The sequence below is a fragment of the Rathayibacter sp. AY2B9 genome (genome assembly GCF_002931595.1).
GTDB lineage: Bacteria > Actinomycetota > Actinomycetes > Actinomycetales > Microbacteriaceae > Rathayibacter.
The window spans coordinates 1-208,471 of record NZ_PSUB01000007.1 but is presented as its reverse complement, the minus strand read 5'-3'; the positions used below and the strand labels follow the sequence as shown (position 1 = coordinate 208,471).

Genomic DNA, 208,471 nt, shown 5'->3' with positions numbered 1-208,471 from the left:
GTTCCTCCCCCTCCCACCCCGGAGCCGCCGACGGCGGCCCCGACACGACCCAGAAGGGCTCCTAGTCCGTGCCAACGACACGCCTCAGCACCGAACCCACCGCCGTCCTCGTCCTCGAGGACGGACGACGATTCCGGGGCCAGGCCTACGGCGCCCGAGGCCGCACCCTGGGCGAGATCGTCTTCGCCACCGGCATGACCGGGTACCAGGAGACGCTGACCGACCCGAGCTACGCCGGCCAGATCGTCGTTCAGACCGCGCCCCACATCGGCAACACCGGGACCAACGACGAGGACATGGAGTCGCGCCGCATCTGGGTCGCCGGCTACGTCGTCCGCGACCCCTCCCGCGTCGTCTCCAACTTCCGCGCGCAGCGCTCCCTCGGCGACGACCTGGAGACCGACGGCATCGTCGGGATCTCCGGCGTCGACACCCGGGCGATCACCCGCCACATCCGCTCGGCCGGCTCGATGCGCGCCGGCGTGTTCTCCGGCGAGGACCTCGCCCTCCCCGAGGAGGAGCAGCTCGCGCTGGTCCTCGGCGGCCGGCAGATGCAGGGGCTCAACCTCTCCTCCTCGGTCTCGACCGACGAGCAGTACACGGTGCCCGCCCGCGGCGAGCGCGTCGGCTCGGTCGCGGTCATCGACCTGGGGGTGAAGACCTCGACGGTCGACTACCTCGCGGAGCGCGGCTTCGACGTGCACGTGCTGCCCGAGTCGGTGACCGCCGAGCAGGTGCTCGCGCTCGACCCGTCCGCGCTCTTCTTCTCCAACGGCCCCGGCGACCCCGAGGCCTCGGACCGCCACGTCGAGCTGCTGCGCACCACCCTGCGCGCCGACCTGCCGTTCTTCGGCATCTGCTTCGGCAACCAGCTGCTGGGGCGCGCTCTCGGCTTCGGCACCTACAAGCTCCCGTTCGGCCACCGCGGGATCAACCAGCCCGTGCTCGACAAGCTCACCGGCCGCGTGGAGATCACCTCGCAGAACCACGGGTTCGCCGTGGACGCGCCGATCGAGGGCGAGCTGGACTCGCCCGAGGGCTTCGGCCGCGTCGAGGTCAGCCACTACTCCCTCAACGACTCGGTCGTGGAGGGCCTGCGCTGCCTCGACATCCCCGCCTTCTCGGTGCAGTACCACCCGGAGGCGGCGGCCGGCCCGCACGACTCCAACCACCTCTTCGACCGCTTCCGCGAGATGGTCGTGCAGCGCACGGCCGGGCGCGGGGCCTCGGAGCCCACCGACATCCCCACGACCAGCAGCATCGGAGAGCAGAAGTAATGCCGCGCAGGGAAGACATCCAGAGCGTCCTGGTCATCGGCTCCGGCCCGATCGTCATCGGACAGGCCGTCGAGTTCGACTACTCCGGCACCCAGGCCTGCCGCGTGCTGCGCGCCGAGGGGGTGCGCGTGATCCTCGTCAACTCCAACCCGGCGACGATCATGACCGATCCCGACTTCGCCGACGCCACCTACGTGGAGCCGATCACGCCCAAGGCGATCGAGGCGATCATCGCCAAGGAGAAGCCGGACGCGATCCTGCCGACCCTCGGCGGGCAGACGGCCCTGAACGCGGCCATCCAGCTGCACGACCTCGGGATCCTCGAGAAGTACGGCGTCGAGCTCATCGGCGCGAGCTTCGAGGCGATCAACCGCGGCGAGGACCGCCAGATCTTCAAGCAGCTGGTGCTGGACGCGGGCGCCGACGTCGCGAAGTCCTACATCGCGCACACCGTCGACGAGGCGATCGAGTACGCCGAGGACCTGGGCTACCCCCTCGTCATCCGCCCGTCGTTCACCATGGGCGGCCTGGGCTCCGGCTTCGCCTACACCCGCGAGGAGCTGGTGCGGATGGTCGGCGACGGCCTGCACCAGAGCCCCACCACCGAGGTTCTCCTGGAGGAGTCGATCCTCGGCTGGAAGGAGTACGAGCTCGAGCTCATGCGCGACACGGCCGACAACACGGTCGTCGTCTGCTCGATCGAGAACGTCGACCCCGTCGGCGTGCACACGGGCGACTCGATCACCGTGGCACCGGCGCTGACCCTCACCGACCGCGAGTACCAGAAGCTGCGCGACATCGGCATCCGGATCATCCGCGACGTGGGCGTGGACACCGGCGGCTGCAACATCCAGTTCGCGATCGACCCGGCGGACGGCCGGATCATCGTGATCGAGATGAACCCGCGCGTCTCCCGCTCCTCCGCCCTCGCCTCCAAGGCGACCGGCTTCCCGATCGCCAAGATCGCCGCGAAGCTCGCCATCGGCTACCGCCTGGACGAGATCCCGAACGACATCACCAAGGTGACGCCGGCGAGCTTCGAGCCGACGCTGGACTACGTGGTCGTGAAGGTCCCGCGGTTCGCGTTCGAGAAGTTCCCGGCCGCCGACAAGACGCTGACCACGACCATGAAGTCGGTGGGCGAGGCGATGGCGATCGGCCGCAACTACGCGCAGGCGCTGCAGAAGGCGCTCCGCTCGCTCGAGAAGCGCGGCTCGTCGTTCCACTGGGGGGCGCAGGAGCGCTCGGTCGAGGAGCTCCTCGAGATCGCGAGGACCCCGACCGACGGCCGCATCGTCACCGTGCAGCAGGCGCTGCGCCTGGGAGCCACGGTCGAGCAGGCGTTCGAGTCCACGAAGATCGACCCCTGGTTCCTCGACCAGATCGTGCTGATCAACGAGATCGCCGACCTGGTGCACGAGCACGACGGCCTCGACGCCGGACTCCTCCGCCTGGCGAAGGACCACGGCTTCTCGGACGCGCAGATCGCCGAGCTCCGCGGGCTCGACGAGGCGGAGGTCCGCCGCACCCGCTACGCGCTGGACGTGCGCCCGGTCTACAAGACCGTCGACACCTGCGCGGGTGAGTTCCCGGCGCTCACGCCGTACCACTACTCCTCGTACGACGAGGAGACGGAGGTCGTCGCCGCCGACCGCCGCAAGGTCGTCATCCTGGGCTCCGGCCCCAACCGCATCGGCCAGGGGGTCGAGTTCGACTACTCCTGCGTGCACGCCTCGTTCGCGCTCTCGGACGCGGGCTTCGAGACGATCATGATCAACTGCAACCCCGAGACGGTCTCGACCGACTACGACACCTCGGACCGCCTCTACTTCGAGCCGCTGACTCTCGAGGACGTGCTCGAGGTCATCCACGCGGAGTCGCAGTCCGGCGAGCTCGTCGGCGTCGTCGTGCAGCTGGGCGGCCAGACGGCGCTCGGGCTCGCCGCGGGCCTCGAGGCGGCCGGCGTGCCCATCCTCGGCACCACCCCAGCGAACATCGACCTCGCGGAGGAGCGCGGCGCGTTCTCGCGGATCCTCGACGAGGCGGGGCTTCTCGCTCCGCGCAACGGCACCGCGACCGACCTCGACGGCGCCCGTGAGGTCGCGGTGGAGATCGGCTACCCGGTCCTCGTCCGTCCGTCGTTCGTCCTCGGCGGGCGCGGCATGGAGATCGTCTACGGCACGCCCCAGCTCGAGGACTACTTCGAGCGGATGGCCGGCGAGGGGATCATCGACGAGGCGCACCCGCTGCTGGTGGACCGCTTCCTCGACGACGCGATCGAGATCGACGTCGACGCGCTCTTCGACGGGGAGCAGCTCTACATCGGCGGCGTGATGGAGCACATCGAGGAGGCCGGCATCCACTCCGGCGACTCGGCGTGCACGCTCCCGCCGGTGACGCTCGGCCGCCGGCAGATCGACCAGGTGCGGGAGGCGACCCTCGCGATCGCGCAGGGCGTCGGCGTCCGGGGACTGCTGAACGTCCAGTTCGCGATCGGCCAGGGCGTGCTCTACGTGCTCGAAGCGAACCCCCGGGCCTCGCGCACCGTGCCGTTCGTGTCGAAGGCGCTGGGCATCCCGCTCGCGAAGGCCGCGTCGCGCCTGATGGTGGGCGAGACCATCGCCGCGCTGAAGGCCGAGGGCCTGCTGCCCGAGCGCGACGGCTCCGACGTCCCGATGGACTCTCCCATCGCGGTGAAGGAGGCGGTCCTGCCGTTCAAGCGCTTCCGTACCAAGGAGGGCCAGATCGTCGACTCGCTGCTCGGGCCCGAGATGCGCTCCACCGGCGAGGTCATGGGGATCGACCGCGACTTCCCGCGCGCCTTCGCGAAGAGCCAGGACGCCGCGTACGGCGGCATGCCGGCGAGCGGGACCGTCTTCATCTCGGTCGCCGACCGCGACAAGCGCTCGATCGTCCTGCCCGCGCTGCGCCTGCGCCAGCTCGGCTTCGACATCCTCGCGACCGAGGGCACGGCCGAGGTGCTGAACCGCAACGGGATCCAGGCCCGCGTGGTCCGCAAGTACAGCGAGACCGCCGAGGACGACGCGCCCTCCATCGTCGAGCTGATCGCCCGCGACGAGGTCGACGTGGTGATCAACACGCCCAGCGGAGGAGCGACCCGCGCCGACGGCTACGAGATCCGCGCGGCCGCGGTCGCCGCGGACAAGCCGCTGTTCACCACGATCGCCCAGCTCGCGGCGGCGGTCGCCTCGCTCGACGCGGCGAACGAGCCCTTCGAGGTGACGAGCCTGCAGGACTACGCCCTGCGCCGCGCGGAGCGCACCGCGTGAGCGGCGGCGCGGCGGGCACCGCCTCCTTCGGCTCGCGCCTCGAGGCGGCGTTCGCCGCGCACGGCCGGCTCTGCGTCGGGATCGACCCGCACGCGTACCTGCTCGACGCGTGGGGCCTCGCCGACGACGCGGCCGGGCTCGAGAGCTTCGGCCGAACGGTCGTCGAGGCGGCGGCCGGCCGTGTGGGCGTCGTCAAGCCGCAGATCGCCTTCTTCGAGCGGCACGGCTCGGCGGGCTACGCCGCGCTCGAGCGCGTGCTCGCCGACGCCCGCGAGGCCGGACTGCTGGTGATCGCCGACGTCAAGCGCGGCGACATCGGCACGAGCGTCACCGCCTACGCCGAGGCGTGGCTCCGGCCGGGCTCGCCGCTCGAGGCGGACGCCATGACCGCCGCGGCCTACCAGGGGCTCGGCTCCCTCGAGGAGATGCTGACCCTCGCCGAGGAGGCGGGCAAGGGCGTGTTCGTCCTCGCAGCCACCTCCAACCCCGAGGCCCGTCCCGTGCAGCGCGCTCTCGTGCAGGACGGCGACCGGGCGGGATCCACCGTGGCACGCGCGGTCGTGGCGGACGTGGCATCCTGGAACGACGCTCACGCTCGCGCGTCGATCGGCTCGGTCGGCGTGGTGCTCGGCGCCACGGTCGCCCTGGGCGACTTCGGCATCGGCATCGACGAGCCGCTGCACCCCGCACTCCCGGTGCTCGCGCCCGGCTTCGGCCACCAGGGCGCGGCCGTCGCGGACGCGCAGCGGCTGTTCGGCGCGCTGAGCGCCGCCACCATCGTCAGCGAGTCGCGCAGCGTGCTCGGCGCCGGCCCCTCGGGGATCGCGGCCGAGATCACCCGCCGCGCGACCGACATCCAGGAGACCCTTGTCCGCTGAAACCGTCAGCCCCGATCCCGGCGCCTCCCCGCGCCCGGAGGCCGTGCGCCGTCCCTCGCCGCCCGAGGTCGACCGGCGCGCCGCCTCCGAGGCCGCGATCGCGGCGCGCCGTGCCCGCGCCGCCGTCAAGAAGGCCGTCGCCGCCGGACGCCGCCCCGCGACCGCCGTGCTCGCGGCGGCCCAGGCCGAGCCGCTCGGAGTCGAGGGGCGGATGCGCGTCAGCGAGCTGCTCCGCGCCGTGCCCGCGCTCGGCGTGGTGAAGACGCCCCGGGTGATGGACCAGCTGCGGATCGCCGAGTCGAAGCGCCTCGGCGGCCTCGGCCGGCGCCAGGTCGAGGGCCTGGCGTCGTTCCTCGAGGAGCGGGAGTCGCGGCAGCGCCGCCCCGGCCGCAACCGCCTGCTCGTCCTCGCCGGTCCGACCGCGGTCGGCAAGGGCACCGTGTCGACCTACATCCGCGAGAACTACCCGGACGTCCTGCTCTCGGTCTCGGCCACCACCCGGGCCCCGCGTCCGGGCGAGGTGGACGGCGTCAGCTACTACTTCGTCGACGACGCCGAGTTCGACCGGATGGTCGCGGCGGGGGAGTTCCTCGAGTACGCCGTCGTCCACAACGCTCACCGCTACGGCACGCCCCGCGGCCCCATCGACGCCGCGCTGGAGCAGGGCCGGCAGGTGATGCTCGAGATCGACATCCAGGGTGCCCGCCAGGTGCGCGAGCGGATGCCGGACGCGCGGCTGGTCTTCCTCCTGCCGCCGAGCTGGGACGAGCTGGTCCGCCGGCTGGTCGGCCGCGGCACCGAGAGCGCGGAGGAGCAGGAGCGCCGCCTGGGCACCGCGAAGGTGGAGCTGGCCGCGCAGGACGAGTTCGATTTCGCCGTCGTCAACAGCACCGTGCCCGAAGCGGCCCGCGAGGTCGTAGAATTGATGTCGCCTCGTGCCGACGGCGCGCCCGCTGACCCGGGCCGCTGACACCGGGCCACCGACCACCTCCGGGCCGACGCCCCGGGTCCCACCGGGCACACGCCCCTCGGAGCCCGCGCGCCGTGTTGCTCCGGAGCCGCAGATCGGCGCTGATGCGCCTGCAAGGAGACACCCATGGCCAACAACCTCGGCATCATCGACCCGCCCATCGACGAGCTCCTCTCGAAGGTCGACTCCAAGTACGCGCTGGTGATCTTCGCCTCCAAGCGCGCCCGCCAGATCAACGACTACTACGCCGACCTCCACGAGGGCAGCCTGTTCGACAACGTCGGCCCGCTGGTCGACTCCACCATCGACGACAAGCCCCTCTCGGTCGCACTGCACGAGATCAACGAGGACAAGCTCGTCGCCAAGCCCCTCGCCGAGTAGTCCCCTCCGGGTGGGCTCCTCTCTCGAGGCCGGCCGACGGCTCAACGTCGTCGTCGGCATCACCGGCGGCATCGCCGCGTACAAGGCCGTCGGAGTCGTCCGCGCGCTGGTCCTCGCGGAGCACGACGTGCACGTCGTCGCGACCGAGGCCGCGCTGCGCTTCGTCGGGAAGCCCACCCTCGAGGCCATCTCGCGGAACCCGGTGCACACCGAGCTCTACGAGGGCGTCGCCGAGGTCCGGCACGTGGCCATCGGCCAGGCCGCCGACCTCATCGTGATCGCGCCCGCGACGGCGCACACGCTCGCCAAGCTCGCCGCCGGCCTCGCCGACGACCTGCTCGGCAACACGGTGCTCGCGAGCACCGCCCCGCTCGTGGTCGCCCCCGCGATGCACACCGAGATGTGGGCGAACGCCGCCACCGTCGCGAACACGGCGGTGCTCCGCTCCCGCGGCGTGCACGTCGTCGGCCCCGCGGTCGGCCGCCTCACCGGCGCCGACTCGGGCCCCGGCCGCATGGAGGAGCCCGAGACGATCGTGGCGGAGGCCCTCGCCGTCCACGCCCGCTCCGCCTCCGCCCGCCGCGACCTCGCGGGCGTACGCGTCCTCGTGACCGCCGGCGGCACCCGCGAGCCCCTCGACCCGGTGCGCTTCGTCGGCAACCGCTCCAGCGGCAGGCAGGGCGTCGCGCTCGCGCTGGCCGCTGCGGCCCGGGGCGCGGAGGTCACCCTCCTCGCCGCGAACCTCGACGTGCCGGCGCCGGAGGGCGTCACGGTCCTCCCGGTGGGCACCGCGCTCGAGCTGCGCGAGGCCGCCCTCGCCGCGGCCCCCGGCGCGGACGTCGTGATCATGGCCGCGGCCGTCGCCGACTACCGGCCCGCCGCGGTCGCCGACGCGAAGATCAAGAAGGAGCAGCAGGGCGACCGTCTCGTCCTCGAGCTCGTCAAGAACCCGGACGTCCTCGCCGAGATCTCCGCCTCCCGGCGGGAGGGGCAGATCGTCGTCGGCTTCGCCGCGGAGACCGAGCCGGACCGGGACGCGATGCTCGCCCTCGGCCGCGCCAAGATCGCCCGCAAGGGCTGCGACCTGCTCGTCCTCAACAGGGTGGGCTGGGCCGAGGGTTTCCAGAGCGACAGCAACGCCGTCGTGGTCCTCGATCGGGCCGGCGATATAGTTGGCGAGGCCTCGGGCAGCAAGGCGGAGGTGGCCGATCGCGTCCTCGACGCGGTCGTGCGCTAGCCCCGCCGGTCCGCCCGCCCAGGCGCCGATCGCCTGCCGCCCGGCATCGCGCCCGCCAGGCCACTCCCGGTACGAACGACCCCGGTCCGCACGAGCCGGGACGAGAAGAGAAGCATGACCTCCGGTCCCCTCCGCCTGTTCACCTCCGAGTCCGTCACCGAGGGCCACCCGGACAAGATCTGCGACCAGATCTCGGACCGCATCCTCGACGCCCTGCTCCGCGAGGACCCGCACAGCCGGGTCGCCGTCGAGACGCTGGTCACGACGGGGCTCGTGCACGTCGCGGGCGAGGTCTCCACGAGCGGCTACGTCGAGATCCCCAAGATCGTGCGCGACACGATCGTCGAGATCGGCTACGACTCCTCGGAGAAGGGCTTCGACGGCCGCTCCTGCGGCGTCTCGGTCTCGATCGGCCAGCAGTCGCCCGAGATCGCGGCGGGCGTCGACACGGCGCTCGAGGTCCGCTCCTCCGAGGCGGGCGAGGACGCCTTCGACCGCCAGGGCGCGGGCGACCAGGGCCTGATGTTCGGCTTCGCGACCGACGAGACCCCCGAGTACATGCCGCTGCCGAGCTGGCTCTCGCACCGCCTCGCCGAGCGCCTGGCCGCCGTCCGCAAGTCGGGCGAGCTCGACTACCTCCGGCCCGACGGCAAGACCCAGGTCACCATCGGCTACGACGGCACGACGCCGTCCACCATCGACACCGTCGTCCTGTCCACCCAGCACGCCGAGCACGTCAGCACCGAGACGATCCACGCGGACATCGCGGCGCACGTCATCCGCCCCGTCCTCGAGACGGTCGACCTCGACTCCTCCGCCGTGCGCCTGCTGATCAACCCGACGGGCCGCTTCGAGATCGGCGGCCCTCAGGGCGACGCCGGGCTCACCGGCCGCAAGATCATCGTCGACACCTACGGCGGAGCGTCCCGCCACGGCGGCGGCGCGTTCTCGGGCAAGGACCCGTCGAAGGTGGACCGCTCGGCCGCCTACGCCATGCGGTGGGTCGCCAAGAACGCGGTCGCCGCGGGGCTCGCCTCGCGGCTGGAGGTGCAGGTCGCCTACGCCATCGGCAAGGCGGCCCCGGTCGGCCTCTACGTCGAGACCTTCGGCACCGGCACCGTCTCCGACGAGACGATCACCGAGGCGATCCGCTCGGTCTTCGACCTGCGCCCGGCCGCGATCATCCACGCACTCGACCTGCTCCGCCCGATCTACGCGCAGACCGCGGCCTACGGCCACTTCGGCCGGGAGCTCCCCGACTTCACCTGGGAGCGCCTCGACCGGGTCGACGACCTGCGCTCCGCCGCGGGCCTCTCGTAGCGGGCGCGGCGGCGATGGCGACGAGCGGAGCCGTCGCGCGCGTGCTCCTGGACTCGCCCCTCCCGCAGCTCGACCGGCTCCTGGACTACGCGGTGCCGGAGGCGCTGCGCGGCGAGGTGGTCCCCGGCGTGCGCGTGCGGGTGCCGTTGCGGACCGGAGGCCGGATCGCCGACGCGTTCGTCGTCGAGACGGGGGAGGGGACCGAGCACGCCGGAGCGCTCAGCGGCATGGAGGAGCTGGTCTCGCCGCTCGTCGTGCTGACCCCGGAGGTCTGGGCCCTCGCCCGCCGGGTGGCCGACCGCGCCTCCGGGGGCGCGAGCGACGTGCTGCGCCTGGCCGTGCCGCGCCGCCACGTCCGCGTCGAGAAGGCGCGACTCGCCGCGGGTCCCGCTCCTGCGGCGCCCGCGGTCGAGGCGGGCGGCGTGACGGGCTACCCCGACGCCTCCTTTGTTGGACTCGCCGAGGGGGCCCGGCTGGCGGTCGGCGCCGTGCCGGCTCCGGTGAGGCTCGACTCGGGCGCGTGGGTCGGCGGCTGGGCCGTCACGCTCGCCGAGCTCGCCCGGGACACGCTCGCCGCGGGCCGCGACGCGATCCTGGCCGTCCCCGACTACCGCGACCAGGAGCAGCTGGAGCTCGCTCTCGCCGCCCTCGTCCCCGCGGAGGCGGTGGTGCGCCTCGATGCGCGGCAGAAGGGCGCCGAGCGCTACTCCGCCTTCGTCCGCTGCCTCGATCCCGGGCCGCGGGTCGTCGTCGGCAACCGCTCCGTCCTCTACGCGCCCTCCTCCGCCCTCGGCCTGATCGCGCTCTGGGACGACGGCGATCCGCTCTTCGCCGAGCCGCTCGCGCCCTACGCGCACGCCCGCGACGTCGCCCTGGTGCGGCAGGAGCAGAGCGGCGCCGGCCTCGTCCTGCTCGGCAACACGCGCACGGTCGAGGTCGAGCGGCTCGTCGAGATCGGCTTCGCGACCGAGGTGGAGCCGCGGCCGAGCCGCCGCCCGCACGTCGTGCCGACCGCCCAGCAGTGGGCGGCCGACGAGCACGACGCGGCAGCGCGCATCCCCTCCTCCGCCTGGCGGGAGGCGCGGAAGGCCCTCGACTCCGGTCCCGTGCTGGTCCAGGTCGCGCGCCCCGGCTACGCGCCGGTGGTCGCCTGCGCCCGTTGCCGGACCGTCGCACGCTGCAACCGCTGCCAGGGTCCGCTCGGCGTGCACTCCGAGGGCGGGCGGCCGAGCTGCGGCTGGTGCGGCCTGATCGCGGCCGACTGGACCTGCTCCGTCTGCGAGGCGACGGCTCTGCGCCTCGTCTCCCTCGGCGCGGGCCGCACCGCGGAGGAGCTCGGACGCGCCTTCCCGGGTGCCAAGGTGATCGTCGCCGACGGGCAGCGCCCCGTGCTCACCCTCCCCGACGAGCCCGCGCTCGTCGTGGCCACGCGCGGGGCGGAGCCGCGGGCCGACGGCGGCTACCACGCCGTCCTGCTGCTGGACGGCGAGCGGATGCTGGCCCGCGAGAGCCTGCGGGTCGCCGACGACGCGCTCCGCACCTGGTCGAACGCCGCGGCGCTGGCCCGCCCGGGCGCGCCGGTCCTCCTGGTCGGGGTCGGCGGCCGGCTCGCGACCGCCCTGGCGACCTGGCGGCAGGCCGAGTACCTCCGGGCCGAGCTCCAGGAGCGGCGCGCTCTGCGCTTCCCGCCCGCGGTGCGCCTGGCCACGGTGAGCGGCGACGCGCACGCGGTGGAGGAGGCGCTCGACGCGCTCGACGAGGACGACCGGCACGAGGTCCTCGGTCCTGTCGGGCTCGAGGACGGCTCCGTCCGGGCGATCGTCCGGTTCGACTACGCTCGCGGTGCGGATGTGGCCGCGCGCCTCCGCTCCGCCGTGATCCGCAACGCCACGCGCCGTCGTCGCCCGCCGACCACGCCCGGCCGCTTCCGGCCGGCCCCCCGGCTCCGGGTCCGTCTCGACGACCCCGACATCCTCTGACTCCCCAGGAGACCCCCGTGCGCCTCGTCTTCGCCGGCACGCCCGCCGCTGCCGTTCCGACCCTCCGCGACCTCGCCGCCTCCGCGCACGAGGTCGTGGCCGTGGTCACCCGGGAGGACGCCCCGGTGGGCCGCAAGCGCGTGCTCACCCCCTCGCCGGTCGCCGTCGCGGCCGAGGAGCTGGGGATCCCGGTGATCCGGGCGAACCGCCTCGACGAGGACGTGACCGACCGGATCGCGGAGCTCGCCCCCGACCTCGGCGTGATCGTGGCCTACGGCGGCCTCGTCCGGCAGCGCCTGCTGGCGGTGCCGCGCCTGGGCTGGATCAACCTGCACTTCTCCCTGCTGCCGCGCTGGCGCGGGGCGGCTCCCGTCCAGCGGGCGCTGATGGCGGGCGACACGCGGATCGGCGCGAGCGTCTTCCAGCTGGTCGCCGAGCTCGACGCCGGTGACGTGTACGCCGAGCTCGCCGTCGACGCGGGGGAGCGCACCGCGGGCGAGCTGCTGACGGAGCTGGCCGGGAGCGGCGCCGGCCTCACCCTCGGCGTGGTCGACGCGCTGGAGGAGGGCACGGCCGTCGCGACTCCGCAGACCGGAGAGGCGACCCCCGCTCCCAAGCTCGACGCCGCCGACGGCCGGATCGACTGGAGCCTCCCGACCGCGCGGGTCCTCGCGCTCGTGCGCGGAACGACTCCCGAGCCCGGAGCCTCGACCGCGGTGGGCGACGCGCGCCTCAAGGTGCTCGCGGTCCGCGCGGCCGAGGGGGACCTCGCTCCCGGCGTCGTCCGCCTCGACTCGGGGCGCGCCCTCGTCGGCACCGCGGACGGAGCGGTGGAGCTGGTCACCGTCCAGCCCGCCGGCAGGACCCCGATGGCCGGCGCCGCGTGGGCCCGCGGCCTGCGCGAGAGCACGGTGCTCGCGTGAGCGCCCGGCGCGAGGCCGCTCCCGCCCGCCGGGTCGCCTACGACGTCCTGCTCGCGGTGAGCGGTTCGGACGCCTACGCCAACCTGGTCCTGCCCGCGCGGATCAGCGCCGCCGGCCTCTCGCCCGCCGACGCGGGACTGGCCACCGAGCTCTGCTACGGCACCCTGCGGATGTCCGGCTACTACGACCGCGTGATCGCCCTGGCGGCCGGCCGGTCCGTCGAGAGCATCGATGCGCCCGTGCTCGACGCGCTGCGCCTGGGCGTGCACCAGCTGCTCGCGACCCGTGTGGCCCCGCACGCCGCGGTGAACGAGAGCGTCGCGCTCGTCGCGGCCGGCTCCTCGCGGGGAGCGGTGGCCTTCGCCAACGCCGTGCTGCGCGCGGTCTCGCGCTCGAGCGCCGGCGAGTGGCGCGAGCGGGTCTCCGCGGCCGCGGTCTCCGGGGACGACCGGATCGCCGCGCTGAGCTCCCACCCCGTGTGGATCGTGCGCGCCCTGCGACGGGCGCTGGCGGCGGAGGGGGCGGCCGACGAGCTCGACGCGCTGCTCGCCGCCGACAACGCGGCTCCGCGCGTGAACCTGGTGGCTCTGCCGGGCCTGGCGTCTCCCGGCGAGATCGCCGACGCCGAACCCGACCGGTTCTCGCCGGTCGGCATGACCAGCACCGGCGGCGACCCGGAGGCGTTCCCCGCGGTGCACGAGGGCCGCGTGCGCGTGCAGGACGAGGGCTCCCAGCTCGCCGCTCTGGCGCTCTCCCGGGCACGGCCGGTCCGCCCGGGCGAGCGCTGGCTCGACCTGTGCGCGGGACCCGGCGGCAAGGCGGCGCTGCTCGCGGCGGAGGCGCGCGCAGGAGGGGCGGCGCTGCTCGCCAACGAGGTGGTCCCGGGCCGCGCGGGCCTGGTGCGGCAGGCGCTGGCCGCCGTCGACCCGTCGGTCGAGGTGCGCACCGGCGACGGGCGCGACCTGGGCGACGAGCAGCCGGGATCGTTCGACCGCATCCTCCTCGACGCGCCGTGCACCGGTCTCGGTGCGCTGCGGCGGCGGCCGGAGGCGCGCTGGCGCAAGTCCGCGGCCGACGTGGAGCCGCTGGCCGCACTCCAGGGCGAGCTGCTCGACTCCGCGGTGAGGGCTCTCGCTCCCGACGGTCTGCTGGCCTACGTGACCTGCTCGCCGCACCTCGGCGAGACCCGGCGCGTGCTCGCCCTCGCGCAGGAGCTGCACGAGCTCGAGCTCGTCGACACGCCGGCCGTGCTGCGCGCGGTGACGGCGGCCCCGCTACCGCTGCCGGACGGCCCCCTCCACGTGCAGCTCTGGCCGCACCGGCACGGCACCGACGCCATGTTCGTCCAGCTCCTCCGCCGCCGGCCCCTCGAGGCGGCGTCCGGAGACGCCTGAACCCTCCGGAGCGGGAACGCGCTCGGCCGGGCGGACGCGGAGGACGCTCCGATCTAGGCTGGACGCATGCCCGCACGGATCAACCCCAGCATCCTCTCCGCCGACTTCGTGAACTTCGAGGCCGAGCTGCAGCGCATCGCCGGAGCCGACCTCGTGCACGTCGACGTGATGGACAACCACTTCGTGCCGAACCTCACCTTCGGGCTGACCATGGTCCAGCGCCTCCAGGACGTCTCGCCCCGGCCGCTCGACCTGCACCTGATGATCGACGACCCCGACCGGTGGGCCCCCGACTACGCCGAGACCGGCGCCTACTCCGTGACCTTCCACGCCGAGGCCGCGCGCGACGCCGTGGCACTCGCGCGGCGCCTGCGCGGGATCGGCTCGCGGGCGGGGATCGCGCTCAAGCCGGGCACGATGGTGGACGACTACCTCGACCTCCTGCCCGAGTTCGACCAGGTCCTCGTGATGACGGTCGAGCCCGGCTTCGGGGGCCAGTCCTTCATGGAGGAGACGATGCCCAAGCTGCGCACCCTCCGGAACGTGGTGGACCGCACCGGGCTCGACGTCTGGCTCCAGGTCGACGGCGGGATCGCTCCCGGCACGATCGAGATCGCAGCGGAGGCGGGAGCCGACACCTTCGTCGCGGGCTCCGCGGTCTTCGGCGCGGACGACCCGGAGGCCGCGATCGCGTCGCTGCGCGAGACGGCGACCGCTCACCTGCACCGGCACTGAGGCGTCCCGCGCCCGGCCGCCGTATAGACTTCCCCGGTGAAAACTTTCGACGACCTCTTCGCTGAGCTGGGCGAGAAGGCCGCCGCCCGTCCCGAGGGTTCGGGCACCGTCCGCGAGCTCGACGCCGGCGTGCACTTCATCGGCAAGAAGATCGTCGAGGAGGCAGCCGAGGTGTGGATGGCCGCCGAGTACGAGGGCGACGAGCGCACCGCCGAGGAGATCTCGCAGCTGCTCTACCACCTGCAGGTGCTCATGCTCGCCAAGGGACTGACGACGGCCGACGTCTACCGGCATCTGTGAGCCCCGCCCCGCTCGCCGGGGTGCGCCTCCGCTCCGCGCCGTCGCGCCCGCACGCTCCCCGAGGAGCCGTGCCGCCCCCTGAACAGCCGTCGAGTCATGAAGGACGTCCCGTGACCACCACCCCCGCCCCGGCGCTCCTGCGCGTCGCCGTCCCCAACAAGGGCTCCCTCTCGGAGACCGCCGGTCAGATGCTCGCGGAGGCCGGCTACACCGGCCGCCGCGACCCGAAGGAGCTGCACGTCGTCGACGAGCGCAACGGGGTGGAGTTCTTCTACCTGCGCCCGCGCGACATCGCCACCTACGTCGGCTCCGGCGCTCTCGACGTCGGAGTCACCGGCCGCGACCTCCTGATCGACTCCGGCTCCGAGGCGCGCGAGATCGCGAGCCTCGGCTTCGCCAACTCCACCTTCCGCTTCGCCGGGCCCGCCGGCCGCTACGACGAGCTCGCGCAGATCGACGGCCTCCGCGTGGCGACCAGCTACCCGGGCCTCGTGGGCCGCTTCCTCCGGGAGCACGGCGTCGAGGTGACGCTGATCCGCCTCGACGGCGCGGTCGAGTCCGCGATCCAGCTCGGCGTCGCCGACGTCATCGCCGATGTCGTCGAGACCGGCACCACGCTCCGCAAGGCCGGCCTCGAGATCTTCGGCCCGGTCATCCTGGACTCGACCGCCGTCCTGGTCTCCGCCGCGGGGGAGCCCGAGGGCATCCCGGTGCTGCTGCGCCGCCTGCAGGGCGTGCTGGTCGCCCGCGAGTACGTGCTGCTCGACTACGACTGCCCCGTCGCGCTCCTGGAGAGCGCCACGGCGATCGCCCCGGGCTTCGAGTCGCCGACGGTCTCGCCGCTGCACGACGCCGAGTGGGTGGCCGTCCGCGTGATGGTGCCGCGCTCGGACATGAACCAGGTGATGGACCGCCTGTACGACCTGGGCGCCCGCGCGATCCTGGTCACGTCCATCCACGCCGCGCGCCTGTAGAGGGGGAGCCGATGAGTCTCGCCGTCCGCGTCATCCCCTGCCTCGACGTCGCCGCCGGCCGCGTCGTGAAGGGCGTCAACTTCCGGAACCTGCGCGATGCGGGCGACCCCGTCGAGCTCGCCCGCCTCTACTTCGAGCAGGGCGCCGACGAGCTGACCTTCCTCGACGTCACCGCCACGGTCGACGACCGCTCGACCACCTACGACGTGGTGCGGGCGACCGCCGAGCAGGTCTTCATCCCGCTCACGGTCGGCGGAGGCGTGCGCAGCGCCGAGGACGTCTCGCGACTGCTCGCGCACGGCGCCGACAAGGTGGGCGTCAACTCCGCCGCGATCGCCCGGCCCGAGCTCCTCGGCGAGATCGCCGACGTCTTCGGCGCGCAGGTGCTCGTGCTCTCGCTCGACGTCAAGCGGAGCGACGCCACGGCGTCCGGCTTCGTCGTCACCACTCACGGCGGACGCCGCGAGACCGAGCTCGACGCCCTGGCCTGGGCGGCCGAGGCCGTCGAGCGCGGCGCCGGGGAGCTGCTGGTCAACTCCATCGACGCAGACGGCACCAAGCAGGGCTTCGACCTCGAGCTGATCGCCGCGATGCGCGAGCTGAGCTCCGTGCCGGTCATCGCCTCCGGAGGCGCCGGCGCCGTCGAGCACTTCGCTCCGGCCGTCGACGCGGGAGCCGACGCCGTGCTCGCCGCCTCCGTCTTCCACAACCGCGAGCTGACGATCGGCGACGTCAAGCGCGCGCTCGCCGCCTCCGGGATCGAGATCCGATGACCCCCGCCGAGCTCGACGCCGTCCTGGACCGCGCCGCCTTCGATCCGACCGGGCTCCTGCCCGCGATCATCCAGCAGCACGACACCCGCGAGGTGCTCATGATGGGCTGGATGGACCGCGAGGCGCTCCGGCGGACCCTCACCGAGGGCCGCGTCACCTTCTGGTCGCGCTCGCGCCAGGAGTACTGGCGCAAGGGCGACACGTCCGGGCACGCGCAGTACGTGCGGGGTGCCGCCCTCGACTGCGACGCCGACACTCTGCTGGTCCAGGTCGAGCAGATCGGCGCAGCCTGCCACACGGGCGAGCGCGCCTGCTTCGACGTCGACCCCCTCGTGCCGTTCACCGGCCTCGGTCCGGCGGAGTGAGCATGAGCGGACGGCGGCTGAAGTACACGGCGATCCTCGGGGTCGTGCTGCTCGCCGCGCTCGAGCTGACCTCCTCCACCCAGACCTGGTCCACGCTGACCCTGGCCGCGATCGAGGGGGAGGGCCAGCGGATCGACGTGGCCGGGACCGTCGCCGCGCCCGCGCTCTCCGCCCTGGCGCTCGCGGGCCTAGCCCTCGCCGCGGCCCTCGCCATCGCCGGCCCCGTCTTCCGGATCGTGCTCGGTGTGCTCCAGGCCGTCCTCGGCGCCTCGGTGGTGCTCGCGGCCGCGACGGCACTGGGCGACCCCGTGCGCGCCGGCGCTTCGCTCGTCACCGAGGCGACCGCCATCGCGGGGGAGCAGTCCGTCGCGGCGCTCGTGGCCTCGTCCTCCGCGACGGCCTGGCCCGTCGTCGCCCTGGTCTGCGGCGTGCTCACCGCGCTGCTCGGGATCGGCGTCCTCGCGACCTCGCGCCGCTGGCCGGGAGCGGCGCGGAAGCGCGCGTCCCGCTTCGAGCCCGCCGACGGCCACGGCCACGGCGCGTCGACCGTGCAGACGGACGACGGCGACATCGACCCGGTCATCTCGTGGGACGAGCTCTCGCGCGGCGACGACCCCACCTCGGGCCGCTGACACCGGCTGGGGACGTGTCCGGCGGTCCGGCATCCCCGCCTCCTGCAGGCGGCTGCGCAGGCGAGTCCGGGGCCGGGCGCTCAGGCGCCTCACGCTAGACTGCTCTGGTCCCGATGCACCCCCAGGAGGAGACCCATGAGCACCGAGCACGACGACGACAACCACGGCCACTCGCCCGCAGCGTGGACGGCCGTCGTCATCATGCTGGTCGGATTCACGATCGGCACGATCGCGTTCTGGTTCGACGTGCCCCTGGTGGTCTGGCTCTCGGCCGGCCTGGTCGTGGTGGGTCTGCTCGTGGGCATGGGCATGGCCAAGGCGGGCTACGGCGTCAACGGCGCGAAGGCGAACCCGAAGGCGCGCGCCTAGGTGCTCGCCGACCTCACCGCCGGCGCCCTGGCCGACGCGGCCCGGCGCCGCGAGAGCGCCCCGCTCGAAGCCGTCGAGCGCCGCGCGCTCGCCCAGGCGCCCGCCCTCGACGCCCTGGCCGCTCTGGCCCCCGCCGAGCGCGTCAGGATCATCGCCGAGGTGAAGCGCGCCAGCCCGTCGCGCGGAGCCCTCGCCGACATCCCCGTCCCCGCCGAGCTGGCCGGACAGTACGAGCTCGGGGGAGCGAGCGCGATCAGCGTCCTCACCGAGGAGCGCCGCTTCAAGGGGTCCCTCGCGGACCTCGAGGCGGTCCGCGAGCGCGTGTCGATCCCCGTCCTGCGCAAGGACTTCGTCGCCGAGCCGTACCAGGTCCTCGAGGCCCGCGCGGCCGGAGCCGACCTGGTCCTCCTCATCGTCGCCGCGCTCGAGCAGCCCCTGCTCGCCGAGCTGCACGCCCTCGTCCTCGAGCTGGGGATGACCCCGCTCGTCGAGACGCACTCGGCCGACGAGCTCGAGCGGGCCGCCGACCTCGGCGCGCGGCTCATCGGCGTGAACGCCCGCGACCTCTCCACCTTCCAGCTCGACCGCGACCTCTTCGGCCGCCTCTCCGAGCGCTTCCCCGACGACGCGGTGAAGGTGGCCGAGTCGGCCGTCCTCACCTCCGACGACGTCGCGCACTACCGCGGCTCCGGAGCCGACGTCGTCCTCGTGGGCGAGGCTCTCGTCACCGGCGGCGACCCCGTCTCCACCCTCGCCGGCTTCCTGGCGCACTGACCACTCCGATAGGCGGTACCCCCATGGCACTCCGGGATGAACTCGGCCCCTACTTCGGCGAGTTCGGCGGACGCTACGTCCCCGAGTCCCTCGTCGAGGCCCTCGACGAGCTGAGCGCCGAGTACGAGCGCACGAAGGTCGATCCCGCGTTCGCGGCCGAGCTGATGGAGCTGCACCGCAGCTACACCGGCCGTCCGTCGATCATCACCGAGGTGCCGCGGTTCGCCGAGCACGCCGGCGGAGCACGGATCATCCTCAAGCGCGAGGACCTCAACCACACCGGCTCGCACAAGATCAACAACGTGCTGGGCCAGGCGCTGCTCACCAAGCGGATCGGCAAGACCCGCGTCATCGCCGAGACGGGAGCGGGCCAGCACGGCGTCGCGACCGCCACGGCCGCCGCCCTGTTCGGCCTCGACTGCGTGGTCTACATGGGCGAGGTCGACACCGAGCGCCAGGCCCTCAACGTCGCCCGCATGCGCCTGCTCGGCGCCGAGGTGATCCCCGTGACGACCGGCTCGCGCACCCTCAAGGACGCGATCAACGACGCGATGCGCGACTGGGTGACGAACGTAGGCACCACGAACTACATCTTCGGCACCGTCGCGGGCCCGCACCCGTTCCCGGCCCTCGTCCGCGACTTCCAGAAGATCATCGGCGAGGAGGCGCGCGAGCAGGTCCTCGAGCTGACCGGCTCGCTGCCCACCGCGGTCACCGCCTGCGTCGGCGGCGGCTCCAACGCGATGGGGATCTTCCACGCCTTCCTCGACGACCCCGAGGTCCGCCTCGTCGGCTTCGAGGCCGGCGGCGACGGGATCGAGACCCCCCGCCACGCGGCGACCATCAGCAAGGGCCGCCCCGGCGTCCTGCACGGCGCCCGGAGCTTCCTCCTCCAGGACGAGGACGGCCAGACCGTCGAGTCGCACTCGATCTCGGCCGGCCTCGACTACCCGGGCATCGGCCCGGAGCACGCGTGGCTCTCGAGCATCGGCCGCGCCGACTACCGCGCGGTCACCGACTCGGCCGCGATGGACGCGCTCATGCTGCTCAGCCGCACCGAGGGGATCATCCCGGCGATCGAGTCCGCGCACGCGCTGGCCGGCACGCTGGAGCTCGGGCGCGAGCTCGGCCCCGAGGCCACCATCCTGGTCAACCTCTCGGGCCGCGGCGACAAGGACATGACGACCGCTGCGCACTACTTCGGCCTCATGGACCAGGGCGCGGTGCAGTCGTGAGCGGCCGCGGACCGAGCGTCGCCGAGACCGTCCGGCGCCGGAACGAGGAGGCGGCGGGCGCCCTGATCGGCTACCTCCCCGTCGGCTTCCCCGACCTGCCGACCAGCATCGACGCCGCCGTGGCCATGGCCGAGAACGGCGTCGACGCGATCGAGCTCGGTCTGCCCTACTCCGATCCGGTGATGGACGGACCCGTCATCCAGGAGGCGACCCAGGCCGCCATCGCGGGCGGCTTCCGCCTCCGCCACGGCTTCGAGGCCGTCCGCGAGATCCGGGCGCGCGTCGACGTGCCGGTCCTGGTGATGACCTACTACAACCCCGTCCTGCAGTACGGGGTCGAGCGCTTCGCCACCGATCTGGCCGAGGCCGGCGGGTCCGGCCTCATCACGCCCGACCTGATCCCGGACGAGGGCGCCGAGTGGCTCGCCGTCTCCGAGCGGCTCGGACTCGACCGCGTGTTCCTCGCGGCGCCGTCCTCGACGGACACGCGCCTGCGCCAGGCCGTCGACTCGAGCCGTGGATTCGTCTACGCGGTCTCGACGATGGGCATCACCGGCGCGCGCACCGATGTCGACTCCGCGGCCCGCACCCTGGTCGACCGCCTCCGCGCCGCCGGCTCCGAGAGCGCGTGCGTCGGCCTGGGCATCTCGACCGGCGAGCAGGTCGCCGAGATCCTCGCCTACGCGGACGGCGCCATCGTCGGATCCGCCCTGGTGCGGGCGCTGGCGTCCGGCGGGGTCGACGCGGTCGCCGAGACCTCCCGCGGCCTCGCCGAGGGCACCCGCCTGCGCTCCGCGCGCTGACACCCTCCCGCTACAATCGGGATGCCCACCGGGGCGCGGCCGAGCCGTGCCCGGGGGACCCCCTCCTTCGAAAGGTCGAGTACCGGTGTCCGTACCGCTGAGCATTCCGAGCCCCCCCGACGCGTGGAGTCAGTACGACCTCACGATCGGCACCTTCACGCTCGCGATCCACACCTACGCGCTCTGCATCCTCGCGGGGATCATCGTGGCGACGATCATGACGAACCAGCGCCTCAAGCGCCGCGGCGCGGAGCCGTGGGTCGTGCTCGACATCATCATCTGGGCCGTGCCGCTCGGCATCGTCGGCGCCCGCGCCTACCACGTGCTCACCCACCCCGGCGACTACTTCTACGACGGCGCCGACCCGTGGGAGGTCGTCCGCATCTGGAACGGCGGCAACGCCATCTTCGGCGGGCTGATCGGAGGCGCGGTCGGCGCGTTCATCGGCTGCCGCTGGACAGGAGTGCGGTTCTGGACCTTCGCCGACGCCCTCGCCCCCGGCATGCTCGCCGCGCAGGCGCTCGGGCGCCTGGGCAACTGGTTCAACCACGAGCTCTTCGGCCTGCCCACGACCCTGCCCTGGGGCCTCGAGATCGAGACCACCAACCCTGCCTTCCCCGTCGGCCTCCCGGCGGGCACGCTCTTCCACCCGACCTTCCTCTACGAGATCCTCTGGAACGTCGTCGGCATCGCGGTCATCCTCCTGCTCGAGCGCCGTCTCAAGCTGCAGTGGGGCACCGTCTTCGCCGCCTACCTGATCTGGTACGGGATCGGCCGCGTCTGGTTCGAGTCCATCCGGATCGACCCGAGCGAGTTCTTCTGGGGCATCCGCACCAATGTCTGGGCCGCGCTCATCGCCGTGGTCATCGGCCTGGTCCTCGTGGTGATCCAGAAGCGCGAGCACCCGGGCGCCGAGCCCTCGGCCTACCGGCCGGGTCGCGAGTGGACGCCCGCCCCGGCTGCGGTAGAATTCGAGGACGTCGAGTCCGACTCCGACGACTCCACCACCCCTGCTTCCGGCACCGACGCCGAGAAGCCGACGGTCTCCCGCACCTGACGGAGGTCGCGGAGCCTCCGCGACCGCCTCCCGGGTGCCCGACACCTCCACGACCGCCCCATCGCGGCGCAGCCACGAGCGCTGCCGCGGGCGGGTCGTCGTGCAGGCACCGCCGGTGGCGCGCGACGCTCGCGCCACGGCAGAACCCTGCGGCCCTCCCGATCGGGGAGCCGCTCCTCCTCCACCACCGCGGGCCAGCGACGTCCCGATCAGCCATCACCCCCGTGAGGACGGTTCCCATGGCCTCCGCCCAGCCCTCGACCCCGGCCCGCGCCGTGCCCTTCCTGGGCATGCCGCCGGCGCAGGGGATGTACGACCCGGCCGCCGAGAAGGACGCGTGCGGTCTCGCGATGGTCGCCACCATGCGCGGCACCGCCGGCCACGACATCATCGACGCCGCGCTGAACGCGCTGCGCAACCTCGAGCACCGCGGCGCCGTCGGCTCCGACGCGGGAACGGGCGACGGCGCGGGGATCATCACGCAGATCCCGGACGAGTTCCTCCGCGCGGTCGCTCCCTTCGAGCTCCCGCCGCTGGGCCAGTACGCGGTGGGCAACGCCTTCCTCCCGGTGGACGTGTTCGAGCGCGAGCGGGTCAAGTCGACGATCGCCGACATCGCCCGCGAGGAGAACCTCGCCGTGGTCGGCTGGCGCTCCGTGCCCGTGCAGCCCGACGAGATCGGCACGCTCGCCCGGGCCGCCATGCCGGCGATCGAGCAGCTGTTCATCCGGAGCGAGCTGACCGACGAGAGCGGCACGCCCCTCTCCTCCGTGCGCCTCGACCGTCTGACCTTCCGCCTGCGCAAGCGCGTCGAGCGCGAGCTCGAGGTCTACTTCATGTCGCTCTCGAGCCGCACGCTCGTCTACAAGGGCATGGTGACGACGCTCCAGCTGGAGCCGTTCTACCCGGACCTGTCCGACGAGCGCTTCGCGTCGAAGCTCGCGCTGGTGCACTCCCGGTACTCCACCAACACCTTCCCCTCGTGGCCGCTCGCTCAGCCGTTCCGGATGATCGCGCACAACGGCGAGATCAACACGGTGCAGGGCAACCGCAACTGGATGCGCGCGCGCCAGTCGCAGCTGAAGAGCCGCGACCTGGGCGACCTGGCCCCGCTGTTCCCGATCGTCTCGCCCGGCCGCAGCGACTCCGCCTCGTTCGACGAGACCGTCGAGCTGCTCAATCTGGCCGGCCGGTCGCTCCCGCACGCGGTCATGATGATGGTGCCGGAGGCCTGGGAGAACCAGGACGGCGCGCTCGACCCGAAGCGCCGCGCGTTCTACGAGTACCACTCGATGCTCATGGAGCCGTGGGACGGCCCGGCCGCGATCGTCTTCACCGACGGCGAGCTCGTCGGCGCCACCCTCGACCGCAACGGGCTCCGCCCCGGCCGCTACGTCGTCACCGACGACGGGCTCGTGGTGCTCGCCAGCGAGATCGGCGTGCTCGACATCGACCCCGCGAAGGTGGTCCGCAAGGGACGCCTGCAGCCCGGCCGCATGTTCCTGGTCGACACCGAGCAGGGCCGCATCGTCGAGGACGAGGAGATCAAGGGGCAGCTCGCCGCCTCCGGTCCGTTCGAGGAGTGGCTCGAGAAGGGCCGCATCAACCTCAAGGACCTCCCCGAGCGCGAGCACATCGTGCACACGCCCGCCTCGGTCAACCGCCGCCAGCGCACCTTCGGCTACACCGAGGAGGAGGTCCGCCTCCTCCTGCTGCCGATGGCGCGCGCCGGTGCGGAGCCGCTCGGAGCGATGGGCTCGGACACCCCCGTGGCCGTCCTGTCCAAGCGCCCCCGCCTGCTCTTCGACTACTTCACGCAGGCCTTCGCGCAGGTGACGAACCCGCCGCTGGACTCGATCCGCGAGGAGGTCGTGACCTCGCTCCGCCTGGGCCTCGGCCCCGAGCGCAACCTGCTGACCGCCGGTGCCGAGCACGCGCGCCAGGTCGTCCTCGACTTCCCGGTCATCGACAACGACGAGCTCGCGAAGATCCAGCACATCGCGCCGCGCCCGCTGAGCCACATCACCACGACGATCCGCGGCCTGTACCGCGTCGACGCTGGACCCCGCGCGATGCAGGACCGCATCGACGAGATGTGCGACGAGGCCGACGAGGCCATCGCCGCGGGAGCGCAGTTCCTGGTGCTGTCGGACCGCGACTCCACCAAGGACCTCGCGCCGATCCCGTCGCTGCTGATGCTCGCCGCCGTGCACCACCACCTCATCCGCACCGAGAACCGGATGCGAGTGGGGCTCGTGGTCGAGGCGGGCGACGTCCGCGAGGTGCACCACGTGGCGACGCTCATCGGCTACGGCGCCTCCGCGGTCAACCCGTACCTGGCGATGGAGACCTGCGAGGACCTCGTCCGCAGCGGCATGCTGTCGGACGTCTCGCCGGAGAAGGCCGTGAAGAACGTGATCAAGGCGCTCGGCAAGGGCGTGCTGAAGATCATGTCCAAGATGGGCATCTCCACCGTGTCGAGCTACGCCGGGGCGCAGACCTTCGAGGCCGTCGGCCTCAGCCAGGCGTTCGTCGACCAGTACTTCACCGGCACCGTCTCGAAGCTCGGCGGCATCGGCATCGACGTCGTCGCCGAGGAGAACGCCGCGCGTCACCGCGCCGCCTATCCCGAGGACGGCGCGATCGTCGCGCATGAGCGCCTGGCGGTCGGCGGCGAGTACCAGTGGCGCCGCGACGGCGCCCCGCACCTGTTCAACCCGGACACGGTGTTCCGCCTGCAGCACTCGACGCGCAACCGCCGCTACGACGTCTTCCGCGAGTACACGAAGATGGTCGACGACCAGGCGAGCTCGCTGATGACCCTCCGCGGCATGTTCAAGCTCGACACCGCGGGGCGCACGCCGATCCCGATCGACGAGGTCGAGCCGGTCGAGGCGATCGTGAAGCGCTTCTCGACGGGCGCGATGAGCTACGGCTCCATCTCGCCGGAGGCGCACGAGACGCTCGCCATCGCGATGAACCGCCTCGGCGCCAAGTCGAACACGGGCGAGGGCGGCGAGGACACCGAGCGGCTGCTCGACCCGGAGCGCCGCTCCGCGATCAAGCAGGTCGCCTCGGGCCGCTTCGGCGTCACGAGCATGTACCTCACCCACGCCGACGACATCCAGATCAAGCTCGCCCAGGGCGCCAAGCCCGGCGAGGGCGGTCAGCTGCCGCCGACGAAGGTGTACCCGTGGATCGCGCGCACCCGGCACGCGACCGCCGGTGTCGGCCTGATCTCGCCGCCGCCGCACCACGACATCTACTCGATCGAGGACCTGAAGCAGCTGATCTTCGACCTCAAGCGGGCGAACCCGTCGGCGCGCATCCACGCGAAGCTGGTCAGCCAGTCGGGCATCGGAGCGGTCGCCGCCGGCACCGCGAAGGCCCTCGCCGACGTGATCCTCGTCTCGGGTCACGACGGCGGCACCGGCGCGAGCCCGGTGAACTCGCTCAAGCACGCGGGCACGCCCTGGGAGCTCGGCCTGGCCGAGACCCAGCAGACGCTGATGCTCAACGGCATGCGCGATCGCGTGGTCGTGCAGGTCGACGGCCAGATGAAGACCGGTCGCGACGTCGTCATCGGCGCGCTGCTCGGGGCCGAGGAGTTCGGCTTCGCGACGGCCCCGCTGATCGTCGAGGGCTGCATCATGATGCGCGTCTGCCACCTCGACACCTGCCCGGTGGGCGTCGCGACGCAGAACCCGGAGCTGCGCCAGCGGTTCTCCGGAAAGCCGGAGTTCGTCGTCAACTTCTTCGAGTTCATCGCCCAGGAGGTGCGCGAGTACCTCGCGCAGCTCGGCTTCCGGAGCGTCGACGAGATCGTCGGACACCGCGAGCTGCTCGACGTCGACCAGGCGATCGAGCACTGGAAGGCGAGCGGGCTCGACCTGACGCCGATCCTCGTCGGACCGGTCTTCACGGCGGAGGAGCCGCGCCGCCACGGCCGCGCGCAGGAGCACGAGCTCGAGCACCACTTCGACAACGAGCTGATCCGCCTCGCGGCGAACGTGCTCGACCACCGCGGCACCGTGCGGATCGAGCGCGAGATCAAGAACACCGAGCGCGCCGTCGGCACCATGCTCGGCCACGAGGTCACCGTCCGCTTCGGCGAGAACGGCCTGCCGGCCGACTCCATCGTCGTATCGCTCCGCGGCTCGGCCGGGCAGTCGCTCGGAGCGTTCCTCCCCGCCGGCATCACGCTGCGGCTCGAGGGCGACTCCAACGACTACGTCGGCAAGGGCCTCTCGGGCGGCCAGATCGTGGTGCGGCCGGACCGCCGCAGCACCTTCGACGCCTCGACGAACGTGATCGCGGGCAATGTGATCGGCTACGGGGCGACCCAGGGCACGATGTTCATCCGCGGGATGGTCGGCGAGCGCTTCCTGGTCCGCAACTCCGGCGCCACCGCGGTGGTCGAGGGAGTGGGCGACCACGCGCTCGAGTACATGACCGGCGGCCTGGCGGTGATCCTCGGCGAGACCGGGCGGAACCTCGGCGCCGGCATGTCGGGCGGCACGGCCTACATCCACGGCCTGCGCCGCGAGCTCGTGAACCGCGACGCGATCGCCTCCGGCGAGCTGACCCTCTCCGAGCTCGGCAGCGCCGACGTGGAGATCCTTCGCGACCTGCTCGAGCGGCACGTCGCGGAGACCGAGTCGACCCTGGCCCAGGGGATGCTCGACGATTTCGACGGAACGGTCTCGCGTTTCGTCAAGGTACTGCCCCGCGACTTCGCCGCGGTGCTCGCGACGCGCGCATCCGCTGTGGAGGAGGGGCTCGACCCCGACGGCGACGTCGTCTGGGGACGGATTCTGGAGGTGACCGGTGGCTGATCCCAAGGGGTTCCTGAAGGTGCAGGACCGGGAGCTGCCCAAGCGGCGTCCCGTGTCCGTCCGCCTGATGGACTGGAAAGAGGTCTACGAGCAGGGCGACTCCGCCGTGCTGCGCCGGCAGGCGGGCCGCTGCATGGACTGCGGCATCCCGTTCTGCCACAAGGGCTGCCCGCTGGGGAACCTGATCCCCGAGTGGAACGATCTGATGTGGCGCGGCGAGGGCCGCCAGGCGATCGAGCGCCTGCACGCGACGAACAACTTCCCGGAGTTCACGGGCCGGCTCTGCCCGGCGCCGTGCGAGTCGTCCTGCGTGCTCGGCATCAATCAGCCCGCCGTCACGATCAAGCAGATCGAGGTCTCGATCATCGATCAGGCCTTCGGCAACGACTGGGTGCAGCCGCACCCGCCGGAGCGCCTGACCGGCAAGACCGTCGCGGTCGTCGGATCCGGCCCGGCGGGGCTCGCCGCCGCTCAGCAGCTCACCCGCGCCGGGCACACCGTCGCGGTCTACGAGCGCGACGACCGCATCGGCGGCCTCCTGCGCTACGGGATCCCGGACTTCAAGATGGAGAAGAAGCACCTCGAGCTCCGCCTGAACCAGATGAAGGCCGAGGGCACCCGGTTCCGCGCGGGCGTCGACATCGGCTCCGACATCACCTGGGACGACCTGCGGGCGCGCTACGACGCGGTCGTGGTCGCCACCGGCGCTCTCGTGCCGCGCGACCTGCCGATCCCGGGGCGCGACCTCGACGGCGTGCACTTCGCCATGGAGTACCTCGTGCAGTCGAACCGCGCGATCGCGGGCGACCGCGTCTTCGAGCAGATCTCGGCCGAGGGCAAGCACGTCGTCGTCCTGGGCGGAGGCGACACCGGAGCGGACTGCATCGGCACCGCCCACCGCCAGAAGGCCGCGTCGGTCACGAACCTGGCGATCGGGCAGCAGCCGCCGTCACAGCGCCCGGACAGCCAGCCCTGGCCGATGGACCCGACCGTGTTCGAGGTCTCGAGCGCCCACGAGGAGGGCGGGGAGCGGATGTTCCTCGCGTCGACCGTGGAGTTCCTCGCGAACGAGGGCGGCGAGGTCCGCGCGGTGCGCGTGGCCGAGACCGAGTACCTCGACGGGCGCCGCGTCCCCAAGGCGGGCACCGAGCGCGAGATCCCGGCCGACCTGGTCCTGCTCGCCCTCGGCTTCACCGGCCCGGAGGCGGACCACCTCGGCCGCCAGCTCGACGTCCCCTTCACCGAGCGCGGCAACGTCGCGCGCGGCGACGCCTTCGAGACCACCGTCCCCGGCGTCTTCGTGGCCGGCGACGCCGGGCGCGGCCAGTCCCTGATCGTCTGGGCGATCGCGGAGGGCCGCTCCGTCGCGGCCGAGGTCGACCGCTACCTCGAGGGCACGACCCAGCTGCCGGCGCCGGTCGGCCCCGACGACCGGGGCTTCACGCTCTAGTCCCCGGGACGCGATAGTCTCGGCCCGCCAGCAATCAGCTCACCCTCCCCGCTAACGACGCGCCTCCGGGCGCAGAACAACGGAGCACCCCCTCAATGAGACGAGCGAAAATCGTCGCCACCCTCGGCCCGGCAACGTCGTCGTACGAGACCATTCGTGCGATCATCGACGCCGGCGTGGACGTGGCCCGCATGAACCTCAGTCACGGAAGCTACGACGTCCACGAAGGCATCTACCGCATCGTGCGGAAGGCCGCGGACGACGCCGGGCGCGCGGTCGCGATCCTCGTCGACCTGCAGGGTCCGAAGATCCGCCTCGGCAAGTTCGAGGGCGGCCCGTACGCCCTCGCCGAGGGCGACGTCTTCACCATCACCACCGAGGACGTCCTCGGCACGCGCGAGCTCTCGGGCACCACGTTCAAGGGCCTCCCGGACGACGTGAACCCGGGCGACATGCTCCTCATCGACGACGGCAAGGTCGCTGTCCGCGTCACCGCCGTCGAGGGCCCCCGGGTCGTCACCGAGGTCGTCGTCCCCGGCAACATCTCGAACAACAAGGGCATCAACCTGCCCGGTGTCGCGGTCAACGTCCCCGCCCTCTCCCAGAAGGACGAGGACGACCTCCGCTGGGCGATCCGCCTCGGCGCCGACATCATCGCCCTCTCCTTCGTGCGCAACGCCAGCGACATCGAGCGCGTGCACGAGATCATGGCGGAGGAGGGCCGCAAGGCTCCCGTCATCGCCAAGATCGAGAAGCCGCAGGCGGTCGACAACCTGCAGGAGATCATCGACGTCTTCGACGGCATCATGGTCGCCCGCGGCGACCTCGGCGTCGAGCTGCCCCTCGAGGCGGTGCCGATCGTGCAGAAGCACGCCGTCGAGCTCGCCCGCCGCTGGGCGAAGCCGGTCATCGTCGCGACCCAGATGCTCGAGTCGATGATCGAGAGCCCCCGCCCCACCCGGGCCGAGGCCTCGGACGTCGCGAACGCCATCCTCGACGGCGCGGACGCGGTCATGCTCTCGGGCGAGACCAGCGTCGGAGCCTGGCCCGTCGTCACCGTGCAGACCATGGCCCGCATCGTCGAGTCCACCGAGGAGCACGGCCTGGAGCGCATCCCCCCGCTGGGCAGCAAGCCCCGCACCCAGGGCGGATCGGTCACGCTGGCCGCCGCCGAGGTCGCGGAGTTCGTCGAGGCGAAGTTCCTCTGCGTGTTCACGGAGTCGGGCGACTCGGTCCGCCGCATGACGCGCCTGCGCCACGGCATCCCGATCATCGGCTTCACCCCCGAGCCGGCCGTCCGCCGCCGCATGGCGCTGAACTGGGGCGTCCAGTCCTTCGTCACGCCGCGCGTCAACCACACCGACGCGATGTTCGCGCAGGTGGACGCGGTGCTGCTCCGCGAGGGCCTCGCCCAGGCGGGCGAGACCGTGGTCGTCGTCTCCGGATCGCCCCCCGGGCGCGCCGGCACGACGAACGACATGCGGGTGCACATCGTCGGCTCGTCCAGCTCGGCCGACAGGGCCGAGAACTGGGACCACTGAGTCCAGCACCCCCGGAGGGCCCGGTCGCGCGAGCGGCCGGGCCCTCCGGCGTTCCCCGGCGGTCCGCGTGGCGGGACGCGCCTCCGCGGGCGGATACCGTGGACCCATGCGACTCGGCGTGCTCGACATCGGCTCCAACACGGTCCACCTGCTCCTCGTCGACGCGCACCCCGGCGCCCGCCCGGTGCCCTACCGCTCGCACAAGCGGAGCCTCGCTCTCGTGGCGCACCTCGACGAGGCGGGGGAGATCACCGAGCGGGGCCAGCGCGAGCTGATCGCGTTCGTGACCGAGGCCGCCGAGGTCGCCCGCGAGCACCGCGCGGAGGACCTGCTGGCGTTCGCAACCTCGGCGATCCGCGAGGCCGGCAACGGCGCGGCGGTCCTCGACCGGGTCCGCGCCGAGACGGGCGTGCACCTCCAGGAGCTCGGCGGCGAGGCGGAGGCGTCGGCCACCTTCCTCGCCGTGCGCCGCTGGTTCGGCTGGGGCGCGGGCTCGATCCTGGACCTCGACATCGGCGGCGGCTCGTTCGAGCTCTCGATGGGCGTGGACGAGGTGCCTGAGCTCGCCGTGTCGGTCCCGCTCGGAGCGGGGCGGGTGACGCGGGACCTGCTGGTCGGCGATCCCGCCTCGGCCACGAGCGTGAAGGCCGCCCGGCGTCACGCCCGTGAGGTGCTCGCGGAGCCCGTCCGCGGCTTCCTCGCCCTGGGGCGCCCCGACCTGGTCGCAGGCACGTCGAAGACCTTCCGGTCTCTGGCGCGGATCACCGGCGCCGCTCCGAGCGCCGCCGGTCCGCTGGTGCGCCGCAAGCTGCACCTGGTCGACCTCCGGCTGTGGTCCGCCCGCCTCGCCGCGATCAGCGCGGCCGACCGCTCAGCGCTGCCCGGCGTCTCCGCTCTGCGGGCGCCGCAGCTGCTCGCGGGCGCTCTCGTCGCGGAGGCGGCCATGGACGCCCTCGGCATCGAGACGCTGGTGATCTGCCCCTGGGCCACCCGCGAGGGGCTGATCATCCGCCGCTTCGAGCTGCTCGACGCGCAGATCCAGCGCGAGGACGTTCAGCTCAGCGCGATGCTGTAGGACAGCGACCGCCGGCCGCCCGGCTCGAGGACGATCTGGCGCGGCTTGTCGACGATGTCGCCGTCCCAGCCCTCGGGGGTCGGGACGCTCCGCCAGGGCTCGAGGCAGACGAACGGGGCCCCGACGGGCTTCCACACGCCGACCACGTCGAAGTCCCCGGTGTCGACGACGATCGCGCGGGCGGCGCTGTCGGCCTCGAGCCGGAGGGTCCGCCGGCGCGGCTCGTCGAAGATCATCACGCCCTCCTCGAAGTGCGCGTCGTCCACTGTCAGGACCCCGTCCTCGAGCGGCGCCGGGTGGCGCGCCTCGAGCAGCAGGTTCTCCGGAGCGCGGCGGTACCCCTCCGGCTCGGGCTGCGCGAAGCGGATGCGGTGCTCGCCGCGGCCCTCGGGCAGCGGCAGCGCGAAGGCCGGGTGGTTGCCGAGCGAGAAGCCCAGCGGAGAGGGACTCCTGTTCTCGACGGTCTGGGTGATCCGGAGCGAGGCGCCGGTCACGGCGTAGGCGATGAGGAGCGTCCAGTCGAAGGGGAACACCGCGCGCGTGGCGTCGTCGCTCCGGAGCCGGAACACCGCCTCGTCCGCCGAGACGCCCGCGAGCTCGAAGACCCGGTCCCGCGCGAAGCCGTGCTGCCCCATCCGGTGGTCCGCGCCGTCGTGGTGCAGCGTGTCGCCGGGGAGGCGCCCGATGATCGGGAACAGGACGGGAGCGTGCCGGCGCCACTCCGGGCCGGCCTGCCACAGGTACTCGCGGCCCTCGTCGTCGCGGAGGGACGTCATCTCGGCCCCGGCGGTTGTCAGGGCGAGGCGCAGGCTCTCGCTGCCGAGGGTGAGGACGGTGGGCGCGGGGGAGTCGCTGCTGGTCATCCTCCGATTCTGCCCGTCACGCGGTGCGGGCGGGGGTGTCGGCGGCGCGTGGCAGCATGGGGCGGTGCCTCCCGAGTCGACCCCCTCCTCCTGGCGCGCCCGCGTCGGCGAGCTCAGCGGACCCCCCGAGGCCGAGTCGCCGACCGTCCTCACTCCGATCGGGCTGCAGTTCGAGCTGCGCCGGCTGGTGCGCCGGGCCGACGATCCGTGGCGGGCGCCGGCGAGCGAGCGCGTCACGGCGAAGACCTACGACCCCGACGAGCGCCGCGACCACCGTCTGGCCACCCGCCCCGCCGTCCGTGGGCGCGGGGGCGCCTGGAACCGCACCACCCTCACCTGGAAGTCGCTGAACTTCCAGACCCACCGGCTCTCGCTCGACCCCGCTCACCAGCGCTGGTTCGCCGAGTTCGCGGCTCTGCACCGCGCCACGCGCACCGTCCACTTCGGGCAGGACCCCGACTGGATCCACCTCGACGACTACGAGAGCCCGCTGCTCTGGCGGCTGCTCGAGCAGGCGCAGGCCGCCGGGATCCCGCTGCTCGCCCCGGAGAAGGGCGCGGTCCGTCTCGCCGGTCCCGCGCATGTGGCGGTGACGGTCTCGGCCGAGGAGGGAGGCCTGCGGCTGCGGCCCGTCCTGCGGATCGACGGCGCGGAGCACGCGCCCGAGTCAGCGCGTCCGGTCGCCCGGCACGGCGTCTACGCGGTCGAGGGCGGCGATCCGTCCTCGCTCCTGCTCGCGCCCGCGTCCCTGCCCTTCGACGACGAGGAGCTGCGGCTCCTCGACCACCCCGAGGAGACGGAGGTCCCGGCGGAGGACGTGCCCGAGTTCGTCGGCGAGCACCTCCCCGCCCTCCGCGGCCGCGTCGCGGTGCGCGAGGAGGGCGTCGACCTCGTCCTGGACGATCCGGAGCCCCCGCGCCTGGTCTGCACGGTCTCGTTCGAGCCGCGGCGCGCCGTCAGGGTGGGCTGGCACTGGCGCCGCTCGCCCGATCGCGCGGGCGAGCTCGACGGCACGGCCGACGCGGCTCTCGAGCGCGCGGTGCTCCGCCGGGTGCGCTCGGTGCTCGGCGAGGCCGGGTCCGCTCTCGTGCCGGAGCCGGGGACGAGCGCGGTCCTGCGCGGGGCCGAGGCGGCGGTGTTCGTGGTGGAGCAGCTCCCGCAGCTGGAGGGGATCGGCGGGGTCCGGCTCGAGCGCGAGGGCGCGGCCCCGGACTACCGCCTGCTGACCGGACCGCTCACGCTCACGATCACCGCGGTCGACACCGAGAGCGCCGACTGGTTCGACCTCGGCGTCGTCGTGACCATCGGCGACGCGACCGTGCCGTTCCTGCCCCTCTTCCGCGCTCTGGCCGCGGGCGGCGACCGCATCCGCCTGGTCGACCACTCCTACCTCTCGCTCGCGCACCCCGGCCTCGACCGGCTCCGGGAGCTGCTTACCCGGGCGGACGAGCTCGAGGAGTGGGAGACGGGACCGCGGCTCGGCCGGCACCAGGCCGGGCTGTGGAACGAGCTGGAGGAGCTCGCCGACGAGAGCGTCCCCTCCGACGCGTGGCGCGCCGTGCTCGACTCCGCGCTGGCCGCCGGGTCGCCGGAGGACGTGGAGCCACCGGAGGGCCTGACCGCCCGGCTGCGTCCGTACCAGCGGGCGGGCTACGCCTGGCTCGTGCACCGCCTCCGTCACGGGCTCGGCGGGATCCTGGCCGACGACATGGGTCTCGGCAAGACCCTGCAGGCGCTGGCCATGATGCTCGACGCGGTCGAGGAGGCGGGCCGCGCCGGGATCCGCCGTGCGCCGTTCCTCGTGGTCGCCCCCACCTCGGTCGTGCCGGGCTGGCGCTCGGAGGCCGAGCGCTTCGCGCCCGCCCTGCGCGTCCACGTCGTCGCGAGCTCGCGGGAGGGCGCGCTCGACGCGATCCCGGCCGACGCGGACGTGGTCCTCACCAGCTACGCGGTCCTGCGCCTCGGCGGCGAGCGCTGGGCGTCGAGGACGTGGTCGGCGCTGATCCTCGACGAGGCCCAGTTCGTCAAGAACCCCGCCTCACAGACGCACCGGGCCGCCCGCGGGGTCGGCGCGCCCGTCACGCTCGCGCTCACCGGCACACCGCTGGAGAACTCGCTCGACGAGCTCTGGGCGGTCCTCGCCCTGGTGGCGCCCGGGCTCCTGCCGCCGCTGCGCCGCTTCCGCGAGGAGTACACCCGGCCGATCCTGCACGCGGAGGCGCCCGTCGGCATCGCCTCGCCCGATCTGTCCGAGGGACGGACCGTCAGCCACACCGAGGGCGCGCGCCGCCGCCTCGAGAGACTGCGCCGACGACTGCGTCCGTTCCTGCTCCGCCGCACCAAGGAGGCGGTGGCGCCGGAGCTCCCCGAGAAGCAGGAGCAGACGATCGAGGTCGCGCTGACCCCCGCCCACAGGGTGCTCTACGACGGCTACCTCCAGCGCGAGCGGCGGAAGCTCCTGGGCCTGGTCGACGACCTCGACCGGCAGCGCTTCACGGTGTTCCGATCGCTCACCCTCCTGCGCCTGCTCGCGCTCGACGCGTCCCTGGTCGACCCGGCCTACCGGCACGTCCCGTCCGCGAAGCTCGACGTGCTCGTCGAGCAGCTCGACGACGTGATCGCGGAAGGCCGTCGGGCCCTCGTCTTCAGCACCTTCACCTCGTACCTGGAGCGGGCGGGGGAGCGGCTGCGTCGGCGCGGCATCCCGTTCGTGCAGCTCGACGGCTCCACGCGGGACCGCGCGGGAGTGATCGAGGAGTTCCGCTCCGGAGCCGCGCCCGTCTTCCTGATCAGCCTGAAGGCGGGCGGCACCGGGCTCACCCTCACCGAGGCCGACCACGTCTTCATCCTCGACCCGTGGTGGAACCCGGCGGCCGAGGCGCAGGCCGTCGACCGCGCGCACCGCATCGGCCAGGAGCGGCGGGTGAACGTGTACCGGCTGGTGGCGACGGACACGATCGAGGAGAAGATCGTGCGCCTCCAGGAGCGCAAGGGCCGCCTCAGCACGGCGGTGCTCGACGAGGGCGAGCTCTTCGCCCGGGCGCTGTCGGCCGACGACGTCCGCGAACTGCTGGCCGAGTGACCACGGCCCCACGAAGGGTGACAGAACGGCCAGGCGCGGCCCAGGATCCGAGCGCACACTGAGCGGATGAGACGCCGCCGCCCCCGCCCCCGCGCCGACTGGATCGTGGCCCTCGAGAAGGGCGACGACGCCGGGCTCTTCGGACCGGGCAGCGCGGTCTGGGCGGTCAACGGCGGCCTGCCCACGATGATCGCCGGAGTGCGGGCTCTGCTCATGCAGACCCTCCACGCCGGAGCGATGGCCGGTGTCCACGACCACTCCCGCTACCGCGAGGACCCGATGGGCCGGCTCGACAACACGGTCCGCTGGGTCCTGACCACCAGCTTCGGCGACACCGCCGCGGCGAGCGGAGCGGCGCGCTGGGTGACCGGCGTGCACGAGCGGATCGTCGGCTCCTACGAGGACGCCGGCGGGCGCGAGCGCTCCTACTCGGCGCAGGACCCCCGCCTGCTGCTCTGGGTGCACGACGCCTTCACCGACGCGTTCCTCGGCGCCCACGAGATCTGGGGCGGACGGATCCCCGGCGGCCCCGACGCCTACGTGCGCGAGTGGGCCGCCTCCGGCCGGCTGCTCGGAGTGCAGGATCCGCCCGAGAGCGTCGCGGAGCTCCGCGCGCAGCTCGCCGGATTCGCGGGCGAGCTCAAGCCCGACGCACGCGTGCACGAGGCGGTCGGCTTCCTCCGCGACATCCGGCTGCCGGGCGAGGCGGGCGTGGTCTACCCGCTGCTGTTCGCCGGCGCGGTCGCCTCGCTCAGCCCCGAGGTGCGGAGGCTCCTGGGCCTCCGGCGCCCGTGGTGGCCCGCGATCACGGCGAACCGCCTGCTGTTCGTGTTCCTGGGCCGGCATCTCGGCCGGGTCTCGCCGAGCGAGCAGGCCGCGATCGACCGCATCGCCGGCCTCGACCAGGTGCGCACCGGCGCCTGACGCTCTTCCCGTACACCTGTCCGGGAAGTGGTAGACTGACGTCGATGACTCCCGCCCGCCTCGCCTCCGTGCCCGCGGCGGAGTCCCCCTCGGCGCTCGGCTCCGCCGATCCGCGAGCCCGGCGCACCCGCCGCCGCGTGTTCGACGCGGTCGAGCGGCTCGTCATGCAGAGCGACGGCGAGAGGGCCGAGGGCATCGCGGTGAGCGACATCGTGCGCGAGGCCGGGATCAGCCGCAGCTCGTTCTACGCCCACTTCGACGACGCGGCGGGAGTCGCCTCCGCGCTGCTCCGCCAGGACCTCGTGGTCGCCGACGTCGCCGAGGGCGATCCCGCCGACCGCTCCGGAGCCGACGCCCTGCAGCGCGGCTACTCGCGGCTCGTCGAGCGGCTGGTCGACCGCCACGCCTTCCATGCCCGGCTCCGCGCGCGGGCCTCCGCCCGGGTCGCCTCCGACGACGCCGTGCTCGACACGGCGCTCGCCCTGCACCGCGAGGTGCTCGCCCGGGTCGACGTCCCCGCAGCGGTCGACCCCGAGCTCACCGCGGTCTTCGCGGCCGGCGGCGTCCTCTCCGTGGTCGGCGCCTGGCTCGCCGGCTCCCTCGACGGCACCGACGAGGAGCTGGTCGAGCACCTCGTCGCGCTGCTCCCGGCCTGGCTCGCCGCGGCGCCGCTGCGCCCCCTGGACTCCTCACTCCCACCACGCCCCACGACGAAAGGCACGACATGATGACATTCGAGGTCGGCGAGACCCTGGTCTACCCGCACCACGGAGCGGTGACGATCACCGGGCTCGAGAAGCGCTCGGTCAAGGGCGTCGAGAAGACGTTCATGACGATGAACGTGCACACCAGCGAGCTCACCATCACCCTCCCCGTCGAGAACGCCGAGCTCGTCGGCGTCCGCGAGATCATCGACGACGCCGGAGTCCAGGCGGTCTACGACGTCCTGCGCAGCGACGTCGCGGAGGAGGCCAGCAACTGGTCCCGCCGCTTCAAGGCCAACCAGGAGAAGATGGCCAGCGGCAGCGTGTACCGCGTCAGCGAGGTCGTCCGCGACCTGTGGCGCCGCGAGCAGGCGGGCGGCGTCTCGGCCGGCGAGAAGCGGATGCTCCTCAAGGCGCGTCAGATCCTCGTGTCGGAGCTCTCGCTCGCCCTGAAGGGCACCGACGAGGAGGCCTCGGCCAAGCTCGACGAGGTCCTCGCCTCGGCGATCTGACCCCGCGTCGCGGCGGGTCGGTTCACTCGGGCCGGCACGCCGCGATGATCCTCGCGGCGACCTCGTCCTGCGAGGCGGAGCCGTCGATCCGCACCAGGAGCTCGCGCTCGTCGTAGACCTCCGCCAGAGGAGCCGTCTCGCGCTCGTAGACCTCGATCCGGTTCCGCACCACCTCGGGGTCGTCGTCGGCGCGGTCCTGCTCCTGCGCCCGCACGTGCAGCCGTTCGAGGACCACGTCCGCGTCGGCCGTCAGCAGCACGACGCACGAGAGCGGCGTGCCCCGCTCCTCGAGGAGCTCCGCCAGCGCGTCCACCTGGGCGAGCGTGCGCGGGTAGCCGTCGAGGATGAACCCCTCCCGGGCGTCCTCCTCGGCGATGCGCTCGGCGACCAGGGCGTTCGTCAGCTCGTCCGGCACGTACTCGCCGGCCTCCACGAGCGCCCGCAGACGCCGTCCGAGGTCGGTGCCGTCGGCGACGTGCGCGCGGAACAGATCGCCGGTGGAGATCGCCGGCACCCCCAGCTCGCGCGACAGCACGGCCGCCTGGGTGCCCTTGCCCACGCCGGGCGGGCCCATCATGATGACGCGCATCGCTCGTCCTCCTCGGTGTCGTCAGGCGATGCTAGCGGTGCGGAGCGGGGTGGCCGGTGCACACCGCGCCCGTAGGCTGGCGGGACGAGCCGAGGAGGAGTGATGCCCGCAGCACCCGGGGCCGAGCAGGCCGCCGCCGATCTGGCCGCGCTCCTGCGCGAGGTCTCCGCCGAGCTCGACGCCCGCGGCATCGCCGACCAGGCCGTCGCCGAGCTGCGGACGCCGCGCGCGATCCTCGGCTTCCGCCGCAAGCCGGTGATGGCGCCGGTGACCCGCGCGTGGCGCCTCGGCGTGGTGCTCCTCGGACGCGAGGGCGAGCTCCTCGCGACGGGATCGGTCACTCGTGCCGTCGCTCCGCTGCACGCCAACAACCAGTCCGAGTCGCAGGAGGCGCGCCGCGAGATCCGGCGCGCCGCCTTCGACGGTCCGTTCCAGGAGGGCGAGATCGTCAACTACGGCTGGCGGCGCCTCGCACTGGACGCCGCAGCGCTCGAGTCGGGCCAGGAGCCGCTGGCCCTGCGCGGCTCCGAGGTGCTCGTGCGCTGGGCGCCCGGTCTGGGCGAGCAGGGACTGATGCCGCTGCGCCGGTACCTGGCCGACCGCCTCGACCTCCTCGAGGCCGACTAGCGCCGGGTCACTCCTCCTCGGCCACCGGGTGGAACCACGGCGGGTAGACGGCGACGCGGGGAGAGGCGTCGATGCCCTCGAAGAGAGCCTTGACGCGGTTGCGGGCGGCGACCGACGCCACGCCGACCGTCGCGACGCCCTCGAGCGGGAAGCGCTCGGGCACGAGCGCCTCGGCGCTGCGCAGGGCCGGCTCGTCGACCAGGAGGCGCGCGAAGGTGCGCACGAGCGCGTCGCCCTCGGTGAAGCGCGTGAGGACGTGGGAGGCGTCGCCGTCGCTCAGGACCGGGGCGGAGGCGAGCGAGCCCACCAGGACGACGTACTGCGAGGCGGTGGTCTCGTGGGCGCTCGGCGACCAGTGCGGAGCGACCCGCTCGCCGCGCAGGTCGGCCCAGAGGGCGGCGTCGGGGGAGAGGAAGAAGGGCACGAAGCCGGCGACGCTGACGCCGTCCTTCACCTGCACGGCACGGCGGTGCTCGCGGGTGGTCTCGGCGCTGACGTCGATCGCGGGGCGCTCCTGGAGCTGCTGGTCCGCCAGGATCGCGCCGGCGGCGACGATCGCCTCGAGGTTGTCGAGGTGGGTGACGTGGTAGATCCGCTGCGCGGCGATGTCGACCTTCGGCAGGGGCTTCTCGCGCGCCGTGCCGCGGGCGGCGGCACGGGCGGTGGCCGCACGGGAGGTCCCGGGCACGCGCGCGGGGGCGCGGGTGGCACGGCCGACCTGCTCGGGGAGCTTCTTCGGGGTGCAGACGTCGCAGAGCGCGATGTCGAGGCCGTGGATGCATTCGGTGGGCACTCTGGATTCCTTCTGCGCGCGGGCTCGGGGTTCCGCCGCAGGGACGACGTTACGCGACCGGGGCCCCCGCGCGTCCCGGCGGCGGGGATCTGCGGAGCCGCGGCGTCCGCCCGGGCATCCTCTGGGAGGCGCCGGAGCACCGCTCCCCGCCGCGTAGCGTGAGCGGGATGAAGCGCGTGCCGCCCGCCGAGGGCCAGGAATCCGTCTGGGACTACCCGCGACCCCCGAGGGTCGAGACCACCACCGAGCACGTGGTCGTGCGGCTGGGCGGCGTCGTCGTCGCCGAGTCCCGCGACGCTCTCCGCGTCCTCGAGACGAGCCACCCTCCCGTCTACTACCTCCCCGTGTCCTCGTTCGCGCCCGGGGCGCTCGAGCCCGCGCCCGGCAGCAGCATCTGCGAGTTCAAGGGCGCGGCCTCCTACCTGACCGTGCGCGGGGGAGGAGGAGCGGTCGCGGAGGCGGCGGGCTGGACGTACCCCGAGCCGATGGACGGCTTCGAGGCCCTCGTCGACACGGTCGCCCTCTACCCCGGCCGGATGGACTCCTGCACCGTCGACGGCGAGACGGTCCAGCCGCAGCCGGGCGACTTCTACGGCGGCTGGATCACCTCGCGCGTGGTCGGTCCGTTCAAGGGCTCGCCGGGCACGATGTTCTGGTGAATCAGACGGGGGAGGGCGGACCGAGCGGGTCGTGGACGAGGACCGCCCGTGCGGCGTCGATCCCCGAGACCTCCAGCGTCCACTCCGGCCGTGTCAGGGTCTCCGGTGTGACGCGGAACCGCAGCTCCTCGACCGACGCATCGTCCGGACCGACGATCCGGTGCGTCCCGTTCGGCCGGTAGCCGAGGGCCTCCGAGACCCGGATCGAGCGGGTGTTCCAGGCGAGGGCGGCGCTCTCGGCGACCTCGGCTCCGAGGTGGTCGAAGGCGAGGAGGAGCACAGCGGCGCGCATCTCCCGCCCGAGGCCGCGGCCCTGCGCCGAGCGGGTGAGCCACGAGCCCGAGGCCAGGGTGCGGGTGGCGGCGAAGGACTCGGCGACCACGTCCTGGCAGCCGACGACCCGGCCGTCCTCGACCACGGCGAACGCGACGCGCCACGACTCCCGCGTCGTCTGCGCGCGCTGCGACCAGTGGAAGCGGGCGAGCTCGCCGGGCAGGCGCTCCGCCGGCGCCTCGGCCCAGGGGGAGGGGAACGGCGAGCGGCCGCTCTCGTGCACGCCCGCGAGGGCTGCCTCGGCGAGAGGGCCGAGGTCGGCGTCGCGGACCGGATGAAGCTCGAGCCGCGGCGTGCGCAGCTCCAGCGAGAACAGGGGCCAGGGGTCGGTGCTCATCCGACGACGCTAGCGAGCGGAGGCGCGCACCGCGCGACCAGGCGGGTACCGGTGGTGGGACTCGAACCCACAAGCCCTCTCGGACAGAGCATTTTGAGTGCCCCGCGTCTGCCATTCCGCCACACCGGCTCATCACCAGCCCGTCGAGAATACCGTAGGCTCATCGGCGTGACTGACCAGGAACCCTCGTCGACCGCACCCCGTCGGGTCGTCGTCGCCGAAGACGAATCCCTCATCCGCCTCGACATCGTGGAGATCCTCCGCGACAACGGCTTCGAGGTCGTCGGCGAGGCCGGCGACGGAGAGACCGCTGTGGCCCTCGCCACCGAGCTGCGCCCCGATCTCGTCATCATGGACGTCAAGATGCCCCAGCTCGATGGCATCTCGGCGGCCGAGCGCCTCTCGAAGGCGCACATCGCGCCCGTCGTCCTGCTCACCGCCTTCAGCCAGAAGGAGCTCGTCGAGCGCGCCAGCGAGGCCGGAGCGCTCGCCTACGTCGTGAAGCCCTTCACGCCCAACGACCTGCTGCCCGCGATCGAGATCGCCCTCTCGCGGTACGCCCAGATCCTCACCCTCGAGGCCGAGGTCGCCGACATGGTCGAGCGCTTCGAGACCCGCAAGCTCGTCGACCGCGCCAAGGGCCTGCTCAACGAGAAGATGGGGCTCACCGAGCCCGAGGCGTTCCGCTGGATCCAGAAGGCCTCCATGGACCGTCGGCTCACCATGCACGACGTCGCGCAGGCGATCATCGAGCAGCTGAGCACGAAGAAGGCGTAGCGCGAGGCCGGGCCCGAGGGCCCACGGCCTCAGGGCCAGAGGCGGGTGCGCTCCCACGGGGAGCCGCCCGCCTCCGTCGTTCCCGGGCGGTACTCGAGACGGGTGTGATCCTGCTCCGGCGCGGTCGAGCCCTGCCAGAACTCGATGCGCTCGGGCACGACGCGGTAGACGGCCCACTCCCGGTCGAGCGTCGCGGGCGAGCAGCCCACGGCGACACTGGTCTGGAGCGTGACGAGGCCGAAGTCCTGCGCGCTGCGCATCGGCTCGCTCTGGCGTCCGACGAGCAGGGCGGTGCGAGCGGCCTCGGAGCGGCGGCGGAAGTCGTCGGCCGACTCCTGCGCGGAGGCGCGCTCGACCCGGCCCTCGACCCGGACCTGACGGCCCTGGACCGGCCAGAAGAAGGTCAGCGCAGCGTGCGGGTTCTCCTCCATGGCGCGTCCCTTGGGGCTGGTGGCATGGGTGGAGAACGCCCAGCCCGCCTCGTCGATCTCGCGCAGCACGAGCACGCGCGCCGAGACCGTGCCGTCGTCGGAGGCGGTGGAGAGCGTGGCGCCGTGGGGGAGGAGCTGGCCCGCGTCCTTCGCCTCCTCGAGCCACTGCGCGAACAGCTCGAGAGGATCGGCCGGAGCCGCCTCCGCATCGAACGAGGGCAGCTCGGAGGGCATGGACGGGAGGCTCTTGAGGAGATGGCGAAGGCTCATCCGCTCAGTGTCGCCCTTCGGGCACCACCGGGCACAGTCGCGCGCCGTCGCTTGACAGTGCCGCTCGCCGCGGTGCCGGGTCCCCGAGCGGCGCGGCCGACCGGTCGATCCCCCGTCGCTCGCAGGCACGGGCGGTCCCGACGGCGGTCGCGGTCCTGGGCGTGGTCGTCGCCCTCCGCTCCCGCGAGGGGGACCCGTCCGCTCCCGTCAGCGGGCGTCGCGGATGATGTTGGTGATCCGCACGGTGGAGAGGCGGCGCCCCTCCTGGTCGCGCACGACGATCTCGTGGGTGGTGAGGGTGGAGCCCAGGTGGATCGCGTCGCAGGTGGCGATCACGAAGCCCGAGTGGACCGACCGGCTGTGGCTCGCGTTCAGCTCGATGCCCATCGCCAGGCGGCCCGCGCCGGCGTGCACGTTCGCCGCGATCGAGCCCATCGACTCGGCGAGCACGACGTGCGCGCCGCCGTGCAGGATGCCGACCGGCTGCCGGTTGCCCTCGACGGGCATCGAGGCCACCGAGTGCTGCGGGGTGAGCTCGTGCCAGAGGATCCCCATCCGCTCGGCGAGCTCGCCCATGCCGCGGCCGATCCCGGCGACCAGGTCGAGCGCGGGCGGGCGGATCCAGGCGGTCGTGGTGGGGGTCGGCTCGGTCACGTCGCTCCTCGCGCTGGAGCCTCGGAGCGGCCCTGACCGGCGGGCGCGAGCGGGCCGATCCGGTGTCGGAGGCGCTGTGTAGTCTGGCCCTGTGTCAGATCCGGAACAGCCTATCCTCCTGCTCGTCGACGGCCATTCCCTGGCGTTCCGGGCGTTCTACGCGCTCCCGGTCGACAGCTTCCAGACCCGCGAGGGCCAGCACACGAACGCCATCCACGGCTTCCTCTCGATGCTGATCCTGCTGCTGAAGAACGAGAAGCCGACCCACCTCGGCGTCGCGTTCGACATCTCCCGCTACTCGTTCCGCACCCGCGAGTACCCGGAGTACAAGGGCACCCGCGGCGAGACGCCGCCCGAGTTCAAGGGCCAGGTCCCCCTTCTCGAGGAGGCGCTGCACGCCATGAACATCCGGACCGTCTCGAAGGAGGACTTCGAGGCCGACGACATCCTCGCGACGCTCGCCCGCCAGGGGGCCGAGGCCGGCTTCCGCGTGCTGGTCGTCTCGGGCGATCGCGACACCATCCAGCTGGTGACCCCGGACGTCACCCTGCTCTACCCCTCCACCCAGGGCGTCTCGCAGCTCACCCGCTACGACCGCGACAAGGTCTTCGAGAAGTACGGCGTCGAGCCGCACCAGTACCCCGAGATCGCCGCGCTCGTCGGCGAGACCAGCGACAACCTGCCCGGCGTCGACAAGGTCGGCCCCAAGACGGCCGCGAAGTGGGTCAACCAGTACGGCACGGTCGCCGACATCATCGCCCACGCCGACGAGATCAAGGGCGTGGTCGGCGAGAAGCTGCGCGAGCAGAAGGAGAACGCGCTCCGCAACCGCCGCCTCAATCGGCTGGTGACGGACGTCGAGCTCCCCCTCGGGCCGCACGATCTGACGCGCCGTCCGATCGATCCTGACGCGGTCCGCGAGATCTTCAGCCGCCTCGAGTTCAAGACCCTGCAGGAGCGGGTCCTCACGATCGCCGCGGAGGAGGGCGTCGACGGCGCTGCCGAGGCCCTGGCGGGCGACGTGGTCACGACCTCCGCACCCGCCGTCCGCACCCTGGTCGACGAGGAGCTCGCGCACTGGCTCGACCGCGTGTCGGCGAAGGGCACCGCGCCCGTCGCCGTGCAGGTCCTGCTCGGAGCCGGCGGGCTCGAGGGCGTCGGCCTCGCGGTCGAGAAGGAGACGACGTTCGTCCCGTGGGCCGCCGAGCGGCCCGACTACACCGCGCTCGAGCAGTGGCTGGCCGGGCCCGCCCCCAAGTACTTCGCCGACGCGAAGCCCCAGATCAAGGCGCTGCGGAGGGCCGGACTCCCCGTCGCGGGGCTCGCGTTCGACACCCGCGTCGCCTCCTGGCTGGTGCAGCCCACCGGGCACCCGGCCACGCTCGCGGCGCAGGTCGCGCAGCACCTCGACGAGACCATGGCGCAGGGCGACCCGAACCAGCTGGTCCCCACCGTCGAGCCGATGGGGCCCGCCACCGAGGCCTGGTACGCGTACCGGCTCGTCGCTCCGCTGCGCGAGCGGCTGGGCGAGGGGATGCTCTCGGTGCTCGTCGACATCGAGCTGCCGATCGTCCAGGTCCTCGCGACGATGGAGCTCACCGGCGTCGCGATCGACGCCGACGTGCTGGCGCGCCTCCGCGCCGAGCTGACCGTCTCGGCCGCCGACCTCGCGAGCCGCGCGTTCGCCGAGATCGGACACGAGATGAACCTCGGCTCGCCCAAGCAGCTGCAGCAGGTCCTCTTCGAGGAGCTCGACATGCCGCGCACCCGGGCCACGAAGACGGGCTACACCACCGACGCCTCCGCCCTCGCTGACCTGCAGGAGTCGCACCCGCACCCGTTCCTCGGGCTGCTCCTCGAGCACCGCGACGCGACCAAGCTCAAGCAGATCATCGAGACGCTCGAGAAGTCGGTCACCGCCGACGGCCGGATCCACACCAGCTACGACCAAACCGGCACGGCCACCGGCCGGATCTCCTCCAACGACCCGAACCTGCAGAACATCCCCGTCCGCAGCGAGGTGGGCCGCCGCATCCGCACCGCCTTCGTCCACGGAGCGGACGCGAGCACCCTCCTCACTGCCGACTACTCGCAGATCGAGATGCGGATCATGGCGCACCTCTCCGGGGACGCCGGGCTGATCGAGGCCTTCCACTCCGGCGAGGACCTGCACCGCTTCGTCGGATCGCGGATCTTCGGCGTCGATCCGGGCGACGTCACCTCGGCCATGCGCAACAAGGTCAAGGCGATGTCGTACGGCCTCGCCTACGGCCTGAGCGCCTTCGGCCTGTCGAAGCAGCTGCGCATCTCGAGCGCCGAGGCCAAGCAGCTGATGACCGACTACTTCGTCCGCTTCGGCGCGGTGCGCGACTACCTCCGCAGCGTCGTCGAGCAGGCCCGCGAGACCGGCTACACCGAGACGATCTTCGGTCGCCGGCGTCCCTTCCCCGACCTGCAGAGCGCGAACCGCGTCCTCCGCGACAACGCCGAGCGGGCGGCGCTCAACTCGCCGATCCAGGGCTCGGCCGCCGACATCATGAAGCGGGCGATGATCGGCGTGCAGGCCGACCTCGACGAGCAGGGGCTCGGCTCGCGGATGCTCCTCCAGGTGCACGACGAGCTCATCTTCGACGTCGCCCCCGGCGAGGAGGAGCCGCTCGAGGCGATCGTCCGCGGCCGGATGGCGGGAGCCGCCGACCTGAGCGTCCCGCTCGAGGTGCAGGTGGGCCACGGGTCCGACTGGGACGTCGCCGCGCACTGAGCCGGCCGCAGCGCCTGGCTAGGCTCGGAGGCATGAGCACCGACACCCCCCGCGAGCCCACCGCCGTCGACGCCGTCGCCGAGCGCTGGGTCGACACGCTCGTCGACCTCGACCCCACCCTCGGCACCGCGATCGGACGCAGCGGCGCGAACGGCTGCCTGGGCGACTACTCGCCGGCCGGTCTCGAGCGCGCCCGGGCGGCGACCGCCTCGGCCCTCGCCGAGCTCGAGGCCGCCGACCCCGTGGACGACGTCGACCGCGTCACGGTCGCCGACCTCGGCGCCGAGCTCCGGCTCTCCCTGGAAGGGCACGACGCCGGTCTGCCGCTGCGGGACCTCAACGTGATCGCGTCCCCGGCGCAGGAGCTGCGCGACGTCTTCGACCTGATGCCGACGGACGAGGTCGCCGACTGGGAGGCGGTCGCCGAGCGGCTGCTGGCCGTGCCAGCCGCTCTCGAGGGCTACGCGGAGACCCTGCGCGAGGGGATGCGCACCGGCATCGTCCCCGCCCGCCGCCAGGTCGAGCTCGTCGCCGAGCAGGCGCGGAAGATCGCCGCTCCCCGGGGGTTCTTCGCCGAGCTGGCCGCGGAGGCCGCTCCCGCCGCCGGATCCCTGCCCGCGTCGCTCGCTCAGCGACTGGAGGACGGCGCCCGCCGTGCCTCGGCCGCCTACGGGTCGCTCGCGCAGTTCCTCCGGGGCGAGCTCGCCCCCGCCGCGACCGAGCAGGACGCCGTCGGCCGGGAGCTGTACGCGCTGCACTCCCGCCGCTTCCTCGGCGCTGTCGTCGACCTCGACGAGACCTACGAGTGGGGGATCGAGGAGCTGGCCCGCATGACGTCCGAGCAGGAGTCGATCGCGCGCGAGATCCTGCCCGGCGCCTCCGTCGCCGAGGCGATCGCCCACCTCGAGGCGGACCCGGCCCGCACTCTGCACGGCGTCGACGCTCTGCAGGCCTGGATGCAGGAGACGAGCGACCGCTCCGTCCGCGAGCTCGCCGGCACCGCCTTCGACATCCCGGAGGAGGTGCGCCGCCTCGAGTGCAGGATCGCGCCGACCCAGGAGGGCGGCATCTACTACACCGGTCCGAGCGACGACTTCTCGCGCCCGGGGCGGATGTGGTGGTCGGTCCCGGCCGGAGTCACCGAGTTCGCCACCTGGCGGGAGCTGACCACGGTCTACCACGAGGGCGTCCCGGGCCACCACCTGCAGATCGGCCAGGCCGTCCACAACCGCGCCCACCTCAACACCTGGCGCCGTCAGCTCGCCGGGACCTCCGGCCACGCCGAGGGCTGGGCGCTCTACGCGGAGCGGCTGATGGAGCGCTTCGGCTACCTCGACGACCCGGCCGACCGCCTGGGCATGCTCGACGGCCAGCGGATGCGCGCGGCGCGCGTCGTGCTGGACATCGGCGTGCACCTCCAGAAGCCGATGCCGGGCTCCGACACCGTCTGGACCGCCGACTCGGCCCTCGACTTCCTGCGGGCCAACGTGAACATGGACGACGCGTTCGTGCGCTTCGAGGTGAACCGGTACCTCGGCTGGCCGGGGCAGGCTCCGTCCTACAAGATCGGGCAGCGGATCTGGGAGCAGCTGCGCGACGAGGCGGAGGTGCGCGAGGGCGCCGCGTTCTCGCTCGCGGCCTTCCACCGGAGGGCGCTCGACCTCGGCGGCGTCGGTCTCGACACCCTCCGCTCCTCCCTCGCCGGCTGACTCCGGAACCCGCGCCTGGACGGGCGCGGCGAGATTGCCGTGCGCCTCCCGGGGCGTCTAAGCTGGGGTGTCACATCTGTGGCGCCGCCGTGCCCGCGGCGCGCGAGGAAGGCCGGTCCTCCGGCCGGCCGAGCGCGGCTCCCGGGCCGGAGGCACATCCCTCACCACCGCAGTGGTCACCACTCCGCCGAGCCGCGAGGCCCGCAGGCGGCCGCCGCCCGAGACCCATCCATCCTGGAGCATCCCTTAATGACAACCGCAACGACCGACAAGGCAACCAAGCAGGTCGCGATCAACGACATCGGGTCTGCTGAAGACTTTCTTGCCGCGGTCGAAAAGACTCTGAAGTTCTTCAACGACGGAGACCTCATCGAAGGCACCGTCGTGAAGATCGACCGCGACGAGGTCCTCCTCGACGTCGGCTACAAGACCGAGGGCGTCATCCCCTCGCGCGAGCTCTCCATCAAGCACGACGTCGACCCCTCCGAGGTCGTCAACGTGGGCGACAGCGTCGAGGCCCTCGTCCTCCAGAAGGAGGACAAGGAGGGTCGCCTGATCCTGTCCAAGAAGCGTGCGCAGTACGAGCGCGCGTGGGGCGACGTCGAGAAGATCAAGGAGTCGGACGGCGTCGTCACCGGCTCGGTCATCGAGGTCGTCAAGGGCGGTCTCATCGTCGACATCGGCCTCCGCGGCTTCCTCCCGGCCTCGCTCATCGAGCTGCGCCGTGTCCGCGACCTCACGCCGTACCTCGGCCAGGAGATCGAGGCGAAGATCCTCGAGCTCGACAAGAACCGCAACAACGTGGTCCTGTCGCGTCGCGCGCTCCTCGAGCAGACCCAGTCCGAGAGCCGCACCACGTTCCTGAACAACCTGCACAAGGGTCAGGTCCGCAAGGGCGTCGTGTCGTCGATCGTCAACTTCGGTGCGTTCGTCGACCTCGGCGGCGTCGACGGTCTCGTCCACGTCTCCGAGCTCTCCTGGAAGCACATCGAGCACGCCTCCGAGGTCGTCGAGGTGGGCCAGGAGGTCACCGTCGAGATCCTCGAGGTCGACCTCGACCGCGAGCGCGTGTCGCTCTCGCTCAAGGCGACCCAGGAGGACCCGTGGCAGGTCTTCGCCCGCACCCACGCGATCGGACAGGTCGCGCCGGGCAAGGTCACGAAGCTGGTCCCGTTCGGTGCCTTCGTCCGCGTCGCGGACGGCATCGAGGGCCTCGTCCACATCTCCGAGCTGTCGGGCAAGCACGTCGAGCTCGCCGAGCAGGTCGTGTCGGTCGGCGAAGAGGTGTTCGTCAAGGTCATCGACATCGACCTCGACCGTCGCCGCATCTCCCTCTCGCTCAAGCAGGCGAACGAGAACGTCGACCCCGAGGGCACCGAGTTCGACCCGGCGCTCTACGGCATGGCCACGGAGTACGACGACCAGGGGAACTACAAGTACCCCGAGGGCTTCGACCCCGAGACCAACGAGTGGCGCGAGGGCTTCGAGTCGCAGCGCGAGGCCTGGGAGCTGGAGTACGCCGCTGCTCAGGCGCGCTGGGAGGCCCACAAGGCCCAGGTCGCCAAGTCGCAGGAGGAGGCGGCCACCGTCTCCGAGGGCGTCTCGGTCGGCGCCGGCTTCACCAGCGAGTCGACCACCGGCGGCACCCTCGCCGACGACGAGTCGCTCGCCGCGCTCCGCGAGAAGCTGTCCTCGAACAACTGATCGCGAGCACATCGCATCGAACGGCCGGTCCCCTCGGGGGCCGGCCGTTCGGCGTTCCGGGCGACGGCGCTGGGTAGGGTGGCCGGGTGCATCTCGTCGCCCTCACCGGAGGCATCGCCTCGGGCAAGTCCACCGTCGCCCGCCGTCTCGCCGAGCACGGAGCGGTGGTGGTCGACGCCGACGTCCTCGCGCGCGAGGTCGTCGAGCCGGGGGAGCCGGCGCTGGCGGCGATCGCCGAGCGCTTCGGCCCGTCCGTGATCCGCGCGGACGGCGCGCTCGACCGCCCGGCGCTCGGCGCGATCGTCTTCTCGGACGCGGCGGCCCGCGCCGACCTCAATGCGATCACCCATCCGGCGGTGACCCTCCGCTCGCAGCGGCTGTTCGCGGAGGCCGCCGAGGCGGACCCGGCCGCGGTGGTCGTCTACGACGTCCCCCTCCTCGCCGAGGGCCGTGGAGCGGGGGAGTTCGACGAGGTGGTCGTCGTGCACGCGCCGCAGCACCTCCGCATCGAGCGTCTCGTCGCCCTCCGGGGACTGACCGAGGAGGAGGCTCGTGCGCGGGTCTCGTCGCAGGCGAGCGACGAGGAGCGCCTCGCCCTCGCCGACGTCGTGATCGACTCCTCCGGCACGCTGGAGGAGACGCTCGCTCGGACCGACGCGCTGTGGGAGCGTCTCGCCCGCTGACGGTCCGTCCCGGACACCCGCCCTCGTGGCCGAGCGGCCCGGCCGGAGAGCGCACCCCCGTTCGCCGCCAGCGCACGCGTCGTCCGGTGTCGGTGGTCGCGGCTACGCTTCGAACCATGGAGCCAACCCGTGCCGTGCACCCGTTCGAGGTCATCAGCGAGTACAAGCCGAGCGGTGACCAGCCCGGCGCGATCGCCGATCTGAGCGCCCGCATCAACGCCGGCGAGACCGATGTCGTCCTGCTGGGCGCCACCGGAACCGGCAAGTCCGCGACCACGGCCTGGCTCGTCGAGGCCGTGCAGCGCCCCACGCTCGTGCTCGCGCACAACAAGACCCTCGCCGCGCAGCTCGCCAACGAATTCCGCGAGCTGTTCCCCAACAACGCCGTCGAGTACTTCGTCTCGTACTACGACTACTACCAGCCCGAGGCCTACGTCCCGCAGACGGACACCTTCATCGAGAAGGACAGCTCGGTCAACGCCGAGGTCGAGCGGCTGCGCCACTCCACCACGAACTCGCTCCTGAGCCGCCGCGACGTGATCGTGGTGTCGACCGTCTCGTGCATCTACGGCCTCGGCCAGCCCGAGCAGTACCTCGAGGCGATGGTGGCGCTCCAGGTCGGCCAGCGGGTCGACCGGGACCGCCTCATCCGCAAGTTCGTGTCGATGCAGTACGCGCGCAACGACGTCGACTTCGCCCGCGGCACCTTCCGGGTGCGGGGCGACACGATCGAGATCATCCCGATGTACGAGGAGCTCGCGATCCGGATCGAGATGTTCGGCGACGAGATCGAGGCGCTCTACACGCTCCACCCGCTCACCGGCGACATCGTCCGGAAGCTCGACTCCGTGTCGGTCTTCCCCGGCTCGCACTACGTCGCCAGCCAGGACGTCATGCACCGTGCGATCGACACCATCCAGCAGGAGCTCGAGGTGCGCCTGGCCGACCTCGAGAAGCAGAACAAGCTCCTCGAGGCGCAGCGCCTGCGGATGCGCACGACCTTCGATCTCGAGATGATGCAGCAGATCGGATTCTGCTCCGGCATCGAGAACTACTCCCGGCACATCGACGGCCGCGAGTCGGGCGAGGCCCCGCACTGCCTGCTCGACTACTTCCCGGACGACTTCCTCGTCGTGATCGACGAGTCGCACGTGACGGTGCCGCAGATCGGTGCGATGTACGAGGGCGACGCGTCCCGCAAGCGCACGCTGGTCGAGCACGGCTTCCGCCTGCCCTCGGCGATGGACAACCGGCCCCTGAAGTGGGAGGAGTTCAAGTCTCGCGTCGGCCAGACCGTCTACCTCTCGGCGACCCCGGGCCGCTACGAGATGGGCATCGCCGACGGCATCGTCGAGCAGATCATCCGCCCGACCGGCCTGATCGATCCCGAGATCGTCGTCAAGCCGACGAAGGGCCAGATCGACGACCTGCTCGAGGAGATCAAGCGCCGCACCGAGCGCGACGAGCGCGTGCTCGTCACGACGCTGACGAAGCGCATGGCCGAGGAGCTCACCGACTTCCTCACGGAGGCCGGCGTCCGGGTCCGCTACCTGCACTCCGACGTCGACACCCTGCGGCGCGTCGAGCTCCTCTCGGAGCTGCGAGCGGGCGTGTACGACGTCCTGGTCGGCATCAACCTGCTGCGCGAGGGGCTCGACCTGCCGGAGGTCTCGCTCGTGGCGATCCTCGACGCCGACAAGGAGGGCTTCCTCCGCTCGTCCACGTCGCTCATCCAGACGATCGGCCGTGCGGCGCGCAACGTCTCGGGCGAGGTCCACATGTACGCCGACAAGGTGACGGACTCGATGCGGCTCGCGATCGACGAGACCGACCGCCGACGCGAGAAGCAGGTCGCCTACAACCTCGACCACGGCATCGACCCGACGCCGCTGCGGAAGAAGATCGCCGACATCACCGACGCCCTCGCCCGTGAGGGGGCCGACACCGCCAAGCTGCTCGCCGGGCGCGACGCCAAGAAGAAGAGCCCGACGCCGAACCTGCGCCGTCAGGGTCTCGCCGCGAACGGCGGCAACGACCTCGAGGCGATCATCTCCGACCTCAACGGGCAGATGCTCCAGGCGGCGGGCGAGCTCAAGTTCGAGCTCGCGGCCCGGCTGAGGGACGAGGTCCAGGAGCTCAAGCGCGAGCTCCGCCAGATGGAGAAGGCCGGGCACCTGTCCTGATCGGGGGCGCTGATCCGCAAGGGGAGGGGCCCGCGGATCAGCGCCCAGCGAACGCCACGGGCGATGTCGGTGGCTCCGCATACACTTTCGGAGTGTCGATCCTGAACGCCGTTACGGACCCCTCCTCCACCCCCTCTCCCTCCTTCCACCGCTTCGTCTCCTCGCTCGACGAGTCGTCCTCGAAGCTGGTGGTGAGCGGCGCGCGGGTGCACAACCTGCAGAACGTCGACCTCGAGATCCCGCGCGACTCGATGGTGGTGTTCACCGGTCTCTCGGGCTCGGGCAAGTCCTCCCTGGCCTTCGACACGATCTTCGCGGAGGGCCAGCGGCGCTACGTCGAGTCCCTCTCCGCGTACGCCCGCCAGTTCCTCGGGCAGGTGGACCGGCCGGACGTCGACTTCATCGAGGGCCTCAGCCCCGCGGTCTCGATCGACCAGAAGTCGACGAACCGCAACCCGCGCTCCACCGTCGGCACGATCACCGAGATCTTCGACTACATGCGTCTGCTGTGGGCGCGCATCGGCGTCCCGCACTGCCCCATCTGCAGCGAGCGGATCTCCGCGCAGACCGTGCAGCAGATCGCCGACCAGCTGATGGAGCTCGAGACCGGTACCCGCTACCAGATCCTCAGCCCCGTCGTCTCGCAGAAGAAGGGCGAGTTCGTCGACCTCTTCAAGGAGCTGACCGCGGGCGGCTACTCCCGCGCCATGGTGGACGGGAAGCTCGTCCAGCTGAGCGAACCGCCGGTGCTCAAGAAGCAGTACAAGCACGACATCTCCGTCGTGGTCGACCGGCTCGTGGCCGGCCCCGACATCCTCGGGCGCCTCACCGACTCGCTCGAGACGGCCCTGCGGCTCACCGACGGCATCGTGCAGATCAACTACGTCGACGGCGAGGGCGACGGCGCCTGGACCACCTACTCCGAGAAGCTGTCCTGCCCCAACAACCACCCGATCTCGCTGACCGAGATCGAGCCGCGGACCTTCTCCTTCAACGCGCCCTTCGGCGCCTGCCCGGAGTGCTCGGGCCTCGGCACGCGCATGTCGGTCGACGACGAGCTGCTGCTCGGCGACCCCGACCTGAGCATCGCCGAGGGCGTCATCATCCCCTGGACCACCCAGGGCAAGGGCTTGTTCCAGTACTACGAGAAGCTGCTCGACGGCCTCTCCCGCGACCTCGGCTTCACGCTCACCACCCCGTGGAAGCGCCTCAGCACCGAGGTGCAGCAGGCCGTCCTCCACGGCGACAACTTCGAGGTCAAGGTCAAGTGGAAGAACCGCTACGGCCGCGAGATGAGCTACACCTCGGGCTTCGAGGGCGTCGTGCCCTACATCGAGCGCCAGTTCGTCCAAGCCGAGACCGACGTCCAGCGCACCCGCTGGTCCGAGTTCCTCCGCGAGGTGCCCTGCCCCGTGTGCAAGGGCTCCCGCCTGAAGCCGGAGGTGCTCGCCGTGCTCGTGCACGGGGCGAGCATCGCGGACGTGGCCGACCTCAGCCTCGGCGACGCCCAGGACTTCATGAGCCGGCTCGAGCTGACCGACCGCGAGGCGCACATCGCCGCGCAGGTGCTGCGCGAGATCCGCGCGCGCATCGACTTCCTCATCGAGGTCGGGCTCAACTACCTCAACCTCTCGCGCGCCGCCGCCTCCCTGTCGGGCGGCGAGGCGCAGCGCATCCGCCTGGCGACCCAGATCGGCTCCGGGCTGACCGGCGTGCTCTACGTGCTCGACGAGCCGAGCATCGGCCTGCACCAGCGCGACAACCGCCGCCTGATCGACACCCTCATCAAGCTGCGCGACCTGGGCAACACGCTGATCGTGGTCGAGCACGACGAGGACACCATCCGCACCGCCGACTGGATCGTCGACATCGGCCCGGGCGCCGGGGTCAACGGCGGCAAGGTCGTGCACTCCGGCTCCTACGAGTCGCTGCTCGAGAACACCCACTCGCTCACCGGCGACTACGTCTCGGGCCGCAAGGCGATCGAGGTCCCGAAGAAGCGGCGGAAGATCGACCGCAAGCGGATGATCAAGGTCGTCGGGGCGAACGCCAACAACCTCCGCAAGGTCGACGCGGAGTTCCCGCTCGGCACGTTCGTCGCGGTCACCGGGGTCTCCGGCTCCGGCAAGAGCACCCTCGTGAACGACATCCTCTACCGCGTGCTCGCCAACCAGCTCAACGGCGCCCGCAAGGTGCCGGGCAAGCACACGCGCGTCACCGGCCTCGAGAACCTCGACAAGGTCGTGCACGTCGACCAGAATCCGATCGGCCGCACGCCGCGCTCGAACCCCGCCACCTACACGGGCGTGTTCGACCGCATCCGCAACCTCTTCGCCGAGACCACCGAGGCGAAGGCGCGGGGGTACCTGCCCGGCCGCTTCAGCTTCAACGTCAAGGGCGGCCGCTGCGAGGCCTGCTCGGGCGACGGCACCATCAAGATCGAGATGAACTTCCTGCCCGACGTCTACGTGGCGTGCGAGGTCTGCGGGGGAGCGCGCTACAACCGCGACACCCTGACCGTGCACTACAAGGGCAAGAACATCGCCGAGGTGCTCGACATGCCGATCGCCGAGGCGGCCGACTTCTTCGAGCCGATCACGGCGATCCACCGCTTCCTCCGCACGCTGGTGGAGGTGGGCCTCGGCTACGTCCGCCTCGGGCAGAGCGCGACCACGCTCTCCGGCGGCGAGGCGCAGCGCGTCAAGCTGGCGACCGAGCTCCAGCGCCGCTCCAACGGCCGCAGCGTCTACGTGCTCGACGAGCCGACGACGGGCCTGCACTTCGAGGACGTCCGCAAGCTCCTCCTCGTCCTCAACGGCCTGGTCGACAAGGGCAACACGGTGATCACCATCGAGCACAACCTCGACGTCATCAAGTCGGCCGACTGGCTGATCGACATGGGTCCCGAGGGCGGCGCCGGCGGCGGACAGGTGGTCGCGGTGGGCACCCCCGAGCACGTGGCGAAGGTCGAGGGCAGCCACACCGGCATGTTCCTCGCCGAGATCCTCGGCTGACGCGAGCGAGAGGCATGGCGCAGACAGTCGACTTCCGGCCGAAGCCGGGTGAGATCCCGACCCTCCCGGGCGTGTACCGCTTCACGGACGCCCGGGGGCGGGTGCTCTACGTGGGCAAGGCCAAGAACCTCCGCGCGCGGCTGAGCAACTACTTCGCCCCGCTGCCGAGCCTGCACGAGCGCACCCGCCGGATGGTCACCTCGGCCTCCGGGGTCGAGTGGACCGTCGTCGGCACCGACGTCGAGGCCCTGCAGCTCGAGTTCACCTGGATCAACGAGTTCGATCCCCCCTTCAACGTCAAGTTCCGCGACGACAAGTCCTACCCCTATATGGCGGTGACGCTCGGCGACGAGGCCCCGCGGGTGATGGTCACGCGGAACGCCAAGATCAGGAAGGCCCGCTACTTCGGGCCCTACCCGAAGATCTGGGCGATCCACGAGACGATCGACCTGATGATCAAGGCGTTCCCGATCAGGACCTGCAACGACTCCAACTACAAGCGCGCCATGCAGAGCGGCAAGCCCTGCTTCGCGTCGCAGATCGGCCGCTGCGGCGGGCCCTGCTCCCACCGCGTCACCTTCGCCGAGCACCGCGAGATGGTCGACCGCTTCGTCGCCTTCATGGGCAGCCACGACCGCCGGATGATCGGCGAGCTCGAGAAGGAGATGCGCGAGGCCGCCGCGGCGATGGAGTACGAGCGCGCCGGCAAGCTTCGCGATCAGGCCGCCGCCCTCGACGCGGTCCTCGCCAAGAGCGCTGTCGTGCTCAAGGACAACGTGGACGTCGACCTCTACGCGATCGTCCACGACGAGCTCGCCGCCTCCGTGCAGCAGTTCCGGGTCCGCGGCGGGCGCATCCGCGGCGAGCGGGGCTGGGTCGTCGACAAGGAGCTCGACATGAGCACGGCGGAGCTCGTCGACACGGCACTCCAGGCCGCCTACGAGACCGGCGACGTCCCGCCCCGGGAGGTCGTCGTGCCGGAGCTGCCCGAGGACACCGAGGCGCTCGAGGAGTGGCTGAGCGGACTGCGCGGCACGAACGTGCGCCTCCGAGCGGCCCAGCGCGGAGACAAGGCCGCCCTCCTCGAGACGGCGACGCAGAACGCGAAGCACTCGCTGATGCTCTACAAGACCCGCCGCTCCGCCGACTTCACCGCTCGGACGCAGGCCCTGGAGGACATCCGCGACGCCCTAGGCATGAGCGAGGCGCCGCTCCGGATGGAGTGCTACGACGTCTCCCACCTCAGCGGCACCAACATCGTCGCCTCGATGGTGGTCTTCGAGGACGGGCTCGCGCGGAAGGACCAGTACCGGCGGTTCTCCATCGCGGAGTCGACGGACGACACCGAGTCGCTGCACCAGGTGCTCACCCGCCGCCTCGCGTACCTCCGCGAGCCGGTCGAGCCCGCGGCGGTCGACCCCGAGACCGGCGAGGCCAAGCGGCGCAAGTTCTCGTACCCCCCGCAGCTGCTGATCGTCGACGGCGGCCAGCCGCAGGTCGCAGCCGCGCAGCGCGCGCTCGACGAGTCCGGGGTGACCGGCATCACCCTCTGCGGGATCGCCAAGCGCCTCGAGGAGATCTGGCTGCCGGACTCCGACTTCCCCGTCATCCTGCCGCGCAACAGCGATGCGCTCTTCCTCTTCCAGCGCATCCGCGACGAGGCGCACCGCTTCGCGATCACCCACCAGAGGACGCGTCGCAAGCGCGACATCTCGTCGCAGCTGGCCGAGGTGCCCGGGCTCGGAGGCATGCGAGTCCGCGACCTGCTGAAGCACTTCGGATCCGTCGCCCGGCTCCGCGAGGCGGGCGAGGCCGAGATCGCCGAGGTCAAGGGCATCGGCCCGACGCTGGCGGGCGCGATCCACGCGCACCTGCATCCGGACGGGTCCGCCGTCGGGGGCACGCCCTAGGCTGGAGGCCCGCGCTCCGGGGGAGAGCGGCCGGTGCCCGGCACCGAGGACACGAGCAGACACGAGCACGGAGAGCGCATGAGCACGGAGAGCGAGCAGCAGGACGTGCTGATCGTCACGGGGATGTCCGGAGCGGGCCGGTCCACGGCCGCGAACGCGCTGGAGGACCTCGGCTGGTACGTCGTCGACAACCTGCCGCCGCAGATGCTGCGCCCGCTGGTCGACCTGGCGCAGCGTGCAGGGGACACGCTGCCGAAGATCGCGGCGGTCGTCGACGTCCGCGGACGCGACTTCTTCGAGGACCTCGGCGACATCGTCCGCGAGCTGCGCGCCGGGGTCGACCTCCGAGTGGTGTTCCTCGAGGCCACCGACGCCGCGCTCGTCCGCCGCTTCGAGCAGGTGCGCCGTCCGCACCCGCTGCAGGGCCGGGGGACCCTCCTCGACGGCATCTCCGCCGAGCGGACGCGCCTCGCTCAGCTGCGGGAGTCGGCCGACATCGTCATCGACACCTCGGACCTCAACATCCACCAGCTGGCCACCAGCATCACCGAGCGCTTCGCCGAGGCCGGCCGCGCGGGCCTCCAGGTCACGGTGATGAGCTTCGGCTTCAAGTACGGGCTGCCGACGGACGCCGACATGGTGGCCGACGCGCGGTTCCTGCCGAACCCGTACTGGATCCCGGAGCTGCGTCCGCACACGGGTCTCGACGAAGAGGTGAGAGACTACGTGCTGGCCCAGCAGGGCGCCGAGGAGTTCATCGACTCCTACTCCCGGGCCCTGCGCCCCGTGCTCGACGGCTACCAGCGCGAGAACAAGCGCCACGCGACCATCGCGATCGGCTGCACGGGAGGCAAGCACCGCTCCGTCGCGGTCGCGGGCCGTGTCGCGGCCCGTCTGGCCGAGCTGCCGGGCGTCGCCGTCAACGTGGCGCACCGCGACCTCGGCCGAGAATGATCCCCGCGCGCTCAGCCGCGCACCCGACGTAAGGAAGACTCCGTGGCCCTCACCGCAGACGTCAAGGGCGAACTGGTCGCGATCGTCTCGCGCAAGAACACCGTCCGTGCCGCCGAACTGGCGACCATCCTCCGCTTCTCCGGAGGACTGCACATCATCTCCAACCGCCTCGCGGTCGAGGTCGAGCTCGACTCCGCCCCGCTCGCGACCCGCGTGCGCCGCGACCTCGCCGAGCTGTACGGCGTCCGCAGCGAGGGCAGCATCGTCTCTGCCGGCGGATCCCGGAGGACCACGAGCTGGCTGGTGCGCGTCGTCGAGGGCGGGGACACCCTCGCCCGGCAGACCGGCCTCCTCGACCAGCGGGGCCGGCCCGTCCGCGGCCTGCCCAACCGCCTCACGACCGGCTCCCGCGAGGAGCTCGCCGCACTGTGGCGCGGCGCCTTCCTCGCCCAGGGCTCGCTGACCGACCCGGGCCGCTCCGCGGCGCTCGAGATCATCTGCCCCGGCAACGAGGCGGCCATGGCGATCGTCGGAGCCGCCGGACGCCTGGGAGTCCAGGCCAAGTCCCGCGAGGTGCGCGGCGTCCACCGGGTCGTCATCCGCGACGGCGAGAGCATCAGCGCGATGCTCACCCTGATGGGCGCGACCGCGACCGTCGCGAGCTGGGAGGAGCTGCGCCAGCGCCGCGAGGTGCGGGCGACCGCGAACCGCCTCGTCAACTTCGACGACGCGAACCTCCGCCGCTCCGCCCAGGCCGCCGTCGCGGCGTGCGCCCGCGTCGAGCGCGCGATGGAGATCCTGGGCGACGACATCCCCGAGCACCTCCGCTACGCCGGGCGCCTGCGCCTCGCGCACCGCGACGCGAGCCTCGACGAGCTCGGCCACCACGCCGATCCGCCGATGACGAAGGACGCCGTCGCCGGCCGCATCCGCCGCCTCCTCGCGATGGCCGACAAGCGCGCGTCCGACCTCGACATCCCGGGCACCGACGCGAACCTGCCGGCAGAGCTGCAGGACCTGTAGGCCCGGCCGCACGGCGCGCCCCGCCCGGCGAACGCTGAGTGTCTCCTGGTCGAACAACGCAAGCCCTCCGAACGCGGAGGGGCCCCCTCGCTAGACTGATCGGGTCGCTCAGGACACTCCCGGCCCTCCTCCTCCGCCTCGCGGAGGACGCCGGCGGGTCGCACGGGAGCGACGACCACGAACAGGAGATCGCACATGGCTGACTACACGCTCGCCGAACTGCCCTACGACTACTCGGCCCTCGAGCCGAACATCAGTGGGCGGATCATGGAGCTCCACCACGACAAGCACCACGCGACGTACGTGGCCGGGGCGAACACCGCGCTCGCCTCGCTGCAGGAGGCTCGCGACAGCGAGAACCTCGCGAACGTGAACAAGCTCCAGAAGGACCTCGCCTTCAACCTCGCCGGTCACGTGAACCACACCGTGTTCTGGAACAACCTCTCGCCGGACGGCGGCGACAAGCCCGTCGGCGAGCTCGCCGCGGCCATCGACGACAACTTCGGGTCGTTCGACAAGTTCCGCGCCCACTTCACCGCCTCGGCCCTCGGCATCCAGGGCTCCGGCTGGTCGATCCTCGCCTGGGACTCGCTCGGCGAGAAGCTCATCATCGAGCAGCTCTACGACCACCAGGGCAACCTCGCCGCGGCGACCGTCCCGGTCCTCCTCCTCGACATGTGGGAGCACGCCTTCTACCTCGACTACGTCAACGTGAAGGCCGACTACGTCAAGGCGTTCTGGAACATCGTGAACTGGGCCGACGTCTCCGCGCGCTTCGAGAAGGCCCGCGAGAAGACTTCGGGCCTGCTGCTACTGTCGTAGCGATCTCGGCGTCCCGGGCCCCGCGTCCGGGACGCCCTGTCGTCGGCTTCCATCCCTCCACTGCACCGTCGAGGTGCCTTTCCTCACCAGGAGATATCTGTGTCCGTCAAGATCGGCATCAACGGCTTCGGCCGTATCGGCCGTAACTTCTTCCGTGCAGCCCTCGCCAAGGGCAGCGACCTCGAGATCGTCGCGGTCAACGACCTCACCGACAACAAGGCCCTCGCGCACCTCCTGAAGTACGACTCCATCACGGGCCGCCTCGACGCGACCGTCGAGCTCGACGGCGACCGCATCGTCGTCAACGGCAAGCCGATCATCGTCCTCGAGGAGCGCGACCCCGCGAACCTCCCCTGGGGCGAGCTGGGAGTCGACGTCGTCATCGAGTCGACCGGCCGCTTCACCAAGTCGGAGGACGCGCGCAAGCACATCACCGCGGGTGCCAAGAAGGTCATCGTCTCCGCTCCCGCCACCGGCAGCGACGTCGCGACCCTGGTCCTCGGCGTGAACGAGAACACCTACGACCCCGCGACGCACGACATCATCTCGAACGCGTCCTGCACCACGAACTGCCTCGCGCCGCTCGCCAAGGTGCTGCTCGACAACTTCGGCATCGAGCGCGGCCTGATGACCACGGTCCACGCGTACACCGCCGACCAGAACCTCCAGGACGGCCCGCACAGCGACCTGCGTCGCGCCCGCGCCGCCGCCGTCAACATCATCCCGACCTCGACCGGTGCCGCCAAGGCGCTCGGCCTGGTCATCCCGGAGCTCGTCGGCAAGCTCGACGGCTACGCCCTCCGCGTCCCGGTCCCGACCGGCTCGATCACCGACCTCACCGTCGAGCTGACCAAGCCCGCCACCGTCGAGGAGATCAACGCGGCGTACAAGGCGGCCTCCGAGGGAGACCTCAAGGGCATCCTCAAGTACACCGAGGACCCGATCGTCTCGAGCGACATCGTGACCGACCCGCACTCGTCGATCTTCGACGCGGGCCTCACGAAGGTCATCGGCAGCCAGGTCAAGGTCGCCTCCTGGTACGACAACGAGTGGGGCTACTCCAACCGCCTCGTCGACGTCACCGAGTTCGTCGCCGGCAAGCTCTAAGGGCTGCGCGCAGTGACGCTCCGCACTCTGGACTCACTGGGCTCCCTCGCAGGCAAGCGCGTCGTCGTCCGCTGCGATCTGAACGTCCCCCTGAAGGACGGAACGATCACGGACGACGGCCGCGTGCGCGCGTCGGTGCCCACGCTCCAGCGTCTGGTCTCCGAGGGCGCCCGAGTCGTGGTCGTGAGCCACCTCGGGCGCCCCGAGGGGAAGCCCGAGGCGAAGTACAGCCTCGCTCCCGTCGCCGCCCGCCTCGGCGAGCTGCTCGACGCTCCGGTGGCCTTCGCCGAGGACACCGTCGGGGAGGCGGCCTCGGCCGCCGTCGACGTTCTCGAGGACGGCCAGGTCGTCGTCCTCGAGAACCTCCGGTTCAACGCCGGCGAGACGAGCAAGGACGAGGCCGAGCGCCGCACCTTCGCCGAGAAGCTGGCCGCCTACGGTGACGCCTTCGTCTCCGACGGGTTCGGCGTCGTGCACCGCAAGCAGGCGAGCGTCTACGAGCTCGCCGAGCTTCTCCCCAGCGCCGCCGGCACGCTGATCGCGGCCGAGCTCGAGGTGCTGGAGCGGCTCACTGAGAAGCCCGAGCGCCCCTACGCGGTCGTCCTCGGCGGCTCGAAGGTCTCGGACAAGCTCGGCGTGATCGAGCACCTGCTGCCGAAGGTCGACTCGATCCTCATCGGCGGCGGAATGCTCTTCACCTTCCTCAAGGCCCAGGGCCACGAGGTCGGCGCCAGCCTGCTGGAGGCGGACCAGGTCGACACCGTACTCGGCTACCTCGCGAAGGCGAAGGAGCTGGGCGTGGAGATCGTCCTGCCGACGGACGTCGTCGTGGCGTCGGAGTTCGGCCCCGACGCCGAGCACCAGGTCGCCTCGGCCGACGCGATCGAGGGCACGCCCTTCGGTGAGAAGGGCCTCGGCCTGGACATCGGACCGGACACCGCCGCGCACTTCGCCGAGATCATCGCGGCGTCCGAGACGGTGTTCTGGAACGGCCCCATGGGCGTCTTCGAGCTCGAGCCGTTCGCGGCGGGCACCAAGACCGTCGCGCAGGCGCTCACCGAGGTCGACGGTCTCAGCGTCGTCGGCGGAGGCGACTCCGCCGCGGCCGTCCGCGCCCTCGGGTTCCGCGACGACCAGTTCGGCCACATCTCGACGGGAGGCGGAGCGAGCCTCGAATTCCTCGAGGGCAAGCGCCTCCCCGGACTGGAGGTCCTCGGATGGTAGACACCGCCGCCCGCACCCCGCTCATCGCCGGCAACTGGAAGATGAACCTGGACCACCTCCAGGCCATCGCCTTCGTGCAGAAGCTGGCATGGAGCCTCAAGGACGCCGATCACGACTTCGACGGCGTCGAGGTCGCGGTGTTCCCGCCCTTCACGGACCTCCGGCCCGTGCAGATCCTCGTCGACTCGGACAAGCTGCCGCTCAAGTACGGCGCGCAGGACGTCTCGAAGTTCGACAGCGGCGCCTACACCGGTGAGATCTCGGGCCAGTTCCTGAAGCAGCTCGACTGCGACTACGTGATCGTCGGCCACTCGGAGCGTCGCACGCTCCACGGCGAGACGGACGCGGACATCGCCGCCAAGTCGGCTGCGGCCGTCAATCACGGCGTCGCTCCGATCATCTGCGTCGGCGAGACCGCGGAGGACCTCGAGAAGCACGGCCCGTCGGCCGTGCCGGTCGCCCAGCTGAAGGAGGCCCTCACCGGCCTCCCCGCGGACGCCGACCTCGTCGTCGCCTACGAGCCGGTCTGGGCCATCGGCTCCGGACAGGCCGCGACGCCCGAGCAGGCCCAGCAGGTCTGCAAGGCGCTCCGCGGAGTCGTCGCCGACGTCCTCGGCGCCGACACCGCCGCGAAGACCCGCATCCTCTACGGCGGCTCCGTGAAGTCCGGCAACATCGCCGGCTTCATGCGCGAGCCCGACGTCGACGGAGCACTCGTCGGAGGCGCCAGCCTCCAGGTCGACGAGTTCGCGGCGATCGCGCGATTCCGGAACCACGTCGGGGTCTGAGCTGCTGCGACGAGAGGGCGGGCCCATCGGGCCCGCCCTTTCGTCGTCCACGCCGCTCCCCGCGCGGCGTGGCGCGGTCGGCTTCGCGACGGGGCGCGGTTCCGAGAGCGGGATGCGTCCGGCTACGTCGATCCGCTGGAACGCGGATCACCGGTTCGCCTCGGAGATCCCACACCGGCATCACGCGTTGGCCGGTCCGGTGCCGTCAGCTCCTCGCGGGGTGCCCTCCGAGAGCGTGGCGCGTTCGGCTCGATCGGTCCGCTGGTACGTGGATCACAGGCTCGCGGTCCGGCGACTGAAGAGGTTGTCGAGGGCACCGCGACGAGGCCACCCGCTCCGCCCCTCGACGGACACTCGTATACATCGCCCCGAACACGGGACGACGCATTCCTCGCGGATTCGCAGGCGCCGTTATACTCGTCGGGGCGCGCAACGCGCCAGAACTTCGAAAGGTACCGCGTGGACATCCTCCAGGTCGTGCTCCAGGTCATCCTGGGCATCACGAGCCTCCTGCTCACCATGCTGATCCTGCTCCACAAGGGGCGCGGCGGCGGACTGTCCGACATGTTCGGGGGCGGAGTCACCTCCAACCTCGGCGCGTCGGGCGTCGCCGAGCGCAACCTGAACCGCATCACCGTGATCCTGGGCGTCGTCTGGCTGGCCTGCATCGTGGTGCTCGGACTCATCACCAAGTTCACCACCGGAGCATAGGGGTACTCGCAATGGCATCAGGCGGCAGTGCAATCCGTGGTTCGCGCGTCGGCGCAGGACCCATGGGCGAGCAGGACCGGGGCTTCCACGCGGAGCGCGTCGCGGTCTCCTACTGGGACGCTCTCGGCAACGAGACGGTGCGCCACTTCTCGGCGGCCCTCCCCGAGGACGAGATCCCCGAGGTGATCGACTCGCCGCAGTCCGGTCTCCCCGCTGGCCGCGACCGGGCGAACCCGCCGCAGGTCGCGAAGACCGAGCCCTACAAGACGCACCTCGCCTACGTGAAGGAGCGCCGCACCGAGGCCGAGGCGGCTCAGCTCCTCGAGGAGGCGCTGCAGCAGCTGCGCGCCCGACGAGGCACCGCGACCCCGTCCTGATCCTCACCGGACGACGAACGACGGAAGGCCCGCCCCTCGGGGGACGGGCCTTCCGTCGTTTCCGGACCGTGCTCAGTAGCTCGGAGCGATGAGCGACTCGGGGACCTCGGCAGCTGCCTCCTGGTCGACGAAGAACACCGTGCGCTTGCGACCGAACGCGCCCGACGCGGGCACCTCGTTCGTGCTGGCACCCGCGAGCGCGAGGCCCAGGGCCGAGGCCTTGTCGGCGCCGGCGAGCACCATCCAGATGCGGTCCGACTGGTTGATCAGCGGCAGCGTGAGGGTGAGGCGCTCGGGCGGCGGCTTCGGCGAGTTGCGGACGGCGAGGACGCCGGGCGTCGTGGAGCGGATCGCGGAGCGCTCGGGGAACAGCGACGCGATGTGCCCGTCCGGCCCGACGCCGAGGAAGGTGATGTCGAAGCGCGGGTAGTCGCGCCCCTCGGAGGCGTGCTCGCGCAGCTCCGCGTCGTAGGCAGCGGCGGCGCCGTCGAGGTCCAGGCCCTCGTCCGAGGCCGGGTAGGAGTGCACGTTCGCCGCCGGCACATCGAGGACGCTGAAGAGGTCCCCGGCCTGGACGTCGTTGCGGTCCTCGTGGCCGCGGGGCACCCAGCGCTCATCGCCCCACCAGAAGTGCACGCGCGACCAGTCCACGTTGCCGGCGGCGGATGAGGAGCCGATCTCCTTGAGCGTGGCGGCTCCCATCGTCCCTCCGGTGAGCACGACGTTCGCCGAACCCAGGTCGTCGAGGACGTCGATCGTCTTGGTGAGGAACCGGGCGGCGACCGAGCCGGCGAGGGTCTGCTTGTCGCGGTGGACCAGCACGCGGCGTTCGGTGGTCATCTCAGGGGACTCCTTCGGGTTCGGGTGCCGATCGGCGGGGTTCGGCTCCGTGTCGGGAAGCTCTGAGGTGCGGGCGCCCTGGACGGGCGCCCACACCTCAGGAGGCGCTGCGGGCCTCGGCCTTCTCAGTGAGCATGTCGACCCCGCGCGAGATCACTTCACCGTACAGGTCATCCGGGTCGAGCCGGCGCAGCTCCTCCGCCAGGCAGTCCCGGAGGCTGCGGCGGGGGAGCGAGATGTCGTGGACCGGCTGATCGGGCTGCGTGAGCGTCGCGACGTTGGGCACCGAGCGCTCGAGCTCGATCACTCCGGAGTCGCGGATGAGCCGGACGCCGTGGATCCCGCTGGACCCGGTCGCGCTGATCGTGAGCTCGTGGTCGACGGGGATGTCGAGCTCGAGCTGCAGCCAGGCGGCGAGCAGGATCGTGGAGGGGGAGTCGGGCGCGCCCGAGACCTCGACGGCCGTGATCGGCTCGTAGGGCGGCTGGTCGAGCACGGCGGCGAGCTGCGCGCGCCAGAGGGTGAGGCGGGTCCAGGCGAAGTCGGTGTCGCCGGGGGCGTAGGTGGACGCGAGGTGGTGCAGCGCTTCCGCCGGGTTCGACTGGGCCGACGCGTCGGTGATCCGCCGAGTGGCGATCCGGCCGATCGGGGACGCGGAGGCGTTGTCCGGAGCGCTGTTCGGCCACCAGGCCACGACGGGGGCGTCGGGGAGGAGCAGGCCCGTGACCAGGCTCTCCTCGTCCTCGGCCGCGTCTCCGTAGGGACGGAGCACGACGACCTCGCTCGCGCCGGCGTCGCCTCCGACCCGGATCTGCGCGTCGACCCGCGCCGTCGCGTCGACCGGGACCGTGGTGGTGCCGTCGTCCTTCGAGACCACGATGACGCGCATCGGGTGCTCGCGGGACGCGTCGTTCGCGGCCTCGATGGCCTCCTCCTCGTGACCCCGCGAGGTCGCGATGATGAGGGTGAGGACGCGGCCGAGGGCGACGGCGCCGCCCTCCTCGCGGATCTTGACGAGGGTCTTCGAGACCTCGCTCGTCGTGGTGTCGGGCAGATCGACGATCATGGACGCCTCCAGGTGCGGCCGTCGCGGGCGAGGAGCTCGTCGGCGGAATCGGGGCCCCAGGTTCCGGGGCGGTACTGCTCGGGCTGGCCCTGCGTGGCCCAGAACTCCTCGATCGGGTCGAGGATCTTCCAGGACAGCTCGACCTCCTCGTGCCGGGGGAAGAGCGGCGGCTCGCCCAGGAGGACGTCGAGGATGAGGCGCTCGTAGGCCTCGGGGCTCGCCTCGGTGAACGCGTGGCCGTAGCCGAAGTCCATCGTCACGTCGCGCACCTGCATGCCGGCGCCGGGCACCTTCGAGCCGAAGCGCATGGTGACGCCCTCGTCGGGCTGGACCCGGATGACGAGCGCGTTCTGGCCCAGCGACGTGGTCTGGCTCTCGGCGAAGAGCTGCTTCGGTGCCCGCTTGAACACGACCGCGATCTCGGTGACGCGGCGGCCGAGGCGCTTGCCGGCCCGCAGGTAGAACGGCACGCCGGCCCAGCGTCGGGTGCCGATGTCCAGGCGCATGGCGGCGTAGGTCTCGGTGGTCGAGGTGGGGCTCATGCCGTCCTCCTCGAGGAAGCCGAGCACCTTCTCGCCGCCCTGCCAGCCGCCGGCGTACTGCCCGCGGGCGGTCGCGGTGGAGAGGTCGGCGGGGAGGCGGACGGCCGCGAGGACCTTCTCCTTCTCCGCACGGAGGTCGGCCGCGTCGAACGAGATCGGCTCCTCCATGGCGGTCAGGGCGAGCAGCTGCAGCAGGTGGTTCTGGATGACGTCGCGCGCCGCTCCGATGCCGTCGTAGTAGCCCGCGCGCCCGCCCACGCCGATGTCCTCGGCCATGGTGATCTGCACGTGGTCGACGTAGTTCGAGTTCCAGAGCGGCTCGTACATCATGTTGGCGAAGCGGAGGGCCAGGATGTTCTGGACCGTCTCCTTGCCGAGGTAGTGGTCGATCCGGAAGACGGAGTCGGGCGGGAAGACCGACTCGACGACGTCGTTCAGCTCGCGGGCCGTCTTCAGGTCGCTGCCGAACGGCTTCTCGATGACGACGCGGCGCCACTGGCCGTCCTTCTGCTCGGCGAGGCCGGAGCTGCGCAGCTGCTCGGTGACCTGCGGGAAGGACTTCGGGGGGATCGAGAGGTAGAAGGCGAAGTTGCCGTTCGTGCCGCGCTCGCGGTCGAGGTCGTCGACGGTCGTCTTCAGGCGGGCGAACGCCTCGGGGTCGTCGAACTCGCCCTGCACGAACCGGATGCCCTGCGCGAGCTGCGCCCAGACCTCCTCGTGGAACTCGGTGCGGGCGTGCTTCTTCACGGAGTCGTGGACGACCTGCTCGAAGTCCTGGTCGTCCCAGTCGCGCCGGGCGAATCCGACGAGGGCGAAGCCGGGAGGCAGGAGGCCGCGGTTGGCGAGATCGTAGACCGCGGGCATGAGCTTCTTGCGGGAGAGGTCGCCGGTCACGCCGAAGATGACGAGGCCGCTGGGCCCGGCGATCCGGTTCAACCGGCGGTCGAAGCTCAACCTCAGCGGGTTGAACTCGGGGGTGATGTCCACAGACATGTGCAGTGTCCTTCTGTGTGCCGGTGGGACCGGCGCACTGCTATCGGTGAGGGAGGGGGAGGAGCGGGCGGGCCCGGCTGCTGCCCCGGGAAGTGGTCGCGGGACGACCGCGGGCACGCCGCCGCGCGCTCGAGAGCGCAGCGGCGGCGTGCCCGTCGGATCAGGTGTTGAGGGCCTCGAAGAGCGCCTCGAGGTCGGCCTCGGGGTCGGTCAGCGTGAGGGTCAGCACCGGCCGGCCGTGCTCGGCGAGCACGCTCGCGTCGCCGGCGGCCTGCGCCAGGATGAGCTGGCCGAAGGTGAACGGGCTGTCCGGGATCTCGAGGTCCACGTCGGAGCGCTCGGTGATCTGGAGGAACACGCCGGTCGGCGCGCCGCCCTTGTGGTACTGCCCGGTCGAGTGCAGGAAACGCGGGCCCCACCCGAAGGTGACGGGGCGCTGGGCCTGAGCGGCGAGGAGGTCGCGCACACCCTCGAGCTGCGGGAGCGCGAGGCGGTCGACGTACGCCTGGATCGAGACGTAGCCGCCGTCGCCCAACTGAGCGAGGAGGCGGTCGACAGCAGCGGCGACGGTCGAGACGCCCTCGGTGACGCTGCTGCTGCCGGTGACCTCGATGCCCGCGTCGGTGAACGCGGGCGCCTCGGGCTCGGGGCGCTTCTCGAGCAGGGCCCGGGTCGCGACCTTCGCCGACTCGACGTCGGGCTGGTCGAACGGGTTGATGCCCAGGAGGCGACCCGCGACGGCGACGGCGTACTCCCACGTCAGCATCTGAGCGCCGAGCGAGCCGGAGAGGAGGATCTCGCCCTCGTGGCGGTCGCGCGGGAACAGGTGCAGCGCCGTGGCGTCCTCGACCAGGCGGACGACCTGCACGTCTGGCAGGTCCTCCGAGAGCTCGGGGGCCAGCGTGCCGAGGACGACGGGGAGGATGCCCGTGCCGTCCTTGCCGGTGGACTCGGCGATGAGCTGCTCCGCCCAGTCGGCGAAGCCGACGATGTCGGTCCCGTCGGCCACGATCGCGAGCTTGTCGCGGCGCGGGCTGGTCGCGGCGATCGCCGCTCCGAGGATCAGGCCCGGGTTCTCGGGGGAGTCCACGGCGAGCCCGAGGGAGGCCTCGGCCGCCTCGTCGAGGAGGGCCTCGATGTCGGCGCCGGCGAGCCCGGACGGCACGAGGCCGAACGCGGAGAGCGCCGAGAAGCGCCCGCCGATGTTCGGGTCGGCGTTGAACACGCGGTAGCCGGCCTCGCGGGAGGAGGTGTCCAGGGGCGAGCCCGGGTCGGTCACGATGACGATGCGGTCGAGCGGATCGATGCCCGCCTCCGTGAACGCCTTCTCGTAGGCCTTCTTCTGGCTCGCGGTCTCGACGGTCGAGCCGGACTTCGAGGAGATGACGACCGCGGTCGACGCGAGCCGGTCGTTCAGGGCCGCGAGCACCTGGCCGGGCGCCGTCGAGTCGAGCACGGTGAGCTCGACGCCGGCGGTGCGGGTGATGACCTCGGGCGCGAGCGAGGAGCCGCCCATGCCGCCGAGGACGATGTGGTCGACGCCCTTGGCCTGGAACTCCTCGCGCAGGGCGAGGATCTGGGGGATCAGGGGGCGGGAGACGGTGGTCGACTCGGTCCACCCGAGGCGCTTGGCCGCCTCCTCCTCCGCCGCGGCGCCCCACAGGGTGGGGACCTGGGCGGTGATGCCGGACGCGACCTCGTCGGCGACGAGCTCCGGGACGACGCGGTCGACGGCCTTCTCGGCGTCTCCGCTGACGTGGATCTGGATGGCCATGATCAGGCCTGCGCCTTCGCGCCCTCGAGCGCCGCGGTGACGGTGTCGAGCAGCTCGTTCCAGGAGACGATGAACTTCTCCACGCCCTCCTTCTCGAGCAGCTCGGTGACGTCGGCGTACGAGACGCCCTGCGCCGCGACGGCGTCGAGGACGGCGTTCGCGTCGGCGTACGAGCCCGTGACGGCGTCGCCGGTGATGACGCCGTGGTCGAAGGTCGCCTCGAGGGTCTTCTCGGGCATCGTGTTGACAACGCCGGCCGCGACGAGCTCGGTCACGTAGACGGTGTCGGGGAGGTCGGTCGACTTGACGCCGGTCGAGGCCCAGAGGGGGCGCTGGCGGTTGGCGCCGGACTCCTGGAGCAGCAGGGCGCGCTCGGTGGCGAACGCCTCGACGAAGACCTCGTAGGCCAGCTGAGCGTTGGCGACGCCGGACTTGCTCTTGAGGGCGCGGGCCTCGTCGGTGCCGACGGCCTCGAGGCGCTTGTCGATCTCGGTGTCGACGCGCGAGACGAAGAACGAGGCGACGGAGTGGATGGTCGACAGGTCGATGCCGGCGTCCTTGGCCTTCTCGAGGCCGGCCAGGTACGCGTTGATGACGGCGCGGTAGCGGGCGAGCGAGAAGATCAGGGTGACGTTCACCGAGATGCCGGAGCCGATGACCTCCGTGATGGCCTCGAGGCCCTCGACGGTCGCGGGGATCTTGATCATCGCGTTGGGGCGGTCGACCTTGGCCCAGAGGGCCTTGGCCTGCTCGATGGTGCCCTGGGCGTCGTGCGCCAGGCCGGGCTCGACCTCGATCGACACGCGGCCGTCGTAGCCGTTGGTCGCGTCGTAGATCGGGCGGAAGATGTCGGACGCCGCGGCGACGTCGTCGGTGGTGATCTCGAAGACGGCGTCGGTCACCGAGGTGCCGGCGGAGGCGAGCTCGCGCACCTGGGCGTCGTAGGACTCGCCGTTGGTCAGGGCCGCGGCGAAGATCGTGGGGTTCGTGGTGACTCCGACGACGTTCTTCTCCTCGATGAGCTTCTGCAGCCCTCCGGTGGAGATGCGCGAGCGGGAGAGGTCGTCGAGCCAGATGCTGACGCCGGCGGCGGAGAGCTCTGCGGTGGGGGTGTTCTCGGTCATGTCTCTTCTTCTTCTGCGTAGGTGGTGCGTGGTGTGAGGGGGAGCCGCTGCTCCGACGGCGAAGGCCGCGTCCGTGGTGGACGCGGCCTTCGAGTCAGGAGGCTGCGAGCGACTCCTTGGCGGCGGACAGTGCCGCCTCGGTGGTGATCCCGAACTCGCGGAACAGGGTCTTGTAGTCGGCCGAGGCGCCGAAGTGCTCGATCGAGACGGAGCGGCCGGCGTCGCCGACGTACTTCTGCCAGCCCAGGCTCAGGCCGGCCTCGATCGAGACGCGCGCCTTCACCGAGGAGGGCAGGACCTTCTCGCGGTACTCGGCGTCCTGCTCCTCGAACCACTCGAGGGACGGAGCCGAGACGACGCGGGCGTTGACGCCCTCGCTCCTCAGGGCCTCGCGCGCCTCGACGGCGATCTGGACCTCGGAGCCGGTCGCGATGAAGATCACGTCCGGGGTGCCGCCCGGCGCCTCGGCCAGGATGTAGGCACCGCGGGCGACGTTCGCGGCGGAGGCGAAGGTCTCGCCCTCCGCGTCGCCCTCGCCGCGCTCGAACACCGGGATGTTCTGACGGGTGAGCGCGAGGCCGGCGGGGCCCTCGCGGCGCTCGAGGATGGTCTTCCAGGCGTAGGCGACCTCGTTCGCGTCGCCGGGGCGGACGACGTCCAGGCCCGGGATCGCGCGGAGGGTCGACAGCTGCTCGACCGGCTGGTGCGTCGGGCCGTCCTCGCCGAGCGCCACGGAGTCGTGGGTCCAGACGTAGATGGCCGGCGCCTTCATGAGCGCGGCGAGACGGACCGCCGGGCGCATGTAGTCGGAGAAGATCAGGAAGGTGCCGCCGAAGGGGCGGGTGTTGCCGTGCAGGACGATCCCGTTGAGGATCGCGCCCATGGCGTGCTCGCGGATGCCGAAGTGCAGCACGCGGCCGCCCTTCTTCCCGGTCCACTCGTGGGTCGAGAACTCCGTCGGGACGAAGGAGCCGGCTCCCTCGATCGTCGTGTTGTTCGACTCGGCGAGGTCGGCGGAGCCGCCCCACAGCTCGGGGATCACGCCGGCGAGGGCGTTGATGACCTTGCCGGACGCGGCGCGGGTCGAGACCTCCTTGCCGGGCTCGAAGACGGGGAGCGCCTCCTGGACGCCCTCGGGCAGCTCGCCCGAGAGGACCCGGTCGAGCAGCTCCTTCTTCTCGGGGTTCGCGGACGCCCAGGCGGCGAGCTGCTCGTCCCACTCGGCGTGCTGGGCCTGGCCGCGCTCGACGGCCTTGCGGGTGTGCTCGATGACCTCGTCGGCGACGTCGAAGGTCTTCTCGGGGTCGAAGCCGAGCACCTCCTTGAGTCCGCGGAGCTCGTCGGCGCCCAGGGCGGAGCCGTGGATCTTGCCGGTGTTCTGCTTCTTCGGCGACGGCCAGCCGATGATGGTGCGCAGGATGATGAGCGACGGCTTGTCGGTCTCGCCCTTCGCGGCCTCGATCGCGGCGTGCAGCTCGGCGACGTCCTCGTGGTACTCGCCGGTCTTCTTCCAGTCGACGACCTGGACCTGCCAGTCGTAGGCCTCGTAGCGCGCCTTGACGTCCTCGGTGAAGGCGATGTTGGTGTCGTCCTCGATCGAGATCTGGTTGGAGTCGTAGATGACGACCAGGTTGCCGAGCTTCTGGTGGCCGGCCAGCGAGGAGGCCTCGCTGGTGACGCCCTCCTGCAGGTCGCCGTCGCCGGCGATCACGTAGACGAAGTGGTCGAACGGGGAGGTGCCCGCGGCGGCCTCCGGGTCGAACAGCTCGCGCTCGAAGCGCGAGGCGTAGGCGAAGCCCACGGCGGAGGCGAGGCCCTGGCCGAGCGGCCCGGTGGTGATCTCGACGCCGTCGGTGTGGCCGTACTCCGGGTGGCCCGGGGTCTTCGAGCCCCAGGTGCGCAGCGCCTTGAGGTCGTCGAGCTCGAGTCCGTAGCCGCCCAGGTAGAACTGGACGTACTGGGTCAGCGAGGAGTGGCCGACCGACAGGATGAACCGGTCGCGGCCGATCCAGGTCGCGTCGGACGGATCGCGGCGCATGACCTTCTGGAACAGGAGGTAGGCGGCGGGCGCGAGGCTCATGGCGGTTCCGGGATGGCCGTTGCCGACCTTCTCGACCGCATCCGCGGCGAGAACCCTCGCCGTGTCGACTGCCTTCTCGTCAATGGATTCCCATTGCAGTTCTGACACTTGGTACTGACCCTTCTCGAGACGTGGGGCAGACGGGGACCGTCCGCCCTCTCGCATGGTGGAGCACGCCGCATGACGACTTCGACACGATGCTCCGGCGACGGCCCTCTCGGCCCCGTACCGACGATCGTCGGGCGGGCTCGGGTGCGTGCCGGGCGCTCTGGCGAGCAGTCCCGAGTATACGGAGGGGGGTGCGCCGCTGACCGGGGGTTGCGTGGTCGCATATGTCTGCGTCCGATTGGACAAGCGTGCACGCCGGGCCCGGCTCCCGGACGGGCGCATTACACTCGTTCGGGATCATCGAATCGTTAGAGGAGCAATGGACGCAGTCGTGGAGACCACCGCCGTCGAGCGGGACGGGGCGTCGCCGACGACCCTCTCGCGCAAGGTGAAGGCCTTCGTCGCTCTGACGAAGCCGCGCGTGATCGAGCTGCTCCTCGTGGTGACTGCTCCGACGATGATCCTGGCGCAGGGCGGGATCCCGAATCTGCTGCTGGTCCTCAACGTCCTGATCGGCGGCGCCCTGAGCGCCGGGTCCGCGGGCGCGTTCAACTGCTACTTCGACCGCGACATCGACCGGATCATGAACCGGACGAAGAACCGGCCGCTCGTGACCGGGGAGATCTCGGACCGGGCCGCGCTCGTCTTCGCGACCACGATCGGCGTCCTGTCGATCGTCTGGCTCGGCCTCACGGCCAACTGGCTCTCCGCGGGCCTCTCGCTCGCCGCGATCCTGATCTACGTCGTGTTCTACACGCTCTTCCTCAAGCGCCGGACGCCGCAGAACATCGTGTGGGGCGGCATCGCGGGCTGCATGCCGGTGCTGATCGGCTGGGCGGCGGTCACCGGCTCGCTCGACTGGGCCCCCGTCATCCTCTTCTCCGTCATCTTCCTCTGGACGCCGCCGCACTACTGGCCGTTGTCGATGAAGTACCGGGACGACTACCAGGCCGCCGGCGTGCCGATGCTGGCCGTCGTGCGCGGGCGCACGATCGTCGGGCTCCAGGTCATCCTCTACGCCTGGGCCACCGTCGCCTGCTCGCTCCTGCTGATCCCCGTCGCCGGAATGGGGGTGCTCTACACGGTGGTCGCGCTCGGCAGCGGAGTCTGGTTCATCGCCGAGACGCACCGCCTCTACAGCCTCGCGATCCGTCACGAGCACGTCTCGCCGATGCGGGTGTTCCACGGGTCCATCGGATACCTCACCCTGCTCTTCCTCGCCGTCGGCATCGACCCGCTGCTCCCCTTCTGATGGTGACGCCGTTCTCCTTGCTCGCCGAGCGGGTGACCCTGGGTCCGCGCGCACTGCGCTGGGGGACCACCGCGGCGCTCGTCGCGAGCATCCTGATCATCTTCTTCGGGGGCGTCGTCCGGCTGACCGGCTCTGGCCTCGGCTGCCCCACCTGGCCGGCGTGCGAGCCGGGCTCGCTCACCTCGACCCCCGAGCTCGGGATCCACGGCTTCATCGAGTTCACGAACCGCGCGTTCACCGGCGTCCTCGTGGTCGCGGTGGGCTGGGCGATCACGGCCGCGCGCCTGCAGAAGCCGCGCGACCGCACCATGACCCGGCTCGCCTGGTCGCAGTTCTGGCTCGTCGTCGCGAACGCCCTCGCGGGCGGCGCGACCGTGCACTCGGGCCTGAACCCGTACATCGTGGCCGGGCACTTCGTTCTCGCCATCGCCCTCCTCACCACCACCGCACTGACGTGGCACCGCGCCCACCGCTCGCAGTCCGTGGCCTTCGAGCCGGACCGCGCGACGCGGGCGCTCAGCATCGGGCTCGTCGGCCTGACGCTCCTCGTGATCCTCGTGGGGACCCTCGTGACGGGGACCGGCCCGCACGCCGGCGACTCCGCGGAGGTGCCCCGCATGCAGTTCCACTGGGAGAGCGTGACCGTCGTGCACGGCGTGCTCGGCACAGCGGTGCTCGTCGTAGGCGCCGCTCTGCTCCTGCGCCTGTCGCGGGCGGCGGGCTCGGAGCTCGCCCGGCGGCGCGTGATCGCCTTCCTCGTGGTCGTCGTGCTGCAGGCGCTGGTCGGGGTCGCGCAGTCGCTCACCGCGCTGCCCGAGACGCTCGTCGCGGTGCACCTCCTCGGCTCGGCGCTCATCTGGGTCGGCGCGGTCCGCGTGCTGCTCGACGTGAACCCGAGGCTGTTCACCGTGCGCGCCCAGCGCCGGGACGCCGCCCAGGAGCTCCAGCCCGCCGCCTGACCGCGGGCTCCGGCTCGGCGGAGAGCAGGTGCCGCCGGAGGCGCAGGAGCACGCGGGGGAGCGCCCGCAGCGGGAGGTCGGCCGCGATCGCGCGGGCGAGAGGGCCGAACGCCCGTGCGGGTCCGGCCGGCAGGCGGGCGCCCACCAGTGCGGTCACGAGTCGGGCGGGGATCGGGGTCGATGCGTCGTTCGTCATGGCGTAACCGAATCACGGACCACCGACACCGGTATGGCCATGCGCGTGTGGAGGTGCGCCGCCGGCGCCCGGCCGACACCCAGGTGCGGAGGTTCCGCTGAACGGCGGACGCCGGTAGAATGAGAAGCTGGTCACGGTTCGACGCACCCTGCGCACGTGATCCGCACACGGCCCGATGGAGCGCCGACGCACACCTCCGGAATCCAGGGACGCACATCATCCGCTCCGCGCATCAGATCGATCGCGCGACCGGCCGGAGAGCACCCGCGGGCCACCCCCGGGGGAATGACTCCGGGACCCGACCGGTTAGCAGTGGGTAGGAAACGAGGTACACATGTCAGACATCCTGATCGACCGCCCCGAGCTCGAGAGCCTGGGCGTCTACGAGTTCGGCTGGTCCGACTCGGACTCCGCCGGAGCCTCCGCACGACGCGGCATCTCGCCCGAGGTCGTCTCCGACATCTCCGCGCTCAAGAACGAGCCCGCCTGGATGCGCGACCGCCGCATGAAGGCCCTGAAGCTCTTCGAGCGCAAGCCCATGCCGACGTGGGGCGCCGACCTGTCGGACATCGACTTCGACAACATCAAGTACTTCGTCCGCTCCACCGAGAAGCAGGCGCAGACCTGGGACGACCTCCCGGACGACATCAAGAACACGTACGAGAAGCTCGGCATCCCGGAGGCGGAGCGCCAGCGCCTCGTCGGCGGCGTCGCGGCCCAGTACGAGTCCGAGGTCGTCTACCACCAGATCCGCGAGGACCTGGAGGAGCAGGGCGTCATCTTCATGGACACCGACACGGCGCTGCGCGAGCACCCCGAGATCTTCGAGGAGTACTTCGGCACCGTCATCCCCGCGGGCGACAACAAGTTCGCGGCGCTGAACACCGCGGTCTGGTCCGGCGGCTCCTTCGTGTACGTCCCCAAGGGCGTCCACGTCGACATCCCGCTGCAGGCCTACTTCCGGATCAACACCGAGAACATGGGCCAGTTCGAGCGGACCCTGATCATCGCGGACGAGGACAGCTACGTCCACTACATCGAGGGCTGCACGGCTCCGATCTACAAGTCGGACTCGCTGCACTCGGCCGTGGTCGAGATCATCGTGAAGAAGAACGCCCGCGTGCGCTACACGACGATCCAGAACTGGTCGAACAACGTCTACAACCTCGTCACCAAGCGCGCGATCGCGCACGAGGGCGCGACGATGGAGTGGATCGACGGCAACATCGGCTCCAAGGTCACGATGAAGTACCCGTCGATCTTCCTGGTCGGCGAGCACGCCAAGGGCGAGACCCTCTCCGTCGCGTTCGCGGGCCCCGGCCAGCACCAGGACGCCGGCGCGAAGATGGTCCACATGGCGCCGTACACGCAGTCGTCGATCGTCTCGAAGTCGATCGCCCGCGGCGGCGGTCGCGCCGGATACCGCGGCGAGGTCCGGGTGGACGCGAACGCGCACCACTCGGCGAACACCGTGCGCTGCGACGCCCTCCTGGTCGACACCATCTCGCGCTCCGACACCTACCCGGCGATCGACATCCGCGTCGACGACGTGCAGCTCGGCCACGAGGCGACGGTGTCGAAGGTCAGCGAGGAGCAGCTCTTCTACCTGATGTCGCGCGGCCTGCCGGAGGACGAGGCCATGGCCATGATCGTTCGCGGCTTCATCGAGCCGATCGCGCGCGAGCTGCCCATGGAGTACGCCCTCGAGCTGAACAAGCTCATCGAGATGGGGATGGAGGGCAGCGTCGGTTGACGCCCGCCTCCCCCCTCGAAGGGGCGCCCGGACGGGGCGCCCCGCACCCATCGAAAGGAACCACCGCCAGATGACGGTCCCCACGAGCGCCGCGACCCCCGAGATCGACGGCGCGGCCGCCGCTGAGCGCCTGGGCGTCAGCGCCCACTCCGACGGGGCGTTCACGCCCGTGCAGACGCGCTCCGAGCGCTTCGCGTCGGCCGACGTCGAGGCCTTCGAGGCCGTCACCGGCCGCGAGATCGCCTGGAAGCTGACGCCCGTCGCCCGCCTCGGCGATCTGATCGACGGCGCGCTCGACGGCTCGCCCGCCCCCCTCGAGCACGCGGCGGTGGACGGTGTCGACGTCTCGTGGGTCGGCCGCGACGACCAGCGGATCGGCACCGCCGGCCTCCCCGAGGACCGCGCCGCCGCGAACGCCTGGTCGAGCTTCGAGAAGGCTCTCGCCGTCCGCGTGACGGGCGAGGACGAGAAGGTCGCCACCCTCGTCCGCTCGGGCCTCGGCTCCGCACCCCGCGCCGCGCACACGATCATCGAGGCGGCGCCCTACGCCCGCGCCGTCGTCGTGCTGCAGAACGAGGGGGAGGCCTCCCTCGCGGAGAACGTGGAGATCCTCGTCGGCGAGGGCGCGCAGCTCACCGTCGTCACCGTGCAGGAGTGGGCTGATGACGCCCGGCACCTGGCCAACCACTTCGTGCGGGTCGGACGCGACGCGAAGGTGAAGCACATCGTGGTCACGCTCGGCGGCTCCATCGTCCGGGTGAACCCCTCGGCGCACCTCGTCGAGCGCGGAGCGGACGGCGAGCTCTTCGGCCTGTACTTCGCCGACGGCGGCCAGCACCTCGAGCAGCAGGTGTACGTCGACCACGACGCCCCCGACACCCGCAGCCGCGTGACCTACAAGGGCGCGCTGCAGGGCGAGGGCGCGCGCACCGTCTGGATCGGCGACGTCCTGATCCGCAACAGCGCCACCGGCACCGACAGCTACGAGCAGAACCGCAACCTGGTCCTCTCGGACGGCACGCGCGCCGACTCCATCCCGAACCTCGAGATCGAGACCGGTGACATCGCCGGAGCGGGGCACGCCTCGGCGACCGGCCGCTTCGACGACGAGCAGCTCTTCTACCTGCAGTCCCGCGGCATCCGTGAGGACGAGGCGCGACGCCTGGTCGTGCGCGGGTTCCTCAGCGAGATCGTGCAGCAGATCAAGGTCGCCGAGCTCGAGGACCGCCTGCAGCTCGCGATCGAGGCGGAGCTCGCCGGGAGCGCCGGCCAGACCGGCTCCTCCCGCGGAGCGGCGGTCAGCGCATGAGCAACGCCGCGATGATCTGCTCGGTCTCCGAGCTGATCCCCAACCAGGCCATGCGGGTCGAGGTCGACGGAGTCGCGATCGCGGTCGTGCAGGACTCCGCCGGCGAGATCCACGCCATCGGCGACACCTGCACCCACGGCGAGATCTCGCTCTCCGAGGGCTTCGTCGAGGGCGACAGCCTCGAGTGCTGGGCGCACGGCTCCCAGTTCTCCCTCCGCACCGGCACCCCCCTGAACCTCCCGGCCTACGAGCCGGTCCCCGTCTTCGTCGTCGAGATCATCGACGGCGACGTCTACATCGACCCGACCGTCACGAAGGAAGTCTGAATGTCCGTTCTCCAGATCAGCGATCTCCACGTCAGTGTCGAGACCGAGCAGGGGACCAAGCAGATCCTCCGCGGTGTCGATCTCACCATCAACCAGGGTGAGATCCACGCGATCATGGGCCCCAACGGGTCCGGCAAGTCCACCCTCGCGTACACGATCGCGGGACACCCCAAGTATCACGTCGACGGCGGCTCGATCACCCTCGACGGCGTCGAGGTCCTCGACATGTCCGTCGACGAGCGCGCCCGCGCGGGCCTCTTCCTCGCCATGCAGTACCCGGTCGAGATCCCCGGTGTGACCAACACCAACTTCCTCCGCACCGCCAAGACCGCGATCGCCGGCGAGGCGCCCGCGATCCGCACGTGGACGAAGGACGTCAAGTCGGCGATGGCGAACCTCCGCATGGACTCGTCCTTCGCGGCGCGCAACGTCAACGAGGGCTTCTCGGGCGGCGAGAAGAAGCGCAACGAGATCCTCCAGCTCGAGCTGCTCGCCCCGCAGTTCGCCGTCCTCGACGAGACCGACTCCGGCCTCGACGTCGACGCGCTCAAGATCGTGTCGGAGGGAGTCAACCGCGCCCACCAGAGCACCGGTCTCGGCGTGCTGCTGATCACGCACTACACGCGGATCCTCCGCTACATCCAGCCCGACTTCGTCCACGTCTTCGTCGCCGGCCGCGTCGCCGAGCAGGGCGGCAAGGAGCTCGCCACCCGGCTCGAGGACGAGGGCTACGACCGCTTCCTGACCTCGGCGACGGTCTGATCATGGCGGTCACCACTCTCGAGCCGAAGCTCTTCGACCAGGTCGAGGAGGCCCTCAAGGACGTCATGGACCCCGAGCTCGGGGTCAACGTGGTCGACCTGGGACTCATCTACGACCTGGGCTGGGACGACGAGAACGACGCCCTCGTCATCCACATGACCCTCACCTCGGCGGGCTGCCCGCTGACCGACGTGCTCGAGGAGCAGACCGCCGAGTCGCTCGACGGCATCGTCGAGGCGTTCCGGATCAACTGGGTCTGGATGCCGCCGTGGGGTCCCGACCGGATCACCGAGGACGGGCGCGACATGATGCGCGCACTCGGCTTCTCGATCTAGCCGCTGCACACCGACGCCGAAGGGCCGGGAGGAGTCGTCCTCCCGGCCCTTCGGCGTCCGTGCGACCGCTCAGCGCGAGCGGCGCGAGAGCATCGCCCAGGTGGTGGGGAGCAGCGCGGCGGCGACCAGCGCCTTGAGCGCGTCGCCGACCAGGAAGGGCACGAGTCCCGCGGAGAGGACGGAGCCGAGGTCGGCTGGCAGCCCCAGCGAGGCGAGGGCGGCGGCCAGCCAGGGCAGGCCGACGAGGTAGATGGTGGCGGTGCCGGCGAGGAAGGTCACCAGCGTGCCGAGGACGCGACGGTCCCACTGCCGCTGGGCGAGCCACCCGGTGACGATCGACGCGAGGACGAAGCCGACGATGTAGCCGCCGGTGGGACCCGCGAGGACCGCCCAGCCGTGCGAGCCCTCGGTGAAGACCGGGGCGCCGAGAGCGCCGACGAGCGCGTACACGAGCATGGAGAGCGCGCCGCGGAGTGCGCCGAGCGTCGTGCCGACCAGGAGGACCGCGAAGGTCTGGCCCGTGAAGGGCACCGGCCACATCGGGATGAACAGCTGCGCCATCGCTGCGGTGAGACCTGCACCCGCGAGCACCAGCAGGGCGTCGGTCGCGACGGAGCGGGTGACGAGCCGGTCGGCGAGGACCGGGCGCGGGAGGGCGGAAGAGGAAGGGGACATGGGTGATCTCCGAGAGTCCTGGTCGCCCGAGAGCGAGGAGCGAGCGCGTCCGCGGTGAGCGGACGTGGATCCGCCCCGCGGCTCAGGAAATATACTAGGGGGCTGCCGCATCGCGGCCCCTTGCCCCACTCCTCCCGAACCGAACGCCATTTCTTGGCGGGAACGGACAGCACTGTGCTCAGCGTGCACGACCTCGAACTCCGAGTCGGCGCCCGACTCCTGATGGAGAACGTCTCCTTCCGGGTGGGCGACGGCGACAAGGTCGGCCTCGTCGGCCGCAACGGGGCGGGGAAGACGACGCTGACCAAGGTCCTCGCGGGCGACCTCATCGCCTCGAAGGGCACGGTCGACCGCGGCGGCGAGATCGGCTACCTCCCTCAGGACCCGCGCTCCGGCGACCCGGAGGAGCTCGCGCGCACCCGCATCCTCGACGCCCGCGGGCTGGGGCAGCTGGTGCTCGGCATGCAGGAGGCGACGGTCGCGATGTCGAGCAGCGACACCTCCGTGAGCGAGGCCGGCATGAAGAAGTACGGCAACCTCACGGACCGCTTCCTCTCCCTCGGCGGATACGCGGCTGAGGCGGAGGCCGCGTCGATCGCGAGCAACCTCAACCTCCCCGACCGGATCCTCGACCAGCCGCTCAAGACGCTCTCCGGTGGCCAGCGGCGCCGCATCGAGCTCGCGCGCATCCTCTTCTCCGACGCGAGCACGCTGATCCTCGACGAGCCGACGAACCACCTCGACGCCGACTCCGTCGTCTGGCTCCGCGAGTTCCTCAAGAACTACCGCGGCGGCTTCATCGTGATCAGCCACGACATCGAGCTGGTCGGCGAGACCGTGAACCGCGTCTTCTACCTCGACGCCAACCGCCAGGTCATCGACGTCTACAACATGAACTGGAAGAACTACCAGCGCCAGCGCGCCGCCGACGAGGAGCGCCGCAAGAAGGAGCGGGTCAACGTCGAGAAGAAGGCCGGCGCCCTCCAGCTGCAGGCCGCGAAGTTCGGCGCGAAGGCCTCGAAGGCCGCAGCGGCGCACCAGATGGTCGCGCGTGCCGAGCGCATGCTCAGCGGGCTCGAGGAGGTCCGCGCGGTCGACCGCGTCGCGAAGCTCCGGTTCCCGACCCCGTCCGCCTGCGGTCGCACCCCTCTGCAGGCTCAGAACCTGTCGAAGAGCTACGGCTCGCTCGAGATCTTCACCGCCGTCGACCTCGCGATCGACCGCGGCTCCAAGGTCGTCATCCTGGGGCTCAACGGAGCGGGCAAGACGACGCTCCTGCGCATCCTGGGCGGCGTGGACCAGCCCGACACCGGAGTGATCGAGGCCGGGCACGGCCTCCGGATCGGCTACTACGCGCAGGAGCACGAGACGATCGACGTCAAGCGCTCGGTGCTCGAGAACATGGTCTCCTCCAGCCCGAACCTCACCGAGACCGAGGCGCGCCGGGTCCTGGGCTCGTTCCTGTTCACCGGGGACGACTCGCACAAGCCGGCCGGGGTCCTCTCCGGCGGAGAGAAGACCCGTCTCGCCCTGGCGATGATCGTGGTCTCGGGCGCGAACGTGCTCCTGCTCGACGAGCCCACCAACAACCTCGACCCCGCGAGCCGCGAGGAGATCCTCGACGCGCTCGCGCACTACGAGGGCGCGGTCGTCCTGGTCAGCCACGACGAGGGAGCCGTCGAGGCGCTGAACCCCGAGCGCGTCCTGATCATGCCGGAGGGCACCGAGGACCACTGGGCGGCCGACTACCTCGACCTGATCACGCTCGCCTAGCGGGCGTCGAGCAGCTCGTCCTCGACCTCGGAGTCGCTGCGGCCGCGGCGTCGGCGGCGCTCCTCGCGCCGCTCCTCGGCCGCGACGACCTCGGGGTCGTCGGCGTTGCGGATGCGGTACTCGTGGCGGATCGCCCAGCCGAGCCCGCCGAAGCCCATGACGGCGAACAGCACCCACTGGACGGCGTAGCTGATGTGCAGGCCCTCGTCGGCGACCGGCTTGATCGCGGCCAGCGGGGGAGCGTCGACCGGCGCCGGCGCCTCGGCGACCAGCAGGCCGTACGCCGAGGTCCGCAGGGGCTCGTCCAGCTGCGTCGACAGGTCATCGAGCTGGATCGTGGCGATCTGGCCGGCCGGTGCGGAGCGTCCGTCGATCCGTCCCTCCGCGGGCTTCAGGCGGGCGACGACGGTCACCTCCCCCTCGGGCGGCGCGGGGATCGCGTCGGGGGAGTCCTGGGTCGAGCCGACGGGGACCCAGCCGCGGTCGACGACGAACACGCTGCCGTCGTCGAGCCGCAGCGGCGTCAGGATCTCGAAGCCGGGGTTGCCGTTGTAGGGCCGGTTGCGGACGAGGGTCTGCCCCTGCGTCTCGTAGACGCCGGTGACCTCGACCGGGCGGTACTCGAGCGCGTCGTCCCACGTGGAGTCGGCGGGGAGCAGCCCGTCGAGCGCCACCGGGTCGGCGGTCCAGTTCGCGGTGACCAGCCGGTTGGTCGAGGCGGCCTGGTCGAGCCGCGCGACCTGCCAGCGCGAGAGCAGCACGCAGGCGACGGCGAAGACGATCGCGAGAGCGAGGTAGCCGAACCAGCGTCGCGAGAAGACGAAGCGCCAGGAGGGACGGGGCGCGTCGCCGCTCATCGTTCCGCTCCGCGATCGACCGTGTAGAGCGGCTTCACCTCGAGCGGGAAGTCGCGGGCGAGGAGGAACTCGCGCAGGAACTCCAGGTGCTCGCCGCAGGCCAGCCAGGTCTTCCGACGGTCCTCCGCGTGGATCCTCGGGTTCCGCCACGCGATCGCGAACGTCGCCGTCCGCGGGCAGCCCGCTCGGGAGCAGGTGTGCGCGTCGGGGACCCGGCCGAGCGGGATCACGGCCGATCTCCCCGCGGGTCGCCGCCCTCGGGGCCGGTGGGCGCCTCGGAATCGGAGGCGGGGGCGGGGGGCGGCGGGACCGGCCGGGAGAGGACGATCGCACCCGGCCGCTCGACGTTGCCGCGCTCGCCCGCACTGCCGACGTTGGCCAGCACGACGGCGAAGTAGGGCAGGACCACGGCGCCGATGGCGAAGAACAGCAGCCACCAGCCGTGGGCGAAGAGCAGGCAGATGACGCAGAGCATCCTGATGCCCATGGCGATCGAGTACTTGATCGCGCGGGAGCGCCGCTCGGCGCTCGGCGACGGCGGTAGGGAGGTGAGTGTCTCGCGTGGTTTCACAGCCCTGCAAGCCTACGTCGCGGCGGGCGGGTGCAGGCCGGGAGGGCCTCATCCCGGAATCTGTTGCGCGACGCGCCTCTAGGATGTACGGGTCGCCCGGCGCCGCACGAGCGCCGGCAGGAGGGACACCATGACCACGCCGCGCACCGTCCTCGTCACCGGGGGCAACCGGGGGATCGGCTTCGCCATCGCCCAGGAGTTCGTGGCCGCCGGTCACCGGGTCGCCGTGACCGCGCGCTCGGGCTCCGGTCCGGAGGGCTCCCTCACCGTCGTCGCGGACGTGACCGACGCCGCCTCCATCGACGCCGCGTTCACGCAGGTCGAGGCCGAGCTGGGCCCGGTCGAGATCCTGGTGGCGAACGCGGGCATCACCCGCGACACCCTGCTGCTGCGCATGACGGAGGAGGACTTCACGTCCGTCGTCGACACGAACCTCACCGGGGCGTTCCGCGTCGTCAAGCGCGCATCGAAGGGGATGCTCAAGCAGCGCTTCGGCCGCGTCGTCCTCATCTCCAGCGTGGTCGGCCTCTACGGGTCGCCGGGCCAGATCAACTACTCCTCGTCGAAGGCCGCCCTCGTGGGCTTCGCCCGCTCGCTGACCCGCGAGCTCGGCGCCCGCAACATCACCGCCAATGTCGTCGCTCCCGGCTTCATCGAGACCGACATGACCGCGGAGCTCTCGCCGGAGCAGCAGGCGGAGTACCGGAAGAGCATCCCGCTCGCCCGCTACGGCACCGCTGCCGAGGTCGCGAAGGTCACGCGCTGGCTGGCCGGCGACGAGGCGGCGTACATCTCGGGTGCCGTGATCCCGGTCGACGGCGGCCTCGGGATGGGCCACTGACCGATAAGCCCTGGGCTTATATCCGGCGGATATAAGCTCTAGGCTTATGCGATGACCTCCTCTGATGTCGTCGCCGTGCTCCTGGACCTGGTGACCTCCCGCTCCCTCGTCGACCGGGCGGGTGCTCAGCGCGAGATCGAGCGGGGCTTCGCCGAGGTGGAGGCCGCGGTCCCGGCGATCCAGCCCCTGCACCCGACGGTCGGCGACGAGTTCCAGGCGATCTACCCCTCCGTCCACGCCGCGCTCCGGGCGACGCTGCAGGCGCGCCTCTCGCTCCCGGCCGGCGTCGACTGCCGCGCGGGCATCGGCCTGGGCGAGGTGCGGGTGGTCGGGTCGGGGATCGCCGGGGACCTCGAGGACGGGTCCGGCTGGTGGCGCGCGCGCGAGGCCATCGATCGCGCCCACGCGCTCGAGGACGGTGCCGTGCCCACGGCCCGCGGATGGTTCGTCGCCGGGGACGCCGACGGGGACTCCGGCGAGGCGGCCGTCAACGCCTACCTCCTCTCCCGCGACGCCCTGGTCGGAGCGCTCAGCGCGCGCGATCGCCGGCTCGTGCTGGGGAGCCTGCGCGGAGCGTCGCAGAAGGAGCTGGGCGAGCAGGAGTCGATCTCGCAGCCCGCCGTCTCGCAGGCGCTGCGGCGCGCGGGAGCGGGCGCCCTCCTCGCCGGCGCGCGCCTGCTGGAGGAGACGTGCTGACGGCGCTGCTGCTCGCCGTGATCGGCCTCGGCGACCTCTCGCGCACGCACCTCCGCCGCCGTGCGGCCCTCCTCGCGATCCCCGTGCTCGCCGCCGCAGCCGTGACCGCAGCGCTCCTCGTCGGAGCCCCGCCGCTCGGTGCGGCGATCGTCGTCGTCCTGGCCGGAGCCTGGCTGCTGACGACCACGACCGTCGAGAACGCGCGGCCGCCCGGGGGTCTGCGTCCGGCCGTCGCCCTCGTCGCGGCGGTCCTGGTGCTGACCGCTGTCGACCGCGCCGCCGGCGTCCCGACGGGGCCGCTCGCGCCGACAACCGTCGCGAACACGCTCCCTCCGATCGAGCAGCTCGCTCTGGCGGTCGGAGCCGGGCTCTTCCTGCTGGAGAGCGGCAACGTGATCGTGCGGGCGGCGCTGTTCCGCGAGCTCCCGCAGGCCGAGCCCGCGCCGCGTCCGCGCTGGAGCGAGCGGTTCGCGCGTCGGGAGCCGGCCGACGCCCGCCTGCCGGACCTCCAGGGCGGACGCACGATCGGACCGCTGGAGCGGCTGCTGATCGCCGGCCTCACGCTCGCCGGAGCCATCGGCCTCGCCGGTGCCGTGCTCGCGGCCAAGGGGATCGTGCGCTTCCCCGAGATCTCCCGCGACGGCGGCAACGGGGAGAAGGCGGAGTACTTCCTGGTGGGCTCGCTCGTCAGCTGGGCGCTGGCGCTCGGCTGCGCCGGACTCGTCGCGATCGCGGGCCGCTGACGCCCCTGAGGGCGGGGGAGGCGGGCCTCAGCCGCGGAGGCCGAGGACGGGCAGCAGCTGCGACAGGTCGAGGCCGCCGACGACGAGGTCGGCGCGCTCGCGCACCAGGGGCTTGGCGTTGAAGGCGACCGCGAGGGAGGCGACCGCCATCATCTCCAGGTCGTTCGCACCATCGCCGACGGCGATCGTGCGCTGCGGCGGGACGCCCGAGACCGCCGCCCACTCGCGGAGCGCTTCCGCTTTGGCCGCGGCGTCGATGACTGCCCCGTCGACCGCTCCGGTCAGCAGGCCGCCCCCGCAGCAGAGGCGGTTGGCCCGGACGAAGTCGAGGCCGAGCGCACCGGCGACCGGGTCGAGGACCTCGTGGAACCCTCCGGACACCACTCCGATGCGGCCGCCGGCGGCGTGGACGCCGGCCACGAGCTCGGCGGCGCCGGGCGTGACGCGGACGCCCGAGCTCACACCGGGGAGCACCGACTCCGGGACCCCGGCGAGAGTGGCGACCCGCTCGCGGAGGCTCTCGCCGAAGTCGAGCTCGCCGCGCATCGCCCGCTCCGTGACGGCGGCGACGCGCTCCTCGGAGCCGGCGTGCACCGCGAGGAGCTCGATCACCTCGTCCTGGAGGAGGGTGGAGTCCGCGTCGAGGACGACGAGGAAGCGGGCAGGCGTCGCAGGACGCTCACTCATGGGCCGGTCCGATCGGTCGGGTGGGTGCGCCGGGGCGCAGAGCTCGACCCGCGGGGGTGCTACGGGTGGACGACGACGCCCTTGCCGACGACGGTGATGCCCGACTCGGTGACGGTGAACCCGCGCTCGCGATCGCGGTCGTGGTCCACGCCGACTCGAGCACCGGGCTCGACGACGACGTCCTTGTCGAGGATAGCGCGGACGACCAGCGCGTCCGGGCCGATGCGGACCTTGTCGAAGACCACCGAGTCGGTGACCGTCGCGTTCGACTCGATGACCGTCCAGGGCCCGACGACGCTGCGCTCGATGTGCGCGCCCGAGATCACGGTGCCGAGCGAGACGACCGAGTCGACCGTCGATCCCATGTTGCCCTTGCCGTCGCGGACGATCTTGGCCGGAGGGGAGTTCAGCTGCGACGAGAAGATCGGCCACTGCTGGTTGTAGAGGTTGAAGACCGGCAGCGCCGAGATGAGGTCCTGGTGGGCCTCGAAGAAGGAGTCGATGGTGCCGACGTCCCGCCAGTAGTAGCGGTCGCGGTCGGTCGAGCCGGGGACGTCGTTGAGCTTGAGGTCGTAGACGCCGGCCTCGCCGCGCGCGACGAAGTCGGGGATGATGTCGCCGCCCATGTCGTGGTCCGACGTGGAGGACTCGCCGTCGCGGATGACCGCGTCGATCAGGGCGTCCGCGTCGAAGACGTAGTTGCCCATGGAGGCGAGGACCTCGTGCGGGGAGTCGGCCAGGCCGACGGCGTCCTTGGGCTTCTCGAGGAACTCGGAGATCATCGTCGGGACGATGCCGTCGCCCGCCTCGTCACCGGCGAGCTGGATGACGCCGAACTGGTCCGCGAGCTCGATCGGCTGGCGGATGGCCGCGACGGTCGCCTTCGCACCGGACGTGATGTGCGCGTCGATCATCTGCGAGAAGTCCATGCGGTAGACGTGGTCGGCGCCGACCACGACGACGATGTCGGGCTTCTCGTCGCGGATCAGGTTGAGGCTCTGCAGGATCGCGTCGGCCGAGCCGCTGAACCAGCGCTTGCCCAGGCGCTGCTGCGCGGGGACCGAGGCGACGTAGGAGTTCAGGAGCCCGGAGAGGCGCCAGGTCTGCGAGACGTGGCGGTCGAGCGAGTGCGACTTGTACTGCGTCAGCACGACGATCTGAGTGAGACCGGAGTTGATCAGGTTGGACAGCGCGAAGTCGATCAGCCGGTACTGCCCGCCGAACGGCACCGCGGGCTTGGCCCGGTCCGCCGTGAGGGGCATGAGGCGCTTTCCCTCGCCGCCGGCGAGGACGATGCCGAAGATCTTCTTTGACTGCATGGCACCACAGTAGGGGCTCGGGCTTCCCCGTGGACCCCGGCTGTCGCCGGGGGAGCGCCCTGTACTACGGTTCGGGGGTGCGAGTCGATCTGCTGACCAAGGAATACCCGCCCGAGGTGTACGGGGGAGCCGGTGTCCACGTGGCCGAGCTCACCAAGGCGCTGCGCAGCGACCTGGAGGTCGTGGTGCGCTGCTTCGGCGCGCCGCGCGAGGAGGAGGGCACGTTCGCGTACTCCGTCCCCGCGGAGCTCGCCGAGGCGAACGGCGCGCTGCAGACCCTCGGGGTCGACCTGCAGATCGCGCAGGACGCGGCGGGGGCCGACCTGGTCCACTCCCACACCTGGTACGCCAACGCCGCGGGGCGTCTCGCCCAGCTCCTGCACGGCATCCCGCACGTGGTCTCGGCGCACAGCCTCGAGCCGCTGCGTCCGTGGAAGGCCGAGCAGCTCGGCGGCGGCTACCGCGTCTCGAGCTGGATCGAGCGGGAGGCGTACGAGAACGCCGACGCCGTGATCGCGGTGTCAGGCGGCATGCGCGAGGACATCCTCCGCTCCTACCCGGCCCTGGACCCGGCGAAGGTCCACGTGGTCTACAACGGCATCGACCTCGACGCCTGGCACCCGGTCGAGGACGAGGCCGTCCTCGCCGAGCTGGGCATCGACCCCTCGCGCCCCTCCGTGGTCTTCGTCGGCCGCATCACCCGGCAGAAGGGCCTGCCCTACCTGCTCCGCGCCGCCGCGACCCTGCCTCCCGAGGTGCAGCTCGTGCTCTGCGCGGGCGCCCCCGACACCCCCGAGATCATGGCCGAGGTCACCTCCCTCGTCCGCAGCCTCCAGGAGGAGCGCACCGGCGTCGTCTGGATTGACCGGCATCTGCCGCGCCACCAGCTCTCCGCGGTCCTGACGAACGCGACCACGTTCGTCTGCCCCTCGATCTACGAGCCCCTCGGCATCGTCAACCTCGAGGCGATGGCCTGCGGTGCGGCGGTCGTCGGGACGGCGACCGGCGGCATCCCGGAGGTCGTCGACGACGGCGTGACCGGCCGTCTCGTCCCGATCGAGCAGGTCACCGACGGCACCGGCACCCCCGTGGACCCGGAGCGCTACGTCGCCGACCTGGCCGCCGCCCTCGCCGAGGTCGTCGCCGACCCGGAGACGGCGAAGCGGATGGGCGCCGCGGGCCGCGAGCGCGCGCAGAGCCACTTCAGCTGGACGCAGATCGCGCGGGACACCCGGGCGATCTACGACTCGCTCGTCTGAGCCTCCCGGCCGCCTCCTTTAGAATGGCTCCCATGCCCAGCGTTGTCTCGTTCGTCGATGTGTCCTTCGTCCGGAACGGCAAGCGGATCCTCGACCACGTGTCGTGGGACGTGGCCGAGGACGAGCGCTGGGTGATCCTCGGCCCCAACGGGGCGGGCAAGACCTCGATCCTGCAGATCGCCGCCGCGCAGAACTACCCCTCGACCGGTGCCGCGCACCTGCTCGAGGAGACCCTCGGCCGGGTCGACGTGTTCGAGCTGCGCCCGCGCATCGGCTACGCCTCGACCGCGATGGCGCGCCGCCTCCCGGCCGGCGAGAGCGTGCTCGACGTCGTGATGACCGCCGCCTACGCCGTCACCGGCCGCTGGAACGAAGGCTACGACGCGATCGACGAGCGCCGCGCCCGCCGCGTGCTGTCCGAGTGGAAGCTCGAGCACCTCGCCGAGCGCACCTTCGGGACGCTCTCGGACGGCGAGCAGAAGCGCGTCCAGATCGCCCGCGCGATCATGACCGACCCCGAGCTGCTCCTGCTCGACGAGCCGGCCGCGAGCCTCGACCTCGGCGCCCGCGAGGAGCTCGTCCAGCTGCTGGGCGGCTTCGCGAAGGACCCGGCGTCGCCCGCGATCGTGATGGTGACCCACCACGTCGAGGAGATCCCCGACGGCTTCACCCACGCCCTGCTCCTCCGCGACGGAGCGGTGGTGGCGGCGGGCCCGCTGGCCGAGTCCCTGACCGAGGCGACGCTCGCCGAGACCTTCGGGCTCGACATCGCTCTCACCCGCGAGAACGGGCGCTTCTCGGCCCGCGCCCGCGGCTGACCCCGGCTCCGGGGTCCGGGCGCGGCGCGACTTCTGCGCGCGCTGCCGGTCTGGTATTCTCGGTAGCTGGTTCGGGCCCGTTCGCGGTGCGCCCGCCCTCATCCACCCGTTCCCGTCGACGACAGGTGCGGTTCAGGACCATCGACGACAGGACACGACCATGAAGACCGACATCCACCCCGAGTACTCCGCGATCGTCTTCCGCGACCTCGCGTCCGGTGAGACCTTCCTCACCCGCTCGACCGCGAAGAGCAGCAAGACGATCGAGCTCGACGGCGTGACCTACCCCGTCATCGACGTCGAGATCTCCTCCGCCTCGCACCCGTTCTACACGGGCAAGCAGCGCATCATGGACTCGGCCGGCCGCGTCGAGAAGTTCAACAGCCGCTACAAGAACTTCGGCAAGTAGCACTCCTCGAAGGGCCCTCGACCTCACGGTCGGGGGCCCTTCGTCGTTCCCGCGGGGCGGTCCTCAGTAGCGGTAGAAGCCCTCTCCGGTGGCCGTTCCGAGGCGGCCGCGATCGAGGTACTCCGTCTTCAGGTGGGCGGCGAACGCCTGGGAGGCCTCGTCCGGGGCCGCGGCGGCGATGTTGTAGGCGGTCCGCAGACCGACGACGTCGAAGATCTGGAAGGGTCCGAGAGGGGCGCCGGTGCCGATCCTCCAGGTCTTGTCGATGGTCTCGTGGTCGGCGTAGCCGCCCATGAGCAGACCCGACGCGGCGTTGAGGAGCGGCACCAGCAGCGAGTTCAGGACGTAGCCGGCCTTCTCCTTGTGCAGCCGGACGGGCTCGAGGCCGCTGGAGACGGCGAACTCCACGACGGCGTCGACCACGGCGGGGTCCGTGTCCGCCGTTCCCATGATCTCGGCCGTGTTCTGCGCCCAGACGTGGTTGGCGTAGTGCAGCGCGAGGAACCGGTCGGGCCGGCCCGTCGAGGCCTTCAGGTCGCTGGGGAGCAGCGTGGACGAGTTGGTCGCGAAGACCGTGCGCTCGGGAGCGAGCGCACCCAGGCGGCCGTACAGCTCCTGCTTCAGGCCCAGGTCCTCGGGGACGGCCTCGATCACGAGGTCGGCGTCGGCGACAGCCTCCGCGAGGTCGGAGGTGAGGCGGAGGGAGTCGAGCGCCTCCTGCGGTCCGCCGGCGACGCCGCCGGGCACCGACTCGTAGACGCCCGCGAGACCGCGGAGCCGCTCGCGCGCCGACTCGAGGACGTCGTCGGAGAGGTCGTAGACGGTGACGGCGAAGCCGTGGAAGGACGACTGGAAGGCGATCTGGGAGCCGAGCACTCCGCTGCCGAGGACGGTGACCGTGCGGATCGTGGGCATGACTTCTCCTTGCGAGAGGGGGGGAGGGGGAACACGTGCTCACCCGATCCCACAGCGCCGCGGTCCGCGGAGCGAGGGCTTGCGCCGACGGGCGGGCCGTGGCCGTCGGGGAGCCGGCGCGGTAGCGTCCCGGCATGGTGTCCTTCGCCGACAAGCCGATCCTGCCGTTCACGACTCCTGAAGAGTGGGACGCCTACCTCCGCGGCGAGCCCGACCCGGACGGAGTCCGGCTGAAGCTGCGGAAGAAGGCCGCCGTCGATCCGGGGATCACCTACGCCGAGGCGCTCGACATCGCGCTCTGCCACGGCTGGATCGACGGTCAGGCGGGAGCCTTCGACGAGCAGTTCAAGCTCCAGGCCTTCACCCCGCGGCGTCGCGCTAGCCCGTGGTCCAAGGTCAATCGCGATCACGTCGCACGGCTGCTGGCGGAGGGCCGGATGCTGCCGGGCGGGCTGGCCGAGGTCGAGCGGGCACGCGCCGACGGGCGCTGGGACGCGGCCTACCGGCAGCGCGATGCGGAGGTGCCGGACGACTTCCAGCGGGCGCTCGACGCGGATCCGCAGGCCCTGGCCTTCTTCGCGACCGTCGGCGGGCAGAAGCGCTTCGCGTTCCTCTTCCGCCTCTCGCAGCTGAAGCGGGCGGCGACGCGGGAGCGGCGGATCGCGGACTACGTGGCGCTCCTGCGCGAGGGGCGCACGCTGACTTGAGGGGTCAGTGGCGGACCGGCCAGCCCCCGTCGGCGACGAAGGACTCGTCGCGGACGCGGCGCATGTACTCCTGGAAGGACTCGGCCTGGGTGCGGCACCAGTCGACCTGGAGCGCGTGCAGGGCCTCCGCGCCGACTCCGAGCTCGTCGGCGAAGGCGCGGCCCAGCGCCTGGGCGACCCGACCCGCCGCGATCGCGTCCGCGCCCGCGTCGTGCGCCTCGGTGAGGGCGACGCCGTAGTGCTCGGCGGCGAGGGTCAGGGTGCGCTTGCCCTTGCGGTAGCGGTCCACCGCCTTGTCGATCACGAGCGGATCGACGACGGGGCTCGGGTCGAGCAGCACGGGCACGCCCCAGCGGCGCGCCTCGTGGGCGAGGAGCGAGAGGTCGTAGGGGGCGTTGTAGACGACGACCGGGATGCCGCGGGCGAGGAGCGAGCGCAGCGCCTCGGAGATCTCGGCCACGACCTCGCCGGCGGGGCGGCCGTGCGCGCGGGCGTGCTCGGTGCTGATCCCGTGGACGGCGGAGGCGCCGGCCGGGATCTCGACCCCGGGATCGGCGAGCCAGGTCGTGCCCTCGATCGGCTCGCCCGCCGCGTCGATCACGCCGACGTGCGCGGTGACGATGCGGCTCGTGCGGACGTCGATGCCGGTGGTCTCGAGGTCGAACACGGCCAGCAGATCGAACCACCGCGCCCCTTCGGAGGGGACGAGCTCCTGCTCGGCGTCGTCGAACAGCATCGGCTCGGTCTGCGTCTCGGTCGTTCCGGTGGTGCTCACGCCGACAGCCTAAAGGGGGCCTCCGACATCGGCCGGAGGCCCCTCGGCGTGCTGCCGGGTCAGCGGGCCTCGTGCGCCTTGGCGACGTGGAGCCAGAAGAAGCCCTGCGTGCCGAGTGTCATCGTCAGCGTGCCGTCGTCCGAGAATCCGGGGAAGCGGCCGCCGCCGAACAGGTCGCTGAGCGTCGACCCGGGGTTCTCCGGGTCCGTGATCGTGACCGAGACCGGGTTGTGGTTGAAGCTGAAGACGCAGAGCACCTCCTCGGGCTGGTCGCCCATCTCGGAGCCCGAGCCGGCGTAGTCCCGCACGAAGGCGAGCACCGACTCGTGGTCCGTCTCGAGGACGCGCATCGACCCCAGGCCGAACGCCGGGTGGCCGCGGCGCACGTGCAGGACGTTCCGCATCCAGTGCAGCAGGGAGCGGGACTGCGCCAGCTGCGCCTCCACGTTGACCTGGTTGTAGTGGTAGACGAGCGACTGGACGATCGGCTGCACGAGCTTGCCGGGGTCGGCGGCCGAGAAACCGGCGTTGCGGTCGGGCGTCCACTGCATCGGCGTGCGCGACGCGTCGCGGTCGTTGAGCCAGATGTTGTCGCCCATGCCGATCTCGTCGCCGTAGTACAGGAACGGGCTGCCGGCGAGGGAGAAGAGCAGGGCGTTGATCAGCTCGAGCTCGGCACGCGAGTTGTCAAGCAGCGGCGCGAGCCTGCGGCGGATGCCGATGTTCGAGCGCATCCGCGGGTCGTAGGCGTACCAGCCGTACATGGCCTGGCGGTACTCCTCGGACACCATCTCGAGCGTGAGCTCGTCGTGGTTGCGGAGGAACACGCCCCAGGCGGCGCCGCTGGGGATGTCGAACGTCTCGGAGAGCACCTTCTTCAGCTCGTTCGCCGTCTGCGCGCGGAGGGAGTAGAAGATGCGCGGCATGACCGGGAAGTCGAACGCCATGTGGCACTCGGGCTCCTCCTCCGTGCCGAAGAACGCGGCGACCTCCCGCGGCCACTGGTTCGCCTCGGCGATCAGGATGCGGCCGGGGTAGTCGCGGTCGACCATGGTGCGGAGGTTCTTGATGAACTCGTGGGTGGGCGGCTCGCCCTCTCCGTTGCCCTCGTCGGACTCGTAGAGGTAGGGGATCGCGTCGAGCCGGATGCCGTCGACGCCGAGGTCGAGCCAGAACTTGACCACGTCGTGGATCGCCTCGTGCACGGCGGGGTTCTCGAAGTTGAGGTCCGGCTGGTGCGAGAAGAAGCGGTGGAAGTAGAACTGGCGGCGCTCGGCGTCGAAGGCCCAGTTCGAGTCCTCGGTGTCGACGAAGATGATGCGGATGTCCGGCCACTTGTCGTCGGTGTCGTTCCAGACGTAGAAGTCGCCGTAGGGGCCCTCGGGGTCGGACCGGGACTGCTGGAACCACTCGTGCTGGTCGCTGGTGTGGTTGAGCGGGAAGTCCATCACGATGCGCATGTTGCGCTCGTGGGCCTTCCGGACGAGGTCGCGGAAGTCCTCCATCGTGCCGAACTCGGGGAGGATCGCCTTGAAGTCGGAGACGTCGTAGCCGCCGTCGCGCAGAGGCGACATGTAGAACGGCGGGAGCCAGAGGGCGTCGATCCCGAGCCACTGCAGGTAGTCGAGCTTGGAGGCGAGCCCGTTGATGTCGCCGGCGCCGTCGCCGTTGGAGTCGTAGTACGACCGGATCATCACCTCGTAGAACACCGCCCGGCGGTACCACTGGGGGTCGAGGGCGAGTCCGGGGAGTTGGATCGGCGACGTGAAGCTCACGGTGCTCCTTCTGCTGCTGCCTGAGCGGATGACCGTCTCGCGAGACGGGTGGGCGGTGCGCCGTGTTGCGAGCGCGTGATCATGCTCCCGGCTCGGATCGAGGCCACGCAAGGCGTTGCGGCCAGATCTTCGACGGGCTTTCCCTACGATAAGGAACGCGATGACCACTCCCTCCCCCTACGCCTCCGATCTCGGCCGTGTCCCCGTCCGCGAGGCCGCGGTGGACGTCGCCGGATCCCGCACCGCCTACTGGACCTACGGCGCTCCGGACGCCTCGACCGTCCTCGTGCTGGTGCACGGGTTCCGCGGCGAGCACCACGGCCTCGAGCCCGTCGTCGCCCGTCTGCTCGCCGGGGGAGCGGACGTGCGGGTCGTCGCTCCCGACCTGCCCGGCTTCGGCGCCTCGACCCCGATGACGCGCCTGCCGCACGACGTGGACGGCTACGCCTCCTGGCTCGGCTCCTTCCTCGACGCGCTGGGGCTCCGCGGCGAGGCGGCCGTCCTCGGCCACTCCTTCGGCTCGATCGTCGCGGCCGCGGCCGTCGCCGACGGGCTGCCCGCTCCGCTCCTGGTGCTGGTCAACCCGATCGGCGCGCCCGCCCTGCAGGGTCCCCGCGGCGTCCTGACCAGGCTCGCCGTCCTCTACTACCGGCTCGGCGCGCTCCTGCCGGGGCCCCTCGGACGCCGCCTGCTCAGCGACCCGCTGATCGTGCGGGTGATGAGCCTGGCGATGGTGAAGACGAAGGAGCCGGCGCTGCGACGCTTCGTGCACGACCAGCACGACCGCTACTTCAGCGCCTTCGCCTCCCGCGACACGGTCCTCGAGGCGTTCCGCGCCTCCGTCTCGCACGACGTCGGCGAGTACGCCTCCCGGATCGGCGTGCCGACGCAGCTGATCGCCGCGGCGCAGGACGACATCACTCCGCTCCCGGCGCAGTACCGCCTGCTCGAGAGGCTGCCGCACGCCCGCCTGCACGTCATCGACGGAGTCGGCCACCTGATCCACTACGAGACGCCGGACGAGGCCGCCGCCGTGCTGCGGACGGCCCTCGAGGAGGGGATCGACCGATGAGGATCGTCGTCGACTGCCGGTACACCCGGCTCGAGCGGCACGACGGGATCAGCCGCTACACCGCGGAGCTCGTCCGCGAGCTCGCGAAGCTGCACGACGTGACCATGCTGATCAGCGACCGCCGCCAGCTCGCGATGCTCCCGTCGCTCCCGTGGGAGCGCGTGACCGGGCCGACCAGCCCGTTCGAGCCGTTCGTCGCGCTGCTGGTGAACCGGCTGCGGCCCGACGTGGTCTTCTCGCCGATGCAGACCATGGGCTCGCTCGGCCGCCGCTACCGGCTCGTCCTGACCGTGCACGACCTCATCTACTACCGCCACCGCACTCCGCCGCGCGACCTGGCCGCTCCCGTGCGCGCGCTCTGGCGGCTCTACCACCTCGCCTGGTGGCCGCAGCGGAGGCTCCTCCAGCGCGCCGACGCGGTCGTCACCGTCTCGGAGACCACCCGCGACCTGATCCGCTCCCACCGCCTCACCACCCGGCCGGTGGTCGTCGTCCCGAACGCGGCGACCGAGCCCGACGAGGCGAGCGCCGCTCTGGCGGGATCGCTGCCCGACCGGTCGGCCGCGCGCTCGCTCGTCTACATGGGCTCGTTCATGCCCTACAAGAACGTCGAGACGCTCGCGCGCGCGATGCGGCTGCTGCCCGACTACGAGCTGCACCTGATGAGCCGGGCGAGCGACGAGACCGTCGAGACGCTCCGGGCCCTGGCGCCGACCGCGGAGCTGGTGTTCCACCAGGGGGCGCCGGACGCGGAGTACCGTGCGGTGCTCGCGCGGGCGACCGCTCTCGTGACGGCGAGCAGGGACGAGGGCTTCGGGATCCCGCTGGTCGAGGCGATGGCGCTCGGGACGCCGGTCGTGGTGAGCGACATCCCGATCTTCCGCGAGATCGCCCAGGACGCCGCCGTGTACGTCGACCCGTCGAGCGCGAAGGGCATCGCGGACGGCGTGCGGTCGCTCGAGGACGGCGCCGTGTGGCGGACGCACTCGGCCCGGGCGAGGGAGCGGGCCGCGGCCTTCTCCTGGCGCGACTCCGCCCGGGTGCTCTTCGGGCTCCTGCAGGACCTCGGCCGGCGCTGACGTGGTCCGGCGATCGGACCGCCTCCGGGAGGCGGGCCGTCAGGCTCCCGGGGCCGGGCTGAGCACGTCGTCGAGGTCGACGTCCGCCACGACCACGTCGCCGGAGTCGTCGACGCCGACGATGCGCAGGGCACCGTCGACGATCGCGAAGTCGTGCCGGGAGCCGTTGCCGACCGAGACGCCGTGCACGGGGAGGTCCTCGCTGCTGAGCGCGCGGATCAGGCTGCCGATGACCGCACCGTGCGTGGCGACGACGACGGACGCGTCGGGGAAGCGCTCGGCCACCTCGAGCAGCGCGGCGGTCGCCCGCTCGACGACCTCGGCGCGGGTCTCGCAGCCGGGGATCGGCGCGCGCTCGATGCCTCCGGGGAAGCGCTCGGCGAGCTCGGGACCGGTCATCCCCTCCGCCTCGCCGTAGGCGCGCTCGGCCAGGCCCGGCACCGCCAGCGGCTCGTCGAGTCCGAGACCGCGCGCGATGATCGCTCCGGTGTCGAAGGCGCGCTGCAGCGGACTGGCGACCACGGCGTCGAAGCGCCGGTCGGCGAGCAGCCGCGCCGCCGCCCGCGCCTGGGCGCGCCCGGTCGCGTTGAGCGGGATGTCGCTCCTGCCCTGGATGCGCCGGGCGGCGTTCCAGTCGGTCTGACCGTGGCGGACGAGGGTGAGCTGGGTCACAGGGGCCTCTCGGGAGGTCGGGTGCGGAGCGGGCGGGAGCTCAGAGGGCGGCGGTGCGGCGCGCGGGCAGGCGCTCGGCGAGCTCGCGGAGCACCTCGCTGGTGCCTCCGTCGATCTTGATGCTCGCGCGCGAGTCGCCCTTGGTGGTGCCGCGGTTGACGATCACGATCGGCATCCGGGCGCGCCGGGCGATCTCGAGGAAGCGGATGCCGGAGTTGACCACGAGCGACGAGCCGGCGACGAGCAGGGCGTCGGCGCCCGCGACGATGGCGCGCGCCTCCTCGAACCGCTCGGTCGGGATGAACTCGCCGAAGAAGACGATGTCCGGCTTCAGGATCCCGCCGCAGACCGTGCACTCGGGGACGGTCATCGCCGAGACGTCGTGGACCTCGGCGTCGCCGTCGGGGTTGAGGGAGGAGACGTCGGGGTCGTCGAGCCAGGGGTTGAGCGCCTCGATCCGCTCGGCCACCGCGTCGCGGGCGAAGTACTGGCCGCAGGTCATGCAGCGCACACGGTCCGCCGAGCCGTGCAGATCCACGACGCGGCGCGAGCCGGCCCGGACGTGCAGGCCGTCGACGTTCTGGGTGACGACGCCCGTGAGCAGGCCGCGCTCCTCGAGCCGGGCCAGGGCCCGGTGGCCGTCGTTGGGGAGCGTGCTGGTGAAGCGGCGCCAGCCGAGCTGGCTGCCGGCCCAGTACCGGCGGCGGTAGTCGGGATCGGCGACGAACTGGGAGTAGGTCATCGGGCTGCGCACCGGTGCCCCGGCTCCGCGGTAGTCGGGGATGCCCGAGTCGGTGCTCATGCCCGCGCCGGTGACGGCGGCGATGCGGCGCCCGCTGAGGAGTTCGACGGCCTGCTCGACCGCGAGCGCCTCGGGGCCCTCGGCGACCGGTGTCGGACTCGACTCCATCCGCGCCTCCTTCGAGGGCCGTTCGAGCGGCCCCCGACGAGTTTAGTCCGCGCCGTGCCCTAGATTGCCGGGATGCCGATCGTGCACATCACCGACCTCGACCACCCGCTCCTCGCCGACTACCACCGCCTCACCGACGTGGCGCTGCGGCGGGTGCTGGAGCCGGAGGGCGGTCTGTACATCGCCGAGTCCGCCAAGGTGATCGAGCGGGCGCTCGACGCCGGGCACCGTCCCCGCTCGGTCCTGGTGCAGGAGAAGCGGCTGCCGGACGCGGCCGGGGTGCTCGAGCGTCATCCCGAGGTGCCGGTCTTCGTGGCGCCGGATCCGCTGATCGAGGAGCTGACCGGGTTCCACCTCCACCGCGGAGCGCTCGCCTCGATGCACCGTCCGCCGCTGCGGCCGATGGCCGAGCTGCTGGAGGGCGCGCGCCTCGTCGTGATCCTGGAGGACCTGGTCGACCACACCAACGTCGGCGCCGTCTTCCGCGCCGCGGCCGGCATGGGCGCGGACGCGGTCCTCGTGACGCCGCGCTGCGCGGACCCCCTGTACCGGCGCAGCGTCCGGGTGAGCATGGGCACGGTCCTGCAGGTGCCGTGGACGCGCACCCCCGAGTGGGCACCGGCTCGCCGCGCTCTGGAGGAGGCCGGGTTCTCGGTCGCCGCGCTGGCGCTCGCTCCGGACGCGGTGCCGCTCGACGAGTACGCGGCGGCTCGCCCCGAGCGCGTCGCGATCGTCCTGGGCGCCGAGGGGGACGGGCTCAGCCGCGCGGCGCTGGACGCCTCGGACACCGTCGTCACCATCCCGATGCTGCACGGCGTCGACTCGCTCAACGTGGCCTCGGCGAGCGCCGTCGCACTGTGGGCGCTGACCCGCGGGCGCTGACCGCCCGGCTCGGGCGCTCGGCGGCCCCGCGGTGACCTGCTGCTGACGCTCCCGCCGCTGGATCGGGGTCGGTGCCGCGCGTCACCCGCCGCGTCCGACGACGGGGCGGCGTCCGGGACGGGTGAGAGGCCCGCCCGTACGATGACGGGGTGACCTCCCCGACCCGATCCGACGACGCCCTCGACCTGTTCGGGGAGCCCGCCGCGCCGGAGCCGCGACCGCGTCGACGGCGCGGGGCGGTCGTCGCCGGTCTCGTCGCTGCGACCGTGCTGGTCGGTGGAGGCGGTGCCTACGCGACCAACGCCGCGACCGCGGAGCTGCCGACGGCGAGCGCCGTCGCGGTGGACCCCGTCTCGAGCACCGTCGACGCGCCCGCTCCGGCCTGGCCGGCCTACGGCTCCGGCGCCGTGGCGGCCGTGGGCATCGACGGGACGGAGGAGGACGGGCTGCTCGCCCGCTACGGCTCCACCGGAACCGTGCCGACGGGGAGCATCGCCAAGGTCGTCACCGCTCTCGTCGTCCTCGCGGCGAAGCCGATCGCAGAGGGGACGGACGGGGAGACCATCACCTTCACGAGCGCGGACGTGCAGTACTACAACGACACCCTGGCCGAGAACGGCTCGAACGCTCCGGTCACCGCGGGTCTGCAGCTGACCGAGCGGGAGGCGCTGACCGCCATGATGCTCCCGTCCGCGAACAACTACGCGAAGTCCCTCGCGATCTGGGCGTACGGCTCGGAGGACGCCTTCCTCGCCGCGGCGCGCGGCTGGCTGGACGGGCAGGGGCTCGAGCGGACCTCCCTCGCCGACACCAGCGGGCTCTCGCCGGCGACGGTCAGCACGACGGCCGAGATGGTGCGCCTGGGCGAGCTGCTGATCGCGGACCCGGTGCTCGCTCCGATCGTCGCGATGCCGACCGCGGTCATCCCGGGGGTCGGCGAGGTCGACAACACCAACTCGCTCCTCGGCCGCTCGGGAGTGGACGGGATCAAGACGGGGACGACCGACGAGGCGGGCTCGTGCCTGCTGTTCTCGCTCGACGCGACCGTCGAGGGCCGGCCGGTCACCCTGGTCGGCGTGGTGGTGGGCGCGCGCACGCACCCGCAGCTCGCCGCGGACGTGCTGACCCTCGTCCCGACCGTCGAGGCGGGCTTCCGGACCGTCCCGCTGACCGTCGAGGGGCAGGAGTACGGCACCCTCACGAGCGCCTGGGGGGAGACGGCGACGGCCGAGACCGCGGAGGCGCGGTCCGTGCTGGTGTGGGGTGCGGTCTCGACGTCGACCACGGTCGCCCTCGATCCGCTCGAGACCGTCGCCGACGGCGAGCGCGTGGGGACCGCGACCGTCGACGTCAACGGCACCCCGTACGAGCTTCCCCTCGTCGCCGACGGGTCGATCGAGGACCCGGGCTTCGCCTGGCGCCTCGGCCACCCGGCCGAGCTGTTCGGCTGAGCGCGGGGCGAGCCGCCGCCTCCCGGGAGCGGATCAGGCCAGGGGATCCGCGGCCCGGTCGCCGACGATCCGCACGCCGGCGGTCGCGATGTCCTCGGCGACCTCCTCCGGCGTCGCGTTGCCCGGCACGACCGAGCCCGGCTCCGAGGCCGCGGCATCGGTGCTCCAGCGCTCGGCGGAGGGCCGTTTGGCGGTGATGAAGTCGCCGGAGGACTGGTGGCGGACTCGGCGCAGCACCCAGGGCACGAGGTACTCCCGCGCCCACTGGATGTCCTCCGTGCGGGCGGCACGCCACGTGCGGGCGTGCAGCGGCTCCGGGGCGAGGGGGCGCAGGTCGTTCTCGACGTTCAGCGACTCGAGGACCATGCGCGCGACCTCGTGGTGGCCGTGCGGGTTGAGGTGCAGGCGGTCCGGCGCCCACATCCGCACGTCCTGGATCTCCTGGAGGGACCACTGGTCGGCGACGATGCAGTCGTACCGCTTGGCCAGCGCCCGCAGGTTCTCGTTGTAGATCGCGACCTTCCCGCGGATCCGCCCGAACACGGGGGAGAAGCCCACGTCCACTCCGGTGAAGAGGACGACGGTCGCCCCGTCGGAGCGGAGCCGGGCGAGGCCCGACTCGAAGCGGGACGCGATGTCGTCGGGGTCGGTCCCCGGGCGGATGACGTCGTTCCCGCCCGCGGAGATGGTGATGAGGTCGGGGCGCAGCTCCAGGGCGGGCTCGACCTGCTCGTCGACGATCTGCTGCAGGAGGCGGCCGCGCACCGCCAGGTTGGCGTAGGCGAAGTCCTCGTTCTGGCTGCCCAGGACCTCCGCCACGCGGTCCGCCCAGCCGCGGTGCCCGCCGGGGCTGCCGGGCTCGGGATCGCCGATCCCCTCGGTGAAGGAGTCGCCCAGGGCGACGTAGCGGGACCACGGATGACGCTGCTCGACCATCCCTCCATCATGCTCCGCACCCGGCCGCCGGTGGCACGGCGCGACACGCCGTGCGCCTCCCGGCGGGCCGCGGAGACCGAGCCGCTGTCGGAGGCGTCGGCTAGATTCGGTCCACGTGAACAGTCCCTCGAGCTTCGGTCATCAGGTCGGCACCTCCGCCGCTGAGCACCTGTCCCCGTCGTTCCCGGGCAGGGCACCGTGGGGTACCGCGAACAAGCTCCGCGCCTGGCAGGCGGAGGCGCTCGAGGCCTACTTCCAGCACGAGCCGCGCGACTTCCTGGCCGCCGCGACCCCGGGCGCGGGCAAGACCACCTTCGCGCTGCGGCTGGCCGCCGAGCTGCTGCACAACCGCACGGTCGACCGGATCACCGTGGTCGCGCCGACGGAGCACCTCAAGCGCCAGTGGGCCGAGGCCGCCCACCGCGTCGGCATCCGCCTGGACCCGACCTTCACCAACCGCATGGGCCGCCACGCCCGCCACTACCACGGCGTCGCCGTCACCTACGCGCAGGTCGCCGTCCGCGCCGAGCTCCACCGCGAGCTCACCCTGTCCGGGCGCACCCTCGTCATCCTCGACGAGGTGCACCACGCCGGCGACGCGCTCAGCTGGGGCGACGCGGTGCGCGAGGCCTTCGAGCCCGCCGTCCGCCGGCTCTCGCTGACCGGGACGCCGTTCCGCTCGGACACGGCAGCGATCCCGTTCGTCAGCTACCTGCCGGACGAGGAGGGCATCCGCACCTCGCTCACCGACTACGCCTACGGCTACGGCCGCGCGCTCGCGGACGGCGTCGTCCGGCCGGTGCTGTTCATGGTCTACGCCGGGCAGATGCGCTGGAAGTCGAAGGCCGGCGACGAGATGGAGGCGCGCCTCGGCGAGGGCAACACCAAGGACATCACCTCGCAGGCCTGGCGGACCGCGCTGGACCCGAAGGGCGACTGGATCCCCTCTGTCCTCCGCGCCGCGAACACCCGCCTCACCGAGGTGCGGCGCGCCGTGCCCGACGCCGGGGGCCTGGTCATCGCGACCGACCACTACACCGCGCGCGCCTACGCCGCGATGCTCCGCGAGATCAGCGGCGAGACCGTCACCGTCGTGCTCTCCGACGAGAAGGAGGCGAGCGACCGGATCGAGGAGTTCGCGAAGGACACCAGTCGCTGGATGGTCGCGGTCCGCATGGTCTCCGAGGGCGTCGACGTGCCGAGGCTGGCCGTCGGCGTCTACGCGACATCGGCGTCGACTCCTCTGTTCTTCGCCCAGGCGATCGGCCGCTTCGTGCGCGCGCGGCGCCGCGGCGAGACCGCCTCGGTGTTCCTCCCGAACGTGCCCGGCCTGCTCGCGCTGGCGGGCTCGATGGAGCTGCAGCGCGATCACGCCCTCGACCGCAGGACCTCCGACGACGAGGAGTACCCCGAGGCCGACCTGATGGCCGACGCCGAGCGCAGCGACAAGGCGTCCTCCGATCTCCTGGAGGAGGGCCGCTTCGAGTCGATCGGCTCGGCCGCCACCTTCGACCGCGTCGTCTACGAGGGCGCCGAGTTCGGGATGGAGGTCGAGGTCGAGAGCGAGGAGGAGCTCGACTTCATCGGCCTGCCGGGGCTCCTCGAGCCCGACCAGGTGCGGGAGCTGCTCCAGCACCGGCAGCAGCGGCAGGCCAAGCGCGCCGGCAGCCGCGCGGGCGCGGCGGCCCCGGCCGAGCCGGCGAGCGAGATCCCGGCGCCGCTCTACCGCACGCTCAAGGAGCAGCGCAGCCTGCTCAACTCCCTGGTCGGCCTGTGGGCACGGGGGACGGGCGAGTCGCACGGCCAGGTGCACACCGAGCTGCGCCGGCTCTGCGGCGGACCCGCGGTGGCGCAGGCGAGCGTGACCCAGCTGCAGGCGCGGATCGATCTCCTGCGGCGCAGGCTCGGCTCGCACTGATCGCGGTGCGGCGCCCCGGTCCGTGGCGACGTGGCCCTGACGACGGGGCCGATCGCTGCTCCCGCCCAGCCCGGCCGGCCCCTCCGCGTGGGCCGGACAGCCCCTCCGGCGCGTTCTAGCCGATGCACCCGGCGCGGCGCCAGCCCTCCCCGGCGGACCGGGCGCGACCGTACTGTTCGAGCGTGACCCACCGGAACGACCTGCCCGCTCACGCGCCCGCAGGACGAACCGGACGGCGGTTCCGGCCGCCGGTCGTGACCACCGGAGGAGGACCGCGCGATGAGCGCTGACCGTCAGGGGAATGCTCGAGACACGCTCGCTAAGCTGAGCAGTCGGTCCGTCGCGGAAGTGACGGACCATCACCCCCGACGTCGGGCATCCGCAGACCGCACATCGGCGTCTCCCGGACTGTCCGAGAACAATCCCCTGAGGAGTCTCGTGGAGACCTGGCCCGGAACCGCCTACCCGTTGGGCGCGACGTTCGACGGAAGCGGCACGAACTTCGCCCTGTTCAGCGAGATCGCCGAGCGCGTCGAGCTGTGCCTCTTCGAGGAGGACGGCACCGAGACGCGCGTCGAGATCCAGGAGTCGGACGCCTACGTCTGGCACTGCTACCTCCCGCAGGTCCAGCCGGGCCAGCGCTACGGCTTCCGCATCCACGGACCGTACGACCCCGATGCCGGCCACCGCTGCAACCCGAACAAGCTGCTGCTGGACCCCTACGCGAAGGCGATCTCGGGGGAGATCGACTGGGACCAGTCCCTCTTCTCGTACACCTTCGGCGACCCGGACTCGACGAACGACGAGGACTCGGCGCCGCACATGATGATGGGCGTCGTCATCAACCCCTTCTTCGACTGGGCCGGTGACCGCCGCCCGCGCACCTCCTACGACAGCACCGTGATCTACGAGGCGCACGTGAAGGGGCTCACCAAGACGCACCCCGACGTGCCGGAGGAGCTCCGCGGCACCTACGCCGGAGTCGCCCACCCCGCGGTGATCGACCACCTCAAGCACCTGGGCGTCTCGGCGATCGAGCTCATGCCCGTGCACCAGTTCGTGAACGACTCCACGCTGATGGACAAGGGCCTCTCGAACTACTGGGGCTACAACACGATCGGCTTCTTCGCACCGCAGAACACCTACTCCTCCACGGGCGACCAGGGCCAGCAGGTCCAGGAGTTCAAGAGCATGGTGAAGGCGCTCCACGCGGCCGGCATCGAGGTCATCCTCGACGTGGTCTACAACCACACGGCGGAGGGCAACCACCTCGGCCCCACCCTGTCGTTCCGCGGCATCGACAACGAGGCCTACTACCGCCTCGTCGACGACGACAAGCGCTACTACATGGACTACACCGGCACCGGGAACACCCTGAACGTGCGCCACCCGCACTCGCTCCAGCTCATCATGGACTCGCTGCGCTACTGGGTGACGGAGATGCGCGTCGACGGCTTCCGCTTCGATCTCGCCTCGGCGCTCGCACGCGAGTTCTACGACGTCGACCGGCTCTCCACCTTCTTCGAGCTCGTCCAGCAGGACCCGGTGGTCTCGCAGGTGAAGCTGATCGCCGAGCCGTGGGACGTCGGGCCCGGCGGCTACCAGGTGGGCAACTTCCCGCCCCAGTGGACCGAGTGGAACGGCAAGTACCGCGACACGGTCCGCGACTTCTGGCGCGGCGAGCCGTCGACGCTGGGGGAGTTCGCCTCGCGCCTCACCGGCTCGGCCGACCTCTACGCGCACTCGGGCCGCTACCCGGTCGCCTCGATCAACTTCGTCACGGCGCACGACGGCTTCACCCTCCGGGACCTGGTCTCGTACAACGAGAAGCACAACGACGCCAACGGCGAGGACGGCAACGACGGCGAGTCGCACAACCGCTCCTGGAACCACGGCGTGGAGGGGCCCACGGACGACCCGCGGGTGCTCGCGCTCCGGGCGCGCCAGCAGCGGAACTTCCTCGCGACGATGCTGATCTCCCAGGGCGTCCCGATGATCCTCCACGGCGACGAGCTGGGCCGGACCCAGAACGGCAACAACAACACCTACGCCCAGGACAGCGAGCTGACCTGGATCGACTGGGCGCACGCCGACCGGCCGCTGCTCGAGTTCACCGCGGCGCTCATCCGCCTGCGCGCCGAGCACCCGACCTTCCGCCGCATGCGCTTCTTCGACGGCCGCCCCGTCCTGCGCGGCGACGGCGAGCCCCTGCCCGACATCGTCTGGTTCACCGCTGCCGGCACCGAGATGTCCCCGTCCGACTGGGACTCCGGTCTCGGCCGATCGGTGGGCATCTACCTCAACGGCAACGGGATCCGCGAGCGCGACCAGCGCGGACGCCCGGTCACCGACGACAGCTTCCTCCTGTACTTCAACGCCGACGACGTCGACGTCGAGTTCGCGATCCCGAGCGACGAGTACGCGCTCGAGTGGAGCGTCCTCGTCGACACCGCCGGTGCCGAGGCGGACTCGATCCCGCGTCCGGCGGGGGCGATGCTCACCGTCCAGGCGAAGTCGCTCGTCATCCTCCAGGAGCACAGCACCCCCGAGCCCGAGGTCGACCACTCGGTCGCCGCCTCGCTCGCGTCCCTGGCGGCCACCTCGGCCATCCCGATCGTCTCCTCGACGGGACCCACCAGCCCCCACGCCGAGTCGACCGACTCCGCGACCGCACCCTCGACAGGAGCCTGACGTGCGTCTGCCCGCCTCCACCTACCGCCTCCAGATCCGGTCGGCGTTCGACCTCGACGACGCCGCCCGCGTCGCCGACTACGTGCGCGCGCTCGGAGCGGACTGGCTGTACTTCTCGCCGCTGCTGAAGGCCGAGCCCGGCTCGGACCACGGCTACGACGTGGTGGACCACACCGAGGTCGATCCCGACCGCGGTGGCGCGGCCGGCCTGGCGAACGCCTCGGCCGCGGCGCGGGCGGAGGGCCTCGGCGTCCTCATCGACATCGTCCCCAACCACATGGGCGTCGCGACCCCGAGCGAGAACTCCTGGTGGTGGGACCTGCTGAGGAACGGGAAGTCCTCCCGCTACGCCACCGCCTTCGACATCGACTGGGAGGCGGGGGGCGGGAAGCTGCGCGTGCCGATCCTCGGCGACGGTGCGAGCGAGGGCGACAGCGACAGCGAACTCGACGCGCTCGAGGTCGTCGGCGACGAGCTGCACTACTACGAGAACCGCCTGCCGATCGCGCCCGGCACCGCCGAGCCCGGCGACTCCGGCCGCACGGTGCACGAGCGCCAGAGCTACGAGCTCGTGAACTGGCGCCGCGCCGACGCGGAGCTGAACTACCGCCGCTTCTTCGCGGTGAACACCCTCGCCGCCATCACGGTCGAGCGGCCCGAGGTGTTCGACGCCTCGCACGCCGAGATCGTCCGCTGGTTCACCGAGGGGCTCGCAGACGGCCTGCGCGTCGACCACCCGGACGGCCTGGCCGACCCGGGCGGATACCTCGACGACCTGGCCCGCGCGATCGGCGGCGCCCCGGTCTGGGTCGAGAAGATCCTCGAGGGCGACGAGGAGCTCCCGCCGCACTGGGCGACCGTCGGCACCACGGGCTACGACGCCCTGGCCGACGTCGACCGCATCCTGGTCGACCCCGACGCCCGCCCCGTGCTGGAGGGCCTCGACGCCGAGCTCACGGGGAACGGCGCCCCGCTGCAGTGGGCCGACCTCATCCACGACACCAAGCGCGGCATCGCCGACGGCATCCTCCGCTCCGAGGTCCTGCGGCTGGCCCGCCTGATCCCCGGCATCGAGGGAGCGGACGACGCGCTGGCGGAGCTCCTGGCGACCTACCCGGTCTACCGCAGCTACCTCCCCTACGGAGCGGAGCACCTCGAGCACGCCCGCGTCGACGCCGTGCGCCGCCGTCCCGAGATCCGCGCGACCATCGACGAGGTCGCCGCGGCGCTCGGCGAGACCGGCACTCCGGTGTCCGTGCGCTTCCAGCAGACCTCCGGCATGGTGATGGCGAAGGGCGTCGAGGACACGGCGTTCTACCGCTTCAGCCGCCTCACCTCGCTGAACGAGGTCGGAGCGGACCCGGACGAGTTCGCGATCGACCTGGTCGAGTTCCACCGCCGCCAGGCCGTGCGCCAGGCCTCGTTCCCCGCCTCGCTCACCACGCTCTCGACCCACGACACGAAGCGCGGCGAGGACACCCGTGCCCGCATCACCGCACTGGCCGAGGACCCGGAGGCGTGGGCGGCGACGCTCCGCGAGCTCCACGACCTCGTCGGCTTCGGCGACGGCCCGATCGAGCACCTGCTCTGGGAGGCCGTCGTGGGGACCTGGCCCGCCAGCCGCGAGCGCCTGCACGCCTACGCCGAGAAGGCGTCGCGCGAGGCCGACGACTCGACGCACTGGACCGCTCCTGACGAGCAGTTCGAGAAGCGGATGCACGCGGCGATCGACGCGGCGTTCGACGAGCCCGCCGTCCGCCGGCTGGTCGAGCAGACCGTCGAGCGGGTGTCGGCCGCCGGCTGGTCGAACGGCCTCGCCGCGAAGCTCGTGCAGATCACCGCCCCGGGCATCCCGGACGTCTACCAGGGCAGCGAGCTCTGGGAGACCTCCCTCGTCGACCCGGACAACCGCCGCGAGGTCGACTTCGGGCAGCGTCGAGCGCTGCTGGAGCGGATCGACGGCGGCTGGAAGCCCGCGATCGACGCCGAGGGAGCCGCGAAGCTCCTCGTCACCTCACGCGCCCTCCGGCTCCGCCGCGACCGCCCCGAGCTGTTCACCCGCTACGCCGCCGTCCCCGCGATCGGGCCCGCCGCCGAGCACGCGATCGCTTTCGACCGCGGCGGCGCGCTGACCGTCGCGACCAGGCTCCCCGAGGGCCTCGCCGCTTCGGGCGGGTGGAACGGCACGGTCGTGGTCCTGCCCGGGCACCCGATGGAGGACGTCCTCACCGGCAGCACCTTCGCGGGAGGAGTGACTCCGGTCGCCGAGATCCTCGCCGACTACCCCGTGGCACTGCTCGCCCCGGTCTCCTGACCGGTTCCGCCACCGCACCGCAGACCGATCCGACCCCTCCTGGAGACAGCAGTGATCAGCACGACTCCCTACCGCTACGCACTCCCGACGACCGGTCCCGAGCGGTTCGACGTCTGGGCCCCCGAGGCCTCGACGGTCGAGCTCCTCCTCGGCGGCGACTCGTCGCTGACGATGACCCGCCACGGAGACGACGGATGGTGGCGGGCGCCCGCGTCGGCCCCGGCCACCGGCGAGGTCGACTACGGGTACCGGGTGGACGGCAGTGGTCCGCTGCCGGACCCCCGCTCGCGCCGCCAGCCGAAGGGCGTGCACGAGCTCTCGCGCACGTTCGACCCCTCGGCGCACGAGTGGGGCGACTCCGCCTGGACCGGGCGCGAGCTCGCCGGCGCCGTCATCTACGAGCTGCACCTCGGCACGTTCACACCCGAGGGCACCCTGGACGCGGCGGCGGAGCGCTTCGAGCACCTGCGCTCGATCGGCGTGGACTTCATCGAGCTGCTGCCGGTCAACGCGGTGAACGGAACGCACAACTGGGGCTACGACGGCGTCCTCTGGTACGCCGTGCACGAGCCGTACGGCGGACCCGAGGCGTACCAGCGCTTCGTGGACGCCGCCCACCGCGCCGGCCTCGGCGTGGTCCAGGACGTCGTCTACAACCACCTCGGCCCGAGCGGCAACTACCTGCCGGAGTTCGGCCCCTACCTCAAGAACGAGAAGGCCAACACCTGGGGCAGCTCGATCAACCTGGACGGCGAGGGTTCGGACACCGTCCGCGGGTACATCATCGACAACGCTCTGATGTGGCTGCGCGACTACCGCGTCGACGCCCTGCGCCTGGACGCGGTGCACGCCCTCTCGGACGAGCGGGCCGTGCACGTGCTCGAGGAGATGGCGAGCGAGGTGGCCGTGCTGTCGGCCCACGTCGGGCGCCCTCTGACGCTGATCGCCGAGTCCGACCTCAACGACCCGACGCTGATCACTCCGCGGGAGGCGCACGGCTACGGGCTCGACGCGCAGTGGAGCGACGACTTCCACCACGCGGTCCACGTCGCGCTGACAGGGGAGACCACGGGCTACTACGAGGACTTCGCGCCGCTCGGCGCCCTCGCGAAGGTGCTGACCCGGGGCTTCTTCCACGACGGCACCCTCTCGACGTTCCGCGGCCGTCACCACGGCCGTCCGGTGGACACCGAGCACATGCCGACCTGGCGCCTGGTGGTCTGCAGCCAGAACCACGACCAGATCGGCAACCGGGCGGTCGGCGACCGTCTGACGGCGTCCCTCGACGAGGGCCGTCTCGCGATCGCCGCTGCTCTGACGCTGCTGGGCCCTTTCACTCCCATGCTGTTCATGGGCGAGGAGTGGGCGGCGTCGACCCCGTGGCAGTTCTTCACCTCGCACCCGGAGAAGGATCTGGGCGAGGCGACGGCGAAGGGCCGCATAGAGGAGTTCGCGAAGATGGGCTGGGACCCGGAGGTCGTGCCCGACCCGCAGGACCCGGAGACGTTCCTTCGCTCGCGGCTCGACTGGTCCGAGGTCGGGGAGGGGCGTCACGCCCGCACCCTCGAGGTGTACCGCGAGCTGGCGGCGATCCGCCGCCGCTACCCCGAGCTGACGGACCCGCGCTTCGGGTCGCTCCGCGTGGAGTTCGACGAGGAGGCCCGCTGGCTGGCTCTCGGCCGCGGTCGGGTGACCGTGGCGATCAACGTCGGCGAGTCCGCCGCCCGCATCGCCCTGCCGGAGGTGGCGGAGACGCTGCTCGGCGTCGGGGAGTACGCGGTGCAGCCCGGGGACACCGAGGTGGACCTCGGCGCCTCCTCGCTGCTGGTGACGCTGAGCGCCTGAGCGCCTGAGCGCCTGAGGTCAGTGGCGGCCGGCTGTTCAGGTGGCCGGCTGCCGCTGTCCTGAACGGCCGCCTCGGGCCCGAGCGCTCAGAGCGTGACCGCGGCGTACTCCGTCGCGGTCACGACCCGCACTCCCTCGTCGTGGACGAGCAGGAGCGCGCGGAGGGGGATGGCCCGCTTGTGGCACGCCGCCGCCAGGTGACGGGCGAGGACCCGATCGGTCTCGCCGAGGAAGGCGCGCCCGGGACGTTCCAGGGCGAAGGCGAGCGAGCCCACGTCCTGGTGCGCCACGGCCTTGGCGAGGGTGGCGACGATCCGCTCGGTCTTCTCCTCGTCGGGGTGCACGGGGAGCCCGTCCACCGGGTAGAGGATCGGCAGCTGCACGCCGTCGCGGTCGAGGAAGATCGGCCACAGCGCCCGGCGGTAGGCCGGTCCGATCAGCGAGGAGACGCGCTCGCGCAGCTCGCGGTCGTTCAGGAGCGGCGCATCGAGGTGCGGAGCGGGAGCGGCGTGGTCGAGAGTGGTCATGGTGTCGCTTTCTCGTGGGGCGAGCGGGCGGTGCCGCTGAGGGGTCATCGGAAGTTGCGGGAGGTGGTGCGAGCGCCGACCGTGAGGGTCTCGAACCTGTCGGCGAGGAGGTTCGTCACCCCCTCGTCGGAGCGCTCGAGGATCCCCCTGACCAGCAGGGCGGGTGCCTCGCGGGCCACGCGGCGGTAGCGGTTCCATACTCCGACGGAGCAGATCACGTTGAGGATCCCGTGCTCGTCCTCGAGGTTGAGGAAGGTCACTCCACCGGCTGTGGAGGGACGTTGGCGGTGGATCACGACCCCGCCGACCTCGATCCGGGTCCCCGAGGGGATGGCGGGGAGATCGGCCGAGGAGCGGGCGCCGCGGCGAGCGAGTCCCTCGCGGAGGTGGCGCAGCGGATGGTCGTCGGGCGAGATGCCGGTGGCCCAGAAGTCGAAGACCACGCGCTCCTGAGGGGAGAGCATCGGCAGGAGCGGGGGCTGCACGACGACCGTGGAGCCGGCGAGGAACTCCTCGCGGTCGCCTGCGGCGGTGCCGGCCTCCCAGAGCGCCTGCCGACGCTGCAGACCGAGCGAGTCGAAGGCGCCCGCGGCGCCGAGGGCCTCCAGCTGAGCCGCGGTCGTGCCGACCCGACGCGAGAGGTCGGCCATGCTCGCGTAGGGTCCGCCGCGTTCGCGCTCGGCGACGATGTGCTCGGCGAGCGCGGTGCCGATGCCCTTCACCCCTGCCAGCCCGAGCCGGATCAGGAAGCCGCTGTCGCGCCTGTGGTCGTCCGTGTGGAAGTGCTCGGTGCGGTCGAACAGTCCCGTGGGCGGCTGATCGGCGCGGAGGCAGTCGTCGCTCCCGTAGGCGGCGCCGCCCCTCCGGCGTGCGGGGGCGTCCTCCTTCGCCTCGAGCCCGGGAGGCGCCAGGGAGCGGTTGACGTCGGGCGAGACGACCTCCACTCCGTGACGCCGGGCATCGGCGACCAGGGTGTGCGGGGCGTAGAAGCCCATGGGCTGCGCCCTCAGCAGCGCGGCGGTGAACGCGGCGGGGTAGTGCAGGCGGAGCCAGGCGCTCGCGTAGACCAGCAGGGCGAAGCTGATCGCATGGCTCTCGGCGAAGCCGAAGTTCGCGAAGGCCTGGATCCGGAGGTAGATGTCGTCCGCGACCTCGCCCGTGATGCCGTTGCGGGCCATCCCCTGGTAGAGCCGCTCGCGGAGGGTCTCGATCTTCTCGGTCCCGCGCTTGGACCCCATCGCCCGGCGCAGCAGGTCGGCGTCCTCCGCGTTGCAGTCGCCGACGGCCACGGCCACCTGCATGAGCTGCTCCTGGAAGAGCGGCACGCCGAGGGTGCGCTTGAGCGGCGTCACGAGGAGGGGGTGCTGGTACGTCACCGGCTCCTCGCCGAGCTTGCGACGGATGTAGGGGTGGACCGCACCGCCCTGGATGGGGCCGGGGCGGATGAGCGCTACCTCGATCACCAGATCGTAGAAGCGGCGCGGCTGCAGCCGGGGGAGGGTGCCCATCTGCGCCCGGCTCTCGACCTGGAACACCCCGATCGAATCGGCGCGGCAGAGCTGGTCGTAGACGCCCTTCTCCTCCCGGGGGAGGGTGGAGAGGTCCCACTTCTCGCCGACGTGCTCGGCGACGAGGTCGAACGTGTACTGCAGGGCGGCGAGCATCCCGAGCCCGAGGAGGTCGAACTTGACCAGGCCCATCCAGGCGCAGTCGTCCTTGTCCCACTGCAGGACGGTGCGGTCCTCCATCCGGGCGGGCTCGATCGGGCAGACCTCGCCCACGGGCCGGTCTGTCAGCACCATGCCGCCGGAGTGGATGCCCAGGTGCCGGGGCGTGCCCAGCACCCGGGTGGTCAGGGCGACCACGTCCTCGGGGATGTCGTGGTCGGTGCTCTCGGTGACGGACCCCCACCGCTCGACCTGCTTCGACCAGCCGTCCTGCTGCCCGGCGCTGTATCCGAGGGCCTTGGCCATGTCGCGCACGGCGAACTTGGGCCGGTAGGTGATGACGTTGGCGACCTGGGCCGCGTTCAGACGTCCGTACTTCCGGTAGACGTACTGGATCACCTCCTCGCGCCGCTCCGAGTCGAAGTCGACGTCGATGTCGGGCTCCTCGTCGCGGATGCTGGAGAGGAACCGCTCGAACGGCAGGTCGTAGAAGATCGAGTCGACCGCTGTGATGCCCAGGACGTAGCAGACCGCCGAGTTGGCGGCCGAGCCGCGTCCCTGGCAGAGGATGCCGTTCCGCTTGGCGTAGTGGACGATGTCGTGGACGATCAGGAAGTAGCCCGGGAAGTCCTTCTGTTCGATCACCGCGAGCTCCTTCTCGAGGCGCGCGAGGACGTCGGCGTCGGCGCGGGGGTACTTGGCCGGCACGGCCTCGCGCACGAGCTCGCGCAGCCAGCTCATCGAGGTGTGCCCCTCGGGGACCTCCTGGCGCGGCAGCCGGGGCCGGACTCGGCCGAGCTCGAAGGCGATCTCGTCGGCGACGCGCACCGTGTTCTCCACGGAGCCGGGGTAGCGGCCGAAGCGCTCGGCCATCTCGGCGCCGGAGCGCAGGTGGGCGCCGCCCGCTGCGGGGAGCCAGCCGTCCATCTCGTCGAGGCTCCGGCGTGCTCTGACCGCGGCGAGGGCCGTCTGGAGGGGGCGCTCCTCCGGCCGGGCGTAGTGCACGTTCCCGGTGGCGACCGTCCGCAGCCGGAGCTTCTCGGCGATCGCCGCCAGCTGGTCGTTGGCGCGCGAGGCGAGGGGATCCCCGTGGTCGTACAGCTCCACGAGGACGTTGGCGGGACCGAAGAGCCGGACGAGCTCGCGCACCTCCTGCTCGGCCGCGGCCACTCCTGCGGCGGCGAGCGCTTGACGGACCGCTCCCTTGCGGCAGCCCGTCAGCACGATCCAGTGGCCGTCGGCGGCGCGCGCGAGCTCCTCGAGGTCGTAGCTCGGCTTGCCCTTCTCGGCTCCGGCGAGCTGGGCGGTGGTGATCGCACGGGCGAGGCGGTGGTAGCCCTCCTCGCGGCGCGCGAGGACGAGCAGGTGGGTCCCCTCCGGATCGGCGACCCCGTTCTGAGGCGAGGTGAGCCCGATCGAGAGCTCGGCTCCGAAGGCCGTGCGGACGGCGTGCCCCTGCGCGGCCTCGGCCATCCTCACGATGCCGTAGAGGCCGTCGTGGTCGGTGAGCGCGAGAGTGTCGATGCCGAGCCGGACCGCCTCCTCGACCAGCTGCTCCGGCTTGCTCGCCCCGTCGAGGAAGCTGAAGTGGGAGTGAGCGTGCAGCTCGGCGTAGGGCACCGGATGAGCCGGCGGCCGGACGTCGTCCCCTGCCACGTAGGCGGGGCGCTTGTGCGACCAGGCCGGACTGTCGCCGCCGTCGCCCCGGACGACCGTGCCGTCGGCTCGCTTGCCGCTGGAGAGGCGGCGCTCGAACTCCGACCAGGGGATCGGCGGGTTGTTCCAGCCCATCGGGGCTCCTTCGGTGCTCGTTCGCGGTGGTGGAGGGATGCTCCGGTTCAGTCGTAGCGGGCCTCCGCTGCCCAGACCCCGTCGAGGCAGAGCAGCAGCCAGGCGACACCGGCGGCGTCGACCACCTGGAAGCGGTCGTAGCGGACGGCGGTGCTCGGATCCCACCAGCGCTCGTCGATCGGCCAGGGACCCGCCCATCCGGCCAGGGGCTCCAGGCGTGCCTGAGAGGTCCCGGGGGTGAAGTAGGCGGGCACGGAGCTGAGGGCGCCGCGCTCGTCGACCGCGACGGGTTCGCCCCTCGGTCCGCGGACGAGCACGGCCGCGGGCTCCGCGAAGACCGTCGGCGGGAGGGGCGGCGGCAGGGAGCCGGGCCAGGGCAGGGTCCTCGGCCGTGCGTCGCCCGGCTCCCGGTCGCCCCAGGGGATCAGGTGCTGGCGGTCGCGGAGGGATCGACCCCCTCCGATCGACGCGGTCATCACGGCCTCGTGCCCGAGCATGCTCTGCACTCGGCTCAGCCCGTGGTGGACGCGCTCCTCCGGAGCGGTGCCCCAGAGACCCTGCTCGTGGTTGCCGATCGCGTCGACCGCCTCGGGCTCGACGCACAGCCGCGAGATCGGCGCTCCGAGACCGGTGTCGATCTCCCCGCTGCCCTGCAGCTGCCAGCGGACTCGGTCGAGCACGTCGCCCGGGGTGAACCATCTCGGGTGCAGCCAGCTCCGGGAGGAGACCTCACCGCGCTCGCTGACGACCTCGATGCGGATGGCGGTCGCGACCAGCTGTGCGCGGGTGAGCCCGGCGACGAACTCCTCCGCGGGGACGCGGAAGGCGAAGGCGGCCTGGTCGATGCGGTCCAGAGGGGGCTCGAACTCCATCGCCCGGTCGAGACGCTCCGGCGGGAGCCGGGGCACCACCGTCTCCGACTCCGCACCGGCGGCGAGGAGGTGCGCGTGGGCGCCCTCCGGTCCGAACCGGGCGGCGACGTCCTCGCGAGGGAGGGCGGCGAAGTCGCCGAGGGTGCGGACGCCGAGTCTGCGCAGGAGCGCCACCAGGTCGTCCCCCCGGCGGGGAGCACGGGCAGGGGCTGCGACGGACTCGGTCTCGAGGGCGTCGAGCGGGAGAGGAGCGAGGAAGCCTGCCGCTGCTCCTGGGGGCACGACGGCGACGGGGCGGCCGGAGTGCTTCGCGGCGAGCTCGGAGGCGAAGAGCCCGTCGGCGATCCCGATGCGGGCGTCGGGGAGACCCAGCTCGGCCAGCCGCTGCAGGATCGCCTCGGCCGCGCTCTGCTCGCTCCCGTAGTAGCGGCGCGGACCGCGGGCGCGGATCGCGCACAGACCGGGCCTGATCAGCTGGACGCCCGGGGTGATCTCCTCGAGCGCCTGGATGAGCGGCTCGAACGCCCGGTGGTCGAGCACCGGGTCGTACGGGAGGACGGCGAGACCCGTGCAACGGGACTGCGCCTCGCGCACGCGCATGCCCCGCCGGACCCCCTCCGCCCGGGCAGCGGGGGAGGAGGCGAAGACCAGGCTCTTCTCCGTGAGGGCCAGGGGGTGCTCGTCGCTGAGGCCGGCGTCGGCGGCGGCCGCGAGGAGGGGCCAGTCGGGGCACCAGACGAGGATCGTCCGCCGCAGCTCGGGTGCGCTCGCCATCTCAGACCGCCCGCTCGTGCAGGCGGCCGTGCTCGACCCGGAAGCCGAAGGCGCTCTCGACGCCGGGCATGCTCATCCGCACCGTGCGCACCCGGGTGCCGGCCCGGCCGACCACATCGACCATCGCCTCCCGGGAGCGCAGGTAGCCGTGGCCGTCGCCGAGCCCCTCCCAGCGGCTGCTGCGGATGCTGAGCCGCGCCTCGGCCTGGGGCCACTCGCCGAGGACCACGAGCGCGGCACCCCGCTGGCGCAGTCGTGCTCCCAGACGCGAGACGTCGGCCGAGGAGACGGAGGCGGGCGGACGGGTGAGCACGACGGTCAGCACATCGACCAGAGCGGCGGTGACGGTGAGCCAGTGCTCGGCCGGTGCGGGCACGAGCACCAGGCGCTCGAGGTCGATCCCCATGCCGGCCGCGGCCTCGGCCCCGAACTCCGGGACGCCCACCACGCCGCACCACGAGCCCTCGGCGGACGGGCCGGCGAGCAGCCCCATCGCCAGACTCATCGAGCCCTCCACCGAGTAGGCGGCACCCTGCTTGAGCGAGCCGCCCGGGAGCACGGAGGAGAAGGCCGGCAGGGTGGCGAGGCTCCTGGTCTCGAGAGTGGTCGCCTGCATGTCCCGGATGCGGGACTGCAGCTCCTTCACCGACGCGAGCTGCCGCAGAAGGGGCTCTGCGGCCTCGGCCGTCTCCGCGGAGACGAGGGGTGAAGGGGGGCTCATCTGCCCATGTTCGAACATGTGTTCGAGTATGTCAATCGCCACCGACATCCACCGGCGAGCTGCTCGGACCCTTCCGCGACCGCCCGGCGAGGCGCACTGAGGAGGAGGTTCCAGACGTCCCGGGCAGTCTCGCATCCGCCTACGACATCCCCGTCCGGGGGCGTTCTCCACCGGGTCTCGGCGAGGGAGGGCCTCCTGCCGCGCCTCTACCATGGGAGCCATGTCCGACGCCCTGCTCGACCCCGCCGACTCCGACGCCACCGCCCCGGCCGCGCCGCGCAGAAGGACCCTCGTGGTCAAGATGGGGTCCAGCTCGGTCACCAAGCAGTCGGGTCCGGATCCCGTTCTCCTGGCCAGCGCGCTCGAGAGCGCCTTCGCCGCCCGCGCGCTGGGCTGGGACGTCGTGCTGGTCTCCTCCGGCGCCGTCTCCTCGGGCCGGGCGCTCTTCGCCCGCTCGCAGGAGGAGCCGATCAGCGCCCGCCTGGCGGCAGCGGTGGGCCAGACCGTCCTGATGGGCTTCTACCGCTCGGTGGCCGAGCTCTCGGGCGCCCTGGTCGCGCAGATCCTCATCGGCGAGTCCGACCTCGCCTCTCCCCGGCAGATGGCACACGTCGCCGAGGCGATCCGCCACGCCCTCGACGCCGGAGTCGTGCCCGTGGTCAACGGCAACGACACGATCGACTCCGCCGGCTCGGACAACGACGGCGTCGCCGGCGGATTGGCGATGCTCCTCGGCGCGGACCTGCTGCTGCTGCTCACCGACGTCCCCGGCGTCTTCGCCGGCAGCATCGCCGAGGGCGTGCACCTCGAGGAGCTGGGCATCTCGGAGCTGCGCCGCATCGGCGTGCAGAAGGGCGGCACCGGCCGAGGGGGCATCCGCTCCAAGCTGCGGGCCGCCGAGCTCGCCGCGCACAACGGCGTCTCGACCAGGATCGCCGGGGCGCGCACCCCCGAGGTCATCCTGGGCGCCCTGGGAGGGCCGGGCCCGGGCACCCTCGTCCGCGCCGTGCACGCGCATCCGCCCGTGGAGCAGCGCTGGATCTCCGGAGTGGCCACCGGCCGCGGCCGCGTCGAGATCAACCTCGAGGCCGAGCGGAGCATCGGAGCCGGCTCGAGCCTGTTCGCCTCGGGCATCAAGCGCGTCTCCGGCGAGTTCGGCGGCGGCGACGTGATCGAGGTGCGCGCCCTCAGCGGAGAGCTCCTCGCGCGCGGCGTCTCCCGCGTCTCCTCGCGTCTGCTGACCCTGGTCCGCGCACTCCGGGTCGACGAGATCGCTCGCGTCTTCGTGGCGGTCCTCGGGCATGCCGCCACGACGGCGCCGTCGGGGAGTCCGGAGGGGGAGGAGAGGCCGCAGCTGACCCGCGCTCTGGAGTACGCGCGCACTCTCTCCTCCGAGCACGCGCGGGCCGTCGCGATGGAGATCGTCTCCCTCTTCCCTGCCGAGAGCATCTCGGCCCTGCTGGGACAGGGCGCGGGGGAGGGCGAGCTCGTCGAGCGCTACACCCGCCTCGTCCGCACCCTCGCCATCGTGGAGAACGAGAACCTGGCCGTCTTCCGCTCCTGACCGCCGGTGGCGCGCCACGTCTCAGTGCATTTCGCGCCTTCGCGTCATGATCGCCGTTCTCCGGTGTCTTCCTGGTGATGGCGCCGCTCCTGGGCGCCCCCGACGGAACGGATCATCGATGAGCGTCCCCACTTCCACAGCCGGCCACTTCCGCGAGTCCGACATCACGCCCGAGAGCTTCGAGACCGAGAGGCTCGAGCGGCGGCTCGCCCTGCTCGAGGCCTCGATCGCCCAGGGGGAGCGGGCACTGCTGAGCCGGGTCGACCCGAGCAGCGGAGCTCCCCTCCCGGGCGCCTGCGGGGGGCACCGAGCCCAGCTGGTCAGCAACCTGACGACGGAACGGGCCCTCGCCGACCGCATCCGGGAGATGCTCGCCGCTCGGAGCTGACGGGGTGCGTACGGCACGATGGGGCCATGGTCACCATCACCGTCGCCGGTCTCGCCCAGCACTTCCACCCCGCCGAGCGGGGCACCGTCCGCCTCGAGATCCGGCGCGAGTCGCGATCCCGGCCCCAGGCGCTCGCCGAGGTCACCGCCCTGCACGCGCGGGTCCGTGAGGAGGCGGCCGCCGAGCAGGCGTCCGGCGCCGCCACCTGGTGGTCCTCCGATCAGATCTCGGTCTCCTCGATCCGCCGGTACATCAAGGACTCGGACGTCACGCAGCTGTTCCATGTCGCGGCCGCCGGGGTCCGGGTGAAGTACCGGGACTTCGCGGCTCTCGGGCGCTGGGTCGGCTCGATCTCGGAGGTGCCGGGGATCCAGATCTCGGGGGTCGACTGGGACGTGACGGCGGCACGACGTGCGGGCATCGAGCGCGAGGTCCGCACCGCTGCCGTCCGCGACGCGCGCGAGCGGGCCGAGGCCTATGCGGCGGCCCTCGGCCTGACCGAGGTGCGGGTGCTGACCCTCTTCGAGCCGGGACTGCGGCCGCACACGCGCATCGAGGGCGGCTCGGCGATGATGAGCCGCGCCAAGGCGTTCTCCTCTCCTGAGGAGCCGTTGGCCCTCAAGCCGGAGGACATCGAGGTCACCGCCTCGGTCTCCGCCGACTTCGAGGCGCACTGACGCGGAGACGCGACCGGGCGACCGGTTCCGCTGCGGACGGAGAGCGCCTGCCTGCACCTGCGACCCGCTGATCGTCTGCATGGCGACCCCGAGAGTCGCCCCGAGGCGACCGACCATCGGCTCCACGACGACCCCTCTCCGCCCCGATCAGCGGGCACGCGACCACCATACGTGTATTGAGGACTCCTCGGGAGCGCTGTCGCGGTTCGGCGACCGCCGTGCACACCCTCCGGGAATAGCGGGGGACCCCCGTGCGCTGAGGCAGGCATGGTCTCGCGCATCGGCTTCCTCTCCTTCGGCCACTACCAGTCCGTCCCCGGGTCTCAGACCCGCTCTGCTCGCGACGTCCTCCTCCAGACGATCGAGCTCGCGGAGGCGGCGGAGGAGATCGGCATCGACGGCGCCTAAGTCCGCGTGCACCACTTCGCGCCGCAGCTCGCCTCGCCGTTCCCGCTGCTGGCGGCGATCGCCGCGCGCACCCGCCGCATCGAGATCGGCACCGGGGTCATCGACATGCGCTACGAGAACCCGCTCTACATGGCGGAGGAGGCGGCCGCCGCCGACCTGATCTCCGACGGCCGGCTCGAGCTCGGGGTCAGCCGGGGATCGCCCGAGACCGCCCTGCGCGGGTCCGAGGCGTTCGGCTTCGTCCCCCCGGAGGGGATGACCGACGCCGACCTCGCCCGGCAGAAGGTGCGCATCCTCCGGGAGGCGCTCGCCGGAGCGCCGGTCGCGCAGTCGGATCCGGCGATGACGCGCCAGTCGCTCCCGCTCTCGATCGAGCCGCGCTCGCCCGGCCTCGAGGACCGGATCTGGTGGGGTGCCGGCAGCTTCGCGACCGCGCGCTGGGCGGCCGAGCAGGGCATGAACCTGCAGTCGTCGACCCTGCTCCTGGAGGAGGAGGGCGTGCCCTTCGACGAGCTGCAGGCCCGCCAGATCCGCGAGTACCGCGCCGCGTGGAGCGAGGCGGGCTGGGAGCGCACCCCGCGCGTCTCCGTCTCGCGCAGCGTCCTCCCGATCACGAGCGATCTCGACCGCCTGTACTTCGGCGGCCGCGGTGAGCAGGACCAGGTCGCCACCCTCGAGGGCGTCCGCGCCCGCTTCGGCCGCAGCTACACGGGCGAGCCGGACGCCGTCGCCGCCGAGCTCGCTGCGGACGCCGCCGTGCAGGAGGCGGACACGCTGCTGCTCACCGTTCCCAACCAGCTCGGGGTCGAGTACAACGCGCGGCTCCTGCGCACTGTCGTGGAATCTATCGCTCCGGCTCTCGGCTGGTCGCCGGCAGCAGTGGGCGTCTGACACCGAGGCTCGGTCCGTGCGGGAGGGCCCTGCGGTGCAGGAGCGCCCGTCCGCTGCAGAAGCGCCCGTCCGATGCAGCAGACGCCCCGCCTCTTCGGGAAAGAGCGGGGCGTCTGCTCTCTCCGCCCGCCGCATCCCTCCCACCGGCACGAGGAGGGAGGTGCCGGAAACGACGGAACCCCCCGCCTCTCCGAGGAGAGACGAGGGGTTCCGATCAGTGTGTCCGAGGGGGGACTTGAACCCCCACGCCCTATACGGGCACTAGCACCTCAAGCTAGCGCGTCTGCCATTTCCGCCACCCGGACGAGTGTTTCCTTCGACCTGCGTTTCCGCGGCCGAAGAAGACATTAGCACGGTTCCGGAGCCTCTCACGCCACCTCGCGGCGCACCGGCCTCCGCGCGCCGTCGAGCCCGCGCCGGTACCGTTGCCCGCATGTCCGACAGCATCGACAGCGCGCCCGTGACCGACAGCACCCTCGACGAGACGGCGCTCATCGCGCGCGATCTCATCCGCTTCGACACCAGCAACTACGGCGACGGGAAGGCGGAGCCGGAGCGCCCGGCTGCGGAGTACGTCGCGGCGAAGCTGCGCGACCTCGGCCTCGAGCCGGAGCTGATCGACTCCGACCCGGGACGCACGAGCGTCGTGGCGCGGGTCGCGGGGGAGGACCGCGAGCGCGGCGCCCTCGTCGTCCACGGGCACCTCGACGTGGTGCCCGCCATCGCCGACAACTGGAGCGTCGACCCGTTCGGCGGCGAGATTAAGGACGGCATGCTCTGGGGCCGCGGCGCGGTCGACATGAAGAACATGGACGCGATGATCCTCGCCTCGCTCGGCGACATCCTCCGGGAGGGGCGGCGCCCCTCCCGCGACCTCGTCATCGCCTTCTTCGCCGACGAGGAGGCGGGCGGCGTGCGGGGATCGGGATTCCTGGCCCGTGAGCGGCCCGAGCTGTTCGCCGGAGCGACCGAGGCGATCAGCGAGGTCGGCGGCTACTCGATCGAGCTGGCCGGCAAGCGCGCCTACCTCGTGCAGACGGGCGAGAAGGCGCTGATGTGGCTGACCCTCCGCGCGCACGGCACGGCGGGGCACGGCTCGCAGATCAACTCCGAGAACGCCGTCACCCGGCTGGCGCAGGCGATCGCCCGCATCGGCAGCGAGGAGTGGCCCACCCGCCTCACCGACACCACACGCGAGCTGCTCGACGAGGTCGCCCGCCTGCTCGGCCACGACCCTCAGCGCAGCACTCCGGAGGAGCTGGCACTCGCCACCGGCACCGCCTCGCGCTTCATCGCCGCGACGCTGCGCACCACCGCCAATCCGTCGATGCTGTCGGCCGGCTACAAGGCCAACGTCATCCCGGACACCGCGGAGGCCACCATCGACGTGCGCGTCCTCCCCGGCGAGGAGGATTCTGTGCTCGAGCGCCTGAAGGTCCTCGCGGGCGAGAACGTCGAGATCCTCGTCCAGCACCGCGACATCGGACTCGAGGTGCCCTTCGCCGGCCCCCTCGTCGAGAGCATGGCCGCCTCGATCCGCCGGTTCGATCCGGGCGCCGAGGTCCTCCCGTACCTGCTCTCCGGAGGCACCGACAACAAGGCGCTCTCGACGCTCGGCATCACCGGATACGGGTTCGCGCCGCTCCAGCTGCCGTCGTCCCTGGACTTCCCGGCGCTGTTCCACGGGGTCGACGAGCGCGTTCCACTGGACGCACTAGTGTTTGGCAGGAAGGTCCTGACCGATCTCCTGCTGAGCTCCTGACGGCGCCGCGGACCGGGTCAGCACCGACCGATCCCGACCGACTGCTGGCCGACGACGCCCCAGCCCTCCTCGAAAGTGACGCATGGGCCTGCTCGACGCGCTGATCCTGGGACTCGTCCAGGGTCTGACCGAATTCCTCCCCATCTCCTCCAGCGCCCACCTCCGGATCGTCAGCGAGCTGCTGCCCGGTCTCGGCGGCCGCGACACCGGAGCCGCGTTCACCGCGATCACGCAGCTGGGCACCGAGACCGCCGTCATCATCTACTTCTGGCGCGACATCGTGCGGATCGTGTCGCACTGGGCGCGCTCCCTCGTCGGCCGGATCCCGCGCTCGGACCCGGACGCCCGCATGGGCTGGCTCATCATCCTGGGCAGCCTTCCGATCATCGTCCTCGGCCTCGTCTTCCAGGACGCGATCGAGACGACCCTCCGCTCCCTGTGGGTGGTGGCCACCACCCTCATCCTCTTCGGCATCCTGCTCGGCATCGCCGACGCGGTCGGCGCGAAGAAGCGCCGCCTGCGCGACCTGGGCGTCCGCGACGGCCTGATCTTCGGAGGCGCGCAGGCGCTCGCCCTGATCCCCGGCGTCTCGCGCTCGGGAGGCACCATCACCGCAGGCCTCTTCCTCGGGTACGAGCGCAAGGCGGCGGCGCGCTACTCCTTCCTCCTCGCGATCCCCGCGGTGTTCGGCAGCGGTCTCTACCAGCTGTACAAGAGCATCAGCGACCCGGTCGTGCTCCCGAACCAGGTCCAGGTCGGCGGGCTCGAGACCCTCGTGGCGACCATCGTCGCGTTCGTGGTCGGCTTCGTCGTGATCGCGTTCTTCATGAGCTACATCTCCCGCCGCAGCTTCCTCCCGTTCGTCGTGTACCGCATCGTCCTCGGCGTCGTCCTCATGGTCGCGCTCGCCACCGGCCTGATCGCCGCCTAGATGCGCGCCTGGACCGCCGCCGACGTCCCCGCCCTGCCCGGCCGGGGGAGCGCACCGCGCCTGCACGACACCGCGACCGCCGGCCCCGTCGAGCTCGACGCGCCCAGCGGAGTCGCGAGCCTCTACGTCTGCGGCATCACGCCCTACGACGCCACCCACCTCGGGCACGCGTCGACCTACCTCGCCTTCGACACGGTCCAGCGCGTCTGGCTCGACGCGGGCTACACGGTCGAGTACGCCCAGAACGTGACCGACGTCGACGACCCGCTGCTCGAGCGTGCGACGGCCACCGGCGTCGACTGGCGCGACCTCGCCGAGGAGCAGGTCGAGCTGTTCCGCGGCGACATGGCCGCCCTGCGCGTCCTGCCTCCGCAGCACTACGTCGGAGTCACCGAGACCGTGGATCCCATCGCGGAGGCGGTCGCCCGCCTGGAGCGCGACGGCGTCGCCTACCGCGTCGCTGCTCCGGACGCGGCGGAGGAGGGCGCGAGCGACCTCTACTACGACATCGCCGCGGCCGAGAGCGCCGTCTGGCACCTGGGCAGCGAGAGCCGGCTCGACGCGGAGTCGATGGCCCGCTTCTCGGCGCTGCGAGGGGGCGACCCGGAGCGCGCCGGCAAGCGCGACCCCCTCGATCCGCTGCTCTGGCGGGCCGAGCGCGCCGGCGAGCCCGCCTGGGACGCCGAGGTCGGCCGCGGCCGTCCGGGCTGGCACATCGAGTGCTCGGTGATCGCCCTCGACCGGCTCGGACCCGAGTTCACCCTGCAGGGCGGCGGCAGCGACCTGGTCTTCCCGCACCACGAGTTCAGCGCCGGCCACGCCGCTTCGCTGTCCGGCCGTCCTCTGGCCCGCGCCTACGCGCACGCCGGGATGGTCGCCTACCAGGGCGAGAAGATGAGCAAGTCGCTCGGGAACCTGGTGCTGGTCTCACGTCTGCGGAGCGAGGGCGCGGACCCGCGGGCGATCCGCCTCGCGCTCCTCGCGCACCACTACCGCTCCGACTGGGAGTGGCTGCCCGAGGACCTGCCGTCGGCCGAGGCGCGCCTGGCGCGCTGGGAGTCGGCCCTCGCCGCCGTCGGACCGCGCTCGGCGCTCGAGGTGCTGGCGCAGCTGCGCGAGGCGCTGGCCGACGACCTCGGCACTCCGGCCGCCCTCGCCGTCGTCGACGCCGCACTGACCGAGGGCGTGGACGACCCGTCGCTCCTGCGCGACGCGGTCGACGCCCTGCTCGGGGTGCGCCCGGCCTGAACCCCGTAAGGCTCGAGTCCCGTAAGCCTCGAGTCCCGGACGGCTCGAGTCCCGTCGGGGGCGAGTCCCGTCAGGGCGGCCGGGAGGGTCATCGGCCGGAGCGGTCCCGTGATCGACGACCGTCTCGGACGAGCGGGCGCCGGCGGAGGCTACGGCCGCCAGGGCTCCTCGCCGGAGCGGCCGTCGCCGCGGCGGCGCAGGTAGCGCTCGAACTCCTGGGCGATCGCCTCGCCGCTCGCCTCGGGCGAGTCGACGGTGTCGCGCGCCTGCTCGAGCTGGGCGATGTACGACGCCATCTCCTCGTCCTCGGCGGCGAGGGTGTCGATGCCGCGCTCCCACTCCTCCGCCTCCTCGACGAGGTCGCCGCGGGGGATCGCCAGGCCGACGACCTCCTCGAGCTTCTCGAGCAGCGCCAGCATCGCCTTGGGCGAGGGCGCGTTGTGCACGTAGTGCGGGACGGAGGCCCAGATCGAGACGGCGGGGATGCCGACCTTCTGCGCGGCCTCGCCGATCACGCTGAGGATGCCGACCGGCCCCTCGTAGCTGGAGCGCTCGAGCTCGAACGAGCTCCGCAGCTCCGCGTTCTCGCTCGAGGCGAAGATGGAGATCGGCCGGGTGTGCGGGACGTCGGCGAGCATCGCGCCGAGGAAGACGACGGCGGAGATGTCGATCGCGAGCATGGCGTCGACGACCTCGGCCGCGAAGCTCTTCCAGCTGCGCGAGGGCTCGGTGCCGATCATGAGGTACAGCGCGCTCTCGGCGTCGACCGAGGTGTCGGCCGGGCCGAAGATCTGGGTGCCGGGCCAGGCGAGGCTGCGGCGGCCGTCCTCGCCGATCGAGAGCATGGGGCGGGTGTACTGGAAGTCGTAGTACTGCTCGGCGTCGACGGCGAAGAGGGGCACGTACTCCCCGGCGTCCTTGACCAGCCGCAGCGCGCCGCTGGCGGCGTCCCCGGCGTCGTTCCAGCCCTCGAAGGCCACGACCAGGACGTTCCCCGTGATCACGTTCATAGGCAGGATCTCCGCGTTCGGCTCGATGTGCGGGGAGCGCACACCGCGCCTGTCCCTCCGTCCAGGATAGGACCGCCCCCGGCCCCGCCCGTCCCGTCCGGCGGGATCGGCCGCGCTGTTCGCTCTCGGCCCGCGGCCGGGGAGGGGCGCGGCCCTGCCGGTACCATGGTCGCTCGTGACTCCCGAGACCTCCGCCCGGCCGCTGTCCTCCGAGCCGCTCGGAGGAGCGTCCGCCCCCGCCGCCGTCCTCTGGGACATGGACGGGACGCTCGTCGACACCGAGCCGTACTGGATGGCGTCGGAGCACGCGCTCGTCTCCTCCTTCGGCGGCGTGTGGACCCACGAGGACGCGATGGGACTCGTCGGCTCGGGCCTGCCCGCCGCCGCCCGCATCCTGCAGGGCAAGGGCGTCGACCTCTCCGTCGACGCGATCATCGACCGGATGACCGACGAGGTCGTCGACCAGCTGGCCGTGAGCATCCCGTGGCGACCGGGCGCGCTCGAGCTGCTGCACGCGGTGTCCGAGGCGGGTGTGCCGCAGGCGCTGGTCACGATGTCGATCTCGCGGATGGCCGCGGCCGTCGTGGACCGGATCCCGTTCCCCGCCTTCGCCGCCGTCGTCAGCGGCGACATGGTCGAGCGCAGCAAGCCCCACCCCGAGGCGTACCTCCTCGCCGCGAGCACCCTCGGCGTCGACATCGCCGCCTGCGTCGCGATCGAGGACTCCCTCACGGGCCTCGGCGCGGCCGTCGCCTCCGGAGCCGCGGCGATCGGCGTCCCGCACCAGCTGGAGCTCGACCCCGCCGCCCCCTACGCCCTCTGGCCCACCCTCGCGGGCCGCACCGTCGCGGACCTCGCGACGGTGTCCTCCGAGCACCGCGGCTCCGGCCCGGCCACGACCGAGACGGAGGCCCGCCGATGACCGGTGAGGCACTGCAGCATTCCGGACCCTTCCGCGCGGGGGACCGCGTCCAGCTGACGGGACCCAAGGGGCGGATGAACACCATCACGCTCGTTCCCGGCAAGGTGTTCCACACGCACCGGGGCGGCATCGAGCACGACACGGTGATCGGGCTGCCCGACGGCTCGGTGGTGACCAACACCGTCGGCGTCGAGCACCTCGCGCTGCGCCCTCTCCTCGCCGACTTCGTGATGTCGATGCCCCGCGGCGCGGCGATCGTGTACCCGAAGGACGCGGCCCAGATCCTCGCCCTCGCCGACGTCTTCCCCGGCGCCCGCGTGGTCGAGGCCGGTGTCGGCTCCGGCGCGCTCTCGCTCTGGCTGCTGCGGGCGGTGGGTCCGACCGGCCGGCTGTCGTCGTTCGAGCGGCGCGAGGAGTTCGCGGATGTCGCACGGGCGAACATCGAGACCTTCCTCGGCTACACGCCCGACAACTGGAGGGTCACCGTCGGCGACCTCGTCGAGGCGCTGCCCGGCACGGTCCCGTCCGGCGAGGCCGACCGCGTCGTGCTCGACATGCTCGCGCCCTGGGAGTGCCTCGACGTCGCCGCCGAGGCTCTCACGCCCGGGGGAGTGCTCCTCTGCTACGTGGCCACCGTCACGCAGCTCTCGCGGACGGCGGAGGCGATCCGCGCCTCGGGCCTGTTCACGAACCCGTCGTCGAACGAGACCATGGTCCGCGGCTGGCACGTCGAGGGCCTCGCGGTCCGGCCGGACCACCGGATGATCGGCCACACCGGCTTCCTCATCACCGCTCGTCGGCTCGCTCCGGACACCGTGCTCCCCGAGCTCAAGCGCCGCCCGTCGAAGACGGACTTCAGCGACGAGGACGTGGAGGCCTGGACCCCCGGCGCGCTCGGCGAGCGCGCCGTGAGCCCCAAGAGCCTGCGCAAGCGGGTCCGCGAGTCCGCCACCAGCGCCGAGCTCTCCCGGGCCCGCGGGTTCGGCGAGGAGACCGCGGAGCCCGACGACGAGGGCATCCTCTAAGCTGATCCCGGCCTCCGGGCCGTCTCCACCCCGGGCGTCACCGCTCCCCTTCTCTCGAATCGAGGACCCGTGCGCAGGACCACCGCGCTCATCGCCGGCATCGGCATCGTCGCCGCTCTCACCGGATGCACCGCGTCCTCCTCGCAGTCGGACTGCGACGCTCCGTTCTCCTCCGGCGACTCCTCGGCGGCGGTCAGCGCCACGGGCGACTTCGGAGCGAAGCCGGACGTCAGCGTCCCGACGCCGCTGAAGGCGGACGGCACGCAGGTCAGCACCCTCATCGAGGGCTCGGGCGCACCGCTCGAGAAGGGCCAGCTCGTCACCATCGACTACACCCTGGTCAACGGAGCGGACGGCACGGTCCTCGAGACCTCGCCCTACGACGGGTCGAGCACCGCCCGCTTCGGCGTCGGCGGAGCCGGGCTCGTCGGCCTGAACGAGGGCCTCCTCTGCACGCAGGTCGGCTCGCGCGTCGCCATCGCGATCGCCCCCGAGGACGGCTTCGGCCAGTCCTCGTCGCAGCTCGGCATCTCGGAGGACGACACGCTCGTGCTCGTCGCGGACGTCCGCGAGGCCTCCCTGGCCCGCGCGAACGGCGCCGCCCAGCCCGCGCCCGACGGCTTCCCGACGGTGACGCTCGGCGACGACGGACGCCCGGGGCTCGCGAAGCCCTCCGGCGACGCGCCGACCGACCTCCGCATCGCCCAGCTCAAGAAGGGCGACGGCGACGTCGTCGCCGAGGGCGACCAGGTCGTCGTGGCCTACACCGGCTGGCAGTGGAGCGACGGGAAGGTGTTCGACTCCAGCTGGGAGAAGGGCGCTCCCGCCGTCTTCACGGCCGCCGACGGCTCGACCACCCAGGGCGGAGTCATCGCCGGATTCGCCGACGCCCTCATCGGCCAGCCCGTCGGATCCCAGGTCATCGCGGTCATCCCGCCGGACCAGGGCTACGGCGACCAGGGCTCCCCCCAGGGCGGGATCCCCGGCGGCGCGACGCTGATCTTCGTCGCCGACATCCTCGGAAAGGTCTGACCGAGCCCGGCCCTAGACTGGAGGGCGTGCCTTCCGACGCCCCGTCCTCGAGCCGCGTCCCGGCCGAGGAGCGTCTGTTCAACCTCGTTCTCGCGCTCGTCGCGGCCGAGAACGGACTGACGAAGGCCGACGTCCTCTCCACGGTGCAGGGCTACCGGCAGCGGGTCGGCCGAGGCGACCGGACCTCGCTCGAGCGCCAGTTCGAGCGCGACAAGGACGACCTGCGCGAGCTGGGCATCCCGATCGAGACGGTCGACGCCCCGGGCGACCCGGGCAACACCCAGACCGTCCGGTACCGCATCGCGAAGCGCAGCTACGACCTCCCGGCCGACCTGACCTTCGATCCGGAGGAGCTCGCGCTGCTCCGCCTGGCCGGGGCGGTCTGGCGCGAGGGGACGCTCTCGGCGGAGTCGCGGCGCGCGCTGATCAAGCTGCGCTCGATCGGGGTCGAGTCCGTCGACCCCGTCATCGGCATCAGCCCCTCGATCCGGGTCCGCGAGGCCTCGTTCGAGCCGCTGAACGCCGCGCTCGACCGCGGCCAGGTCGTCCGCTTCCCCTATCTGAAGCCCGGCGGCGAGGAGCCGCGCATGCGCACCGTGCAGCCCCGCGCCCTGGTGAACCACCAGGGGCGCTGGCACCTCCACGGCTGGGACGAGGGCGCCGAGGGCACGCGGACCTTCCTCCTGTCGCGGATCGTCGGGCCGGTCGCGTCCACCGGCCGCACCGCGCCTCCCGCGGCGGGGGACCACGCGGCGACCGCTCTCGCCCAGCTCGACGAGATCCTGCAGCGCAACAGCGCGCTCCTGCGCGTCGCCCCCGACTCCGACGCCGCCCTCCGTCTCGGCGGGCGTGCCGAGGCCGAGGGCGAGGGCCAGGGCCTGCTGCGCCTGCACTACACCGACCCGGACGTGCTCGCGGACGAGCTCGCCGGTCACGGTCCCGAGGTGCGGGTGCTCGAGCCGGAGGAGCTCCGCCGACGCGTCCTCGACCGCCTCCGCCGCACCCTGGACGACCATGGAGGGGATTCTCGTGGCTAGACCCCGCTCCCTGCAGGCGCGCGACCGCCTGGCCGTCCTCCTCTCCCTCGTTCCCTACCTGCTCGACCGGGGACGCGTCTCCGTCGCCGAGGTCGCCGCGCACTTCGAGATCCCGGAGGAGGAGGTGCGCCGCGCGGTGCGACTCATCGCCGTCTCGGGCATCCCCGGCGAGACCGCGCAGTACCAGGCGAACGACCTCTTCGACATCGGCTGGGACGACTTCGAGGAGAACGACCACGTCGTCCTCACCCACCAGGTCGCGATCGACGACTCGCCGAGGTTCTCGGCGCGGGAGGCCGCCGCCCTCATCGCCGGCATGCAGTACCTCGCAGCGCTGCCCGAGAACCAGGGCAACGACCGGATCGCCTCGCTGATGGGGAAGCTCGCACGCGGCGCCTCCTCGGCCCCGAGCGCGGTCGCGGTCTCGCGCGGCACGGGCGCGGACAGCGCTGTGGCGCTCCTGCGGACAGCGATGGGCTCGGCGACGCAGGTCGCTTTCGACTACCGCAGCGCCCGCGGCGAGACCGAGTCCCGGCTCGTCGACCCCTTCGTGCTCGAATCGGTCGATCGGGACTGGTACCTGCGCGGATGGGACCACCTCCGCGAGGGCGTCAGGACGTTCCGGGTCGACAGGATGCGCTCCCTCCGCGACACGGGGACGCCGATCGTCCGGCGCCGCAACGAGGTGACCTTCTCGGAACGGCTCTTCGAGGCCTCCGCCTCCGATCTCGTCGTGGACCTGCGCGTCGCCCCCAGCGCCGTCGTGCTGCTGGGCGACTACGCGGCCGACGCCGAGTTCCCCGATCCCGTGCCGGGGGAGGAGGACCACGGTGTCCTCGTCCGTCTCCGCGTCGCCCATCTGGAGGGACTGACGCGCCTGGTGGCGTCGTTGGCGGGTCTCGTCACCGTGGTGGCACCCCCCGAGGCGCGCTCCGCGGTCGCGCACTGGGCGGCCTCCGCGCTCGCCGCGAACGAGGGGGAGCCGTCGTGACCTGGTGGTCGTGGATCCTGATCTGGCTCGGCCTCGCGCTGGGGGCTCTGACGATGCTGGTCCTCTTCGCCCTCTCCTACTGGCGCAAGGGGAAGGTGCTCCTCGGACAGCTGTCCGAGGTCACCGCGAAACTCGAGGCACTGAGTCCTGGAGTGACGGACGACCTGCCGCCCCGGCCGTCCTCGTCGCTGTTCGCCGATCGCGACGACGTGAGGCGTGCGCACGAGGGCCGGCGTGACGCACGTCGCGACAGGATCGATCTCCGCCGGTCAGAACGGGTCGAACGGGGTAAGCTCCTCGTACACCGCAACCGACAAGTGAAGTGAGTCTGCAATGTTCGCTGGCCTCCAGGGGTGGCACCTCCTCATCATCCTCGCCGTGATCCTCCTCCTGTTCGGTGCGCCCAAGCTCCCGCAGCTGGCCCGCAGTGTCGGGCAGTCGATGCGGATCTTCAAGAGCGAGGTCAAGACCATGAAGGACGAGGACGGCACCGAGCGCCGTGAGTCGACCGAGGGGACCACCGGCACCGTCGCCGGATCCACCGGCACGACCACCGGCACCGGCACCACCACGCCGCCCGAGTCCCCGCTCAAGTAATGACGTCCGTGGCACCGAAGAAGCCACGGACGAAGCGGACGAAGAACCCCGACGGGCGCATGTCGCTCGGGGCGCACCTCGTCGAGCTTCGCAACAGGCTCTTCAAGTCGGCGATCGCGATCGTCATCGCGTGCGTCGCGGGGTGGTTCGTCTCGGAGTGGGTCTTCGAGGCCCTCAAGGCTCCGATCTCCGAGGTGGCCTCCACCCAGGGCAAGGAGGCGATCCTCAACTTCCCGACGATCGCCGGTGCCTTCGACCTGCGGCTGCAGATCGCCATCACGGTGGGCATCGTCCTGGCAAGCCCGGTCTGGCTCTACCAGATCTGGGCGTTCCTCGTCCCGGGCCTGACCCGTAAGGAGATGCGGTACGGCCTCGGCTTCATCCTCACCGCCATCCCGCTGTTCTTCGCGGGCTGCGCGGCCGGCTGGTTCGTGTTCCCGCACATCGTGGAGCTCCTGACGAGCTTCACCGGCAGCAACGCGGCGAGCTTCCTCGACGCCAAGATCTACTACGAGTTCGTTCTCAAGCTCGTGCTGGTCGTCGGCATCGCCTTCGTGCTGCCCGTCTTCCTGGTGCTCCTCAACTTCCTCGGCATCCTCCCCGGCATGCTGATCCTCAAGTCGTGGCGCATCGCGATCATGGCGATCGTGCTCTTCACGGCGATCGCGACCCCCGCGGCCGACCCGATCTCGATGTTCCTCCTGGCCATCCCGATCATCTTCCTGTTCTTCCTCGCCTGCGGGATCGCGATCCTGCACGACCGGCGCGCCGCCAAGCGCCAGCTGGTGTTCGACGGCAGCCCCTCCGACCTGCCCGCGTGATCGGACCGTCTCCCGCCGAGCGGTTCGCCGCGTTCCGGACGCGCCAGGGCCACGCGAGGGTCGAGGCGTTCCGCTCGATCCTCGCGTTCGACCTCGACCCCTTCCAGTACGAGGCCTGCAGCGCTCTCGACGACGGCCACAGCGTCCTCGTCGCCGCGCCCACCGGCGCCGGCAAGACGGCGGTGGCCGAGTTCGCGATCCACCTGGCCATGCAGGACCCGACGGCCAAGGTCTTCTACACGACGCCGATGAAGGCGCTGAGCAACCAGAAGTTCCAGGAGTTCGTCGAGGACTACGGAGCCTCCGAGGTCGGCCTGCTGACCGGCGACTCCAACGTCAACGCGCGCGCCCGCATCGTCGTGATGACGACCGAGGTGCTGCGCAACATGCTGTACGCCGACTCGGACCTCCTGCGCGACCTCGCCTACGTCGTGATGGACGAGGTGCACTACCTCGCCGACCGCTTCCGCGGCGCCGTCTGGGAGGAGGTCATCATCCACCTCCCGCAGCGCGTGCGGCTGGTCTCGCTCAGCGCGACCGTGTCGAACGCCGAGGAGTTCGGCGACTGGCTCCAGACCGTCCGGGGCGAGACCGAGGTCATCGTCTCCGAGGAGCGCCCCGTCCCGCTCGACCAGCACGTCCTGGTGGGCGGCAAGCTGGTCGACCTCTTCGACTCCTCCGGACGGGCGGCGACGAACCGGGTGAACCCCGAGCTCGCCCGCATGACCCAGGGCGGCTCCCGGGTCGAGCGCGGCGGCCGAGGCGGCCGCAACGGCCGAGGCGGTCGCGGCCGCTACCCGGAGCAGCGCACCGAGGAGCTCGTGCTGCGCTCGGAGGTCGTCGAGATCCTCCGCGGCAAGAACCTCCTCCCCGCGATCTTCTTCGTCTTCAGCCGTGCGGGCTGCGACCAGGCCGTGCGCCAGGTGCTGCGGTCGGGCGTGCGCCTCACCGAGCGCCACGAGCGCGACGAGATCCGCGCGATCGTCGAGGAGCGGTGCCGGACGATCCGCGACGAGGACCTCGCGGTGCTCGGCTACTGGGAGTGGCTCGACGGACTCCAGCGGGGCGTCGCCGCGCACCACGCCGGGATGCTCCCCGCCTTCAAGGAGATCGTCGAGGAGCTGTTCCTGCGCCGGCTCGTGCGGGTGGTCTTCGCGACCGAGACGCTCGCGCTCGGCATCAACATGCCGGCCCGCACGGTCGTCCTCGAGAAGCTCGAGAAGTTCAACGGCGAGGCGCGCGTCCCGATCACACCGGGGGAGTACACCCAGCTCACCGGCCGGGCGGGCCGACGCGGCATCGACGTCGAGGGCCACTCGGTGATCCAGTGGCGCGGCGGGATGGACCCTCAGGCGGTCGCGTCCCTCGCCTCCCGGCGGACCTACCCGCTCAACTCCAGCTTCCGCCCCAGCTACAACATGGCCGCGAACCTGATCGAGCAGTTCGGGCGGGTGCGCACGCGCGAGATCCTCGAGTCGTCGTTCGCGCAGTTCCAGGCCGACCGGTCCGTCGTCGATCTCGCCCGCCGGGTCCGCCAGCAGGAGGAGTCGATGGCGGGCTACGTCACGGCGATGCAGTGCCACCTGGGCGACTTCGAGCAGTACGCGGCGATCCGCCGTGAGATCGGCGACCTCGAGCGCCGGGGCGCGGTGCGCGGCGAGTCGGCCTCCCACGCCGAGCGCGAGAAGCGCCAGGCACAGCTCACGAGCCTGCGGCGTCGGATGAAGGCGCACCCGTGCCACGCCTGCTCCGACCGCGAGCAGCACGCGCGCTGGGCCGAGCGCTGGTGGAAGCTGCGCCGCGAGACCGACGAGATCGAGCGCCAGATCCGCTCGCGCACCGGCGCCGTCGCCCGCATCTTCGACCACATCACGGACGTGCTGCTCGAGCTCGGCTACTTCCGCCGGGACGAGGTCGGCGAGCTCTCGCTGACGCCCAACGGTCGCACGCTCCGCCGGATCTACGGGGAGCGGGACCTGCTCGTCGCCGAGTGCCTCCGGAAGCAGGCGTGGACGGAGCTCGATCCGGCCGGCCTCGCGGCGATGGCGTGCTGCCTGGTCTTCGAGCCGCGACGCGAGGAGGGGACGCTCGGCGAGCAGTTCCTGCCCCGCGGCGCGTTCCCCGAGGCGCTGGAGAGGACCCAGCTTCTGTGGGCCCGGCTCGACGACGTCGAGCGGGAGCACCGCCTGCCGGGCAGCAACCCGATCTCGACGAGCCTGGCGCTGTCGATGAACATGTGGGCCAAGGGCATGCCGCTCGACATGGTGCTCCGCGAGTCCGACATGGCCGCCGGCGACTTCGTGCGCTGGGCGAAGCAGACCATCGACCTCCTCGACCAGCTCTCCGTCGTCGCCGAGGGCAAGGTCGGCCGCGCGGCCCGGACCGCCCTCGACCTGGTCCGCCGCGGCATCGTCGCGTACTCGACGGTCGCATGACGCCGATCGCTCCTCCGCCCGACGGGCGGACCGTTCCGCTGTGGGTGGCGCTGCCCCTCGCCGCCCTCGGCGGCGCCGTGCTCGACCGCGGCTTCCCCGACTCCGACGTCTGGCCGCTGGCGATCGTGGGCGCCGCGGCGATCCTGTTCGCGCTGGCGGGGCGCGGCTTCTGGAGCGGGAGCCTCGTCGGCCTCGTCGGCGGAGCGGTCTTCTGGGGCGTCCACATCGAGTGGCTGACCCTCTACCTCGGCCCGGTCCCGTGGGCGGCCCTCGCCGGCCTGCAGGCGATCTTCTTCGCGCTCTCCGCGGGGCTGATGGCGGTCGTCTCCACGCGCGGCCACCGCGTCTGGACGGGACCGCTCGGCCGGATGGTCGGCCTCCCCGCCCTCCTGGCGGCGCTCTGGATCGGGCGCGAGTCGATCACCAGCGTCTGGCCCTACGGCGGCTTCGCCTGGGGCCGCCTCGCGATCTCGCAGTCCCTCGGCCCGCTCGCCGGTCTCGCGGCGTGGATCGGCTTCGCCGGCCTCGGCTTCGTGGTGGTGTTCCTCGCGGCCGTGCTCGCGCAGGCCGTCCGCGAGATGTCCGTCCCGGCCTCCTCTCGCGTCAGCGCTCTCGCCGGCTTCGCGATCGTGGCGCTGGTGTTCCCCGCCTGGCCGGCACCCACGGAGGGCACGACCCGGATCGCCGCCGTCCAGGGCGACTCCGATGCGGGCCTGTTCTCGCAGAGCTACCGTGGGCAGATCCTCGAGGACCACACCTCGGCGACGCTGCCGATCCTCGACCAGGACGTCGACATGGTGGTGTGGCCCGAGAACGGCGTCGACATCGATCCGACCCGGAACGCCCAGTCGGCCGCCGTCCTCGACTACCTCAGCCGGACGATGGACGCGCCGTTCATCGTGGGCACGATCACGAACCCCTCGGACGACGTCTTCTACAACAGCTCGCTGCTCTGGAAGGCGGGGGAGGGGGCGACGCAGGTCTACGACAAGGTGCACCCCGTGCCGTTCGCCGAGTACATGCCGGACCGGGCGTTCTGGCGGATGTTCGCTCCGGACCTGGTCGACCTGGTGAGCCGCGACTACTCGATCGGCACCCGTCCCAACGTCTTCGACGTGAACGGCGTGCTCGCAGGCATCGCGATCTGCTTCGACATCTCGGACGACGCGCTGACGAACGCGATGGTCGACGGGGGTGCCCAGGTCATCCTCGGGCAGACCAACAACGCCGACTTCGGCCGGACCGACGAGAGCGTCCAGCAGCTCGCGATCGCTCGCCTGCGGGCCATCGAGACCGGGCGCAGCGTGGTCAACATCTCGACCGTCGGGACGAGTGCGATCATCGGGCCGGACGGCTCGACGATCGACTCCCTGACATGGTTCGAGCCGGGTGCCATGGTGGACGAGGTCCCCCTCAGCTCCACCACGACCCCGGCTCTGGTGTGGGCGCGAGACCTCGGCTGGTACTTCCTGGCCGCCGGTCTCATCGGCATGGTCTCGTTCGTCCTCAGGACGCGCGAGCCGCGACGCCGTTCCCGCTGACCGGCGCTACGCGCCGATCTTGTGCTCGCCGCGCCTGGCGCGCAGATAGGCGAGCCGCTCCTCGAGCAGCTCCTCCAGCTCCGCGCGGGTCCGACGCTCGAGCAGCATGTCCCAGTGGGTGCGCGGAGCCTTCTGCTCGCCCTTGTCCACGACGACCGGCTTCGAGTCCACCATCAGAGTGGCCTCGTGACCGCAGGAGCGGCACTCCCAGGTCTCCGGTGCTTCCGCGTCGGCCGAGAACACCATGTCGGTGTCGTGGCCGCAGTTCGCGCAGTGGTACTCGTACGTCGATCGCGGGGAGAAGACGACGCCTTCTTCGCTCTGCAGGCTCTGGGATCCGAGCCGCATTCCTCGCAAGCTTCGATCTGCCATTGTGTGGTCTCCTCTCGCTGTGCTTCCCCAGTGTCAACGTCGTACCTGGAGGTGGTCTTCCCGTCCCTGCCATTGCCAGAGAATCCTCAGGTCGGAGGCGTATTCCGCGGCTCCTGAGGGCGTGGCCGACGGGCGCTGAGGAAGGCGTCGACGGCCGCTCGGGCGAGGTCGGTGCGGTCGGTCACGAGCCCGTCGATCCCGAGCGCGAGGAGCTGCTCCATCTGCTCCGGATCGTCGATGGTCCAGAGGTGGATCTCGCAGCCGGTCACCCGCAGCCGGGCGAGGATCCGCGGCTCGGCGACGCGGAGGCCGAGCGCGCGCTCGGGCACCTGGAGCGCGTTGATGCCGCGGAGAGCGAGACGCACGGGGAGGGCGGCGCCGAGGTGGGCGGCGACCAGGGCGACGACGAAGCGGACCGCCGACGCCGAGGTCGCGGCGCCGGGAAGACGGCGGAGGGCCGCTGCTCGACGGATCTCGGAGAACGAGGTGATCAGGACGCGCTCCGCGGCGGTGGCGCCGGACACCGCCGCGACGACCGGGTCGATCGCGTCCCGCGACTTCACGTCGACATTGAAGCGCGCGCGGGGGAGTGCGGCGAGGGCCTGCTCGAGAGAGGCGAGCCGGGCGCCGCCCGCCAGTCGGAGGTCGGCGAGTTCCTCCCACCGGGTGGCGGCGACGACGTGGCGGCGGCCGGAGCGGTCGATCACCTCGGCGTCGTGGACGAGCACGGCGACCCCGTCGAGGGAGGCGCGCGCGTCCGTCTCGAGGAGGTCCGCACCCGCGGCGAGGGCGCGTTCGAAGGCGGCGAGCGTGTTGCCCTCGGCCTGCGGGCCGAACCCGCGATGCGCGATCACCCGGGGGGTCGGCCCGCTCAGGGCGAGGGGTCGCTCAGGGGTGCGCATCGCGGACCGGGTCCGCGGCTAGACGGCCGGCGGCGGGGGAGCGGGCGCCGAGCCGGGGGCTCCGTCGGTCGTCGCGGGCGCCACGGGGGCGGACGTGTCGGATCCGGGCTCGACAGGAGTGGATTCGACGGACCCGGATGCGGCAGGCGCGGACGCCGCAGGCGCCGACGGGGGTGCCGCGTCCTGCGGGCGGACCGCCGGGGCGGACTGGCCGCGCTGGCCGAGCGCGCCCCCGATGCCCTTCAGCGCCTCGGTGAGCTCGCTCGGGATGACCCAGAGCTTGTTCGCGCTGCCCTCGGCGATCTTGGGGAGCGTCTGGAGGTACTGGTAGGCGAGGAGCTCGCTGTCGGGGCGGCCCTCGTGGATGGCGTGGAAGACGGTGGTGATCGCCTTGGCCTCACCCTCGGCCCGCAGGACCGCCGCCTTCGCCTGGCCCTCCGCAGCGAGGATCGCGGCCTGGCGCTGACCCTCGGCGTTCAGGATCTGGGACTGCTTCGTGCCCTCGGCGGTGAGGATCACGGCTCGACGGTCGCGCTCGGCGCGCATCTGCTTCTCCATCGAGTCCTGGATGGAGAGGGGCGGGTCGATGGCCTTGAGCTCCACGCGTCCGACGCGGATGCCCCACTTGCCGGTGGCCTCGTCGAGGACGATGCGCAGCTGCCCGTTGATGTTGTCGCGGGAGGTCAGCGCCTCCTCGAGGTTCAGGCCGCCGACGACGTTGCGGAGCGTGGTGGTGGTCAGCTGCTCGACCGCGCCGAGGTAGTTGGCGATCTCGTAGGTCGCCGCCCGGGCGTCCGTCACCTGGAAGTAGACGACCGTGTCGATCGAGACGACGAGGTTGTCCTCCGTGATCACGGGCTGGGGCGGGAACGAGACGACCTGCTCGCGCAGATCGATCAGCGGGCGGACCCGGTCGATGAACGGCACGACGAGATTGAGGCCCGGCAGCAGGGTCTTGTGGTACTTGCCGAGGCGCTCCACGACCCCGGCGGTGGCCTGGGGGATGATGCGGACCGCTCGGAAGAGGACGACCAGGGCGAAGAGGACGACGGCGGCGACGACGACGATCGTCACGACGGAGGACGGTGTCACGGTGTGCTCCTTTCGGCGGGGACGACGACCGCGGTCGCGCCCTCGATGGCGGTGACGACGACTCTCTCGCCGACTCCGAGTGTGCGGTCCTCGACGAGCGGGGACAGGCGGACGGTCCAGGTCTCGCCGTTGGCGAGCTTGACCTGGCCGGCTCCGGGGCCGGCGAGGACGACGCTGCCGGAGAGCCCGAGGAGAGCGTCCGCTCCGCTGGGGGTGGGATCCCCGCCCCGTTTCAGCAGCCGCAGCAGCGGCGGCCGGACGGTGAACAGCAGGAGGGCGGCGAGGACGGCCGCGACGGGGACCTGGACCCAGAAGGGAGCCCCGACCAGCCCGGTCAGCAGTCCGCCGATGCTGCCGACGGCGAGCATCAGGAACGTGAACTCGAGGGTGATCATCTCGACGATCACGAAGATGAGGATCAGCGCGAGCCAGAGGATCCACGCGTACTGGGTGACAGCGTCCATGCTGTGTGCTCCTTCCCCTCGACGAGCATTCCCAGGCTATCAACGCCCCCCGGACGAGGGCTGGGAGAGGGGGTGCGCCGACGGTCTCGAGGCCCTTGGTAGACTCCTCCGTCGGGCCGTGGCCCGTCATCGTGCCCGATCCGGTCTCCGAGCCGGCGTTCTGGAGGAATACCCGTGTCCAATCCCCTCGCCCCCGGCTCCTTCGACGGCAAGCGCGCTCTCGTCACCGGGTCGTCCCGCGGCATCGGCGCCGACACGGTCCGCTACCTGGCCGAGGCCGGAGCCCGCGTCGTCGTCAACTACCGCTCGAAGGCGCCGCGCGCCGACAAGCTCGTCGCGCAGATCGTCGAGGCCGGCGGCACCGCCGTCGCCGTCGGCGCCGATCTCACCGACGCCGACTCGCGCGCCGAGCTCTTCTCCCGCATCGAGAAGGAGTACGGAGGACTGGACGTGCTCGTCCTGAACGCCTCCGGCGGCATGGAGAGCAACATGGGGGAGGACTACGCGATGGTCCTCAACCGCGACTCGCAGGTCGCCGTGCTCGACGCGGCGCTGCCGCTGCTCTCCGAGGGCTCCCGTGTCGTGTTCGTCACGAGCCACCAGGCGCACTTCATCCGGACCACGCCCACGATGCCCGAGTACGAGCCCGTCGCGCTCTCCAAGCGCGCCGGCGAGGACGCCCTGCGCGAGCGGATCGGTGAGCTCGCCGAGCGCGGGATCGAGTTCGTCGTCGTCTCGGGCGACATGATCGAGGGCACCATCACCGCGACCCTGCTGGAGCGCGCGAACCCGGGCGCGATCAGCTCGCGTCGCGAGTCGGCCGGCAAGCTCTACAACGTGCAGGAGTTCGCGGCCGAGGTCGCTCTGGCGGCCGTCGAGCCGATCCCCGCGGACAACACCCGCCTCGTCGGCGACATCTCCGACTTCGCCTGATCCTCTCCAGGGGCTGACGCCGGCGCACGGGTCTGGGCTCCTCGACGGATGGCCCCTGTGGACGGCAATGGACCGGCATCGGGGGAGTCCGATGCCGTCGTGGGCGAAGTCCGTTCGTCGGCGGACACCGGGCGGCGTGAGCATCCTTCTCGATGCAGCCGCGGTGATGGTGAACCTGCGGGAGCGCTCGCAGGACCTCAGACGCTCGTTCCGGCGGGCGCCCGAGAGGACCAGGCCGACGACGGCGTCCGCGGCACGGTGACCGTCGATCCGCGGCTGCGGCTGGTCACGCGCTTCGACACTCCGACCGAGACGTGCTGGTACGAGGACGTCGAGGCGTGGGTGGAGCATTCGCCGATCCGCTGATGACGTTCCGGACCGTCGGGCGGCCTCAGTCCCGGTCCGTCCGGCCCTTCAGCCGTTATCCGATAATGCACATTATGTCAGTTCGACCGAAGTCCCGTTCTGCAGGGATGGCGATCGGCTCCCCTCAACGCTCCTGCGACAGGACGTCATCGATCGCCGCCGCGCTCCGATGGCAGACCGGGCGCTTCGACGGTGAGGCCTCGGATCACCGCGGCGACGACCAGGCGCTGCGTGAGTTCGGCGCTGGTGTCCACGGGCCACTGGCTCACCGACCCGACGTGCGCCGCGACGACCGCCTTCGCCAGGACGGCGGACTCGACGGCGGGGACGCGGCCGTGCACGGCGGCGAGGGCGGCGAAGCGCTCGCCCAGCTCGCGCGAGACGCGGTCGTCGTCGATCATCATCCGCTCGGCGAACTCCGGGTCCGCGGCAGCGCGTGCCAGGAGCACCGACCGCAGGGAGAACCACTCGCGGCTGGACGGGAGCGCGTCGAGGAGGGAGCGTACGGCGCCGTCGAGGGTCGCCGCGCGGTGCTCCTCCTGCAGCTGGACGTCGAGGGCCTCCTGCAGGCTCCCCCACACTCTCGCGGCCTGCTCCTCGTGGAGTGCGAGGAAGAGCTGGTCGACACCGGCGAAGTTCGAGTAGAACGCGCCGCGGGTGAAGCCCGCCTGCGCGCAGATGTCCTCGACGCGCTGGCCGATGGTGCCGGTGCTCTCGAAGAGCTCGGCGGCCGCCGCGAGGAGACGTCGTCGCGTCTCGCTCCTCCGCCGGACCGGAGCCTGCTCGCCTGTGACCACGCCCCCAGCCTATTCGGATCCTTGCGCTGAATGGTACTTTTCAGTACGTTTCGTTGTCAATGCATACCGTATCGAGAACTGGAACGCCCGAACCTCGACGGCGACGGTCCCCGTGGCTGCCGACCGCGACCGTCGTGCTCATCGGGGCGGTCCTCGCCTGGCTGAACCGGGTGGAGTGGTGGGGGTGGGTCGTCGTCGCGGCGGCCGCGGTCCTGATCGCGGCCGCCGCGAGGAGCTGGCGGCACCGGCACTGGATGCTGCGTACGGCGGCCTGGATCGCGTCCGCAGGGCTCGTCGGAGCCGTCGCCCTCGCCGCGGGTCCTCTCCCGGCGACGCGGACGCTCGCCGGTCCGCACACCGCCCCGGTCACGACCCGGCAGGGCGACGTCGTCGGTGTGCACGACGCCGCGGCCGGGGTCGACGCCTTCGCGGGGATCCCCTACGCCGCTCCCCCGGTCGGCCCGCTGCGTTGGGAGGCGCCCCGCCCGGCCCCGCAGCGGTCGGCGACCCTCGTGGCCGACGACTTCGGCCCCTCCGCCGTTCAGCCGGAGCCGACGTTTTTCTCCCGAGCGGCGACCCGCGTGCTCGACCTGCCGCTGGAGGAGACGCTCCTCAGCGGGTACGCGACGGACGAGGACAGCCTCCGCCTGAACATCTGGACGCCGGTCGGCGGGGCGGGCGACTCCAGCCCGGTCCTCGTCTACCTCCACGGCGGCGCGTTCGTCTCGGGGTCCGGCGCCCTCCCCGCCTACGACGGCGCGGCGCTCGCCTCCCGGGGCGCGGTGGTCGTCACCGTCGCCTACCGTCTGGGCGTCCTCGGTTTCCTCGCCGGTGATGTGCTCGGCGGCGGCACCCCGGGGAATCAGGGACTGCTCGACCAGGTCGCCGCTCTGCAGTGGGTGCAGGACAACATCGCCGCTTTCGGCGGGGACCCGGGGCGGGTGACGGTCGCCGGCCAGTCCGCAGGCTCCGGCAGCGCCTGCATCCTCGGGGCCTCGCCCCTCGCGGCCGGCCTCCTCCACGGGATCATCGGGGAGAGCGGAGGATGCCTGGGGTCGGCGGGAGACCGCGAGGCCGGCGACCTCTACGACGACGCCGCCACCGCACGGGAGGCGGCTGCGCGCCTGAGCGAGGCGCTCGGCGGGGCGAGCCTCGCCGAGATGAGGGCCCTGCCGGCCGAGCGCATCGTCACGGCCGCCGCTGGCCTCTCGCAGCACTGGTGGCCCTCGATCGACGGTGTCGTCCTCCCCGACACGCCGCTCGCCGTCTACGAGGCCGGTCGGCAGAACGACGTCCCCCTCCTGCTCGGCAGCAACTCCGACGAGACCTCGCTCGATCTGCTGGGAGGCGTCGACCCGGATCCGAACGCCTACGAGCAGGAGGTGCGCCGGGAGCACGGAGACGACGCAGACCGATTCCTCGCGCTGTACCCGGGTGCCGTCGAGGACCAGGTCGTCGACTCCCGGCTGCGCGCCGGCAGCGACCGGACGATGACCGCCCCGATGCGGCTCTGGGCGCTGACGGCCGCCCGGACCGGGCGGGCGGGCGTCCACGCCTACATCTTCACGCGCACTCCCCCGGAGAGAGGACTCGAGCGGTTCGGCGCGTACCACGGCGCCGAGGTGATGTACGCGTACGGGAACCTCGGGGCGGACGGCGACGCCGACTACACGGACGTCGACCGCCGGCTCGAGCAGGAGATGACTGCGCGCTGGCTCGCATTCGTCTCCCACGGCGATCCGGACGCCGCCGGCCGCGAGCGGTGGCCGGCCGTCCAGGAGGATCCGGACAGCGTGCTCGAGTTCGGCGACGTCGTCCGGGTCGCCGAGCGCCCGTCCCCCGACGCGGTCGACTTCTGGCTCGAGGGGACGGGCTGACGCGGGGGCGCTCCTCGCGGCGGAACCTCCGGACAGCGGGGAGCCTCCGCTCAGAGCTGCCCGACGAGGTGCGCCTGCCGACCGTCGCGCGCGAAGACCGGGATGACGGCCAGGGGCGCGTCGGCGACGATCCACTGCCCGCCCTCGTGCTCGGCGCCCGTCGAGAGCTCCGTCCACCGCGCCCCGGCGGGCAGGTAGACCCGTCGGGAGACGGCTCCGGCGTGCGTGACCGGAGCCACCAGCAGGTCCGATCCGAAGAGGTACTGGTCGGCCAGATCCCAGGCCTCCGGGTCCCCCGGGAACTCGTGGAACACCGCGCGCAGCACGGGCTGGCCCAGCTCGTGCGCCTCCCGCATCGCCTCGCGCGTGTACGGGCGCAGGGTCTCGCGCAGATGCAGCAGGCGGGTGAGGATCGGCGTCGCCTCCTCGCCGAAGCTCCACACCTCGTTCGCGGCTCCGGTCGCGGCGCGGCGGCTCCCGTCGGCGGCCGTGACCGGGGCCGACGGCGCGCGGTCGCCGTGCAAGCGCATCACGGGGCTGAACGCGCCGAACTGGAACCAGCGCACGAGGAGCTCACGGAACTCCGGATCCGACGGGTCTCCCCCGGCGAATCCTCCGATGTCGGTCGTGAACCACGGGATCCCCGCGACGCCCATGTGGATGCCGGCCGTGATCTGGTGGCGCAGGTCCGCGAAGGTCGAGTGGATGTCGCCCGACCACACGAGCGCGCCGTAGCGCTGACTGCCCGCCCACGCGGTGCGGACGAGGTTGACGATCGCGGCCTCCCCGCCCTCGCTCTGCCCCTCGAAGAAGCCGCGGGAGAACGCCTGCGGGTAGAGGTTGCCGACCTGGACGGCGGGACCGGCGGCGTAGCGGTAGTTGTCGAAGTCGTAGACGCCGTACTCGGGCTCGGCCTCGTCGAGCCAGAAGAGCCGGATCCCGTGCTCGCCGTAGTTGCGCCGGCACGCCTCCCAGACGAACCTCCGGGCGGCGGGGCTCGTCGCGTCGTAGAACGCGCTCGGACCCTCGAACTGCATGTGCAGGTCCAGGCCCCGCTCGGCCTTGACGAGGAGGTTCCCCTTCTTCATCGCGATGTAGTTCTCGGACTCGACCGACACCTGCGGCCAGACCGAGACCATCAGCTCGATCCCGAGCTCGCGCAGCTCGGCGACCATGGCGGACGGATCCGGCCAGAACTCCTCCTCGAAGCGGAAGTCGCCCATGTGCGGCCAGTGGAAGAAGTCGGCCACGATCACGTCCATCGGCAGGCCGCGGCGCCGGTGCTCGCGGGCGACCTCGAGCAGCTGCTCCTGGTTCCAGTAGCGCAGCTTGCACTGCCAGAAGCCGAGGCCGTGCTCGGGCATCATCGGGACGTGCCCGGTCGCGTCGGCGTAGGCCCGGGTTATGTCGGCCGGGGTCTCCCCCGCGGTCACCCAGTAGTCGAGCTGCTGGGAGGACTCGGCGGACCACTCCGTGCGGTTGGCCGCGAAGGTCGCGCGGCCGATCGCGGGGTTGTGCCAGAGGAACCCGTAGCCGCGGCTCGACAGCACGAACGGGACGCTCGACTGGGAGTTGCGGTGCGCGAGCTCGAGCGTGCAGCCCTTCAGATCGAGGATGTCCTGCTGGTACTGCCCCATCCCGTACAGCTTCTCGTCGGGGGACGTCTCGAACAGCGCGGTCAGCCGGAAGTCGCCGCCCAGGTGCGGACGCTGCTCGCGGGCGCGCAGCTTGAGCGCTCCCCCGCTCCCGAGCTCCCGGAAGAGCAGCTCCCCCCGACGGTCGTAGAAGGAGAGGGAGCAGGAGAGCTCGTGGTAGCCGGTCTGGTACCCGTAGCCCTCCTGCTGCTCGAGGACGACGGTGATGCCGCCGGCGCGCAGCGTCGCCCGCGGTCCCTCGATCGAGACCTCCGGCGCGTGGCGCTCGGTGGCGATCAGCGCCCAGTCGGTGTCGAGGACCTCCCCGGACCGGCGGGCGCGGACCCGGACGCTGTCCCTCCCCCACGGCTCGACGACGACGGTCTCGCCGTCGCCGCGCCAGACGAGGCGGTCCCCCTCGAGCGCGAACGCGTCGGTGTCCATGTGCTCCTGCTTCCTCGAGTCGGGCACGGCGCTCAGTCCTTGACCGCGCCGGCGGTGACCCCGGCGGCGACGTAGCGCTGGGCCACGATCAGCAGCACGGCGGCCGGGATGGAGGCGATCACGGCGGTCGCCATGATCCCGTTCCAGTTGGTGGTGGTCGATCCGATGTAGCGGTAGAGGCCGAGGGTGAACGGCACGATGCTGTTGCCCGAGGTGAGCGAGTTCGCGTTGAGGAAGTCGGCCCAGGCGAACAGGAACGAGAACAGGCCCGCGGTCACGATCGAGTTCCGGCTCAGCGGGATGACGATCGAGACGAAGGAGCGCCAGTTGCTCGCACCGTCGATCCGCGCGGCCTCGATCAGCTCGTCGGGGATGCCGAGCATGAAGGCCCGGAGAATGATCACCGCGAACGGCACGGAGGCGGTCGCGTCGGCGAGGATCAGGCCCGGATAGGTGTTGAGCAGCCCCAGCGCGTTGTAGATCGCGAACAGCGCGGTGACCAGGACGATCCCGGGGATCATCTGGGCGAGGAGGAACACGAACATCACGACGCCGGTCCCCCGCACCCGGAACTTCGCCATCGCGAAAGCGGCGGGCAGGGCGATCGCCAGCGTCAGGATCACGCAGCCGATCGAGATCACGAGGCTCGTGATGAGGTTCGGCAGCTGCGTCGAGAACGCCTGCACGTACCCGTCGAGGGTCGGGTCGCCGGGGAACAGGCTCGGCGGGGTCTGGATCAGGTTCTGCGGCTTGGTCAGCGAGACGTTGACCATCCAGTAGAGCGGGAAGAGGAGGAAGCCGCAGAGCACGATCGCGATGACCACGTCGATCCCGCGGCGCAGCCCTGTGGTGTGCCGGTTCATCCGAGGTCCTCCTTGCGCTGGGCGCGGATGTAGATCACGCCGAAGACGAGGGCGACGATCACGAGGATCTGGCCGGCCGCCGCACCGACTCCGAACTGCAGGTCGGTGAAGGACTGCTCGTAGGCCCAGGTCGCGAGGGTGTGCGAGCTGTTGGCCGGGCCTCCCTTGGTGAGGATCCAGATGACGTCGAACACCTTGATCGTGTAGACGAGGCCGAGGAGGAGCGTGACGGAGGTCACCGGTCGCAGCAGCGGCCAGGTGATGCTCCAGAAGGACCGCCAGCGCGAGGCGCCGTCCAGTGCCGCGGCCTCGTAGAGGCTCTCGGGGATGCCCTGCAGGCCTCCGTGCAGCAGCACCATGTTGAACGGGATGCCCAGCCAGATGTTGGCGATGATGACCGCCCACAGCGAGACGGACGGATCGGTCAGCCAGCCGACCGGCGTGCCGATCGCGGCGTTCAGGATGCCGAACTGCTGGTCGAAGATCCAGCGCCAGGCCGTCGCCGAGACGATCAGCGGCAGGAGCCACGGCAGCAGGATGAGGGAGCGGAACGTCGCCGAGAGCGGGAACCGGCGGCTGAAGAACAGCGCCAGGGCCATGCCGATCGTGAACTGGCCCACCAGCGAGACCACGGTGAAGACCACGGTGTGCCAGGCGATGCTCGCGAAGATCGGATCGGTGACGACCGTGACGTAGTTGTCGAAGCCGACGAAGGGCGCGATCCCGGTCACGAAGGACGACGGTCCGAAGTCCTGGAGGCTGAGGACGACGCCGCGGATGATCGGGTAGACGAAGAAGACGGCGAGGAAGATCACCACGGGCGCCATGAAGGCGGCGGCGGCGAGGCGGAGGTGGGAGCGGGGTCGGCGGCGGGCGGGCGGCCTGGTGGCCGCCCCGCCCGCGACCGGCGCCGTGAGCACGGCGGGGTCGGTCATGCGGCCGCTACTTCAGGCTCGCCGCGGCGTCGTCGAGGGCCGCCTGCGGCGTCTTCGAGCCGGTCAGCGACTCCTGGATCGCGGTCCAGAGCGCCTTCGAGGTGTCCGGGTAGGCGACGCCGAGGTCGCTGGTGCGTCCCTGCGCGACCGAGATGGCCTCGACCCACGGCTGGAGCGCGGGGTCCTCGGTCGCCTGCTCGGCGGCCGCGTCGGCGTACGGCATGATGTACGACTGGCCGGCCGCCCAGGCCTTCAGGCTGTCGGGCTGGATGACGCACTGCGCGAACTCCGTGGCGAGGGTCTGCTTCGCGGCGTCGGAGGCGACCACCTCGACGAACTCGCCGCCGAGCGGGCTCGGTGCCGCTCCCCCGTCCTTCGCCGGGATCGGCACGACGCCGTAGTCGATGCCCGCCTCGTCGAGGGCGGAGAGCTGCCAGGTGCCGTTGACCATCATCCCGAGCTTGCCCGCGAGGAACTGGTCGCGGACGTCCTGCTGGTTGGCGTTGACGTTCGCCTGCGAGGCCGAGCCGCTCTTCACCAGGTCGGTCCAGAGCGCGAGCGCCGAGACGGCGTCGTCGGAGGAGATGTCCTCGAGGGTCGCACCGGAGCCCCAGAAGAAGGGCAGGAACTGGAAGGTGCCCTCCTCGGTGCCGATCGCGGAGAAGCCGAGCCCGGTGACGTCGCCCGCGGTGAGGGCCTTCGCGGCGGTGGTCAGCTCGTCCCAGGTCGTCGGCGGAGTGACGCCGGCTGCCTCGAAGAGCGCCTTGTTGTAGAAGAGCGCGAGGGTGTTCGAGCCGATCGACGAGCCGTAGGTCTTCCCGTCCAGCTGGCCGGCGGCGAGCACGTTCGGGAGGACGTCGCTGGTGTCGAGCCCGGAGGCGGCGTTGTCGACGAGCAGGCCGGTGTCGGCGAACTTCGCGACGTTGGGGTTGTCGAGGACGACCAGGTTCGGCGTGGTCTTCGACGCGGCCGACTGCAGGAGCTTGGTGGTGAGGTCGGGGTCGGAGGTGCGCTCGAGGGTGATCCCGGTCGAGGCCTCGCAGCCGGCCAGGAGCTGGCCGTAGGGGGAGGACGCGTCGTACTGGGTGAAGCTGTCCCAGAGAGTGAGCGACTTCGACGAGTCGTCGCCCGCTCCCTGTGCGCTGCACGCGCTGAGGGCGACTCCGGCGATGAGGACGAGGGAGGCGGCGCCTGCGGCCCGTCGGATGCTGTTCTTCACGGTATTCCTCTCTGAATACGGTCGGGACGAGCGGAGCGCTCGCGCCGGGAAGACCCTCCGGGGGCGCCCGCTGAGGCGGTCCGTCCGGAAGTCGTGGCGAGCCTAACCGAGTCGGAGAACCGGTTCAATAGATTTCGGAGAACCGGTTCACCGATCGCCCGGGGAACGCCCCGGGCGACCCGGTCGACGTCAGCCGCGCGCCCGCCGCCACGAGGGGACGACGCCCCGGCTGGTGCCCGGCGAGAAGGGCGCGGTGGTGCCGAGGTCCACGACCACCGCGGGCAGCAGCTCCGTCACTCCCGGAGTCGCGGTGCCGGCGAGCTCGTCGAGCACCAGGTCGACCGCCCGCGAGACCATCTCGTCGCCGGGCAGGTCCACCACGGTGACCGGCTGGTCGGCGTGCCGCATCACCGCCTCCGGGGCGATGGTCATGATCGAGCAGTCCTCCGGGACGCGCAGGCCCAGGCCACTGAGGCGCTGCAGGAACGGCTCGAGCACGCCCGGCCCGTGAGTGACCACGGCGCTCAGGCCGGGGAGCTGCTCCTGCGCCTGCTCGAACCAGTCGTCGACGTCGTCGGTGCTGGGGATGACGGCGCCTCGCACGCCGCGCAGGCGGCACTGGTCGAGGAAGCCCTCGCGGAACCGCAGGGCGAAGGCGTAGCCGCTCTCGTAGGCGTCGGGGCCCATCCCGAGGACCGCGATCTCGACGTGCCCGAGGTCGGCGAGGTGGTCGACGGCGACCCGCGCCGCGCCGTCGAAGTCGAGGTCGATCGCGCTGAACGGGCTGCCCTCGCCCGGGTAGCCGACCAGCGCGGTCGGCAGGCCGATGCTCGCGAGGACCGGCAGCCGGGGGTCGTCCCGGCGGATGTCCATCACGACGAGCGCATCGGCGAGGACGTCGCGCGCCAGCTCCCCCTCGCCCGTGCCCATCATCAGCAGGTCGAAGCCGCGGGCGCGGGCCGCGTACATCGCCGCCCGCACGAAGCGCATGAAGACGTCGACGTCGGTCTGCCGCGACTCCGGATCGACGGAGGCGAAGAAGCCGAGGATGTTCGTGCGCCGCAGCGCCAGGGCCCGCGCCATCGGGTCGGGCCGGTAGCCGAGCCGCTCCACGCTCGCGAGCACGCGCAGGCGGGTCGCCTCCGGGAGCTTCTTGTTGCCGGAGAGCACGTAGGACACCGTGCTGCGGGCCACCCCCGCATCGGCCGCGACGTCGCGAATGGTCACCATGGGCTCAGCGTAGTGAGGGCGCGGCGACGTGAGGGCCCGCCGGCGACCCCCTCGACCGGTGGGCAGCAGCGTGCATACCAGGGCGGTCCGGCCGTCCCGCCGTGGGTGGAGAGCCGTCCGCCGCGAGCCGCGCGACGGCGCCGACGGACGCAGGCCGCGGACGAGCAGTCGGTCACGGTTGCGCGCGGGTCCGACGGGCACGTACGGTCGACCCGTACCTCGTCGCGAGCCGCGACGTCGGTGCGGCCGCCATACCGGCCGATCCAGCGGCTCGCGGTCACGGGGGCTCCCCGCACGGAAGACGGACTCCTGCGCTCCAGCACCGGTACTGCGTCCACGACGCAGCAGCTGCTCTCGCACTGACGTCCCCCGTGCCCGCCCCTCAGGGGCGAGCCGTTGCTCCTTCGGAGTCCGGTGGTCGTCGTGCGCCGACACCGACCCCTGGAGCACCGTGCCCTCCACTTCCCGCACCACCCCGCCCGCCGTCGTCCTCCACGACTGCACGTTCGCCTGGCCCGACGGCTCCGTCGTCCTCGACCGCGTCACCGCTGCGTTCGGACGCGGGCGCACCGGTCTCGTCGGCGCGAACGGCGCCGGCAAGTCGACCCTCGTCCGCCTCGTCACCGGCGGCCTCTCCCCCACCGCCGGGAGCGTCTCGACGACGGGACCCGTCGACCTGCTGCCCCAGCGCCTCCGGCGAGGGCCCGACGACACCGTCGCCGATCTCCTCGGGATCCGGCAGCGCCTGGACGCTCTGCACGCGATCCTCCGCGGCGACGCGGATCCGAGGCACTTCGAGGTGCTCGCGGACGACTGGGACCTCGAGGCCCGGGCGCTCGCCGCACTCGGCGACGCCGGTCTCGACCTGGAGGAGGCGGACCTGCTGCGGCCGGTCGCGACCCTCTCCGGAGGGCAGGCCGTCCTCACGGCCGTGACCGGCGTCCGGCTGCGCGGCCGGCCGATCGCCGTGCTCGACGAGCCGACGAACGACCTCGACCGGCGCTCCCGAGGGCTTCTGCTCGACCTGGTCGACCGGTGGCGCGGGACGCTCGTGCTCGTCAGCCACGACCGGGAGCTGCTCGAGCACGTCGACGAGATCGCGGAGCTGCGCGACGGGGCGGTCCGCACCTCGGGCGGGACGTTCTCGGCGTTCGAGGAGCGGCTCGCCCTCGAGCAGGCGGCCGCGGAGCGCGATCTGCGCGACGCCGACCGGCTTCTCCGCGCCGAGCGGCGGCAGCGCATCGAGGCCGAGACGACCATCGCCCGCCGGGCGCGGGCGGGGGCGCGATCGGCGGAGTCGATGCCCGCGATCCTCGCGAACGCGCGGAGAGGACGAGCCGAGGCGACCGCGGGACGGCTGCGCTCCGGGCACGGGGCCGCGGAGGCGCGGGCGCGCGAGCAGGTCGACGCAGCGTCGCGGGCAGTCCGGGACGACGACCGGGTCCGCCTCGACCTGCCGGACCCCGAGGTCGCGGCCGGGCGCCGTCTGGCGGAGGTGACGGTGCGCGGCCGGACGACGGTGCTCCAGGGGCCGGAGCGGATCGCCGTGGTCGGCGCGAACGGGACGGGGAAGACGACCCTGCTCGAGCACCTCGTCGGGGCGCCGGGTGCGCGGGAGCATCCGCTCGCCGGCACCACGGCCCGAGCGCTGACGGAGCGGGTCGGCTGGCTCCCCCAGCGCCGCGAGGGACTCCTCGACGAGGAGGCCACCGTCCGGGAGCACGTCTCCCGGGCCGCGCCGGATCGTCCTGCGGTCGAGCTGCGGAACGCCCTCGCGCGGCTCCTGGTGCGCGGCGACGTGGTCGATCGGAGGATCGCGTCGCTCTCGGGCGGCGAGCGGTTCCGCGTCGCGCTCGCCGGGCTCGTGCTGGCGCAGCCGGCTCCGCAGCTGCTCGTGCTCGACGAGCCGACGAACGACCTCGATCTCGCCACGACCGACCACCTCGTCGACGTTCTCGCCGCCTGGCGGGGCGGCCTGGTCGTCGTCAGCCACGACGAGGCGTTCCTCGACCGGCTCGGACTCCACTCCCGAGTGGTGCTCGACGCGGAGTGACGGCTGGTCCCCCGGCCCCCGGCGGTTCTGGCCTCGACCGGGCCCCTGCCGCCGGGGAGACTGTCCGGGCCCCTCCCGCCCTCAGCGAACGGACCGACGTGCTCACCGGACTCAGCGCCTTCCCCCTCACACCGCTCCGCGACGACAGCATCGACGAGCGGTCGTTCGCCGCTCTCGTCGAGCGGCTCGCGCGGGCGGGAGTCGACTCGATCGGCGCCCTGGGCTCGACCGGCTCGGCTCCGTACCTGGACCGCGACGAGCGCCGGCGCGCAGCAGAGATCGCCGTCCGCGGCGCCGGCCCGGTGCCGGTCGTGGTCGGGATCGGGGCGCTGCGCACCTCGCAGGTGCTGGCGCTCGCCGAGGACGCGCAGAGCGCCGGAGCGAGCGCGGTGCTCCTGGCGCCGCTCGGCTACCAGCCGCTGACGGACGAGGACGTACTCGGGCTCTACGAGGACGTGACGGCTCAGCTCTCGGTGCCGCTCGTCGTGTACGACAACCCCGGGACGACGCGCTTCTCCTTCTCCGACGACCTCTACGGGGCCGTCGCCCGGCTGCCGCAGGTCGCCTCCCTCAAGATCCCCGGCGTGCCGGAGGGACCGGGCGCCGCGGCGGCGCGCGTCAGCGAGATCCGGGAGCGGGTGCCGGAGGGGGTCACCGTCGGGGTCTCGGGGGACGCCGCGGGTGCGCGCGGGCTGCTCGGCGGCTGCGACGCCTGGTACTCGGTGATCGGCGGCCTCTTCCCGCGGACGGCGCTGTCGATCGCCCGGGCGGCGCAGTCGGGCGATGAGGCGGCCGCGATCGCGGGATCGGCACGCCTGCAGCCCGTCTGGGACCTCTTCGCGGAGCATGGCGGCAGCTACCGCGTGGTCGCGGCGATGGCGGAGCAGCTCGGTCTCGCCGAGGCGCGCTGCCTCCCGCGTCCGGTCCGCGGGCTCGGTGCACGGGCGCGGGCCCGGGTCGCGGAGGTCCTGGCGGAGCTGGGGCCTGTGCTGGAGTGATCCGCGGGCGGGTCGGCGGGAGGACGGCTCGGACGGCGTGGTCGTTCCGGACAGCCGGAGGGGCGGGCCGGGGATGTCCCCGACCCGCCCCTCCGGCGGAGCACGCGACCTCAGCAGGCCTTGGACGCGCGGTAGGTGTTGCGTCCCGCCGCCACGAACAGCGCGTCGAGGACTCGGGCCTTGCCCGGCGCCACGGAGTAGCAGCTGCCGTCGAAGTCGGCGATGATGTCGGCCTTGCGCTCGACCGTGCTCGACCCGCAGTTGCGGAAGACGAGAGCGCGCTGGCGCAGGACGCCCTCGGGTCCGAGGGTGGCGCCGGTGGCCACCTCCTGGGCTCCGCACGCGTAGTTCCCGGCGCTCACGTACTGTCCGTTCGCGACCTCGGCCGCGGAGGCGGGCGTCGCGACAGCGACGACGCCGACGGAGGCGATGGCGCCCGTGAGGGCGAGGGTGGCAAGAGTTCGTCGAAGAGTCATGGTCGTTTCTCCTTCTGCTTCTCGGTCCTTTCACGCTGGCACCGGTCCGCCGACGAGCGCGAGGAACCTGGGAGCCTTCACACCGGGGGGCCAGACCGGTGCGGGGAAGTGCTCCCGAACGGGGCGAAAGGGTCGGAACCGGCGGGGCGGACGATCAGGAACGGGCCTCTCCTTCGCCTCGTGAGCGCCTCGATCCGCCGCCGATGCGGTCGCCGAGCCGCCGACCGTTCCGTCCGTGCGGCGTCGTCCCTCCGCCGTCCCGCGACTGGCGCGCATCGACGGGTCGTCCGGCCGGTCCTCCGGCTAGCGTTGCAGGCATACCCCCGCCGACCCGGACCGCTCCGCCGACCTCGTCGGTTCGCGGTCCCTGCACGAGGAGCTTCCGTGTCCCCCGACGATTCCGCAGGACCCCCCTCTCGAACTCCCGGCCTCCGGCGGCGCACCGTCGTCGGCGGCGCCCTCACGGGTGCTCTCGCTCTGGGCGCGGCGACGCTCCCGGCCGCCTCAGCCTCAGCCTCCCCCGTGCCCGGCCTGCCCGGGGAGAGGACCCGCACGATCAACGTGAGGACGAAGAACCGCGGCGTGCTCTACGACGTCCTCACGGTCTCGATCGCGGGCGACCTCGCGCGGATCTTCGTGCCGCAGACGGTGAAGCCGCGGCAGGCCGCGGCGGTACCGGTGATCTGGTTCATCCACTCCGCGCAGGCCGACCACACCTCGCTGTCCAGCGTCTTCGCGTACCCGGCCGAGCTCGCCGTCGAGCGGGGCGCCATCGCGATCTGCCAGACGCTCGGCGGCACGATCTGGACCAACGACACCGCGCAGAAGCACCAGCGGAACGGCTACGCCTACCTCTCCGGCCAGTTCCCGATCGCCGCGAGCTACCTCTGGGCGATGTCGGCCGGCGGTGCGCTCGCCTGCGAGGACTACGGCGCGCGGGTCTTCCCCGGCATCAACGGCGTCTACCTGGTCAACGGCGTCTACGACCTCCGCGACACCCACGACCGCACGACGCGGGGCCGCTTCTCGATCGGCGGTGCCTTCGGCGGCAGCACCGCTCAGATCGACTCCCACAACCCGAAGCGGCTGCCCGCCTCCGCCTGGGCCGGCGCGAACATCCGCGCAGTGGTGTCCGACACGGCCCACCCGGACCCGAGCGTGCCGCCGGCACTGCACGGGCTCGCCCTTGTGAAGAAGGCGACGGCCACGGCCAGGGAGGCGACCGTCCGGACGCACGCGCTCGGCCACAACGCACCGTCGTGGGTGAACCAGGACGGCATCGATGCGATCTTCCGCTGGCACGCCGGGCTGGCCGCCGCGCCGGCGCCGTCGGCGACGCCGACCCCGACGAAGACCCCCGTCGTCCGCCCGTCCACCGCGGGCCGCTGGGACTTCGACCAGGCGGACGCTCCGTACGCGGGAGGGTCGGGGTCCCCGTTCCGACCCCGCTGAGCGGTCAGGACGCGACGGCGTCCCTCGGGATGCGCTGACCGTCACGGGCCCGCGGCGGGAGCGCTCGGCCGCAGTGAGACCGGGCCTACGTCCCCTCCGCGGAGCTCCGCGGCGCCCTCTTCCGGACAGGGCCGCTAGAGGACATTGTCAGCGGCGGGACGGCCGTGCCACGGTTCGAGGACGGCCGATGAGGGCCGTCCCGATCGAAGGCAGCACATGCGCTCCAGCACCGTCCCTCGTCCGCCCGCCGTCCAGGACGGCACGTCGCAGCCGCGGGATCCAGGAGCGGCGCGGCGGCTCCGGCGGGGTCTGCTCGGGCTGATCGCGGCCGTCGCGCTCCTCGTCGGCACCGCCGTTCCTCTCGCGGCGGTCGCCGCTCCGTCCGCCCCGGTCCTCGGGGTGGCGGCCTGGGGAAGCGGCACCGACGGGAAGACCACGGTCCCGGCCGGGGTCGAGGGCGTCCTCTCCCTCGCCGCGGGCCGGACCCACAGCCTCGCCGCGAACGGCGACGGCGGGGTCGTCGCCTGGGGCCGCGGGTCGTACGGGCAGACCAGCGTCCCCGACGGTCTCACGGGGGTCGTCGCGGTCTCCGCCGGCGACTACAGCAGCCATGCGCTGAAGAGCGACGGGACCGTCGTCTCCTGGGGCTACGACGGCGACGGGCAGGTCTCGAGGAGTGCCGCGCTGACCGGGATCGTCGCGATCTCGTCCTCCCGCGACAACAGCCTCGCGCTCGGCAACGACGGCACCGTCACGTCGTGGGGCAGCAACGGGCTGGGCGAGGGCCTGGTCCCGGCCGGCCTCGGAGGCGTCACGGCCATCGCCGCGGGCCAGCGCCACAGCCTCGCCGTGTCCGGCGGGAGGGTGATCGCCTGGGGCTGGGACCTCTACGGGCAGACCGACGTCCCCGCGGGGCTCGAGGGCGTGGTGGCCGTCGCGGCGGGAGAGACCCACAGCCTCGCGCTGAAGGAGGACGGCACCGTCGTAGCCTGGGGCGCGAGCTCCGACTCGGTCGTCGTCGACTACGGCCAGACCACGGTGCCGGAAGGCCTGTCCGGGGTCGTGGCGATCGCCGCCGCGTCCGACTACAGCCTCGCGCTGAAGGGCGACGGCACGATCGTCGGCTGGGGCCGGAGCTCGGCCGGGCAGTTGCAGTCCCCCGCCGGCCTCGCCGGCACGACGGCTCTCGCAGCCGGACCCGATCACGTGCTCGCCCGGGGCCCGCGTCCGGTCCTGACGGCGGATGCTCCTCCCGCATCCGGGCCGCTCGGAGCGGCCGCCTCGTACACCTTCGCGGCCGACCGCCCCGCCTCGTTCGCGGTCGCCTCCGGCTCCCTCCCCGACGGCCTGTCCCTCAGCGCGTCCGGGGTCCTCTCCGGCACGCCGACGACCGCGGGCACGTCCACCTTCGCCGTCTCCGCGCGGAACCCCTTCGGCGCCACCGTCGGGGCCCCGCACACGTTCGCCGTGGCGGAGACGACGGTCGGGCCGACCCTGGCCGGCGACCCGCCCGCCGCGACGGTGGGCACCCCGTACGACTTCGACTACAGCGTGACGGGCACACCGGCGCCGACGGTCTCGCTCGTCTCCGGAACGCTCCCCGCCGGCCTGAGCCTCGATGATCGTGGCGGCCTGACCGGGACGCCGACGACCGCCGGACGCTCCACCTTCACCCTGCGGGCCTCGAGCGCTGCGGGGAGCGCGGAGACCACCAGCACCGTCGTCGTCTCCCCCGCCGCCGCTGCACCGGGGATCTCCGGTACCCCCGGGCCGGGCGTCGTCGGCACCCCCTACGACTTCGGCTACACCGTCTCGGGCTTCCCCGCGCCGTCGGTGGCCGTCTCCTCCGGTGCGCTCCCGTCCGGCCTCACCCTGACTCCGGCCGGGCGCCTGACCGGGACTCCGTCCGCGCCGGGCACCTTCACGTTCACGCTGGCGGCCCGCGCCGGCACCGCCTCCGCGGAGACCACCAGCACCGTCACCGTGTCGTCGCCGACGGTCGCGCCGACCCTCTCCGGGACGGTCGCGGCCGGCGTCGTCGGCTCGGCCTACGACTTCCGCTACGCGGTGAGCGGCACGCCCGCTCCGTCGGTCTCCCTGGTCTCCGGCGCACTGCCCGCCGGACTCACCCTCGACGCGACCGGGCGCCTCTCCGGGACGCCGACCACGGCCGGGACCACCACCTTCAGCATCCAGGCCGCGAACTCGGCGGGCACGGCTCGGGCGACGAGCACGCTGACGGTCTCGCCGAAGCAGGTCGCGACGAAGGCCGATCTGCGCGTCGACCTCTCCGGGCCGGCCTCGGCGGTGAAGGGGAGGACGCTCACCTACACCCTCATCACGACGAACGCCGGTCCGGCTGCGTCTGGGTCGGTCTTCTCGCAGGTCGTCCTGCCCGCGGGTGTGCAGTTCGTCTCGGCGACAGGCTCGTACACCAGGGTCGGGAACGTCGTGGTGTTCCAGCGGGCCGGCCTGGCGGACGGGCGGACCGTGTCGGAGAAGATCACGGTGAGGGCGGCCGTCTCGGGCACGGCGACCGCGCTGGCGGCGGCGTTCTCGACGAAGACGCCCGACCCGTCCATCCGCAGCAACGCGGACACGGCGAGCACGACGATCCGCTGACCGCGGGAGCGTGACGGCGGGCGGTTCCTCGCGGGCCGCCCGCCGTTCTCGATGCGGGAGCGTCGAGGTCCGCCGCGTCCGCGCCTCGTCTTCGACCGCTAGCCGGCCCGAGGGCGGTAGAAGCGCACGACCGGGAGGGCAGCCGTCGGAGCCTCGGGCACGACGATCTCGAGGCGCTGGATCAGGGCCGGGACGGTCGGCGTGGTCTCGAGCCGGCACTCGAGCTCTCCGTCGCGGCCCGGCAGGAGGAAGGCCGCCTGCGCCGCGGAGGCGCTCCAGAGCAGCCGCTCCACCAGCGGCCTCGCGGTCGGGTCCTCGGCGAGCCCGCCGATCTCCGCGATCGCCGTGGCGAGGCGGCGGGCGCGCACGTCGGCCGGCACATCGCTCAGCAGGTTGGGGCTGAACAGGGCGCCGCTGCCCGGCTCCCCCGCCCGGGTGAGGTCTCCCGCGACGATCGCGGCCTCGACGGCGGCGGCCGCGGCGAGCGTCGACGGGAGGAGGGTGATGGTCCGCGCCGGAGGAGCGGTGTCCTCGAGGGCGGCGCGGAGGAGTCCCGTCGCGGCGGCGGCGAGCTTCGCCCCGTTCGCGGTCGCGAAGACCACGGCCCCCAGGCCCGACTCCAGATGCCACCGCATGTTCGACGACCAGCCCGGCAGGCCGCCGGAGTGGTGGGCGATCCCGCCGAAGCGGACGTCGTGCTCGACGACGAGGCCGAACCCGTAGGCGGAGCCGTCGAGCGTGCTCTCGACGGCGCGAGGGCTCAGCGCGGGGACCGGCGTCCAGCCGCGCTGCATCTCGCGGCGGGAGGCACGGCTCAGCACCGGGTCGTCGTCCGCGCCGTCCTCGCCCTCGAACGCGGAGGAGAGCCAGCCGCTCCAGCGGGCGATGTCGCCGACCGTGCTGAACATGCTCGCGGCGCAGGCGCCCGCTCCGGTGCCGGTCACGGGGCGGGGCACCCAGGTCCCTCCGTCGTCGAAGGTGCTGAAGCCGGCCGCCAGGTCGGTGCCGTCAGGGTAGTCGCCGCTGTCGTAGCGGGTGTCGTGGAGGCCGAGCGGCTCGAGGATCGTCCGCGTCGCGAAGGTCGGGAAGTCCTCCCCGGTCACGTTCTCGACGAGCACGCCGAGCAGCCAGAAGCCGATGTTGGAGTACTGGTAGACCTCACCCGGCCGCTCCGTGAAGGTCAGCCCGCGGCCGACGACCTCGAGGAAGTCCTCCCGCGTCAGAGCCATGACGTCGTCGGCCCAGCCGTTGTCCTCCGGGAGCCCCGAGCAGTTGCTGAGGAGCATCCTGATCGTCACGGGCAGCGGCAGGCCCGCGGAGTCGAGCGGGTCGGTGAACTCCGGCACGTGGTCGGCGACGCGGTCGTCGAGGCGGAGCAGCCCGCGGTCGCTCAGGATCAGCACCGCCGCCGCCTCGAAGCTCTTCGACATGGAGGCGATGCGGTGCACGGTCCCGGGCCCGGGAGCGGCGCCGTCGAGGCGGTGCTCGCCGCGGCCGTGGTGGACGAGCAGCCCGGTGCGGTCGAACAGGGCCCAGCTCAGCGAGGGGGCCGGCGGCGCCTCCTCGTCGAACCACCGGGCCAGCCGGTCCTGGAGCGGCGGGGAGAGGAGCGTCGGCGGAGGGAGCGTCATGCCCTCATCCTCCCGCACGCGGCACAGGCCGCCGCGGTCCTGCGGGTCACCGCGGGAGGACGCCGTCGGGGCTCAGCCAGTCCGGGCGGCTCCCCTCGACCGCGTCCAGGACGTCCTCCTGCGGGCCGGTCGCCGATCTCCGCGGCGACGAGGATCCGGTCGTCGACGGGAGCGGAGGGACCCGCCGTGCATCCGGCGAGCATCCCGATCAGCAGCACTCCCCCGGCGATGCGCGCCCCTCTCGAACCCGTCCGCCCGCTGTCGAGCGTCGCGGTGACGGCCGCTCCGGCGGGCTGACGGGTCCCGGCGAGAGCCCGAGCGACCGCCGGCACCTGCGAGCCGGACGAGGAACTTCTCAGGTCCTCTTGCGTGTCGGAGGCGCGGGAACCTAGTTTTGTCGAACCGGTTCGAAGCACTGTTGCTCCGACCCCGGACCGACGCCCGCCGTCGTCCGGCCGGCTGTCCCCACAGAAAGTGACCAGCGTGACAACGATGTCCTCCCCGAGGCGCGGCACCCGCTCCCTCGCCCTCGCGCTGAGTGCCGCGACACTCGCCGCCCTCGCCGTCGCTCTCCCGAGCGCCGAGTCCGCCTCCGCGGCCGTTACCACCGTCCCCGCCGACGCGCTCATCCTCCAGTACGACTTCGAGCAGGGGCAGGTGTCCGGATCCACGGTCGCCGACCTCTCGTCGAAGAAGCTCGACGGCACCGTCGTCAACAGCGCGAGAGCGACGTACGTCGCGGGTCGGAAGGCCGGTACGACGGCGATCGACCTTCCCGGGGGCGCGGCGGACTCGACCTCCGCGCCGTACCTGACCGTGCCGAACGGGCTCTTCCAGGGCGTGACGCAGACCACCGTCTCCGCCTGGACGAAGTGGTCCGGAACCGGAGGCTTCCAGTGGCTGTGGTGCCTGGGCATCAGCCCCGACGCCGCGTCGGCCTTCGCTCCGTCGTTCGACGGCGGCAGCGCCCGCGCGATCATCAAGCAGCTGAAGGACGGCGGTGAGACCGGGGTCTCCAGCTCCTCGCCGCTGCAGAAGGACCAGTGGGTCAACGTCACCGCGACGATGGACGGCACGACCGTGACCCTGTACCTCAACGGTCTGCAGGTCGCGACGGCTCCCGCCTCCGTCGATCTCGCGAAGCAGCTCTACTCCGCCTCCGCCTCCAAGAGCGGCAACATCGGCCGGGCGCTCTGGAACGTGCACCCCTACTTCGACGGAGCGATCGACGACTTCCGCGTCTACAACCGGGCTCTGACCGCCGCTCAGGTCCGGGGTCTGGCGGGGGACGCCGCGCCTGCCGTCACCGGTGTTCTCTCGACGAGCGTCGCGGTCACCACCGGCATCGGCGTCGCGCCGGCCCTGCCGGGGGTCCCCGCCACCTACTCCGACGGCGTGAACCGCGACGCCCCGGTCACCTGGGAGAGCGTCCCCGCCTCCGCGTACGCGAAGCGCGGCACCTTCACCGTGAAGGGCACCGTCACCGGCCTCGGCACCGCGGTCACGGCGACCGTCACGGTGCGCGCACTCGACGAGATGACCATCGACCTCGGCACGAGCACCGGGGAGTTCATGGGCGGCGCGTCCGGCACCCTCTACGGGGTCTACGGCGAGGGCCTCCCCTCCGACAACCTCCTCGAGGGGATCGACCTGCGCACGGTCTCGACCAAGGCGCAGGACGGGCCGCAGCATCCGGGCGCGGACGCGTTGAGCGTCGCGAAGGCCGTCGCCGACACCTCGGACGGCGACACCTACATCTACATGACGGACATCTACCGCGGCTTCCCCTACGAGTGGCCGGGCAGCACTCCCCAGGAGAAGCTGGCCGACTACCAGGCGAAGATCGCCACGCAGGTCGACCAGGTGCTCGCGCTCCCCGAGGAGTACCAGGACAACATCGTGTTCGTGCCGTTCAACGAGCCCGAGGGCAACATGTTCGGCAACGGGAAGTGGAGCTACGACGGGAAGAGCTGGCTGGAGGACCCGACCGCGTTCTTCGCGGCCTGGGACAGCACCTACGCGCTGATCCGCGACAGGATGCCCGACGCCCGCATCGCCGGACCGAACACCAGCGTCCTCTACGACCAGGTCCGCGGGTTCATGACCCACACGCTCGAGCAGGACACCGTCCCCGACGTGATGACCTGGCACGAGCTGAGCGCCCCGGGTGAGATCCGCACCAACGTCGACCGCTTCCGGGCCTGGGAGGACGAGCTGTACGCGGGCACGTCCTACGCCGGGAAGCACCTGCCGGTGAACCTCAACGAGTACGCCTTCAACTACCACACCTCCGTGCCCGGCCAGATGGTCCAGTGGATCAGCGCGCTCGAGGACAAGAAGGTCGACGGCGACATCGCCTACTGGAACATCGACGGCAACCTCTCCGACTCCGCGGTGCAGGCCAACCGCGCCAACGGCCAGTGGTGGCTCCTCAACGCCTACGCCTCGATGACCGGCGACACCGTCGCGGTCACGCCGCCCAAGCCCGGCCAGAGCTACACCCTCCAGGGCGTCGCGACCCTCGACACCGCGGCCAAGCAGGCGAGAGCCCTCTTCGGAGGCGTCGGCGGCTCGCAGAAGGTCGCGTTCGAGCGCATCCCTGCCGCCACCTTCGGCTCGAAGGTCCACGTGGAGGTCAGCGAGATCCGCTGGACCGGCCAGGTCGGCGACTCGGGAGCCCCGCAGACGGTGAAGGAGTTCGACGCGTCCGTCGTGGACGGCGCCCTCTCGCTGGACTTCGGCGGATCCCTCCCCGCGCTCGACGTCGACTCCGCCTACGAGGTCGTCCTGACCCCGGGCGCCAACGCGTCGTCGCCGTCCGCCTCGCCCGTCGACTTCCGCCAGAAGTACGAGGCCGAGGACGCCCGCTACACCGGATCGCGGAACCTCAACGGACCCGAGGGCTCGCCGACCAACGTCGGCGGCTTCTACACCTCGGGCGGACGCAACGTGGGCGGGATCCGCACCGGCGGTGACCTGAAGCTCGACTTCGCGGTCACCGTCCCGAAGGACGGCGAGTACGACCTCAGCGTCTTCGCCAACTCCCTCAACACCTACGCCGCCAACGCCCAGCAGGGTCCGATCAACGCGTTCCTGAGCGTCGACGGCGCTGCGGAGCAGGAGATCCTCCTTCCGCTGGCCTACAAGTTCGTGGTCTGGGACCACGCGGACACGAAGGTGAAGCTGACCGCCGGCACCCACACGATCTCGCTCGCCGCGAAGAACCTCGCCGGCACGAAGTCGACCGTGGGCGACGCGATCGTCGACAAGATCGAGCTCTCCCTCCCCAGCGCGGCCGCCGCGACCTCGATCCACGAGGCCGAGACCGGCACGCTCGAGAACGGCGCGACGGCCGACTACTCCCGCGCCGGGGTCTCCGGATCGGGCACGGCGACGCTCACCAGCGGCGCCTCCACCACCGTCTGGGGCTACTCCGCGAAGGACGCGCCGTCCTCCGTGACGGTGGACACCCTGGGCGGCGGCACCGGCGACCTCTACGTCAACGACGTGAAGGTCGGGCCGGTGGGCGCGAGCTCGACCCGCCAGGTCTTCCTCTCGGGCGGCGTGAACAAGATCGAGGTCGTCGGCACGAGCGGCACGCTCCTCGTCGATCGGATCGTCGTCGGAGCGAGCGCGAACCCGCCCGCGACGACGAGCTACGAGGCGGAGGCGGCCACGATCACCGGCCCCGCCACGGTCCGCGACCTGTCCTTCGCGTCGGGCGGCAAGGCCGTCGGGAACATCGGCGGCGGACGCGACGGCGACTCGACCCTGACCTTCGGCGACGTGAAGGCCGAGCAGGACGGGACCTACGCGCTCACGCTGCGCTACTCCAACGAGGAGCAGTCCCCCGCGACGCACTACAACCCCGACCCGCTCGCCCGCCACGCGGACATCACGGTCAACGGAGTGACGCAGCGCGTGCTCTTCCCGCACACGTTCCACCAGAACCAGCTGTGGGACCTGAGCGTGCCGGTCACGCTCAGGAAGGGCTCGAACACCATCGCGATCACCTCGAAGGAGCTCCCGGGCTTCGACGGGACGACCTACCTCTCCGACACCTTCCCCGGCGTCCTGCTCACCTCGCAGTACGCGCCCAACATCGACAGGATCTCGGTCACGCCCTTCGTCGGGCGGACAGCGGGCCTGACGGTGACCGGCACGGCGGCCTCGCGCTGCACCGCGGGGAAGGTCACGATCACGGGGACGGCGACCAACACCAGCGCGGTCACCGCTGACATCACGATCGGCTCGGCCTGGGGCACGAAGACCTTCACCGGGGTCGCTCCCGGCAAGACGGTCTCGGCCGCCTTCAGCACCCGCGCTGCGAGCGTCGGAGCCGGCGCTCTCGACGTGCGGATCGCGGGGACGGTCGACGGCGCTGCGGCGAGCGGATCCACGGCACCGGCCTACGGTGCGGCGCGCTGCGGCTGATCCGTCCAGAACGCCCTGACGCGGCCGGGCACCTCGTGCGCCCGGCCGCGTCGGCGTGTCGTCGGGACCGGACGTTCCCCGACGGGGACGAGCGCGCCGTGGACGAGCAGAGCGCCGGAGCCGCAGCGTCCGGTCCTCGCTCCGGGGACGCGGCGCCCGAGTTGCGTGCGCCGCGCCGCACTGCCACTCTCGACACGGTTCGAGCGGGGGTGGAGATGGCCACGATCGGAGACGTCGCGAAAGCGGCAGGGGTCTCGCGCAGCACGGTGTCGTACGTCCTCTCCGGCAAGCGCAGCATCTCCCCCGAGACGCGCAAGCGCATCGAGGACGCGATCGCCGAGCTCGACTTCACGGTCAACGCCGGAGCACGGGCGCTCGCGACGCGCCGCACCATGGCGCTCGGCCTGCTCGTCCACTTCGACCCGGACGAGTTCGCGCCCGCGATGGTCGAGTACGTGCTCCCCATCACGGCCCGCGCCCGCGAGCTCGGCTACGACGTGCTGCTGGCCACCGAGGCCGACGGGGCGGCTGCCGTCCGCCGGCTCACGGGCTCCGGGCAGGTCGACGGACTGATCCTTCTGAGCGTCGCGGACGACGACGACCGGCTGCCCGTCCTGCGCGCCTCGCGGCGGCCCGGTGCCGCCCTCGGCGTGCCCGCGGACGCCTCCGGGGTGGACGTCTTCGACCTCGACTTCGGCGACGCGGCCCGCCTGCTGATCGAGCACCTGGGTGCCCTCGGGCATCGGAGCATCGGTCTCGTCACCCCTCCTGAGCGCGTCTTCGACCGCGGAGGGACCTACGGGCTCCGGTTCCGCGAGTCGGCTCTCGAGACCGCCGGTCGGCTCGGGATCGAGCTGGTGCTGCGCCCGGCCGCCACCGCCGCCGACGCCGTCGAGCCGATGGTCACGGCGTTCCTCGACGATAACCCCGGTCTCACGGCGCTGGTCGTCCACAGCGACCGGACCATCGCGATGCTTCCCGCGATCCTGGGCCGACGCGCTGTCGCCGTGCCCGGGCAGCTGTCCGTCGTGAGCCTGTACTCGGCCGAGTTCGCCCGCGACTTCTCGCTCCCCTACAGCTACGTCGAGACGGGTGCCGCCGAGCTCGGCGCGCACCTGGTCGACACGCTCGTCGAGCGGATCGAGCAGCCGTCCCGCGGCGAGGAGCCGTCGATCCGCCTCCTGCCCGCGCGTCTCGTCGACCGCGGGAGCGCCCGCGCGGTCTGAGGACCGCTCCGGAGCCCCCGAGGCCCTGTCAGAATCGCGAGGCGACCTCGTAGAGGACCTCGTCGTCGCCCGCGTAGACGCCGTCGCGCCGCGGCCAGTGCGCGATCACGTCCGTGAAGCCGAGCTCCTCCGCCCGGCCGGCCATGTCCTCGAACCGGGCGACGCTCTCGAGGGAGTAGTCGCTCCCGGAGTCGAGCGAGAGGTGGCGCTCGACGGTGCGCGGGTCGCGCCCGGCCGCCTCGAGCGCCGCGTCGAGCCGCCGGGAGAGGGACGCGACCGCCCGCCACCACTCCTCGCTCGACACTCCCTCCGGGCCGGTGGTGACCCAGCCCTGCCCGCGCTCGGCGACGAGCGCGAGGCCCTTCGGCCCGTTCGCGGCGAGGACGAACGGGACGCGGGGGCTCTGCACGGGCTCGCCCACCATCCGCGCCGAGCGGGCGGTGAACCACTCCCCCTCGAGGTCCACGCCGCTCGAGCCGGGCTCCTCGAAGCGCAGCAGCGCGTCGAGGGCCGTGACGAACTCGGTGAAGCGCTCGTGCCGCTGCCGGGGCGAGTAGTCGGGCTGCCCGAGCACGCGCGCGTCGAAGCCCGTGCCGCCCGAGCCGACCCCGAGGATCGTCCGACCGCCCGAGATCTCGTCCAGCGTCGCGATCTCCTTCGCGAACGGCACCGGGTGGCGGAAGTTCGGGGAGGCCACGAACGTGCCCAGGCGGAGCGTCGCGGTCACCATCGCAGCAGCGGTGAGGGTGGGGACGGTCGCGTGCCACGGCTGGTCGGCGAGGGAGCGCCAGGAGAGGTGGTCGTAGGTCCACGCGTGGTCGAAGCCCAGGCCCTCGGCCGACTGCCACTTCCGGCGGGCCTCGGCCCACGGGTCCTGCGGGAGGATGACGATGCCGTGTCGCATCGTCCGAGTGTACGAGCGCCGTCGGGTCAGAGCGCGGCGGGCGGCACCGGGGGTGGATCGGGCACCTCGTCCACGACCGAGCGCGGGACCATCAGGGTCGGCATCCGCACGCGCAGGCGCAGCGGTTCCCGCTCCGACGCGCCGAGCAGCTCGCGGGCGGCGCTCCGCACCTGCCGGGCGAGCGCCGGGTGCACGGCCCCCGGATCCTCGAACGCGGCGACCAGCTCGCGCAGCACTCGGGTGGTGCTCCGCGGGTCGCCGTCCTGCCTGGGCATCGGATCGGCCCCTCACTCTCGGCACGCCGTCAGGGTCCCGGCGGTGCAGCGGATGTCTCGCGCCGACGGTAGGGCCGGGGACGGCGCCGTGGCACTGAGGTTGACAACGGGAGGTCCCGGCGGATCGCGGTGCGCGGGGTGCGATCCGCCGCGAGGGGGGCCCTGGCGTGGATCGACGGCCGCCGCCAGGAGAGCCCCATTCCACGACCGCGTCCGTCCGGTCGCGGCTACTCTCGGGGCGTGATCACGACGACGGAGCGGGTGGACGACTGGATCGAGGGCTGGTGCCGTGCACGCGGCGTGCAGCGCGTCCGCGAGGACGGGGCCTGGCTGGTCGAGGTCGGAGCGGAGTCGCGAACGCGGGAGCGGATCCTGGTCGATCCGTCGCCCTCCGCGCTGCAGGCGGGCGCCGAGCGGACGGCCGGGCCCCGGGAATGGCTGACGGTCATCGGCCTGGGCGACGAAGCCCGCCTTTCGCCCGCCGCCGGGCTGGAGCTCGTGTCGGGCGACGAGAGCCTGATGGCGGCGCTCCTCGGCCCGGGCCGCACCGCCGAGGGAGCCCTGCTCGAGGGAGCCGTGCTCGAGGCCGCCGACGGAGTGGCGAGCGTCCGGCTGCTGGTCGACGGAGTCGTCGCCGCTCAGGGCACCGCCGCCGTGCACGGGACGGTCGCGGTCCTGGACCGGATCGAGACCGATGCGCGGTTCCGCCGACGCGGGCTGGGACGGCGGGTCGTCGACGCCCTCACCGCCTGGGCCCGGTCCGAGGGTGCACGGAGCGGTCTCCTCGTCGCCAGCACGGACGGCCGCGCCCTCTACCTCACCCTCGGCTGGGAGGTGGTCGCGCCGGTGCGCATCTGGCGCGGGGCCGCACTCCGAGATCCGGGACAGGGCTGCGCGGCCGCCGGGCGATGATCCCCCGCCGTACGGCCCTCCGGGAGCGCACGTCCGCCTGAGTACGGAATCCCGCGCAGCGGATCCAGGCGGCGGAGAACGGCGGAGCAGCCGTGAAGCGGCCGCCCGCAGATCCGAATTCAGCCGATGAAATCATCCTCGAAAGAGGGACACCGGCTAATGCTCACACGGCCTTGTCCGAGAAGCGGATCATCCGCTTCTCGGACTCGTGTCACCGCCCTCGGGTCGTCAGCCTAGAGCGCCCTTCTCGGCCGAGTAGAGCTGCTTCACCTGCTCCGCGGTCAGCGCCCGGTCCCACACCCGCAGTCGGGCGAGGGAGCCGGCGAAGCGGTTGATCATCGTGCCGTCCCGGCCGACCGCTCCGACCACGAAGTCGCCCGGAGCCGCGTTGAGGCCGTCGGGGTAGACGTAGGGGTTCTTGGCGTAGGTCGCGCCGAGCTTGTCGGTGTACACCGGGTACGCGGTGGCGGCGCCGTCGAGGTACGAGACCGCGACTGCGCCGTCGTACGTCCCGACGTGCAGCTGCCACACGCCGCGCGTGATCCGGCGGGGCTCCACCGAGTAGTCGCGCGAGTACGGGTAGCCGGGCGTCGGCCCGCCGAGCTTCGAGACGTGCATGCACACTCGCTCCCAGCCGCCGTACTCGGGGAGGTTGTTGAACAGCGCGTAGGAGCGCAGCGGCCCGACCGTCGACTCCTCCCAGACGCCCGCGATGCAGGCGCCGTCCGCGTCGGAGTTGAGCACCCACACCGCGATCGTCACCTGGCCGGTCGAGGCGCCCAGGTTGAGCGGGCCGACCTCGCCCTTGGGGACGACCAGGTGGTCCGTCGTCCCGTTGAGGGCGACTCCGGTGCCGAACGGCGTGGCGACGGCGCGGGCGGAGGAGCCCGCACCCTGCCGGAGCGCCGGAGCGCCCGCGACGGCCGAGGCGAAGGGGGCGGCGCTCTCGGCGAAGGACCACTCCGCGATCGGCGTGGGCACGGTGACCGTGGGGACCGGAGCGGCGTCGCCGACCACGAACGCGTCGAGGATCAGGTTGGTGCCGCTCGAGGCCGGGTTGCGCCCGCTCCCGCGGCGGATGGTCACCGTGTGCGGCCCGGCCGCGAGCTGTCCGCTGCTCCAGACCGTCTGCTTCGACCGCGTCGCGGCGCTGTAGCGGTCGACGGACGCGACCTTGACTCCGTCGAGCTCGACCTCGTTGATGCCGGACGAGCCGGTGAGGCGGCTGATCCAGCTCACGCTGGTACCCGTGAAGGCGAGGGTGGCGGAGGCGCCCGCGGTGGTCGAGTAGGCGATGCTGCCGCCGCTGTCCGTGCTCGCCTTCAGCGTCGACCAGGTGCCGGTCGTGACGATCGGGGCGGCGCCGTTCTCGTAGGTGCCCGCTCCGGGCAGCGTCGTCGCCGGCGGAGGCGTCGCGTCGCCGACCACGAAGGAGTCGAGCAGCAGGTTGGTCCCGGTCGAGGCCGGATTGCGGCCGCTCCCCCGGCGGATCGTCAGCGTGTGCGGCCCGGCGGCGAGCTGTCCGCTGCTCCACACCGTCTGCTTCGAGCGGGTGGACACGCTGTAGCGGTCGACGGAGGCGACCTTCACACCGTCGAGCTCGACGTCGTTGATCCCGGAGGACGACGTGAGTCGGCTGATCCAGGCGATGCTCGTGCCGGTGAAGGCGAGCGTCGCGGAGGCGCCGGAGCTGGTCGAGTAGGCGATGCTCCCGCCGCTGTCCGCGGTGGCCTTCAGCGTCGTCCAGGTGCCGGTGGTGACGATCTGCGCGGCGCCGTTCTCGTAGGTGCCCGCGCCGGGCAGCGTGGACACGGGCGGCGTCTCGGGCTCGGGCTCCGTCTGCGGCACGGGGCCCTCGGCGATCCAGCGCTGGAAGGTGTCGATCATCTCCTTGTTCGTGAAGCTCGGGACCTTGTGGCCGTCGGTGCCCTCCCCCGGGTGGGTGCGCAGCGTCGCCTCCTTCGCCAGGGGTAGGGCCGCGGCGTGCAGGGCGGCGCCGTGCAGGGCGAGCGGCACCGTGACGTCGTCGGGAGATCCGGTGATCCTCAGCCGGGCGCCGCGCCACACCGACGCGGGCAGCCGCGCCGGGTTGGTGGCGGCGATCGCCGCCGCATCCGCGTACTCGGGGCCGATCTTGTCCGGCTCGCTCGCCGCGCGCTCCTCCATGTCGTAGGAGCTGCTGCAGAGGTACGCGCCCCGGATGTTCGGCACCATCCGCTTCCCGTAGGCCCAGGCCAGGAGCGGCCCGCCTCCGGAGTCGGAGCGCAGGAGGCTCGCGTCGATCCGCCACACCGACGAGGCCCAGGCGGCGACCGCGGCCTGGATCTCGATCGCCCGCGGGCTCGACCAGATGCTGCCGCCGTAGGTCGGGCAGATGCTGACGATGCCGCGGTCCACGGCGAGGTCGGCGGAGTAGGCGAAGGCGCTCGAGAGCGCCGTGTGGGTGCCGTTGCGGGCGTGGTAGTACCAGAGCATCGATGCGCCCCTGGTCTGCGACGGAGGCGTCGCGTGCGGCACGAACAGGCGCGCCCGGTCCCCCGCGACGACGACGTCGATGATCTCGTAGCGCTTCCCGCCCGTCTTCGACGTGGCGGTGGACAGGCGCGAGACCTCGCCGGGCAGTCGGGGCACCGCGGTGAGGTCGCCGGCCGCGAGGGCCGGCGTCGCGAAGGCGATCGCGCCCGCGCCCGCGACGGATCCGGCGAGGATCGTGCGGCGGGAGAGAGCGGAGAGGGCCTTGCCGCCCGATCGGGAGCCGGTGCGGGAGGAGTCGGCGGAGTCGCCGACGGCAGTGTCCTGAGGAGTCACGGAAGAGAGAGCCTTTCCGATCGTCACCGTTACTGGTACACCGATCGAAAGAGGAGGAGAAGGCGTTCAGTGAACGAGCGGCAGTGCTCGCGCTGCTGATGCGGATCACCTTCTCCTCGAGAAGGAAAGGGAAGCCGGATCAGGCTAACAGAGGAGATGAGAAGGGGTTCAGTATTTCTACCCACCGCTTTATCAACGGGAAGAGGACTCGCCAGGAATCGCTTATCCGGCCGCTTATCGTCCCTTTTCCGGTGACACGACGCGTGCTGGACACCGCCGTCTGGCAGGATGCCCCCGTGTCGGAGACGGGTCGGCTGCAGCGGGGCGGCGCCCTCCCCGTGCTCCTCGTGTTCCTCCGCCTCGGGCTGACCTCGTTCGGCGGGCCGATCGCGCACCTCGGCTACTTCCGCGAGGAGTTCGTGGTGCGCCGCGGCTGGCTGACCGATCGCGCGTACGCCGACCTCGTCGCGCTGTGCCAGTTCCTCCCCGGACCCGCGTCCAGCCAGGTCGGGATGGCGGTCGGCCTGCAGCGCGCGGGACTCGCCGGACTGGTCGCCGCGTGGTGCGGATTCACGCTCCCCTCGGCGATCGCCCTGGTCCTCGTCGCCGGGCTCGTCGCCGGTGCGGGCGATGTCGCCTCCGCCGGCTGGCTCCTGGGCCTCCAGGCGGCGGCGGCCGCGGTCGTCGCGCAGGCCGTGCTCGGGATGGCGCGCTCGCTCGCACAGGACCGCCGCCGCGCGACGATCGCCGGCGCGGCGGCCGTCGCTGCGCTCCTCGCCCCGGAGCCCGCGCTGCAGGTGGCGGTGATCGCGGCGGCGGGCCTGGCCGGCGTCCTGTGGCTGCGCGGCGAGGAGGCGGCTCCGGACGAGGGCCCGGGCTTCGCGGTCCGGATCCCGACGGCGCTCGCGGTCTCGGCCCTCGCCCTCTGGGGGCTCCTCCTGGCCGGCCTCCCCCTGCTCGCCGCTCTCACCGGCGAGGGAGCGGCGGGTCTCGCCTCCGTCTTCTACCGCGCGGGCGCTCTGGTGTTCGGGGGCGGCCACGTCGTGCTGCCTCTGCTGGAAGCGCAGACGGTCGGCGCCGGCACGGTCGGGCAGAGCGAGTTCCTGGCCGGATACGGGGCGGCGCAGGCGGTGCCCGGCCCGCTCTTCACCTTCTCCGCGTTCCTCGGCGCGGTGGGCGCGGGGACGCCGGACGGTGTCGCGGGGGCGGCGATCGCGCTGGTCGCGATCTTCCTGCCGGGCGCTCTGCTCGTGGTCGGCGTGCTCCCGTTCTGGCAGCGGCTGCGGCACCTGCCGGTCGCGCAGAGGGCGCTGGCCGGCGTGAACGCCGGCGTGGTGGGACTGCTCGGCGGCGCCCTCTACGACCCGGTGCTGACCGAGGGCATCGGCTCGACCGGCGCTCTGGCGCTCGCGATCGGCGCCTTCGTGGCGCTGACGCGCTGGACCGTGCCCCCGTGGATCGTCGTCCTCGCCGCCGCGGGCCTCGGCGCCCTGCTCCTCTGACTCCCTCCGGGGACGACGATCCGGACCAGCCCTGGCAGTCTGGACGCATGAGGGCTCGGGGGACGACGGCGGCAGTGGCGACGACGGCAGCGGCGGGGCTCCTGCTGCTGGGCGGGTGCACCGCCGGCGGCGGGGCCGAGGCGGGCGCCACGGCGTCCGCGCCCGCCTCGCGGACGCCGAGACCCGCCATCACCGACCTGATCACTCCGAGCCCGACCCCCTCCGCTCCGGCGACCGCCGAGCCGGTCGGAACCGTCGTCGACGCCGGGCCGGTCGGCGAGGGAGTCCCCGCCACCGTCTCGGGCACCGGCCCGGCCGACGTGTCGTTCCAGCGGCAGGGCGAGTTCGCGGTCGTCCTGAGCCTGGACTGCTCGGCCTGCACCGGCACGGCGATCGTCACCGCCGCGGGCCGGATGACGCCCTTCGGCGAGGCCGCCGCCCCGATGACGGGGTCGTTCCTGACCGGGATCTTCCGCGACGACCCCGTCGAGCAGCAGGTGATCGTCAGAGCCGACGGGCCGTGGACGCTCGGCCTGCAGAGCTGGAACGACCTCGCGACGGTGAGCGGTGCGCAGTCCGGCACCGGCCCGGCCGTCCTGTTCTTCTCCGACGACGTCCCGCGCGTGACGGTCGACTACACGCCCGCGGGTCCGGACGACTCGTTCTCCGGCCGCGTGTTCACGACCTCCGATCAGCCGCAGCTGTTCGGCGACTCCGTCGCCTTCTCCGAGGTGTTCGAGGCCGACCTCCCCGGCGTCATGGCCGTCCAGACCGAGGGGACCTGGACCGTCACGCCGACGCCCTGACCCGGGGTCGCGACGCGCCGGCCGCGGAGTCGGGGAACGGGCGCCCCTCGGCCCAGACCCGCTGCACGCGGAGCGACGCGTCGAGCAGGACGACGTCGGCGCGGTACCCGGGCGCCAGCAGGCCGAGGTCGCCACGGCCGAGCACGCGGGCGGGAACGGCGGTGAGGGCGGCGACGGACGCCTCCAGCCCGAGCCGGCCGGGCCCGACGGCGCGCCGCAGGGTCTCGTCCTGCGTGAGCGTGGATCCGGCGAGCACAGCGGTGCCCGCGAGCCGGGCGACTCCGCCGAGCACCTCGACGTCGAGCGGGCCGAGGCGGTGCGCTCCGTCGCCCGCCCCGGCCGCCGCCATCGCGTCGGTGACGAGCGCGATCCGCCCGGGAGCCGCCGCGAACGCGAGCCGCACCACCTCGACGTCCACGTGCCGGCCGTCGAGGATCAGCTCGAGCGCGACCCGCTCGTCTCCCAGTGCCACCGGGATCGGGCCCGGGGAGCGGTGGCCGATCCCGGGCATGGCGTTGAACGCGTGCGTGATCAGCCGGGCTCCGCGGTCGAACGCGGCCCGCGCCTGGTCGGCGTCCGCCTCGGTGTGGCCCACCGCGACCACCGTGCCGGCGCCGGCGAGCCGCTCCACCGCGGCGAGGGCTCCCGGCAGCTCGGGCGCGAGCGTGATCTGCGCGAGGCGTCCGCGGGCGGCGTCCAGCAGCCGGCCGACCGCGCCGGAGGAGGGGTGCACGAGAGCCGCGGGGTCGTGCGCTCCCCTGCGCGAGGGCGCGAGGAACGGGCCCTCCAGGTGCGCGCCGAGCACGAGCGGGTCGGCGGCCGCGAGAGCCGAGACTGCGTCCAGAGAGGCCTCCAGCTGCTCCAGCCGCGCCGAGACCAGGCTGACCAGCGAGCGCGTGGTGCCGCGGGAGCGGTGCAGCGCGAGGCCCGCGCGGATCGCCTCCGCTCCTCCGTCGAAGCGGTGACCGCCCCCTCCGTGCACGTGGAGGTCGAGGAAGCCCGGGACAGCGGTGAGGCCCCGCGCGTCGTGCAGCTCCGCCCCCTCCGCCTGCGCCTGCCAGCCGGTGCCGGTGCCGGTCGCCGTGATCGCGCCGTCCCGCGCGAGGAGCCAGTGGTCCTCCACCGTCCCGGCCGCGTCGACCTTCCGTGCGCTGTGGATGATCAGCGCGGCGTGCGCCATGCGGTCGTCTCCTGGGTGTCGGTTCCGGATCGGCGGGGACTCCGCCCCCTCCCGACGATGGCACAGCCCCTGCCGGTCGCGCCGGTCCGACACCGATCACTGCGCCACCCCGGACGCATTCCGCGCCTCCGCGTCACGAACAGGGACCTCGCGCGTCTCCTGTGCATGCCTGCCCTGGACCCCCGAACCCCCGCCCCCCGCCTCGCCGCCTCCCGCCGGCCGCTCGACGTCGTCGCCATCGCGGCGGCCGCCCTCGTCAACGAGCGCTACCTCGATCGGCGCTTCACCGTCCACCACCTCGCCGCCGAGCTGCGGATGCCCGCCCTGCTGCTGCGGCTGCGGTTCCGCCGCTGCTACGGGCTCGGCCTCGACGAGCACCTCGCCCTCCGCCGACTCGAGCTGGCCGCCGTCCTGATGGCGAGCACCCCCGTCGCTCTCGGCGGCCTCGACCGCATCGCCCGGGGCTCCGGCTACCGGGGCACCGCCGAGCTGGACCGCGACCACCGGAGGCACCGCCGGTCCTCCGCGCTGGCCGCCTGGTTCCGGGCCGCCCCGCGTCCCGAGCGCGAGCACCGGCCCGGCACCCGGCCCGAGGTGGAGCTGCTCGCCGCCGCCCCGGGCGCCGCGACGCCGCCCCGCCCCGGCAGCGTCCGCTCGGCACCGGTCACCCCGCTGAGGCGCCGCGCCTGAGCCCGGCCGCGGAGCGGTACAGTGCCACGATGCGCACCTCCGGAACCCGCCGATGACGGCCGTCCGCTACGTCGCGATCGGCGATTCCTTCACCGAGGGCGTCGGCGACGAGCGGCCGGACGGCACCCCGTGCGGCTGGGCCGATCTGACGGCCGCGGGATGGGCGGCGGCCACGGGCGAGCGGATCGAGTACGCGAACCTCGCGATCCGGGGCCGGCTCATCGCGCCGATCCTCGCCGAGCAGCTCGAGCCCGCGCTCGCCCTGGGCCCGACCCACCTCTCCTTCAACGGAGGCGGCAACGACATGCTGCGCCCGCGGGCCGACATCGAGCGGATCGCCGACGCCTACCTCCGCGTCCTCGAGCGCTGCGACGAGCAGGGCGTCGTGCTGATCGCCCTGGCCGGCGCCGACCCGTCGTCGCGGCTCCCGCTCGGCTCGCTCATCCGTCGCCGCGGGGACGCGCTGACCGACGCCGTCCTGCGCCGGACGAGCCACCGGACCGACGTGGTCGTCGCCGACAACTGGCACGACCCCGCTTTCGCCGATCCGGCGCTGTGGTCGGAGGACCGCCTGCACCTCGGCCCGCGGGGACACCGGCGGGTGGCCGACCGGGTCCTGCGGGCGCTCGGGCTCACGCCGCCCGCCGCGCTGCCCGACGCTCCCGAGGCCGCACTCTGGCGCGGCGGAACCGTGCAGTACTACCGGCAGCACGTCGCGCCGTGGGTGCGGCGCAGGCTCACCGGCACGTCCTCCGGGGACGGCCGCGCCGCGAAGTACGCGGGCTTCGTGCCGATCGACCCGGTCTGACGCCTCCTCCGAGGAGCACGGCGCTCGTTCGACGGGCAGGGATGTCCCCCGAGCCGCTCAGCGGCGACCTCGCGCGGCCGCTGAACGCCTTCGAGCGCTCAGTGCCAGCCGTACCGCGCCGAGAGCACCCGGGCGACGGCGTCGTACCGAGCGCGCTCCAGAGCTGCTCCTTCGCGGCGCATCCCGGCGGGGTGCACGCGGAACACGCGCTCCGGGTCGACCCAGCTGGGGCGCCCGTCCGGGTCCCAGCCGCCGGTGCCGACGGCCAGGTAGTCGGAGTGCTCCTTCGAGCTCAGCCGCACGGCGAGAACCGTCCCCGACTTCTCGACCGCGAGCACGAGCACCGGGCGGTCCTTGCCGCGGCCGTCGTCCTCCTCGTAGGGGACCCAGGTCCAGACGACCTCGCCCGGGTCCGGGTCGCCGTCGGGCGTGGGCGCATAGCCCAGGCGGACCCCGCGGAGCCGCGACGGGTCGACCTCGACGGTGCGGCCCACTCCGCTCGCGCCCGGGGTCGGCGCCGTCGTGCTCAGGTACGGGCGCTGCGGGCGGGGCCCGGCGTCCGGCCGCGGGGCGACCGCGCGGCCGAGGAGTCGGAGGAGCAGGGACACGACCGAGCGCGAGGAGGGCACCCCGGAACCCTAGCCCGGATCCGCGGCCGCCCGCCCGCGGGGGCGCGCCCGGCGGTCGCCCGTCCCGGACGCGCCGACGGGGTGCCGGCTCCGGAGAGCCGGCACCCCGTCGGGTGCTGCGGAGGAGGGGGTCAGTCCGCCAGGACGTAGCCCGCCTCGCCGTGGATGGCCGTGTCGATGCCGGCGATCTCGTCCTCGTTCTTCACACGGAAGCCCATCGTCTTCTGGATGATCCAGCCGATGAGGAGCGTCATGACGAAGGAGTAGGCGAGGACGGTGAAGGCCGCGAGGGCCTGCTTGCCGAGCTGGCTCGCGTCGCCGGTGAGGAACAGGCCCACGCCGGTGCCGAAGAAGCCGATGTAGAGCGTTCCGATGAGGCCGCCGACCAGGTGCACGCCGACCACGTCGAGCGAGTCGTCGTAGCCGAGGCGGTACTTCAGGTCGATCGCCAGGGCGCAGACGGCGCCGGTGATGACGCCCAGGACGATCGCCCAGAACGGCGACAGGCTGGCGCAGGCCGGGGTGATCGCGACGAGGCCCGCGACCGCGCCCGAGGCGGCGCCGATCGAGGTGGGCTTGCCGTCCTTGATCTTCTCGACGACGAGCCAGCCGAGGATCGCGGCGGCCGGAGCGGCGATGGTGTTCAGGAAGGCGACGGCCGCGATGCCGTCGGCGGCGAGCTCGGAGCCGGCGTTGAAGCCGAACCAGCCGAACCACAGCAGTCCGGCGCCCAGGAGCACGAACGGCGGGTTGTGCGGCTGGTGCGCGCCCTTGGTGAAGTTGACGCGCTTGCCGAGCACCAGGGCGAGAGCGAGGGCCGCCGCTCCGGCGTTGATGTGGACGGCGGTGCCGCCCGCGAAGTCGATCGCGCCGACGCCGTAGGCGATCCAGCCGCCGTCGACGACGGTGGCGTCGTCGCCGAGGGTGAAGTTGAAGACCCACGAGGCGACCGGGAAGTAGACGACGGTGGCCCAGACGCCGGCGAAGACCATCCAGGCCCCGAACTTCGCGCGGTCGGCGATGGCGCCGGAGATGAGCGCGACGGTGATGATCGCGAACGTCGCCTGGAACGCGGCGAAGGCCAGCGTCGGGTAGGCCGACGTCTGCTCGCCGAGCGCGTCGTTGTAGATGCCCTGCAGGCCGATCTGGGCGGTGTCGATGCCGAGGACGCCGTCGATGCCGACGAAGGTGTCGGTCCCTGCGGGGCCGGACGGGCCGTTGCCGAACGCGATCGCGTAGCCGTACAGGACCCAGAGGACCCCGATGAGGCCCATGGCTCCGAAGCTGAGCATCATCATGCTGATGACGCTCTTCGCACGCACCAGGCCGCCGTAGAAAAAGGCGAGCCCGGGGGTCATGAGCAGGACCAGCGCGGCTGCGATGAGCAGGAACGCGGTATTGCCTTGATCCATTGTTGAACCTCTCGTGAGTGTGCAGAGAAAAGCCCGGAGCGAGGACGCTGCGTCGGAGCACGGCCTGGAGACACGCGGGTGTCGGGTCACCTCGGGTAGCCGACAGTCTGGTGGCGCGAGGTTTCGTCCCGTGAGGCACCACGTTTCGCGGAGGTTACGGCCGAGGCCCTTGTGTAAAAAGCGCGTTACGGCGCGCTGGCGGACGGCACGACGACGACCCCGGGAACGCCGGGAGGAGAGCGGATCCGCCCCTAGGAGCGGGGCGCCATCGAGGTGAGCGCGATGAGCCGCGACATCGAGCGCAGGTACTTCTTGCGGTAGCCGCCGCTCAGCATGTCGCCGCCGAAGACCTCGTCGAGGGGCGTCCCGGAGGCGAGGACCGGGATCTGCGCGTCGTAGACCCGGTCGATGAAGGCCACGAGGCGCAGGGCGTCGGTCTGGTCGGTCAGAGCGGTGACGCCCCGGAGCACGATGGTGTCGACGCCGTCGATCACCTTGATGTAGCGGGAGGGGTGCACGGTGCCCAGGTGGTGCACGGCGTCCGCGAACGGGTCGTCGGTGACGACGGAGCCGGCGGGGGCGGCCGCGACGAGAGCGTCGATCTCCTCGTCGGTGCGCACCACGGCGTGGCCCTCGATGTCGCGGCGCCGGTAGTCGGTGCCGTCGATCCGCATCGTCTCGAAGTGGGCGGCCATCGACTGGATCTCGCGGAGGAAGTCCGCTGCGGCGAAGCGCCCCTCGCCCAGCGCGTTGGGCGGGGTGTTCGAGGTCGCGGCGATGCGGGTCCCGGAGGCGACCAGCTCGCCGAGGAGCCGCGTCATCAGCATCGTGTCGCCCGGGTCGTCCAGCTCGAACTCGTCGATGCACAGCAGCGCCGAGCCCTTGAGGAGCGAGACGGTCGCCGCGTAGCCGAGCGCGCCGACGAGCGCGGTGTACTCGATGAACGTCCCGAAGTAGGTGCGGCCCGGCACCGCGTGCCAGATCGCCGCGAGCAGGTGGGTCTTGCCGACGCCGAAGCCGCCGTCGAGGTACACGCCCGGCTTGACCGCGGGGGCCTTCTTCCGGCCGAAGCCCAGGAAGCCGCCTCCGCCTCCCTTGGATCCGCCGCCGGCGGCGAACGCGCGGAGAGCCTCCACCGCGTCGGCCTGCGAGGGGTACTCCGGGTCGGGACGGTAGCTCTCGAAGGTGGCGCCCTCGAACTGGCGCGGGGGCACCAGCGTCGACGCGATCTCGTGCCCGCTGATCTGGGGCGAGCGGGCGGTCAGGCTGCTCGTCGATCGGACGTCGTCGGGGCTCACTCGCGTCTCGCATCCTGCGCACGGCGGGGGTCCGTGCGCTCAGTGGCGGCGGCCGCACCGGGCACGGAGCCGCCGCGGTTCTGTGTCGAACTCTTACGGCGCCCTCCGTGCGGCGTCGTCCGCGGACGCGTACTGTCGCTGAAGGGCGGGCTCCAGCGTAGCCCGCCGTGGAATCACGCCCGCGCTCCGCGCACCATCCTGGAGGTCCTCCTTGTCCGTCGAAACCGATCCGTCGCCGAAGTTCGCCTCCTACGCGCACCCCGAACGGCTCGTCAGCGCCGACTGGCTCGAGCAGCGCCTCGGCACTCCCGGTCTCGTCGTCGTCGAGTCCGACGAGGACGTCCTGCTCTACGAGACCGGCCACATCCCCGGCTCCGTCAAGATCGACTGGCACACCGACCTCAACGACCCGGTGCAGCGCGACTACATCGACGGCGCTGCGTTCGCCGCGCTGGTCGGCGGCAAGGGCATCGCCCGCGACACCACCGTCGTCGTCTACGGCGACAAGAACAACTGGTGGGCCGCCTACGCGCTCTGGGTCTTCACCCTCTTCGGTCACGAGGACGTCCGTCTGCTCGACGGCGGCCGCGACAAGTGGCTCGCGGAGGGCCGCCCGACGACCACCGACGCCTCCTCCCCGGAGCCCGCCGAGTACCCCGTCGTCGAGCGCAGCGACGCCGAGATCCGCGCCTTCAAGGACGACGTCCTCGCGCACTTCGGCAACCCGCTGATCGACGTCCGCTCCCCGGAGGAGTTCACCGGGCAGCGCACCACGGCGCCGGCCTACCCGGAGGAGGGCGCCCTGCGCGCCGGTCACATCCCGAGCGCGCAGAACGTGCCCTGGGGCAGGGCCGCCGCCGAGGACGGCACCTTCCGCCCCCTCGACGAGCTGAACGGCATCTACCGCGAGGGCGCGGGGCTGAAGGACGGCGACTCCGTCATCGCCTACTGCCGGATCGGCGAGCGCTCCGCCCACACCTGGTTCGTGCTGACCCACCTCCTCGGCTTCGAGGGCGTCCGCAACTACGACGGCTCCTGGACCGAGTGGGGCAGCGCCGTCCGCGTCCCGATCGTGCAGGGCGCCGAGCCCGGCGAGGCCCCCGCGGCCCGCTGACGCGTCACGACGGAGGCCGGGAGCGCCGATCCGCCCGTCGACGGGCCGGATCCGGGCCCCGGCCTCCGCTGCGACCGCCCGCCGCCCCTCCCCCGATGAGACACTGGACCGGATGACCGACACCACGCTCCCCGACGCTCTGCGCGACATCCGCGAGGAGTTCCTCGCCCTCGAGAAGCCGGAGCGCCTGCAGCTCCTGCTCGAGTTCTCGAACGAGCTCCCCGACCTGCCCGAGCGCTACCGCGACCACCCGGACCTCTTCGAGCGCGTGGAGGAGTGCCAGGCGCCCGTCTTCATCGTCGTCGACGTCGAGGGCGGGATCGTGCACCTGCACGCCACGGCTCCTCGCGAGGCGCCCACGACGCGCGGCTTCGCGTCGATCCTGGCGCAGGGCCTGGCCGGGCTCACCCCCGAGCAGGTGCTCGCCGTCCCCGACGACTTCCCGCAGACCATCGGCCTCTCGGAGGCGGTCTCGCCGCTGCGCCTGCGCGGCATGACCGCGCTGCTCGGCCGCACCAAGCGGCAGGTCCGCGCGCACCTGGCCGCATGATCCTCCGGCCGCTCGTCCCCGCCGGTCCGCCGATCGTGATCGGCGAGGAGGGCGCGCGAGCGGCGGTCGCGGACGCCTGGCGTCCCGACGAGGCGGTGCGCGTGCGCCTGAACATGATCGCGAGCGTCACCGGCTCCAGCACCGGCTCCGACGGAACCAGCGAGACGCTCACCAACCGCGTCGACCGCACGATCCTCGGAGTCGTCCGCGAGCAGGCCGACGTCGTCCTCGTCGGAGCCGCGAGCGTCCGCGCCGAGGGCTACCGCGTCCCCCGGCGGGTCCCGCTCGCCGTCGTCTCCGCCTCGGGCGATCTCGCCGGGCACCGCCTGGAGCTGCAGGAGGGCGACCGGGTCCTGCTGCTGGTGCCGGAGTCGCGCGGCGCGGTGGAGGGGCTCCCCGCCGGCGTCGAGGTCGTCCCGGTCCCGTCCTCCTCGGAGCGGATCGGCGTCGACGAGCTCCTGGAGGCTCTCGCCGGGCTCGGCCTGCACCGCGTCGTCTGCGAGGGCGGCGCCTCGCTCTCGGGCCAGTTCCTCGCCTCGGGCCGGGTCGACGAGCTGTGCCTCACCACCTCGCCGCGCGTCGTCCTGCCGGGCCTCCCGGTCGCGACGGGCACGGCCGTCGTCGACGACGCCTACGCCCTGACGCTCCTGGCCGCGGACGATTCCGGGGCCGTCTACGCCCGCTGGAGCCGCACGCGCTGAGAGCCGCCCACCCGGCGTGCCTCCGCGTCCCGGGCGCGTCGGAACCCTAGTCTGCGATCGTGCCCGAATTCCCAGCGTCGTCCCAGCTCCCTGAGGAGTTCCGGGTCGCGACGGAGTCGATCCGCGCCGCTGCCACGCGCGCCGAGCTCACCGTGTCCGAGATCGCCTCGCCGTCGGGTCTCGCGCCCTGGGCCCTCGCCCTGTCGGGCGACGTCGCGCCGCACGCGCACGGACGCGACTCCGAGCTGGGCACGGGGCGCTTCATCCTGCTCTACGACCCCGAGGAGCCCGAGCAGTGGGGCGGCCCCTTCCGTGTCGTCTGCTTCGCCCAGGCCCCGCTCGAGGTCGAGATCGGCACCGATCCGTTCCTCGCCGAGGTCGCCTGGTCCTGGCTCATCGACGCCCTCGGGGCGCGGGGCGCCTCTTATTCCGCCGCGTCCGGCACGGCCACCAAGGTGCTCTCCACTGGTTTCGGCGAGCTGGCCGCTCAGGGGGACGGTGCGCAGATCGAGATCCGCGCCTCCTGGAGCCCGGATGATGCGCAGCTCGCCGCTCACGTGGAAGGGTGGGGGGAGCTGTTGTGCATGCTCGCGGGTCTCCCGCCCGTATCGAGCGACGGTGTGACCCCGCTCGCCTTCCGACGGAACAACCGTGACTGATTACCGTGTCCTCTCCACGCCCGACGAGTTCCTCGCCGCGGTCGACGCCCTCGCCGCCGGCGAGGGCCCCGTCGCCGTCGACGCCGAGCGCGCCTCCGGCTTCACCTACTCGCAGCGCGCGTACCTGATCCAGGTCTACCGGCGCGGTGCCGGCGCGTTCCTCTTCGATCCCCCCGCCATCGGCCGGATGGACGCCCTGCAGGCGGTCATCGGCCAGGAGGAGTGGGTCCTCCACGCCGCCAGCCAGGATCTCGCCTGCCTGCGCGAGGTGGGCCTGGACCCGGTGCGGATCTTCGACACCGAGCTCGCCGCCCGGCTCCTCGGACTGCCCAAGGTGGGCCTCGGCGCCGTCGTCGAGGACCTCCTCGGCATCCACCTGGCCAAGGAGCACTCGGCCGCCGACTGGTCGACCCGCCCCCTCCCCCAGAGCTGGCTCGTCTACGCCGCGAAGGACGTGGAGCTCCTCGTCGACCTCCGCGACCGCATGGAGGAGATGCTCATCGCCGCGCGGAAGACGCGCATCGCCCGCGAGGAGTTCGAGGCGACGCTCGCGCGCGCCCCGAAGGCGGTCCCGCCTGATCCGTGGCGCCGCCTCTCCGGCATGCACTCGCTCCGCGGCCCGCGCCCCCTCGCCGTGGCGCGCGAGCTCTGGCTGGCCCGGGACGCGTTCGCCCGCGAGCGCGACATCGCTCCCGGCCGCCTGATCCCCGACTCCTCGATCATCGCGGTCGCCCGCAACATCCCGACCAGCATCGGCCAGCTCTCGGGCCGCCGCGACTTCACCGGCCGCGCCAGCCGCGGTGAGGTCGAGCGCTGGTGGGCCGCGATCGAGCGCGGGACGACGACCGAGGACCTGCCGAGCCCGACCCGCCCGGCCGCCGACACGCTCCCCCCTCCCCGCGCGTGGGGCGATCGCAACCCGGCCGCCGACGCGCGCCTGAAGGCGGGACGCGCCGTGGTCACCGAGATCGCCGAGCTGCTCTCGCTCCCGGTCGAGAACCTGCTCACGCCGGAGCTGCTGCGCCGGGTGGCCTGGAACCCGCCCGAGCCGCTGACCGCGGAGTCGGTCGCCGCGGAGCTCACCCGTGCCGGCGCCCGCGCCTGGCAGGTCGAGGCCACATCGGGCTCGATCGCCACCGCGTTTGTCGAAGCGGCCCAAGCGCCGGCCGAGGGCACCGAAACCCCTTCGTAGGAAGCGGCAAAGGATTCCGGCTGCGCGGTGCCGGTTTCTACGATCGACGGCGACCGTGAGTTCCTGGGAGGCATTGTGGCCGAGAGATCCGAAGTCGTGTTCGTCGACGGAGTCCGTACTCCGTTCGGGCGTGCCGGCGAGAAGGGCATGTACTGGCAGACCCGAGCCGACGACCTCGTCGTCAAGGCGATGATCGGTCTGCTGGAGCGCAACGGCGCGCTGCCGAAGGAGCGGGTGGACGAGGTGGCGATCGCCGCCACCACCCAGCAGGGCGACCAGGGCCTGACCCTCGGCCGCACGGCGGCGCTGCTCGCAGGGCTGCCGAAGTCGGTGCCCGGCTTCGCCATCGACCGCATGTGCGCCGGAGCGATGACCTCGGTCACCGCGACCGCGGGCGGCATCGCGTTCGGCGCCTACGACGTGGTCCTCGCCGGCGGCGTGGAGCACATGGGCCGGCACCCGATGGGCTTCGGCGCCGACCCCAACCCGCGCTTCCTCTCCGAGCGCCTCGTCGGCGAGGACGCGCTCAACATGGGCCGCACGGCGGAGCGGATCCACGACCGCTTCCCGCACCTGACGAAGGAGCGCGCCGACCACTACGCCCTGCGGAGCCAGCAGAAGCTCGCCGCCGCGTACGCCGCCGGCAGCATCCAGCCGGACCTCGTCCCCGTCGCCACGCGCAGCGCCGCGGGCTGGGGCCTCGCGACCGCCGATGAGGCACCGCGCCCCGAGACGACCCTCGAGGGCCTCGCGGGCCTGCGGACCCCGTTCCGCCCCCATGGCCGGGTGACCGCGGGCAACTCCTCCGGGCTCAACGACGGAGCGACGGTGTCGCTCCTGGCCAGCGCCGACGCCGCGCAGGAGCTGGGCCTGTCCGCGAAGATGCGGATGGTGAGCTTCGCGTACGCCGGCGTCGAGCCCGAGATCATGGGCATCGGCCCGGTCCCCTCGACCGAGAAGGCGCTCCGCAAGGCGGGCCTGGGCATCGAGGACATCGGGCTCTTCGAGCTCAACGAGGCGTTCGCCGTGCAGGTGCTCTCCTTCCTCGACCACTTCGGCCTCGACGACGACGACCCGCGCGTCAACGAGTACGGCGGAGCGATCGCGATCGGCCACCCGCTCGCCTCCTCCGGGGTCCGGCTGATGATCCAGCTGGCCCGGCAGTTCGAGTCGCACCCCGAGGTCCGCTACGGCGTGACGGCCCTCTGCGTCGGCCTCGGCCAGGGCGGCACGGTGATCTGGGAGAACCCGCACTACGACGGCAAGCGCGGACGACGGAAGGGACGCTGACCCATGCTCGACGGATTCGAGAACCTCGTGGACCTCGCCGAGGGCGAGGTCGTCACCCACTCCTACGTCCGCGACGTGCCGCTGCCCAGCGGCCGCACGCTCGCCCTGATCACGCTCGACAACGACCGCGACCACACCCGCCCCAACACCTTCGGGCCGGCGTCGCTCTTCGAGCTGGCGGACGTCCTCCTCACGCAGAAGGAGCGCGCCTCGCGCGGCGAGATCCAGGCGGTCGGCATCACCGGCAAGCCGTTCATCCTCGCCGCGGGAGCCGACCTCAGCAAGGTCGGGGCCATCCCGAGCCGTGAGCTCGGCCGCCAGCTGGCGCGCCTGGGCCACCGCACGCTGGGGATGCTGGCCGAGCTGGGCGTGCCGTCCTTCGCCTTCATCAACGGCCTCGCCCTGGGCGGCGGCACCGAGATCGGCCTGAACGCCGACTACCGCACCGTCGACTCCTCCATCCCCGCGCTCGGGCTCCCCGAGGTCTTCCTCGGCATCATCCCCGGCTGGGGCGGCGCGTGGCTCCTGCCGAACCTGATCGGCATCGAGAACGCCCTCAAGGTCGTCGTCGAGAACCCGCTGAAGAACAACCGCACGCTCAAGGGCCAGGAGGTGTTCGACCTCGGCATCGCCGACGCGATCTTCCCGCCCGCCGCCTTCCTCGAGGACTCGCTCCGCTGGGCCGATGGTGTGATCGGCGGCTCCGTGAAGGTGGAGCGGCCGAACGCGCCCGGCAAGCTGGAGCGGCTGGTCAAGTGGGACGTCGCGATCTCGATCGCGCGCAAGCAGCTGGAGTCGCGGATCGGCACGGTCGCGGCGTCTCCGTACCGCGCGCTGGAGCTGCTCAAGGCCGCGAAGAACACCACGCGCGAGGAGGGCTTCGCCGCCGAGGACGAGGCGCTGGCCGACCTGATCTCGGGCGACCAGTTCCGCGCGAGCATCTACGCGTTCGATCTGGTGCAGAAGCGCGCCAAGCGTCCTGCGGGAGCGCCCGACAGGGCGCTGGCCAAGCCCGTCACCAAGGTCGGGGTGGTCGGCGCGGGCCTCATGGCCTCGCAGTTCGCGCTGCTCTTCGTCCGCCGCCTCCAGGTGCCGGTGGTCATCACCGACCTCGACCAGGAGCGGGTCGACAAGGGCGTCGCGGGCATCCGCGCCGAGATAGACGCGCTGCTGGCGAAGGGACGCGTCTCCCCCGACGACGCGAACCGCCTCCGCGCGCTGATCACCGGCACGACCGACCGCTCCGACTTCGCCGACGCCGACTGGGTGATCGAGGCGGTCTTCGAGGAGCTGTCGGTGAAGCAGGACGTGTTCGCCGACATCGAGCGCTACGTCTCGCCCACGGCGGTGCTCGCGACCAACACCTCGTCCCTCTCCGTCGAGCGCATCGGCGAGCGGCTGGAGCACCCCGAGCGCCTCGTCGGCTTCCACTTCTTCAACCCGGTCGCGGTCATGCCGCTGATCGAGGTGGTCCGGACGCCGCACACCGACGACGAGACCCTCTCGACGGCGATGGTCACCGCCGCGAAGCTCAAGAAGAACGCCGTCATCACGCGCGACACCCCGGGCTTCGTGGTGAACCGCGTGCTGGCGAAGGTCCTGGGCGAGGCGATGCACGCGGTCGACACGGGCACTCCCTTCGAGATCGTCGAGCAGTCGCTGGCTCCGTTCGGCCTGCCGATGACCCCGTTCGAGCTGCTCGAGCTGGTGGGCCTCAAGGTCGGCGCTCACGTGCTCGACACCCACCACGCCGCGTTCCCCGACCGCTTCTTCGACAGCCCCAACCTGCACCGCCTCGCCGAGCTCGGCCACGTCTTCGAGCGCGACGCGAAGGGGCGTGTGAAGGGCGTCGACAAGCGCGCGGTCGCGATCGTCGCCGGGGGCACGGAGCCGATGACGGCCGAGCAGCTGCGGCTGCGCGTCGAGACGGGTCTCGCGGACGAGGTCAAGCGGATGCTGGACGACGACGTCGTGCACGCCGCGGAGGACATCGACCTCTGCCTGATCCTCGGCGCGGGCTACCCGTTCCAGATGGGCGGGCTCACGCCCTACCTCGACCGGGTCGGCGCGAGCGAGCGGGCGTTCGGGGACACGTTCCACCACCCCGCGATCCGCGGCGTCGACTGACGCGGAGTGCAGTGACGCGGAAGGGGCGCCGGATCTGATCCGGCGCCCCTTCCGCGCGTCGCCTGAGGGACGGGTCCCGACGGCCGATCAGTCGCTGCGGGCGTCGTCCCGGGCCTCGACCTCGTCCGGGAGCGGACGGGCGACCGGGATCTTGCTGCCCAGCACCTGCGCGACGACGTCGCGAGCGATGTGCTGGGGAGTGAGTCCGACGTCCTCGAGGATCTCCTCGCGCTTGGCGTGGTCGAGGAACTGGTCGGGCAGCCCGAGCTCGGTCACCGCGGTGTCCACGCCGGCCTCGCGCAGGTCCTGGCGGATGCGCGTGCCGATCCCGCCGACGCGCACCCCGTCCTCGATCGAGACGACGATGCGGTGCTCGCGGGCGAGCTCGATGATGCTGGTGGGCACGGGCACGACCCAGCGGGGGTCGACGACGGTGGCTCCGATGCCCTGGGCCGCGAGCCGCTGGGCGACCTCGAGACCCATCGCGGCCATCGGCCCGACCGTGACCAGCAGCACGTCCTTGCGCTCGGCGCGGGCGAGCACGTCGACCCCGTCGCCGAGGCGCTCGACGGCGTCGATCTCGTCGCCGACGCTCCCCTTCGAGAAGCGCACCACGGTCGGCGCGTCGGTGACGCCCACGGCCTCGCGCAGCTCCTCGCGCAGGCGCACGGAGTCGCGCGGAGCGGCGAGGCGGATGTTCGGGACGACCTGCAGGATCGCCAGATCCCACATGCCGTGGTGGCTCGGACCGTCGGGCCCGGTGACTCCGGCACGGTCCAGTACGAAGGTGACGCCCGCGCGGTGCAGTGCGACGTCCATCAGCACCTGGTCGAAGGCGCGGTTCACGAAGGTGGCGTACAGCGCGACGACCGGATGCAGCCCGCCGAAGGCGAGACCGGCGGCCGAGGTCACGGCGTGCTGCTCCGCGATGCCGACGTCGAAGACGCGCTCCGGGTACTTCTCCGCGAGGCGGTCGAGACCGACGGGCCGGAGCATGGCGGCCGTGATGCCGACGATCGTCGGGTCCTCGTCGGCCAGGGTGACGATCTCCTCGGCGAACACCGAGGTCCACGATCGGGCCCCGGCCGCGCTCAGCGGCTCGCCCGTCTCGGGGTCGATCTGCCCGACGGCGTGGAACTGGTCGGCGAGGTCGTGCACGGCCGGACCGAAGCCCTTGCCCTTCTGGGTGATCGCGTGGACGATGACCGGCTGGCCGTAGTCCTTCGCCTGCTGGAGGGCCTCCTCCATCGCCGTCAGGTCGTGTCCGTCGATCGGCCCCAGGTACTTGATGTCGAGGTTGGAGTAGAGCGCCTCGTTGTTGATGAAGCGGCTGAGGAAGCCGTGGAGCCCGCCGCGCACGCCGCGGTAGACGGCGGCGGCGGGGCCGCCCAGCCGCTCCGAGACGGCCCGGGAGCCGCGGTGCATCGTGCGGTAGGTCGGCCGCGTGCGGACGCCGTTGAGGAAGCGGGCCATGCCGCCGATCGTCGGGGCGTAGGAGCGCCCGTTGTCGTTGACCACGATGACGAGCCCGCGGGAGTTGTCGTCGCTGATGTTGTTCAGCGCCTCCCAGGTCATGCCGCCGGTGAGGGCGCCGTCGCCCACGACCGCGACGACGTGGCGGTCGGTCTGACCGGTCATCGTGAAGGCGCGGGAGATGCCGTCCGCCCAGGACAGCGAGCTGGAGGCGTGCGAGCTCTCGACGATGTCGTGCGGCGACTCCCTCCGCTGCGGGTAGCCGGCGAGGCCGCCGCGCTGCCGGAGCTTCGAGAAGTCCTGGCGACCGGTGAGCAGCTTGTGGACGTAGGACTGGTGTCCGGTGTCGAACACGATCGCGTCGTGCGGCGAGTCGAAGACCCGGTGGATCGCGATGGTCGTCTCGACGACGCCGAGGTTCGGCCCCAGGTGGCCGCCGGTCTTCGAGACCTCGCGCACGAGGAAGTCGCGGATCTCCTGCGCCAGCGTCTCGAGCTCGGCCGCGGTCAGGCGATCGAGATCGCGAGGACCGCCGATGGTCTCGAGAACAGCCATGCGCGCCGCCTTCCGGGGTCGTGAGCGAGGTGGGGACGTCTCCCGAGTCTACGCACGGGGCCCCCGGGAACGCGTGTGCGCCTCCCCCGCAGGGAAGGCGCACACGCTCTGCGGCTGATCTAGACGAGCGAGCGCAGCACGTACTGCAGGATGCCGCCGTTGCGGTAGTAGTCCGCCTCACCGGGGGTGTCGATGCGGACGACCGCGTCGAACTCGACGGTCTGCTTGCCCTCGGCTGAGTGCTCGGTCGGCTCGGCGACGACGTGGACCGTCTTGGGGGTGACGCCCTCGTTCAGCTCCTCGATGCCCGAGATGCTGATCGACTCGGTGCCGTCCAGGCCCAGCGACTCCCAGCTCTCGCCCGCGGGGAACTGCAGCGGGACGACGCCCATGCCGATGAGGTTCGAGCGGTGGATCCGCTCGAAGCTCTCGACGATGACCGCCTTGACGCCCAGCAGGCTCGTGCCCTTGGCCGCCCAGTCGCGCGACGAGCCGGAGCCGTACTCCTTGCCGCCCAGGATGACGAGCGGGGTTCCCTCGGCCTGGTAGTTCTGCGACGCGTCGTAGATGAACGACTGCAGGGCGTCCGGCTGAGTGAAGTCGCGGGTGTAGCCGCCCTCCACGCCGTCGAGCAGCTGGTTGCGCAGGCGGATGTTCGCGAACGTGCCGCGGATCATCACCTCGTGGTTGCCGCGGCGCGAGCCGTAGGAGTTGTAGTCCTTGCGGTCGATGCCGTGCTCGTCGAGGTAGCGGCCGGCGGGGCTGTCGGCCTTGATCGAGCCGGCGGGGCTGATGTGGTCGGTCGTGACGGAGTCGCCGAGCTTGGCGAGCACGCGGGCACCGGCGATGTCGGTGACCGGGGTCGTCTCCATCGTCATGCCGTCGAAGTACGGGGGCTTCCGCACGTAGGTCGACGACTCGTCCCACTCGAAGATCGAGCCCTCGGGGGTCTGCAGCGCGCGCCAGCGCTCGTCGCCGTCGAACACGCCCGCGTACTGCGTGTCGAACATCGACTTGTCGATCGACGAGTCGATCGTCGCCTGCACCTCGGCCGCGTCGGGCCAGATGTCCTTGAGGAACACGTCGTTGCCGTCGGAGTCGGTGCCGAGCGCGTCGACCTCGAAGTCGAAGTTCATCGAGCCGGCGAGCGCGTAGGCGATGACGAGCGGGGGGCTCGCCAGGTAGTTCATCTTCACGTCCGGGTTGATGCGGCCCTCGAAGTTGCGGTTGCCCGAGAGCACGGCGGTCACGGCGAGGTCGTTGTCCTGCACCGCGGCCGAGATCTCCTCGAGCAGCGGGCCGGAGTTGCCGATGCAGGTCGTGCAGCCGTAGCCGACCGTGTAGAAGCCGAGCGCCTCGAGCGACTCGGTCAGGCCGGCCTTCTCGTAGTAGTCGGTGACGACCTTCGATCCGGGCGCCAGCGTGGTCTTGACCCACGGCTTGGCCTTCAGGCCCTTCTGCGCCGCGTTGCGGGCCAGCAGGCCGGCCGCGAGCATGACGGACGGGTTCGACGTGTTGGTGCACGAGGTGATCGCCGCGATCGCGACGGCGCCGTGATCGATCGTGAAGGTCCCGCCCTCGCCGAGCTCGACCGTGGTCGGCTTGGAGGCGGTCGACGGCGCGTGCGAGCGGTGGGTGTGCTCGTGGCTGCTGTGCTCGTCCTGCGGCTGCAGCTCTCCGGGGTCGGAGGCGGGGAACGACTCCGCGATGGTCAGGTCGACGATGTCGTGCGAGACGTCCGCGTAGTTGGTGAGGTCCGACTCGAACTGCGTCTTGGCGGACGAGAGCTCGATCCGGTCCTGCGGGCGCTTCGGGCCGGCGATCGAGGGGACGACGGTGCCGAGGTCGAGCTCGAGGTACTCGCTGAAGACCGGCTCGACCGCGGGGTCGTGCCAGAGCTTCTGCAGCTTGGAGTACTGCTCGACGAGGGCGATCTGCTCGTCGCTGCGGCCGGTGAGGCGCAGGTAGTCGAGGGTCACATCGTCGATGGGGAACATCGCGGCGGTGGAGCCGAACTCGGGGCTCATGTTGCCGATGGTGGCGCGGTTGGCGAGCGGCACCGCGGCGACGCCGGCCCCGTAGAACTCGACGAACTTGCCGACCACGCCGTGCTTGCGCAGCATCTGCGTGATGGTGAGCACGACGTCCGTCGCGGTCACGCCGGTCGGGATCGAGCCGGTGAGCTTGAAGCCGACGACCTTCGGGATGAGCATCGAGACGGGCTGGCCGAGCATCGCGGCCTCGGCCTCGATGCCGCCGACGCCCCAGCCGAGCACGCCGAGGCCGTTGACCATCGTCGTGTGCGAGTCGGTGCCGACGCAGGTGTCGGGGTAGGCGCGCAGCGCGCCGCCCACCTCGCGGGTCATGGTGACGCGGGCCAGGTACTCGATGTTGACCTGGTGCACGATGCCGGTTCCGGGCGGGACGACCTTGAAGTCGTCGAAGGCGGTCTGGCCCCAGCGGAGGAACTGGTACCGCTCGCCGTTGCGCTCGTACTCGAGCTCGACGTTGCGCTCGAGCGCGTCCTCGGTGCCGAAGAGGTCGGCGATGACGGAGTGGTCGATGACCATCTCGGCGGGCGCGAGCGGGTTGATCCGGTTCGCGTCGCCGCCCAGGGCAGCGACGGCCTCGCGCATCGTGGCGAGGTCGACGATGCAGGGCACGCCGGTGAAGTCCTGCATGACCACGCGGGCCGGCGTGAACTGGATCTCGGTGTCGGGCTCCGACTCCGGGACCCACTCGCCGAGGGCGCGGATGTGGTCGGCGGTGATGTTCGCGCCGTCCTCCGTGCGGAGGAGGTTCTCGAGCAGCACCTTGAGGCTGAACGGGAGCTTCTCGTGACCGGGGACCCGGTCGATGCGGAACACCTCGTAGTCGGTCGAGCCGACCTTCAGGGTGTCTTTCGATCCAAAGCTGTCTACCGCGGACACGTCGCCCTCTCCTTCGCTGACTGCAGCGTCCGCCGACGGGCGGAGCCGCTCTCCGTCCTCATCTTGACGACCGCGCACAGCGGCCTGCCACCAAGGTGGACCTAACTCCTCGACGCCGAGGCGCCCGGTCGACCTCGCCGCGACGGTGCGGGGAGGCGAGCGCTATTTATCTCGACGTCGAGACAATTCTACGCACGATCCGGAGCATCGCCCGCATCGGCGCGCTCGTCGGCTCCGCGGTACTCGGCCCGGACGGCGAGCACGGTGAGCACCAGCAGCGGCGCGTACAGGGGCAGGCCCAGCGCCAGCTTCCAGATGCCCAGCGCCGTGGTGTCCTCGGCGAGGAACAGCGGGTACTGCACGGCCAGGCGCAGGAGGAAGAGCCCCGCCCACGCGAGGGTCAGGGCGCCGAAGAGGCGGCGCTTGCGCCGATCGGACCGCCAGGAGGTGCCGTGCCCCATCAGGAAGCCGGCGGCGACGCCGATCAGGGGCCAGCGCACGAGGACGGAGAGGAGGAAGACGAGCCCGTAGACGAGGTTGGTGAGCAGCCCCAGGGCGAAGTTGTCGACGCCCCGCCCGGTGAACAGCGCCAGTGCGGCCGAGACCACCACGGCGAGCAGTCCGCCGACGGCCTGGATCACCGGCGTCCGGCCGAGCACCCGCGCCACCGTGAACGCCACGGCGAGCCCGACGGATGCGACCAGCGAGAGCACGAGCTCCGAGGTGACCGTGTAGAGCAGGACGAAGGCGATGCCGGGCACGACGGCCTCGAGGATCCCCCGGACGCCGCCCATGGTGCGCAGCAGCGCCTTCCCGTCGAACGGCTCGCCGTCGGCGACCGCGCCGAGTCCCGAGCGGCGGGCGGCCTGCGCGATCGCGTCGCCGACCTCGGGCCGGACCGGCTCCTCCGATCGGGCCGGGTCCTCGGGCCGCACCGGCTCCATGCCGGTCAGCTCGCGCTCTGCTGGGTCTGGCTGCCGGTCGGCACCTTCAGCGGGATCAGGTCGCGCGGAGGCATCGGGCCGCTGCCGCGGACCACGACGATGCTGCGGAAGAGCTCCTCGACCGAGGCGGCCGCCTGCTCGTCGACGGCTCCGGCTCCGGCGATCACGCCGCGGAGGAACCAGCGCGGACCGTCGACGCCGACGAACCGGGCGACGCGGGTCTGGCCGCCGGCGATCGGGAGCTCGGCGACGAGCTCCGGACCGAAGACGCCGTCGCGCTCCGTCGTCGATCCGCCCTGACGGCCGATCTGCTCGGCGATCTGGCCGCGGATCTCGTGCCAGAGGCCCGAGGAGCGCGGCGCGGAGAAGGGCTGCACCTGCAGCGTCGACCCTGCGTAGTCGAGGCCGACGGCGATGACGCGCTTGGTCCCCTCCTCGACCTCGAGGCGGATGTGCATGCCCTCGCGGGGAAGCACCTTCACCCCGCCGAGGTCGATGTAGGGGCGGACCGGGTTGGCCTCGCGCTCGTCCAGGGGCCCGGCCTCCGCGCGGTCCTCCGGCGCCGACTTCTCGAAGTCCTGCTGGACGGGCTCGGCGGCCTCGCCGGTCGTGGACTGGATGTCGCTCATGCGCTCTCCTCGTGGATTCTGGTCTCCTGGGCGCCGGCGGCGTACCCGGTGGATCCGAAGCCGCCCGTGCCGCGGACCGACTCGGGAAGCTCGTCGACGGCCGTGAACCTCGCCTGGACGACGGGGACGATCACGAGCTGCGCGATCCGGTCCCCCGCCGAGACGCGGTACGTCTCGCGGCTGTCGGTGTTGAGCAGCGCCACCCGGATCTCGCCGCGGTAGCCCGCGTCGATCGTTCCGGGGGCGTTGACGACGGTGATGCCGTGCCTGAAGGCCAGCCCGCTGCGGGGGACGACGAAGCCGGCGTGGCCCTCCGGGAGGGCGACGGCCACCCCTGTGCCGACGGAGGCGCGCTCACCGGGGGCGAGCACCACGTCCTCCGTCGAGTGGAGATCGGCTCCCGCGTCGCCCGGACGGGCGTAGGAGGGGAGCCGGTCCGCGGTGATCGGGACGTCGACGGTTGCAGGCACGTGACGAGGGTAGACCAAACGTCTGATCCAATAGGGTCATGCCGTCCTACCGAGAGAGGCTGTGGCCCGCGCCCTGGCTCTTCGTCGCCACCGCCCTCGTGATCCCCGCCAGCATCCTGGTGTTCGCGCCCATCGACTTCGCGGTGGGGGTGATCGTCGCAGTCGTGCTGTACGCGGGCTGCGTGCTGTCGCTGCTGGCCCTCTCCCCCGTGATCGAGGTGGCGGAGGGGGAGCTGCGCGCCGGCCGCGCGCACATCCCGCTGGACCTCGTGGGCGAGCCGTCCTCCTACTCGGGGGACCAGGCGTTCGCCGAGCGTGGGACGCGCCTGGACGCGCGGGCGTACCTGGTCATCCGCGGCTGGGTGAAGGAGGTGGTGCGGGTCCCGATCGAGGATCCGGCCGACCCGACGCCGTACTGGCTGGTCTCCACTCGCCGCCCGGACGACATCGTCGCCGCGATCCGGGGATCACGGCGACGGAGCGGTCGTCCTTCGGAGCCGGGAGGCGCTTAAGCGGCGCACTCCAGGCAGATCGGTCCGAGCTTCTCCTCGTGGTCGATCTGCGAGCGGTGCTTCACGAGGAAGCAGCTCACGCACGTGAACTCGTCCGCCTGGGGCGGAAGGACCACGACGTCCAGATCGAGGTCGGACAGATCGGCACCGGGCAGTTCGAATCCGCCCGGGTTGTCGGCGTCATCGACGTCGACGACTCCGGACATCTTGTCGGGGACTCGCTCCTTCAGGGCCTCGATCGACTCGGAGTCGTCATCGGTCTTGCGGGGGGCGTCGTAGTCCGTAGCCATTCCCATCCACTTCTTATTTCTGCTGTTCAACAAATCGGCGGGGTCAGTGTGCATCACGACGCATCGATTCGCAAACCACCTCGAACGGCTCTTGACACCCGCTCGCCCCGCCTCCTTCCGCACCAACTTTCGACCCGCCCGGGGTATTCCCGGCCGATCGCCCGGGCGCGTGGCATCCTTGCCCGGTCCGCGTCCAGAAGGAGGGTCCCCACGATGATGGAACTGAAGGTGATCGGCGTCGAGGGCGGATCGCTCGTCCTCGTGTCCGAGGGCGGCGAGCGCTTCTCGGTCCGCATCGACGAGACGCTGCAGAGCCAGCTGCGGCCGCGGGTCCACACCCTCCCGCCGCGCGAGAAGCGCGTCTCCCCCCGTGAGATCCAGGCCCACATCCGCTCCGGGCTCTCCGCCGAGGAGGTCGCCGAGCTCACGGGCGCCGACCTGGGCTACGTCCAGCGCTTCGAGGGACCCGTCACGGCTGAGCGCGAGCACATCGTCGCGTCCGCTCTCGCCGTGCGCGTCTACACGACCACCGACCCCGATCCCCTCGAGGAGGGCACGCCCTTCGGCGACGTCATCCGCGACCGCCTCGCGTCGCTCGGCGCCGAGGGCGAGCAGTGGTCGAGCTGGAAGGAGGAGGAGGGCTGGACCGTCAAGCTCCTCTTCCGCTCGGACGAGATCGACCACGACGCCCGCTGGCGCTTCGACCCGCGGAAGGCGCTGCTGTCGCCGCTGACCTCCGAGGCGATCACGCTCTCGCAGCAGGGCGAGATCCGGCCGACCCTCATCCCGCGCCTGCGCGCCGTCATCCCCGCCGCCGTCGACGAGCTCGCCACGCGCTTCGACCCGGAGTCCGCGGAGGCGCCGACCCGCTCCGCCCGGGCCGACCACCCCACGGCAGGCCGCCCCGCCGCGATGCCGCACGCCCGGCCGGCCGCCGTCCGCCCCTCCGACACGGAGCCGCAGCCGGCCCTCTCCGAGACCCCGCGCCCGATCTCGACGCTCCCCCGCCCCGTCACCAGCACGACGGAGCAGCGCGAGCGCAACCTCAACGACACCGCCGACCTGCTCGACGCCCTGCGTCGCCGCCGGGGCGAGCGCGATCACGCCTCGAGCCTCCGCGTCCGCGAGGAGCCGGAGCCCGAGGCCGAGGCCGCTCCTCCCGTCGAGAAGGCACCGGAGCCGCCGCGCACCGCTCCCCCGGTCCCCGAGCAGCCGTCGGGCGTGCGCGGGAGCCTCCGCCGGGGGCGGGCGTCGATGCCGAGCTGGGACGAGATCGTCTTCGGAGCGCGCAGCGACGACTGACCCTCCGCCGGCGCGGCTCCGCCGGGGCGGACGGTGCCCCCCGTCCCTCCGGCCCGGCTCAGGCCAGCGCGCCGAAGCGGAGGAGCGGCACCTGCGTCTCCTCCGGCGTGAGCGACCCGTGCTGCCCGATCATCGAGCGGCCGGAGGAGTCGTCCGCCGCGTAGTAGGCGATGGTCCTCCGCGCCGCGACGAACACGTCGCCCATCCGCTCGGCCGCCGCCGGAGAGACCTCGCCGAACCAGCCGCTCACGGCGACCTCGTCGCGCGTCGCGATCCAGGCGCGTGCGCCCTCCGCCTCGATCCAGCGCCGCGCCACCTCGTCGGGGTCCACACCGGGCTCGAGGTGCAGCTGCAGGCAGCGGGGCTCTCCTCCGAGGTGCCGGACGCCCTCGAGCAGCGGTCCCCGCTCGACGAGCACGTGCGAGGACGCCGGGACGTCCACGATGCCGTGGTCGGCGGTGACCAGCACGCTCTCGCGGGCGGAGAGCCCGCGGACCGCTTTGCCGACCTCCCCGTCCAGGAGCTCGAGCGCTGCCGTCCACTCCGGCGACTCCCAGCCGCGCGCGTGCGCCGCCTGGTCGAGCTCGGGGACGTAGAGGTACACGAGCTGCCGGCCGCCCTCGTCGAGCAGGGCGCGCGCCGCCGTGAAGCGCTCGGCGACGCCGCCGGCGGAGTGGTACTCGGCGCCGCGCAGGATCGCCCGCGTGAGACCGGAGCGGGCGTACCGCGCGGGGCCGATCACTCCGGCCCGGACACCGGCGGCCGAGGCCTGCTCGAAGACCGTGGGGTGGGGCTGCCACGTTTCGGGCACCATGCCCTCGTCCCAGCCGGAGAGCTGGTTGACCAGGCGGTCGGAGGCGCGGTCGAGCACGCGGTAGCCGACCATCCCGTGCCCGCCCGGGCGCAGGCCCGTCGTCAGGCTCGCCAGGGCCGCCGCGGTGGTCGTCGGGAAGCCCGAGACGAGCGTGGTGCCGCGGTTGAGGGCCGGAGCGAGCGTGCGCGAGTGGCCCCCGCGCTGGCGGAGGTTCGCGGCACCCAGGCCGTCGACGAGGACGATCACGATCCGCTCGACGCGGGGCGAGCCGAAGAGGCCGGGGCGGCCCAGGAGCGCGTCGAGGGCGCCCGGCAGGACGTCGGCGAGGCTCCGCCGCCCGTCGGGGGCTGGCGGTAGCATGTGGGTCATCGCGCCCAGTTTCGCACAGCGCCGCCGTCCCCGCCGGGCCGGTGCAGCGGAGCGTCCGCGTGAACGGGAGGGCCGGTCCCGTCCGCGAGGCGCCGTCTCCGCTCCGCCCGTCCCGTCGAGCGCCGCAGGGCGGTGCAGTCCCCCGCCGCCGCCCCGCGCCCGCCACCGAATCGAGTCATGAACGCTGCAGCCCCCTCCTCCGGATCCTCGCTCACCGAGCGCATCGAGGACGTCGACGTCTCGGCCGAGATGGAGGGGTCCTTCCTCGAGTACGCGTACTCGGTCATCTACTCGCGGGCCCTGCCCGACGCCCGCGACGGCCTCAAGCCGGTGCAGCGCCGGATCCTCTACATGATGAGCGAGATGGGGCTGCGGCCCGATCACGGCCACGTGAAGTCGGCCCGCGTGGTCGGCGAGGTGATGGGCAAGCTGCACCCGCACGGCGACGCCTCGATCTACGACTCCCTCGTCCGCCTCGCCCAGCCGTTCACGATGAGGGTCGCCCTCGTCGACGGGCACGGCAACTTCGGCTCCCTCGACGACGGCCCGGCCGCGGCCCGCTACACCGAGGCCCGCCTCGCCCCGGCCGCCACGGCCATGACCGAGCACCTCGGCGAGGACGTCGTCGACTTCGTCCCGAACTACGACAACTCGCACGACCAGCCCGAGGTCCTCCCCTCCGCGTTCCCGAACCTGCTGGTCAACGGGGCCAGCGGCATCGCCGTCGGCATGGCGACGAACATGGCGCCCCACAACCTCGTGGAGGTGATCGGGGCGGCCCGGCACCTGATCGCCCATCCCGACGCGTCCCTGGACGACCTGATGTCGTTCGTCCCGGGACCGGACTTCCCGAGCGGTGGCACGATCGTCGGCCTCGCCGGCGTGCGCGACGCCTACGCGACCGGCCGGGGCGGCTTCAAGACCCGCGCGCGCGTCTCGGTCGAGAGCATCACCGCGCGCAAGTCCGGCCTGGTCGTCACCGAGCTGCCCTACCTCGTCGGCGCCGAGAAGGTCATCGACAAGATCAAGGACGGCGTCCAGAACAAGAAGCTCAGCGGCATCTCGGACGTCACCGACCTGACGGACCGGGACAACGGCCTCCGGCTCGTCATCGGGATCAAGACCGGCTTCAGCCCGGAGGCCGTCCTCGAGCAGCTCTACCGCTACACGCCCCTCGAGGACGCGTTCTCGATCAACAACGTCGCGCTGGTCGACGGCGGCCCGCGCACCCTCGGCCTGAAGGAGCTGCTGCAGGTCTACATCGGCCACCGGGTGCAGGTCGTCACCCGGCGGACCCGCTACCGGCTGCGCAAGCGCCAGGAGCGGCTGCACCTGGTCGAGGGCCTGCTCATCGCGATCCTCGACATCGACGAGGTCATCCAGCTGATCCGCGGGAGCGACGACACCGCGGCGGCGCGGGCCCGGCTGATCGAGGTCTTCGACCTCAGCACCCTGCAGGCCGACTACATCCTCGAGCTCCAGCTCCGCCGCCTCACGAAGTTCTCGCGCATCGAGCTCGAGACCGAGCGCGACACCCTCCTCGCCGAGATCGCCGAGCTCGAGGCCCTCCTCGCCAGCCGCTCACGGATCGACGAGCTGGTCTCGGACGAGCTCGACGAGGTCGCCCAGCGCCTCGGGACCCCGCGGCGCACCCTGCTCACCGAGGCGCGTCCCTCCGTCGCCACCACCGGGCGGAAGGCCGCCGCGGTGCTCGAGATCGCGGACGTGCCCTGCCGGGTGCTGCTGAGCACCACCGGCCGCATGGTGCGGGTCGACCGCGACCCCGAGGCCGCTCCCCACCCCGAGCGCGCCACGCGCCGCTCGAAGCACGACGCCGTCCTCAGCGTGCTCGACACGACCAGCCGGACGGAGATCGGCGCGGTCACCAGCGCCGGTCGGCTCCTCCGCTTCTCGCCGGTCGACGTGCCCGCCGTCCCCTCCTCCTCGGTGCAGCTGGGCGCGGGCGTGCGCATGAGCGACTACCTCCCGCACCTGGCGAAGGACGAGCGGGTGCTCGCGCTCGTCGCCCTCGACGACGAGCGGCCGATCGCGCTCGGCACCCAGCAGGGCGTCGTCAAGCGCGTCGCGCCGGGCGAGCTGCCCAACCGCCCGGACATCGAGCTCATCGCCCTGAAGCCGAAGGACGCCGTCGTGGGCGCGGCCGCGTCGGCGGAGGAGGACGAGCTGGTCTTCGTCACCGGCGAGGCCCAGCTGCTGCGCTTCCCCGCGTCCGCCGTCCGCCCTCAGGGCCGGACCGCCGCGGGGATGGCCGGGGTCAAGCTGGCCGAGACCGACGACGTCGTGCACTTCGCCGTCGTCGCCGCCGAGGACCGGGACGAGGCCGTCGTCGCGACGGTCGCCGTCGACAGCTGGGCCCTCTCGGGGACCGACACCGGCAGTGCGAAGGTCTCGCCGTTCTCGGAGTTCCCCGCCAAGGGCAGGGCCACCGGCGGAGTCCGTGCGCAGCGCTTCCTCAAGGGTGAGACCGCCCTCGGAGTGGCGTGGGTCGGCCCCGGTCCCGCGCACGCGCTCGAGGCCGACGGCTCGGTCGCCGCGCTGCCCGACTCCGGGATGAAGCGCGACGGCTCCGGCGTGGCGCTCGCGGCGCCGATCGCGACGATCGGAGCGGCGCCCGAGGTGTTCTGAGCCCCGCGGCTCAGACGTCGATGCGGTCCCGCGACAGCGACTCGGACCCGCGGACGATGAACTCCTTGCGGGGTGCCACGTCGTTGCCCATCAGCAGCTCGAACACCCGGCCGGCGTTCTCGGCGTCGGCGACCCGCACCCGGCGGAGGGTGCGGCGGGAGCGGTCCATGGTCGTCGTGGCCAGCTGGTCCGCGTCCATCTCGCCGAGCCCCTTGTAGCGCTGGATCGGGTCCTGGTAGCGGCGGCCCGCCTTGCCGAGGGCCGCGAGCACGCTCTGCAGCTCCTTCTCGGAGTAGGTGTAGATCGTCTCGTTCGGCTTCTTCCCCGCGTTCATCACCACGAGCCGATGCAGCGGAGGCACGGCGGCGAAGACGCGCCCCGCCTCGACGAGCGGCCGCATGTAGCGGAAGAAGAGCGTGAGCAGCAGGGTGCGGATGTGGGCGCCGTCGACGTCGGCGTCGCTCATCAGGATGATCTTCCCGTAGCGGGCGGCCGAGAGGTCGAAGGAGCGGCCGGAGCCGGCTCCGATCACCTGGATCATCGAGGCGCACTCGGCGTTCGAGAGCATGTCGGCGATGCTCGCCTTCTGCGTGTTGAGGATCTTCCCCCGGATCGGCAGCAGGGCCTGGTACTCGCTGTTGCGGGCGAGCTTGGCGGTGCCGAGGGCGGAGTCGCCCTCGACGATGAAGAGCTCGCTGTTCTCGACGTCGCTGCTGCGGCAGTCGACCAGCTTCGCCGGAAGGGAGGAGGACTCCAGCGCGTTCTTGCGGCGCTGCGTCTCCTTGTGCGCGCGGGCCGAGATCCGCGACTTCATCTCGGCGACGACCTTCTCGAGGAGCTGGGAGGTCTGCGCCTTGTCCTCGCGGCGCGTCGAGGAGAACACCGCGCCCAGCGTCGAGGCGATGGTGGAGGCGACGATCGCGCGGACGGCGGGCGTGCCCAGCACCTCCTTCGTCTGGCCTTCGAACTGCGGCTCAGGGAGCCGCACGGTCAGCACGGCGCTGAGCCCGGCGAGGACGTCGTCCTTCTCGAGCTTGTCCGAGCCGACCTTGAGGCGGCGGGCGTTCGCCTCCACCTGGGAGCGGAGCAGCTTCAGCAGGCCCTGCTCGAAGCCGGTCTGGTGCGTCCCGCCCTTGGGCGTCGAGATGATGTTCACGAAGCTGCGCATCACCGTCTCGTAGCCGGTGCCCCAGCGCAGGGCGATGTCGACCTCGCAGGTGCGCTCCACCTCGGTGGGCACCATGGCGCCGCCGGGGGTCAGCACCGGCACGGTCTCGGTGAAGGTGCCGGAGCCGGTGAGGCGCAGCACCTCGGTCACGGGGGCGTCGGGGGCGAGGAACTCGACGAACTCCGAGATGCCGCCGTCGTAGCGGAACATCTCGGCGCGGCGCTCGTCCGCCCTGTCGTCGACGATGTCGATCGTCAGGCCGGGGACGAGGAACGCGGTCTGCCGGGCGCGCGTCACCAGGTCGTCCGTCTGGAACGAGGCGCCCTTCGTGAAGATCTGGCGGTCGGCCCAGTAGCGCACGCGCGTTCCGGTGACGCCCTTGGCGACCTTCCCGACGACCGTCAGCTCCGACCCGTTCTCGAACGGCGTGAACGGAGCGTCGGGGGTGGGCTCGCCCGCGTCGGCGAAGCGCCCGGGCTCCCCCCGGTGGAACGACATCCGGTAGGTGCGGCCGTTGCGGTCGACCTCGACGTCGAGGCGCTCCGAGAGCGCGTTGACCACGGAGGCGCCGACGCCGTGTAGACCGCCGGACGCCGCGTAGGACCCGGAGCCGAACTTGCCGCCCGCGTGCAGCTTCGTGAACACGACCTCGACTCCGGAGAGCCCCGTCTTCGGCTCGATGTCGACCGGGATCCCGCGCGCGCGGTCGCGCACCTCGACGCTGCCGTCGGCGTGCAGGAGCACGCTGATCTCGGTCCCGTGCCCGGCCAGCGCCTCGTCGACGGAGTTGTCGATGACCTCCCAGAGGCAGTGCATGAGGCCGCGCGAGTCGGTCGATCCGATGTACATGCCGGGCCGCTTCCGGACCGCCTCGAGACCCTCGAGGACGGAGAGGTGGCGGGCGTTGTAGTCGGTGGAGGCCATCCGCCCAGTCTACTTTCGGGAACCGCTCCGGCCGCGGTGGCGTGGCATCCGACGACAGCACGATGGCCGCTCGGCGCGGGGCCCCTACGCGCAGAGCGAAATGCCGACCGATCGACTCCGTGCGGAAACAATCGCGTGCTTGGATGGGTTCCACTAAGCAGAGATCGAAGAACGAGTGCAGGAGGCCAAGTCATGTCGACCACAGCAACCCAGAACGGCGTGGACGAGCTCGCCGGTGCCCACCAGCTCTCCGCCGCCGACCGCTGCGACAGCTGCGGTGCCCAGGCGTACATCCGAGTGGTCGTGAACAACGGAGAACTGCTGTTCTGCGCACACCACGGGAAGAAGTACCAGGAGAAGCTCTCCAGCATCGCCCAGAGCTGGCACGACGAGTCCGCCCGACTCTTCGAGGAGCAGCGCCCCTAGCGCGTCCCCGATCAGCCCGGACGGCGCGTCAGCGCCCTACCGACCGACACCGAGCCGCTTCGCGATCACATCGCGAGCGGCTCGTGCCGTTTCATCGACCAGGCGGAGACGCTCGTCCGACGGGGAGTAGGCGTCGCCGAGGGCGCGCCGCAGGATCGCGTCCGCGAGCGAGGGGTTCTTCGCGAGGACGGGGCCGTGCAGGTGCGTGCCCAGAAGGCCTCCCTCCGCGTAGCCTTCGTGGCCGGCGCCGTCGCCGGTGCCGTGCAGCACTCGGCCGAGCGCGTCCTCGGGCGCGATCCCGGTCATCCGGCGCTCGTGGTTCTCGAATCCGACGACGACGCCGCCCGGCGTCTCGACGAGGAGGTCGTCGGTCGCGCGCTCGCCCGTGACCGAGTCTCCGGGGAACAGCCCGATCCCCCGGGCGCCGCCCGCGGCCGTGCTGATCGAACCGGCCAGCATCTCCCAGCCGGCTCCGACCGCGACCACCTGGGTGCCCTGGTCGACCCAGGCCCGCAGCGTCGGCGCGATCTCGTGGAGGAGTGCCAGGACGCCCGGGAGGTCCTCGTCCGCTCCCGTCCCGGCGACCAGGACGTCCGGACGGACCTCGGCGTCGGAGGCGGTCGCCAGCGGCACCACCTCCGCCTCGACGCCCGACCAGCGCGCCCGAGCCGCGAGGACCCGGGCGTTCGCCGCGTCGCCGTTGCTGTCCAGGACGTCGGGAGCGAGCACGGCGATGCGGAGGGTGGTCACGCGGTCTCCTCGCGGTTGGTGACGAGCTGCAGGTGCGCACGGGTGCGGCGCATCGAATCCGCCGAGAAGACGATGGTCTTCCGGCCGGAGGCGGGGGTCGGCAGAGCGAGGAACGCGTCGAGCGCGCGGCCCAGGTCCTCCTCGACGGAATCGACGCGGACGCCGTCGTAGCGCAGGTGCAGCGCCGCCTCGTGCGCCTTCGACCCCGAGACGACTCTGACGTGCCCGAGCACGGAGGTGTCCACGGGCCAGAAGTAGGAGGGGTCTCGGACGTCGGAGCCGATCGCGAGCATGATCTGCTCGGTCCCCTCGGGGATCTCCGCGATGTTCAGGCGGTAGCTCGCCGGGTTCTGAACCAGGACGAACTCGACCTCGTGGCCGCGCACGGTGACGATCTCGCCCCGCCCGAAGACGGGGTCGATGCTCGAGAGCGCGGAGGCGGCGAGGGCCGGGTCGAAGCGCTCGGCGAGCACGGCGCGGGCCGTGGAGACGGCCGCCGCGGCGTCGACCGCGTAGTGGACGCCCCGCGCGGGGAGCCGGACCTCGAGCGGGTCGCCGTCGCTGACGATGCGCGCGGCCGCTCCCGTCGTGCTCTCGACGACGGTGGTGGCACGGTCGGTCCCGGCCTCCGCCTCCGCGGCGTAGCCGAGACCGCCCGACGCGGAGTCGCGGACGGAGGAGGAGACGCCGTACCAGCGGATCCGCTCGTCGGGGAGGGAGGTCGCGACATCGGCGACGTGGCGGTCGTCGGCGTTCAGCACGACGGGACCGGTCGCGCGGGAGGCGATGGTGCCGAGCATCCGGGCGACCATGGCCGGATCGAAGAAGCGGTCGATCTGGTCGACCACCACGTTCGTCAGCAGGACGACGCGGGGGCGCATCCGGGGCGCGAGGCGCGCGCCGTGACCCTCGTCCATCTCGAGGACGGCGATGTCGGCGTCGATCCGTCCGCGGAGGTCCGCCCGCTCCAGGAGCGCGGAGGTCAGCCCCTGGGCGATGTTGGCCGTCGAGGGGTTGGTGAAGACCCGGAGCCCGTGCGCGCGGAGTACCGCGACCAGCATCTTGGTCGTGGTCGACTTGCCCGCCGATCCCGTGACGACCACGAGGCCGTCCCGGAACCCGTCGAGCACCGCGGGCAGGAATCCGGGCGCGACGCGGTTCACCACGAGTCCGGGCACGGCGGATCCCCCGCCGGGCTTCCGGACCCGCGCGGCGAACCGGGCGGCCCTCCCGAGGAGGACCGCCGGCGCGTAGCGGATCACCGGCCTACTCGAGGTAGTCGCGGAGCGACTGCGAGCGGGACGGGTGGCGGAGCTTGGCCATCGTCTTGGACTCGATCTGGCGGATGCGCTCGCGCGTCACGCCGAAGGTGTCGCCGATCTGGTCGAGCGTCTTCGGCATGCCGTCGCCGAGGCCGAAGCGCATGCGGATCACGCCGGCCTCGCGCTCCGAGAGCGAGTCGAGCAGCGACTCCAGCTGCTTCTGCAGCATGGTGAAGCCCACGGCGTCGGCCGGGACGACCGCCTCGGTGTCCTCGATGAGGTCGCCGAACTCGCTGTCGCCGTCCTCGCCCAGGGGCGTGTGCAGCGAGATCGGCTCGCGCCCGTACTTCTGCACCTCGATGACCTTCTCGGGGGTCATGTCGAGCTCGCGCGAGAGCTCCTCGGGCGTGGGCTCGCGGCCCAGGTCCTGGAGCATCTGGCGCTGCACGCGGGCCAGCTTGTTGATGACCTCGACCATGTGCACCGGGATGCGGATGGTGCGGGCCTGGTCGGCCATCGCGCGGGTGATCGCCTGGCGGATCCACCACGTGGCGTAGGTCGAGAACTTGAAGCCCTTGGTGTAGTCGAACTTCTCGACCGCACGGATGAGGCCCAGGTTGCCCTCCTGGATGAGGTCGAGGAACTGCATCCCGCGACCGGTGTAGCGCTTCGCGAGGCTGACGACGAGCCGGAGGTTCGCTCCGAGCAGGTGGCTCTTCGCGCGCTGGCCGTCCTTCGCGACCCAGCGCAGCTCGCGGACGAGCTCCGGGCTGAGGTCGGTCGAGTTGGCGAGCTTGTCCTCGGCGAACAGGCCGGCCTCGATGCGCATCGCGAGCTCGACCTCCTCGGCCGCGTTCAGGAGCGCGACCTTGCCGATCTGCTTCAGGTAGTCCTTGACCGGGTCGGCGGTGGCACCGGTGATCGCGGTCGAGTAGACCGGGACCTCGTCGTCCTCTCCGCCGAACGACAGGACGAGCGCACCGCTCGGGAGCGGCTCGGCCGGAGCGGCGACGGCAGCGGCGGCCGGGGCCTCCGGCGTCTCCGCGTCGTCCTTGGCGTCGGTCTCGGTGTCCTCGGCGACGACCTCGGTCTCCTCCTCCTCCGCTGCCTCGTCGGGCTCGACGGCGTCGGTCGGCTCCTCCTCGGTGTCGGCGGGAGCGGCGGCCTTGGTCGTGGCGCGCGAGCGGGTCGTCTTGGCCGCGGTGGTCTTGGCCGCCGTGGTCTTCGCCGCGGGCTTGCGCGTCGCGGGCTTCTTGGTGGTCGTCGTCACGTCGTCGTCGACGGCGTCGAGCGTTGCGGTCTTGGTAGCTCTGGTGGCCATGGCGGCACCTCTCCATCCGTTGCGTCCCGGGGGCGGGCGGCGCGGGAAGGCGTCGTCCGTCGGTGGGCATTACGAGGACCCATGTCAAGTCGAGGACGTCGCACGCCCGACGTGGGCCTGATGCTCCTCGACCCGAACGGGTCCTATTGACAATTATTGCACGTCTGAGTAGTGCAGCCGTGCGGTGCGGTGCGAGTGGGGCTCGATCCGGCGGGATCCGGGCCGTTCAGCTGGGACATCGCGTCTGCAGAAGGGCGGATCGACGGGGACGACCGTCAGCGCCCCGCGCGGCCGCGGCGCATCCGGTCACTCAGTGCAACCCAGAGAGGGGCCACGGTTATTCCCTCGTCCTCGGCCAGGCGGCGGCGGGTCCGGCGGCGCGCGACGACGAGTCCGACGACTCCGGCGCCGACCACCACGTACTGCACGCACCACGCCAGGCGGAAGTGCTCGAGCGAGTAGGTCTGCTCGGAGGAGGCACTGGGACCGGCCAGTGCGTCGAGGATCAGGCCGATCGCGAACATCATCGTGAAGCTGGCCAGGAACCCGCCCACGTTGACGACTCCGTTCGCCGCGCCGAGGCTCCGCGAGGGGTTGAACGTGCGGGCGAAGTCGAACCCGATCATGGAGCCGGGGCCGCCCGCTCCGACGACGATCAGGAGCAGCACCACGAGCCAGTACGGCGGGACGCCGGGCCAGAGCAGCACGACGGTCCAGGCGACCGCCATCGCCGAGACGATCCCGAGCACGAGGTTGCTGCGGCGCATGGGGTGGCGGGCGGTCAGGACGCCGAGCACGGGCCCGACGACGATCCCCGCGATCACGACGATCGTGAGGGTCGGCGCGGCGACGGTCGGCGGCAGGCCGATCGCGTAGACGAGGAAGGGGTAGCCCCAGAGCAGCGTGAACACCGTGCCGGAGGACTGCGTGACGAAGTGCGACCAGAAGCCGAGCTGCGTCCCCGGCCGGCGCAGGCTCACTCCGAGCTGCGCGATCGTCGCCCGGAGCGTCGGAGGCACCACCGTGATCGGCTCGGTGCGCGGCGGGACGTCGGCGACCAGGAGGAGCACGCCGAGGAAGGACACGGCCCCGAGGCCGGCGGCGCTGAGGAACGCGGGCTCCCAGCCGAACGTGTGGAGGATCGCCGCGAACGGGAGTGCGGAGAGGATCTGGCCCACCTGGCCGATGTTGCCGATCCACTGCGAGAGCTGCGGCACGATCGGTCCGCTGAACCAGGTCACCGTGAGGCGGATCACGGAGGTGAAGATCGCGGCGTCCCCGGCTCCCAGCAGGATCCGCCCGACGATCGCGACGCCGATGCCCGGCGCGATCGCGACCACGACCTGGCCCGCCATCATCAGGGCCGTGCCCGAGAGGATCAGGGTCCGCGGGCCGAACCGGTCGATGAGGATCCCGACCGGGATCTGCATCCCGGCGTAGACGATCAGCTGGACGACGGCGAGCGACGAGAGGACGGCGGCGGCCACCCCGAACCGCTCCGCGGCGTCCACTCCTGCGACGCCCAGCGTCGTGCGGTCCAGGACCGCGACGAGGTAGGCGAACGCTCCGGCACCGAAGACGAACCAGGCTCGACGATCACGCACTCGTCCGATCCTACGGCCGCTCAGGAGGCGGTGGGCTCCTCGCCCGGGCGGCGGATCGCGAGGAACTTCTCGAGCTCGGCGGCGATCGCGTCGGCGCTGGGCACGAAGCCGTCCTCGTCGGTGAGCGGCGAGCGGAGGCTCGTCCCCTCCATGTAGGTGTCGTGCCGCGCCTCGAGGGCCGAGACCAGCTTCTGCAGCTCGTCGTTGCCGCCGACCTGCTCGTCGACCTTGCCGAGGAACTCCCGCCCGCTCTCGCGCAGGCGGTCCGTCGGGAAGATGAGGCCGGTCGACGCCGAGATGCTCTCGAGCGCCGCGACCGCCGCCTGCGGGTACTCGGTGTCCGACAGGTAGTGGGGGATGAGCAGCGCGAAGCCGACCACGGTCAGACCGCGCTCGTAGAGGCGCAGCTCGAGCAGGTGGAGGACGTTCGAGGGCACCTGCGTGTGCGGCTTCCAGACCGACATCGCCTCGATCAGGTCCTCGCGGTTGCCGCTCACGGTGACGCCGACGGGCCGGGTGTGCGGCACGGGCATCGGGATCGCCTGGACCCACGTGGTCGAGGCGACGTCGAGCCGCTCGAGGAGGGAGACCACCGCGCGGGTGAACCGCTCCCACTGGAAGTCGGGCTCGAAGCCGGTGAGCAGGAGGAACGGCTGGTGCAGCTCGTCGTGCGCGAGCGAGAGCCGGAGCATCGCAGGACGGTAGTCCGTCAGGTGGTCCTGGTCGAACGTGATGATGGGGCGGCGGGCCCGGTAGTCGAGCAGCTGATCCCGGTCGAAGACCGCGACCCCGCGGTGCTCGAGGGTCTCGAAGAGGTACTCCCCCAGCTGCCCCACCGCTCCCCCGGCGTCGGCCGAGCCGGTCAGGCCCGCGACGAGGTGCAGCCCGCGCGGGATCTCGGAGAGGTCGCCCTCGATCTCGAACAGGTCTTCCGGATCCAGCATGCGTCCAGTCTAAACGGGGGTCCCGGCGCCCCGGCCGGGTCCGCTGAGCCCTCAGCGAACAGCGCCTAGCATTGCCGCCATGCCCCTCTCCTCTCTCGAGTACTCGACCGTTCCCGCCTCCGACATCGACACCGACGCCCTCGTCCTCGGCGTCGCCCCGGGACCCGACGGTCCCCGGCTCGTCGGCGCGGAGGGCTTCGAGGAGCTGGCCCCCGCGCTGAGCGCGCTCGGCGCGACCGGCGCGGCCGAGACGCTCGTGCGCGTGCCGTCCTCGGTCCGTGCCGGAGTGATCGTGCTCGTCGGACTCGGCTCGGCGGAGCCCGACGACACCGCGCTGCGGAACGCCGCGGGCGCCGCCGTCCGCCTGCTCGCGGGGTCCGCCTCCGTGGCACTCTCCCTCCCCGCCGGCTCCGACGGCACGCTCGCCGCGGTCGCCGAGGGCGCCGCGCTCGGCTCCTACTCCTTCACCGCCTTCCGCGGCAGCACCGCCGCCGCGGCGAAGGCGCCCGTCGAGCACGTCGTCCTGCTGGGCGGCGGCGAGTCGGCCGACCCCGCCGTCCTGGACCGGGCGCTCGTGCTCGGCCGCGCGGTCGGCACGGTGAAGGACCTCGTCAACACTCCCCCGTCGCACCTCTACCCGCAGACGCTGGCCGAGGCCGTGCAGACCGGCGCCGAGGGACTGCCCCTCGAGGTCACCGTCTGGGACGAGGAGGCCCTCGCGGAGGAGGGGTTCGGCGGCATCCTCGGAGTCGGCAGCGGCTCCTCCCGCCCGCCCCGCCTCGTGAAGGTCGCCTACGCGCCCGAGGGCGCGAGCACCCACCTCGCCCTGGTCGGCAAGGGCATCACCTTCGACAGCGGCGGACTCTCGCTCAAGCCGCCGGCCTCGATGATCGGGATGAAGACCGACATGGCGGGCGCGGCGACCGTGTACGCCGTCGTGCGCGCCATCGCGGAGCTCGGCCTCCCGCTCCGCGCGACCGCCTGGCTCTGCATCGCCGAGAACCTCCCCTCCGGGACCGCGATCCGCCCGGACGACGTGCTCACCGTGCGCGGCGGGACCACGGTGGAGGTGCTGAACACCGACGCCGAGGGCCGACTGGTGCTCGCCGACGGCCTCGTCGCCGCCAGCGAGGAGCAGCCCGATGCGATCATCGACGTCGCGACGCTGACCGGCGCCTCCGTGGTCGCCCTCGGCAACCGGACCGTCGGCGCTCTGGGCGACGACGAGCTGGTCTCCCGCGTCCTCGACGCCGCCCGCGCGGCGGGAGAGCCCTTCTGGCAGATGCCCCTCCCCGCGGAGCTGCGACCGCTGCTGAACTCGGACATCGCCGACATCGCGAACGTCAAGCCGGGCAACACCGCCGGCGGCATGCTCCTCGCCGGCCACTTCCTCCGCGAGTTCGTCGGGAAGCGCGGCGAGGGCGAGGACGCGACCACGATCCCGTGGGCGCACCTCGACATCGCCGGCCCCTCGAGCAACGGAGGCGGCGGCTACGGCTTCACCGGAGCCGGCGCCACGGGGGTCTCGGTGCGCGCGCTGATCGCCCTGGCCGAGGGCTTCGCGAGCGCGTAGTAGGGTCGACGGGGCGGGAGATCCCGCCTCGTCCCCCCTCCCGATCCGCTCGGCGCTCAGCGCCGGAGCCGGTCGGCCGGGAAGCGGGACCGCACGTCGCGAGGGAGTCACTGGGTGTCGGAAGAGCGCTACGACCTGGTCGTGCTCGGAGGTGGCAGCGGCGGGTACGCGGCGGCCCTCCGGGCGACGCAGCTCGGGATGAGCGTCGCGCTCGTGGAGCGCGACAAGCTCGGCGGCACCTGCCTGCACAGGGGATGCGTGCCCACCAAGGCCCTGCTGCACGCCGCCGAGCTGGCGGACGGCGCCCGCGAGGGAGAGAAGTACGGCGTGCTCTCGAGCTTCACCGGGATCGACATGGCGGGCGTCACGCGCTACCGCGAGGGCGTCGTCGCCGGCAAGTACAAGGGGCTCCAGAGCCTCGTGTCCTCGCGCGGCATCACGGTCGTCACGGGCGAGGGCCGTCTCACCGCGCCCGGCACGGTGACCGTCGGCGAGCACGTGCTCCACGGCGCGTCGATCGTCGTCGCCACCGGGTCCGCCTCCCGCACCCTCCCCGGCATCGAGATCGGCGGCCGGATCCTGACGAGCGACCAGGCTCTCGAGCTCGACCACGTGCCCGCGAGCGTCGTCGTCCTCGGCGGCGGAGTGATCGGCGTCGAGTTCGCGAGCGTCTGGCGCTCGTTCGGCGCCGAGGTCACGATCGTCGAGGCCCTCCCCCACCTCGTTCCCAACGAGGACGAGAGCGTCAGCAAGCAGCTGGAGCGCGCCTTCCGCAAGCGGGGCATCGCCTTCCAGCTGGGATCCCGCGTCGCGTCGGTCTCGCAGAGCGAGGGCGGCGTCTCCGTGTCGCTCGAGAGCGGCGCCACGGTGGAGGGCGAGATCCTGCTGGTCGCCGTCGGCCGCGGCCCGGTGACCGCGGGCATCGGCCTCGAGGAGGCCGGGGTCCGCCTCGACCGCGGCTACGTGCTGACCGACGAGCGCCTGCAGACCTCCGTCCCCGGCGTGTACGCCGTGGGCGACATCGTGCCGGGGCTCCAGCTCGCGCACCGGAGCTTCCAGCAGGGGATCTTCGTCGCGGAGGAGATCGCCGGTCTGGGCCCGCAGGTCGTCTCGGACGTCAACGTCCCGAAGGTGACCTACAGCGACCCCGAAGTGGCCTCCGTCGGCCTCGGCGAGGCCCGCGCGATCGCCGAGTACGGCGCCGAGCGCGTCGCCGTGTACGACTACGGCCTCGGCGGCAACGCCCGGAGCACGATCATCGGGACCACCGGCTCCGTGAAGGTCGTGCGCCTGGTCGACGGCCCGGTCGTCGGCGTGCACATGGTCGGAGCCCGCGTCGGCGAGCTGATCGGCGAGGCTCAGCTCATCGTGAACTGGGAGGCGCATCCCGAGGACGTCGCGCCCCTCGTGCACGCGCACCCCACTCAGAACGAGGCGCTCGGCGAGGCGCACCTCGCTCTGGCCGGGAAGCCGCTGCACGCCCTGTAGAACCACTGCGGTGCGGCGACCCGCCGCTTCCGCATCAGTAAGCTGGACATCGAAACACAAGCGTCTTAAGGAGACAGGCTTATGAGCGAATCCGTCAGCCTCCCGGCACTCGGAGAGAGTGTCACGGAAGGAACGGTCACCCGCTGGCTGAAGAACGTCGGGGACCGCGTCGAGGTGGACGAGCCCCTGCTCGAGGTCTCGACCGACAAGGTCGACACCGAGATCCCGTCGCCCGTCGCGGGAGTGATCGAGGAGATCCTCGTCCAGGAGGACGAGACCGTCGAGGTCGGCGCCGAGCTGGTGCGCATCGGAGACGGCTCCGGAGCCGCGTCGGCGTCCGAGCCCGAGGCTCCCGCCGAGGAGGCCCCCGAGGTCCAGGCCGCCGAGACCGAGGCCACTGACGAGGCGACCCCGTCGGTGGACGCCGAGAGCGACGCCGAGGCTCCCGCCCCGGCCGAGCCCGAGCC

General features: G+C 72.2%; 174 protein-coding genes, 2 tRNA genes and 1 pseudogene. 114 read left to right on the top strand and 63 right to left on the bottom strand.

From position 1 onward, the window contains the following. Window positions 1-68 precede the first annotated feature (68 nt). From carA to C5C25_RS08985, 25 genes are all read left to right on the top strand, one after another. Window positions 69-1,277: a glutamine-hydrolyzing carbamoyl-phosphate synthase small subunit gene (gene carA, locus C5C25_RS09105; protein ID WP_104250389.1), complete on the top strand. Its 1,209-nt coding sequence runs from the start codon at window positions 69-71 to the stop codon at window positions 1,275-1,277. Continuing rightward, window positions 1,277-4,567 carry a carbamoyl-phosphate synthase large subunit gene (gene carB / locus C5C25_RS09100; protein ID WP_104250388.1) on the top strand — a complete coding sequence of 1,097 codons (3,291 nt, stop codon included), beginning with the start codon at window positions 1,277-1,279 and terminating at the stop codon, window positions 4,565-4,567. The genes carA and carB overlap by 1 nt, the downstream gene beginning before the upstream one ends. Then, on the top strand, window positions 4,564-5,445 hold the full coding sequence (gene pyrF, locus C5C25_RS09095; protein ID WP_104250387.1) for an orotidine-5'-phosphate decarboxylase: 882 nt from the start codon (window positions 4,564-4,566) through the stop codon (window positions 5,443-5,445). Before carB ends, pyrF begins: the two co-directional genes overlap by 4 nt. Window positions 5,446-5,488: 43 nt before the next feature. Further along, window positions 5,489-6,415, top strand: a complete 927-nt coding sequence (gene gmk, locus C5C25_RS09090) for a guanylate kinase (protein WP_104250386.1) — start codon at window positions 5,489-5,491, stop codon at window positions 6,413-6,415. Window positions 6,416-6,541: 126 nt separating this feature from the next. Then, a complete protein-coding gene (gene rpoZ / locus C5C25_RS09085) occupies window positions 6,542-6,796 on the top strand; it encodes a DNA-directed RNA polymerase subunit omega (RefSeq protein ID WP_104221835.1) in 255 nt (84 codons plus the stop codon). A 10-nt stretch (window positions 6,797-6,806) separates the two neighbouring features. Next, window positions 6,807-8,033, top strand: coding sequence for a bifunctional phosphopantothenoylcysteine decarboxylase/phosphopantothenate--cysteine ligase CoaBC (coaBC, locus tag C5C25_RS09080; protein ID WP_104237507.1), 1,227 nt, complete (start codon window positions 6,807-6,809; stop codon window positions 8,031-8,033). Window positions 8,034-8,147: 114 nt separating this feature from the next. Next, entirely contained in the window at window positions 8,148-9,353 is a 1,206-nt protein-coding gene (metK, locus tag C5C25_RS09075; RefSeq protein WP_104221839.1) for a methionine adenosyltransferase, read from the top strand. A gap of 14 nt (window positions 9,354-9,367) precedes the next feature. Continuing rightward, window positions 9,368-11,332, top strand: coding sequence for a hypothetical protein (locus tag C5C25_RS09070; protein WP_104250385.1), 1,965 nt, complete (start codon window positions 9,368-9,370; stop codon window positions 11,330-11,332). Window positions 11,333-11,349: 17 nt separating this feature from the next. After that, window positions 11,350-12,255, top strand: coding sequence for a methionyl-tRNA formyltransferase (locus C5C25_RS09065; protein WP_104250384.1), 906 nt, complete (start codon window positions 11,350-11,352; stop codon window positions 12,253-12,255). Beyond that, on the top strand, window positions 12,252-13,649 hold the full coding sequence (locus tag C5C25_RS09060; RefSeq protein ID WP_104250383.1) for an RsmB/NOP family class I SAM-dependent RNA methyltransferase: 1,398 nt from the start codon (window positions 12,252-12,254) through the stop codon (window positions 13,647-13,649). Before C5C25_RS09065 ends, C5C25_RS09060 begins: the two co-directional genes overlap by 4 nt. 66 nt (window positions 13,650-13,715) lie before the next feature. Further along, complete coding sequence (rpe, locus tag C5C25_RS09055) at window positions 13,716-14,384, top strand: ribulose-phosphate 3-epimerase (protein ID WP_104250382.1); 669 nt, start codon at window positions 13,716-13,718, stop codon at window positions 14,382-14,384. Window positions 14,385-14,420: 36 nt separating this feature from the next. After that, on the top strand, window positions 14,421-14,684 hold the full coding sequence (locus C5C25_RS09050; protein ID WP_055791842.1) for a phosphoribosyl-ATP diphosphatase: 264 nt from the start codon (window positions 14,421-14,423) through the stop codon (window positions 14,682-14,684). A gap of 110 nt (window positions 14,685-14,794) precedes the next feature. After that, window positions 14,795-15,658, top strand: a complete 864-nt coding sequence (gene hisG, locus C5C25_RS09045) for an ATP phosphoribosyltransferase (protein ID WP_104221851.1) — start codon at window positions 14,795-14,797, stop codon at window positions 15,656-15,658. Window positions 15,659-15,669: 11 nt separating this feature from the next. After that, window positions 15,670-16,431 carry an imidazole glycerol phosphate synthase subunit HisF gene (gene hisF / locus C5C25_RS09040; protein WP_104250381.1) on the top strand — a complete coding sequence of 254 codons (762 nt, stop codon included), beginning with the start codon at window positions 15,670-15,672 and terminating at the stop codon, window positions 16,429-16,431. Then, window positions 16,428-16,796: a phosphoribosyl-AMP cyclohydrolase gene (gene hisI / locus C5C25_RS09035; protein ID WP_104250380.1), complete on the top strand. Its 369-nt coding sequence runs from the start codon at window positions 16,428-16,430 to the stop codon at window positions 16,794-16,796. The genes hisF and hisI overlap by 4 nt, the downstream gene beginning before the upstream one ends. Window positions 16,797-16,798: 2 nt before the next feature. Further along, the gene (locus C5C25_RS09030) at window positions 16,799-17,428 is read left to right on the top strand and encodes a Trp biosynthesis-associated membrane protein (RefSeq protein WP_104250379.1); all 630 of its coding nucleotides are present in this window, start codon (window positions 16,799-16,801) and stop codon (window positions 17,426-17,428) included. 135 nt (window positions 17,429-17,563) lie between these two features. After that, window positions 17,564-17,797, top strand: a complete 234-nt coding sequence (locus C5C25_RS09025) for a DUF6704 family protein (RefSeq protein ID WP_104221860.1) — start codon at window positions 17,564-17,566, stop codon at window positions 17,795-17,797. Then, complete coding sequence (gene trpC / locus C5C25_RS09020) at window positions 17,798-18,571, top strand: indole-3-glycerol phosphate synthase TrpC (RefSeq protein ID WP_104250378.1); 774 nt, start codon at window positions 17,798-17,800, stop codon at window positions 18,569-18,571. Window positions 18,572-18,594: 23 nt separating this feature from the next. Then, window positions 18,595-19,806, top strand: a complete 1,212-nt coding sequence (gene trpB / locus C5C25_RS09015; protein WP_104225310.1) for a tryptophan synthase subunit beta — start codon at window positions 18,595-18,597, stop codon at window positions 19,804-19,806. Then, entirely contained in the window at window positions 19,803-20,609 is an 807-nt protein-coding gene (gene trpA, locus C5C25_RS09010; RefSeq protein ID WP_104232657.1) for a tryptophan synthase subunit alpha, read from the top strand. Before trpB ends, trpA begins: the two co-directional genes overlap by 4 nt. An 85-nt stretch (window positions 20,610-20,694) precedes the next feature. Next, window positions 20,695-21,666, top strand: coding sequence for a prolipoprotein diacylglyceryl transferase (gene lgt / locus C5C25_RS09005; protein ID WP_258069377.1), 972 nt, complete (start codon window positions 20,695-20,697; stop codon window positions 21,664-21,666). 239 nt (window positions 21,667-21,905) lie between these two features. After that, window positions 21,906-26,501, top strand: coding sequence for a glutamate synthase large subunit (gltB, locus tag C5C25_RS09000; RefSeq protein WP_104250377.1), 4,596 nt, complete (start codon window positions 21,906-21,908; stop codon window positions 26,499-26,501). Further along, the gene (locus C5C25_RS08995; RefSeq protein WP_104232655.1) at window positions 26,494-27,951 is read left to right on the top strand and encodes a glutamate synthase subunit beta; all 1,458 of its coding nucleotides are present in this window, start codon (window positions 26,494-26,496) and stop codon (window positions 27,949-27,951) included. The genes gltB and C5C25_RS08995 overlap by 8 nt, the downstream gene beginning before the upstream one ends. 95 nt (window positions 27,952-28,046) lie before the next feature. Continuing rightward, entirely contained in the window at window positions 28,047-29,492 is a 1,446-nt protein-coding gene (gene pyk, locus C5C25_RS08990; protein ID WP_104250376.1) for a pyruvate kinase, read from the top strand. A gap of 106 nt (window positions 29,493-29,598) precedes the next feature. After that, window positions 29,599-30,567, top strand: coding sequence for an exopolyphosphatase (locus C5C25_RS08985; RefSeq protein ID WP_104250375.1), 969 nt, complete (start codon window positions 29,599-29,601; stop codon window positions 30,565-30,567). On the opposite strand, the gene C5C25_RS08980 is transcribed toward C5C25_RS08985, so the two are convergent. Further along, a complete protein-coding gene (locus C5C25_RS08980; RefSeq protein ID WP_104250374.1) occupies window positions 30,546-31,430 on the bottom strand; it encodes an aldose 1-epimerase family protein in 885 nt (294 codons plus the stop codon). The two genes, C5C25_RS08985 and C5C25_RS08980, sit on opposite strands and share 22 nt — an antisense overlap. A 64-nt stretch (window positions 31,431-31,494) precedes the next feature. On the opposite strand from C5C25_RS08980, the gene C5C25_RS08975 reads away from it, so the two are divergent. The 4 genes from C5C25_RS08975 (at window position 31,495) to C5C25_RS08960 (ending at window position 36,652) form a co-directional block, all read left to right on the top strand. Next, window positions 31,495-34,512: a DEAD/DEAH box helicase gene (locus C5C25_RS08975; RefSeq protein WP_104250397.1), complete on the top strand. Its 3,018-nt coding sequence runs from the start codon at window positions 31,495-31,497 to the stop codon at window positions 34,510-34,512. A gap of 66 nt (window positions 34,513-34,578) precedes the next feature. Next, window positions 34,579-35,436, top strand: coding sequence for an oxygenase MpaB family protein (locus C5C25_RS08970; RefSeq protein ID WP_104250373.1), 858 nt, complete (start codon window positions 34,579-34,581; stop codon window positions 35,434-35,436). A gap of 44 nt (window positions 35,437-35,480) precedes the next feature. Continuing rightward, window positions 35,481-36,164, top strand: coding sequence for a TetR/AcrR family transcriptional regulator (locus C5C25_RS08965; RefSeq protein WP_104221877.1), 684 nt, complete (start codon window positions 35,481-35,483; stop codon window positions 36,162-36,164). Then, complete coding sequence (locus C5C25_RS08960) at window positions 36,164-36,652, top strand: CarD family transcriptional regulator (RefSeq protein WP_068257183.1); 489 nt, start codon at window positions 36,164-36,166, stop codon at window positions 36,650-36,652. The genes C5C25_RS08965 and C5C25_RS08960 overlap by 1 nt, the downstream gene beginning before the upstream one ends. 22 nt (window positions 36,653-36,674) lie before the next feature. Here C5C25_RS08960 and C5C25_RS08955 read toward each other — a convergent pair whose 3' ends face one another. Continuing rightward, complete coding sequence (locus tag C5C25_RS08955) at window positions 36,675-37,241, bottom strand: adenylate kinase (protein ID WP_104250372.1); 567 nt, start codon at window positions 37,239-37,241, stop codon at window positions 36,675-36,677. Between the two features lie 102 nt (window positions 37,242-37,343). Here C5C25_RS08955 and C5C25_RS08950 point away from each other — a divergent pair, with 102 nt between their 5' ends. Further along, on the top strand, window positions 37,344-37,868 hold the full coding sequence (locus C5C25_RS08950) for a hypothetical protein (RefSeq protein ID WP_104232649.1): 525 nt from the start codon (window positions 37,344-37,346) through the stop codon (window positions 37,866-37,868). 7 nt (window positions 37,869-37,875) lie between these two features. Here the strand turns inward: C5C25_RS08950 and C5C25_RS08945 are convergent, their stop codons facing one another. After that, window positions 37,876-38,661: a DarT ssDNA thymidine ADP-ribosyltransferase family protein gene (locus C5C25_RS08945; protein ID WP_104221883.1), complete on the bottom strand. Its 786-nt coding sequence runs from the start codon at window positions 38,659-38,661 to the stop codon at window positions 37,876-37,878. Window positions 38,662-38,828: 167 nt separating this feature from the next. Between C5C25_RS08945 and C5C25_RS08940 the strand changes: the two genes are divergently transcribed. Next, window positions 38,829-39,320, top strand: coding sequence for a DUF427 domain-containing protein (locus C5C25_RS08940; protein ID WP_104250371.1), 492 nt, complete (start codon window positions 38,829-38,831; stop codon window positions 39,318-39,320). A gap of 1 nt (window position 39,321) precedes the next feature. Here C5C25_RS08940 and C5C25_RS08935 read toward each other — a convergent pair whose 3' ends face one another. Both C5C25_RS08935 and C5C25_RS08930 read right to left on the bottom strand, forming a co-directional pair. Further along, window positions 39,322-39,990 carry a GNAT family N-acetyltransferase gene (locus C5C25_RS08935; RefSeq protein WP_104250370.1) on the bottom strand — a complete coding sequence of 223 codons (669 nt, stop codon included), beginning with the start codon at window positions 39,988-39,990 and terminating at the stop codon, window positions 39,322-39,324. Window positions 39,991-40,036: 46 nt separating this feature from the next. Continuing rightward, window positions 40,037-40,119, bottom strand: a tRNA-Leu gene (locus tag C5C25_RS08930). A 39-nt stretch (window positions 40,120-40,158) separates the two neighbouring features. Between C5C25_RS08930 and C5C25_RS08925 the strand changes: the two genes are divergently transcribed. Further along, entirely contained in the window at window positions 40,159-40,767 is a 609-nt protein-coding gene (locus tag C5C25_RS08925) for an ANTAR domain-containing response regulator (protein ID WP_104221889.1), read from the top strand. Window positions 40,768-40,796: 29 nt separating this feature from the next. Here C5C25_RS08925 and C5C25_RS08920 read toward each other — a convergent pair whose 3' ends face one another. Together C5C25_RS08920 and C5C25_RS08915 are read right to left on the bottom strand one after the other, a co-directional pair. Next, on the bottom strand, window positions 40,797-41,468 hold the full coding sequence (locus C5C25_RS08920) for a pyridoxal 5'-phosphate synthase (protein WP_104232645.1): 672 nt from the start codon (window positions 41,466-41,468) through the stop codon (window positions 40,797-40,799). A 207-nt stretch (window positions 41,469-41,675) separates the two neighbouring features. Next, window positions 41,676-42,122: a PaaI family thioesterase gene (locus tag C5C25_RS08915; RefSeq protein WP_374953047.1), complete on the bottom strand. Its 447-nt coding sequence runs from the start codon at window positions 42,120-42,122 to the stop codon at window positions 41,676-41,678. 91 nt (window positions 42,123-42,213) lie between these two features. Between C5C25_RS08915 and polA the strand changes: the two genes are divergently transcribed. The 15 genes from polA to C5C25_RS08840 all read left to right on the top strand — a co-directional run bounded on the left by polA (window position 42,214) and on the right by C5C25_RS08840 (window position 63,092). Beyond that, window positions 42,214-44,883, top strand: coding sequence for a DNA polymerase I (gene polA / locus C5C25_RS08910; RefSeq protein ID WP_104250369.1), 2,670 nt, complete (start codon window positions 42,214-42,216; stop codon window positions 44,881-44,883). A gap of 32 nt (window positions 44,884-44,915) precedes the next feature. After that, window positions 44,916-46,592 (top strand): DUF885 domain-containing protein, encoded by a 1,677-nt coding sequence (locus C5C25_RS08905; RefSeq protein ID WP_104250368.1) that lies wholly within the window; start codon window positions 44,916-44,918, stop codon window positions 46,590-46,592. Window positions 46,593-46,841: 249 nt separating this feature from the next. Continuing rightward, window positions 46,842-48,296 carry a 30S ribosomal protein S1 gene (gene rpsA, locus C5C25_RS08900; protein WP_104225298.1) on the top strand — a complete coding sequence of 485 codons (1,455 nt, stop codon included), beginning with the start codon at window positions 46,842-46,844 and terminating at the stop codon, window positions 48,294-48,296. 86 nt (window positions 48,297-48,382) lie between these two features. Then, complete coding sequence (gene coaE / locus C5C25_RS08895; RefSeq protein ID WP_104221899.1) at window positions 48,383-48,979, top strand: dephospho-CoA kinase; 597 nt, start codon at window positions 48,383-48,385, stop codon at window positions 48,977-48,979. Between the two features lie 116 nt (window positions 48,980-49,095). Continuing rightward, a complete protein-coding gene (gene uvrB, locus C5C25_RS08890; RefSeq protein WP_104221901.1) occupies window positions 49,096-51,162 on the top strand; it encodes an excinuclease ABC subunit UvrB in 2,067 nt (688 codons plus the stop codon). A gap of 188 nt (window positions 51,163-51,350) precedes the next feature. Further along, window positions 51,351-54,176 carry an excinuclease ABC subunit UvrA gene (uvrA, locus tag C5C25_RS08885; RefSeq protein ID WP_244229661.1) on the top strand — a complete coding sequence of 942 codons (2,826 nt, stop codon included), beginning with the start codon at window positions 51,351-51,353 and terminating at the stop codon, window positions 54,174-54,176. A gap of 14 nt (window positions 54,177-54,190) precedes the next feature. Next, window positions 54,191-56,086 carry an excinuclease ABC subunit UvrC gene (gene uvrC / locus C5C25_RS08880; protein WP_104250367.1) on the top strand — a complete coding sequence of 632 codons (1,896 nt, stop codon included), beginning with the start codon at window positions 54,191-54,193 and terminating at the stop codon, window positions 56,084-56,086. A 78-nt stretch (window positions 56,087-56,164) separates the two neighbouring features. Beyond that, window positions 56,165-57,040 carry an RNase adapter RapZ gene (rapZ, locus tag C5C25_RS08875; protein WP_097166020.1) on the top strand — a complete coding sequence of 292 codons (876 nt, stop codon included), beginning with the start codon at window positions 56,165-56,167 and terminating at the stop codon, window positions 57,038-57,040. Window positions 57,041-57,082: 42 nt separating this feature from the next. After that, complete coding sequence (whiA, locus tag C5C25_RS08870) at window positions 57,083-58,063, top strand: DNA-binding protein WhiA (protein WP_104221905.1); 981 nt, start codon at window positions 57,083-57,085, stop codon at window positions 58,061-58,063. 195 nt (window positions 58,064-58,258) lie between these two features. Further along, window positions 58,259-58,885 carry a superoxide dismutase gene (locus C5C25_RS08865; RefSeq protein WP_104221907.1) on the top strand — a complete coding sequence of 209 codons (627 nt, stop codon included), beginning with the start codon at window positions 58,259-58,261 and terminating at the stop codon, window positions 58,883-58,885. A gap of 99 nt (window positions 58,886-58,984) precedes the next feature. Continuing rightward, the gene (gene gap / locus C5C25_RS08860) at window positions 58,985-59,992 is read left to right on the top strand and encodes a type I glyceraldehyde-3-phosphate dehydrogenase (protein ID WP_104221909.1); all 1,008 of its coding nucleotides are present in this window, start codon (window positions 58,985-58,987) and stop codon (window positions 59,990-59,992) included. A 12-nt stretch (window positions 59,993-60,004) separates the two neighbouring features. Beyond that, entirely contained in the window at window positions 60,005-61,216 is a 1,212-nt protein-coding gene (locus C5C25_RS08855) for a phosphoglycerate kinase (RefSeq protein ID WP_104250366.1), read from the top strand. Further along, window positions 61,210-62,004 carry a triose-phosphate isomerase gene (tpiA, locus tag C5C25_RS08850; RefSeq protein WP_104221913.1) on the top strand — a complete coding sequence of 265 codons (795 nt, stop codon included), beginning with the start codon at window positions 61,210-61,212 and terminating at the stop codon, window positions 62,002-62,004. The genes C5C25_RS08855 and tpiA overlap by 7 nt, the downstream gene beginning before the upstream one ends. A 459-nt stretch (window positions 62,005-62,463) precedes the next feature. Then, window positions 62,464-62,715, top strand: a complete 252-nt coding sequence (secG, locus tag C5C25_RS08845) for a preprotein translocase subunit SecG (RefSeq protein WP_104221915.1) — start codon at window positions 62,464-62,466, stop codon at window positions 62,713-62,715. Window positions 62,716-62,726: 11 nt separating this feature from the next. After that, entirely contained in the window at window positions 62,727-63,092 is a 366-nt protein-coding gene (locus tag C5C25_RS08840) for an RNA polymerase-binding protein RbpA (protein WP_055791968.1), read from the top strand. A gap of 72 nt (window positions 63,093-63,164) precedes the next feature. Here C5C25_RS08840 and pgl read toward each other — a convergent pair whose 3' ends face one another. The 6 genes from pgl to tkt form a co-directional block, all read right to left on the bottom strand. Beyond that, window positions 63,165-63,932, bottom strand: coding sequence for a 6-phosphogluconolactonase (gene pgl / locus C5C25_RS08835; RefSeq protein ID WP_104221917.1), 768 nt, complete (start codon window positions 63,930-63,932; stop codon window positions 63,165-63,167). 97 nt (window positions 63,933-64,029) lie between these two features. Continuing rightward, a complete protein-coding gene (locus C5C25_RS08830; RefSeq protein ID WP_104232638.1) occupies window positions 64,030-64,998 on the bottom strand; it encodes a glucose-6-phosphate dehydrogenase assembly protein OpcA in 969 nt (322 codons plus the stop codon). Continuing rightward, on the bottom strand, window positions 64,995-66,533 hold the full coding sequence (zwf, locus tag C5C25_RS08825; protein WP_104246802.1) for a glucose-6-phosphate dehydrogenase: 1,539 nt from the start codon (window positions 66,531-66,533) through the stop codon (window positions 64,995-64,997). The genes C5C25_RS08830 and zwf overlap by 4 nt, the downstream gene beginning before the upstream one ends. A 160-nt stretch (window positions 66,534-66,693) precedes the next feature. Further along, entirely contained in the window at window positions 66,694-68,307 is a 1,614-nt protein-coding gene (locus tag C5C25_RS08820; RefSeq protein WP_104221922.1) for a glucose-6-phosphate isomerase, read from the bottom strand. A 2-nt stretch (window positions 68,308-68,309) separates the two neighbouring features. After that, window positions 68,310-69,431: a transaldolase gene (gene tal, locus C5C25_RS08815; protein ID WP_104250365.1), complete on the bottom strand. Its 1,122-nt coding sequence runs from the start codon at window positions 69,429-69,431 to the stop codon at window positions 68,310-68,312. Between the two features lie 94 nt (window positions 69,432-69,525). Beyond that, window positions 69,526-71,619: a transketolase gene (tkt, locus tag C5C25_RS08810; RefSeq protein WP_104225291.1), complete on the bottom strand. Its 2,094-nt coding sequence runs from the start codon at window positions 71,617-71,619 to the stop codon at window positions 69,526-69,528. 319 nt (window positions 71,620-71,938) lie between these two features. Here tkt and C5C25_RS08805 point away from each other — a divergent pair, with 319 nt between their 5' ends. From C5C25_RS08805 to C5C25_RS08775, 7 genes are all read left to right on the top strand, one after another. Next, the gene (locus C5C25_RS08805) at window positions 71,939-72,871 is read left to right on the top strand and encodes a heme o synthase (protein ID WP_104221928.1); all 933 of its coding nucleotides are present in this window, start codon (window positions 71,939-71,941) and stop codon (window positions 72,869-72,871) included. Then, window positions 72,871-73,830 carry a heme A synthase gene (locus C5C25_RS08800; protein ID WP_104250364.1) on the top strand — a complete coding sequence of 320 codons (960 nt, stop codon included), beginning with the start codon at window positions 72,871-72,873 and terminating at the stop codon, window positions 73,828-73,830. Before C5C25_RS08805 ends, C5C25_RS08800 begins: the two co-directional genes overlap by 1 nt. 530 nt (window positions 73,831-74,360) lie before the next feature. Then, window positions 74,361-75,779 carry a Fe-S cluster assembly protein SufB gene (gene sufB, locus C5C25_RS08795; protein ID WP_104221933.1) on the top strand — a complete coding sequence of 473 codons (1,419 nt, stop codon included), beginning with the start codon at window positions 74,361-74,363 and terminating at the stop codon, window positions 75,777-75,779. Window positions 75,780-75,849: 70 nt separating this feature from the next. Beyond that, on the top strand, window positions 75,850-77,088 hold the full coding sequence (gene sufD, locus C5C25_RS08790) for a Fe-S cluster assembly protein SufD (RefSeq protein ID WP_104232633.1): 1,239 nt from the start codon (window positions 75,850-75,852) through the stop codon (window positions 77,086-77,088). Next, window positions 77,085-77,414 (top strand): non-heme iron oxygenase ferredoxin subunit, encoded by a 330-nt coding sequence (locus C5C25_RS08785; protein WP_077222834.1) that lies wholly within the window; start codon window positions 77,085-77,087, stop codon window positions 77,412-77,414. The genes sufD and C5C25_RS08785 overlap by 4 nt, the downstream gene beginning before the upstream one ends. Next, the gene (gene sufC, locus C5C25_RS08780; protein WP_104221937.1) at window positions 77,415-78,176 is read left to right on the top strand and encodes a Fe-S cluster assembly ATPase SufC; all 762 of its coding nucleotides are present in this window, start codon (window positions 77,415-77,417) and stop codon (window positions 78,174-78,176) included. Window positions 78,177-78,178: 2 nt separating this feature from the next. Beyond that, the gene (locus C5C25_RS08775) at window positions 78,179-78,511 is read left to right on the top strand and encodes a metal-sulfur cluster assembly factor (protein WP_104221939.1); all 333 of its coding nucleotides are present in this window, start codon (window positions 78,179-78,181) and stop codon (window positions 78,509-78,511) included. A gap of 69 nt (window positions 78,512-78,580) precedes the next feature. Here the strand turns inward: C5C25_RS08775 and C5C25_RS08770 are convergent, their stop codons facing one another. Further along, entirely contained in the window at window positions 78,581-79,186 is a 606-nt protein-coding gene (locus tag C5C25_RS08770; protein ID WP_104232632.1) for a biotin transporter BioY, read from the bottom strand. 174 nt (window positions 79,187-79,360) lie between these two features. Here C5C25_RS08770 and C5C25_RS08765 point away from each other — a divergent pair, with 174 nt between their 5' ends. Then, entirely contained in the window at window positions 79,361-80,959 is a 1,599-nt protein-coding gene (locus C5C25_RS08765; protein WP_104221943.1) for an ABC-F family ATP-binding cassette domain-containing protein, read from the top strand. Here the strand turns inward: C5C25_RS08765 and C5C25_RS08760 are convergent. The 3 genes from C5C25_RS08760 to C5C25_RS08750 are packed head-to-tail and all read right to left on the bottom strand — an operon-like array spanning window position 80,956 to window position 82,387. Continuing rightward, a complete protein-coding gene (locus tag C5C25_RS08760) occupies window positions 80,956-81,816 on the bottom strand; it encodes an SURF1 family protein (RefSeq protein ID WP_104250363.1) in 861 nt (286 codons plus the stop codon). The two genes, C5C25_RS08765 and C5C25_RS08760, sit on opposite strands and share 4 nt — an antisense overlap. Beyond that, entirely contained in the window at window positions 81,813-82,046 is a 234-nt protein-coding gene (locus tag C5C25_RS08755) for a hypothetical protein (protein ID WP_104250362.1), read from the bottom strand. The genes C5C25_RS08760 and C5C25_RS08755 overlap by 4 nt, the downstream gene beginning before the upstream one ends. Next, entirely contained in the window at window positions 82,043-82,387 is a 345-nt protein-coding gene (locus tag C5C25_RS08750; protein WP_104250361.1) for a DUF3099 domain-containing protein, read from the bottom strand. The genes C5C25_RS08755 and C5C25_RS08750 overlap by 4 nt, the downstream gene beginning before the upstream one ends. Before the next feature lie 130 nt (window positions 82,388-82,517). On the opposite strand from C5C25_RS08750, the gene C5C25_RS08745 reads away from it, so the two are divergent. Genes C5C25_RS08745 through C5C25_RS08735 form a run of 3 tightly spaced genes read left to right on the top strand, consistent with a single transcriptional unit; the run spans window position 82,518 to window position 84,667 of the window. After that, entirely contained in the window at window positions 82,518-83,228 is a 711-nt protein-coding gene (locus C5C25_RS08745; protein ID WP_104225284.1) for a beta-ketoacyl-ACP reductase, read from the top strand. A 51-nt stretch (window positions 83,229-83,279) separates the two neighbouring features. Further along, a complete protein-coding gene (locus C5C25_RS08740; RefSeq protein ID WP_104221954.1) occupies window positions 83,280-83,924 on the top strand; it encodes a SatD family protein in 645 nt (214 codons plus the stop codon). Then, window positions 83,918-84,667, top strand: coding sequence for a hypothetical protein (locus C5C25_RS08735; protein ID WP_104250360.1), 750 nt, complete (start codon window positions 83,918-83,920; stop codon window positions 84,665-84,667). Before C5C25_RS08740 ends, C5C25_RS08735 begins: the two co-directional genes overlap by 7 nt. Before the next feature lie 27 nt (window positions 84,668-84,694). Here C5C25_RS08735 and serB read toward each other — a convergent pair whose 3' ends face one another. Then, entirely contained in the window at window positions 84,695-85,354 is a 660-nt protein-coding gene (gene serB / locus C5C25_RS08730) for a phosphoserine phosphatase SerB (RefSeq protein WP_104225283.1), read from the bottom strand. A gap of 59 nt (window positions 85,355-85,413) precedes the next feature. Further along, window positions 85,414-86,673: a glucose-1-phosphate adenylyltransferase gene (locus C5C25_RS08725; RefSeq protein ID WP_104221960.1), complete on the bottom strand. Its 1,260-nt coding sequence runs from the start codon at window positions 86,671-86,673 to the stop codon at window positions 85,414-85,416. A 77-nt stretch (window positions 86,674-86,750) separates the two neighbouring features. Between C5C25_RS08725 and glgA the strand changes: the two genes are divergently transcribed. From glgA to C5C25_RS08710, 3 genes are all read left to right on the top strand, one after another. Continuing rightward, the gene (glgA, locus tag C5C25_RS08720; protein WP_104225282.1) at window positions 86,751-87,932 is read left to right on the top strand and encodes a glycogen synthase; all 1,182 of its coding nucleotides are present in this window, start codon (window positions 86,751-86,753) and stop codon (window positions 87,930-87,932) included. Between the two features lie 32 nt (window positions 87,933-87,964). After that, window positions 87,965-88,750 carry an ABC transporter ATP-binding protein gene (locus C5C25_RS08715; protein ID WP_104221964.1) on the top strand — a complete coding sequence of 262 codons (786 nt, stop codon included), beginning with the start codon at window positions 87,965-87,967 and terminating at the stop codon, window positions 88,748-88,750. Window positions 88,751-88,910: 160 nt separating this feature from the next. Next, complete coding sequence (locus C5C25_RS08710) at window positions 88,911-89,159, top strand: type B 50S ribosomal protein L31 (RefSeq protein ID WP_068253003.1); 249 nt, start codon at window positions 88,911-88,913, stop codon at window positions 89,157-89,159. A 63-nt stretch (window positions 89,160-89,222) separates the two neighbouring features. Here the strand turns inward: C5C25_RS08710 and C5C25_RS08705 are convergent, their stop codons facing one another. Further along, a complete protein-coding gene (locus C5C25_RS08705) occupies window positions 89,223-90,074 on the bottom strand; it encodes a 3-hydroxyacyl-CoA dehydrogenase (RefSeq protein WP_104250359.1) in 852 nt (283 codons plus the stop codon). A 134-nt stretch (window positions 90,075-90,208) separates the two neighbouring features. Here C5C25_RS08705 and C5C25_RS08700 point away from each other — a divergent pair, with 134 nt between their 5' ends. Next, entirely contained in the window at window positions 90,209-90,781 is a 573-nt protein-coding gene (locus tag C5C25_RS08700) for a YdeI family protein (RefSeq protein ID WP_104250358.1), read from the top strand. Between the two features lie 4 nt (window positions 90,782-90,785). Here C5C25_RS08700 and C5C25_RS08695 read toward each other — a convergent pair whose 3' ends face one another. Both C5C25_RS08695 and treS read right to left on the bottom strand, forming a co-directional pair. Further along, window positions 90,786-91,517: a 3'-5' exonuclease gene (locus tag C5C25_RS08695; protein ID WP_104222136.1), complete on the bottom strand. Its 732-nt coding sequence runs from the start codon at window positions 91,515-91,517 to the stop codon at window positions 90,786-90,788. Between the two features lie 98 nt (window positions 91,518-91,615). Beyond that, window positions 91,616-93,331 (bottom strand): maltose alpha-D-glucosyltransferase, encoded by a 1,716-nt coding sequence (gene treS, locus C5C25_RS08690; RefSeq protein WP_104221970.1) that lies wholly within the window; start codon window positions 93,329-93,331, stop codon window positions 91,616-91,618. A 160-nt stretch (window positions 93,332-93,491) separates the two neighbouring features. Between treS and C5C25_RS08685 the strand changes: the two genes are divergently transcribed. Beyond that, window positions 93,492-94,403 carry an alpha/beta fold hydrolase gene (locus tag C5C25_RS08685; protein WP_104250357.1) on the top strand — a complete coding sequence of 304 codons (912 nt, stop codon included), beginning with the start codon at window positions 93,492-93,494 and terminating at the stop codon, window positions 94,401-94,403. After that, window positions 94,400-95,482: a glycosyltransferase family 1 protein gene (locus tag C5C25_RS08680; RefSeq protein WP_104250356.1), complete on the top strand. Its 1,083-nt coding sequence runs from the start codon at window positions 94,400-94,402 to the stop codon at window positions 95,480-95,482. Before C5C25_RS08685 ends, C5C25_RS08680 begins: the two co-directional genes overlap by 4 nt. A 39-nt stretch (window positions 95,483-95,521) precedes the next feature. Here the strand turns inward: C5C25_RS08680 and C5C25_RS08675 are convergent, their stop codons facing one another. Beyond that, window positions 95,522-96,154 carry a histidine phosphatase family protein gene (locus C5C25_RS08675; protein WP_104232621.1) on the bottom strand — a complete coding sequence of 211 codons (633 nt, stop codon included), beginning with the start codon at window positions 96,152-96,154 and terminating at the stop codon, window positions 95,522-95,524. A 40-nt stretch (window positions 96,155-96,194) separates the two neighbouring features. Next, a complete protein-coding gene (locus C5C25_RS08670) occupies window positions 96,195-97,064 on the bottom strand; it encodes a Sir2 family NAD-dependent protein deacetylase (protein WP_104250355.1) in 870 nt (289 codons plus the stop codon). Window positions 97,065-97,136: 72 nt separating this feature from the next. On the opposite strand from C5C25_RS08670, the gene C5C25_RS08665 reads away from it, so the two are divergent. Together C5C25_RS08665 and C5C25_RS08660 are read left to right on the top strand one after the other, a co-directional pair. Beyond that, complete coding sequence (locus C5C25_RS08665) at window positions 97,137-97,946, top strand: RNA methyltransferase (protein ID WP_104232619.1); 810 nt, start codon at window positions 97,137-97,139, stop codon at window positions 97,944-97,946. 149 nt (window positions 97,947-98,095) lie between these two features. Then, a complete protein-coding gene (locus C5C25_RS08660) occupies window positions 98,096-99,397 on the top strand; it encodes a D-alanyl-D-alanine carboxypeptidase family protein (protein WP_104250354.1) in 1,302 nt (433 codons plus the stop codon). A 33-nt stretch (window positions 99,398-99,430) separates the two neighbouring features. Here the strand turns inward: C5C25_RS08660 and C5C25_RS08655 are convergent, their stop codons facing one another. After that, a complete protein-coding gene (locus C5C25_RS08655) occupies window positions 99,431-100,333 on the bottom strand; it encodes an SGNH/GDSL hydrolase family protein (protein WP_104250353.1) in 903 nt (300 codons plus the stop codon). Between the two features lie 115 nt (window positions 100,334-100,448). Here C5C25_RS08655 and C5C25_RS08650 point away from each other — a divergent pair, with 115 nt between their 5' ends. From C5C25_RS08650 to treZ, 4 genes are all read left to right on the top strand, one after another. Beyond that, window positions 100,449-102,251, top strand: coding sequence for a DEAD/DEAH box helicase (locus C5C25_RS08650; RefSeq protein WP_104237466.1), 1,803 nt, complete (start codon window positions 100,449-100,451; stop codon window positions 102,249-102,251). A gap of 438 nt (window positions 102,252-102,689) precedes the next feature. Continuing rightward, the gene (gene glgX / locus C5C25_RS08645) at window positions 102,690-104,942 is read left to right on the top strand and encodes a glycogen debranching protein GlgX (protein WP_104237465.1); all 2,253 of its coding nucleotides are present in this window, start codon (window positions 102,690-102,692) and stop codon (window positions 104,940-104,942) included. 1 nt (window position 104,943) lies between these two features. Further along, a complete protein-coding gene (gene treY / locus C5C25_RS08640; RefSeq protein ID WP_104250352.1) occupies window positions 104,944-107,256 on the top strand; it encodes a malto-oligosyltrehalose synthase in 2,313 nt (770 codons plus the stop codon). Between the two features lie 51 nt (window positions 107,257-107,307). Continuing rightward, window positions 107,308-109,101, top strand: coding sequence for a malto-oligosyltrehalose trehalohydrolase (gene treZ, locus C5C25_RS08635; RefSeq protein ID WP_258069376.1), 1,794 nt, complete (start codon window positions 107,308-107,310; stop codon window positions 109,099-109,101). A gap of 86 nt (window positions 109,102-109,187) precedes the next feature. On the opposite strand, the gene C5C25_RS08630 is transcribed toward treZ, so the two are convergent. From C5C25_RS08630 to C5C25_RS08615, 4 genes are read right to left on the bottom strand one after another with little or no spacing between them, the layout of a single operon-like run. Next, complete coding sequence (locus tag C5C25_RS08630; protein ID WP_104221992.1) at window positions 109,188-109,628, bottom strand: hypothetical protein; 441 nt, start codon at window positions 109,626-109,628, stop codon at window positions 109,188-109,190. Window positions 109,629-109,672: 44 nt separating this feature from the next. Then, entirely contained in the window at window positions 109,673-113,086 is a 3,414-nt protein-coding gene (locus C5C25_RS08625; RefSeq protein ID WP_104250351.1) for an error-prone DNA polymerase, read from the bottom strand. Between the two features lie 47 nt (window positions 113,087-113,133). Beyond that, on the bottom strand, window positions 113,134-114,732 hold the full coding sequence (locus C5C25_RS08620) for a DNA polymerase Y family protein (protein ID WP_104250350.1): 1,599 nt from the start codon (window positions 114,730-114,732) through the stop codon (window positions 113,134-113,136). Window position 114,733: 1 nt separating this feature from the next. Further along, window positions 114,734-115,453, bottom strand: coding sequence for a hypothetical protein (locus tag C5C25_RS08615; protein ID WP_104250349.1), 720 nt, complete (start codon window positions 115,451-115,453; stop codon window positions 114,734-114,736). Between the two features lie 220 nt (window positions 115,454-115,673). Between C5C25_RS08615 and proB the strand changes: the two genes are divergently transcribed. From proB to C5C25_RS08595, 4 genes and pseudogenes are all read left to right on the top strand, one after another. Next, a complete protein-coding gene (gene proB, locus C5C25_RS08610) occupies window positions 115,674-117,017 on the top strand; it encodes a glutamate 5-kinase (RefSeq protein WP_181133672.1) in 1,344 nt (447 codons plus the stop codon). Between the two features lie 118 nt (window positions 117,018-117,135). Further along, window positions 117,136-117,405 carry a hypothetical protein gene (locus C5C25_RS08605; RefSeq protein ID WP_104250347.1) on the top strand — a complete coding sequence of 90 codons (270 nt, stop codon included), beginning with the start codon at window positions 117,136-117,138 and terminating at the stop codon, window positions 117,403-117,405. A gap of 26 nt (window positions 117,406-117,431) precedes the next feature. Next, window positions 117,432-118,082, top strand: a complete 651-nt coding sequence (locus tag C5C25_RS08600) for an SIMPL domain-containing protein (RefSeq protein WP_104225267.1) — start codon at window positions 117,432-117,434, stop codon at window positions 118,080-118,082. Between the two features lie 267 nt (window positions 118,083-118,349). Continuing rightward, window positions 118,350-119,381, top strand: a pseudogene (locus C5C25_RS08595) (LLM class flavin-dependent oxidoreductase). Window positions 119,382-119,601: 220 nt separating this feature from the next. Here the strand turns inward: C5C25_RS08595 and C5C25_RS08590 are convergent. Then, a tRNA-Leu gene (locus tag C5C25_RS08590) sits at window positions 119,602-119,686 on the bottom strand. 128 nt (window positions 119,687-119,814) lie between these two features. On the opposite strand from C5C25_RS08590, the gene C5C25_RS08585 reads away from it, so the two are divergent. The 3 genes from C5C25_RS08585 (at window position 119,815) to mshC (ending at window position 123,322) form a co-directional block, all read left to right on the top strand. Continuing rightward, window positions 119,815-121,143, top strand: coding sequence for a M20/M25/M40 family metallo-hydrolase (locus C5C25_RS08585; protein ID WP_181133671.1), 1,329 nt, complete (start codon window positions 119,815-119,817; stop codon window positions 121,141-121,143). An 82-nt stretch (window positions 121,144-121,225) separates the two neighbouring features. Next, window positions 121,226-122,074, top strand: coding sequence for an undecaprenyl-diphosphate phosphatase (locus C5C25_RS08580; RefSeq protein WP_104222008.1), 849 nt, complete (start codon window positions 121,226-121,228; stop codon window positions 122,072-122,074). Continuing rightward, complete coding sequence (gene mshC / locus C5C25_RS08575) at window positions 122,075-123,322, top strand: cysteine--1-D-myo-inosityl 2-amino-2-deoxy-alpha-D-glucopyranoside ligase (RefSeq protein ID WP_104222010.1); 1,248 nt, start codon at window positions 122,075-122,077, stop codon at window positions 123,320-123,322. 149 nt (window positions 123,323-123,471) lie between these two features. Here mshC and C5C25_RS08570 read toward each other — a convergent pair whose 3' ends face one another. After that, complete coding sequence (locus C5C25_RS08570) at window positions 123,472-124,332, bottom strand: proteasome assembly chaperone family protein (RefSeq protein WP_104250394.1); 861 nt, start codon at window positions 124,330-124,332, stop codon at window positions 123,472-123,474. A gap of 175 nt (window positions 124,333-124,507) precedes the next feature. Between C5C25_RS08570 and C5C25_RS08565 the strand changes: the two genes are divergently transcribed. The 10 genes from C5C25_RS08565 (at window position 124,508) to lnt (ending at window position 134,733) form a co-directional block, all read left to right on the top strand. Then, entirely contained in the window at window positions 124,508-125,254 is a 747-nt protein-coding gene (locus tag C5C25_RS08565; protein WP_258059822.1) for an HAD family phosphatase, read from the top strand. Next, the gene (locus C5C25_RS08560; protein WP_104250346.1) at window positions 125,251-126,279 is read left to right on the top strand and encodes a tRNA (adenine-N1)-methyltransferase; all 1,029 of its coding nucleotides are present in this window, start codon (window positions 125,251-125,253) and stop codon (window positions 126,277-126,279) included. Before C5C25_RS08565 ends, C5C25_RS08560 begins: the two co-directional genes overlap by 4 nt. A gap of 69 nt (window positions 126,280-126,348) precedes the next feature. After that, on the top strand, window positions 126,349-127,311 hold the full coding sequence (locus tag C5C25_RS08555; RefSeq protein WP_104250345.1) for an FKBP-type peptidyl-prolyl cis-trans isomerase: 963 nt from the start codon (window positions 126,349-126,351) through the stop codon (window positions 127,309-127,311). 26 nt (window positions 127,312-127,337) lie between these two features. Beyond that, a complete protein-coding gene (locus C5C25_RS08550) occupies window positions 127,338-128,348 on the top strand; it encodes a YafY family protein (protein ID WP_104250344.1) in 1,011 nt (336 codons plus the stop codon). Continuing rightward, a complete protein-coding gene (locus C5C25_RS08545; RefSeq protein ID WP_258069375.1) occupies window positions 128,341-129,339 on the top strand; it encodes a YafY family protein in 999 nt (332 codons plus the stop codon). The genes C5C25_RS08550 and C5C25_RS08545 overlap by 8 nt, the downstream gene beginning before the upstream one ends. Then, window positions 129,336-129,665 carry a hypothetical protein gene (locus C5C25_RS08540; protein WP_104250342.1) on the top strand — a complete coding sequence of 110 codons (330 nt, stop codon included), beginning with the start codon at window positions 129,336-129,338 and terminating at the stop codon, window positions 129,663-129,665. The genes C5C25_RS08545 and C5C25_RS08540 overlap by 4 nt, the downstream gene beginning before the upstream one ends. A 7-nt stretch (window positions 129,666-129,672) precedes the next feature. Further along, window positions 129,673-129,936, top strand: coding sequence for a Sec-independent protein translocase subunit TatA (gene tatA / locus C5C25_RS08535; RefSeq protein ID WP_104222022.1), 264 nt, complete (start codon window positions 129,673-129,675; stop codon window positions 129,934-129,936). An 8-nt stretch (window positions 129,937-129,944) separates the two neighbouring features. Then, a complete protein-coding gene (gene tatC, locus C5C25_RS08530; RefSeq protein WP_374953280.1) occupies window positions 129,945-130,757 on the top strand; it encodes a twin-arginine translocase subunit TatC in 813 nt (270 codons plus the stop codon). Beyond that, window positions 130,754-133,192, top strand: a complete 2,439-nt coding sequence (locus tag C5C25_RS08525) for an RNA helicase (protein ID WP_104250341.1) — start codon at window positions 130,754-130,756, stop codon at window positions 133,190-133,192. The genes tatC and C5C25_RS08525 overlap by 4 nt, the downstream gene beginning before the upstream one ends. Then, the gene (gene lnt / locus C5C25_RS08520; protein ID WP_104250340.1) at window positions 133,189-134,733 is read left to right on the top strand and encodes an apolipoprotein N-acyltransferase; all 1,545 of its coding nucleotides are present in this window, start codon (window positions 133,189-133,191) and stop codon (window positions 134,731-134,733) included. Before C5C25_RS08525 ends, lnt begins: the two co-directional genes overlap by 4 nt. Before the next feature lie 6 nt (window positions 134,734-134,739). Here lnt and C5C25_RS08515 read toward each other — a convergent pair whose 3' ends face one another. The 4 genes from C5C25_RS08515 to C5C25_RS08500 all read right to left on the bottom strand — a co-directional run bounded on the left by C5C25_RS08515 (window position 134,740) and on the right by C5C25_RS08500 (window position 137,563). Beyond that, complete coding sequence (locus tag C5C25_RS08515) at window positions 134,740-135,105, bottom strand: RNA polymerase-binding protein RbpA (RefSeq protein WP_068207052.1); 366 nt, start codon at window positions 135,103-135,105, stop codon at window positions 134,740-134,742. Between the two features lie 86 nt (window positions 135,106-135,191). Continuing rightward, a complete protein-coding gene (locus C5C25_RS08510; RefSeq protein ID WP_104250339.1) occupies window positions 135,192-136,007 on the bottom strand; it encodes a glycerophosphodiester phosphodiesterase family protein in 816 nt (271 codons plus the stop codon). An 18-nt stretch (window positions 136,008-136,025) separates the two neighbouring features. Further along, window positions 136,026-137,081, bottom strand: coding sequence for an SPFH domain-containing protein (locus tag C5C25_RS08505; RefSeq protein WP_374955569.1), 1,056 nt, complete (start codon window positions 137,079-137,081; stop codon window positions 136,026-136,028). A gap of 14 nt (window positions 137,082-137,095) precedes the next feature. Next, on the bottom strand, window positions 137,096-137,563 hold the full coding sequence (locus tag C5C25_RS08500; RefSeq protein WP_104222034.1) for an NfeD family protein: 468 nt from the start codon (window positions 137,561-137,563) through the stop codon (window positions 137,096-137,098). 174 nt (window positions 137,564-137,737) lie between these two features. On the opposite strand from C5C25_RS08500, the gene C5C25_RS08495 reads away from it, so the two are divergent. Further along, the gene (locus tag C5C25_RS08495) at window positions 137,738-138,496 is read left to right on the top strand and encodes an SDR family oxidoreductase (RefSeq protein ID WP_104250337.1); all 759 of its coding nucleotides are present in this window, start codon (window positions 137,738-137,740) and stop codon (window positions 138,494-138,496) included. Between the two features lie 512 nt (window positions 138,497-139,008). On the opposite strand, the gene C5C25_RS08490 is transcribed toward C5C25_RS08495, so the two are convergent. After that, entirely contained in the window at window positions 139,009-139,659 is a 651-nt protein-coding gene (locus C5C25_RS08490; protein ID WP_104250336.1) for a TetR/AcrR family transcriptional regulator, read from the bottom strand. Between the two features lie 134 nt (window positions 139,660-139,793). Here C5C25_RS08490 and C5C25_RS08485 point away from each other — a divergent pair, with 134 nt between their 5' ends. Next, window positions 139,794-141,536 carry a carboxylesterase/lipase family protein gene (locus tag C5C25_RS08485; protein WP_219814397.1) on the top strand — a complete coding sequence of 581 codons (1,743 nt, stop codon included), beginning with the start codon at window positions 139,794-139,796 and terminating at the stop codon, window positions 141,534-141,536. A 50-nt stretch (window positions 141,537-141,586) separates the two neighbouring features. Here the strand turns inward: C5C25_RS08485 and C5C25_RS08480 are convergent, their stop codons facing one another. The 5 genes from C5C25_RS08480 to C5C25_RS08460 all read right to left on the bottom strand — a co-directional run bounded on the left by C5C25_RS08480 (window position 141,587) and on the right by C5C25_RS08460 (window position 147,861). Beyond that, window positions 141,587-143,614: a TIM-barrel domain-containing protein gene (locus tag C5C25_RS08480; RefSeq protein WP_104250334.1), complete on the bottom strand. Its 2,028-nt coding sequence runs from the start codon at window positions 143,612-143,614 to the stop codon at window positions 141,587-141,589. Between the two features lie 32 nt (window positions 143,615-143,646). Beyond that, complete coding sequence (locus C5C25_RS08475; protein WP_104222044.1) at window positions 143,647-144,477, bottom strand: carbohydrate ABC transporter permease; 831 nt, start codon at window positions 144,475-144,477, stop codon at window positions 143,647-143,649. Continuing rightward, a complete protein-coding gene (locus C5C25_RS08470; protein WP_104225253.1) occupies window positions 144,474-145,412 on the bottom strand; it encodes a carbohydrate ABC transporter permease in 939 nt (312 codons plus the stop codon). The genes C5C25_RS08475 and C5C25_RS08470 overlap by 4 nt, the downstream gene beginning before the upstream one ends. Before the next feature lie 7 nt (window positions 145,413-145,419). Continuing rightward, the gene (locus C5C25_RS08465) at window positions 145,420-146,631 is read right to left on the bottom strand and encodes an extracellular solute-binding protein (protein WP_104222048.1); all 1,212 of its coding nucleotides are present in this window, start codon (window positions 146,629-146,631) and stop codon (window positions 145,420-145,422) included. A 189-nt stretch (window positions 146,632-146,820) separates the two neighbouring features. After that, window positions 146,821-147,861 (bottom strand): LacI family DNA-binding transcriptional regulator, encoded by a 1,041-nt coding sequence (locus C5C25_RS08460; protein WP_104222050.1) that lies wholly within the window; start codon window positions 147,859-147,861, stop codon window positions 146,821-146,823. A 451-nt stretch (window positions 147,862-148,312) separates the two neighbouring features. Between C5C25_RS08460 and C5C25_RS08455 the strand changes: the two genes are divergently transcribed. Beyond that, window positions 148,313-149,914, top strand: a complete 1,602-nt coding sequence (locus C5C25_RS08455) for an ABC-F family ATP-binding cassette domain-containing protein (RefSeq protein WP_104250333.1) — start codon at window positions 148,313-148,315, stop codon at window positions 149,912-149,914. A 98-nt stretch (window positions 149,915-150,012) separates the two neighbouring features. Further along, the gene (locus tag C5C25_RS08450) at window positions 150,013-150,912 is read left to right on the top strand and encodes a dihydrodipicolinate synthase family protein (RefSeq protein WP_104250332.1); all 900 of its coding nucleotides are present in this window, start codon (window positions 150,013-150,015) and stop codon (window positions 150,910-150,912) included. 110 nt (window positions 150,913-151,022) lie between these two features. On the opposite strand, the gene C5C25_RS08445 is transcribed toward C5C25_RS08450, so the two are convergent. Beyond that, complete coding sequence (locus tag C5C25_RS08445) at window positions 151,023-151,388, bottom strand: hypothetical protein (RefSeq protein ID WP_104222056.1); 366 nt, start codon at window positions 151,386-151,388, stop codon at window positions 151,023-151,025. A 561-nt stretch (window positions 151,389-151,949) separates the two neighbouring features. Here C5C25_RS08445 and C5C25_RS08440 point away from each other — a divergent pair. Both C5C25_RS08440 and C5C25_RS08435 read left to right on the top strand, forming a co-directional pair. Beyond that, window positions 151,950-152,840: a hypothetical protein gene (locus C5C25_RS08440; RefSeq protein WP_104296162.1), complete on the top strand. Its 891-nt coding sequence runs from the start codon at window positions 151,950-151,952 to the stop codon at window positions 152,838-152,840. Window positions 152,841-153,056: 216 nt separating this feature from the next. Further along, window positions 153,057-155,462, top strand: a complete 2,406-nt coding sequence (locus tag C5C25_RS08435) for a putative Ig domain-containing protein (RefSeq protein WP_104250330.1) — start codon at window positions 153,057-153,059, stop codon at window positions 155,460-155,462. Between the two features lie 98 nt (window positions 155,463-155,560). On the opposite strand, the gene C5C25_RS08430 is transcribed toward C5C25_RS08435, so the two are convergent. Then, complete coding sequence (locus tag C5C25_RS08430) at window positions 155,561-157,093, bottom strand: serine hydrolase (RefSeq protein ID WP_104250329.1); 1,533 nt, start codon at window positions 157,091-157,093, stop codon at window positions 155,561-155,563. A 492-nt stretch (window positions 157,094-157,585) separates the two neighbouring features. Between C5C25_RS08430 and C5C25_RS08425 the strand changes: the two genes are divergently transcribed. Together C5C25_RS08425 and C5C25_RS08420 are read left to right on the top strand one after the other, a co-directional pair. Further along, on the top strand, window positions 157,586-161,527 hold the full coding sequence (locus C5C25_RS08425; protein WP_104250328.1) for a LamG-like jellyroll fold domain-containing protein: 3,942 nt from the start codon (window positions 157,586-157,588) through the stop codon (window positions 161,525-161,527). A 215-nt stretch (window positions 161,528-161,742) separates the two neighbouring features. After that, window positions 161,743-162,753 carry a LacI family DNA-binding transcriptional regulator gene (locus C5C25_RS08420; RefSeq protein WP_104250392.1) on the top strand — a complete coding sequence of 337 codons (1,011 nt, stop codon included), beginning with the start codon at window positions 161,743-161,745 and terminating at the stop codon, window positions 162,751-162,753. 28 nt (window positions 162,754-162,781) lie between these two features. On the opposite strand, the gene C5C25_RS08415 is transcribed toward C5C25_RS08420, so the two are convergent. Both C5C25_RS08415 and C5C25_RS08410 read right to left on the bottom strand, forming a co-directional pair. Next, window positions 162,782-163,657, bottom strand: a complete 876-nt coding sequence (locus tag C5C25_RS08415) for an LLM class flavin-dependent oxidoreductase (protein ID WP_104250327.1) — start codon at window positions 163,655-163,657, stop codon at window positions 162,782-162,784. A gap of 26 nt (window positions 163,658-163,683) precedes the next feature. After that, complete coding sequence (locus C5C25_RS08410) at window positions 163,684-163,932, bottom strand: hypothetical protein (RefSeq protein WP_146078454.1); 249 nt, start codon at window positions 163,930-163,932, stop codon at window positions 163,684-163,686. 240 nt (window positions 163,933-164,172) lie between these two features. On the opposite strand from C5C25_RS08410, the gene C5C25_RS16665 reads away from it, so the two are divergent. Beyond that, window positions 164,173-164,844 carry a GNAT family N-acetyltransferase gene (locus C5C25_RS16665; protein WP_219814396.1) on the top strand — a complete coding sequence of 224 codons (672 nt, stop codon included), beginning with the start codon at window positions 164,173-164,175 and terminating at the stop codon, window positions 164,842-164,844. Between the two features lie 228 nt (window positions 164,845-165,072). Here C5C25_RS16665 and C5C25_RS08400 read toward each other — a convergent pair whose 3' ends face one another. Beyond that, on the bottom strand, window positions 165,073-167,652 hold the full coding sequence (locus C5C25_RS08400) for a LamG-like jellyroll fold domain-containing protein (protein ID WP_104250326.1): 2,580 nt from the start codon (window positions 167,650-167,652) through the stop codon (window positions 165,073-165,075). Between the two features lie 296 nt (window positions 167,653-167,948). On the opposite strand from C5C25_RS08400, the gene chrA reads away from it, so the two are divergent. After that, window positions 167,949-169,154 (top strand): chromate efflux transporter, encoded by a 1,206-nt coding sequence (chrA, locus tag C5C25_RS08395; protein WP_258069373.1) that lies wholly within the window; start codon window positions 167,949-167,951, stop codon window positions 169,152-169,154. A gap of 47 nt (window positions 169,155-169,201) precedes the next feature. Next, a complete protein-coding gene (locus tag C5C25_RS08390) occupies window positions 169,202-169,960 on the top strand; it encodes a hypothetical protein (RefSeq protein ID WP_146076890.1) in 759 nt (252 codons plus the stop codon). Here C5C25_RS08390 and C5C25_RS08385 read toward each other — a convergent pair. Further along, window positions 169,944-171,140: an N-acetylglucosamine-6-phosphate deacetylase gene (locus C5C25_RS08385; protein WP_104250325.1), complete on the bottom strand. Its 1,197-nt coding sequence runs from the start codon at window positions 171,138-171,140 to the stop codon at window positions 169,944-169,946. The genes C5C25_RS08390 and C5C25_RS08385 overlap by 17 nt on opposite strands. A gap of 165 nt (window positions 171,141-171,305) precedes the next feature. Between C5C25_RS08385 and C5C25_RS08380 the strand changes: the two genes are divergently transcribed. Beyond that, window positions 171,306-171,830, top strand: coding sequence for a hypothetical protein (locus C5C25_RS08380; protein ID WP_104250324.1), 525 nt, complete (start codon window positions 171,306-171,308; stop codon window positions 171,828-171,830). Window positions 171,831-171,882: 52 nt separating this feature from the next. Next, the gene (locus tag C5C25_RS08375; RefSeq protein WP_104250323.1) at window positions 171,883-172,638 is read left to right on the top strand and encodes an SGNH/GDSL hydrolase family protein; all 756 of its coding nucleotides are present in this window, start codon (window positions 171,883-171,885) and stop codon (window positions 172,636-172,638) included. Between the two features lie 98 nt (window positions 172,639-172,736). Here the strand turns inward: C5C25_RS08375 and C5C25_RS08370 are convergent, their stop codons facing one another. The 3 genes from C5C25_RS08370 to zapE all read right to left on the bottom strand — a co-directional run bounded on the left by C5C25_RS08370 (window position 172,737) and on the right by zapE (window position 175,977). Next, entirely contained in the window at window positions 172,737-173,267 is a 531-nt protein-coding gene (locus tag C5C25_RS08370) for a type II toxin-antitoxin system PemK/MazF family toxin (RefSeq protein WP_167299028.1), read from the bottom strand. A 131-nt stretch (window positions 173,268-173,398) separates the two neighbouring features. After that, complete coding sequence (locus C5C25_RS08365; RefSeq protein WP_104222080.1) at window positions 173,399-174,679, bottom strand: ammonium transporter; 1,281 nt, start codon at window positions 174,677-174,679, stop codon at window positions 173,399-173,401. Window positions 174,680-174,930: 251 nt separating this feature from the next. Continuing rightward, on the bottom strand, window positions 174,931-175,977 hold the full coding sequence (gene zapE, locus C5C25_RS08360; protein ID WP_104222082.1) for a cell division protein ZapE: 1,047 nt from the start codon (window positions 175,975-175,977) through the stop codon (window positions 174,931-174,933). Window positions 175,978-176,188: 211 nt separating this feature from the next. Between zapE and C5C25_RS08355 the strand changes: the two genes are divergently transcribed. From C5C25_RS08355 to C5C25_RS08325, 7 genes are all read left to right on the top strand, one after another. After that, a complete protein-coding gene (locus C5C25_RS08355) occupies window positions 176,189-177,091 on the top strand; it encodes a sulfurtransferase (RefSeq protein ID WP_104232576.1) in 903 nt (300 codons plus the stop codon). Between the two features lie 112 nt (window positions 177,092-177,203). Next, window positions 177,204-177,641 (top strand): SufE family protein, encoded by a 438-nt coding sequence (locus tag C5C25_RS08350; RefSeq protein WP_104222086.1) that lies wholly within the window; start codon window positions 177,204-177,206, stop codon window positions 177,639-177,641. Beyond that, the gene (locus C5C25_RS08345) at window positions 177,638-178,342 is read left to right on the top strand and encodes a dihydrofolate reductase family protein (RefSeq protein ID WP_104250322.1); all 705 of its coding nucleotides are present in this window, start codon (window positions 177,638-177,640) and stop codon (window positions 178,340-178,342) included. The genes C5C25_RS08350 and C5C25_RS08345 overlap by 4 nt, the downstream gene beginning before the upstream one ends. A gap of 59 nt (window positions 178,343-178,401) precedes the next feature. Further along, a complete protein-coding gene (locus C5C25_RS08340) occupies window positions 178,402-179,001 on the top strand; it encodes a DUF3000 domain-containing protein (RefSeq protein ID WP_104222090.1) in 600 nt (199 codons plus the stop codon). Beyond that, window positions 178,994-180,193, top strand: a complete 1,200-nt coding sequence (locus tag C5C25_RS08335) for a ribonuclease D (RefSeq protein WP_104222092.1) — start codon at window positions 178,994-178,996, stop codon at window positions 180,191-180,193. The genes C5C25_RS08340 and C5C25_RS08335 overlap by 8 nt, the downstream gene beginning before the upstream one ends. Before the next feature lie 75 nt (window positions 180,194-180,268). Next, window positions 180,269-181,483, top strand: coding sequence for a thiolase family protein (locus tag C5C25_RS08330; protein WP_104250321.1), 1,215 nt, complete (start codon window positions 180,269-180,271; stop codon window positions 181,481-181,483). A gap of 3 nt (window positions 181,484-181,486) precedes the next feature. Continuing rightward, entirely contained in the window at window positions 181,487-183,610 is a 2,124-nt protein-coding gene (locus C5C25_RS08325; protein WP_104250320.1) for a 3-hydroxyacyl-CoA dehydrogenase NAD-binding domain-containing protein, read from the top strand. Window positions 183,611-183,697: 87 nt separating this feature from the next. On the opposite strand, the gene dxs is transcribed toward C5C25_RS08325, so the two are convergent. From dxs to dut, 5 genes are all read right to left on the bottom strand, one after another. Continuing rightward, complete coding sequence (gene dxs, locus C5C25_RS08320) at window positions 183,698-185,638, bottom strand: 1-deoxy-D-xylulose-5-phosphate synthase (protein WP_104222098.1); 1,941 nt, start codon at window positions 185,636-185,638, stop codon at window positions 183,698-183,700. Between the two features lie 119 nt (window positions 185,639-185,757). After that, window positions 185,758-188,568 (bottom strand): aconitate hydratase AcnA, encoded by a 2,811-nt coding sequence (gene acnA / locus C5C25_RS08315; protein ID WP_104250319.1) that lies wholly within the window; start codon window positions 188,566-188,568, stop codon window positions 185,758-185,760. Between the two features lie 188 nt (window positions 188,569-188,756). Continuing rightward, window positions 188,757-189,512: a DUF3159 domain-containing protein gene (locus tag C5C25_RS08310; protein WP_104250318.1), complete on the bottom strand. Its 756-nt coding sequence runs from the start codon at window positions 189,510-189,512 to the stop codon at window positions 188,757-188,759. Window positions 189,513-189,517: 5 nt separating this feature from the next. Beyond that, entirely contained in the window at window positions 189,518-190,141 is a 624-nt protein-coding gene (locus C5C25_RS08305) for a DUF3710 domain-containing protein (RefSeq protein WP_104222103.1), read from the bottom strand. Next, a complete protein-coding gene (gene dut / locus C5C25_RS08300) occupies window positions 190,138-190,611 on the bottom strand; it encodes a dUTP diphosphatase (protein WP_104222105.1) in 474 nt (157 codons plus the stop codon). The genes C5C25_RS08305 and dut overlap by 4 nt, the downstream gene beginning before the upstream one ends. A 38-nt stretch (window positions 190,612-190,649) precedes the next feature. Between dut and C5C25_RS08295 the strand changes: the two genes are divergently transcribed. Further along, on the top strand, window positions 190,650-191,123 hold the full coding sequence (locus tag C5C25_RS08295) for a DUF3093 domain-containing protein (RefSeq protein WP_104222107.1): 474 nt from the start codon (window positions 190,650-190,652) through the stop codon (window positions 191,121-191,123). Here C5C25_RS08295 and C5C25_RS08290 read toward each other — a convergent pair. Then, window positions 191,120-191,413, bottom strand: a complete 294-nt coding sequence (locus tag C5C25_RS08290; protein ID WP_055792269.1) for a DUF4193 domain-containing protein — start codon at window positions 191,411-191,413, stop codon at window positions 191,120-191,122. The genes C5C25_RS08295 and C5C25_RS08290 overlap by 4 nt on opposite strands. A 213-nt stretch (window positions 191,414-191,626) precedes the next feature. On the opposite strand from C5C25_RS08290, the gene sepH reads away from it, so the two are divergent. Next, window positions 191,627-192,715 (top strand): septation protein SepH, encoded by a 1,089-nt coding sequence (gene sepH, locus C5C25_RS08285; protein WP_104250317.1) that lies wholly within the window; start codon window positions 191,627-191,629, stop codon window positions 192,713-192,715. Window positions 192,716-192,773: 58 nt separating this feature from the next. Here the strand turns inward: sepH and C5C25_RS08280 are convergent, their stop codons facing one another. Next, entirely contained in the window at window positions 192,774-193,898 is a 1,125-nt protein-coding gene (locus C5C25_RS08280; RefSeq protein ID WP_258069372.1) for an alkaline phosphatase family protein, read from the bottom strand. 177 nt (window positions 193,899-194,075) lie between these two features. On the opposite strand from C5C25_RS08280, the gene C5C25_RS08275 reads away from it, so the two are divergent. Beyond that, a complete protein-coding gene (locus C5C25_RS08275; RefSeq protein ID WP_104222110.1) occupies window positions 194,076-196,544 on the top strand; it encodes a DNA topoisomerase (ATP-hydrolyzing) subunit A in 2,469 nt (822 codons plus the stop codon). A 10-nt stretch (window positions 196,545-196,554) separates the two neighbouring features. Here the strand turns inward: C5C25_RS08275 and C5C25_RS08270 are convergent, their stop codons facing one another. Beyond that, on the bottom strand, window positions 196,555-198,636 hold the full coding sequence (locus tag C5C25_RS08270) for a type IIA DNA topoisomerase subunit B (protein ID WP_104225230.1): 2,082 nt from the start codon (window positions 198,634-198,636) through the stop codon (window positions 196,555-196,557). A 192-nt stretch (window positions 198,637-198,828) separates the two neighbouring features. Between C5C25_RS08270 and C5C25_RS08265 the strand changes: the two genes are divergently transcribed. Further along, window positions 198,829-199,062: a hypothetical protein gene (locus C5C25_RS08265; protein WP_068212876.1), complete on the top strand. Its 234-nt coding sequence runs from the start codon at window positions 198,829-198,831 to the stop codon at window positions 199,060-199,062. A 36-nt stretch (window positions 199,063-199,098) separates the two neighbouring features. Here C5C25_RS08265 and C5C25_RS08260 read toward each other — a convergent pair whose 3' ends face one another. The 5 genes from C5C25_RS08260 to C5C25_RS08240 form a co-directional block, all read right to left on the bottom strand. Further along, window positions 199,099-199,812, bottom strand: coding sequence for a type 1 glutamine amidotransferase (locus C5C25_RS08260; RefSeq protein WP_146079459.1), 714 nt, complete (start codon window positions 199,810-199,812; stop codon window positions 199,099-199,101). Next, window positions 199,809-201,074 (bottom strand): MurT ligase domain-containing protein, encoded by a 1,266-nt coding sequence (locus tag C5C25_RS08255; RefSeq protein ID WP_104250314.1) that lies wholly within the window; start codon window positions 201,072-201,074, stop codon window positions 199,809-199,811. Before C5C25_RS08255 ends, C5C25_RS08260 begins: the two co-directional genes overlap by 4 nt. A 4-nt stretch (window positions 201,075-201,078) precedes the next feature. Then, on the bottom strand, window positions 201,079-202,395 hold the full coding sequence (locus C5C25_RS08250; protein WP_104232561.1) for an RNA polymerase sigma factor: 1,317 nt from the start codon (window positions 202,393-202,395) through the stop codon (window positions 201,079-201,081). Between the two features lie 275 nt (window positions 202,396-202,670). After that, complete coding sequence (locus tag C5C25_RS08245) at window positions 202,671-203,999, bottom strand: nitrate/nitrite transporter (protein WP_104250313.1); 1,329 nt, start codon at window positions 203,997-203,999, stop codon at window positions 202,671-202,673. A gap of 20 nt (window positions 204,000-204,019) precedes the next feature. Beyond that, complete coding sequence (locus C5C25_RS08240; RefSeq protein ID WP_104250312.1) at window positions 204,020-204,943, bottom strand: proteasome assembly chaperone family protein; 924 nt, start codon at window positions 204,941-204,943, stop codon at window positions 204,020-204,022. Between the two features lie 79 nt (window positions 204,944-205,022). On the opposite strand from C5C25_RS08240, the gene C5C25_RS08235 reads away from it, so the two are divergent. From C5C25_RS08235 to C5C25_RS08225, 3 genes are all read left to right on the top strand, one after another. Next, entirely contained in the window at window positions 205,023-206,516 is a 1,494-nt protein-coding gene (locus C5C25_RS08235) for a leucyl aminopeptidase (protein ID WP_104225226.1), read from the top strand. Window positions 206,517-206,630: 114 nt separating this feature from the next. Further along, window positions 206,631-208,004 (top strand): dihydrolipoyl dehydrogenase, encoded by a 1,374-nt coding sequence (lpdA, locus tag C5C25_RS08230; protein WP_104222126.1) that lies wholly within the window; start codon window positions 206,631-206,633, stop codon window positions 208,002-208,004. Window positions 208,005-208,085: 81 nt separating this feature from the next. After that, window positions 208,086-208,471 (top strand): biotin/lipoyl-containing protein (locus tag C5C25_RS08225; protein ID WP_308470795.1); only part of this gene is annotated, 386 nt, incomplete at its 3' end.

Bases quoted from the DNA above. Each gene is read 5' to 3' on its own strand.
- carB (WP_104250388.1), top strand. From the start codon at position 1,277: ATGCCGCGCAGGGAAGACATCCAGAGCGTCCTGGTCATCGGCTCCGGC.
- rpoZ (WP_104221835.1), top strand. From the start codon at position 6,542: ATGGCCAACAACCTCGGCATCATCGACCCGCCCATCGACGAGCTCCTC.
- metK (WP_104221839.1), top strand. From the start codon at position 8,148: ATGACCTCCGGTCCCCTCCGCCTGTTCACCTCCGAGTCCGTCACCGAG.
- C5C25_RS09070 (WP_104250385.1), top strand. From the start codon at position 9,368: ATGGCGACGAGCGGAGCCGTCGCGCGCGTGCTCCTGGACTCGCCCCTC.
- rpe (WP_104250382.1), top strand. From the start codon at position 13,716: ATGCCCGCACGGATCAACCCCAGCATCCTCTCCGCCGACTTCGTGAAC.
- hisF (WP_104250381.1), top strand. From the start codon at position 15,670: ATGAGTCTCGCCGTCCGCGTCATCCCCTGCCTCGACGTCGCCGCCGGC.
- hisI (WP_104250380.1), top strand. From the start codon at position 16,428: ATGACCCCCGCCGAGCTCGACGCCGTCCTGGACCGCGCCGCCTTCGAT.
- C5C25_RS09030 (WP_104250379.1), top strand. From the start codon at position 16,799: ATGAGCGGACGGCGGCTGAAGTACACGGCGATCCTCGGGGTCGTGCTG.
- C5C25_RS09025 (WP_104221860.1), top strand. From the start codon at position 17,564: ATGAGCACCGAGCACGACGACGACAACCACGGCCACTCGCCCGCAGCG.
- trpB (WP_104225310.1), top strand. From the start codon at position 18,595: ATGGCACTCCGGGATGAACTCGGCCCCTACTTCGGCGAGTTCGGCGGA.
- gltB (WP_104250377.1), top strand. From the start codon at position 21,906: ATGGCCTCCGCCCAGCCCTCGACCCCGGCCCGCGCCGTGCCCTTCCTG.
- pyk (WP_104250376.1), top strand. From the start codon at position 28,047: ATGAGACGAGCGAAAATCGTCGCCACCCTCGGCCCGGCAACGTCGTCG.
- C5C25_RS08985 (WP_104250375.1), top strand. From the start codon at position 29,599: ATGCGACTCGGCGTGCTCGACATCGGCTCCAACACGGTCCACCTGCTC.
- C5C25_RS08980 (WP_104250374.1), bottom strand. From the start codon at position 31,430: ATGACCAGCAGCGACTCCCCCGCGCCCACCGTCCTCACCCTCGGCAGC.
- C5C25_RS08970 (WP_104250373.1), top strand. From the start codon at position 34,579: ATGAGACGCCGCCGCCCCCGCCCCCGCGCCGACTGGATCGTGGCCCTC.
- C5C25_RS08965 (WP_104221877.1), top strand. From the start codon at position 35,481: ATGACTCCCGCCCGCCTCGCCTCCGTGCCCGCGGCGGAGTCCCCCTCG.
- C5C25_RS08960 (WP_068257183.1), top strand. From the start codon at position 36,164: ATGACATTCGAGGTCGGCGAGACCCTGGTCTACCCGCACCACGGAGCG.
- C5C25_RS08955 (WP_104250372.1), bottom strand. From the start codon at position 37,241: ATGCGCGTCATCATGATGGGCCCGCCCGGCGTGGGCAAGGGCACCCAG.
- C5C25_RS08950 (WP_104232649.1), top strand. From the start codon at position 37,344: ATGCCCGCAGCACCCGGGGCCGAGCAGGCCGCCGCCGATCTGGCCGCG.
- C5C25_RS08940 (WP_104250371.1), top strand. From the start codon at position 38,829: ATGAAGCGCGTGCCGCCCGCCGAGGGCCAGGAATCCGTCTGGGACTAC.
- C5C25_RS08935 (WP_104250370.1), bottom strand. From the start codon at position 39,990: ATGAGCACCGACCCCTGGCCCCTGTTCTCGCTGGAGCTGCGCACGCCG.
- C5C25_RS08920 (WP_104232645.1), bottom strand. From the start codon at position 41,468: ATGAGCCTTCGCCATCTCCTCAAGAGCCTCCCGTCCATGCCCTCCGAG.
- C5C25_RS08905 (WP_104250368.1), top strand. From the start codon at position 44,916: ATGAGCACCGACACCCCCCGCGAGCCCACCGCCGTCGACGCCGTCGCC.
- rpsA (WP_104225298.1), top strand. From the start codon at position 46,842: ATGACAACCGCAACGACCGACAAGGCAACCAAGCAGGTCGCGATCAAC.
- uvrB (WP_104221901.1), top strand. From the start codon at position 49,096: ATGGAGCCAACCCGTGCCGTGCACCCGTTCGAGGTCATCAGCGAGTAC.
- uvrC (WP_104250367.1), top strand. From the start codon at position 54,191: ATGGCGCAGACAGTCGACTTCCGGCCGAAGCCGGGTGAGATCCCGACC.
- rapZ (WP_097166020.1), top strand. From the start codon at position 56,165: ATGAGCACGGAGAGCGAGCAGCAGGACGTGCTGATCGTCACGGGGATG.
- C5C25_RS08865 (WP_104221907.1), top strand. From the start codon at position 58,259: ATGGCTGACTACACGCTCGCCGAACTGCCCTACGACTACTCGGCCCTC.
- tpiA (WP_104221913.1), top strand. From the start codon at position 61,210: ATGGTAGACACCGCCGCCCGCACCCCGCTCATCGCCGGCAACTGGAAG.
- C5C25_RS08840 (WP_055791968.1), top strand. From the start codon at position 62,727: ATGGCATCAGGCGGCAGTGCAATCCGTGGTTCGCGCGTCGGCGCAGGA.
- pgl (WP_104221917.1), bottom strand. From the start codon at position 63,932: ATGACCACCGAACGCCGCGTGCTGGTCCACCGCGACAAGCAGACCCTC.
- C5C25_RS08830 (WP_104232638.1), bottom strand. From the start codon at position 64,998: ATGATCGTCGATCTGCCCGACACCACGACGAGCGAGGTCTCGAAGACC.
- zwf (WP_104246802.1), bottom strand. From the start codon at position 66,533: ATGTCTGTGGACATCACCCCCGAGTTCAACCCGCTGAGGTTGAGCTTC.
- C5C25_RS08820 (WP_104221922.1), bottom strand. From the start codon at position 68,307: ATGGCCATCCAGATCCACGTCAGCGGAGACGCCGAGAAGGCCGTCGAC.
- tal (WP_104250365.1), bottom strand. From the start codon at position 69,431: ATGACCGAGAACACCCCCACCGCAGAGCTCTCCGCCGCCGGCGTCAGC.
- C5C25_RS08805 (WP_104221928.1), top strand. From the start codon at position 71,939: ATGGACGCAGTCGTGGAGACCACCGCCGTCGAGCGGGACGGGGCGTCG.
- C5C25_RS08800 (WP_104250364.1), top strand. From the start codon at position 72,871: ATGGTGACGCCGTTCTCCTTGCTCGCCGAGCGGGTGACCCTGGGTCCG.
- sufB (WP_104221933.1), top strand. From the start codon at position 74,361: ATGTCAGACATCCTGATCGACCGCCCCGAGCTCGAGAGCCTGGGCGTC.
- sufD (WP_104232633.1), top strand. From the start codon at position 75,850: ATGACGGTCCCCACGAGCGCCGCGACCCCCGAGATCGACGGCGCGGCC.
- C5C25_RS08785 (WP_077222834.1), top strand. From the start codon at position 77,085: ATGAGCAACGCCGCGATGATCTGCTCGGTCTCCGAGCTGATCCCCAAC.
- sufC (WP_104221937.1), top strand. From the start codon at position 77,415: ATGTCCGTTCTCCAGATCAGCGATCTCCACGTCAGTGTCGAGACCGAG.
- C5C25_RS08775 (WP_104221939.1), top strand. From the start codon at position 78,179: ATGGCGGTCACCACTCTCGAGCCGAAGCTCTTCGACCAGGTCGAGGAG.
- C5C25_RS08770 (WP_104232632.1), bottom strand. From the start codon at position 79,186: ATGTCCCCTTCCTCTTCCGCCCTCCCGCGCCCGGTCCTCGCCGACCGG.
- C5C25_RS08760 (WP_104250363.1), bottom strand. From the start codon at position 81,816: ATGAGCGGCGACGCGCCCCGTCCCTCCTGGCGCTTCGTCTTCTCGCGA.
- C5C25_RS08745 (WP_104225284.1), top strand. From the start codon at position 82,518: ATGACCACGCCGCGCACCGTCCTCGTCACCGGGGGCAACCGGGGGATC.
- C5C25_RS08740 (WP_104221954.1), top strand. From the start codon at position 83,280: ATGACCTCCTCTGATGTCGTCGCCGTGCTCCTGGACCTGGTGACCTCC.
- serB (WP_104225283.1), bottom strand. From the start codon at position 85,354: ATGAGTGAGCGTCCTGCGACGCCTGCCCGCTTCCTCGTCGTCCTCGAC.
- C5C25_RS08725 (WP_104221960.1), bottom strand. From the start codon at position 86,673: ATGCAGTCAAAGAAGATCTTCGGCATCGTCCTCGCCGGCGGCGAGGGA.
- C5C25_RS08715 (WP_104221964.1), top strand. From the start codon at position 87,965: ATGCCCAGCGTTGTCTCGTTCGTCGATGTGTCCTTCGTCCGGAACGGC.
- C5C25_RS08710 (WP_068253003.1), top strand. From the start codon at position 88,911: ATGAAGACCGACATCCACCCCGAGTACTCCGCGATCGTCTTCCGCGAC.
- C5C25_RS08705 (WP_104250359.1), bottom strand. From the start codon at position 90,074: ATGCCCACGATCCGCACGGTCACCGTCCTCGGCAGCGGAGTGCTCGGC.
- C5C25_RS08700 (WP_104250358.1), top strand. From the start codon at position 90,209: ATGGTGTCCTTCGCCGACAAGCCGATCCTGCCGTTCACGACTCCTGAA.
- C5C25_RS08695 (WP_104222136.1), bottom strand. From the start codon at position 91,517: ATGCTGTTCGACGACGCCGAGCAGGAGCTCGTCCCCTCCGAAGGGGCG.
- C5C25_RS08685 (WP_104250357.1), top strand. From the start codon at position 93,492: ATGACCACTCCCTCCCCCTACGCCTCCGATCTCGGCCGTGTCCCCGTC.
- C5C25_RS08680 (WP_104250356.1), top strand. From the start codon at position 94,400: ATGAGGATCGTCGTCGACTGCCGGTACACCCGGCTCGAGCGGCACGAC.
- C5C25_RS08670 (WP_104250355.1), bottom strand. From the start codon at position 97,064: ATGGAGTCGAGTCCGACACCGGTCGCCGAGGGCCCCGAGGCGCTCGCG.
- C5C25_RS08665 (WP_104232619.1), top strand. From the start codon at position 97,137: ATGCCGATCGTGCACATCACCGACCTCGACCACCCGCTCCTCGCCGAC.
- C5C25_RS08655 (WP_104250353.1), bottom strand. From the start codon at position 100,333: ATGGTCGAGCAGCGTCATCCGTGGTCCCGCTACGTCGCCCTGGGCGAC.
- C5C25_RS08630 (WP_104221992.1), bottom strand. From the start codon at position 109,628: ATGACCACTCTCGACCACGCCGCTCCCGCTCCGCACCTCGATGCGCCG.
- C5C25_RS08625 (WP_104250351.1), bottom strand. From the start codon at position 113,086: ATGGGCTGGAACAACCCGCCGATCCCCTGGTCGGAGTTCGAGCGCCGC.
- C5C25_RS08620 (WP_104250350.1), bottom strand. From the start codon at position 114,732: ATGGCGAGCGCACCCGAGCTGCGGCGGACGATCCTCGTCTGGTGCCCC.
- C5C25_RS08615 (WP_104250349.1), bottom strand. From the start codon at position 115,453: ATGAGCCCCCCTTCACCCCTCGTCTCCGCGGAGACGGCCGAGGCCGCA.
- proB (WP_181133672.1), top strand. From the start codon at position 115,674: ATGTCCGACGCCCTGCTCGACCCCGCCGACTCCGACGCCACCGCCCCG.
- C5C25_RS08605 (WP_104250347.1), top strand. From the start codon at position 117,136: ATGAGCGTCCCCACTTCCACAGCCGGCCACTTCCGCGAGTCCGACATC.
- C5C25_RS08600 (WP_104225267.1), top strand. From the start codon at position 117,432: ATGGTCACCATCACCGTCGCCGGTCTCGCCCAGCACTTCCACCCCGCC.
- C5C25_RS08585 (WP_181133671.1), top strand. From the start codon at position 119,815: ATGTCCGACAGCATCGACAGCGCGCCCGTGACCGACAGCACCCTCGAC.
- C5C25_RS08580 (WP_104222008.1), top strand. From the start codon at position 121,226: ATGGGCCTGCTCGACGCGCTGATCCTGGGACTCGTCCAGGGTCTGACC.
- mshC (WP_104222010.1), top strand. From the start codon at position 122,075: ATGCGCGCCTGGACCGCCGCCGACGTCCCCGCCCTGCCCGGCCGGGGG.
- C5C25_RS08570 (WP_104250394.1), bottom strand. From the start codon at position 124,332: ATGAACGTGATCACGGGGAACGTCCTGGTCGTGGCCTTCGAGGGCTGG.
- C5C25_RS08560 (WP_104250346.1), top strand. From the start codon at position 125,251: ATGACCGGTGAGGCACTGCAGCATTCCGGACCCTTCCGCGCGGGGGAC.
- tatA (WP_104222022.1), top strand. From the start codon at position 129,673: ATGTTCGCTGGCCTCCAGGGGTGGCACCTCCTCATCATCCTCGCCGTG.
- lnt (WP_104250340.1), top strand. From the start codon at position 133,189: ATGACGCCGATCGCTCCTCCGCCCGACGGGCGGACCGTTCCGCTGTGG.
- C5C25_RS08515 (WP_068207052.1), bottom strand. From the start codon at position 135,105: ATGGCAGATCGAAGCTTGCGAGGAATGCGGCTCGGATCCCAGAGCCTG.
- C5C25_RS08510 (WP_104250339.1), bottom strand. From the start codon at position 136,007: ATGCGCACCCCTGAGCGACCCCTCGCCCTGAGCGGGCCGACCCCCCGG.
- C5C25_RS08500 (WP_104222034.1), bottom strand. From the start codon at position 137,563: ATGGACGCTGTCACCCAGTACGCGTGGATCCTCTGGCTCGCGCTGATC.
- C5C25_RS08480 (WP_104250334.1), bottom strand. From the start codon at position 143,614: ATGGACACCGACGCGTTCGCGCTCGAGGGGGACCGCCTCGTCTGGCGC.
- C5C25_RS08475 (WP_104222044.1), bottom strand. From the start codon at position 144,477: ATGAACCGGCACACCACAGGGCTGCGCCGCGGGATCGACGTGGTCATC.
- C5C25_RS08470 (WP_104225253.1), bottom strand. From the start codon at position 145,412: ATGACCGACCCCGCCGTGCTCACGGCGCCGGTCGCGGGCGGGGCGGCC.
- C5C25_RS08460 (WP_104222050.1), bottom strand. From the start codon at position 147,861: ATGGTGACCATTCGCGACGTCGCGGCCGATGCGGGGGTGGCCCGCAGC.
- C5C25_RS08445 (WP_104222056.1), bottom strand. From the start codon at position 151,388: ATGACTCTTCGACGAACTCTTGCCACCCTCGCCCTCACGGGCGCCATC.
- C5C25_RS08435 (WP_104250330.1), top strand. From the start codon at position 153,057: ATGCGCTCCAGCACCGTCCCTCGTCCGCCCGCCGTCCAGGACGGCACG.
- C5C25_RS08430 (WP_104250329.1), bottom strand. From the start codon at position 157,093: ATGACGCTCCCTCCGCCGACGCTCCTCTCCCCGCCGCTCCAGGACCGG.
- C5C25_RS08425 (WP_104250328.1), top strand. From the start codon at position 157,586: ATGTCCTCCCCGAGGCGCGGCACCCGCTCCCTCGCCCTCGCGCTGAGT.
- C5C25_RS08420 (WP_104250392.1), top strand. From the start codon at position 161,743: ATGGCCACGATCGGAGACGTCGCGAAAGCGGCAGGGGTCTCGCGCAGC.
- C5C25_RS08415 (WP_104250327.1), bottom strand. From the start codon at position 163,657: ATGCGACACGGCATCGTCATCCTCCCGCAGGACCCGTGGGCCGAGGCC.
- C5C25_RS08410 (WP_146078454.1), bottom strand. From the start codon at position 163,932: ATGCCCAGGCAGGACGGCGACCCGCGGAGCACCACCCGAGTGCTGCGC.
- C5C25_RS08390 (WP_146076890.1), top strand. From the start codon at position 169,202: ATGAGGGCTCGGGGGACGACGGCGGCAGTGGCGACGACGGCAGCGGCG.
- C5C25_RS08385 (WP_104250325.1), bottom strand. From the start codon at position 171,140: ATGGCGCACGCCGCGCTGATCATCCACAGCGCACGGAAGGTCGACGCG.
- C5C25_RS08380 (WP_104250324.1), top strand. From the start codon at position 171,306: ATGCCTGCCCTGGACCCCCGAACCCCCGCCCCCCGCCTCGCCGCCTCC.
- C5C25_RS08375 (WP_104250323.1), top strand. From the start codon at position 171,883: ATGACGGCCGTCCGCTACGTCGCGATCGGCGATTCCTTCACCGAGGGC.
- C5C25_RS08365 (WP_104222080.1), bottom strand. From the start codon at position 174,679: ATGGATCAAGGCAATACCGCGTTCCTGCTCATCGCAGCCGCGCTGGTC.
- C5C25_RS08350 (WP_104222086.1), top strand. From the start codon at position 177,204: ATGACCGACACCACGCTCCCCGACGCTCTGCGCGACATCCGCGAGGAG.
- C5C25_RS08345 (WP_104250322.1), top strand. From the start codon at position 177,638: ATGATCCTCCGGCCGCTCGTCCCCGCCGGTCCGCCGATCGTGATCGGC.
- C5C25_RS08325 (WP_104250320.1), top strand. From the start codon at position 181,487: ATGCTCGACGGATTCGAGAACCTCGTGGACCTCGCCGAGGGCGAGGTC.
- dxs (WP_104222098.1), bottom strand. From the start codon at position 185,638: ATGGCTGTTCTCGAGACCATCGGCGGTCCTCGCGATCTCGATCGCCTG.
- C5C25_RS08310 (WP_104250318.1), bottom strand. From the start codon at position 189,512: ATGGAGCCGGTGCGGCCCGAGGACCCGGCCCGATCGGAGGAGCCGGTC.
- C5C25_RS08305 (WP_104222103.1), bottom strand. From the start codon at position 190,141: ATGAGCGACATCCAGTCCACGACCGGCGAGGCCGCCGAGCCCGTCCAG.
- C5C25_RS08295 (WP_104222107.1), top strand. From the start codon at position 190,650: ATGCCGTCCTACCGAGAGAGGCTGTGGCCCGCGCCCTGGCTCTTCGTC.
- C5C25_RS08290 (WP_055792269.1), bottom strand. From the start codon at position 191,413: ATGGCTACGGACTACGACGCCCCCCGCAAGACCGATGACGACTCCGAG.
- sepH (WP_104250317.1), top strand. From the start codon at position 191,627: ATGATGGAACTGAAGGTGATCGGCGTCGAGGGCGGATCGCTCGTCCTC.
- C5C25_RS08280 (WP_258069372.1), bottom strand. From the start codon at position 193,898: ATGACCCACATGCTACCGCCAGCCCCCGACGGGCGGCGGAGCCTCGCC.
- C5C25_RS08275 (WP_104222110.1), top strand. From the start codon at position 194,076: ATGAACGCTGCAGCCCCCTCCTCCGGATCCTCGCTCACCGAGCGCATC.
- C5C25_RS08270 (WP_104225230.1), bottom strand. From the start codon at position 198,636: ATGGCCTCCACCGACTACAACGCCCGCCACCTCTCCGTCCTCGAGGGT.
- C5C25_RS08265 (WP_068212876.1), top strand. From the start codon at position 198,829: ATGTCGACCACAGCAACCCAGAACGGCGTGGACGAGCTCGCCGGTGCC.
- C5C25_RS08250 (WP_104232561.1), bottom strand. From the start codon at position 202,395: ATGGCCACCAGAGCTACCAAGACCGCAACGCTCGACGCCGTCGACGAC.
- C5C25_RS08240 (WP_104250312.1), bottom strand. From the start codon at position 204,943: ATGCTGGATCCGGAAGACCTGTTCGAGATCGAGGGCGACCTCTCCGAG.
- C5C25_RS08235 (WP_104225226.1), top strand. From the start codon at position 205,023: ATGCCCCTCTCCTCTCTCGAGTACTCGACCGTTCCCGCCTCCGACATC.